General features: G+C 67.5%; 186 protein-coding genes, 3 tRNA genes, 2 rRNA genes, 48 pseudogenes and 1 riboswitch (2 of these 240 cut by a window edge). Of the genes and pseudogenes, 150 read left to right on the top strand and 89 right to left on the bottom strand.

Annotated features, from left to right (window positions below; genetic code table 11):
- The 5 genes and pseudogenes from dacB to H0I39_RS11995 all read right to left on the bottom strand — a co-directional run.
- A protein-coding gene (gene dacB, locus H0I39_RS11975) for a D-alanyl-D-alanine carboxypeptidase/D-alanyl-D-alanine endopeptidase (RefSeq protein ID WP_180551799.1) crosses the window boundary here: on the bottom strand, positions 1 to 743 show its 5' portion. Its footprint begins 25 nt before the window's first position; only the first 743 of its 768 coding nucleotides appear in the window; the start codon lies at positions 741 to 743; its stop codon lies off the left edge, out of view.
- Positions 744 to 765: 22 nt separating this feature from the next.
- Positions 766 to 1,635 (bottom strand): D-alanyl-D-alanine carboxypeptidase, encoded by an 870-nt coding sequence (locus H0I39_RS11980; RefSeq protein ID WP_180550636.1) that lies wholly within the window; start codon positions 1,633 to 1,635, stop codon positions 766 to 768.
- 292 nt (positions 1,636 to 1,927) lie between these two features.
- Positions 1,928 to 3,099, bottom strand: a pseudogene (tgt, locus tag H0I39_RS11985) (tRNA guanosine(34) transglycosylase Tgt).
- A 9-nt stretch (positions 3,100 to 3,108) separates the two neighbouring features.
- A complete protein-coding gene (locus H0I39_RS11990) occupies positions 3,109 to 4,284 on the bottom strand; it encodes a methyltransferase (RefSeq protein ID WP_257646127.1) in 1,176 nt (391 codons plus the stop codon).
- A gap of 234 nt (positions 4,285 to 4,518) precedes the next feature.
- The gene (locus H0I39_RS11995; protein ID WP_180550638.1) at positions 4,519 to 5,451 is read right to left on the bottom strand and encodes a LysR family transcriptional regulator; all 933 of its coding nucleotides are present in this window, start codon (positions 5,449 to 5,451) and stop codon (positions 4,519 to 4,521) included.
- Between the two features lie 111 nt (positions 5,452 to 5,562).
- Here H0I39_RS11995 and H0I39_RS12000 point away from each other — a divergent pair.
- From H0I39_RS12000 to H0I39_RS12010, 3 genes and pseudogenes are all read left to right on the top strand, one after another.
- Positions 5,563 to 6,833: pseudogene (locus H0I39_RS12000) on the top strand (aromatic ring-hydroxylating dioxygenase subunit alpha).
- Positions 6,830 to 7,306 carry an aromatic-ring-hydroxylating dioxygenase subunit beta gene (locus H0I39_RS12005; protein WP_180550639.1) on the top strand — a complete coding sequence of 159 codons (477 nt, stop codon included), beginning with the start codon at positions 6,830 to 6,832 and terminating at the stop codon, positions 7,304 to 7,306. Before H0I39_RS12000 ends, H0I39_RS12005 begins: the two are co-directional and overlap by 4 nt.
- Before the next feature lie 14 nt (positions 7,307 to 7,320).
- Entirely contained in the window at positions 7,321 to 7,635 is a 315-nt protein-coding gene (locus H0I39_RS12010; RefSeq protein ID WP_180550640.1) for a non-heme iron oxygenase ferredoxin subunit, read from the top strand.
- Positions 7,636 to 7,730: 95 nt separating this feature from the next.
- Here the strand turns inward: H0I39_RS12010 and queA are convergent, their stop codons facing one another.
- Complete coding sequence (queA, locus tag H0I39_RS12015; RefSeq protein WP_180550641.1) at positions 7,731 to 8,762, bottom strand: tRNA preQ1(34) S-adenosylmethionine ribosyltransferase-isomerase QueA; 1,032 nt, start codon at positions 8,760 to 8,762, stop codon at positions 7,731 to 7,733.
- 63 nt (positions 8,763 to 8,825) lie between these two features.
- Between queA and recG the strand changes: the two are divergent.
- The 5 genes and pseudogenes from recG to ubiA all read left to right on the top strand — a co-directional run bounded on the left by recG (position 8,826) and on the right by ubiA (position 14,319).
- Positions 8,826 to 11,021: pseudogene (gene recG, locus H0I39_RS12020) on the top strand (ATP-dependent DNA helicase RecG).
- 281 nt (positions 11,022 to 11,302) lie between these two features.
- A complete protein-coding gene (locus tag H0I39_RS12025) occupies positions 11,303 to 12,274 on the top strand; it encodes a hydrogen peroxide-inducible genes activator (protein WP_180550642.1) in 972 nt (323 codons plus the stop codon).
- Positions 12,275 to 12,315: 41 nt separating this feature from the next.
- Positions 12,316 to 12,717, top strand: coding sequence for a hypothetical protein (locus H0I39_RS12030; protein WP_180550643.1), 402 nt, complete (start codon positions 12,316 to 12,318; stop codon positions 12,715 to 12,717).
- Positions 12,678 to 13,175, top strand: coding sequence for a phosphatase PAP2 family protein (locus H0I39_RS12035; RefSeq protein WP_180550644.1), 498 nt, complete (start codon positions 12,678 to 12,680; stop codon positions 13,173 to 13,175). Before H0I39_RS12030 ends, H0I39_RS12035 begins: the two co-directional genes overlap by 40 nt.
- 268 nt (positions 13,176 to 13,443) lie before the next feature.
- Positions 13,444 to 14,319, top strand: a complete 876-nt coding sequence (gene ubiA, locus H0I39_RS12040) for a 4-hydroxybenzoate octaprenyltransferase (RefSeq protein WP_180550645.1) — start codon at positions 13,444 to 13,446, stop codon at positions 14,317 to 14,319.
- Between the two features lie 6 nt (positions 14,320 to 14,325).
- Here the strand turns inward: ubiA and proC are convergent, their stop codons facing one another.
- Together proC and H0I39_RS12050 are read right to left on the bottom strand one after the other, a co-directional pair.
- Complete coding sequence (gene proC / locus H0I39_RS12045; RefSeq protein WP_180550646.1) at positions 14,326 to 15,159, bottom strand: pyrroline-5-carboxylate reductase; 834 nt, start codon at positions 15,157 to 15,159, stop codon at positions 14,326 to 14,328.
- Positions 15,160 to 15,300: 141 nt separating this feature from the next.
- Entirely contained in the window at positions 15,301 to 16,731 is a 1,431-nt protein-coding gene (locus tag H0I39_RS12050) for an esterase-like activity of phytase family protein (RefSeq protein WP_180550647.1), read from the bottom strand.
- A 240-nt stretch (positions 16,732 to 16,971) separates the two neighbouring features.
- On the opposite strand from H0I39_RS12050, the gene glpK reads away from it, so the two are divergent.
- The 20 genes and pseudogenes from glpK (at position 16,972) to H0I39_RS12150 (ending at position 29,561) form a co-directional block, all read left to right on the top strand.
- On the top strand, positions 16,972 to 18,513 hold the full coding sequence (gene glpK / locus H0I39_RS12055; protein ID WP_180550648.1) for a glycerol kinase GlpK: 1,542 nt from the start codon (positions 16,972 to 16,974) through the stop codon (positions 18,511 to 18,513).
- A 321-nt stretch (positions 18,514 to 18,834) separates the two neighbouring features.
- Positions 18,835 to 20,414, top strand: a pseudogene (locus H0I39_RS12060) (glycerol-3-phosphate dehydrogenase/oxidase).
- Between the two features lie 165 nt (positions 20,415 to 20,579).
- Positions 20,580 to 20,947, top strand: a pseudogene (gene rplN, locus H0I39_RS12065) (50S ribosomal protein L14).
- Between the two features lie 11 nt (positions 20,948 to 20,958).
- Positions 20,959 to 21,276: a 50S ribosomal protein L24 gene (gene rplX / locus H0I39_RS12070; RefSeq protein WP_180550649.1), complete on the top strand. Its 318-nt coding sequence runs from the start codon at positions 20,959 to 20,961 to the stop codon at positions 21,274 to 21,276.
- Positions 21,277 to 21,284: 8 nt separating this feature from the next.
- Positions 21,285 to 21,824: a 50S ribosomal protein L5 gene (rplE, locus tag H0I39_RS12075; RefSeq protein WP_180550650.1), complete on the top strand. Its 540-nt coding sequence runs from the start codon at positions 21,285 to 21,287 to the stop codon at positions 21,822 to 21,824.
- A gap of 9 nt (positions 21,825 to 21,833) precedes the next feature.
- Positions 21,834 to 22,139 (top strand): 30S ribosomal protein S14, encoded by a 306-nt coding sequence (gene rpsN, locus H0I39_RS12080; RefSeq protein ID WP_180550651.1) that lies wholly within the window; start codon positions 21,834 to 21,836, stop codon positions 22,137 to 22,139.
- Positions 22,140 to 22,157: 18 nt separating this feature from the next.
- Entirely contained in the window at positions 22,158 to 22,553 is a 396-nt protein-coding gene (rpsH, locus tag H0I39_RS12085) for a 30S ribosomal protein S8 (RefSeq protein ID WP_180550652.1), read from the top strand.
- 12 nt (positions 22,554 to 22,565) lie between these two features.
- Positions 22,566 to 23,099: a 50S ribosomal protein L6 gene (gene rplF / locus H0I39_RS12090; protein ID WP_180550653.1), complete on the top strand. Its 534-nt coding sequence runs from the start codon at positions 22,566 to 22,568 to the stop codon at positions 23,097 to 23,099.
- Between the two features lie 11 nt (positions 23,100 to 23,110).
- Positions 23,111 to 23,475, top strand: a pseudogene (gene rplR / locus H0I39_RS12095) (50S ribosomal protein L18).
- Positions 23,476 to 23,492: 17 nt separating this feature from the next.
- Positions 23,493 to 24,014, top strand: a complete 522-nt coding sequence (gene rpsE, locus H0I39_RS12100) for a 30S ribosomal protein S5 (protein ID WP_180550654.1) — start codon at positions 23,493 to 23,495, stop codon at positions 24,012 to 24,014.
- Positions 24,015 to 24,028: 14 nt separating this feature from the next.
- The gene (gene rpmD, locus H0I39_RS12105) at positions 24,029 to 24,214 is read left to right on the top strand and encodes a 50S ribosomal protein L30 (protein WP_180550655.1); all 186 of its coding nucleotides are present in this window, start codon (positions 24,029 to 24,031) and stop codon (positions 24,212 to 24,214) included.
- Between the two features lie 11 nt (positions 24,215 to 24,225).
- Entirely contained in the window at positions 24,226 to 24,657 is a 432-nt protein-coding gene (gene rplO, locus H0I39_RS12110; RefSeq protein WP_180550656.1) for a 50S ribosomal protein L15, read from the top strand.
- A gap of 26 nt (positions 24,658 to 24,683) precedes the next feature.
- Positions 24,684 to 26,003 (top strand): preprotein translocase subunit SecY, encoded by a 1,320-nt coding sequence (gene secY / locus H0I39_RS12115; RefSeq protein ID WP_180550657.1) that lies wholly within the window; start codon positions 24,684 to 24,686, stop codon positions 26,001 to 26,003.
- A gap of 66 nt (positions 26,004 to 26,069) precedes the next feature.
- Positions 26,070 to 26,183, top strand: a complete 114-nt coding sequence (gene rpmJ, locus H0I39_RS12120) for a 50S ribosomal protein L36 (RefSeq protein WP_011481465.1) — start codon at positions 26,070 to 26,072, stop codon at positions 26,181 to 26,183.
- A gap of 36 nt (positions 26,184 to 26,219) precedes the next feature.
- A pseudogene (rpsM, locus tag H0I39_RS12125) lies at positions 26,220 to 26,583 on the top strand (30S ribosomal protein S13).
- Positions 26,584 to 26,600: 17 nt separating this feature from the next.
- The gene (rpsK, locus tag H0I39_RS12130; protein WP_180550658.1) at positions 26,601 to 27,005 is read left to right on the top strand and encodes a 30S ribosomal protein S11; all 405 of its coding nucleotides are present in this window, start codon (positions 26,601 to 26,603) and stop codon (positions 27,003 to 27,005) included.
- Between the two features lie 131 nt (positions 27,006 to 27,136).
- A complete protein-coding gene (gene rpsD, locus H0I39_RS12135) occupies positions 27,137 to 27,760 on the top strand; it encodes a 30S ribosomal protein S4 (protein WP_180550659.1) in 624 nt (207 codons plus the stop codon).
- 112 nt (positions 27,761 to 27,872) lie between these two features.
- A pseudogene (locus H0I39_RS12140) lies at positions 27,873 to 28,867 on the top strand (DNA-directed RNA polymerase subunit alpha).
- A gap of 208 nt (positions 28,868 to 29,075) precedes the next feature.
- Positions 29,076 to 29,462: a 50S ribosomal protein L17 gene (gene rplQ, locus H0I39_RS12145; RefSeq protein ID WP_180550660.1), complete on the top strand. Its 387-nt coding sequence runs from the start codon at positions 29,076 to 29,078 to the stop codon at positions 29,460 to 29,462.
- 22 nt (positions 29,463 to 29,484) lie between these two features.
- Positions 29,485 to 29,561: transfer RNA gene (locus tag H0I39_RS12150), tRNA-Met, on the top strand.
- Positions 29,562 to 29,748: 187 nt separating this feature from the next.
- On the opposite strand, the gene H0I39_RS12155 is transcribed toward H0I39_RS12150, so the two are convergent.
- Positions 29,749 to 30,117 (bottom strand): hypothetical protein, encoded by a 369-nt coding sequence (locus H0I39_RS12155; protein WP_180550661.1) that lies wholly within the window; start codon positions 30,115 to 30,117, stop codon positions 29,749 to 29,751.
- Between the two features lie 121 nt (positions 30,118 to 30,238).
- Positions 30,239 to 32,299: pseudogene (locus tag H0I39_RS12160) on the bottom strand (ATP-dependent helicase).
- Between the two features lie 252 nt (positions 32,300 to 32,551).
- Between H0I39_RS12160 and H0I39_RS12165 the strand changes: the two are divergent.
- The gene (locus H0I39_RS12165; RefSeq protein ID WP_180550662.1) at positions 32,552 to 33,160 is read left to right on the top strand and encodes a chalcone isomerase family protein; all 609 of its coding nucleotides are present in this window, start codon (positions 32,552 to 32,554) and stop codon (positions 33,158 to 33,160) included.
- A gap of 105 nt (positions 33,161 to 33,265) precedes the next feature.
- Positions 33,266 to 34,243, top strand: a complete 978-nt coding sequence (locus H0I39_RS12170) for an AEC family transporter (RefSeq protein ID WP_180550663.1) — start codon at positions 33,266 to 33,268, stop codon at positions 34,241 to 34,243.
- Between the two features lie 258 nt (positions 34,244 to 34,501).
- Here H0I39_RS12170 and H0I39_RS12175 read toward each other — a convergent pair whose 3' ends face one another.
- The 10 genes and pseudogenes from H0I39_RS12175 to H0I39_RS12220 form a co-directional block, all read right to left on the bottom strand.
- Complete coding sequence (locus H0I39_RS12175) at positions 34,502 to 34,864, bottom strand: hypothetical protein (protein WP_180550664.1); 363 nt, start codon at positions 34,862 to 34,864, stop codon at positions 34,502 to 34,504.
- A gap of 153 nt (positions 34,865 to 35,017) precedes the next feature.
- Positions 35,018 to 37,131 (bottom strand): annotated as a pseudogene (priA, locus tag H0I39_RS12180) (replication restart helicase PriA).
- A 391-nt stretch (positions 37,132 to 37,522) separates the two neighbouring features.
- On the bottom strand, positions 37,523 to 38,707 hold the full coding sequence (gene hemE / locus H0I39_RS12185; protein ID WP_180550665.1) for a uroporphyrinogen decarboxylase: 1,185 nt from the start codon (positions 38,705 to 38,707) through the stop codon (positions 37,523 to 37,525).
- A 131-nt stretch (positions 38,708 to 38,838) separates the two neighbouring features.
- Positions 38,839 to 39,291, bottom strand: a complete 453-nt coding sequence (locus tag H0I39_RS12190) for a DUF3592 domain-containing protein (RefSeq protein WP_180550666.1) — start codon at positions 39,289 to 39,291, stop codon at positions 38,839 to 38,841.
- A 22-nt stretch (positions 39,292 to 39,313) separates the two neighbouring features.
- A complete protein-coding gene (locus H0I39_RS12195; protein WP_180550667.1) occupies positions 39,314 to 39,685 on the bottom strand; it encodes a hypothetical protein in 372 nt (123 codons plus the stop codon).
- A gap of 77 nt (positions 39,686 to 39,762) precedes the next feature.
- Positions 39,763 to 40,341 carry an N-acetylmuramoyl-L-alanine amidase gene (locus H0I39_RS12200; RefSeq protein WP_180550668.1) on the bottom strand — a complete coding sequence of 193 codons (579 nt, stop codon included), beginning with the start codon at positions 40,339 to 40,341 and terminating at the stop codon, positions 39,763 to 39,765.
- Between the two features lie 5 nt (positions 40,342 to 40,346).
- Positions 40,347 to 40,784, bottom strand: a complete 438-nt coding sequence (locus H0I39_RS12205) for a hypothetical protein (RefSeq protein WP_180550669.1) — start codon at positions 40,782 to 40,784, stop codon at positions 40,347 to 40,349.
- A complete protein-coding gene (locus H0I39_RS12210) occupies positions 40,781 to 42,112 on the bottom strand; it encodes an O-acetylhomoserine aminocarboxypropyltransferase/cysteine synthase family protein (protein ID WP_180550670.1) in 1,332 nt (443 codons plus the stop codon). The genes H0I39_RS12205 and H0I39_RS12210 overlap by 4 nt, the downstream gene beginning before the upstream one ends.
- Before the next feature lie 183 nt (positions 42,113 to 42,295).
- Positions 42,296 to 42,916: a redoxin domain-containing protein gene (locus H0I39_RS12215; RefSeq protein ID WP_180550671.1), complete on the bottom strand. Its 621-nt coding sequence runs from the start codon at positions 42,914 to 42,916 to the stop codon at positions 42,296 to 42,298.
- A gap of 25 nt (positions 42,917 to 42,941) precedes the next feature.
- Positions 42,942 to 43,457 carry a CoA-binding protein gene (locus H0I39_RS12220; RefSeq protein WP_180550672.1) on the bottom strand — a complete coding sequence of 172 codons (516 nt, stop codon included), beginning with the start codon at positions 43,455 to 43,457 and terminating at the stop codon, positions 42,942 to 42,944.
- Positions 43,458 to 43,868: 411 nt separating this feature from the next.
- On the opposite strand from H0I39_RS12220, the pseudogene H0I39_RS12225 reads away from it, so the two are divergent.
- A pseudogene (locus tag H0I39_RS12225) lies at positions 43,869 to 46,566 on the top strand (bifunctional acetate--CoA ligase family protein/GNAT family N-acetyltransferase).
- A 358-nt stretch (positions 46,567 to 46,924) separates the two neighbouring features.
- On the opposite strand, the gene H0I39_RS12230 reads toward H0I39_RS12225, so the two are convergent.
- On the bottom strand, positions 46,925 to 47,110 hold the full coding sequence (locus H0I39_RS12230; RefSeq protein WP_180550673.1) for a hotdog family protein: 186 nt from the start codon (positions 47,108 to 47,110) through the stop codon (positions 46,925 to 46,927).
- A gap of 27 nt (positions 47,111 to 47,137) precedes the next feature.
- On the opposite strand from H0I39_RS12230, the gene H0I39_RS12235 reads away from it, so the two are divergent.
- Positions 47,138 to 47,347 (top strand): hypothetical protein, encoded by a 210-nt coding sequence (locus H0I39_RS12235; protein WP_180550674.1) that lies wholly within the window; start codon positions 47,138 to 47,140, stop codon positions 47,345 to 47,347.
- Positions 47,348 to 47,384: 37 nt separating this feature from the next.
- Here H0I39_RS12235 and H0I39_RS12240 read toward each other — a convergent pair whose 3' ends face one another.
- Entirely contained in the window at positions 47,385 to 48,545 is a 1,161-nt protein-coding gene (locus H0I39_RS12240; RefSeq protein ID WP_180550675.1) for an acyl-CoA dehydrogenase family protein, read from the bottom strand.
- A gap of 309 nt (positions 48,546 to 48,854) precedes the next feature.
- Positions 48,855 to 49,889, bottom strand: a complete 1,035-nt coding sequence (locus tag H0I39_RS12245) for an AraC family transcriptional regulator (protein ID WP_180550676.1) — start codon at positions 49,887 to 49,889, stop codon at positions 48,855 to 48,857.
- Positions 49,890 to 50,035: 146 nt separating this feature from the next.
- Here H0I39_RS12245 and H0I39_RS12250 point away from each other — a divergent pair, with 146 nt between their 5' ends.
- The 7 genes from H0I39_RS12250 to H0I39_RS12280 all read left to right on the top strand — a co-directional run bounded on the left by H0I39_RS12250 (position 50,036) and on the right by H0I39_RS12280 (position 59,222).
- The gene (locus tag H0I39_RS12250; RefSeq protein ID WP_180550677.1) at positions 50,036 to 51,748 is read left to right on the top strand and encodes an AMP-binding protein; all 1,713 of its coding nucleotides are present in this window, start codon (positions 50,036 to 50,038) and stop codon (positions 51,746 to 51,748) included.
- A 159-nt stretch (positions 51,749 to 51,907) separates the two neighbouring features.
- Positions 51,908 to 53,530, top strand: coding sequence for a carboxyl transferase domain-containing protein (locus H0I39_RS12255; protein WP_180550678.1), 1,623 nt, complete (start codon positions 51,908 to 51,910; stop codon positions 53,528 to 53,530).
- A 149-nt stretch (positions 53,531 to 53,679) separates the two neighbouring features.
- The gene (locus tag H0I39_RS12260) at positions 53,680 to 54,783 is read left to right on the top strand and encodes an ATP-binding protein (RefSeq protein ID WP_180550679.1); all 1,104 of its coding nucleotides are present in this window, start codon (positions 53,680 to 53,682) and stop codon (positions 54,781 to 54,783) included.
- A 49-nt stretch (positions 54,784 to 54,832) separates the two neighbouring features.
- The gene (locus H0I39_RS12265) at positions 54,833 to 55,345 is read left to right on the top strand and encodes a DinB family protein (RefSeq protein ID WP_180550680.1); all 513 of its coding nucleotides are present in this window, start codon (positions 54,833 to 54,835) and stop codon (positions 55,343 to 55,345) included.
- On the top strand, positions 55,342 to 56,130 hold the full coding sequence (locus tag H0I39_RS12270; protein WP_180550681.1) for an enoyl-CoA hydratase/isomerase family protein: 789 nt from the start codon (positions 55,342 to 55,344) through the stop codon (positions 56,128 to 56,130). The genes H0I39_RS12265 and H0I39_RS12270 overlap by 4 nt, the downstream gene beginning before the upstream one ends.
- Before the next feature lie 293 nt (positions 56,131 to 56,423).
- Positions 56,424 to 57,185: a DUF4126 domain-containing protein gene (locus H0I39_RS12275; protein ID WP_180550682.1), complete on the top strand. Its 762-nt coding sequence runs from the start codon at positions 56,424 to 56,426 to the stop codon at positions 57,183 to 57,185.
- A gap of 75 nt (positions 57,186 to 57,260) precedes the next feature.
- Positions 57,261 to 59,222 (top strand): acetyl/propionyl/methylcrotonyl-CoA carboxylase subunit alpha, encoded by a 1,962-nt coding sequence (locus tag H0I39_RS12280; RefSeq protein ID WP_308645841.1) that lies wholly within the window; start codon positions 57,261 to 57,263, stop codon positions 59,220 to 59,222.
- Positions 59,223 to 59,322: 100 nt separating this feature from the next.
- Here H0I39_RS12280 and H0I39_RS12285 read toward each other — a convergent pair whose 3' ends face one another.
- Positions 59,323 to 59,526 carry a hypothetical protein gene (locus H0I39_RS12285; RefSeq protein ID WP_180550683.1) on the bottom strand — a complete coding sequence of 68 codons (204 nt, stop codon included), beginning with the start codon at positions 59,524 to 59,526 and terminating at the stop codon, positions 59,323 to 59,325.
- Positions 59,508 to 59,702, bottom strand: a complete 195-nt coding sequence (locus H0I39_RS12290; RefSeq protein WP_180550684.1) for a hypothetical protein — start codon at positions 59,700 to 59,702, stop codon at positions 59,508 to 59,510. Before H0I39_RS12290 ends, H0I39_RS12285 begins: the two co-directional genes overlap by 19 nt.
- 413 nt (positions 59,703 to 60,115) lie before the next feature.
- Between H0I39_RS12290 and H0I39_RS12295 the strand changes: the two genes are divergently transcribed.
- The 8 genes and pseudogenes from H0I39_RS12295 (at position 60,116) to H0I39_RS12330 (ending at position 66,437) form a co-directional block, all read left to right on the top strand.
- Positions 60,116 to 61,024 carry a hydroxymethylglutaryl-CoA lyase gene (locus H0I39_RS12295; protein ID WP_180550685.1) on the top strand — a complete coding sequence of 303 codons (909 nt, stop codon included), beginning with the start codon at positions 60,116 to 60,118 and terminating at the stop codon, positions 61,022 to 61,024.
- Positions 61,025 to 61,031: 7 nt separating this feature from the next.
- Positions 61,032 to 61,673 carry a LysE family transporter gene (locus H0I39_RS12300; protein WP_180550686.1) on the top strand — a complete coding sequence of 214 codons (642 nt, stop codon included), beginning with the start codon at positions 61,032 to 61,034 and terminating at the stop codon, positions 61,671 to 61,673.
- 3 nt (positions 61,674 to 61,676) lie between these two features.
- On the top strand, positions 61,677 to 62,186 hold the full coding sequence (locus H0I39_RS12305; RefSeq protein ID WP_180550687.1) for a YbaK/EbsC family protein: 510 nt from the start codon (positions 61,677 to 61,679) through the stop codon (positions 62,184 to 62,186).
- Between the two features lie 97 nt (positions 62,187 to 62,283).
- Positions 62,284 to 63,027, top strand: a complete 744-nt coding sequence (locus tag H0I39_RS12310; RefSeq protein ID WP_180550688.1) for a DUF72 domain-containing protein — start codon at positions 62,284 to 62,286, stop codon at positions 63,025 to 63,027.
- Entirely contained in the window at positions 63,024 to 63,260 is a 237-nt protein-coding gene (locus tag H0I39_RS22240) for a DUF1289 domain-containing protein (RefSeq protein ID WP_308645842.1), read from the top strand. The genes H0I39_RS12310 and H0I39_RS22240 overlap by 4 nt, the downstream gene beginning before the upstream one ends.
- Positions 63,257 to 63,888, top strand: a pseudogene (locus H0I39_RS12320) (2-hydroxychromene-2-carboxylate isomerase). The gene H0I39_RS22240 and the pseudogene H0I39_RS12320 overlap by 4 nt, the downstream one beginning before the upstream one ends.
- Before the next feature lie 90 nt (positions 63,889 to 63,978).
- Positions 63,979 to 65,796, top strand: a complete 1,818-nt coding sequence (locus H0I39_RS12325) for a DUF294 nucleotidyltransferase-like domain-containing protein (protein ID WP_180550690.1) — start codon at positions 63,979 to 63,981, stop codon at positions 65,794 to 65,796.
- Positions 65,793 to 66,437 (top strand): 3'-5' exonuclease, encoded by a 645-nt coding sequence (locus tag H0I39_RS12330; protein WP_180550691.1) that lies wholly within the window; start codon positions 65,793 to 65,795, stop codon positions 66,435 to 66,437. The genes H0I39_RS12325 and H0I39_RS12330 overlap by 4 nt, the downstream gene beginning before the upstream one ends.
- Before the next feature lie 127 nt (positions 66,438 to 66,564).
- Here the strand turns inward: H0I39_RS12330 and H0I39_RS12335 are convergent, their stop codons facing one another.
- A complete protein-coding gene (locus tag H0I39_RS12335) occupies positions 66,565 to 68,295 on the bottom strand; it encodes a cation acetate symporter (RefSeq protein ID WP_180550692.1) in 1,731 nt (576 codons plus the stop codon).
- Entirely contained in the window at positions 68,292 to 68,600 is a 309-nt protein-coding gene (locus tag H0I39_RS12340; protein ID WP_180550693.1) for a DUF485 domain-containing protein, read from the bottom strand. The genes H0I39_RS12335 and H0I39_RS12340 overlap by 4 nt, the downstream gene beginning before the upstream one ends.
- Before the next feature lie 284 nt (positions 68,601 to 68,884).
- Between H0I39_RS12340 and H0I39_RS12345 the strand changes: the two genes are divergently transcribed.
- The 10 genes and pseudogenes from H0I39_RS12345 (at position 68,885) to H0I39_RS12380 (ending at position 77,536) form a co-directional block, all read left to right on the top strand.
- The gene (locus tag H0I39_RS12345; protein WP_180550694.1) at positions 68,885 to 69,151 is read left to right on the top strand and encodes a DUF4212 domain-containing protein; all 267 of its coding nucleotides are present in this window, start codon (positions 68,885 to 68,887) and stop codon (positions 69,149 to 69,151) included.
- A gap of 25 nt (positions 69,152 to 69,176) precedes the next feature.
- Positions 69,177 to 70,987: pseudogene (locus tag H0I39_RS12350) on the top strand (sodium:solute symporter family protein).
- 81 nt (positions 70,988 to 71,068) lie between these two features.
- A complete protein-coding gene (locus H0I39_RS12355) occupies positions 71,069 to 71,422 on the top strand; it encodes a hypothetical protein (protein ID WP_180550695.1) in 354 nt (117 codons plus the stop codon).
- Positions 71,423 to 71,544: 122 nt separating this feature from the next.
- Positions 71,545 to 71,781, top strand: a complete 237-nt coding sequence (locus H0I39_RS12360; RefSeq protein WP_180550696.1) for a hypothetical protein — start codon at positions 71,545 to 71,547, stop codon at positions 71,779 to 71,781.
- 27 nt (positions 71,782 to 71,808) lie between these two features.
- Complete coding sequence (locus H0I39_RS22250) at positions 71,809 to 72,735, top strand: SLC5/6 family protein (protein ID WP_257645776.1); 927 nt, start codon at positions 71,809 to 71,811, stop codon at positions 72,733 to 72,735.
- Positions 72,735 to 74,579, top strand: a complete 1,845-nt coding sequence (locus tag H0I39_RS12365; RefSeq protein ID WP_257645777.1) for an ATP-binding protein — start codon at positions 72,735 to 72,737, stop codon at positions 74,577 to 74,579. Before H0I39_RS22250 ends, H0I39_RS12365 begins: the two co-directional genes overlap by 1 nt.
- Positions 74,576 to 74,953, top strand: a complete 378-nt coding sequence (locus tag H0I39_RS12370) for a response regulator transcription factor (RefSeq protein WP_180550697.1) — start codon at positions 74,576 to 74,578, stop codon at positions 74,951 to 74,953. The genes H0I39_RS12365 and H0I39_RS12370 overlap by 4 nt, the downstream gene beginning before the upstream one ends.
- Complete coding sequence (locus H0I39_RS22255) at positions 74,950 to 76,071, top strand: sensor histidine kinase family protein (RefSeq protein ID WP_257645778.1); 1,122 nt, start codon at positions 74,950 to 74,952, stop codon at positions 76,069 to 76,071. The genes H0I39_RS12370 and H0I39_RS22255 overlap by 4 nt, the downstream gene beginning before the upstream one ends.
- A 550-nt stretch (positions 76,072 to 76,621) precedes the next feature.
- On the top strand, positions 76,622 to 77,119 hold the full coding sequence (locus tag H0I39_RS22260; RefSeq protein ID WP_308645844.1) for a 3'-5' exonuclease: 498 nt from the start codon (positions 76,622 to 76,624) through the stop codon (positions 77,117 to 77,119).
- Positions 77,120 to 77,203: 84 nt separating this feature from the next.
- Positions 77,204 to 77,536, top strand: coding sequence for a hypothetical protein (locus H0I39_RS12380; RefSeq protein ID WP_180550698.1), 333 nt, complete (start codon positions 77,204 to 77,206; stop codon positions 77,534 to 77,536).
- Between the two features lie 133 nt (positions 77,537 to 77,669).
- On the opposite strand, the gene H0I39_RS12385 is transcribed toward H0I39_RS12380, so the two are convergent.
- Complete coding sequence (locus H0I39_RS12385; RefSeq protein WP_257645779.1) at positions 77,670 to 79,082, bottom strand: putative nucleotidyltransferase substrate binding domain-containing protein; 1,413 nt, start codon at positions 79,080 to 79,082, stop codon at positions 77,670 to 77,672.
- Positions 79,082 to 79,234: a hypothetical protein gene (locus H0I39_RS22265; protein ID WP_257645780.1), complete on the bottom strand. Its 153-nt coding sequence runs from the start codon at positions 79,232 to 79,234 to the stop codon at positions 79,082 to 79,084. The genes H0I39_RS12385 and H0I39_RS22265 overlap by 1 nt, the downstream gene beginning before the upstream one ends.
- An 11-nt stretch (positions 79,235 to 79,245) precedes the next feature.
- On the opposite strand from H0I39_RS22265, the gene H0I39_RS12390 reads away from it, so the two are divergent.
- The 5 genes and pseudogenes from H0I39_RS12390 (at position 79,246) to H0I39_RS12410 (ending at position 87,011) form a co-directional block, all read left to right on the top strand.
- Positions 79,246 to 79,533, top strand: a complete 288-nt coding sequence (locus H0I39_RS12390) for a hypothetical protein (protein ID WP_180549135.1) — start codon at positions 79,246 to 79,248, stop codon at positions 79,531 to 79,533.
- A 69-nt stretch (positions 79,534 to 79,602) separates the two neighbouring features.
- Positions 79,603 to 80,311: pseudogene (locus tag H0I39_RS24635) on the top strand (excinuclease ABC subunit UvrA); the annotation flags it as partial.
- A 158-nt stretch (positions 80,312 to 80,469) separates the two neighbouring features.
- Positions 80,470 to 84,009: pseudogene (locus tag H0I39_RS23360) on the top strand (excinuclease ABC subunit UvrA); the annotation flags it as partial.
- Positions 84,010 to 84,238: 229 nt separating this feature from the next.
- A pseudogene (locus tag H0I39_RS22270) lies at positions 84,239 to 86,021 on the top strand (excinuclease ABC subunit UvrA); the annotation flags it as partial.
- Positions 86,022 to 86,102: 81 nt separating this feature from the next.
- A complete protein-coding gene (locus H0I39_RS12410; protein WP_257645781.1) occupies positions 86,103 to 87,011 on the top strand; it encodes a tripartite tricarboxylate transporter substrate binding protein in 909 nt (302 codons plus the stop codon).
- On the opposite strand, the pseudogene H0I39_RS12415 reads toward H0I39_RS12410, so the two are convergent.
- The 4 genes and pseudogenes from H0I39_RS12415 to H0I39_RS12430 form a co-directional block, all read right to left on the bottom strand.
- Positions 87,005 to 87,807, bottom strand: a pseudogene (locus H0I39_RS12415) (HAD family hydrolase). The gene H0I39_RS12410 and the pseudogene H0I39_RS12415 overlap by 7 nt on opposite strands.
- A 48-nt stretch (positions 87,808 to 87,855) precedes the next feature.
- The gene (locus H0I39_RS12420; protein WP_180550701.1) at positions 87,856 to 88,845 is read right to left on the bottom strand and encodes a glycosyltransferase family 2 protein; all 990 of its coding nucleotides are present in this window, start codon (positions 88,843 to 88,845) and stop codon (positions 87,856 to 87,858) included.
- 8 nt (positions 88,846 to 88,853) lie between these two features.
- Positions 88,854 to 89,201 (bottom strand): EamA family transporter, encoded by a 348-nt coding sequence (locus tag H0I39_RS12425; protein WP_180550702.1) that lies wholly within the window; start codon positions 89,199 to 89,201, stop codon positions 88,854 to 88,856.
- A gap of 117 nt (positions 89,202 to 89,318) precedes the next feature.
- Entirely contained in the window at positions 89,319 to 89,957 is a 639-nt protein-coding gene (locus H0I39_RS12430) for a class I SAM-dependent methyltransferase (RefSeq protein WP_180551801.1), read from the bottom strand.
- On the opposite strand from H0I39_RS12430, the gene H0I39_RS12435 reads away from it, so the two are divergent.
- A complete protein-coding gene (locus H0I39_RS12435) occupies positions 89,943 to 90,173 on the top strand; it encodes a hypothetical protein (RefSeq protein ID WP_180550703.1) in 231 nt (76 codons plus the stop codon). The two genes, H0I39_RS12430 and H0I39_RS12435, sit on opposite strands and share 15 nt — an antisense overlap.
- 15 nt (positions 90,174 to 90,188) lie before the next feature.
- Here H0I39_RS12435 and H0I39_RS12440 read toward each other — a convergent pair whose 3' ends face one another.
- The 4 genes and pseudogenes from H0I39_RS12440 to H0I39_RS12455 form a co-directional block, all read right to left on the bottom strand.
- Positions 90,189 to 91,001, bottom strand: coding sequence for a hypothetical protein (locus tag H0I39_RS12440; protein WP_180550704.1), 813 nt, complete (start codon positions 90,999 to 91,001; stop codon positions 90,189 to 90,191).
- Positions 90,914 to 91,897: a hypothetical protein gene (locus tag H0I39_RS12445; protein WP_180550705.1), complete on the bottom strand. Its 984-nt coding sequence runs from the start codon at positions 91,895 to 91,897 to the stop codon at positions 90,914 to 90,916. The genes H0I39_RS12440 and H0I39_RS12445 overlap by 88 nt, the downstream gene beginning before the upstream one ends.
- The gene (locus H0I39_RS12450; RefSeq protein WP_180550706.1) at positions 91,846 to 92,187 is read right to left on the bottom strand and encodes a hypothetical protein; all 342 of its coding nucleotides are present in this window, start codon (positions 92,185 to 92,187) and stop codon (positions 91,846 to 91,848) included. The genes H0I39_RS12445 and H0I39_RS12450 overlap by 52 nt, the downstream gene beginning before the upstream one ends.
- A gap of 2 nt (positions 92,188 to 92,189) precedes the next feature.
- Positions 92,190 to 93,813: pseudogene (locus H0I39_RS12455) on the bottom strand (peptide chain release factor 3).
- A 106-nt stretch (positions 93,814 to 93,919) separates the two neighbouring features.
- Positions 93,920 to 94,005, top strand: a riboswitch (S-adenosyl-L-homocysteine riboswitch).
- Positions 94,006 to 94,082: 77 nt separating this feature from the next.
- Between H0I39_RS12455 and ahcY the strand changes: the two are divergent.
- The 4 genes from ahcY (at position 94,083) to H0I39_RS12475 (ending at position 97,985) form a co-directional block, all read left to right on the top strand.
- A complete protein-coding gene (gene ahcY / locus H0I39_RS12460; RefSeq protein WP_180551802.1) occupies positions 94,083 to 95,507 on the top strand; it encodes an adenosylhomocysteinase in 1,425 nt (474 codons plus the stop codon).
- 58 nt (positions 95,508 to 95,565) lie between these two features.
- Positions 95,566 to 96,363, top strand: a complete 798-nt coding sequence (locus H0I39_RS12465; RefSeq protein ID WP_180550707.1) for a TlyA family RNA methyltransferase — start codon at positions 95,566 to 95,568, stop codon at positions 96,361 to 96,363.
- On the top strand, positions 96,360 to 97,193 hold the full coding sequence (gene metF / locus H0I39_RS12470; RefSeq protein WP_180550708.1) for a methylenetetrahydrofolate reductase [NAD(P)H]: 834 nt from the start codon (positions 96,360 to 96,362) through the stop codon (positions 97,191 to 97,193). Before H0I39_RS12465 ends, metF begins: the two co-directional genes overlap by 4 nt.
- Before the next feature lie 321 nt (positions 97,194 to 97,514).
- The gene (locus H0I39_RS12475) at positions 97,515 to 97,985 is read left to right on the top strand and encodes a septal ring lytic transglycosylase RlpA family protein (RefSeq protein ID WP_180550709.1); all 471 of its coding nucleotides are present in this window, start codon (positions 97,515 to 97,517) and stop codon (positions 97,983 to 97,985) included.
- Positions 97,986 to 98,211: 226 nt separating this feature from the next.
- Here the strand turns inward: H0I39_RS12475 and paaE are convergent.
- The 6 genes and pseudogenes from paaE to H0I39_RS12505 all read right to left on the bottom strand — a co-directional run bounded on the left by paaE (position 98,212) and on the right by H0I39_RS12505 (position 103,399).
- Positions 98,212 to 99,314, bottom strand: a pseudogene (gene paaE, locus H0I39_RS12480) (1,2-phenylacetyl-CoA epoxidase subunit PaaE).
- Positions 99,315 to 99,430: 116 nt separating this feature from the next.
- A pseudogene (gene paaD / locus H0I39_RS12485) lies at positions 99,431 to 99,987 on the bottom strand (1,2-phenylacetyl-CoA epoxidase subunit PaaD).
- A gap of 71 nt (positions 99,988 to 100,058) precedes the next feature.
- The gene (gene paaC / locus H0I39_RS12490; RefSeq protein WP_180551803.1) at positions 100,059 to 100,931 is read right to left on the bottom strand and encodes a 1,2-phenylacetyl-CoA epoxidase subunit PaaC; all 873 of its coding nucleotides are present in this window, start codon (positions 100,929 to 100,931) and stop codon (positions 100,059 to 100,061) included.
- A gap of 10 nt (positions 100,932 to 100,941) precedes the next feature.
- On the bottom strand, positions 100,942 to 101,244 hold the full coding sequence (gene paaB, locus H0I39_RS12495) for a 1,2-phenylacetyl-CoA epoxidase subunit PaaB (RefSeq protein WP_180550710.1): 303 nt from the start codon (positions 101,242 to 101,244) through the stop codon (positions 100,942 to 100,944).
- Positions 101,245 to 101,268: 24 nt separating this feature from the next.
- A pseudogene (paaA, locus tag H0I39_RS12500) lies at positions 101,269 to 102,136 on the bottom strand (1,2-phenylacetyl-CoA epoxidase subunit PaaA).
- Positions 102,137 to 102,427: 291 nt separating this feature from the next.
- Positions 102,428 to 103,399 carry a 23S rRNA (adenine(2030)-N(6))-methyltransferase RlmJ gene (locus H0I39_RS12505; protein WP_180550711.1) on the bottom strand — a complete coding sequence of 324 codons (972 nt, stop codon included), beginning with the start codon at positions 103,397 to 103,399 and terminating at the stop codon, positions 102,428 to 102,430.
- 116 nt (positions 103,400 to 103,515) lie between these two features.
- Between H0I39_RS12505 and H0I39_RS12510 the strand changes: the two genes are divergently transcribed.
- From H0I39_RS12510 to erpA, 5 genes and pseudogenes are all read left to right on the top strand, one after another.
- Complete coding sequence (locus tag H0I39_RS12510; RefSeq protein ID WP_180550712.1) at positions 103,516 to 103,704, top strand: hypothetical protein; 189 nt, start codon at positions 103,516 to 103,518, stop codon at positions 103,702 to 103,704.
- A 202-nt stretch (positions 103,705 to 103,906) separates the two neighbouring features.
- Positions 103,907 to 104,335, top strand: coding sequence for a 50S ribosomal protein L13 (rplM, locus tag H0I39_RS12515; RefSeq protein WP_180550713.1), 429 nt, complete (start codon positions 103,907 to 103,909; stop codon positions 104,333 to 104,335).
- A 12-nt stretch (positions 104,336 to 104,347) separates the two neighbouring features.
- Positions 104,348 to 104,739 (top strand): annotated as a pseudogene (gene rpsI / locus H0I39_RS12520) (30S ribosomal protein S9).
- Positions 104,740 to 104,914: 175 nt separating this feature from the next.
- Positions 104,915 to 105,309 (top strand): annotated as a pseudogene (locus H0I39_RS24735) (bactofilin family protein).
- Positions 105,310 to 105,371: 62 nt separating this feature from the next.
- On the top strand, positions 105,372 to 105,752 hold the full coding sequence (erpA, locus tag H0I39_RS12530; RefSeq protein ID WP_180550714.1) for an iron-sulfur cluster insertion protein ErpA: 381 nt from the start codon (positions 105,372 to 105,374) through the stop codon (positions 105,750 to 105,752).
- 201 nt (positions 105,753 to 105,953) lie between these two features.
- Here the strand turns inward: erpA and H0I39_RS12535 are convergent, their stop codons facing one another.
- Positions 105,954 to 107,303 (bottom strand): M23 family metallopeptidase, encoded by a 1,350-nt coding sequence (locus tag H0I39_RS12535; RefSeq protein ID WP_308645846.1) that lies wholly within the window; start codon positions 107,301 to 107,303, stop codon positions 105,954 to 105,956.
- Between the two features lie 152 nt (positions 107,304 to 107,455).
- Here H0I39_RS12535 and tyrS point away from each other — a divergent pair, with 152 nt between their 5' ends.
- Positions 107,456 to 108,700: a tyrosine--tRNA ligase gene (gene tyrS / locus H0I39_RS12540; protein ID WP_180550715.1), complete on the top strand. Its 1,245-nt coding sequence runs from the start codon at positions 107,456 to 107,458 to the stop codon at positions 108,698 to 108,700.
- Between the two features lie 18 nt (positions 108,701 to 108,718).
- On the opposite strand, the gene H0I39_RS12545 is transcribed toward tyrS, so the two are convergent.
- Positions 108,719 to 109,705: a TauD/TfdA family dioxygenase gene (locus tag H0I39_RS12545; protein WP_180550716.1), complete on the bottom strand. Its 987-nt coding sequence runs from the start codon at positions 109,703 to 109,705 to the stop codon at positions 108,719 to 108,721.
- A gap of 207 nt (positions 109,706 to 109,912) precedes the next feature.
- Between H0I39_RS12545 and H0I39_RS12550 the strand changes: the two genes are divergently transcribed.
- On the top strand, positions 109,913 to 110,878 hold the full coding sequence (locus tag H0I39_RS12550) for a cation diffusion facilitator family transporter (RefSeq protein ID WP_180550717.1): 966 nt from the start codon (positions 109,913 to 109,915) through the stop codon (positions 110,876 to 110,878).
- A 293-nt stretch (positions 110,879 to 111,171) separates the two neighbouring features.
- Entirely contained in the window at positions 111,172 to 111,621 is a 450-nt protein-coding gene (gene dtd / locus H0I39_RS12555) for a D-aminoacyl-tRNA deacylase (protein ID WP_180550718.1), read from the top strand.
- Positions 111,622 to 111,675: 54 nt separating this feature from the next.
- On the opposite strand, the gene ybeY is transcribed toward dtd, so the two are convergent.
- Entirely contained in the window at positions 111,676 to 112,140 is a 465-nt protein-coding gene (gene ybeY / locus H0I39_RS12560; RefSeq protein WP_180550719.1) for an rRNA maturation RNase YbeY, read from the bottom strand.
- 298 nt (positions 112,141 to 112,438) lie between these two features.
- A pseudogene (locus H0I39_RS12565) lies at positions 112,439 to 113,396 on the bottom strand (PhoH family protein).
- Positions 113,397 to 113,420: 24 nt separating this feature from the next.
- Between H0I39_RS12565 and H0I39_RS23740 the strand changes: the two are divergent.
- From H0I39_RS23740 to ruvB, 7 genes and pseudogenes are all read left to right on the top strand, one after another.
- Positions 113,421 to 115,736: a sensor histidine kinase gene (locus H0I39_RS23740; RefSeq protein WP_180550720.1), complete on the top strand. Its 2,316-nt coding sequence runs from the start codon at positions 113,421 to 113,423 to the stop codon at positions 115,734 to 115,736.
- A 256-nt stretch (positions 115,737 to 115,992) separates the two neighbouring features.
- Positions 115,993 to 116,652, top strand: a complete 660-nt coding sequence (locus H0I39_RS12575) for a response regulator (RefSeq protein ID WP_180550721.1) — start codon at positions 115,993 to 115,995, stop codon at positions 116,650 to 116,652.
- Between the two features lie 289 nt (positions 116,653 to 116,941).
- The gene (ruvA, locus tag H0I39_RS12580; RefSeq protein ID WP_180550722.1) at positions 116,942 to 117,514 is read left to right on the top strand and encodes a Holliday junction branch migration protein RuvA; all 573 of its coding nucleotides are present in this window, start codon (positions 116,942 to 116,944) and stop codon (positions 117,512 to 117,514) included.
- 118 nt (positions 117,515 to 117,632) lie between these two features.
- Positions 117,633 to 117,983: an I78 family peptidase inhibitor gene (locus tag H0I39_RS12585; RefSeq protein WP_180550723.1), complete on the top strand. Its 351-nt coding sequence runs from the start codon at positions 117,633 to 117,635 to the stop codon at positions 117,981 to 117,983.
- A 54-nt stretch (positions 117,984 to 118,037) separates the two neighbouring features.
- Positions 118,038 to 119,060, top strand: coding sequence for a hypothetical protein (locus tag H0I39_RS12590; RefSeq protein WP_180550724.1), 1,023 nt, complete (start codon positions 118,038 to 118,040; stop codon positions 119,058 to 119,060).
- Positions 119,057 to 119,526: pseudogene (locus tag H0I39_RS24740) on the top strand (trypsin-like serine peptidase). The gene H0I39_RS12590 and the pseudogene H0I39_RS24740 overlap by 4 nt, the downstream one beginning before the upstream one ends.
- A gap of 169 nt (positions 119,527 to 119,695) precedes the next feature.
- Positions 119,696 to 120,713 (top strand): annotated as a pseudogene (gene ruvB, locus H0I39_RS12605) (Holliday junction branch migration DNA helicase RuvB); the annotation flags it as partial.
- A 92-nt stretch (positions 120,714 to 120,805) separates the two neighbouring features.
- Here the strand turns inward: ruvB and H0I39_RS12610 are convergent.
- Positions 120,806 to 121,477: a toprim domain-containing protein gene (locus tag H0I39_RS12610; RefSeq protein WP_180550727.1), complete on the bottom strand. Its 672-nt coding sequence runs from the start codon at positions 121,475 to 121,477 to the stop codon at positions 120,806 to 120,808.
- A 210-nt stretch (positions 121,478 to 121,687) separates the two neighbouring features.
- On the opposite strand from H0I39_RS12610, the pseudogene H0I39_RS12615 reads away from it, so the two are divergent.
- Positions 121,688 to 122,283 (top strand): annotated as a pseudogene (locus tag H0I39_RS12615) (aquaporin).
- A 113-nt stretch (positions 122,284 to 122,396) separates the two neighbouring features.
- Here H0I39_RS12615 and H0I39_RS12620 read toward each other — a convergent pair.
- Entirely contained in the window at positions 122,397 to 122,954 is a 558-nt protein-coding gene (locus tag H0I39_RS12620) for a carboxymuconolactone decarboxylase family protein (protein ID WP_180550728.1), read from the bottom strand.
- Between the two features lie 217 nt (positions 122,955 to 123,171).
- Here H0I39_RS12620 and H0I39_RS12625 point away from each other — a divergent pair, with 217 nt between their 5' ends.
- The 6 genes and pseudogenes from H0I39_RS12625 (at position 123,172) to H0I39_RS12650 (ending at position 129,007) form a co-directional block, all read left to right on the top strand.
- Positions 123,172 to 124,365, top strand: coding sequence for an efflux RND transporter periplasmic adaptor subunit (locus H0I39_RS12625; RefSeq protein ID WP_308645847.1), 1,194 nt, complete (start codon positions 123,172 to 123,174; stop codon positions 124,363 to 124,365).
- Positions 124,366 to 124,371: 6 nt separating this feature from the next.
- Positions 124,372 to 125,598: an ABC transporter permease gene (locus H0I39_RS12630; RefSeq protein ID WP_180550729.1), complete on the top strand. Its 1,227-nt coding sequence runs from the start codon at positions 124,372 to 124,374 to the stop codon at positions 125,596 to 125,598.
- On the top strand, positions 125,595 to 126,338 hold the full coding sequence (locus H0I39_RS12635) for an ABC transporter ATP-binding protein (RefSeq protein ID WP_180550730.1): 744 nt from the start codon (positions 125,595 to 125,597) through the stop codon (positions 126,336 to 126,338). Before H0I39_RS12630 ends, H0I39_RS12635 begins: the two co-directional genes overlap by 4 nt.
- Positions 126,339 to 126,347: 9 nt before the next feature.
- Positions 126,348 to 127,277, top strand: a complete 930-nt coding sequence (gene dapF, locus H0I39_RS12640; RefSeq protein ID WP_180550731.1) for a diaminopimelate epimerase — start codon at positions 126,348 to 126,350, stop codon at positions 127,275 to 127,277.
- A gap of 17 nt (positions 127,278 to 127,294) precedes the next feature.
- The gene (locus H0I39_RS12645; protein ID WP_180550732.1) at positions 127,295 to 127,969 is read left to right on the top strand and encodes a DUF484 family protein; all 675 of its coding nucleotides are present in this window, start codon (positions 127,295 to 127,297) and stop codon (positions 127,967 to 127,969) included.
- A gap of 71 nt (positions 127,970 to 128,040) precedes the next feature.
- A pseudogene (locus H0I39_RS12650) lies at positions 128,041 to 129,007 on the top strand (tyrosine-type recombinase/integrase).
- A gap of 5 nt (positions 129,008 to 129,012) precedes the next feature.
- Here the strand turns inward: H0I39_RS12650 and H0I39_RS12655 are convergent.
- A complete protein-coding gene (locus tag H0I39_RS12655; protein WP_180550733.1) occupies positions 129,013 to 130,752 on the bottom strand; it encodes a sensor domain-containing diguanylate cyclase in 1,740 nt (579 codons plus the stop codon).
- Positions 130,753 to 130,970: 218 nt separating this feature from the next.
- Here H0I39_RS12655 and H0I39_RS12660 point away from each other — a divergent pair, with 218 nt between their 5' ends.
- The 21 genes and pseudogenes from H0I39_RS12660 (at position 130,971) to lpxC (ending at position 156,383) form a co-directional block, all read left to right on the top strand.
- Positions 130,971 to 132,041 carry a CobW family GTP-binding protein gene (locus H0I39_RS12660; RefSeq protein ID WP_180550734.1) on the top strand — a complete coding sequence of 357 codons (1,071 nt, stop codon included), beginning with the start codon at positions 130,971 to 130,973 and terminating at the stop codon, positions 132,039 to 132,041.
- A 482-nt stretch (positions 132,042 to 132,523) separates the two neighbouring features.
- Positions 132,524 to 133,050 (top strand): annotated as a pseudogene (dksA, locus tag H0I39_RS12665) (RNA polymerase-binding protein DksA).
- Positions 133,051 to 133,083: 33 nt separating this feature from the next.
- Entirely contained in the window at positions 133,084 to 134,853 is a 1,770-nt protein-coding gene (locus tag H0I39_RS12670) for a hypothetical protein (RefSeq protein WP_180550735.1), read from the top strand.
- Positions 134,854 to 135,028: 175 nt separating this feature from the next.
- On the top strand, positions 135,029 to 135,574 hold the full coding sequence (gene hslV, locus H0I39_RS12675) for an ATP-dependent protease subunit HslV (protein WP_180550736.1): 546 nt from the start codon (positions 135,029 to 135,031) through the stop codon (positions 135,572 to 135,574).
- 143 nt (positions 135,575 to 135,717) lie between these two features.
- Positions 135,718 to 137,055, top strand: coding sequence for an ATP-dependent protease ATPase subunit HslU (gene hslU / locus H0I39_RS12680; RefSeq protein WP_180550737.1), 1,338 nt, complete (start codon positions 135,718 to 135,720; stop codon positions 137,053 to 137,055).
- A gap of 434 nt (positions 137,056 to 137,489) precedes the next feature.
- A complete protein-coding gene (gene mraZ, locus H0I39_RS12685; protein ID WP_180550738.1) occupies positions 137,490 to 137,933 on the top strand; it encodes a division/cell wall cluster transcriptional repressor MraZ in 444 nt (147 codons plus the stop codon).
- The gene (gene rsmH / locus H0I39_RS12690; RefSeq protein ID WP_180550739.1) at positions 137,930 to 138,844 is read left to right on the top strand and encodes a 16S rRNA (cytosine(1402)-N(4))-methyltransferase RsmH; all 915 of its coding nucleotides are present in this window, start codon (positions 137,930 to 137,932) and stop codon (positions 138,842 to 138,844) included. Before mraZ ends, rsmH begins: the two co-directional genes overlap by 4 nt.
- The gene (gene ftsL, locus H0I39_RS12695) at positions 138,841 to 139,149 is read left to right on the top strand and encodes a cell division protein FtsL (RefSeq protein WP_180550740.1); all 309 of its coding nucleotides are present in this window, start codon (positions 138,841 to 138,843) and stop codon (positions 139,147 to 139,149) included. Before rsmH ends, ftsL begins: the two co-directional genes overlap by 4 nt.
- Positions 139,146 to 140,882, top strand: coding sequence for a peptidoglycan D,D-transpeptidase FtsI family protein (locus tag H0I39_RS12700; RefSeq protein WP_180550741.1), 1,737 nt, complete (start codon positions 139,146 to 139,148; stop codon positions 140,880 to 140,882). Before ftsL ends, H0I39_RS12700 begins: the two co-directional genes overlap by 4 nt.
- 166 nt (positions 140,883 to 141,048) lie before the next feature.
- Positions 141,049 to 142,539 carry a UDP-N-acetylmuramoyl-L-alanyl-D-glutamate--2,6-diaminopimelate ligase gene (locus H0I39_RS12705; protein ID WP_180550742.1) on the top strand — a complete coding sequence of 497 codons (1,491 nt, stop codon included), beginning with the start codon at positions 141,049 to 141,051 and terminating at the stop codon, positions 142,537 to 142,539.
- A complete protein-coding gene (locus H0I39_RS12710) occupies positions 142,536 to 143,954 on the top strand; it encodes a UDP-N-acetylmuramoyl-tripeptide--D-alanyl-D-alanine ligase (protein WP_180550743.1) in 1,419 nt (472 codons plus the stop codon). The genes H0I39_RS12705 and H0I39_RS12710 overlap by 4 nt, the downstream gene beginning before the upstream one ends.
- The gene (mraY, locus tag H0I39_RS12715; protein ID WP_180550744.1) at positions 143,944 to 145,122 is read left to right on the top strand and encodes a phospho-N-acetylmuramoyl-pentapeptide-transferase; all 1,179 of its coding nucleotides are present in this window, start codon (positions 143,944 to 143,946) and stop codon (positions 145,120 to 145,122) included. The genes H0I39_RS12710 and mraY overlap by 11 nt, the downstream gene beginning before the upstream one ends.
- Before the next feature lie 4 nt (positions 145,123 to 145,126).
- On the top strand, positions 145,127 to 146,653 hold the full coding sequence (gene murD / locus H0I39_RS12720) for a UDP-N-acetylmuramoyl-L-alanine--D-glutamate ligase (RefSeq protein WP_180550745.1): 1,527 nt from the start codon (positions 145,127 to 145,129) through the stop codon (positions 146,651 to 146,653).
- Positions 146,650 to 147,920 (top strand): annotated as a pseudogene (gene ftsW / locus H0I39_RS12725) (putative lipid II flippase FtsW). Before murD ends, ftsW begins: the two are co-directional and overlap by 4 nt.
- 249 nt (positions 147,921 to 148,169) lie before the next feature.
- A pseudogene (murG, locus tag H0I39_RS12730) lies at positions 148,170 to 149,242 on the top strand (undecaprenyldiphospho-muramoylpentapeptide beta-N-acetylglucosaminyltransferase).
- Positions 149,239 to 150,636: pseudogene (gene murC / locus H0I39_RS12735) on the top strand (UDP-N-acetylmuramate--L-alanine ligase); the annotation flags it as partial. The pseudogenes murG and murC, both read left to right, overlap by 4 nt.
- Complete coding sequence (locus H0I39_RS22280; RefSeq protein WP_257646142.1) at positions 150,625 to 151,644, top strand: D-alanine--D-alanine ligase; 1,020 nt, start codon at positions 150,625 to 150,627, stop codon at positions 151,642 to 151,644. The pseudogene murC and the gene H0I39_RS22280, both read left to right, overlap by 12 nt.
- Positions 151,641 to 152,447 carry a cell division protein FtsQ/DivIB gene (locus tag H0I39_RS12740; protein ID WP_180550746.1) on the top strand — a complete coding sequence of 269 codons (807 nt, stop codon included), beginning with the start codon at positions 151,641 to 151,643 and terminating at the stop codon, positions 152,445 to 152,447. Before H0I39_RS22280 ends, H0I39_RS12740 begins: the two co-directional genes overlap by 4 nt.
- A gap of 35 nt (positions 152,448 to 152,482) precedes the next feature.
- A pseudogene (ftsA, locus tag H0I39_RS12745) lies at positions 152,483 to 153,711 on the top strand (cell division protein FtsA).
- A 130-nt stretch (positions 153,712 to 153,841) separates the two neighbouring features.
- On the top strand, positions 153,842 to 155,068 hold the full coding sequence (ftsZ, locus tag H0I39_RS12750) for a cell division protein FtsZ (RefSeq protein WP_180550747.1): 1,227 nt from the start codon (positions 153,842 to 153,844) through the stop codon (positions 155,066 to 155,068).
- 391 nt (positions 155,069 to 155,459) lie between these two features.
- On the top strand, positions 155,460 to 156,383 hold the full coding sequence (gene lpxC / locus H0I39_RS12755; protein ID WP_180550748.1) for a UDP-3-O-acyl-N-acetylglucosamine deacetylase: 924 nt from the start codon (positions 155,460 to 155,462) through the stop codon (positions 156,381 to 156,383).
- Between the two features lie 296 nt (positions 156,384 to 156,679).
- On the opposite strand, the pseudogene ruvC reads toward lpxC, so the two are convergent.
- From ruvC to H0I39_RS12785, 7 genes and pseudogenes are all read right to left on the bottom strand, one after another.
- A pseudogene (gene ruvC / locus H0I39_RS12760) lies at positions 156,680 to 157,215 on the bottom strand (crossover junction endodeoxyribonuclease RuvC).
- 129 nt (positions 157,216 to 157,344) lie between these two features.
- Entirely contained in the window at positions 157,345 to 158,070 is a 726-nt protein-coding gene (gene mtgA / locus H0I39_RS12765) for a monofunctional biosynthetic peptidoglycan transglycosylase (protein ID WP_180550749.1), read from the bottom strand.
- A 239-nt stretch (positions 158,071 to 158,309) separates the two neighbouring features.
- A complete protein-coding gene (locus tag H0I39_RS12770) occupies positions 158,310 to 159,221 on the bottom strand; it encodes an energy transducer TonB (RefSeq protein ID WP_180551806.1) in 912 nt (303 codons plus the stop codon).
- Positions 159,221 to 159,919: an RNB domain-containing ribonuclease gene (locus tag H0I39_RS24160; protein WP_373368342.1), complete on the bottom strand. Its 699-nt coding sequence runs from the start codon at positions 159,917 to 159,919 to the stop codon at positions 159,221 to 159,223. Before H0I39_RS24160 ends, H0I39_RS12770 begins: the two co-directional genes overlap by 1 nt.
- Positions 159,908 to 161,313 (bottom strand): annotated as a pseudogene (locus H0I39_RS24165) (ribonuclease catalytic domain-containing protein); the annotation flags it as partial. The gene H0I39_RS24160 and the pseudogene H0I39_RS24165, both read right to left, overlap by 12 nt.
- Positions 161,314 to 161,332: 19 nt before the next feature.
- Positions 161,333 to 161,857, bottom strand: a complete 525-nt coding sequence (locus H0I39_RS12780) for a cytochrome b (RefSeq protein ID WP_180550750.1) — start codon at positions 161,855 to 161,857, stop codon at positions 161,333 to 161,335.
- A 167-nt stretch (positions 161,858 to 162,024) separates the two neighbouring features.
- Entirely contained in the window at positions 162,025 to 162,612 is a 588-nt protein-coding gene (locus H0I39_RS12785; RefSeq protein ID WP_180550751.1) for a YqiA/YcfP family alpha/beta fold hydrolase, read from the bottom strand.
- Positions 162,613 to 163,113: 501 nt separating this feature from the next.
- Here H0I39_RS12785 and H0I39_RS12790 point away from each other — a divergent pair.
- Positions 163,114 to 163,269, top strand: coding sequence for a hypothetical protein (locus H0I39_RS12790; protein WP_180550752.1), 156 nt, complete (start codon positions 163,114 to 163,116; stop codon positions 163,267 to 163,269).
- 393 nt (positions 163,270 to 163,662) lie between these two features.
- Here the strand turns inward: H0I39_RS12790 and H0I39_RS12795 are convergent, their stop codons facing one another.
- The 9 genes from H0I39_RS12795 to H0I39_RS22300 form a co-directional block, all read right to left on the bottom strand.
- Positions 163,663 to 165,396 (bottom strand): LeoA/HP0731 family dynamin-like GTPase, encoded by a 1,734-nt coding sequence (locus H0I39_RS12795; RefSeq protein WP_180550753.1) that lies wholly within the window; start codon positions 165,394 to 165,396, stop codon positions 163,663 to 163,665.
- Positions 165,374 to 165,565: a hypothetical protein gene (locus H0I39_RS22285; protein ID WP_257645783.1), complete on the bottom strand. Its 192-nt coding sequence runs from the start codon at positions 165,563 to 165,565 to the stop codon at positions 165,374 to 165,376. The genes H0I39_RS12795 and H0I39_RS22285 overlap by 23 nt, the downstream gene beginning before the upstream one ends.
- A gap of 25 nt (positions 165,566 to 165,590) precedes the next feature.
- The gene (locus tag H0I39_RS22290) at positions 165,591 to 166,562 is read right to left on the bottom strand and encodes a hypothetical protein (protein WP_257645784.1); all 972 of its coding nucleotides are present in this window, start codon (positions 166,560 to 166,562) and stop codon (positions 165,591 to 165,593) included.
- An 82-nt stretch (positions 166,563 to 166,644) separates the two neighbouring features.
- Positions 166,645 to 167,103, bottom strand: a complete 459-nt coding sequence (locus tag H0I39_RS22295; RefSeq protein ID WP_257645785.1) for a P-loop NTPase family protein — start codon at positions 167,101 to 167,103, stop codon at positions 166,645 to 166,647.
- Between the two features lies 1 nt (position 167,104).
- Positions 167,105 to 167,899 (bottom strand): hypothetical protein, encoded by a 795-nt coding sequence (locus H0I39_RS12805; RefSeq protein ID WP_180550754.1) that lies wholly within the window; start codon positions 167,897 to 167,899, stop codon positions 167,105 to 167,107.
- A gap of 53 nt (positions 167,900 to 167,952) precedes the next feature.
- A complete protein-coding gene (locus tag H0I39_RS24170) occupies positions 167,953 to 168,048 on the bottom strand; it encodes an SHOCT domain-containing protein (protein ID WP_180551807.1) in 96 nt (31 codons plus the stop codon).
- A complete protein-coding gene (locus H0I39_RS12815) occupies positions 168,027 to 168,290 on the bottom strand; it encodes a hypothetical protein (RefSeq protein WP_180550755.1) in 264 nt (87 codons plus the stop codon). The genes H0I39_RS24170 and H0I39_RS12815 overlap by 22 nt, the downstream gene beginning before the upstream one ends.
- Positions 168,291 to 168,362: 72 nt before the next feature.
- Positions 168,363 to 168,839 carry a WYL domain-containing protein gene (locus H0I39_RS12820; protein WP_308645926.1) on the bottom strand — a complete coding sequence of 159 codons (477 nt, stop codon included), beginning with the start codon at positions 168,837 to 168,839 and terminating at the stop codon, positions 168,363 to 168,365.
- A complete protein-coding gene (locus H0I39_RS22300; RefSeq protein WP_257645786.1) occupies positions 168,770 to 169,264 on the bottom strand; it encodes a hypothetical protein in 495 nt (164 codons plus the stop codon). Before H0I39_RS22300 ends, H0I39_RS12820 begins: the two co-directional genes overlap by 70 nt.
- Positions 169,265 to 169,727: 463 nt before the next feature.
- Between H0I39_RS22300 and H0I39_RS12825 the strand changes: the two genes are divergently transcribed.
- The 6 genes and pseudogenes from H0I39_RS12825 to H0I39_RS22310 all read left to right on the top strand — a co-directional run bounded on the left by H0I39_RS12825 (position 169,728) and on the right by H0I39_RS22310 (position 173,942).
- Positions 169,728 to 170,165, top strand: a complete 438-nt coding sequence (locus H0I39_RS12825) for an IPTL-CTERM sorting domain-containing protein (RefSeq protein WP_180550757.1) — start codon at positions 169,728 to 169,730, stop codon at positions 170,163 to 170,165.
- A 112-nt stretch (positions 170,166 to 170,277) separates the two neighbouring features.
- A pseudogene (rodA, locus tag H0I39_RS12830) lies at positions 170,278 to 171,431 on the top strand (rod shape-determining protein RodA).
- A gap of 145 nt (positions 171,432 to 171,576) precedes the next feature.
- Positions 171,577 to 171,915 carry a YegP family protein gene (locus H0I39_RS12835; RefSeq protein WP_180550758.1) on the top strand — a complete coding sequence of 113 codons (339 nt, stop codon included), beginning with the start codon at positions 171,577 to 171,579 and terminating at the stop codon, positions 171,913 to 171,915.
- Between the two features lie 152 nt (positions 171,916 to 172,067).
- Positions 172,068 to 173,633 (top strand): phospholipase D family protein, encoded by a 1,566-nt coding sequence (locus H0I39_RS12840; RefSeq protein WP_257645787.1) that lies wholly within the window; start codon positions 172,068 to 172,070, stop codon positions 173,631 to 173,633.
- Entirely contained in the window at positions 173,600 to 173,770 is a 171-nt protein-coding gene (locus tag H0I39_RS22305) for a phospholipase D-like domain-containing protein (protein ID WP_257645788.1), read from the top strand. Before H0I39_RS12840 ends, H0I39_RS22305 begins: the two co-directional genes overlap by 34 nt.
- 46 nt (positions 173,771 to 173,816) lie before the next feature.
- A complete protein-coding gene (locus H0I39_RS22310) occupies positions 173,817 to 173,942 on the top strand; it encodes a hypothetical protein (RefSeq protein WP_257645789.1) in 126 nt (41 codons plus the stop codon).
- An 83-nt stretch (positions 173,943 to 174,025) separates the two neighbouring features.
- On the opposite strand, the gene H0I39_RS12845 is transcribed toward H0I39_RS22310, so the two are convergent.
- On the bottom strand, positions 174,026 to 174,220 hold the full coding sequence (locus tag H0I39_RS12845) for a DUF2905 domain-containing protein (protein WP_180550759.1): 195 nt from the start codon (positions 174,218 to 174,220) through the stop codon (positions 174,026 to 174,028).
- A gap of 11 nt (positions 174,221 to 174,231) precedes the next feature.
- Positions 174,232 to 175,401, bottom strand: coding sequence for a class I SAM-dependent methyltransferase (locus H0I39_RS12850; protein WP_308645848.1), 1,170 nt, complete (start codon positions 175,399 to 175,401; stop codon positions 174,232 to 174,234).
- 39 nt (positions 175,402 to 175,440) lie between these two features.
- Here H0I39_RS12850 and H0I39_RS12855 point away from each other — a divergent pair, with 39 nt between their 5' ends.
- The 5 genes and pseudogenes from H0I39_RS12855 (at position 175,441) to H0I39_RS24175 (ending at position 178,005) form a co-directional block, all read left to right on the top strand.
- Positions 175,441 to 176,190 carry an SDR family oxidoreductase gene (locus H0I39_RS12855; protein ID WP_373368298.1) on the top strand — a complete coding sequence of 250 codons (750 nt, stop codon included), beginning with the start codon at positions 175,441 to 175,443 and terminating at the stop codon, positions 176,188 to 176,190.
- Positions 176,191 to 176,197: 7 nt separating this feature from the next.
- A pseudogene (locus H0I39_RS12860) lies at positions 176,198 to 176,574 on the top strand (dihydroneopterin aldolase).
- Positions 176,575 to 176,725: 151 nt separating this feature from the next.
- Positions 176,726 to 177,283, top strand: coding sequence for a hypothetical protein (locus tag H0I39_RS12865; protein ID WP_180550761.1), 558 nt, complete (start codon positions 176,726 to 176,728; stop codon positions 177,281 to 177,283).
- Between the two features lie 181 nt (positions 177,284 to 177,464).
- Positions 177,465 to 177,818: a hypothetical protein gene (locus H0I39_RS12870; protein ID WP_180550762.1), complete on the top strand. Its 354-nt coding sequence runs from the start codon at positions 177,465 to 177,467 to the stop codon at positions 177,816 to 177,818.
- A 94-nt stretch (positions 177,819 to 177,912) separates the two neighbouring features.
- Positions 177,913 to 178,005 carry an IPTL-CTERM sorting domain-containing protein gene (locus tag H0I39_RS24175; protein ID WP_180550763.1) on the top strand — a complete coding sequence of 31 codons (93 nt, stop codon included), beginning with the start codon at positions 177,913 to 177,915 and terminating at the stop codon, positions 178,003 to 178,005.
- A gap of 140 nt (positions 178,006 to 178,145) precedes the next feature.
- Here H0I39_RS24175 and H0I39_RS12880 read toward each other — a convergent pair whose 3' ends face one another.
- The gene (locus tag H0I39_RS12880; RefSeq protein ID WP_180550764.1) at positions 178,146 to 179,312 is read right to left on the bottom strand and encodes a response regulator transcription factor; all 1,167 of its coding nucleotides are present in this window, start codon (positions 179,310 to 179,312) and stop codon (positions 178,146 to 178,148) included.
- Positions 179,313 to 179,445: 133 nt separating this feature from the next.
- On the opposite strand from H0I39_RS12880, the gene H0I39_RS12885 reads away from it, so the two are divergent.
- The 8 genes from H0I39_RS12885 (at position 179,446) to H0I39_RS12920 (ending at position 185,121) form a co-directional block, all read left to right on the top strand.
- On the top strand, positions 179,446 to 179,913 hold the full coding sequence (locus H0I39_RS12885) for a hypothetical protein (RefSeq protein ID WP_180550765.1): 468 nt from the start codon (positions 179,446 to 179,448) through the stop codon (positions 179,911 to 179,913).
- Complete coding sequence (locus H0I39_RS12890; RefSeq protein WP_180550766.1) at positions 179,886 to 180,269, top strand: OmpA family protein; 384 nt, start codon at positions 179,886 to 179,888, stop codon at positions 180,267 to 180,269. Before H0I39_RS12885 ends, H0I39_RS12890 begins: the two co-directional genes overlap by 28 nt.
- 26 nt (positions 180,270 to 180,295) lie before the next feature.
- Positions 180,296 to 181,471, top strand: coding sequence for a choice-of-anchor Q domain-containing protein (locus tag H0I39_RS12895; RefSeq protein ID WP_180550767.1), 1,176 nt, complete (start codon positions 180,296 to 180,298; stop codon positions 181,469 to 181,471).
- A 2-nt stretch (positions 181,472 to 181,473) separates the two neighbouring features.
- The gene (locus H0I39_RS24180) at positions 181,474 to 181,530 is read left to right on the top strand and encodes a hypothetical protein (protein ID WP_373368343.1); all 57 of its coding nucleotides are present in this window, start codon (positions 181,474 to 181,476) and stop codon (positions 181,528 to 181,530) included.
- Positions 181,531 to 181,566: 36 nt separating this feature from the next.
- Positions 181,567 to 182,511 carry a tRNA 2-thiocytidine(32) synthetase TtcA gene (gene ttcA, locus H0I39_RS12905; RefSeq protein WP_180550769.1) on the top strand — a complete coding sequence of 315 codons (945 nt, stop codon included), beginning with the start codon at positions 181,567 to 181,569 and terminating at the stop codon, positions 182,509 to 182,511.
- Positions 182,512 to 182,541: 30 nt separating this feature from the next.
- Positions 182,542 to 183,258, top strand: coding sequence for a DUF4136 domain-containing protein (locus tag H0I39_RS12910; RefSeq protein ID WP_180550770.1), 717 nt, complete (start codon positions 182,542 to 182,544; stop codon positions 183,256 to 183,258).
- A 62-nt stretch (positions 183,259 to 183,320) separates the two neighbouring features.
- Entirely contained in the window at positions 183,321 to 183,968 is a 648-nt protein-coding gene (locus H0I39_RS12915; protein WP_180550771.1) for a histidine phosphatase family protein, read from the top strand.
- Entirely contained in the window at positions 183,952 to 185,121 is a 1,170-nt protein-coding gene (locus tag H0I39_RS12920) for a DSD1 family PLP-dependent enzyme (RefSeq protein WP_180550772.1), read from the top strand. Before H0I39_RS12915 ends, H0I39_RS12920 begins: the two co-directional genes overlap by 17 nt.
- Before the next feature lie 324 nt (positions 185,122 to 185,445).
- On the opposite strand, the pseudogene H0I39_RS12925 reads toward H0I39_RS12920, so the two are convergent.
- Positions 185,446 to 185,913, bottom strand: a pseudogene (locus H0I39_RS12925) (Lrp/AsnC family transcriptional regulator); the annotation flags it as partial.
- Positions 185,914 to 186,065: 152 nt separating this feature from the next.
- Here H0I39_RS12925 and glmS point away from each other — a divergent pair.
- A complete protein-coding gene (gene glmS, locus H0I39_RS12930; RefSeq protein WP_180550773.1) occupies positions 186,066 to 187,985 on the top strand; it encodes a glutamine--fructose-6-phosphate transaminase (isomerizing) in 1,920 nt (639 codons plus the stop codon).
- Between the two features lie 119 nt (positions 187,986 to 188,104).
- On the opposite strand, the gene H0I39_RS12935 is transcribed toward glmS, so the two are convergent.
- From H0I39_RS12935 to H0I39_RS12945, 3 genes are read right to left on the bottom strand one after another with little or no spacing between them, the layout of a single operon-like run.
- Positions 188,105 to 188,452 (bottom strand): response regulator, encoded by a 348-nt coding sequence (locus H0I39_RS12935; protein ID WP_180550774.1) that lies wholly within the window; start codon positions 188,450 to 188,452, stop codon positions 188,105 to 188,107.
- Between the two features lie 17 nt (positions 188,453 to 188,469).
- The gene (locus H0I39_RS12940) at positions 188,470 to 189,948 is read right to left on the bottom strand and encodes a sensor histidine kinase (RefSeq protein WP_180550775.1); all 1,479 of its coding nucleotides are present in this window, start codon (positions 189,946 to 189,948) and stop codon (positions 188,470 to 188,472) included.
- The gene (locus tag H0I39_RS12945) at positions 189,938 to 190,588 is read right to left on the bottom strand and encodes a response regulator transcription factor (RefSeq protein ID WP_180550776.1); all 651 of its coding nucleotides are present in this window, start codon (positions 190,586 to 190,588) and stop codon (positions 189,938 to 189,940) included. The genes H0I39_RS12940 and H0I39_RS12945 overlap by 11 nt, the downstream gene beginning before the upstream one ends.
- A 195-nt stretch (positions 190,589 to 190,783) precedes the next feature.
- On the opposite strand from H0I39_RS12945, the gene H0I39_RS12950 reads away from it, so the two are divergent.
- Genes H0I39_RS12950 through H0I39_RS12960 form a run of 3 tightly spaced genes read left to right on the top strand, consistent with a single transcriptional unit; the run spans position 190,784 to position 192,499 of the window.
- Positions 190,784 to 191,647, top strand: coding sequence for a hypothetical protein (locus tag H0I39_RS12950; RefSeq protein WP_180550777.1), 864 nt, complete (start codon positions 190,784 to 190,786; stop codon positions 191,645 to 191,647).
- Entirely contained in the window at positions 191,647 to 191,934 is a 288-nt protein-coding gene (locus H0I39_RS12955) for a hypothetical protein (RefSeq protein WP_180550778.1), read from the top strand. The genes H0I39_RS12950 and H0I39_RS12955 overlap by 1 nt, the downstream gene beginning before the upstream one ends.
- Positions 191,935 to 191,962: 28 nt before the next feature.
- On the top strand, positions 191,963 to 192,499 hold the full coding sequence (locus tag H0I39_RS12960) for a DUF3617 domain-containing protein (protein WP_180550779.1): 537 nt from the start codon (positions 191,963 to 191,965) through the stop codon (positions 192,497 to 192,499).
- 676 nt (positions 192,500 to 193,175) lie between these two features.
- Here the strand turns inward: H0I39_RS12960 and H0I39_RS12965 are convergent.
- The 8 genes and pseudogenes from H0I39_RS12965 to H0I39_RS23390 all read right to left on the bottom strand — a co-directional run.
- Positions 193,176 to 193,868: an Ig domain-containing protein gene (locus H0I39_RS12965; RefSeq protein WP_180550780.1), complete on the bottom strand. Its 693-nt coding sequence runs from the start codon at positions 193,866 to 193,868 to the stop codon at positions 193,176 to 193,178.
- A complete protein-coding gene (locus tag H0I39_RS12970) occupies positions 193,853 to 194,443 on the bottom strand; it encodes an Lcl C-terminal domain-containing protein (protein WP_180550781.1) in 591 nt (196 codons plus the stop codon). The genes H0I39_RS12965 and H0I39_RS12970 overlap by 16 nt, the downstream gene beginning before the upstream one ends.
- A gap of 181 nt (positions 194,444 to 194,624) precedes the next feature.
- Positions 194,625 to 195,377: an Lcl C-terminal domain-containing protein gene (locus tag H0I39_RS12975; RefSeq protein WP_180550782.1), complete on the bottom strand. Its 753-nt coding sequence runs from the start codon at positions 195,375 to 195,377 to the stop codon at positions 194,625 to 194,627.
- 454 nt (positions 195,378 to 195,831) lie between these two features.
- Positions 195,832 to 196,407, bottom strand: coding sequence for a COG4648 family protein (locus tag H0I39_RS12980; protein WP_180550783.1), 576 nt, complete (start codon positions 196,405 to 196,407; stop codon positions 195,832 to 195,834).
- 74 nt (positions 196,408 to 196,481) lie between these two features.
- Positions 196,482 to 197,740 (bottom strand): annotated as a pseudogene (locus H0I39_RS12985) (lytic murein transglycosylase).
- Between the two features lie 107 nt (positions 197,741 to 197,847).
- Entirely contained in the window at positions 197,848 to 198,516 is a 669-nt protein-coding gene (locus H0I39_RS23375; RefSeq protein WP_373368344.1) for a GNAT family N-acetyltransferase, read from the bottom strand.
- A pseudogene (locus tag H0I39_RS23380) lies at positions 198,493 to 200,049 on the bottom strand (acetate--CoA ligase family protein); the annotation flags it as partial. The pseudogene H0I39_RS23380 and the gene H0I39_RS23375, both read right to left, overlap by 24 nt.
- A 155-nt stretch (positions 200,050 to 200,204) precedes the next feature.
- Positions 200,205 to 200,540, bottom strand: a pseudogene (locus H0I39_RS23390) (CoA-binding protein); the annotation flags it as partial.
- Between the two features lie 248 nt (positions 200,541 to 200,788).
- Here H0I39_RS23390 and H0I39_RS12995 point away from each other — a divergent pair.
- Positions 200,789 to 201,369 (top strand): annotated as a pseudogene (locus H0I39_RS12995) (YceI family protein).
- A 559-nt stretch (positions 201,370 to 201,928) separates the two neighbouring features.
- On the opposite strand, the gene H0I39_RS13000 reads toward H0I39_RS12995, so the two are convergent.
- Together H0I39_RS13000 and H0I39_RS13005 are read right to left on the bottom strand one after the other, a co-directional pair.
- Positions 201,929 to 204,250: an NADP-dependent malic enzyme gene (locus H0I39_RS13000; protein WP_180550784.1), complete on the bottom strand. Its 2,322-nt coding sequence runs from the start codon at positions 204,248 to 204,250 to the stop codon at positions 201,929 to 201,931.
- 289 nt (positions 204,251 to 204,539) lie between these two features.
- Positions 204,540 to 204,929, bottom strand: a complete 390-nt coding sequence (locus H0I39_RS13005) for a DUF2917 domain-containing protein (protein WP_257646146.1) — start codon at positions 204,927 to 204,929, stop codon at positions 204,540 to 204,542.
- Positions 204,930 to 205,129: 200 nt separating this feature from the next.
- On the opposite strand from H0I39_RS13005, the pseudogene H0I39_RS13010 reads away from it, so the two are divergent.
- A pseudogene (locus H0I39_RS13010) lies at positions 205,130 to 206,112 on the top strand (LysR substrate-binding domain-containing protein).
- 204 nt (positions 206,113 to 206,316) lie between these two features.
- On the opposite strand, the gene H0I39_RS13015 reads toward H0I39_RS13010, so the two are convergent.
- The 4 genes and pseudogenes from H0I39_RS13015 to H0I39_RS13030 form a co-directional block, all read right to left on the bottom strand.
- Positions 206,317 to 206,949: a class I SAM-dependent methyltransferase gene (locus tag H0I39_RS13015; protein ID WP_180550786.1), complete on the bottom strand. Its 633-nt coding sequence runs from the start codon at positions 206,947 to 206,949 to the stop codon at positions 206,317 to 206,319.
- A 64-nt stretch (positions 206,950 to 207,013) separates the two neighbouring features.
- Positions 207,014 to 207,481 carry a RidA family protein gene (locus tag H0I39_RS13020; RefSeq protein WP_180550787.1) on the bottom strand — a complete coding sequence of 156 codons (468 nt, stop codon included), beginning with the start codon at positions 207,479 to 207,481 and terminating at the stop codon, positions 207,014 to 207,016.
- A 497-nt stretch (positions 207,482 to 207,978) separates the two neighbouring features.
- Positions 207,979 to 209,159, bottom strand: a pseudogene (ppk2, locus tag H0I39_RS13025) (polyphosphate kinase 2).
- 119 nt (positions 209,160 to 209,278) lie between these two features.
- Positions 209,279 to 209,843: pseudogene (locus tag H0I39_RS13030) on the bottom strand (5-formyltetrahydrofolate cyclo-ligase).
- Positions 209,844 to 210,073: 230 nt separating this feature from the next.
- Here H0I39_RS13030 and H0I39_RS13035 point away from each other — a divergent pair.
- The 10 genes and pseudogenes from H0I39_RS13035 (at position 210,074) to glmU (ending at position 220,050) form a co-directional block, all read left to right on the top strand.
- Complete coding sequence (locus H0I39_RS13035) at positions 210,074 to 212,008, top strand: lytic transglycosylase domain-containing protein (RefSeq protein WP_180551809.1); 1,935 nt, start codon at positions 210,074 to 210,076, stop codon at positions 212,006 to 212,008.
- 118 nt (positions 212,009 to 212,126) lie between these two features.
- Positions 212,127 to 212,708 (top strand): annotated as a pseudogene (locus H0I39_RS23395) (NAD-dependent epimerase/dehydratase family protein); the annotation flags it as partial.
- Positions 212,709 to 213,200: 492 nt separating this feature from the next.
- Positions 213,201 to 213,890, top strand: coding sequence for a glutathione S-transferase family protein (locus H0I39_RS13045; RefSeq protein ID WP_180550788.1), 690 nt, complete (start codon positions 213,201 to 213,203; stop codon positions 213,888 to 213,890).
- Between the two features lie 528 nt (positions 213,891 to 214,418).
- Entirely contained in the window at positions 214,419 to 214,601 is a 183-nt protein-coding gene (locus tag H0I39_RS13050) for a hypothetical protein (protein WP_180550789.1), read from the top strand.
- Between the two features lie 29 nt (positions 214,602 to 214,630).
- A complete protein-coding gene (gene infA, locus H0I39_RS13055) occupies positions 214,631 to 214,891 on the top strand; it encodes a translation initiation factor IF-1 (RefSeq protein WP_180550790.1) in 261 nt (86 codons plus the stop codon).
- Between the two features lie 202 nt (positions 214,892 to 215,093).
- Entirely contained in the window at positions 215,094 to 215,729 is a 636-nt protein-coding gene (locus H0I39_RS13060) for a LysE family translocator (protein ID WP_180550791.1), read from the top strand.
- Between the two features lie 3 nt (positions 215,730 to 215,732).
- Positions 215,733 to 217,000, top strand: a pseudogene (locus H0I39_RS13065) (multifunctional CCA addition/repair protein).
- Positions 217,001 to 217,104: 104 nt separating this feature from the next.
- Positions 217,105 to 217,710, top strand: a complete 606-nt coding sequence (locus tag H0I39_RS13070; protein WP_180550792.1) for a TetR/AcrR family transcriptional regulator — start codon at positions 217,105 to 217,107, stop codon at positions 217,708 to 217,710.
- Positions 217,711 to 217,780: 70 nt separating this feature from the next.
- Positions 217,781 to 218,536 carry a Crp/Fnr family transcriptional regulator gene (locus H0I39_RS13075; RefSeq protein ID WP_180550793.1) on the top strand — a complete coding sequence of 252 codons (756 nt, stop codon included), beginning with the start codon at positions 217,781 to 217,783 and terminating at the stop codon, positions 218,534 to 218,536.
- A gap of 83 nt (positions 218,537 to 218,619) precedes the next feature.
- The gene (glmU, locus tag H0I39_RS13080; protein ID WP_180550794.1) at positions 218,620 to 220,050 is read left to right on the top strand and encodes a bifunctional UDP-N-acetylglucosamine diphosphorylase/glucosamine-1-phosphate N-acetyltransferase GlmU; all 1,431 of its coding nucleotides are present in this window, start codon (positions 218,620 to 218,622) and stop codon (positions 220,048 to 220,050) included.
- 35 nt (positions 220,051 to 220,085) lie between these two features.
- Here glmU and H0I39_RS13085 read toward each other — a convergent pair whose 3' ends face one another.
- The gene (locus H0I39_RS13085; protein WP_307776819.1) at positions 220,086 to 220,817 is read right to left on the bottom strand and encodes a DUF2726 domain-containing protein; all 732 of its coding nucleotides are present in this window, start codon (positions 220,815 to 220,817) and stop codon (positions 220,086 to 220,088) included.
- A 29-nt stretch (positions 220,818 to 220,846) separates the two neighbouring features.
- Positions 220,847 to 222,740 (bottom strand): annotated as a pseudogene (locus H0I39_RS13090) (ATP-binding cassette domain-containing protein).
- 626 nt (positions 222,741 to 223,366) lie between these two features.
- Here H0I39_RS13090 and H0I39_RS13095 point away from each other — a divergent pair.
- The 4 genes from H0I39_RS13095 to H0I39_RS13110 all read left to right on the top strand — a co-directional run.
- Positions 223,367 to 224,891: ribosomal RNA gene (locus H0I39_RS13095) — 16S ribosomal RNA — on the top strand.
- Positions 224,892 to 224,988: 97 nt separating this feature from the next.
- Positions 224,989 to 225,065 (top strand) — tRNA-Ile (locus H0I39_RS13100).
- Between the two features lie 21 nt (positions 225,066 to 225,086).
- A tRNA-Ala gene (locus H0I39_RS13105) sits at positions 225,087 to 225,162 on the top strand.
- A gap of 299 nt (positions 225,163 to 225,461) precedes the next feature.
- Positions 225,462 to 228,237 (top strand): 23S ribosomal RNA (locus H0I39_RS13110) (it continues 85 nt past the right edge of the window).
- The 16S and 23S rRNA genes sit together here with 2 tRNA genes alongside, the layout of an rRNA operon.

A 228,237-nucleotide genomic window follows, 5' to 3' on the forward strand; every position in this document is an offset into this window, starting at 1 on the left:
GCCATGCGAGGGCACCCGTGGCCGGACCTGCGCCGGCCAGTGGGTGCGTCCCCTTTCAGGGGAAGCCGCGTCAGCGGCTCAGGGGTCATCCATTTTTGTACCCACTCGATGAAGCGGTCCATCGCCGGCACGGCGGCGGTGGCGCGTTCGCTGTTGACGACGATGGCCACGGCGATCATGCGGCCCGACTTGCCGCGCACATAGCCGGCCAGCGAACGCACGCCGGTCAGCGTGCCGGTCTTCAGGAAGGCGTTGCGCTGCGCGGGCGAGCCCTTGAAGCGGTGGCTGAGCGTGCCGTCGGCACCCGCCACGGGCAGCGAGGCCAGGAATACCTTCTGCACCTTCGCGTCGTTCCACGCCGCCTGCAGCAGCTGCACCATGGTCAGCACGTTGCCGCGCTCGGTGTGCGCCAGGCCCGAGCCGTTGTCGATGTGCGGCGCGTCCTGGGCCAGCCCGTGCTTCTTGAGCCACTGGCCCATGCGCTGCCGGGCCAGCTGCAGCGTGGAGGTGGTGGGCGAGAAGCCCGGCGCGATGGACAGCAGCAGGTTGCGCGCCATCAGGTTGTTGCTGTCCTTGTTGATGGCGCGCACCAGCTCGGGCAGCGGGGCCGATTCCAGCGTGGCCCAGGGCTTGCCGGGGTAGGGGCTGGCGGGGTGCGGGCGCGCCGCGCGCCGCGCACCGTGGGGGCGGCGCCGTCGCGGTGGATCACGCGGTCGGTGAGTTGCCCGCCCGAGGCGGCCCAGGCGCCTGCCACCAGCGCCGCCGTCAGCGCGCGGCCGGGGCGGCCTCCATGGTCAGCGCGCTGGCGCAGCGCGGCGACCACTGGCCGCTGATGACGACGCGGCCGACCGGGGCCACGGGGGTGGGTGGTGTGGCGGCCGGCTCGGGCATGCTGGCAGCGGCCTGCGGCACTGATGCGGCGCTGGCGCTGGCCTCGGCACTGGCCGGGCTGGAGGCCGCGACCGCGATGTAGGGCGATGGCGCGGGCGCTGGCGGCGGAGCGGGCTTGGCTGCCGGCTTCGAAAGATCAGGTGCCGGTGCCGGCTCGAACCGCGCCTGCGCCGTGCAGGCCCGCGCGCCGCCGAGCTGGTTGACGACCTCGATCTGCCCCAGCGGCGGATCGAACGTGGCCGCCAGCGCGCCGCCATCGCCCGCGCGCAGCGCCACGCGGAAGCGGTTCTCATCCATCACGAAGGCATCGGGCCAGGCGTGGTGCGGGTTGCCGGCCTCGGGCACGGGGGTGTTGGCATGGTCCTTGTCGGCCAGGCGGAACAGGCTCTGGTCGAGCACGATGTGGCCCTGCACCTGCGTCAGCCCCTGCCTGTGCAGGCGCTTGAACCAGTCGGTGAGGCGCTTGCTGTCCAGCGTGGCATCGCCGCCGCCCACCAGCACCAGGTCGCCCGCCAGCTTGCCATCGACCGGCGCGCCAGTGAGCCAGGCGCGCGTGCGCCAGCGGTAGTTGCGCGGCAGCGTCTGCAGGCTGGCCAGCGTGGTGATGACCTTGGTGGTGGAGGCCAGGGTGAAGGGCAGCTTCTCGTTGTGCGAGATCAGCAGCGGCGCGCCCGCGGCCAGCGGCTGGGCCAGCAGGGCGACTTCGGAATCCTTGATGCCGGCCTTCTGCAGCGCGGTCCACACCTCGGTGGCATCGGGGCGCGCACGGCCGGGGCGCTGGCCGGTGGCGTCGGCGCGATTGTGGCGGCACCGGCCGTCGACGGGGCGATGGAGCGTTCACCCGCGGCGGGTGTGGGAGCCTGCGCCAGCGCGGGCGCGGCGGCCAGCAGCCAAGCCAATGCGGCACTGGCCCCTGCGGGCCACGCTGAAAACGACAGGCGTTTGCTCATGAATCAATAGCTGCTCACGCTTGCTGGACGGGCGCTGGATGCCAATCTGGCTTGTCATCCATCAACGCGCCTGCGGCGCACCAGGATTACACGCCGCGTGCGCGGTCCGTGGCAAATTGCGCGGTGAAGGTGCTGAGCTGCCCCGCGTCCAGCGCGCCGCGCACCTCGGCCATGAGCTGCAGGTAGTAATGCAGGTTGTGCACCGTGCCCAGCATGGGGCCGAGCATTTCGCCGCAGCGGTCCAGGTGATGCAGGTAGGCGCGGCTGAAGCCGTCGCGCCCGCCTTGCGCATACGGCACGCCCGAACTGCCGGCACAGGCGTAGCAGGTGCAGGTCTCGTCGATCGGCCGCGCGTCGGTCTTGTGCCGCGCGTTGCGGATCTTCAAGTCGCCGAAGCGGGTGAAGTAGTGGCCGTTGCGCGCATTGCGCGTGGGCATCACGCAGTCGAACATGTCCACGCCCTGCTGCACGCCGTAGACCAGGTCTTCCGGCGTGCCCACGCCCATCAGGTAGCGCGGCTTGTGCGCGGGCAGGCGGTGCGGCGTGTGCGCGGTGATGCGCAGCATGTCTTCCTTCGGCTCGCCCACGCTGACGCCGCCGACGGCATAACCGGGGAAGTCCATTTCAACCAGCTGCTCCAGCGACTCCTGCCGCAGGTGCTCGAACATGCCTCCCTGCACGATGCCGAACAGGGCGTTGGGGTTCTGCAGCCGCGCGAATTCGGCCTGGCAGCGCCTGGCCCAGCGCAGCTCAGTTCCATGCTGGCACGCGCCTCGCGCTCGGTCGTGAGGTGGCCCTTGGTCTCGTAAGGCGTGCACTCGTCGAACTGCATCACGATGTCACTGTTCAGCACCGTCTGGATCTGCATCGACGTTTCGGGCGTAAGGAACAGCCGGTCGCCATTGACGGGCGAAGCGAACTTCACGCCCTCCTCGCTGATTTTCCGCATCTCGCCCAGCGACCAGACCTGGAAACCGCCCGAGTCGGTCAGGATCGGCTTGTGCCAGTTCTCGAAGGGGTGCAGCCCGCCGAACTGCTGCAGCACGTCGAGGCCGGGCCGCATCCACAGGTGGAAGGTGTTGCCCAGGATGATCTGCGCGCCCATCTCATGCAGGCTGCGCGGCATCACGCCCTTGACGGTGCCGTAGGTGCCCACGGGCATGAAGATCGGCGTCTCGACCACGCCGTGGTTCAGCGTCAGGCGGCCGCGGCGGGCGTGGCTGGCGGGGTCGGTGGCGAGCAGCTCGAAATGCAGCATGGGCCGCTTTCAAGCGGCGGGCTTGTGGGCGATGACCAGAAAGCCCGGCAGCGGCTCGTCGTTTTCCATGCGCAGGGCCGGCAGGTGCTCGATCTTCACGTCGTCGAAGCCAGCCTCACGACACAGGCGTTCGACGTGCGAGGCCTTGTGGGCGTAACGCTGGCTCTTGCGCAGCACCAGGTCCGGCTCGTCTTCTGCAGCCGCTTCGCAGGTGAAGATGAAGTGCCCACCGGCCTTGAGGATGCGATGGGCGTTGGGGATCACTGGCGTCAGGTCGCCGACGTAGACCAGGACGTCGAGGCAGGTGATGGCCTCGTAGTGGTCGGCAGGCGTGTCGCGCAAAGCATCCAGCACGTTGACGTTGTGAAAGCGTGCGTAGACGTTGTGCCGTGCCGCCTGTTCGATCATCTTTTCGGACAGGTCAACCCCGATGATGAAGCCGTTGATGGGGCCGAGATAAACGCCCAGCAGGCCCGTGCCGCAGCCCAGGTCCAGCAGGTTGAAACGGCGGTCGGGATGCAGTTCGTTCAGGATTTGCGCGGTTCGCTCGGGCACCTTGTACTTCAGGCCGCGTACCAAGTGCATGTCGAATCTGGATGCATAGTCATCGAACAGAGAGGACACTACATCCCGCGGTTGCGTGGAAGGGGTTTGCCCGTGTGCCACCGCGTGAAAATACTGCGCATTCGCATCGTCTGGTTGCAGCGCCAGCAACTGGTCTGCTATGGCCTCCGCCGCAGCGTTGTCCTTTACGCCCATTGCGCAGGTCAAAGTGCCCCGCAAGGCCAGTATGTTCTGAGGCTGCGCACGCGTCACTTCCTCGAAGTGAGGTCGTGCTGACTCGTATTCTTTCTTGCGCGCGAGGCAATCGCCCAAGATCAAGTGATACTGCAAATCTTCGGGTTGCAGTTCCAGCCCCGTGCGCGCCCATTGGATGGCTTCGTCGGTGGCAGCCGCAATGTTGGCGACTGCCGCTGCACGCTGAATCACCATGATGTCACGAGGTGCCTGGGCGACAGCCTTGCGCGCGTGCTGCATGGCTTCCTCATTCTTGCCTTGCCGGGTCAGTGAAAGCGCCAGCTCAATAAGGGCTACAGGCCAATCAGGCGCCAGTGCCAGTGCGCGACGGGCGGCCATGGTTGCAGCTTCGAAGTTGCGTGCGACGGTCGCCAGGCGCATGCCCATCAAGGGACGCGCGCGTCTCTTGGTGCCGCGCGTTGGGCCTGATTCAATGACAGTGCCGCATCCTGCAACTTGCCTTCGCCAATGAGGCCCGGATGCGGGCCAACTCCGTAGTGAACGCGTCGTTGGGAATCTTGTAATTGGACATAGAAGAGCGGAAGAACGTCTGGTCGGTGCCGACGATGAAGAAGCTGGCGCCACGGCAAGCAGGACTCGCAAGGTGCGCGGAACCCGGGATTATCTGGTATGGCTGTGCCCAGCGCACGGGTTGTCGGCAAAGGTGTGTTGCACCAGCTCCCGCAGCCAGCGGTGCGCCGGGTCCCGATGCGTTCGCGCGTGCCATACCTGATGGATCACGGATGGCGCCAGGCTTGCGGGCACCGGCCGGCGCGTCAAGGCCAGCGTGGCGCAGATGCGCTCGCCGAAGCGTTCCGGCACAGTAGCGACGAGATCGGTGTGCAGCAGCACGTGGCCCAGCGCAACGTAGTCGGGCACGGCCAGGCGTATGCGGCGCTGCATGCCCAGCCTCTGCAACTGGGGTTCGATGCGGCCGTGGCCGGAGCCGCCGGCCTCGACCCGGACGTGATCGCACCCCAGGAAGCTGGCCTTGCCCCATGGGCGCAGGGTGGCCGGATGCCCCGCCCGCATCAGGCAGGTATAGCCCTGCCGGAACAGCACCTGCTGAAAGAACCCGGTTTGCAGGTGGGGCAGCCAGCCCAGTGCCAGGTCGATTCGGCCGTCGGCCATGCCGTCAGCCAGCTCCGCATCGCTCAGGGCGACCGTGCGCAGGCTGACCTGGGGCGCCGTGTGGGCCAGCACTTCCATGAGCTGCGGCAGAAAGTAGATCTGGCCCACGTCCGACATGGCGATGGAGAAGTGGCGTGGGTCGCGGGCCGGGTCGAAATCCTGTGCCCTGGCCAGCGCGCCGTCGATGAGCTCCAGCGCCTGCGCCACGGCGGGTGCGATGTGCAGCGCGTACGCGGTGGGCTGCATGCCGGCAGCGGTGCGCAGAAACAGTTCGTCGCCGAGCTCGTTGCGCAGCCGGCGCAGCGCGTTGCTGACCGTCGGTTGCGATAACCCCAGCGCCAGCGCGGTGCGGGAAACCCGGCGCTCACGCATCAGTTGCGCGAACACTCGCAGCAAGTTCAGATCCAACTGGCGTACGTCCATGAGCGGATTATTCTCAAACAAAATAATTCAAATCAGCTAGGGGCCATTGATGAATGATTGAAAGCGGCTCAGCATCACTGGTTTCGCATTCCTGCACGGAGTTGGCTGCCGATGTCCTCACCATCCGTTTCATGGCCTGCCGGCGACACCAGCCGCATTCCCTTCGCCGTTTACACCGACGAGTCGCTGCACCGCAAGGAGCTGGAGCGCTTCTTCTACCAAGGCCACTGGTGCTACATCGGCCTGGAGGCCGAGGTGCCGAACCCGGGCGACTTCAAGCGCACGGTGGTGGGCGAGCGCTCGGTGATTCTGAGCCGCGCGGCCGATGGCACGCTGCACTGCTTCGAGAACGTGTGCGCGCACCGCGGCATGCAGTTCTGCCGCAAGCGCCACGGCAGTGGGGTGAAGGAGTTCGTCTGCCCGTATCACCAATGGAGCTACACGCTGAACGGCGACCTGCAGGGCGTGCCGCTGCGGCGCGGCGTGCGGCAGGACGGGCAGGTCAAGGGCGGCATGCCGGCGGACTTCAACCCGAAGGAGCACAACCTCACCAAGCTGAAGGTGGCCACGCGCGGCGGGGTGGTGTTCGCCTCGTTCGACCACGAGGTCGAATCGCTGGAGGACTACCTTGGCCCGACGATCCTCACGTACTTCGACCGCCTGTTCAACGGCCGGCAGCTCACCATCCTGGGCTACAACCGCCAGCGCATCCCGGGCAACTGGAAGCTCATGCAGGAGAACATCAAGGATCCGTACCACCCCGGCCTGCTGCACACCTGGTTCGTCACTTTCGGCCTCTGGCGCGCCGACAACAAGGCGGCGCTGAAGATGGATGCCCACCATCGGCACGCCGCCATGATCTCGACGCGCGGCAATGCGGGCAGGCAGTCCGATGTGTCGCAGGTGTCCAGCTTCAAGTCGAGCATGGAGCTGGAGGACAAGCGCTTCCTCGACATCGTGCACGAGGACTGGTGGGGCGAGCCGACGGCGGTGATGACGACGATCTTCCCCAGCGTGATCTTCCAGCAGCAGGTCAACAGCGTGTCCACGCGCCACATCCAGCCCGACGGGCACGGCAACTTCGACTTCGTGTGGACGCACTTCGGCTTTGCCGACGACACCCCGGAGATGACGGCGCGCCGCCTGCGCCAAGCCAACCTGTTCGGACCGGCCGGCTTCGTCAGCGCCGACGACGGCGAGGCGATTGAGCTGTCGCAGTGCGGTTTCACGCAAAGCCTCAGCACCGCGCGCTGGCCGAACTGGGCGGGCGCGGCGTGGAGGAAACCGACCACATGGTCACCGAAACGCTGATCCGCGGCATGTACGCCTACTGGCGCAAGGTCATGGAAGCCGAACCGCAGTCCGCGAAGGAGGGCGCATGAAACTCGACTTCGACACCTGGCAGGCGTTGGTGCAACTGCAGGCCGATTACGCCGCCGCCGTGGACTCGGGCGACTGGGAGCTGTGGCCGACCTTCTTTACCGCCGATTGCCTCTACAAGCTGCAGCCGCGCGAGAACCACGAGCGCGGTTTTCCGCTGGCCACGCTGTCGTTCGACAGCCAGGCCAGTCTGCGCGACCGCGTTTACGGCATCAAGGAAACGCTGTTCCACGACCCGTACTACCAGCGCCACGTGGTCGGCGCGCCGGTGATTCGCGGCGTGGGCGAGGACGGCATCCGCTGCGAGAGCAACTACGCGGTGTTCCGCACCAAGCTCAACGGCCTGTCGACGGTGTTCAACGTGGGCCGCTACATCGACCGCGTGGTGCCCACGCCCGCCGGCCTGAGGTTTGCCGAGCGGCTGGCGATCTACGACAGTGAGATGATTCCCAACTCGATCATCTACCCCATCTGAGGAAGGAGCGGGCCATGAGCCAGTGGGTCGACGTCGCCGCCGAGGGCGACATCTTTGAAGGCGCGGCCATCGGCGTGGCCGTCGGCGGCCACGATATCGCCGTCTACAAGACCGAGGCGGGCGAAGTATTCGCCACCCACAACATCTGCTCGCACGCCGATGCGCGGCTGTGCGATGGGTTTCTGGAAGGGCACGAGATCGAGTGCCCGTACCACCAGGGCCGCTTCGACATCCGCAACGGCGCGGCCACGCTGGAGCCCTGCGTGGACGCGATCCGCAGCTATCCCGTCAAGGTCGACGGCGGGCGGGTGTGGGTCGAGATCGACTGATTTTTGATAGCTGCTCGCGCTTGTTATATATTGATTTCAGGTCATTTTGTATCTGAAATCATTGCATGACAGGCGCAAGCAGCTATAAAAATAGATCATTCCCTGGCCAGCCACATCGCGTCGCCATAGCTGAAGAAGCGGTAGCGCTGCGCGATGGCGTGGCAGTACAGGGCCATGATGCGGTCGTAGCCCGCGAAGGCGCTCACCAGCATCATCAGCGTGCTGCGCGGCAGGTGGAAGTTGGTGATGAGGGCATGGACCACCTTGAACTCGAACCCCGGCGTGATGAAGATGCCGGTGTCGCCGCTGGCCTCGCCGCTGGCGGCCCACGATTCGAGCGTGCGCACGCTGGTCGTGCCCACGGCCACCACACGGCCGCTGCGCGCGCGACAGTCGGCAATGGCCTGCACGGTTTCGGGCGGCACGTGGTAGCGCTCGCGGTGCATCACGTGCTCGGCCAAGGTTTCGGTCTTCACGGGCTGGAAGGTGCCGGCGCCCACGTGCAGCGTCACGGCCGCGCGCTGCACGCCGCGTGTGTCGATTTCAGCCAGCAGGGCTTCGTCGAAGTGCAGCGCCGCCGTGGGCGCAGCCACGGCGCCCGGGTTCCGGGCAAACACGGTCTGGTAGCGCGCGGCATCTTCGGCGGTGTCACCGTGCGTGATGTACGGCGGCAGCGGCACGTGGCCGTGCGCGGCCATCAGCTCGTAGGCATCGCCCGACAGCCGCAGGTGGAACAGCGGCCCCTGCGCGTCGGGCCAGCGCCCCAGCAGCTCGGCCGTGAAGCCGCCCGCCATGCGCAGCACCGTGCCCGGCGGAGGCTTCTTGCTCACCTTCATGTGCGCGGCCACGCTGCCATCGGGCAGCACGCGTTCGATCAGCAGCTCCAGCTTGCCGCCACTGGGTTTTTCACCGAACAGGCGCGCTTTCACGACTTGTGTGTCATTGAAAACGAGCAGATCGCCGGCGCGCAGCAGCGTGGGCAGATTGCGAAACGCTCGGTCGACGAGCGCCTCGCCGCTGCCATCCAGCAGGCGCGAGCCGCTGCGCTCGGGCGCGGGGTGCTGGGCGATGAGTTCGGGCGGCAGAGCGAAGTCGAAATCGCTCGTGGTGAAAGTGCGTGCAGACATGCTTGAGGGCCGGACGGGCCCGTTCCAAGAAGGGGTGAGAAAGGAGAAGGGCAGAATTGTCCCATGCCATCCCCGGCCGCCACTGCCGACAAGCCGCTGTCCGCACCGCAAAAGGCGCTGCGCAAGCTGGGCCTGGTGCGCCCCATCGACCTGGCGTTGCACCTGCCGCTGCGCTACGAGGACGAGACGCGCATCGTCCGTTTAAGCGATGCGCGCGACGGCGACACGGTGCAGATCGAAGGCGAGGTGACGCATCAGGAGGTGACGTTTCGCCCGCGCCGCCAATTGCTGGTGAGCTCAACGACGGCACCGACACGGTGGTGCTGCGCTTCTTCAACTTCTACCCTTCGCAGCAAAAGCAGATGGCGGTGGGCACGCGCATTCGCGCGCGGGGCGAGCTGCGCGGCGGCTTTGCCGGGCTGACGATGATGCACCCACGGTGCGCGCGGCCGGCGGTGCGCTGCCGCAGGCGCTGACGCCCGTCTACCCCACGGTGGCGCAACTGCCGCAGCCGTACCTGCGCAAGGCCGTGCTGGCGGGCCTGGCGCAGGCGGATCTGTCGGAGACCGTGCCACCAGAGGTTTTGAGCGAAATCGGCCATTTGCGCTTGTGGGACCTGCGCAAGTCGCTCTCATTTTTGCACCAACCGACGCCCGATGTGTCGCTGGCCCAGCTGGAAGATCACAGCCACCCCATCTGGCAGCGCCTGAAGGCCGAGGAGCTGCTGGCGCAGCAGTTGTCGCAACTGGAAGCGCGCCGGGCGCGCGAGCATTTGCGCGCGCCCGTGCTGCGCGCCGAGCGCGGCGGCGTGCACGAGCAACTGCTGGCCGTGCTGCCGTTCCAGCTCACCGGCGCGCAGCGCCGCGTGGGCGAAGAGATTGCGCGCGACCTGGGCCGCGTGCAGCCCATGCACCGCCTGCTGCAGGGCGACGTGGGCAGCGGCAAGACGGTGGTGGCCGCGCTGGCGGCCTGCATCGCCATCGACGCCGGCTGGCAATGCGCACTGATGGCGCCCACCGAAATCCTGGCCGAGCAGCACTTCGCCAAGCTGGTCGACTGGCTCGCGCCGCTGCTGCAGGCGCGCGGCCAGCGCGTGGCCTGGCTCACCGGCAGCCAGAAGAAGAAGGCGCGCGGCGAGATGCTGGCCGCCATCGCAAGCGGCGAGGCGGCGCTGGTGGTGGGCACGCACGCCGTCATCCAGGAGCAGGTGAAGTTTCAGAAGCTGGGCCTGGCGATCATCGACGAGCAGCATCGTTTTGGGGTGGCGCAGCGGCTGGCGTTGCGGCAGAAGTTGACCGATGCGGGTGGCGCACTTCTTCTCCGCCGGCGGGAGAGGGCCGGGGTGAGGGGAAGGCCTCGCTCGCTTCAGGCCAGCCCCTCACCCCAGCCCTCTCCCCAGAGGGGCGAGGGCGCCAGATGGCCACCGAGCCCCACCTGCTCATGATGAGCGCCACCCCCATCCCGCGCACCCTGGCGATGAGCTACTACGCCGACTTGGACGTCTCCACGCTCGACGAGCTACCGCCCGGCCGCACGCCGGTGGTCACCAAGCTGTTGGCCGAGCACCGCCGCGGCGAGGTCATCGAACGCATCCGCGGGCAGATCGCCGAAGGGCGGCAGGTCTACTGGGTCTGCCCGCTGATCGAGGAGAGCGAGGCGCTGGATTTGCGCAACGCCACCGAGACCCACGCCGAACTGAGCGAAGCCCTGCCCGGCCAGATGATCGGCCTGCTGCACTCGCGCATGCCGGTGGCCGAGAAGAAGGCGGTGATGGCGCTGTTCACCAGCGGTGCCATGCCGGTGCTGGTCAGCACCACCGTGATCGAAGTCGGCGTCGACGTGCCCAACGCCAGCCTGATGGTGATCGAGCACGCCGAGCGCTTCGGTCTGAGCCAGCTGCACCAGTTGCGCGGCCGCGTGGGGCGCGGCGCCGCGGCTTCGGCCTGCGTGCTGCTGTATTCGGCGCCCGACGGCGGCCGCCTGGGCGAGACGGCCCGCGCGCGGTTGAAGGCCATGGCCGAAACCAGCGACGGCTTCGAGATCGCGCGGCGCGACCTGGAGATTCGCGGTCCGGGCGAATTCCTCGGTGCGCGCCAGTCGGGCGCGGCGCTGTTGCGCTTTGCCGACCTGGCCGAAGACAGCACCCTGCTGCAATGGGCGCGCGGTGCGGCGCCGCGCATGCTGGACCAGCACGCCGAGATGGCGCGCAGGCATGTCGACCGCTGGCTGGGTACCAAATCGGACTACCTCAAGGCATGATGGCGCCATGACGCTGACTGAACTCAAGTACATCGTGGCCGTGACCGTGCGGAGGGCAGGGCGAGGGGCCCCGCTTGCGGGGATCGACCCCGCAGCGCGATCGTTGCGACGGCGTTGTCGCGCATCGAAGCTGGGGGCAGCCGCATGACCCTGACCGAACTCAAGTACATCGTCGCCGTGATCGTGCGGAGGGCAGGGCGAGGGGCCCCGCTTGCGGGGATCGACCCCGCAGCGCGATCGTTGCGACGGCGTTGTCGCGCATCGAAGCTGGGGACAGCCGCATGACCCTGACTGAACTCAAATACATCGTCGCCGTCGCCCGCGAGAAGCACTTCGGCAAGGCCGCCGAGGCCTGCTTCGTCTCGCAGCCCACGCTATCGGTGGCGGTGAAGAAGCTCGAAGACGAACTGGAGCTGAAGCTGTTCGAGCGCAGCAGCGGCGAGGTGACGGTGACGCCGCTGGGCGAGGAGATCGTGCGCCAAGCGCAGAGCGTGCTGGAGCAGGCGGCCGAGATCAAGGAGATCGCCAAGCGCGGCAAGGACCCGCTGGGCGGGCCGCTGAAGCTGGGCGTGATCTACACCATCGGCCCCTACCTGCTGCCCGACCTGGTGCGCCAGAACATCGAGCGCACGCCGCAGATGCCGCTGATGCTGCAGGAGAACTTCACCGTGCGCCTGCTGGAGATGCTGCGCACCGGCGAGATCGAGGCCGCCATCCTGGCCGAGCCCTTCCCCGACACCGGCCTGGCCATCGCCCCGCTGTACGACGAGCCGTTCCTCGCCGCGCTGCCCAGCAGCCACCCGCTGGCGGCCGGCACTGAAGTGACCACCGAGCAGCTCAAGAACGAGCACATGCTGCTGCTGGGCAGCGGCCACTGCTTTCGCGACCACGTGCTGCAGGTGTGCCCCGAGTTCGCGCGCTTTTCCAGCAGCACCGACGGCATCCGCAAGAGCTTCGAGGGCTCGTCGCTGGAGACCATCAAACACATGGTGGCGGCCGGCATGGGCGTGACGCTGGTGCCGCGCCTGGCGGTGCCGGCGGCCGCGCTGGCCAACCCGCCCGCCAAGGCCGCCCGGCAGGCCGAGGGTGGCCTGATCCGCTACCTGCCGATCCGCGACGACGCCGGCGGCGAGCCGCCCACGCGCCGCGTTGTGCTGGCCTGGCGCCGCAGCTTCACGCGCTATGAGGCCATCGCGGCCCTGCGCAACGCCATCTATGCCTGCGAGCTGCCGGGCGTGGCGCGGCTTTCGTGAGGCTGCCTGAGGCCGCCACGCGGCTTCTTGCCGTTGTGCTGATGGCGCTTGCGCCACTGCCCGTGGCCGCGGCGCTGGTGTCCGATGCGCTGGCCGCGCGCGTGGCGGGCTGGCAGCGGATGATCGATCCGTTGATGCCGGCGTTGCTGCTGCTCGTGCTGATGGTGGTGGCGTGGGCGCTGGTGCAGGCCCGCCGTCGCGCACACCAGCTTGCGGCGGCGGGCGAGGCGCTGGCGGCGCCTTTCGGCTGGCGCCGTGGCCTGGGGCTGGGCGCGCTGGCGCTGGGCTTCGCGCTGCTGGCCGCGGCCATCGGCGGGCACGACACGCACCAGCGCCTGCTGCAGTGGGATGCCGCCGTCGTGGCGGCGGCGCAGCGCGGGTCTCACCGGCGACCCAGCAGGCGTTGCGCTGGGTCAGCGACCTGGGCGACGTGCTGGTGCTGACGCCACTGGTGCTGGCTGTCTTCGGCGGGCTGCTGCTGCGGCGCCAGCGGGTACTGGCGCTGGGCTGGCTGCTGGCGGTGCTGGTCAACAGCCTGGCGGTGCGGGTGCTCAAGGGGGCGATCGGGCGCGAGCGGCCGGCCGGCGCGGCGGAGCTGGTCACCTCGGGCGCCAGTTTCCCCAGCGGGCATGCGGCGGGCGCGTTGCTGGTCTACGGCCTGCTGCTGTGGATCGTGCTGCCGCTGGTGGCGCGGCGGCGCTGGCGCGCGGTGCTGGCGGTGGCGGGCGGCGTGCTGATCGGCGCCATCGTCGTCAGCCGCGTGCTGCTGCGCGTGCATTTCGTCAGCGACGTGGTGGGCGGGCTGCTGCTGGCGGGCTTCACGCTGCTGCTGGCCACGGGGCTGCTGCGCCCGTGGCGCCCGGGTGATGGGGTTGAGTGGGAGCGGCCTTGGCCGCGATAGAGCGTCGCCCGCGGTCTTTATTCCAATTCCCGATCAAGACAGCAAGAAATTCGTCATTCCGGCGAAAGCCGGAATCAAGCGGCGTGTGCAAGAACACATGGATCCCGGCTTTCGCTGGGATGATGGTTGTTCACGCTTTGAAGTAGAGGCGGAATTGCGCCGCATCGCGGGCAAACCCGCGCCCACGACGCGATCCATGGCGCGGCGTTGAGGAACGCCGCGCCGCTTGCTCGCGGCGGCGTCCAGCAGCGGGCTTATGCTCGGCGCCATGGCTGCTGTTTCGCTGCGCGAGCGCCTGGCGCTCTATCTGGACCTGATCCGCTGGGACCGGCCCGCCGGCTGGCTGGTGCTGTACTGGCCCACGATGGGCGCGCTGTGGCTGGCGGCCGGCGGCTGGCCGGGCTGGCATTTGTTCATCGTCTTCACGCTGGGCACGGTGCTGATGCGCTCGGCCGGCTGCTGCATCAACGACGTGGCCGACCGCAACTTCGACCGCCACGTCAAGCGCACGGCGCAACGGCCGATCACCAGCGGCAAGATCAGCGTGAAGGAGGCGCTGGCGGTGGGCGCGGTGCTGGCGCTGGTGGCCTTCGGCCTGGCGCTGACGACCAACGCCGCCGTCATCGCCTGGTCGGTGCCGGCGCTGCTGGTCACCATCCTCTACCCGTTCACCAAGCGCTGGTTTGCCATGCCGCAGGCGGTGCTGGGCATCGCGTTCGGCTTCGGCATCCCGATGGCCTATGCGGCGGTGCAGGGCCGCGTGCCGCTGGAGGCACTGTGGCTGTTTACGGCCAAGATTGCCCTGGTGCTGGCCTACGACACCGAATACGCCATGGTCGACCGCGACGACGACCTGAAGATCGGCATGAAGACCTCGGCCATCACGCTGGGCCGCTTCGATGTGGCGGCGATCATGGTGTTCTACGCCATCTACCTGTCGATCTGGCTGTGGATCGCCGCCCGGCATGCGCCATCAGCTATTCTTTATATAGCGTTCGCGCTGGCGGCGGCGCAGGCGCTGTGGCATTACACGCTGATCCGCGGGCGCACGCGCGAAGGCTGCTTCGTGGCCTTCAAGCAGAACCACTGGCTCAGTGCCACGGTGTTCGCAGGCATCGCACTGTCGTTCGCGCTGCGGGGCTGAAGGCGCTCAGCGCCCGAACTCGTCGCCCAGTTCCCTGGCCCGCGTGCAGGCCGCGTGCATGGCCTGCACGAAGGCGTCCTTGATCCCGGCCTGGTCCATGGCCGTCAGCGCGGCATAGGTGGTGCCGCCCTTGCTGGTCACGCGCTCGCGCAGCAGGGCAAGCGGCTCGGTCGAATCGGCGGCCAGTTGCGCGCCGCCGGCGAAGGTGCCCACGGCCAGGCGGCGCGCCTGTTCGGCGGAAAGGCCCAGTTCGGTGCCGGCCTGCTGCATCGCCTCCAGAAAGTAGAAGACGTAGGCCGGGCCGGAGCCCGACAGTGCGGTCACGGCGTCGAGCTGCGCCTCGCGCTCCACCCACAGCGCATCGCCGGTGGTGCGGATCACGGCTTCGGCCAGCTGCCGGTCGGCGGCGCTGACGGCGGCGCTGGCGAACAGGCCCGTCATGCCCCGGCCCACCAGCGCGGGCGTGTTGGGCATGCAGCGCACGATGCGCGCGCTGCCCGTGGCGGCGGCAATGTCGGCGGCGCGGATGCCGGCCATCACCGACAACTGCAGGGCATTGCCGACGTGCGGGGCGACAGGCGCGGAGGCTTCACGAAAGCTCTGCGGCTTGACGGCCCAGACGATCAGCCCGGCATCGGCCAGCGCGGGGGCGGCGGCGGGCGCGGCGTCGATGTCGTGCTGCGCCTTGAGCGCGGCGCGCGCGGCCTCGAAAGGCTCGACCACCTGGATGTTCGCCGCCGGCAAGCCCTGCCGGATCAGCCCGCCGATGATGGCGCTGGCCATGTTGCCGCCGCCGATGAAGGCGATGCGGGTGGAAGGGGGCAGGGCAGGTGGGGTCATGGCAGATCGGTGGTCGCGTGAACGCGCCAGTGTAGAGGGCGGTGGTGGGCGAGGCGGCGGGTGGTCAGCGGCGGAATGCACTGCGGGGCGACCGGCGCAGGTCTGCCTGTCTCAAGAAAATGGGAGTATGTGTTTTTACGCTTAATGGATAAGCGCTGTCGGCTTGTTTATTGGGGAGTATGCCGGCGCATGCGTCCGCGAAGTCGGCGGCGCTGCCATCGCGGGCAAGCCCGCTCCCACAACACCAGGCAGCGCACGGCCCCATCGGGCGGCCTCAACGTGCGCCGGCCTCTCATCGGATGGTCGCGAAGCGGGCCATGCCAGCGACAGCCGTGCGCGGACCTGTGCCGCGCACTGGCTGTGTCCCCTTCGCGCAGCAAGAAGGGGAAGCGGCGTCAGCCGCTCAGGGGTTGTCCCGAATCCTGGGGATGTGACCTCCATCACCACAAACTGCGTCACCTGCAGCGGGTTGAAGTTGTCGTCGGTACACAGCACCAGTGTGCGGTTCCCATTGGGCAAGGGCGGGCCCCAGGCCATGGCCTCGAAGTTGTCGACGTGCGGCAGGCCGCTGGCACGGAAGTCGAGCAGCAGGCGCTTGGGCGCCGGGCGGTAACGGCCGGGGCGCAGGGTGCCGACGCCCAGCGTGTCGCTGGCGCCGTCCAGATCGGCCTCGTACAGCCGCACCGACACGCCGGTGGCCAGCGACCAGGCGCGCTCCAGCACCCACACGTGGCGCTCGTCCCGCAGCAGGATTTCCGACACGCCGCTGTCGGCCACGCCGTGCGGCATGGCGGGGCCGAAGGGTTCCGGCTCGGGCAGGTAGGCCACCTGCCGGTCGGCGCGGCCGCTGGCCAGGTCGAACCGGGTGATGCGGCACGGCCCGGGCGGCGCGGCGGGCGAGGCGGTGCCGCGGTCCTGCGCCAGCGCGCCTTCCATGGCGGCCCAGGCGTGGCGGCCGTCGGGCGCCAGCGCCAGGCCTTCCAGGGTTTCGTTGTTGCGCGGGCCGCGGCGCAGGCGGCCGATTTCGCGCAGGTGGGCGGGCAGCGGCAGCTGGCGCAGCAGGCGGCCATCGAGCGCGGATTCGTACAGCGCCGGCGCGATGCGGGCGCGGATGTTGCCCTCGCTGGCCCACAGCAGGGTGGCGGGCTGGCCGCCGCTGCCGGGGCGCAGGGCCAGCGCCTCGGGGTCGACCTGCTGGCGCGCGAACGGGCGGCCGTCGGCACCGCGCAGGGTGATCACGTCCACCCACTCGGGCCGCAGCGGCTGGCCGGCGGCAAACGGCGGCAGGCGCAGCACGTAGCAGCGCGCGGGGGCGTGGCGGCTGCGGTCGTCCGACAGGGCGTACCACAGGTTGTTGGGCGCGTCGTAGGCCAGGCCGGAGAGGCCGCCGACCAGCGTGCCCTTGAACTCGGTGCCGCTGGGCAGGCTGCCGTGCGCCAGCCGCTTCAGCGGCGGGGGCGGGGCGGCGCCGCGCTCGCGCGCGCGCAGCACGGGCACGGCCAGCGCGGCCGCGGCGGCCGATGCGCCGATCAGCAGGCGGCGACGGGCAAGAGGTGTCGCAAGGCGGGGCATGGCGGCGCAGTGTAGTGCGCTGGACCGCGTTGGGCGACGATTGGCGCGCCTCAGAGGCTGTCCTCAAATTCATCGCGGTAAGCGATTGCCCCGGATCGGGTGTCCTGCAAGGCGCATCTCGCAGCCAATAGCTTGTGCTATTGGCAAGGGATGCAACGCCGCAGGGCGCCCGAGACCGGGACAAGCGCGGCGCGAGGAGTTTGAGGACAGCCTCTCAGGTCTTCGGCTACGCTTGCCGGCATGCGTTACCTCCTCGCGCTCGACCAGGGCACCACCAGCAGCCGCGCCATCGCCTTCGACGCCCAGGGCCGCGTGGCGGCGCTGGCGCAGCGCGAATTCGCGCAGCACTTTCCGCAACCCGGCTGGGTGGAACACGACGCCGCCGAGATCTGGGCCACGCAACGGGTGGTGGCGCGCGAATGCATGCAAAAACTGGCTGCAGTGCAGGCTGGGCGAGCGCAGTCAGCTATTGAAATTACAGCGATCGGCATCACCAACCAGCGCGAGACGACGGTGCTGTGGGACCGCGCCACGGGCCAGCCGGTGGCACCCGCCATCGTCTGGCAGGACCGGCGCACCACCGCGCGCTGCGAGCAGTTGCGCCGTGCCGGCAAGGCGGCGCTGATCCAGCGCAAGACCGGGCTGGTGCTGGACGCGTACTTCTCTGCCACCAAGCTCGAATGGCTGCTCGACCAGGTGCCCGGCGCCCGCGCGCGCGCCGAAGCGGGCGAGCTGGCCTTCGGCACCATCGACAGTTGGCTGATCTGGAACCTGACCGGCGGCGCCGAGGGCGGGGTTCACGCCACCGACGCCAGCAACGCCGCCCGCACGATGCTGATGGACATCCACCGGCTGGCGTGGGACGACGAACTGCTGCGCCTGTTCAACATCCCGCGCGCCGTGCTGCCGCGCATCGTGCCCTCCAGCGGCGTGCTGGGCGAGACGGCGCCGGATGTGCTTGGTGCGCCGATCCCGATCGCCGGCGTCGCGGGCGACCAGCAGGCCGCCACCTTCGGCCAGGCCTGCTTCGCGCCCGGCATGGCCAAGAACACCTACGGCACCGGCTGCTTCATGCTGATGAACACCGGCGACCGCGCCGTGCGCAGCCGCAACCAGTTGCTGGCCACCGTGGGCTGGCAGGGGCCGGACGCAGCGGGCGCGCGGCGCACGGCGTATTGCCTGGAGGGTTCCGTCTTCATGGCCGGCGCCACCGTGCAATGGCTGCGCGACGGCCTGCAGATGATCCAGAGTGCTTCAGAAATCGAAGCGCTGGCCGCCAGCGTGCCCGACACCGGCGACGTGTTCCTGGTGCCTGCCTTCGCCGGCCTGGGCGCGCCCGACTGGGACGGCCGCGCGCGCGGCACGCTGGTGGGGCTGACGCGTGGCACCACGCGCGCCCACATCGCCCGCGCGGCGCTGGAGGCGATTGCGCTGCAGTCGGCCGACATCTTCGGCGCCATGGTGCGCGACAGCGGCATCCAACTCACCGAGCTGCGCGTGGACGGTGGCGCCAGCCGCAACGACCTGCTGATGCAGCTGCAGGCCGACCTGGCTGGCGTGCCCGTGGTGCGCCCGCAAGTCACCGAAACCACGGCGCTGGGCGCCGCCTACCTGGCCGGGCTGGCCACGGGCGTGTGGCAAGGGGGCGACGAGATTGCCGCGCAATGGGCGGTGGACCGGCGCTTCGAGCCGAGCCTGCCCGAGCCCCAGCGCTTGGCGCGCATCGCCCGCTGGCGCGAGGCGGTCGAACGCTCGCGCGGCTGGGCGCGCGACGGGGCGTGATGGCGCTGGGTGCGGTGGCGCGCAAGGCTTGCAGGCGCCCATCAGGCGATAGCGATTTGGCGCCGCATTGCGGTCATTATTCAAGAGCTGCTTGCGCCCGATGATTGGGCGCTGAAGCCGTTTTTCATTACCAAAAAATTTCAGAAGTCCCCCCTCCATTCCCCTGCCGCAACAAGCGCTGCGCCAGCCCAGGCGCGCCCGCGCCGCAGGCCGCAGCCGCCGCGGGGCGACAAAAACCGCGCGCATTCCGTCATATGCTTGCCGTCTTTCCGCGCCGCCCCCGGCGCCTGATCTGCAAGCCGCTCCCGTCATGACCACCCCCTGCCCACCGACCGCGCCGCCCTGCTGGCGCGCCTGGCCGAGCCGCGCAAATACGACATCGCCATCGTCGGCGGCGGCGCCACCGGCCTGGGCGTGGCGCTGGACGCGGCCCAGCGCGGCCACAGCGTGGTGCTGATCGAGGCCCACGACTTCGCCAAGGGCACCAGCTCGCGCGCCACCAAACTGGTGCATGGCGGCGTGCGCTACCTGGCGCAGGGCAACATCCACCTGGTGCGCGAGGCGCTGCACGAGCGCGTGCACATCCTGGGCAGCGCGCCGCACCTGGCGCAGCCGCTGGCCTTCGTGATGCCCTCGTACAAGCTGTGGGAGACACCTTTCTACGGCACCGGCCTGAAGATGTACGACGCGCTGGCCGGCAAGGCCGGGCTGGGCCGCACCGAATGGCTGGGCGCGGCCGAGACGCTGCACCTGCTGCCCGGCGCCCGGCCGCAGGGGCTGAAAGGCGGCGTCAAATACTGGGACGGCCAGTTCGACGACGCCCGCTTGGCGCTGGCCATTGCCCGCACGGCGGCGGCGCACGGCGCGCTGCTGGTCAACTACTGCGAGGCGGTTGACGTGCTGCACGACGCCGGCCGCGCCGTGGGGCTGGTGGCGCGCGACGTGGAAACGGGGCGCGAATTCCGCATCCAGGCTGGCTGCATCGTCAACGCCACGGGCGTCTGGGTCGATGCGTTGCGCCAATACGACGCCCGCGCCGCCGGCAAGCCCGTCACCCCCATGGTGGCGCCCAGCCAGGGCGCCCACGTGGTGGTCGACCAGTCCTTCTCGCCCGGCGACCATGCCCTGCTGGTGCCCAGCACCGCCGACGGCCGCGTGCTGTTCGCCGTGCCCTGGCTGGGCAAGCTGATCCTGGGCACCACCGACGCGCCCCGGCCCGACCTGCCGCTGGAGCCGCAGGCCTCCGGCACCGAGGTCGATTTCATCCTGCGCGAAGCCGCCAAGTACCTCCGGCGAGCGCCTACGCACGCCGACATCCTCAGCACCTGGGCCGGTCTGCGCCCGCTGGTCAAGCCCGTGGGCGAGGCCGGCAGCACCCAGTCCATCAGCCGCGAGCACACCGTGCTGGCCGCGCCCTCGGGCCTGATCACCGTGACCGGCGGCAAATGGACCACCTACCGCGCCATGGCCGCCGACGTGCTGGCGCGCTGCACGCAGGCAGGCGTGCTGCTGCCGCGCGGCGCCTCGCACACGGCGGGGTTGCATCTGGTCGGCGCGCCGGCCCCGGGCAGCCAGCCGGTGGGCCTGAACCAGCCGCCGGGCCTGCACCTGTACGGCGGCGAGGCCGACGTCGTCAGCGCGCTGCCCGGCGCCGACCGCTGGCTGGCCCCGGGCCTGAGCGAAGCCATGGTGCGCTTTGCCGCTCGCCACGAATACGCCCGCAGCGTGGAAGACGCGCTGGCGCGGCGCGCGCGCCTGCTGTTCCTGGACGCACGCGAGGCCCTGCGCGCCGCCCCGCCGTGGCCAAGGTGCTGCAGGACGAGCGGACGGGCGACCCGGGCCTGGCCGCGTTTGAGGCGCTGGCGCGCAGCTACGCCGGGCCAGCGGCAAGCGCGGCTTGACACGTTTGGAAAAGCTCGGCTAAAATCAGCGGCTTCGCCCATTTTGGGTGTAAGACACTGCCCAATCGCAGGCGCCTTTCAGGCGCCAGGCGGCGGGCCCAAGACTGATCCGGCACAAGCGCTTTTTTGAAGTGCCCGCCGGGTACAAGTTGGGAAACATTTGAAATGATCCAATCTGAATCTCGACTCGAGGTGGCCGACAACACCGGCGCCAAGTCCGTCCTCTGCATCAAGGTGCTGGGCGGCTCGAAGCGCCGTTACGCAGGTGTCGGCGACATCATCAAGGTGAGCATCAAGGAAGCCGCTCCGCGTGGCCGCGTCAAGAAGGGCGAGGTCTACAGCGCCGTGGTGGTGCGCACCGCCAGGGCGTGCGCCGCGCCGACGGCTCGCTCATCAAGTTCGACGGCAACGCCGCCGTGCTGCTCAACAACAAGCTGGAGCCCATCGGCACCCGCATCTTCGGCCCGGTCACGCGCGAACTGCGCACCGAGCGCTTCATGAAGATCGTGTCGCTGGCCCCCGAAGTTCTGTAAGGACAAGCGCCATGAACAAGATTCGCAAGGGCGACGAAGTCATCGTGCTGGCCGGCCGTGACAAGGGCAAGCGCGGCACCGTGTCGCTGCGCGTGTGCCCCGAGCGCGTGGTGATCGACGGCATCAACATGGTCAAGAAGCACGCCAAGCCCAACCCCATGAAGGGTGTGGCCGGCGGCATCGTCGAGAAGGCCATGCCCATTCACCAGTCGAACGTGGCCATCTACAACAAGGCCACCGGCAAGGCCGACCGCGTCGGCATCAAGACCCTGCAGGACGGCACCCGCGTGCGCGTGTTCAAGTCCAGCGGCGAAGAGATCAAGGCCTGAGGACCATCATGGCACGACTGCAACAACACTACCGCGAAAACGTGGCGCCCGAGCTGATGAAGAAGTTCGGCTACAAGTCGCCGATGGAGGTGCCGCGCATCACCAAGATCACGCTCAATATGGGCGTGAGCGAGGCCGTGGCCGACAAGAAGGTGATGGACAACGCCGTCGCCGACCTGACCAAGATCGCCGGCCAGAAGCCCGTGGTCACCAAGGCCAAGAAGGCCATCGCCGGCTTCAAGATCCGCGAAGGCCAGGCCATTGGCACCATGGTCACGCTGCGCGGCACGCGCATGTACGAATTCCTGGACCGCTTCGTCACCGTCGCGCTGCCGCGCGTGCGTGACTTCCGCGGCATCTCGGGGCGCTCTTTCGACGGCCGCGGCAACTACAACGTCGGCGTGAAAGAGCAGATCATTTTCCCCGAGGTCGAATACGACAAGGTCGACGCCCTGCGCGGCCTGAACATCAGCATCACGACGACGGCCAAGAACGACGAGGAAGCCAAGGCGCTGCTCGCCGCCTTCCGTTTCCCGTTCAAGAACTGAGGTAGCGACGTGGCCAAGAAAGCACTGATCGAACGCGAACTCAAGCGCGAGCAACTCGTCGCCAAGTACGCCAAGAAGCACGCCGAGCTGAAAAGCATTGCCAACGATGCCAAGCGCAGCGACGAAGAGCGCGCGCAGGCCCGCCTGGCGCTGCAAAAGCTCCCGCGCAACGCCAACCCGACGCGCCAGCGCGCCCGCTGCGAGATGACCGGTCGTCCGCGCGGCACCTTCCGCCAGTTCGGCCTCGGCCGCGCCAAGATCCGCGAGCTGGCCTTCGAAGGCCAGATTCCCGGCGTCACCAAGGCCAGCTGGTAATCGGCAGGAGAGAACAACATGAGCATGAGTGATCCCATCGCCGATCTGTTGACCCGCATCCGCAACGCGCAGATGGTGGCCAAGCAGGTCGTGTCGGTGCCGTCGTCCAAGGTCAAGGTGGCCATTGCCCAGGTGCTGAAGGACGAGGGCTACATCGACGGCTTTGAAGTCAAGAGCGAAGGCGGCAAGTCCGAGCTGCAGATCGCCCTGAAGTACTACGCCGGTCGCCCGGTTATCGAGCGCATCGAGCGCGTCAGCCGTCCCGGCCTGCGCGTGTACAAGGGCCGCGACGCCATTCCCCAGGTCATGAACGGCCTCGGCGTGGCCATTGTCACCACCCCGAAGGGCGTGATGACCGACCGCAAGGCGCGCGCTACCGGTGTGGGCGGCGAAGTGCTGTGCTACGTGGCCTAAGGAGAAACGAGCATGTCACGTATTGCAAAAATGGGCGTCGCCGTTCCTCAGGGCGTCGACGTGCAGATCAAGGAAGATCAGATCACCGTCAAGGGCAGCGGTGGTGAGCTCAAGCTCGCCCCTAACGACCTGGTGAAAGTGACGGCCAAGGACGGCGCCCTGTCGTTCGAGCCCGCGAACGAGACCCGCGAGGCCAACGCCATGAGCGGCACCATGCGCCAACTGGTGAACAACATGGTGGTCGGTGTCAGCAAGGGCTTCGAGAAGAAGCTGAACCTGGTCGGCGTGGGTTTCCGCGCCCAGGCCAGCGGCAACAAGCTGAACCTGCAGATCGGCTATTCGCACCCCGTCAACTTCGAGATGCCCGAGGGCGTCACGGTGACGACCCCGACCCCGACCGAGATCATCGTCAAGGGCGCCAACCGCCAGGTGATCGGTCAGCTGGCTGCCGAGATTCGCGACGCGCGTCCGCCCGAGCCCTACAAGGGCAAGGGCATCCGCTATGCCGACGAGCGCGTCGTCATCAAGGAAACCAAGAAGAAATAAGGACCTGCATCATGATGACCAAGAAAGAGCAGCGTCTTCGTCGTGCACGTCAGACGCGCATCCGCATTGCCGACAAGGGCGTGGCACGCCTGTCCGTGAACCGCACCAACCTGCACATCTACGCCACCGTGGTGTCGGAAGACGGCAGCAGGGTGCTGGCCAGCGCTTCCACCGCCGAGGCCGACATGCGCAAGGCGCTGGGTGCCGCCGGCAAGGGTGGCAACGTCGCCGCCGCGCAGCAGATCGGCAAGCGCATCGCCGAGCGTGCTAAGGCCGCGGGCGTGGAAAGGTGGCTTTCGACCGTGCGGGCTTCGCCTATCACGGCCGCGTCAAGGCTCTGGCCGACGCAGCCCGTGAGGCCGGTCTGCAGTTCTAAGACGGCAGGACAGACAAATGGCAAAGTTTCAGGCAAGAACGCAAGGCGACGGTCCCGAGGACGGCCTGCGCGAGAAGATGATCGCGGTCAACCGCGTGACCAAGGTGGTCAAGGGTGGCCGTATCCTGGGTTTCGCCGCGCTGACCGTCGTGGGCGATGGTGATGGCCGCGTCGGCATGGGCAAGGGCAAGTCCAAGGAAGTGCCGGTGGCCGTGCAGAAGGCCATGGAGGAGGCACGTCGCAACATGCTGAAGGTGTCGCTTAAGGATGGCACCATCCACCACAACGTGACCGGCCACCACGGTGCCGCGGTCGTGATGATGGCCCCGGCCCCGCGCGGTACCGGCATCATCGCCGGCGGCCCGATGCGCGCCGTGTTCGAGGTGCTGGGCATCACCGACATCGTGGCCAAGAGCCACGGCACGTCGAACCCCTACAACATGGTGCGCGCCACGCTGGATGCGCTGCGCAACTGCACCACGCCCGCCGAAGTGGCGGCCAAGCGCGGCAAGTCGGTCGAAGACATCTTCGCCGCCTGAACTGGAGTAGAGATATGGCAACCGAGCAGAAAACCGTCAAGGTTCAGCTGGTTCGCAGCCCCATCGGCTGCAAGGAATCGCACCGTGCGACGGTGCGCGGCCTGGGCCTGCGCAAGCTGAACAGCGTGCGCGAACTGCAGGACACGCCTGCGGTGCGCGGCATGATCAACAAGATCGACTACCTGGTCAAGATCGTCTGAGGAATCGGATCATGGAACTCAACACCATCAAACCTGCCGACGGCGCCAAGCGCGTGCGCCGCCGCGTGGGGCGTGGCATCGGCTCCGGCCTGGGCAAGACCGCTGGTCGCGGCCACAAGGGCCAGAAGTCGCGTGCCGGCGGCTATCACAAGGTTGGCTTCGAAGGCGGCCAGATGCCGCTGCAGCGTCGCCTGCCCAAGCGCGGCTTCAAGTCGGCCTCGCTCAAGTACAACGCCGAAGTGACCCTGTCGGATCTCGAGCGCCTGGGTGCTGCGGAGGTTGACCTGCTGGTACTCAAGCAGGCTGGTCTCGTGCGCGCGATCGCCAAGGTCGTCAAGGTCATCAAGTCGGGCGAACTCACCAAGGCCGTCAAGCTGACGGGCGTGGGCGCGACTGCGGGTGCCAAGGCTGCCATCGAGGCGGCTGGCGGCTCGCTGGCCTGAGTGTTTCAAGTCAGAGGTATTGAGTAGTGGCCACCAGCGGACCGCAAATCGCGAAGACCGGCAAGTACGGCGACCTGCGTCGCCGCCTGGTCTTCCTGCTGCTCGCGCTGGTCGTGTACCGCATCGGCGCGCACATTCCCGTGCCCGGCATCAACCCGGACCAGCTGCGTCAGCTGTTCCAGGGCCAGCAGGGCGGCATCCTGAACCTGTTCAACATGTTCTCGGGTGGTGCACTGTCGCGCTTCACGGTGTTCGCCCTGGGCATCATGCCCTACATCTCCGCATCGATCATCATGCAGTTGATGACCTATGTGGTGCCGACCTTCGAGCAGATGAAGAAGGAAGGCGAGGCAGGGCGTCGCAAGATCACCCAGCTGACGCGCTACGGCACGCTGGCGCTGGCGCTGTTCCAGTCGTTCGGCATCGCCGTTGCGCTGGAAACGTCGCAGGGCCTGGTGGTCAGCCCGGGCTGGGGTTTCCGCATGACCGCGGTGGTCAGCCTGACGGCCGGCACCATGTTTCTGATGTGGCTGGGCGAGCAGATCACCGAGCGGGGCTTGGGCAACGGTATCTCGATCCTGATCTTCGCCGGCATCGCCGCAGGCCTGCCGAACGCGGTCGGTGGCTTGATGGAATTGGTGCGCACCGGTGCGATGAGCGTCATCATCGCGCTGTTCATCGTGGCCTTGGTGTGCCTGGTGACCTACTTCGTGGTGTTCATCGAGCGCGGCCAGCGCAAGATTCTGGTCAACTATGCGCGGCGCCAGGTGGGCAACAAGGTGTATGGTGGCCAGTCGTCGCACCTGCCGCTGAAGCTGAACATGGCCGGTGTGATCCCGCCGATCTTTGCGTCGTCGATCATCCTGCTCCCGGCCACCGTCGTGGGTTGGTTCAGCGCCGGTGATTCGATGCGCTGGTTGAAGGACCTTGCCGGTACCTTGACACCGGGCCAGCCGATCTATGTCATGCTGTACGCGGCGGCCATCATCTTCTTCTGCTTCTTCTACACGGGCCTGGTGTTCAACAGCCGTGAGACGGCAGACAACCTGAAGAAGAGCGGTGCGTTCATTCCCGGCATTCGTCCAGGTGATCAGACGGCGCGCTACATCGACAAGATCCTGATGCGCCTGACCTTGGCTGGTGCGATCTACATCACGGCGGTGTGCCTTCTGCCGGAGTTCCTGATCCTGCGCTACAACGTGCCGTTCTACTTCGGCGGCACCTCGTTGCTGATTCTGGTGGTGGTGACCATGGATTTCATGGCCCAGGTGCAGAACTACATGATGAGCCAGCAATACGAATCGTTGCTCAAGAAGGCCAACTTCAAGACAACGCTCAACGGCTGACGGAAATTGGTGTTCAGTGGTGCCTGCGTGGCGCCGGCTGAACAAAGAAAGTTTTAGGAGAGTGAAATGAGAGTTTCAGCTTCGGTCAAGAAGATTTGCCGCAACTGCAAGATCATCCGCCGCAAGGGCGTCGTGCGCGTGATCTGCACCGACCCGCGCCACAAGCAGCGCCAGGGTTGATGGGTTAGCGCCCGCTAGAGTTCAAGAGGATAGACCATGGCACGTATTGCTGGTATCAACATTCCGCCGCACAAGCACGCCGAGATCGGCCTGACCGCGATCTACGGCATCGGCCGTTCGCGCGCCCGCCAGATCTGCGAGGCCTGCGGCATTCCGTACGCCAAGAAGATCAAGGACCTGACGGACGCTGATCAGGAAAAATCCGTGACGCGATCGCCCAGTTCATCATCGAAGGCGACCTGCGCCGCGAAACCACGATGAACATCAAGCGCCTGATGGACATCGGCTGCTACCGCGGTTTCCGTCATCGCCGCGGCCTGCCCATGCGCGGCCAACGCACGCGCACCAACGCACGCACCCGCAAGGGCCGCGCAAGGCCGCGCAGGCGCTGAAGAAATAATCAAGGAACGCTAAGACATGGCCAGAGCACCCGCCAGCAACGCCGCGCAGCGCGTACGCAAGAAAGTCCGCAAGAACATTTCGGACGGCATTGCCCACGTGCACGCATCGTTCAACAACACCATCATCACCATCACCGACCGCCAGGGCAACGCCTTGTCGTGGGCATCGTCGGGCGGCCAGGGCTTCAAGGGTTCGCGCAAGTCGACGCCTTTCGCGGCCCAGGTGGCCTCCGAAGTGGCCGGCCGTGCGGCGATGGAACAAGGCATCAAGAACCTGGATGTCGAGATCAAGGGCCCCGGCCCCGGTCGCGAGTCTTCGGTGCGTGCACTGGCCGCACTGGGCATCCGCATCACGTCCATCTCCGACGTGACGCCGGTGCCGCACAACGGTTGCCGTCCGCAGAAGCGCCGCAGGATCTAAATAACGAAGGGTCAACACGGCATTGCTGCGCATGCCGTGTCCTTTGTTTTTCGTTAAGCCCACCGCCGTCCGCTTGCATGCAGACGGCTCCCCGGCAAGCGGCCGGGGCAGACAACTTCAAGGAAACCCACGTGGCACGTTACCTCGGCCCCAAAGCCAAACTTTCCCGCCGTGAAGGCACCGACCTGTTCCTGAAGAGCGCACGCCGCTCGATCAGCGACAAGGCCAAGTTCGACACCAAGCCCGGCCAGCACGGCCGCACTTCGGGCCAGCGCACGTCCGACTACGGCCTGCAGCTGCGCGAGAAGCAGAAGGTCAAGCGCATGTACGGCGTGCTGGAGAAGCAGTTCCGCCGCTACTTCGCGGAAGCCGAGCGCCGCCGTGGCAACACCGGTGCCAACCTGCTGTTCCTGCTCGAGTCGCGCCTGGACAACGTGGTGTACCGCATGGGCTTCGGCTCCACCCGCGCCGAAGCGCGCCAGCTGGTGTCGCACAAGGCCGTCACGGTGAATGGCCAGCCGGTGAACATCCCGTCGTATCTGGTCAAGACCGGCGACGTGATCGCCGTGCGCGAGAAGTCGAAGAAGCAGACCCGCGTGCTGGAGGCCATGCAACTGGCCGGCCAGGTGGGCTTTCCGTCCTGGGTCGAGGTCAGCACCGACAAGGTCGAGGGCACCTTCAAGAAGGTGCCGGATCGCGATGAATTCGGTGCCGACATCAACGAATCGCTGATCGTCGAACTCTATTCGCGCTGATCCTTGAGTTTCAGCGCGCCATCTCATCCGACCCGCCGCCCTGGCGGGTTTGGCGCTTCACCAGCCTTACCGGTGTAACGAGCCGGGGGTATTGAGAGGAAGTCTAGGAAAAATGCAAACCCAACTGCTGAAACCCAAAGCGATCAACGTCGAGCCCCTGGGCCACAACAAGGCGAAGGTCACGCTCGAGCCGTTCGAACGCGGCTACGGCCACACCCTGGGCAACGCGCTGCGCCGTGTGCTGCTGTCGTCGATGGTCGGCTACGCGCCCACCGAAGTGACGATCGCCGGCGTGCTGCACGAGTACTCGTCCATCGACGGCGTGCAGGAAGACGTGGTCAACATCCTGCTCAACCTGAAGGGCGTGGTGTTCAAGCTGCACAACCGCGACGAAGTCACGCTGAGCTGCGCAAGGATGGCGACGGCGTGGTCACGGCCGCCGACATCCAGACGCCGCACGACGTCGAGATCATCAACCCCGAGCACGTCATCGCCAACCTGTCGCAGGGCGGCAAGCTCGACATGCAGATCAAGGTCGAGAAGGGCCGTGGCTACGTGCCCGGCACGCTGCGCCGCTACGCCGACGAGCCGACCAAGTCGATCGGCCGCATCGTTCTGGATGCCTCGTTCTCGCCGGTCCGGCGCGTGAGCTACGCGGTCGAGAACGCCCGCGTGGAGCAGCGCACCGATCTCGACAAGCTGGTGATGGAGATCGAGACCAACGGTGCCATCAACGCCGAGGAAGCGGTGCGCGCATCCGCCAAGATTCTGGTCGAGCAGCTGGCGGTGTTCGCGCAGCTGGAAGGCAGCGCGATCGGTGAAATTTTCGAGACGACGCAGCAGCGCAGCGGCGCCGCCAGCTTCGACCCGATCCTGCTGCGTCCGGTGGACGAGTTGGAACTGACGGTGCGTTCGGCCAACTGCCTGAAGGCCGAGAACATCTACTACATCGGCGACCTGATCCAGCGTACCGAGAACGAGTTGCTCAAGACCCCGAACCTGGGTCGCAAGTCGCTCAACGAGATCAAGGAAGTGCTGGCTTCGCGTGGCCTCACCCTCGGCATGAAGCTGGAGAACTGGCCGCCGTCCGGTCTGGACAAGAGGTAAACAAGCTCCCCTGAGGCGCTGGCGCGCCTTCCCCTGAGGGGACGGCGCCAGTGGCCGGGCCAAGCCCGTTCCACGGCGCCCTCGCATGGCCTGCTCCGCGGCCATCTGTTTTTTTAAGTAGTCCGCCCTTTCAAAAGGGCACACCAGTGCAAGGGCCGTACCTGATCCGGCGGTCCTGTTAATAAAGAAACCTGAAAGGAAAAGCACCATGCGTCACGGCAACGGCCTTCGCAAACTCAACCGCACCAGCGCGCACCGCCAGGCGATGCTGCGCAACATGATGAACTCGCTGATCGAGCACGAGGCGATCAAGACCACCGTGCCCAAGGCCAAGGAACTGCGCCGCGTGGTCGAGCCCATGATCACGCTGGCCAAGAACGACAGCGTGGCCAACCGCCGCCTGGCCTTCGCCCGCCTGCGCGACGACGCCAGTGTGGCCAAGCTGTTCACCGAACTGGGCCCACGATACAACGCCCGCCCGGGCGGCTACACGCGCATCCTGAAGATGGGCTTCCGCGTCGGCGACAACGCCCCCATGGCTTTCGTCGAGCTGGTGGATCGCCCCGAAGCGGATGGCGAACAAGCGGCTGAATAATCTGTTATAATCTCAGGCTTACCGCGCGATGGAGCAGTCTGGTAGCTCGTTGGGCTCATAACCCAAAGGTCGGAGGTTCAAATCCTTCTCGCGCAACCAAATACCTGACAAGAAGCCCGCTGATCACAGCGGGCTTTTTGTGGCCGGTCGCAGCAGCTCAGGCTACTTCGCCGGCCGTCGATGCTTCTATATTGATAGTTGCTTGCGCACGTCGGGACTTGTTTTCAAGAAGAAATGGCCTGAAATCGCTGTGGAACGTGCGCGAGGCGCTATAGATGGAGAAGCGTTACCAGCCCGTGCCACCGCGTGCGCGGCGCAGGATGAAGTCGCTTTCAGCCAGCACAGGCTGCCCTTCGCGCGCCAGCGGTTGCCACTTGCCGCGGATCTCGGCGCCGCAGGCAGCGGGGACCAACTGGCCGCTCCAGAAGGCGAACAGCGTCTTGCCGTCGCGCGATTCGTCCAGGTTGAATTCGCCGCCTTCGACGTCGCCCGAGGCAATCGACCGCTGCCCGCCGTAACGGAACTCGCCGCGCAGGCTGGCGCTGAATTCGGGTGCTGGCGCAGCGTGAGCTGGCCGCGCTGGCCCGCCTGCACCAGCTCCACCTCCCAGCTGCCGTGCAACTGTGCGGCATGCAGGCGCGTGACGTCGGGGCAATCCGCCCCTGTGGTGGCGGTCGATGTTGCGGCAGGCGCACGGGTTTCAATGGCGTTTTGGCCTGCGGCACAGGCAGATAAAGCGCTGGCAGCTATCAATAATGAAGTCAATCGCGGCTTGATCATGGGGTGGTTCCCTGCGGGCTGCGCGCCGCCTGCTCCGACGCGCGCTGCGCGAACTCGGCGCGCAGCGCCTTGAGTTTCGCGCGGGTCTTCGCGCACGGTGGTCTTGTCGAGCGCCATTTCGGGGATGAAGCGGCTCGGCTGCGCGGCGACGATCTCGCGGCCCTTCTTGCGGCGCCGCGTCCAGCTCACGGCCAGGGTGCGCTGCGCGCGCGTGATGCCGACGTACATCAGCCGGCGCTCTTCCTCGATGCGCGCGGCCTGCGCGGCGGCGCCGGCGTCCTCGTCGGGGCGGAAGGGCAGCAGCCCCTCGATCACGCCCGCCAGCACCACGTGCGGCCATTCCAGGCCCTTGGCCGCGTGCAGGGTGGACAGCGTGACCACGTTCGGGTCCTGCTCGCGTTCGTTCAGCGTCGAGATGAGCGAGATAGTCTGCGCCACCTCCAGCAGCGTCTTGCGCTCGGCAGTCACGGTGACGCCGGCCGCGTCGTCGATCTGGCCGCCGCAGCGCCCGGCCATCCAGTCGCAGAACTCCAGCACGTTGGTCCAGCGCGCGGCGGCCTGGGGTTCGGTGTCGGAGGTGTCGTAGAGGTGCTGCTCGTAGCCGATGGCCTTGAGCCAGTCGGCCAGGAAGGCGCGCGCCGCCTCGTGGCCCACGGTGTGCTGGGCGCGGTGGCGCAGGTCGTTGATCTCGCGCCCGAACTCGTGCAGGCTGCCCACGGCGCGCGCCGGCAGCGCGGCACTTAAGGAGTGCGAGAACAGCGCGCCAAACAGCGACAGGCGCGACTTGGCGGCGAACTCGCCCAGCGCCGCCAGCGTCTGGTGGCCGATGCCGCGCTTGGGCGTGGTGACGGCGCGCAGGAAGGCCGGGTCGTCGTCCTCGTTGATCCACAGGCGCAGCCAGGCGCACAGGTCCTTGATCTCGGCGCGGTCGAAAAGCTCTGCCCGCCCGACACCTTGTACGGTATCTGCGCCCGCCGCAGCGCCTGCTCGAAGACGCGCGCCTGGTGGTTGGCGCGGTACAGGATGGCGAAGTCGCGCCATTCCTTGTGCGGCGAGGTCTGGCGCAGGCTCTGGATGCGCGCCACGGCGCGGTCGGCCTCGTGCGCCTCGTGGTCGCAGTCGACCACGCGCACCGGCTCGCCTTCGCCCAGTTCGGAATACAGCGTCTTCGGAAACAGCTTGGGGTTCGGCCCGATGACGTTGTTGGCCGCGCGCAGGATCGCGCCCGTGGAGCGGTAGTTCTGCTCCAGCTTGATGACCTTGAGCGCCGGGTAGTCGTGCGGCAGGCGCTTCAGGTTGTCGAGCGTGGCGCCGCGCCAGCCGTAGATGCTCTGGTCGTCGTCGCCCACGGCGGTGAAGCTGCCGCGCGCGCCCACCAGCAGCTTCATCAGCTCGTACTGCGTGGCGTTGGTGTCCTGGTATTCGTCCACCAGCACATGGGCCAGCCGCGCCTGCCACTTCTGCGCGATCTGCTCATGTTTTTGAAGCATGCGCAGCGGCAGGCCGATCAGGTCGTCGAAATCCACGCTCTGGTAGGCGGCCAGGCGTTCCTCGTAGCGCGCCATCAGCTGCGCGGTCTGGCGTTCGCCCTCGCTGGCGGCGCGGGCCAGCGCGGCGGCGGCGTCCAGGCCGGCGTTCTTCCAGCCGCTGATGGTCCACTGCCACTGGCGCGCGGTGGCGGCGTCGGTGGTGGCGCCGCAGTCCTTCAGCAGGCTCAGCACGTCGTCGCTGTCGAGGATGCTGAACTGCGGTTTCAGCCCCAGCGCCGCGCCGTCCTCGCGCAGCAGCCGCACGCCCAGCGCGTGGAAGGTGCAGATCAGCACCTCGCCCGCGGCCTTGCCCACCAGGCCGCGCGCGCGCTCGCGCATCTCGGCGGCGGCCTTGTTGGTGAAGGTGATGGCGGCGATGCGCTTGCCCTCCACGCCGGTCTGGATCAGGCGCGCGATCTTGTGCGTGATGACCCGCGTCTTGCCCGAGCCCGCGCCCGCCAGCACCAGGCAGGGGCCGCGCAGGTGGTTGACGGCGTCTTGCTGGGACAGGTTGAGGGAAGCGGTCATGCAAAGGCCGGCCAGTTGGCGGCGCAAAAGTCACTCATCGGGGGAGGGCGCATGATACCCGCCGGGCACGAATGTGGCGTGGGCACAGCGTTTGTGACACCGATGTGGCACAGGGCAGAACGCAGTGTGCAGTTGTTCACCAAGCGCGCCAGCAGGTGTGTTGCAAACCCTTCGGCGTGGCTTTTAATCATGAACTGCCGTTCATAGGCGACGGCGCTTCTTTCCTTACAAGTCACGCTCAGGGAACCAGACATGATCAGTCATTGGATGAAGTGCGCGGTGCTGGGCACCGCGCTGGCGCTCGGCACCCCGGTGGTGATGGCCCAGGGCTCCGCCGCCTTCGCGCCGACCACCCAGCTGGCCGGCCAGACCTTGCAGCTCAACGGCCAGGGCGTGCGCTACCGCACCGTGATCCCGGTGTACGAGATGGGCCTGTACACCGCGAAGAAGGTCATCACGCCCGAGCAACTGCTCAGCCTGCCCGGCCCCAAGCGCGCCAGCTTCGTGGCGCTGCGCGACTTCCCGGTCGAGCAGATAGGCCTGTCGCTCGTGCGCGGCATGCGCGAGAACGCCGATCCGGCGCACGCCATTGCCGTGGCCGGCTACATGGACAAGCTGGGCCGCATCTTCAGCACCGAGAAGAAAATTGCCGCCGGCCAGACCTTCACGCTGGAATACGTGCCGGGCAAGGGCACGGTGTTCCTGATCAACGGCGTGCAGAAGGGCGAAACCGTCACCGAACCCGGCTTCATGGAGGCCGTGCTGCGTATCTGGGTCGGCCCCAAGCCGCTCGACAGCCAGCTGAAGGAGCTGCTGCTGGGCGCGCCGCCGAAGAAGACGGAGCAACTGCACCAGGGCTGAGGCGCACGCGCCCGTCCCGGCCACCCCCAAAGCGCGGCTCGTCCGCGCTTTTTCTGTGCCGCTGCGCCGGATGGTGCCCCGGGTTTGCTACGCTCACCGCCTTTCATGCAAGCGCTCAGCGGCATCTTCGCCGTCACCTTCCCGTTCTTTGCCCTGGTGCTGTGCGGCTACCTGGCGGCGCGCTCGCGCCTGCTGCCGCTCGACGCGGTGCCGGGCCTGAACATGTTCGTGCTGTACTTCGCGCTGCCCTGCATGCTGTACCGCTTCGGCAGCACGACGCCGCTGATGCAGCTGTTCAACCCGGTGGTGGCGGTGCTGTGGCTGCTCAGCGGCGCGCTGATCGTGGGCGCCACCGCCTGGCGGGCGCGGCGGCTGGGCGCCGGCTGGCCCGACGCCGCCATGGGCGCGCTGGTGGCGGCCTTCCCCAATTCCGGCTTCATGGGCGTGCCGCTGATCCTGGCGCTGCTGGGCGAGGGCGGCGTGGGGCCGGTCATGGCCACGCTGCTGCTGGATCTGGTGGTCACCACATCGCTGTGCATCGGCCTGGCGCACCTGGGGCCCAGCGGCAGTGGCGACCATGGCGCCGCACAGGCCGTGGGCCGCGCGCTCAAGGGCATGTTGCGCAACCCCATGCCGTGGTCGATCCTGCTGGGCGCGGCGGCCGGTGCCGTGGGGCTGCAGTTGTGGGCGCCCGTGGGCAAGACGGTGCAACTGCTGGCCGATGCCGCTTCGCCGGTGGCGCTGTTCACCATCGGCGCGGTGCTGGCGCGCTCGCAATACCAGGTGGCGGCGCTGGGCGAGCGGCCGTCGCCGCTGCGCGACGTGGGCAGCATCGCCTTCACCAAGTTGCTGGTGCACCCGGCGCTGGTGTGGGGCCTGGGCATGCTGGCGGTGCGGGCGGGCTGGCTGGCGCCCGCCATGCTGGTGCCGCTGGTGCTGGCGGCGGCGCTGCCGGCGGCCAGCAACGTGTCGCTGCTGGCCGAGCGCTTCGGCGCCGACAACGGCCGCGTGGCGCGGGTGATCCTGTGGTCGACGGCGGTGGCCTTCTTCAGCTTCTCGGCCGTGGTAGCCTTGCTTGGCTGAGGGCGGCGCTGGTGCTGCGCTACGGAGGGGGTAAATCAGGCGATAGCCATTTGGTGTCGATTGAAGGTATCAAAAATAGCTGGCTGCGCCAGATGAATGGGCGCTGAAGCCTTGTTTGTTATCTAAAAAATTTGGAAAGTCCCCCCTCGCATGGCGCGTGCCGCGCGTCCCGCTCCACACGCGCGCCCAGCAAAACGGCGACCGGCCGCGAGTGCGGGTCGCCGTGGGGTGACGAGGGCGGCCCGAAGCCGCGCCCGGTCAGCGGGCCGGCAGCGTCATCGGCTGGTGGCTCTTCATCATGGCGTCCAGCTCGGACTGGGGCAGGGTGGTCACGGTTTCCTTCACCAGGCCGCCACCGATCACGCTGCCGGACACCTGGCCCTGGCCCTTCACGCGGGCTTCGCAATCGGTCTTGTACATGGCAGGCAGGTTGGCGCAGCGCTGCAGGGCGTTGGCCTGGGCCTGCTCGGCGCTGACGGCGGTCAGCTGGCCGCCGCGGGCATTGCGGCTTTCCATGCGCGCGGCGTTCTTGTCCAGGTTGGTTTCGGCGGGCGTCATCTGCGCCACGGCGGGCAGGGCCACGGCACCGGAGAGGGCGAGCAGGGCGAACAGCTTTTTCATTGTGAAATCCTTTCTGGGCTTGGGCCGGCCGGAATGGCCATGGCCCTCAGGGTGGGCCGGGCGCCTGTGCAGCGCCCGTGCCGGCACCCAAAGACTCTAGCCCTGCGCGTGGCCGGCCCCTGTCAGACAAGGCCGCATGCGTGTGACGCGCGGTCAAACCGCCAGCGGGTCGACGTCCACCGCCCAGCGCACGATGGCGCGGTGCTCGGACCGCAGGGCGTGCAGCAGCGGCTGGCAGGCCGCCAGCACGCGCTGCAGGGCGGCGCGCGAGGGGCTTTCCAGCAGCATCTGGGCGCGCTCGATGTTGGCCACGCGCTGCACCGCCAGGGGTACGGCGGGGTACCAGGTGACTTGGGCCAGCGCGGCGGCCAGCGCTGGGTCGGCGGCCAGCGCGTCCTGTGCCTGCCGGGCCAAGGCGGCCAGAAAGCCCTGCGCGGCCTCCTGGCCGCGCGCTTCGGCCCGCAGCAGGGCCAGGTGCGCGAAGGGCGGCAGCCCGGCCTGGGCACGCTCGGTCAGCTGCTGCGCGGCAAAGCCGGGGTAGTCGTGCGCCTTCAGGGCCACGAACAGCGGGTGCTGCGGGTGGTGGGTCTGCACCCACATCTCGCTGGCGGCGCCCTGGGCGGCGTCGCGCCCGGCGCGGCCGGCGGCCTGCATGAGCAGGGCGAACAGGCGCTCGGGCGCGCGGAAGTCGCTGGAGAACAGTGCCGCATCGGGGTTGACGGCCGCCACCAGCGTGACGCGGCGAAAGTCGTGCCCCTTGGCGATCATCTGCGTGCCCACCAGCACGTCCACGGCGCCGGCGTGCACGTCGGCCAGGCTGGCCTCCAGCCGGCCCTTGCCGCGCGTCGAATCGGCGTCGATGCGGGCGATGCGTGCCGGCTGGCCGTCGGGCCGCGCGACGCCGGCCAGCAGCTCGGCCAGGCGCTCCTCCAGCTGCTCGGTGCCGCGCCCCAGGGTGCCGATGTCGAGGTTGCCGCAATCCGGGCAGGCGCGTGGCACGCGCTGGGTGAAGCCGCAATGGTGGCAGCGCAGGGTGCGGTCGATCTTGTGGAACACGCGGTAGGCACTGCAGTGCGGGCACTCGCTCTTCCAGCCGCAGTCGGCGCAGTGCAGCACCGGCGCCCAGCCGCGGCGGTTGAGCAGCAGCAGCGCCTGCTCACCACGCGACACGCGCTCGCCGATGGCCGCCAGCAGCGGCGGCGCGATCAGCGTGCCCTTGGGCTGGCGCGACATGTCGACCCGCCGCACGCGCGGCAGGCCGGCCAGCGGGTCGGCATCGGCCGCCACGCCCACGCGGCGCGGCATGGCCAGGCGTAGGTAGCGGCCGGGGCCATCCGGTGCCGGCTCGCTGGCATGCCAGCTTTCCAGCGCCGGCGTGGCCGAGCCCAGGATGACCTTGGCCCCGCACAGCTTGCCGCGGTACAGGGCCAGGTCGCGCGCCGAATAGCGGGCGCCTTCCTGCTGCTTGTAGCTGGGGTCGTGCTCCTCGTCGACCACGATCAGTGCCAGCCCCGGCAGCGAGGCCAGCACCGCCACCCGCGTGCCCAGCACGATGCGCGCGCGCCCGCTGTGCGCCGCCAGCCAGGCGGCCAGGCGCTGCGCCGGCGTCAGCCCGCTGTGCAGGGCCACCACGGCGGCATCGCCAAAGCGCGCGGCAAAACGCGCCAGCAGCTGCGGCGTCAGGTTGATCTCGGGCACCAGCACCAGCACCTGCGCATCGGCGCGCGCGGCCAGGGCCCGGGCGGCGGCGCGCATGTAGACCTCGGTCTTGCCGCTGCCGGTGGTGCCGAACAGCAGGAAGGGGCCGGATTGTTGGTCAATTTGCGCCAGAGCGCCCGTCTGGTCTGCGGTAAGTGCTTCGTTATCGATAGCGATCTCGACGCCCGGCGCGGCCGCGGGCGGCGGGCGCTTCAGGCGCCGCGCCATCTGCACGCCGCTCAGGCCGCGCAGCTGCGGCGGCAGGGCGGCCAGTGCCACCTCGCCCAGCGCGCGCTGGTAGTAGCGTGCGGTGAAGGCCACCAGCTGCCGCCATTCGGCCGCCAGCGGCGCCAGGCCGTCGAACACGCCGGCCACGGGGCGCACCTGCGCGACCAGCTCGGGCGGCGGCGCGGGCGCCTCGCCCCACACCACGCCCAGCACCTCGCGCGCGCCCAGCGGCACGCGCACGATGCTGCCGGGGGCAGCGGTGCTGGGCTGGCGTACGTCAGCGGCTCGCCCAGCCCGCTGTGCGCCGGGGTGGGCACGGCGATGCTCAGCCAGTGGGTCATGCGCTCGGGCGGCCCTGGAGGGCTTGACCCAGATCACTTCCACTTTCGGCTTTAAGTCGTTGTTTTGCAAGTCGATCTTGAGTCATGCCCAGTTTCTGTGGATAACTTTGTTGAAAATTCACCGTGGGTGGTCGCGAGGCCTTGAAAATCAAGGGTTTCGTTGCGCTGCCCGCCAAAAGAGCAAAACTTGAAGTTCAATGAAATCAACAACTTGCGTGCGCTGCGCGTTTTGTAGCAAGGCGTTGATGACTTTCTCGTGACGCCCGGCCGCGCGCCCGTTTTTGTGCATAAGTCAAGCCCCGGCGGGCTTCGTCGGGACAAAAAACATGCCCGTGGGCCTTGACGCACGGGCATGGCGCGGGTAGGCGGCGTCCTACGGCGTGCCGGCGGCTCAGGCGGCCCGCAGCCGGCGCGAATGGGCATGCACCTCGTCCACCAGGTGCGACACGTGCTCGGGCGGCGTGAACTGGCTGATGCCGTGGCCCAGGTTGAAGATGTGCGTGCTGCCCGGCGCGGCGCGGTAGGTGTGCGGGCGGCCAAAGCTGTCGAGCACGCTGCGCACCTCGGTGCGGATGGCCTCGGGCGGGGCGAACAGCACGTTGGGGTCGATGTTGCCCTGCAGCGCCTTGGGGGCGGTGTATTTCAAGCCATTTTGGCCTTCAGCGCCCGCCGGTTGGGCGCGAGCAGCTATGAAATCAGGAGTTTTCTGCTGTGCGGCATCGACCACGATGCGGCGCGCGGCGCCCAGGTTCATGGTCCAGTCCAGGCCCAGCACGTCGCAGTCCAGCGCCGTCATCTCTGGCAGCCACAGGCCGCCGCCCTTGGTGAACACGATGCGCGGCACCACCGCGCCATCGGCGCCGGTGCGCTTGAGCTGCGCCAGCACGCGCCGGGTGTAGGCCAGGCTGAAGTCCTGGAAGGTGCCATCGGCCAGCACACCGCCCCAGCTGTCAAACACCATCACGGCCTGCGCACCGGCGTCGATCTGCAGGTTCAGGTACTGCGCCACGGCGTCGGCGTTGACGGCCAGCACGCGGTGCATCAGGTCGGGCCGCGCGTACATCAGCGTCTTCACGTGGCGGTAGTCGCTGCTGCCGCCGCCTTCCACCATGTAGCAGGCCAGCGTCCACGGGCTGCCGCTGAAGCCGATCAGCGGCACGCGGCCGTTCAGCGCCTTGCGGATGCTGGTGACGGCATCGAACACGTAGCGCAGCTTGTCCATATCGGGCACCGCCAACTCGGCCACGGCGGCCTCGTCGCGCACCACCTTCTCGAACTTCGGCCCCTCGCCCTGCGCGAACGACAGGCCCAGGCCCATGGCATCCGGCACGGTGAGGATGTCGGAAAACAGGATGGAGGCGTCGAGCGGGTAGCGCTCCAGCGGCTGCAGCGTCACTTCGGTCGCGTAATCGACGTTGGTGGCCAGCCCCATGAAGCTGCCGGCCTGGGCGCGCGTGGCGCAGTACTCGGGCAGGTAGCGGCCGGCCTGGCGCATCAGCCAGACGGGGGTGTGGTCGGTGGCCTGACCCAGGCAGGCGCGCAGAAAGGTGTCGTTTTGCAGAGGGGCGAAAGTCATGCCCCCATTGTCTCAGTCTTGTGCAAGGGAGCTTGCGCGAACTTGCCTTCCTTATCTGCTGGCCAGCGCCTAGCCGCTTCCAGCTGATCCATGCCGCGCTGTCAGGACGGTCAGGACATCGACGTTGGGCGTCAAGCAGCCATCACCAACACAAGCATGCCAACCCCAGCGACCAAAACACCGCTGGTCACCAAGGCCCACATCTGGCTTCGTGATCGGGCGGCATGGAGATGAAGCATCGATATGTTGGGTCTGTCAATACGGTGCCACACAATGATTTTTGTGCCGGGTGCATAGTACTGCGCCAACCTGCCACGCACGGCCACCTGACCATCCAAGCCCTCGGCCCGCGAATAGGCGTAGCGATCACCGAAAAAGTGCTGGCCTTGCACCTCATAGGTGTAGCGGACCACTGGCCGCCACAGCGGCGATCCTGTCGTGCCTGTCGACACGCTCACTGCATCGTGCGATACGACCTGCCCCTCGCACGCGCGCCAACGCGAATGGTGATGACGCCAAAGCGCCAGAAGGCCAGTACCCACTAAGATGAGTTCAACAACGAAGAGCAGCAGCGCGCCTGCCACAGAGAATCGCGTCTCGAGCAGCTCAGTAGCGGCCGGCGGTGGCCATCTCGCGCGCCAGTTCGGCGCGCATCTCACGCAGCACCGGGCCCAGCAGGCCGGCGGCATCGCGTGCCAGCGCCGGGGCGGTTTGCGCCATCTGCTGCTCGATCTGCTTGCGCGTGTTGTCCATCTGTGCCGCATCGGGCGCGCGGCCCTCGGCGGCGGCCTGGGCCGATTGCTCGAAGCCGCCGATCAGGGCGTCGAAGTCGACGCCCGACAGCGCGCGCAGCACCAGCGACTCCATCGCGCCGCCGTCCAGCAGGCGGTCCAGCGCCTCGCCCGGTTCGGCATGGGCGGGCAGGCTCAGGCCGGCGGTCAGGGCCAGGGCGGTGGCGAAGGCGGTGCAGCGGCGCATGGCAGGGGCTTTCAGGCGATGGGGATGTGTGACAGCACAGCCGCTTCAACGCACCAGCCGGCCGCCCGGCCGACACGTCACCGTGCTGGGGCGTGACCGAATGCGCGCTCGATCACTGCCTGGTGCGGATAGGCCGCCCCAGGGTCGACCTTGCGGCGCCGCTCGGGTGCGCACGGCATGCGGCCGCGGTCCAGGTCGGAATGGCGTTGGATGCTGCGACGCGTCACCTGCGGGTGGCGCTGCGCGATGCCCTGCAGCAGCGCCACCAGGGCGTCGATCTGTGCCGGCGGAAAGGGGTCGCGCCCGTCGCCGTCGTTGATCAGCTCGACGGCGATCGACCGGCGGCTGTGCGTGAGCACGTGGTGCGCCACCTGCGATTCAGGCACGCTGGCGCGCGTGCTGCCATCGCGGTCGATCATCCAGTGGATGCCCAGGCGCGGGTGGGCTCCGATCTGGCGCAGGTTCTCCGCCAGCTCGCCCGCCGGCACCCAGATCGGTTGGCCTTGCGCATTGCAGGTGGGGCCGCCGGTGGAGTGGATGACCACCATGTCGACCGGCTGCGTGCGCGGCGCGCCGCTGCGGCGCGCGTGGGCGGGCGAGGCCAGGCAGGCCAGCAGCACCAGTACGGCGACTGCGCACCGCCATCCCTGGGTCATCGTCATCATCCTGTGAAGTGCTGCAGGCGAGGCCGCAGCCACAGCCCGCACACGCCCAGCGCCGTGGCCATGCCCAGCAGGCTGACGCCGCCGATCACCCATTCGATGCCTTCGAGGTTCACGCCCTGCCCGCTGCCATCCGGCACCAGCCAGGTGAACGTGGCCAGCAGCAGCGCCCAGAAGCCCACCAGCAGGGCGGTGATGGGCGATGCCGCCAGCCGGGGCGGCGCCAGCAGCACCAGCAGCGCGTGCAGCACACCGCCCACCAGCCCCAGCATCAGGAACGGCTGGACGAAATACGGGCTCACGTTGCCGCGCCCCGACAGCACCAGCGCCGGCAGCAGCGTGCACGCCAGCAGCCAGGCGCCCAGCGCACCGGCCGCGGTGCGCAGGCGCAGGCGGCGCGGCAGCGCGGCCGGTGGCGCGGCGCCGGTGGGGTTCATGCGGTGGCGCGGCCCAGCGCCTGGTCGATGTCCCACAGGATGTCGTCGATGTCCTCGATGCCGACGGACAGGCGGATCATGTCGGCGCTGACACCCGCGCGCTGCAGTTCTTCGTCGTTCAACTGTCGATGCGTGGTGGAGGCGGGGTGGATCACCAGCGTCTTGGCATCGCCGATGTTGGCCAGGTGGCTGAGGAATTCGCAGGCGTCGATGAAGCGCTCGCCCGCCGCGGCGCCGCCCTGGATGCCGAAGGTGAGGATGCCCGAGGCGCCGGGTTGGCCATCGACCGGCCTGAATTGCTTGCTCGCCAATTCGTAGTAAGGCGAATCGGGCAGGCCGGGGTAGTTCACCCAGGCCACGCGCGGGTGCTTCTGCAGAAACTCCGCCACGCGGCGCGCGTTGCGGCAGTGCTCGCGCATGCGCAGGTGCAGGGTCTCGGCGCCCTGCAGCAGCAGCCAGGCCGACAGCGGCGAGAGCACGGCGCCAAACGTGCGGTTGACTTCCATGCGCGCCTTCATGGTGTAGCCGAAGTCGCCGAAGGTCTCGTAGAACTTCACGCCGTGGTAGGCGCGGCTGGGCTCGACCATCTCGGGGAAGTGGCCGTTGTCCCAGGCGAAGCGGCCGCTTTCGACGATGACGCCGCCCATGGTGGTGCCGTGGCCGCCGATGTACTTGGTGGCGCTGTGCACCACGATGTCGGCACCCAGGTCGCACGGGTTGCACAGGTAGGGACTGGCGACGGTGTTGTCGATGACCAGCGGCAGGCCGTGGGCGTGCGCCACGTCCGCAATGGCGGTGATGTCGAGCACGTTGACCAGCGGGTTGCCGATGGTCTCGCCATACAGCGCGCGGGTGTTGGGGCGGATGGCGGCGGCGAAGTGCTCGGGCTTCGATGGGTCGACGAAGGTGGTCTCGATGCCCAGCCGCGCAAAGCCCACGCCCAGTTGCCCCACCGTGCCGCCATACAGCGTGCTGGCGGCCACGATGTGGTCGCCGCTTTTCAGGATGGCCAGCAGCGCCGTCATCTGCGCTGCCATGCCGCTGGCGCAGGCCAGCGCCGCGCGGCCGTTTTCCAGCGCGGCCATGCGCTCCTCGAACACGGCCACGGTGGGGTTGCTGATGCGCGAATAGACGTTGCCGAAGGTCTGCAGGTTGAACAGGCTGGAGGCGTGCTCGGCGCTGTCGAACACGAAGCTGGTGCTCTGGTGGATGGGCGTGGCGCGCGCGCCCGTCACCGGATCGGGCACGGCGGCGGCGTGGATGGCGCGGGTGGCGAAGCCGAAGTCGCGGTCGGCGCCGCTGGGTGGGTGATGGGGTTTATCAGTCAAATCGGCCTCCAGCGCTTGTGTAGAAAGCGCGAGTAGCTATCAAAACAGGAATTTCAACAGTCTCCATCGAAGGGCCGTGGAGCAGGCCATATCAGCGACAGCCGTGGCCGGACCTGCGCCGACCACTGGCTGTGTCCCCCTCGCGCAGCAGAGGGGAAGGCGCCCCAGCGACTCAGGGGTGCCTCACGTTTTATATTTGATGACGCAGCCGTAAGGCTTGGTCACGGCCTGCGCAATCTGTCGCTTCGCCGCAATGTCGCCCAGCGCCGCCTTCACGTAGTTGGTGGCCTTTTCGATATCGGACACACGCGCTGAAGGAATGCTGTCGATGCCGCCCGCATACACCAGCGTGCCCTGCGGGTCGACGATGTACAGGTGCGGCGTGACCTTGGCGTCGTAGGCGCGGCCGGTGCTGCCCTCGGGGTCCATCAGCACGGCGGTGGGCGTGCCCTGGCGCTGCTTCACCCAGTCGGCCAGCTTGGGTGGCTCCAGGTAGTCACCGCTCATGGTCTCGGTGGAGTTGATGGCCAGCCACACCAGGCCCTGCTCGCGCGCCAGCTTTTGCGTGGCGCCCATGTTGCCGCTCTCGTAGTGCTTGCGCACGAAGGGGCAGCCGGGGTTGGTCCATTCCAGCACCACGAATTGGCCGCGGAAATCGGCCAGCCGCACCGTCTTGCCACTGGTATCGGGCAGGCTGAAGTCGGGCGCGGGCTGGCCCACGCGGGCGGCGCGGGCGGGCAGGTGCGCACCCAGCGCAAGCAGGGCGGCGGTGGAAAGCAGGGTGCGGCGGTGCAGGGCGGTCATGAGGGGCCTTGTCAATGCGGCGGGATCAGTACGGCAGAACTTGCGGGCGCTTGGCCGAAATCACGCGGGTGTTCACGCCCGCCCAGCCCAGCCCGCCGAACAGGCGCGCGTGCTCGATCTTCACGCAGCGGTTCTGGATGACGAGCAGGCCGGCGTCCTCGGCCACGCGTGCGGCGTCCTCGTTGACCACGCCAAGCTGCAGCCACAGGCATTTCGCGCCGATGGCGACGGCGTCCTCGGCCAGCGGCGGAATGTCCTCGGCCTTGCGGAAGCAGTCCACCATGTCGATGCGCCCACCTTCGGCGCGGATGGCGGCATCGGCCTCGCGCACGCTGGCCCAGGCGCGCTCGCCCAGGATGCTGCCGCCGTCCCGGGCGACCAGCGGGTTCACCGGCACGATGCGGTAGCCGTGTGCCTGCATGTACTTGGCGGCAAAGAAGCTGGGCCGGTGCCATTGCGGCGACAGGCCGACCACGGCCAGCGTGCGGCACTCGTTCAGCACGCGGCGCAGGGTGGAGATGGTGTCGGGGGTGCGGGCCATGGTCGCAGTGTACGCAGGCGGGGCTGGGGGCCTGGATCAGACAGATTCTGATGGGGGTATCTGTTTCTTGCGCCCTATTGACAAGCGATGGAGATAGTCATGGGTGGGAGTATGTGGTTGCGCTGCGCTGTCCCGCAACGCTTTCGCCCTCCCTGTCGGCGCAGACGCCAGCGTGGCTGGTTCGTTGCTGCGCGCCGGCCGGCGCCGCCCCGCATCCTGCACCGGTCGCGGCGAATTTGACGCATTCTGGCCGTGGCGACGCGGCATCTGCCGCTGCCGACACGCGCGTGGCGAAGAAAACCGTTAGGCTGGATCAAGACCCCGTTCAAAATAAGGGTTTACGCTTGCCGGGTCGCGCACGCCGCGCACCCCTTTCAGGCCCCACCGCCGCAACCGCCCGCTTTATTGCCCATGGACCAGCACTACCTCACCCCCTGTTCGAGCCCAAGTCCATCGTCCTGTTCACCGGCTCGCAAGATGCGCCCGAACAGCAGACGCCACAGGCGCGCGCGCTGCTGGCGCACATGGCGGCGCAGCCGTTCAAGGGGCAGGTCACGCCGCTCGACATCCACACCACCGGCACGCTGGCCGACCTGGCGCAGGCGCGAGCCGACCTGGCCATCATCGCCCTGCCCGAGGACGAGATCCTGCCCGCGCTGGAGCTGGCCGGGCGCATCAAGGTGAAGGCGGCGGTGGTGCTGTCGGCCGGCATTCCGCAGGCCAAGGCGCTGGAGATGCACCGCGTGGCCAAGCAGCACGGCATGTGGCTGCTGGGGCCCAACAGCCAGGGCTTTCAGCGGCCGATGCTGCAGCTCAACGCCAGCTCGGCCGGTGAGCTGGCCACGCAGGGGCAGCTGGCGCTGGTGTCGCAGTCGGGCGCGCTCACGGCGTCGATCCTGGATTGGGCGCGGCAGAACCGCGTCGGCTTCTCCAACGTCATCGCCCTGGGCGCGCACACGCAGGTGGGGCTGGCCGGCGTGCTGGACTACCTGGCCAACGACCGCCACACGCAGGGCATCGTGGTCTACATGGAAGGCATTGCCAACGCGCGCCGCTTTACCAGCGCACTGCGCGCGGCGGCCAACAGCAAGCCGGTGGTGGTGCTGAAGGCCGGCCGCAAGCAGGACGGCAACGTGGCGGCGCAGACGCACTCGGGCGCCATCGTCGGCAGCGACGAGGTGTTCGACGCCGTGCTGCGCCGCGCCGGCGCGGTGCGCGTGCGCTCCTTCGTCGAACTGTTCTCGGCCGCCAAGTGCCTGGCTTCGCGCTACCGCCCGGTGGGCAAGCGCCTGGGCATCATCACCAACGGCGGCGGCCCCGGCGTGCTGGCGGCCGACTACGTGAACGAGCTGGAGCTGCAGCTGGGCGCGCTGTCCGACGAGTCGCAGCGCACCTGGCCGCGCAGCTGCCCAAGGCGGCGTCGCTGGTCGATCTGATCGATCTGTCTGAAGACGCCACCGCCGAACACTACAAGGCCGCGCTGGAAGTGGCTGCCAAGGACCGCCAGCTCGACGGCGTGCTGGCCATCTATTCGCCCAAGTTCGGCGGCGACGCCGAGGCCGTGGCCAACGAGCTGGTGCAGATCCGCCCCAAGATGTCGAAACCGCTGGTGGCCTGCTGGATGGGCGACTCGTCGGCGGCCGTGCAGCCGGCGCGCCAGAAGCTGGCCGACGCGCAGATCCCCAGCTTCCGCACGCCCGAGGCGGCGGTGGGCGCCTTCGGCAACATCGCCAGCTTCTACCAGAACCAGCAGCTGCTGCAGCAGACGCCGCCGCCATTGAGCAACCTGGCCACGCCCGACGTGGAAGGCGCGCGCCTGCTGATCGAAAGCGTGCTGACCGAGCGCCGCAAGGTGCTGACCGAGATGGAATCGAAGGCGCTGCTGTCGGCCTTCCACATCCCCGTCACGCAGACGCTGCTGGCGCGCAATGCCAACGAGGCCATGATGATTGCCACGCAGATCGGCTTCCCGGTCGCGCTGAAGATCGACTCGCCCGACATCACCCACAAGAGCGACGTCGGCGGCGTGGCGCTGAACGTGATGAACGCCACCGCCGTGCGCGACATCTGGCAGGACATGATGGACGCCGTGCGCGCCAAGCAGCCCGAGGCGCGCATCAACGGCGTCACCGTGCAGGCCATGGCGCGCAAGAAGCGCGGGCGCGAGCTGTACATCGGCGTGGTGACGGACGACCCGTTCGGCCCTGTCATCGCCTTCGGTGCCGGCGGCACCATGATCGAGCTGATGAACGACCATGCCATGGAGCTGCCGCCGCTCAACCAGTTTCTGGCGCGGCGGCTCATCGAACGCTCGCGCGTGCACGACACGCTGAAGGCCTGGCGCGGCGCGCCGGCCGTGGACATGGCGGCGCTGGAGCAGGTGCTGCTGCGCGTGTCCGAGATGGTGTGCGAGTTGCCCCAGCTGCGCGAGATGGACATCAACCCCATCATCGTGGACGAGCAGGGCGCCATCGCCGTCGATGCGCGCATCGTCATCGGCCCGGCGGTGCAGACTTCGCCCGGCCGCGCCGGCAAGTACGGCCACCTGTCGATCCTGCCCTACCCGCAGCGCTACGAGCAGGTGTGGCCGCTGCGCGGCGGCGGCGAATACCGCGTGCGCCCCATCCACCCGGACGACGCGCAGATGCTGCAGGACATGATGAAGCGCCTGTCGCCCGAGTCGCGCTACTTCCGCTTCGTCTCCAACATGGCAGAGCTGCCGCCCAACATGCTGTCGCGCTTCACGCTGATCGACTACGACCGCGAGATGGCGCTGTGCGCGGTGGTCGAGGAGGAGGTGGAAGGCGCCAACGGCGGCGAGAAGACCACGCGCGAGCGCATCATCGCCGTGTCGCGCTACATCACCAACCCCGACCAGAACAGCTGCGAGTTCTCGCTGGTGGTGGACGACGCCTACGCCGGCCAGGGCCTGGGCACGCGCATGATGCTGAGCATTATGGACGTGGCGCGCGAAAAAGGCCTGCAGGAAATCATCGGCCTGGTGCTGACGCAGAACAACGGCATGCTGAAGCTGATGCGCAGCCTGGGCTTCGAGGTGAAGGCGTATCCGGAGGATCCGGATTTCAGGCTGGTGACGCACCCGTTGTGAAGCCCCGCCCGAGGTGCTGACGCGCCTTCCCCGGAGGGGACAGCGCTGGCGGCCGGGGAGACCCCGGCCACGGCGTTCGCGCATGGCCTGCGCCGAGGCCGTCTGTTCGTCTGGTGGGCCCGCTGCGCCGCCTGCGGGCTCCCTCCCCGCTGGGGAGGGCTGGGGTGGGGGCCACCCGCATCGCCGTGCCCTGCGGCCCAAAAACACGTGGATGGCCCCGAAATCAGGCGATAGCCATTTGGCGCGGATTGCTGATACAAAAAAGAAGCTGATTGCGCCCGATGGACGGGGGCTGGCGGCTATTTTTATAATCGAAAAATCTACAAGGCCCCCGCCTTTGTAGGGGCCGCCTGCCACCCTACGCCGGCAACACCAGCGCCAGCGTCGACGTGGCCGTCGCCACCACCGCCCGGTCCTCTTCACGCAACAGCCGCGCATGCGTGAAGGCCAGTTGCCTGCCACGCCGCTCCACCTCACCGACAGCGATGTAGCGCCCTGCGGCGCCGGTCGCAGGAAGGCGGTGTTGAGGTTGACCGTGGCGCACGAGCCACCCACCGGCAGGTGCGCCAGCGTGGCGAAGGCCATGGCGAAGTCCAGCATCGCCGTCACCGCGCCGCCCTGCAGCACACCGGTGCCCTGGATGAACAGCGGATCGGGCGCGAAGGCCAGCTCCACCGTGCCGGCGGGCAGGTCGGCCGCGCGCAGCTCGGCGCCCAAGGCGCGCGCCATCGGGTTGGCGTCGAACGGGATGGGCTTTGATCCGCCGTCAATGAAGCGGTGAATCAGCGCCTGGTCGGGGTTGGCAAAGCGCGGCGTGCTCATGATTTCGGAGCGTCGAGCAGGTCGCGGGCGACGATTTCCTTCATGATTTCGGACGTGCCGGCATAGATGCGCTCGATGCGCGCGTCGGCGTAGGCGCGGGCGATGGGGTATTCGGCCATGTAGCCGTAGCCGCCGAACAGCTGAAGGCATTCGTCGGTCACGCGGCCCAGCAGCTCGCTGTGCCACAGCTTGCCGGCGGCGGCGCCCACGGCATCCAGCTCGCCCGCCAGGTGCTGGGCGATGAGCTGGTCGCAATAGGCGCGGCCGGCCTGCAGGTCGGTGGCCAGCGCGGCCAGCTTGAAGCGCGTGTTCTGGAAGTCGGCCAGGCGCTGGCGGAAGGCCTTGCGCTCCTGCACGTAATCCACCGTCCACTGCAGCGCCGCCTCGGCGCGGGCCTGGCATTGCACGCTGACCAGCAGGCGCTCCTGGGCCAGCTTCTGCATCAAATATTTGAAACCCTGGCCCTCGTCGGCCAGCAGGTGGCTGGCGGGCACGCGCACGTTGTCGAAGAACAGCTCGGCCGTGTCCTGCGCGTGCTGGCCGATCTTGCGCAGGTTGCGCCCGCGGGTGAAGCCGGGCATGTCGCCCTCGACCACCAGCAGCGACACGCCGCGCGCGCCCTGCTCCGGGTCGGTCTTGCAGGCGACCACGATCACGTCGGCGTTGTGGCCGTTGGTGATGAAGGTCTTCTGGCCGTTCACCACGTAGTGGTCGCCGTCGCGCCGTGCCGTGGTGCGGATGGCGGCCACGTCGCTGCCGGTGCCGGGTTCGGTCATGGCGATGGCGGCGATGCGATCGCCGCTCACCATGCCGGGCAGGATGGCCTGCTGCAGTTCGGGCGTGCCGTGCGCGGCCAGGTAGGGCGCGACGATGACCGAGTGCAGCGGAAAGCCCGGCCCCGTGGCGCCGATGCGGCCCAGCTCTTCACTGACGATGAAGTCGAACAGCAGGTCGGCGCCGGGGCCGCCCAGGCTTTCGGGCAGCCAGCAGCACAGCAGGCCGTTGTCACCCGCCTGCTTCCACACGCTGCGCGGCACGCCGTGGGCCTCTTCCCAGGCGGCGTGGTGGGGTGCGATCTCGCGCTCGCAAAAGCGGCGCACCTGGTCGCGGAAGGCGTCGTGGTCGGGGGTGAAGAGGGGGCGTGGGGCGGGTTTCATGGCTGCCACTGTAGCAAGGTGCAGGCTGGAGGGCGCTTCAATAAAATGAGCTGCTTGCGCATGTCATCAAACGATTTGATGATTGTTTAGTATTGAAATCGCCGAATAACGGGCGCAAGCAGCTATCAATATTGCGTGATGCGTCACCAGTGTCAGACAGCGTTGTGGGAGCGGGCTTGCCCGCGATGAGGCGTCTCGTCGCAGCCCACGTTGGATCGCGGGCAAGCACGCTCCCACACTGCGGATGCGGTCTGCGCGTCATCTGAGTGATCAAGCAACATTGAATCAATGCCTGCACCGTTCGAAGGATCACGGGTGCTGGCCATCGCCCCGCGCCTGCCGGTACTGCTCCGGCGTCAGACCCGTCCACTGCCGGAAGGCGCGGATGAAGCTCTTGTCGTTCTGAAAGCCTGCCGCCCGCGCCACGCGCGCCACCGGCTGGCTGGTGCGCAGCAGCAGGTCGATGGCGCGGGCCTGGCGCACCTCGTCCTTCAGCGCCTGCAAGCTGCTGCCTTCGCTGCGCAGTTGGCGGTGCAGGGTGCGCGGCGACAGCGCCAGCTGCGCGGCCAGCGTCTCGGCGGTGTGGGCGGCCTGCGGCTGCTGCAGCAACTGGCGCACGCGCCGCGCCAGCCCCACGTCGCGCCGGTACGGCCACACCATGATGGGCAGGGCGCGGCGCAGCATCTGCTCCAGCGCGGCGGCGTCGCGGCGCAGGGGCAGGGCCAGATCGGCGGCGTCGAACTGCAGTGCCGCAGGCGCGGCGCCAAAGCGCACCGGGCCGGGGAACAGGCGCGGGTACACGTCGGCATGCGGCGGCGCGTCGAACGGGAACTGCGCAAGCTGCGGGCTGATGGGCGCATCCACCCACCAGCAGGCCAGCCCATGCAGGTTGCGCAGCAGCGAGAGCAGGGCGAACTCGCGCAGCGTGCCCAGGTCGCGTCGCTCGTCAATTTCCACCCGCGCATGGCCTTGGCTGGTCTTTACGGTGAGCGCCACGTCGTCCGTCAGCAGGCCGTGGTGGCGGCACCAGCGCCTGAGCGCCAGGCCCAGCGTGGGCGCCGTGATGCTGGCGCGCGCCAGCAGCCCGTAGCTGCCCCAGGGCAGGCGGCGGCTGAACCAGCCGGGCGCCTCGTCGTCCAGCTCGTGCATGGCGGCGGCGCACAGGCGCTCGAACTGCGCGGCGGTCACGCGGTGCAGCGGGTCATCCAGCGACGATGTCTCAATTTGTGCCTTGGCGAGCGCGCCGTCGGCGCTCCGCCCACGCAGTGTGTAGGCGTGCGTGATGGCCCGAACGAAGGCGATGGGTGTGTGGGCATGGGTGAGTGGTGCGCGGTGCGACCGCATAAGCGCCAGATTAGGCGGCTGTGGCGTGATTTGCAACCCCGCTGTCACCTCATGGGAACCCGGCTGACCTATGCTCAGCGCCCATGGGCGCGCTACGATGTGCCGGCAGCGCCCTGCGAAACACGCATTTCAAGGAGACAAGCGCGATGAGCACCGCACTCACCGAGAGCCATGTGCGCGGCCGCACCGACCAGCCGCTGATCGAGCAGACCCTGGGCGCCTTCTTCAACGACATGGTAGAGCGCTTTCCCGAGCGCGAAGCGCTGGTGGTGGTGCACCAGGGCCGGCGCTACACCTACCGCCAGCTGCAGACCGAATCGCGCCGCCTCGCCAGCGCGCTGCTGGGGCTGGGGCTGAAGCCCGGCGACCGCATCGGCATTTGGTCGCACAACAACGCCGAATGGGTGCTGATGCAGCTGGCCACGGCCATGGCCGGGCTGGTGCTGGTCAACATCAACCCCGCCTACCGCACGGCCGAGGTGGAGTACGCGCTGAACAAGGTGGACTGCAAGGCGCTGGTGGTGATGCCGCGCTTCAAGACCAGCGACTACCTTGGCATGCTGCGCGAGCTGGCGCCCGAGTGGGCGCACGCCAAGCCCGGCGAGCCGCTCGAATCGCAGACGCTGCCGCACCTCAAGCACGCGATCTGGATCGACGTGGAAGGAGAGGGCGCCGACGAGCCAGGCTTCAGGCGCTTTTCCGACCTGATGAAGACGGGCGACCCGCATGACCCGCGCCTGCCGCAGGTCGCGAAGCTGCTGCACAACACGGACGCCATCAACATCCAGTTCACCAGCGGCACCACGGGCTTTCCCAAGGGCGCCACGCTGACGCACCGCAACATCCTGAACAACGGCTTCTTCATCGGCGAGGCGATGCAGCTCACTGAAGCAGACCGCCTGTGCATCCCCGTGCCGCTGTACCACTGCTTCGGCATGGTGCTGGGCAATCTGGCGGTGCTGACTCACGGCGGCTGCATCGTCTACCCCAACGACGCGTTCGACCCGCTCACGGTGCTGCAGACGGTGCAGGCCGAGCAATGCACCGGCCTGCACGGCGTGCCCACCATGTTCATCGCCGAGCTGGATCACCCCGATTTCGCCAAGTACGACCTCAGCACGCTGCGCACCGGCATCATGGCCGGCAGCCCCTGCCCCATCGAAGTGATGAAGCGCGTGCAGCGCGACATGAACATGGCCGAGGTCACCATCGCCTACGGCATGACCGAGACCAGCCCCGTGAGCTGCCAGAGCCAGACCGACACGCCGCTGGACAAGCGCGTGTCCACCGTCGGCCTGGTGCAGCCGCACCTGGAGGTGAAGATCATCAACCCCGAAACCGGCGAAACCGTGCCGCGCGGAACCACCGGCGAGCTTTGCACCAAGGGCTATTCGGTGATGCAGGGCTACTGGGGCGACGACGCGCGCACGCGCGAGGCCATCGACGCCGAGGGCTTCATGCACACCGGCGACCTGGCGACCATGGACGAGGAGGGCTACGTCAACATCGTGGGCCGCAGCAAGGACATGGTGATCCGCGGCGGCGAGAACGTGTACCCGCGCGAGATCGAGGAATTCCTCTACCGCCATCCCAAGATCCAGGACGTGCAGGTGGTGGGCGTGCCCGACCAGCGCTTCGGCGAGGAGCTGTGCGCCTGGATCATCGCCAAGCCCGGCCAGACGCTCGACGAAGACGAGGTGCGCGCCTTCTGCAAGGGCAAGATCGCGCACTACAAGGTGCCGCGCTACATGAAGTTCGTCGACGCCTTCCCGATGACCATCACCGGCAAGATCCAGAAATTCAAGATCCGCGAGCTGATGCAGCAGGAACTGGGTTTGACGGAAGCCAAAACAGCCTGAATACCTGAACTTGACCGGACGCAGAGGACGCAAAGATTGCGCAGAGAACGCAGAAGGAAACAAGGAAAGAAGAAAACTTTGGCTGTTTTCTTTGCGTCCTCTGCGTAACTTCTGCGTCCTCTGCGTCCGGTATTCGAATTCATTAGAGAGCTCCCATCCATGCCCACCATCGAATCCAAACTCAATCCCCGTTCTGCTGACTTCCAGGCCAACGCCGACGCCATGCGCGCGCTGGTGGACGACCTGAAGGCGCAGGTGCAGAAGGTGGGCGCCGGCGGCGGCGAGGCCGCGCGCAAGAAGCACATGGACCGCGGCAAGCTGCTGCCCCGCGTGCGCGTGCAGATGCTGCTCGACCCCGGCACGCCCTTCCTCGAAGTGGCGCCGCTGGCCGCGCTGAACATGTACCCCGACCGCGACGGCAGCGACAGCGCACCGGGCGCCGGCATCGTGGCCGGCATCGGTCGCGTGGCCGGTGTCGACTGCATGATCGTCTGCAACGACGCCACCGTGAAGGGCGGCACCTACTACCCGATGACGGTGAAGAAGCACCTGCGCGCGCAGGAGATCGCCGAGCAGAACCGCCTGCCCTGCATCTACCTGGTCGACTCGGGCGGCGCCAACCTGCCGAACCAGGACGAGGTGTTCCCCGACCGCGACCACTTCGGCCGCATCTTCTACAACCAGGCGCAGATGAGTGCCCAGGGCATCGCGCAGATCGCCGTGGTGATGGGCAGCTGCACGGCCGGCGGCGCCTACGTGCCGGCCATGAGTGACGAGAGCATCATCGTCAAGAACCAGGGCACCATCTTCCTGGGCGGCCCGCCGTTGGTGAAGGCCGCCACCGGCGAGGTGGTGAGCGCCGAGGACCTGGGCGGCGGCGACGTGCACACGCGCCTGTCGGGCGTGGCCGACCACCTGGCCAACAACGACACCCACGCGCTGGCGCTGGCGCGCGAGGCGGTGTCGCGGCTCAATCACAAGAAGAGCTACAGCGGCGCGCTGCAGGCGCCGGCAGCTCCCAAATATGCAGCGGAAGAGCTGTACGGCGTGATCCCCACCGACACGCGCAAGCCCTTCGACGTGCGCGAAATCATCGCCCGCATCGTCGATGGCAGCGACTTCCACGAGTTCAAGCAGCGCTTCGGCACCACGCTGGTGTGCGGCTTCGCGCATATCGAGGGCATGCCGGTGGGCATCGTCGCCAACAACGGCATCCTGTTCAGCGAGAGCGCGCAGAAAGGCGCGCACTTCATCGAGCTGTGCGGCCAGCGCAAGATTCCGCTGGTCTTTCTGCAGAACATCACCGGCTTCATGGTCGGCCGCAAGTACGAGAACGAGGGCATCGCCCGCCACGGCGCCAAGATGGTGACGGCCGTGGCCACGGTCAACGTGCCCAAGTTCACCATCATCATCGGCGGCAGCTTCGGCGCCGGCAACTACGGCATGTGCGGCCGCGCGTACAGCCCGCGCTTCTTGTGGATGTGGCCCAACGCGCGCATCAGCGTGATGGGCGGCGAGCAGGCCGCCGGCGTGCTGGCCACCGTCAAGCGCGACGGCATTGAGGCCAAGGGCGGCCAATGGTCGGCTGAGGAAGAAGAAGCCTTCAAGGCCCCCATCCGCCAGCAGTACGAGGACCAGGGCCACCCCTACTACGCCACCGCCCGCCTGTGGGACGACGGCATCATCGACCCCGCCGACACGCGCCGCATGCTGGGGCTGGGCCTGTCGGCGGCGCAGAACGCGCCCGTGCCGGACGTGAAGTTCGGCGTGTTCCGCATGTGAGCACGGTCATTACCCAAAATTATTGAAAAAGGTAAATTACCTGAAATCAGTAATTCAAGGTAAACGATGTCTGTCCTGCTCTTTCCTCGCCCCGACTACGCCGACGCGCTGGCCGACCAGTTGCTGGCCCCTCGGGGCTGCACACCAGCGTGCGCTCGGGCGTCTTCCTGTCCAACATCCGGCGCGTGGGCAAAAGCACCTTCCTGCGCAACGAACTGGTGCCCGAACTGCGCCAGCGCGGCGCCATCGTCATCTACGTCGATCTGTGGGCCGACGTGAACCGCGCGCCGCTGGACCTGGTGCTGGAGGCGGTGCGCGCGCAATTGCGCACGCTGCAGGGGGCAGGGCACGGTTTGCTCAAGCGCGTCAAGGGCGCGTCGCTCGGCGCGGCGGGCCTGTCCTTCAGCTTTCAGCTCGACACCCTGGGCCTGCCCGGCGGCGTCACCCTGGCGCAGGCGATACACGAGCTGGTGCAGAAAGCCGAAACCGATGTGGTGCTGATCGTGGACGAAGTGCAGCAAGCCGCCGGCACGGCAGGCACTGCGCTGATGGCCGCCCTCAAGGCCGCGCGCGACGCGGTCAATGGCGACCCTGGGGCGCGCGGCCACTTCCTGTTCATCGGCACCGGCTCGCACCGCTCGCTGATGAACGACATGGCCACCAAGCCCTCGCACCCCTTCAAGGGCGCGGTGACGGCGCCCTTCGAGCCGCTGCAGCAAGACTATGTGGCGTGGAAGCTCGATCAACTGGCCGCCGATGGCGTGCGCCTGCCTTCGCCCGAAGCCGCATGGCGCGGCTTTCAAGCGCTGGGGCACCGGCCGGAAGAGCTGGAGCGGGCGCTGGGCCAGTTTCAGGCCGCCCCGCAGGGCAGCGATGCCGAGTTCGAGCTGATCTGCGCCACCCTGGCCTATGCCGCCGCCGACATCGAGTTTGCCCGCGCCGGCGAAATCGGCGGCGAGCTGGGCGAGCTGGTGTTCACCCGCATCGCCGACGGCCCGGAAGAAGGCACGCGCGAGCTCTACGGCCAGGCCGCGCTGGCCGACTACGGCGCGGCCCTGGGGCTGCCGGTGGAGGTCAAGCAGGTTCAAACCACGGTGGACGGGCTGGTGGCCGCCAACCTGATCGCCCGCATCGGCCACGGCCGCTTCATCATCTCCGACCCCTATGTGCGCAGTATCTGGCGGCAGCGCAAGGCGACCACGGCAGCGCTGCGCGCCGGCCGGCCGGTGCCCGCCCATGGGGACGGATTGTGAAGATGCAACGCCCGATGACCTGCCGGTCCGCCATTCAACGAGCCCTGCCATGAACCCCCGCACCCACTTCGCCACCCTGGCGCGCTACAACGCTTGGGCCACACGACGTCTGCTGGATGGCGTGGCGGCGCTCGGCGAGGACGACTATCGGCGCGACGTCGGTCTGTTCTTCAAGAGCGTTCACGGCACGTTGAATCATTTGCTGTTGGGCGAGCATGGGGTGTGGTTCGAGCGTTTCGCTGGACGGGCGTCGCCCCGGGTGGACCTGGGCGCTGAAGTCGAGCCCAATCGCACGCGCCTTGCCGAGCGGTTGCTGGAAGGCGCCGCGCGCTGGCAACCGCTGATCGAAAGCTGGCCGGCCGAGCGCTTCGGCGGCACGCTCGACTACGCCACCACCAAAGGCGTGCCGTTGTCACTGCCCTTCGCCGCCACGCTGGCACACGTCTTCAACCACGGCACGCACCACCGCGGCCAGGTGACGGCAGCGCTCACCCTGCTGGGCCAGGCGTGCCCCGTCATCGATCTGGTCTACATGCTCCAAGAGGAACAAGCCAAGCCATGACCCAAGCCATTCGCATCTCCGCCCAGGGCGGCATCGCCACCGTCGTGCTGTCGCGCCCCGACGTGCGCAACGCCTTCAACGACGAGGTGATCGCCGAACTGTCGCAGGCCTTCATTCAACTGGGCGACGACCCGCAGGTGCGCGCCATCGTGCTGATGGCCGAAGGCCCGGCCTTCTGCGCCGGGGCCGACCTGAACTGGATGCGCCGCATGGCCGACTACTCGCGCGAGGAGAACGAGCAGGACGCCGAGAAACTCGCCTTCATGCTGCGCACCATCTACGAATGCCCCAAGCCGACGATTGCCCGCGTGCAGGGCGACGTGTACGCCGGCGGCATGGGCCTGGTGGCGTGCTGCGACATGGCGGTGAGCGTCGATACGGCGAACTACTGCCTCAGCGAAGTCAAGCTGGGCCTGATCCCCGCCACCATCGGCCCCTACGTCATCCGCGCCATGGGGCCGCGCGCGTCGCACCGCTACTTCCTCACCGCCGAACGCTTCAGCGCGGCCGAGGCGCGGCGCATCGGCTTCGTGCACGAGGTGGTGCCGGCCGATCAGCTCGACGCCACCGTCAGCACCTGGGTGCAGGCGCTGCTGGCCGCCAGCCCCAACGCCATCAAGGAGTGCAAGAAGCTGGTGCAGTACGTGGCCGACCGCGACATCACGCGGCTCTTGATCGACCACACGGTGAAGGCCATTGCCGACATCCGCGCCAGCGACGAAGGCAAGGAAGGCGTGCAGAGCTTCCTGAACAAGCGCAAGCCGGCGTGGGTGGTGAACTCATGATTCCGGTTGATTCCATCGTCCGATCGGTCCCCGTAGGCTGGGTTGAGCGCAGCGAAACCCAGCAGTAACTGCTGGGTTTCCTGCGTCAACCCAGCCTACGGATGTTTTTCGCCTTTTGCGCAGATGGGGAAAGCGCAGGCAGCTATGAATAACGTAGCTATCGTCGTCCGTTTGCCGGTGCCGTCATGCGCCGTGGCGGCAGCGCCCACGTCAGCCTTCGCGCCGGCGCCCGCGTTGTGCGTGCGCGGGCAGGCGCGTGTGGCCTGCCGCTCACTCTGACAGGCGGTACGGCAATGGAAGACCTTATCCAGCAACTGGTGCAATGGCTGCACACCATGGGCATCCACCCCAGCCACGAGACGGCCGCGGCCGTTGGCGATGCGGTGGGTCAGGCCGGCGCGGCCGTGGGCGGCGCCGTGGCGCCGGTGGTGGCCAAGATGGACATGCCGGCACTCATCGCGCTGGCGGCGGCGCTGGGCTGGGCCAGCGGCTTCCGGCTGTATGCGGTGGTGTTCCTGACGGGCGCCATGGGCTACGCGGGCTGGATTCCGCTGCCCGAGGGGCTGAAGCTCTTGATGCATCCTGCGGTGCTGACGGCCAGCGGCTTCATGCTGCTGGTGGAGTTCTTCGCCGACAAGATTCCGTGGATCGACAGCCTGTGGGACACGGTGCACAGCGTCATCCGCATTCCGGCCGGCGCACTGCTGGCGGCGGGCGTGTTCGGCGCCGACTCGGCCACCACGGGCCTGGTGGCAGGCATCCTGGGCGGCTCGCTGGCGGCCACTGCGTTCGCCACCAAGGCCACCACGCGCGCGGCCATCAACACCAGCCCCGAGCCGGTCAGCAACTGGCTGGCCTCGTTTTTCGAGGACGGCCTGGCCGTGGTCGTGATGTGGCTGGCCACCCAATACCCGGTCACCTTCGGCATCGTGCTGGCGGTGATGCTGGTGCTGTCCGTGCTGCTGCTGATCGTGCTGTGGAAGTTTCTGAAGCTGGTGGTGCGCAAGCTGCGCGATTTCTTCGGCAGCGGCGCACCGGCGCCCAGCAGTGCCTAGATCGATTCGAGTTAACGAGGGGACGACGATGTTCAAAAAATCCTGATCGCCAATCGCGGCGAAATCGCCTGCCGCGTGGCAGCCACCGCGCGCCGCCTGGGCGTGAAGACCGTGGCCGTGTATTCCGACGCCGACGCGCACGCCAAGCACGTGATGGCCTGCGACGAGGCCGTGCATGTGGGCGGCAGCACCCCCAAGGAGAGCTACCTGCAGTGGCAACGCATCATCGATGCGGCCAAGGCGACGGGTGCCGAAGCCATTCACCCCGGCTATGGCTTCCTGAGCGAGAACGAGGACTTCGCCCAGGCCTGCGTCGATGCGGGCCTGGTCTTCATCGGCCCGCCCGCCAGCGCCATCAACGCCATGGGGCTGAAGGCCGAATCCAAGCGCCTGATGGAGGCCGCCGGCGTGCCGCTGGTGCCGGGCTACCACGGTGCCGACCAGGACCCGGCGCTGCTGCAAAGGGAAGCCGATCGGATCGGCTATCCGGTGCTCATCAAGGCCAGCGCGGGCGGCGGCGGCAAGGGCATGCGCGCAGTCGAGAAGGCCGAGGATTTCGCCGCCGCGCTGGAAAGCTGCAAGCGCGAAGCCATCAACAGCTTCGGCGACGACGCCGTGCTGGTCGAGAAATACGTGCAGCGCCCGCGCCACATCGAGATCCAGGTGTTCGGCGACGCGCAGGGCAACTATGTCTACCTGTTCGAGCGCGACTGCTCGGTGCAGCGTCGCCATCAGAAGGTGCTGGAAGAGGCGCCCGCGCCCGGCATGACGGAAGAGCTGCGCGAGCGCATGGGCCAGGCGGCGGTGGCGGCGGCGCGCGCGGTGAACTACGTGGGCGCCGGCACGGTGGAGTTCATCGTCGAGCAGCCGGGCGGCTATGACAAGCCCGAGGACATGAAGTTCTACTTCATGGAGATGAACACGCGCCTGCAGGTGGAGCACCCGGTCACCGAGGCCATCACCGGCCAGGATCTGGTGGAGTGGCAACTGCTGGTGGCCAGCGGCGAGCCGCTTCCGCTCGCGCAGGACGAGCTGCTGATCGACGGCCACGCCATCGAGGCCCGCATCTGCGCAGAGAACCCCGACAACAATTTCCTGCCGGCCACCGGCACCCTGCAGGTGTACCGCAAGCCAGCGGCAGCCAACTTCGAGTTCGACGCCGTGCGCATCGACGACGGCGTGCGCGAGGGCGATGCCATCAGCCCCTTCTACGACCCGATGATCGCCAAGCTCATCGTCTGGGGCGCCACGCGCGAGGAGGCGCTGGGCAAGCTCGACGCGGCGCTGGCCGAGGTGGCCATCGTCGGCGTGCACTCCAACGTGCAGTTCCTGCGCCGCGTGCTGGCCGCCGATTCGTTCGCCCAGGCCCGGCTGGACACGGCGCTGATCGATCGCGAGCGCGCGCACCTGTTCAATCAGGACCCGATCGGCGTCGAGCTGGCCGTGGCCGCCGCCGTGGCGCAGACGGTGCTGGCCGAGCGCGACGCCGAAAGCCACGACCCGTTCAGCCGCGTGGACGGCTTTCGCTCGCACGGCGTGGCCTCGCGCCGCATCGACCTGGAATACCGCGGCAAGCCGGTGGTGGCCAAGCTGCGCTACCTCGACGACGGCCTGCAGCTCAAGGTGGACGACGGCGAGCGCGCGCCGATCGACTTCACGCGCCAGAGCGACGGCCGCATCGACCTGCGCTACGGCCGCCGCCGCCAGGTGGTGCGCGTGTTCCGCCTCGGCGAGGTGAGCCACATTTTCGGCACCGACGGCGCCACCAGCATCACCGAGCTGGACGTGCTGGCCCACGCCATCGAAGGCAGCGAGGGCGGGCGCCTGACGGCGCCGATGCCGGGCAAGGTGGTGTCGATCGCCGTCAACGCCGGCGACAGGGTGGCCAAGGGCCAGCCGCTGGCGGTGATGGAGGCGATGAAGATGGAGCACACCATCGCGGCGCCTCAGGACGGCGTGGTCGAGGAGGTGCTGTACGCCCCAGGCGACCAGGTCGCCGAAGGCGCCGAGCTGCTGCGCCTGCAGGTGGCGAACTGAGCAGCCAGCCTGGAGGGCGTCGCGTGCGCCAGGGAAGGTGAGAGGATGTGTGTCCTCTCCTTGGCTTGCCCGCTGCCGCGCAGGCCGTGCCGGCGTGGCCCTACAGCACCGCGAAGAGCTTTTCCTTGAACTCGGGCAGGCGTTTCACGCCAGTGCGGTTGGTGGCCATGGTGTCTTCCCACCGCTGGAACACCTGCCGTAACTCGGCACTGGTTTTGCAATCCCGGATGGCTTCCATCAGCGTGAGCTGCGAATAGAGCGGGAAGATGGTGGTCAGAGTGTTGATCATGAAGTTGCGCGCCATCTCCAGCTCCTGGGGCTGCGCTCGCTGGCCGGCGGCAGGCCGAGGTCGCTCCGGGCCGGTCCGCTTGCCGGCGCCGTGGGGGCGTCGGCCGCGGCTGGCTGGGCGGGCTTGATCGCCGAGGCGACCGGTGCCCGGCACACCTCGATGAAACCCTCGTCGATCAGCGATTGCAGCATCGAGGTCACGTCCTTGCCCGTGCAGTAGTGTGAGAGATCTTCTCCGGTCCTCGATCCGTCGATGAGCAGCAGCAGCCGTCGTTCCAGCAGGGACAGTCGTGTGTTCGAGTCTCGATCACTGACTTGCCGGCGGGCGTTTTGGCAAAGGTGAGCGAAAGCAGCTGGGGGCGATACTGTTCATGGTAGTGAATAGGTAGGATTCACTGCGCGTCAACGTCGGAGAATAGGTAAACGCACATGCTGGCGCAAGACGGCTGCTTTTTCAACAGGGAAAGCGCGCATCCATGCAGGGTGGCTCCAGGCATCAGGCCGGGTGCCCGAAGCCGCCTCCTTAACACTCGGACATTCGCAGCCTGCCGGCTTGTGCCATGGGGCTAAACTGATTCCTCGGCTTTTCCTTGAAGGTTCATGTCATGGCTATTCCCGCCCGCGTTCGAATCATCGATGTCGGCCCCCGCGACGGTCTGCAGAACGAGAAGCAGCCCGTGCCCGCGGCCGTCAAGATCGAACTGGTGCACCGCCTGCAGGATGCGGGGCTGAAGGAGATCGAGGTCACCAGCTTCGTCAGCCCCAAGTGGGTGCCGCAGATGGCCGACGCGGCCGAGGTGCTGGCGGGCATCCAGCGCCGGCCGGACGTGCGCTACAGCGTGCTGACGCCGAACATGAAGGGCTTCGAGGGCGCGGTGGCTGCGGGCGTCGACGAGATCGTGGTCTTCGGCGCCGCCAGCGAAGCCTTCAGCCAGAAGAACATCAACTGCAGCATCGCCGAGAGCATCGAGCGCTTCGCGCCCGTCGTCGAAGCGGCGCTGGCCAAGGGCATTGCCGTGCGCGGCGCCATGAGTTGCACCGTCGGCTGCCCGTACGAAGGCGACATCGCGCCCGAGAAGGTGGCCTACCTGGCCGGCCTGATGAAGGGCATCGGCGTGCAGCGCGTGGACGTGGCCGACACCATCGGCGTCGGCACGCCGCGCCAGGTGCAGGCGGCCATCACGGCGACGCTGCAACACTTCGGCGTCGACGCCGTGTGCGGCCACTTCCACGACACCTACGGTCAGGCGCTGGCCAACACGCTGGCGGCGCTGGAGCTGGGCGTGTGGAACTTCCAGTCCTCCGTCGCCGGCCTGGGCGGCTGCCCTTACGCCAAGGGCGCCACCGGCAACGTGGCGACGGAAGACGTGGTCTACATGCTGCACGGCATGGGCATCGACATCGGCATCGACCTCGACAAGCTGATCGACGCCGGCCAGTACATCAGCGACTTCCTTGGCCGCAAGTCGGGCTCGCGCGTGGCCACGGCCATCGTGAACAAGCGCGCGGGCTGATCGCACCATGGACTGGCACGTCTGGCTGGCCTACTTCGTCGCCTCGTGGGTGATCGCGGTGTCGCCCGGCTCGGGCGCGGTGCTGGCCATGAGCCATGGCCTGGCCTACGGCGTGCGCGGCGCGTCGGCCACGGTGCTGGGCTTGCAGATCGGGCTGGCCTTCATCCTGCTGGTCGCGGGGGCGGGCGTGGGAGCGGTGCTGGTGGCCTCGGCCGGCGCGTTCATGGTGGTCAAGCTGCTGGGCGCGGCGTACCTGCTGTGGCTCGGCTTCAAGCAGTGGCGCGCGCCGGTCACGCTGGACGATGGCGGGGCGCAGGCCGGGCCGCCGGTGATGCGCCTGCGCCAGCGCGTCCTCACCGGGGCGCTGACCAATGCCACCAACCCCAAGGGCATCGTCTTCATGGTGGCGGTGCTGCCGCAGTTCATCGACCCGAAGCGGCCGCTGCTGCTGCAACTGCTGATCCTGCTGGTGACCACGCTGGCGGTGGACACGGTGGTGATGCACGGCTACGCGCTGCTGGCGTCGCGCCTGCGCGCGCTGCTGCGCTCGGCGCGGGCGCGGCGCACGCAGAACCGCGTGTTCGGCGGCGTGCTGATGGGCATGGGCGCCAGCCTGCTGATGGTGGATCGCGCAGTGAAGGCGGGATAGAACATGACGGATGAAGACTTGAAGCGCCAGCCCGAGGGCGTGCAGCGCGTGGCCGCAGCGCTGAAGGCAGCCGGCCACGCGCACATGCCCCGCATGCTGGACGACGCGGCGCGTACCGCGCAACAGGCCGCCGACGCGCTGGGCATCGACGTGGGGCAGATCGCCAAGAGCATCATCTTCCGCCGCAAGGCCGATGACGCGGCGGTGCTGGTCATCACCAGCGGCGACCGGCGCGTGGACGAGAAGAAGGTCGAGGCGCTGGTGTGCGCCGACTGCGGCGGCAAGCTGGGCCGCGCCGATGCCGAGTTCGTGAAGGCGAAGACCGGGTTCTCCATCGGCGGCGTGTCGCCGGTGGCGCATGCCGACTTGCCGGTGACGCTGATCGACCGCGAGCTGTTCCGCTTCAGCGAGATCTGGGCCGCCGCCGGGCACCCGCACGGTGTGTTCAAGCTGACGCCGGCCGATCTGGAGCACCTGACCGGCGCGCCGGTGGCGGATGTGGTGGCCTTGTGAGTGCTCATGATTTGATAGCTGGCAGCGCTCTCCCCTACAGCGCTGGAGCCCTTTTTGTTCATGATTCCGAAGCCATCGTGGCATCGGTTGGGCAGTCATGGAACTGCACATCGGCACCGCAGGCTGGCAGGTGACGGCGGCGCAGCGCGATGCCTTCCCCACCGAAGGCACGCACCTGCATCGCTACGCCGCGCGCCTGGGCGCGGCCGAGATCAACAGCTCGTTCTACCGGCCGCACGCCACCGCCACCTACGCCAGGTGGCGCGCGCAGACGCCGCCGGGCTTTCGCTTTGCCGTCAAGCTGCCCAGGGCCATCACGCACCAGGCACGGTTGCGCGAGGCAGGCGAGGCGCTGCACACCTTTCTGGACCAGGTCGCCGGCCTGTCCGACCGGCTCGGCTGCCTGCTGGTGCAGCTGCCGCCCAGCCTGCGGTTCGACGCGGTCGTCGCCGACGGCTTCCTGCGCGCCTTGCGCCGCCGCCATGCGGGCGACGTGGTGCTGGAGCCGCGCCACGCCAGCTGGTTCGATGAGCAAGCCGACGCCCTGCTGGTGCAGCACCACGTGGCGCGCGTGCTGGCCGATCCGCAGCTGCACCCGCGTGGCGCCGCGCCGGGTGGCTGGCCGGGGCTGGTGTACCTGCGGCTGCACGGCACGCCACGCGTGTACACCAGCGCCTACGAACCCGGCTGGCTGCACCGGCTGGCCGAACGCATCGTGCAGGCGCGGCGCGAGACGGCCGCGCTGTGGTGCATCTTCGACAACACCGCCGAAGGCCATGCGCTGCGCGACGCGATGGCCTTGCAGCAGGCCGTCGACGCACGGCAGGAGATGACTTCGTGAGCCGGCTCGACACCCTGGTGGCCGACGCGGCGCAGGCCCGCGCCGCGGGCGAGCCGCTGCCTTCGCCCTGCGTGCAGATTTGCCGCATCGACGCGCGCACCGGCTGGTGCGAAGGGTGCTGGCGCCGGCTGGAAGAAATCGGCGGCTGGATGACGATGGACGAGGATGCCCGCTGGGCCGTGTGGCAGCGCATTGCGCAGCGCCGCGCCACCGCCCCGCCAACGCGACCATGAAACACATCGACTGTTATCTCGACTTCATATCGCCCTACGCTTATCTGGCGTTCGAGCGGTTGCCGCGCGCGCTGGAAGGGCTGAGCTACCAGGTCAGCTACCGGCCGATCCTGTTCGCCGGGCTGCTGCAGCACCACGGCCAGCTCGGGCCGGCCGAGATTGCGCCCAAGCGCGACTGGACCTACCGCCAGGTGCTGTGGCTGGCGCGCGAGCACGGCATTGCGATGGATCTGCCGGCCGCACACCCTTCAACCCGCTGGCGCTGCTGCGCCTGGCCTGGGCCTGCGCGCGGCAGGGTGCGCCCAACCGCTACGTGTGCGAGACGATCTTCCGCCACGCGTGGCAGGGCGGCGCGGCGGCCGACGATGCGGCGCGCCTGCAGGCGCTGACCGCGCAGCTGGTTCCCACGCGCGACCCGGCCGGTGCCGAGGTGAAGCAGGCTCTGCGCGCCGCCACCGACGCGGCGCTGGCCGCGGGCGTGTTCGGCGTGCCCACCTTCGCGGTGGATGGCCGCCTGTTCTGGGGCCTGGACGCGCTGCCCATGCTGCGCGCGCAGATCGAGGGCGATGTGCGCGTCGATGCCGTGTGGGCCGCCGCTGCAAGCGTGGCGCAAGGCGTGCGGCGCTGAATGGAGGACTGTGGCCATCGCTGGTTTGCTTTTGTTTTGATAGCTGCTGGCGCTTGATGGACAAGCGCTGCAGGCCGATTTCATTCAAAAATGCCCAACGCCTTCAACTTCGCCGCATCGCCCTTCGACAGCCTGACGCAGCAGGAGCAGCGCCTGGTGCGCAACCACGTGGACGTGGTGTACTTCCGCGCCGGCGAGGTGATCCTCGACGTCGGCACCGCGCCCACGCACCTGTTCGTCGTCATCAAGGGCTACGTCGCCCAGTTCGATGGCGAGGAGCAGGCCGCCACCTACGGGCCCGACGACTGCTTTGACGGCCGCGGCCTGGTGGCCGGCAAGTCCAGCAGCCGCTTCGTCGCCGCCGAGGAGGTGGTGGCCTACGCGCTGGCGCACGCCACGGTGCAGGAGCTGATCGCCGCCAACGCCACGTTCGGGGCGCTGCTGTTCTCCGACATCGGCGCCAAGCTCAGCGCGGCCGGCCAGCGGCAGAGCGGCAACGAGCTGCAGGCGCTGAACATGGCGCGCGTCGACCAGGCCTTCGTGCGGCCGGCGCACATGGTGGATGCGGCCACCGACATCGTCTCGGTGGTCAAGGTGTTCCAGCACGAGCGCACCACCAACGTGCTGGTGCAGGACGCCGCCACGCAGCCGCCGCGCCTGGGCATCTTCACCACCAATGCGCTGCAGCGCGCCATCCTGTCGGGCCGGCCGCTGGAGCAGATTCCGGTGGGCGAACTCAGCAACTGGTCGCTCATCAGCGTGCGCCCGTCCGACCAGGTGGGTGATGCGCTGGCCATCATGCTGCGCCACCACATCCACCGCGTGGTGGTGGCCGAAGGCGAACAGGTGCATGGCGTGCTGGAGGCGCTGGACGTGTTCAGCTTCCTCTCCAACCATTCGATGTTGATCACGCTGCGCATCAACGACGCGGACAGCATCGACGAACTGGCCGAGGCGGCGGGGCAGGTCACCGGCATGATCGGCCGCCAGTTCCGCGGCGGCACGCGCGCGGGGCTGATCGCCAAGATGGTGCAGGACTTGAACGCACGCCTGTTCGACCGCGCCTGGCAGATCATCGCGCCGCCCGAGCTGGTGGCCAACGCGTGCCTGTTCGTCATGGGCAGCGAAGGGCGGGGCGAACAGCTGCTGAAGACCGACCAGGACAACGGCCTGATTCTGCGCGACGGCTACACGCCACCGGACGACCTGGCGGCCATCTGCCAGCGCTTTTCCGACACGCTGGCGCGCTTCGGCTACCCGCCGTGCCCGGGCGGCATCATGCTCAGCAACCCGGCCTGGCGCATGAGCGAGGCCGATTTCGCGCAGACCGCGCGCCGCTGGCTGGCCCTGCCCGAGCCCGACAGCCTGATGAACCTGGCCATCTTCATGGACGCGCACGCCGTCAGCGGCGACGCGCATCTGCTGGAAGGCGTGCGCGGCAGCCTGATGCAGATGGCCACCGACAACGACGCGCTGCTGGCGCGCTTTGCCAGCGCCATCGATCTGTTCAGCAGCAGCCAAGGCTGGTGGAACCGGCTGCTGGGCGACGCGGCGCAGCAGATGAACCTGAAGAAGGAAGGCATCTTCCCGCTGGTGCACGGCGTGCGCAGCCTGGCGCTGGCAGCGCGCGTCACCGCCACCAGCACGGCCGAACGCATCGAGGCGCTGGTGCAGCGCGGCGACCTGAGCGCCCAGATGGGCCGCGAGCTGACCGAGAGCCTGCACTTCTTCATGACGCTGCGGCTGCAGGCCGGCCTGGCCGAGCTCGACCGCCAGCAGCCGGTGAGCGGCGCGATGGACGTGAAGACGCTCAACACCTTCGAGCGCGACCTGCTGAAGGACACGCTGGACGTGGTGAAGCGCTTCAAGGTGCAGCTGCGGCACCGCTTCAAACTGGGTGCCTTGTGAGCGGGTTGATCGACAGGCTGCGCCGCGGTTGGCAGCAGCGGCAACTGCGCGATTCCGAGTGGCGCTTTCTGGTCGACGCGCCGCCGCCCGGCGAATGGGTGGCGCTGGACTGCGAGACCACCGGCCTGAACCCGCGCAGCGACGAGATCATCGCCATCGGCGCCGTGCGCATCGTGGGCAACCGCGTGCTGACCAGCGAGCGGCTGGAGCTGCTGGTGCGGCCCGAGCACGGCGTGTCGGCCGAGAGCATCCGCGTGCACCGCCTGCGCGAGCAGGACGTGCAGGACGGCGTGCCGGCCGAGGAGGCCATGCGCCGCCTGCTGCACTTCATCGGCGCGCGGCCGCTGGTGGGCTACTACCTCGAGTTCGACGTGGCGATGATCAACCGCACGCTCAAGCGCACGCTGGGGCTGACGCTGCCGCAGGAGAAGATCGAGGTGTCGCGCCTGTACTACGACCACGTGTTCCAGCAGCTGCCGCCGCACAAGCAGCAGGAGAACACCGAGATCGACCTGCGCTTTGCCACCATCATGGATGCCCTGGGCCTGCCCACGCGCGAGGCCCACGATGCGCTGAACGACGCGGTGATGGCGGCGCTGGCCTTCATCAAGCTGCGGGTGTTGCGGGGTGAGGCGGGTTGATTCGGTTGCTATGTTGTTAATAGCTGCTTGCGCTTGCTGGGCGGGCGCTAGAGCTTGAAATGACCATGAAAAAGCCGGACCCGAAGGTCCGGCTTTTGCTTGCAGCGGCGGCCGAAGCCGCACGGCATCAGTGGGCCGATGCCTTGGCGGCACCCAGGCCGGTTTCCGAGCGCACCTGCTGCGCCGGGAAGGCAGCGCGCTCCTGCTGCGCGTTCCTGCTCTTGTCGAGCACCGAGAACAGCCACACGCCGAAGAAGCCGATGGCCATGGAGAACAGCGCCGGCGAGGTGTAGGGGAACAGCGCCGAGCCCTTGGGGTTGCCCAGCGTGGCTTCCCACACCGAAGGCGACACGATGGTCAGCGCCACCGACGAAATCAGCCCCATGAAGCCGCCGATCACCGCGCCCTTGGTGGTGCAGTCCTTCCACAGCACCGACAGCAGCAGCACCGGGAAGTTGGCCGACGCCGCCACGGCGAACGCCAGCGACACCATGAAGGCGATGTTCTGGCGCTCGAACACGATGCCCAGCAGCACCGCGATGATGCCCAGCGCCAGCGTGGTGATGCGCGACACCTTCAGCTCGGCGGCCGAATCGGCCTTGCCCTTCTTGAACACCGTGGCGTACAGGTCGTGCGACACGGCCGAGGCGCCCGACAGCGTCAGCCCCGCCACCACCGCCAGGATGGTGGCGAAGGCCACGGCCGAGATGAAGCCGTAGAACACGTCGCCGCCCACGCTCTTGGCCACCAGCACCGCCGCCATGTTGGCCGTGCCGGCGCCGCCGTGGATGATGCCCTTGGAGGTGTCGGCGAATTCGGGGTTCGTCAGCACCAGGGTGATGGCGCCAAAGCCGATGATGAAGATCAGGATGTAGAAGTAGCCGATCCAGGTGGTGGCCCAGAACACCGACTTGCGCGCCTCCTTGGCGTTGGGCACGGTGAAGAAGCGCATCAGGATGTGCGGCAGGCCCAGCGTGCCGAACATCAGCGCCATGCCGAAGCTGATGGCCGAGATCGGGTCCTTGATGAAGCCGCCCGGGCCCATGATGGCCAGGCCCGCCCGGGCCGCCGCCGTGGGGTCGGCGCCGCCGTTGGCCGCGATCTCGGTGCGCACGCGCACGCCGTCGGCGAACAGTGCCTCGGGGCTGAAGCCGTACTTGGCCATTACCATGAAGCCCATGAAGGTCACGCCCGACAGCAGCAGCACCGCCTTGATGATCTGCACCCAGGTGGTGGCCGTCATGCCGCCGAACAGCACGTACACCATCATCAGCACGCCGACCAGCACCACGGCAATCCAGTAGTCCAGGCCGAACAGCAGCTTGATGAGCTGGCCCGCGCCGACCATCTGCGCAATCAGGTAGAACGCCACCACCACCAGCGTGCCGCTGGCCGCGAAGGCGCGCAGCGGCGCCTGCTGGAAGCGGTAGCCGGCCACGTCGGCAAAGGTGAACTTGCCCAGGTTGCGCAGGCGCTCGGCCAGCAGGAAGGTGAGGATGGGCCAGCCCACCAGGAAGCCGATGGAGTAGATCAGGCCGTCGTAGCCGTTGGCCATCACGGCCGCCGAGATGCCCAGGAACGACGCCGCCGACATGTAGTCGCCCGCGATCGCCAGGCCGTTCTGGAAGCCGGTGATGCCGCCGCCCGCGGTATAGAAGTCGGCCGCCGACTTGGTGCGGCCCGCGGCCCACTTGGTGATGCCCAGCGTGGCCACCACGAAGGCCGTGAACATGATGATGGCGATCCAGTTGGTCGCCTGTTTGGCCGTGCTGCCGACGTCGCCGCCGGCGGCCTGCGCGATGCCCGCGGTGGTCAGGCCCAGCAGTGCCGCGATGAGGGTGTTGCGGGCGCGGCTCATTTGGTGGCTTCCTCGATGATTTCGCGCGTGAGGCGGTCGAACTCGCCGTTGGCACGGCGCACGTACAGGCCGGTGATGACGATGGAGAACACGATCACCGCCATGCCGATGGGGATGCCGATGGTGGTCACGCCGGCGCCCATGGGCTTGGCGAGGAATTCCTTGTCGAAGGCAATCAGGCCGATGTAGCCGTAATAGACGACCAGCATCAGGATCGCCAGCGTCCAGCCGTAGCGGCTGCGCGTGCGCTTGAGTTGCTGGTACTTGGGGTTGCGCTGGATGCGCTCGACCATGGGGTCGCTCATATTTGTCTCCTCGTGTCACACCGGCTGGTGCCGATGCGGCCGCGATTCTGGGGAGAGGCTCTGACCAGCTCCTTACGTCAGGCGCGGTGCCTGCGGGCGTGTCGGCTATCGGGAACCTGTAAGTTCCATGTGCATGGAGCGTGCATTTCATGCAGCGGTCGAGGCACAGATTTCTAGGTGATTGCCCTTGGTTCCGATAGTCAGCGCCATCGCTGTAAGTTTTCAGAAAGTCAGTGAAAACTAGAGTTCACATCTGTTACCAAAATCTGAAGGAGACAACCCACATGGCAGAACGCAATGACAGTCAGGCCAGTGAGTACTGGAGTGCCACGCTCAGGTTGCTGATCGGCATCCTGGTGATCTGGTTCGTGGTGCCGTTTCTGGGCGGCATCGTGTTCGCGGACTTGCTCAACAACATCAAGCTGGGCGGCTACCCGCTCGGCTTCTGGATCGCTCACCAGGGCGCCATCTACCTGTTCATCGTGCTGATCTTCTTCTACATCTGGAAGATGGGCGAGATCGACCGTCGCTTCAACGTCGACGAGAAGTAAGAACCACCGAAGAGGACGGACGATCATGGATCTGACCACCACCACCTACATCGTTGTCGGCTTGAGCTTCGCGCTCTACATCGGCATCGCCATCTGGGCGCGCGCCGGCTCGACCAGCGAGTTCTACGTCGCCGGCGGCGGCGTGCACCCCGTCACCAACGGCATGGCCACGGCGGCCGACTGGATGTCGGCTGCTTCCTTCATCTCCATGGCCGGCCTGATCGCCGGCATGGGCTACGGCGGCGGCCTGTTCCTGATGGGCTGGACCGGTGGCTACGTGCTGCTGGCCATGCTGCTGGCCCCGTATCTGCGCAAGTTCGGCAAGTTCACGGTGCCGCAGTTCATCGGCGACCGCTTCTACAGCAAGACCGCCGCCACCATCGCCGTGGTCTGCCTGCTGACGGCCTCCATCACCTACATCATCGGCCAGATGACGGGCGTGGGCGTGGCCTTCTCGCGCTTCCTGGAGGTGTCCAACGCCACCGGCATCTACGTCGGCATGGCGCTGGTGTTCGTCTACGCCGTGTTCGGCGGCATGAAGGGCATCACCTACACGCAGGTGGCGCAGTACATCGTGCTGATCCTGGCCTACACGGTGCCGGCGGTGTTCATCTCGCTGCAACTCACCGGCAACCCGATTCCGCAGCTGGGCCTGGGCTCCAACCTGGTGGGAACCGACGTGTCGCTGCTGAGCAAGCTCGACCAGATCGTGTCCGACCTCGGCTTCGCCGAATACACCACATCCGTGCCGGGCAGCAAGCTCAACATGTTCGTCTACACGCTGTCGCTGATGATCGGCACCGCCGGCCTGCCGCACGTGATCATGCGCTTCTTCACCGTGCCGTCGGTCAAGGACGCGCGCGTGTCCGCCGGCTGGGCGCTGATCTTCATCGCCGCGCTGTACACCGTGGCCCCCGCCGTGGGCGCCATGGCGCAGACCAACCTGATGCGCACCATCACGCCGGGCGTGGTGATGCAGAACGCCGACCCCTACGCACCGGAGGCGTCCATCCGCTACGACGAGCGTCCCGACTGGATGAAGCGCTGGGAAACCACCGGCCTGCTGAAGTTCGAGGATAAGAACGGCGACGGCCGCATCCAGTACTACAACGACAAGACCACCAACCCCGAGATGAAGGCCAAGTTCGACGCTGCCGGCTGGAAAGGCAACGAGCTGAACGTCAACGCCGACATCATGGTGATGGCCAACCCCGAGATCGCGCTGCTGCCCAACTGGGTGATCGCGCTGGTGGCGGCGGGCGGCCTGGCGGCGGCGCTGTCGACCGCGGCGGGGCTGCTGATGGCGATTTCGGCGGCGGTGTCGCACGACCTGATCAAGGGGTGTTCGTGCCCGACATCAGCGAGAAGAACGAACTGCTGGCCGGCAAGATATCCATGGCCGTGGCCATCGTCATCGCGGGCTGGCTGGGCTTGAACCCGCCAGGCTTCGCGGCGGGAACGGTGGCACTGGCCTTCGGCATCGCAGCCAGCTCGCTGTTCCCGGCCATCATGATGGGCATCTTCAGCAAGGGCATGAACAAGGAAGGCGCCATCGCCGGCATGCTGGCGGGCCTGTTCGTGACGCTGGTGTACGTGTTCGCGCACAAGGGCCTGTTCTTTGTTCGCGGCACCGAGTTCACCGGCCTGATCGGTGGCCCCAACAGCTTCTTCGGCATCACGCCGGAGGCTTTCGGTGCCGTGGGCGCGGCGGTCAACTTCATCGTGGCGTTCATCGTCTCGAAGATGACCGCGCCGACGCCGCAGCACATCCGTGACCTGGTCGAGGCGGTGCGCGTGCCGCGCGGCTCCAAGGCCATCACCGGCGCCGCACACTGATGAGTCGCATGCCGCCGGCACGCGGGCCCGAATGGCCAGCGTGCCGGCGGCTGTTTTTCTGAGCGAAGGTATCGTGTCGTCATGGCTGTCAGTCTTGCGCTGAACTGGATTCTTTTTCTGGGGCTGTTCCCCATCGCCTTCTACTGGCTGCGGCGCGCGTGGCGCATCCTCATCAAGCGCGACTTCTCCGAGGTCGCCCTCAAGTACGGCGAGGCGCCGCCCAACGCGGCCCGCTTCGCACCCTACGACGGCGTGCTGCACCTGCTGGCGGGCGCCACCTGCGTGTACGTGATCCTGGCCGTGGTGCTGACGGCGATGCCCTACAGCACCTGGACGGCCATCGCCGGCTCGACGATCTGGATCAAGCTCATGCTCGGCTTCGCGTTGTCGCGCCATGCCCATGCCAAGGCCAAGGCAGTTTCCCAGGGGCGCTGACGGCGCCGTTGATCCTCACCGCGCTCGGCGCCGCGCGACCGGGTTAGCGCCCCTGATGCCCGCGGCCGCGCGCAGGCGGGCGGGAGCAGGGTGACATGCGCGAGTCCAGGCGCTCGGGACGCTTGCTGGGCCTGTTCGCCGCGGGCTGGCTGCTGCTGAACTTCCCGCTCTTCAGCATCTGGGACCGTGACGAACTGGTGCATGGCTGGCCGCTGCTGCCGACCGCCGCCTTCGTGATCTGGCTGCTGCTGATCGTGGCGCTGGCCGTGCTGATGGAAACCGGCGGCACGGCAGCCACCCCCGCCGGGCGACGACGCCGAGCAGCGCGGGCTGCCGCCGGACTGAGACACCCGGGCTGAGCCATGACCATGCCGCCGGTCCAAGCCATGAGCGCACCGCTGGTGCTGACGGTGTCGCTGGCCTACCTGGCGCTGCTGTTCGTGGTGGCCTACGTGGGCGACCGCTGGGCGGCCCGGGGCAGGTCGCTGGTCAGCAGCCCGTGGACCTACGCCTTGTCGCTGGGCGTGTATTGCACGGCCTGGACGTATTTCGGCAGCGTGGGCCGCGCCGCCAGCGGCGGGCTGTGGTTCCTGCCCATCTACCTGGGCCCGACCATGGCCATGGTGCTGGGCTGGGTGGTGCTGCGCAAGATCATCCGCATCGCCAAGGCGCAGCGCATCACCTCCATCGCCGACTTCATCGCCAGCCGCTACGGCAAGAGCCGCCTGCTGGCGGTGAGCGTGACGCTGATCGCCGTCGTGGGCGTGGTTCCCTACATCGCCCTGCAGCTCAAGGCGGTGTCGGCGGCGTACGGCCTGCTCATCTCGCCCGGCGTGGTCGAAAGCACCACCCAGGTGCCCTGGAGCCGCGACGGCACCTTCTACCTGGCGCTGGTGCTGGCCGGCTTCACCATGATCTTCGGCGCCCGGCACCTGGACACCACCGAACGCCACGAGGGCATGGTGGCGGCCATCGCCTTCGAGTCGCTGGTCAAGCTGGTGGCATTCCTGGCCGTGGGCGTGTTCGTCACCTACGGGCTGTACAACGGCTTCGCCGACATCTTCGCGCGGGCCCATGCGCAGCCCGATCTGCGTGACCTGATGCGGCTGGAGCAGGGCACGGCCTTCGCGTGGCCGCACTGGTTCACCATGACCGTGCTGGCCATGCTGGCGCTGCTGATGCTGCCGCGCCAGTTCCAGATCATGGTGGTCGAGAACGTGCACGAGGACCACCTGCGCCGCGCCAGCTGGGTGTTTCCGGCCTATCTGCTGGCCATCAACATCTTCGTGCTGCCCATCGCATTGGGGGGCTGATGTACTTCGCCGGGCACGAGACGAACCCCGACAACTTCGTGCTGTCCCTGCCGCTGGCGGCGGGGCACCAGTGGCTGGCCCTGTTCGTGTTCGTCGGCGGCCTGTCGGCCGCCACCGGCATGGTGATCGTCGAGAGCATCGCGGTGTCTATCATGGTCAGCAACGAGCTGGTGCTGCCGCTGCTGCTGCGCTGGCGCGCGCTGCTGGGCCAGGGCATGGCCGATTTGTCGCGCATCCTGCTCAACATCCGGCGCATCACCATCCTGCTGCTGCTGCTGCTGGGCTACGCCTATTTCCACATTGCCAGCGAGGCGTACGCGCTGGTCAGCATCGGGTTGATCAGCTTTGCGGCGGTGGCGCAGTTCGCGCCGGCGGCGCTGATCGGCATGTACTGGCGTGCCGGTACGCGTTTGGGCGCGCTGGGCGGGCTGCTGTCGGGCTTCGGCATCTGGGCCTACACGCTCATGCTGCCCTCGATCGCAAAGTCGGGCTGGATGGACGACACCTTTGTGCGCGAAGGCCCGGGTGGTCTGGCCTGGCTCAAGCCCGAGGCCCTGTTCGGGCTGCACGGGCTGGATGCGCTGACGCACTCGCTGTTCTGGAGCCTGTTGCTCAACGTGTCGATGTACGTGGCACTGTCGCTGGCGCGCGAGCCCTCGGCGCGCGAGACCAGCCAGGCGTTGATGTTCGTCGACGCGGGGCAGCGCACGGGCGGCGCCACGCCGGTGTTCTGGCGCGGCGAGGCGCGGGTGGAAGACCTGCGCCAGCTGTGTGTGCGCTTCTTCGGGGCCGAGCGCGCGCAGGCGATGTTCGACGAATACGCCATGCGCTGGGGCCAGGACGCCGCAGCCCGCGCCGATGCGCGCTTCGTGAGCTTCGTCGAGACCAAGCTGGCCGGCGCGGTGGGTGGCGCGTCGGCGCGGGTGCTGGTGTCGTCGGTGTCCAAGGAGGAGTCGCTCACCACCGACGATGTGCTGAGCATGCTGGAGGAGGCCTCTCAGCTGCGCGCCTACTCGCGCGCGCTGGAGGACAAGTCGCGCTCGCTGGAAGAGGCCACGGCACGCCTGCGCGAGGCCAACGAGCAGCTCAAGAGCCTGGACGTGCTGAAGGACGAGTTCATGTCGTCCGTCACGCACGAGCTGCGCACGCCGCTCACCTCGATTCGCGCCCTGGCCGAGTTGATGCTGGACGACCCGGCCATGCCCACCGAGCAGCGCCAGCAGTTCATCGGCATCGTGGTGGGCGAGACGGAGCGCCTGTCGCGCCTGGTCAACCAGGTGCTTGACCTGGCCAAGATCGAGGCCGGCCGGGCCGAGTGGCACGACACGGAAGTGGACATGCGCGCACTGGTGCTGCAGGCGGTGGACACCACGCGCGAGCTGTTCCGGGAGAACGGCTGCGCCGTGGGCGTGGCGCTGCCGCCCGACGACGCGCAGCCTGCGCCGCTGGTATGGGCCGACCCGGACAAGCTGAAGCAGGTCATGCTCAACCTGCTGTCCAACGCGGTCAAGGTGGTGCCCCAGGGAAGCGGGCAGGTGCGCATTGGCCTGACGGCCGACGCGCGCCAGCTTGCCGTGACCGTGGCCGACAACGGGCCAGGCATCTCGGCGCCCGAGCAGGAAGCGGCCTTCGACAAGTTCCGCCAGGTCGGCGATCCGCGCGGGCGGCGGCAGGGGACGGGGCTGGGCCTGCCCATCAGCCGGCAAATCGTGGAACACTATGGCGGCAGCATCGGCGTGCAGTCCCGCCCGGGGCAGGGCGCCACCTTTCATTTCACACTGCCGCTGCTGACACCGCGAAGCGGGCAGCGCGGGAAAGATGCGGAGGAAAGCGAGTCGAAATGACACCCAAGAAACTGCTGGTGGCCGATGACGAACCCAACATCGTCATCTCGCTGGAATACCTGATGAAGCGCGAGGGCTACGACGTGCTGGTGGCCACCGACGGCAACCAGGCGCTGGAGGCGATCCAGCGCGAGCAGCCCGCGCTGGTCCTGCTCGACGTGATGATGCCCGGCAAGACCGGCTTCGAGGTCTGCCAGGCGGTGCGTGCCGATCCGGCGCTGGACGGGGTGCGCATCCTCATGCTCACGGCCAAGGGGCGCGAAACCGATGTCAGCAAGGGCCTGGCGCTGGGCGCCAACGCCTACATGACCAAGCCCTTCTCCACCCGCGAGCTGGTGCAGAAGGTGGCCGAGCTGCTGGAGGCCGCGCCTTGAGAAACCAGCGCCTGCTGATTCGGCCGCTGGTGCTGGTGGCGCTGGCGCTGGCGGTGCTGCTGGCCGTGGCAGTTGGCCTGGTCTACTTCACGCTGGACGCGCCGGGCCGCGCGCAGTTCGCCCGGTTGCTGGCGCCGCGCGCCGCGCTGCTGGTACTGGCCTGGGCGCTGGGCGTGGTGGCGGCCATGGCGGCGCTGCAGCGCTGGTGGGTGCCGCGCGTCAGCGCGCTGCCCGAGCTGGCCGAGCAGACGCGCGCCCTCGTCAACGCCAGTGCGCCCCTGCAGCTGAAAGCGCGTGCGCAGGCCGACCAGCAGCCGCTGGCCGACGCGGTGAATGCACTGGCTGCGCAGCGCGATGCGTTGCGCGCCGACGTGGCGGCCGAGGTGGCGCGCGCCAGCGCCAGCGTGCGGCTGGAACGCAACCGCCTGGCGGCGCTGATGTCGGAGCTGACGCAGAGCGTGGTGGTGTGCAACCGCGATGGCCGCATCCTGCTCTACAACCAGCGTGCGCGCCGGCAGTTCCGCGTCCTGTCCGACGCGCCGCAGCTGGCCGACGGCGCCGAGCTGATCGGCATCGGCCGCTCGATCTACGCCGTGTTCGACAAGAAGCTGGTGGCGCACGCGCTCGACAGCATCGGCCAGCGGCTGGCGCGCGGCGCCGCGCAGCCCTCGGCGCAGTTCGTGACGGCGACGCGCGGCGGGCAATTGCTGCGCGTGCAGGTGGCGCCGGTGACCGACACCGACGGCGGCGACGGCGCGCCAGGCACGGCCGCCCTGGGCGGCTTCGTGCTGATGCTGGACAACATCACGCGCAGCTTCGAGGAAGAGACCGCGCGCGGCCAGCTGCTGCACGGCCTGACCGAGGGCAGCCGTGCCTCGCTCGCCAGCCTGCAGGCGGCGGTGGAGATGCTGGGTTACGACGACCTGGAGCCCGCCATGCGCGAGCGTTTCTTGGGCGTGCTGCGCGACGAGGTGCGCACCCTGGCGGGCCGGGTGGACGAGGTGGCGCGCCAGTCGGCCGACAGCCTGCGCACGCGCTGGCCGCTGGAGGAGATGCAGGGGCCGAATTTCTGGCGGTGGCGGCGCGCCAGGTGGGCGCGCAGTGCGGCGTGCCGGTGACGGCGGCGCCGGCCGATGCGCGGCTGTGGCTCAAGCTGGACAGCTTCTCGATGCTGCAGGCGCTGACCTACCTGGGCCAGCGCCTGGTGGACGAGTTCGCCGTGCGCGCGCTGACGCTGCGGCTGGCCGCGGCGGGCGCGCGGGCGCAGCTCGACCTGGTGTGGACCGGCCACGCCATGAGCACCGAGACCGTGATGAGCTGGGAGATGGACGCCATGCGCATCGGCGCCGAGACGCACCCGCTCTCGGTGCGGGACGTGGTGGAGCGGCACGACGCCGAGATGTGGTTCGAGCGCGACCGCGCGGCGCACCAGGCATTCTTCCGCTTCCTGCTGCCTCTGGCCAGCAGCGGCGACGAGGCCGCCGAGGGCCTGGCCGAGGTCGAAAGCCGGCCCGAGTTCTTCGACTTCGACCTGTTCGCGCAGGCCGACACCGACACGGCGCTGGATGAGCGCCCGCTGGGCGAGCTGGTCTACACCGTCTTCGACACCGAGACCACGGGCCTCAACCCTCGGGCGGCGACGAGATCATCCAGATCGGCGCGGCGCGCGTGGTCAATGGCCGGCTGCTGCGGCAGGAGTCGTTCGAGCAGCTGGTTGATCCGGGGCGCGACATCCCGGCCGCGGGCATTCCCATCCATGGCATCACGCCCGACATGGTGGTGGGCCAGCCGCGCATCGACGAGGTGCTGCCGGCCTTCCACCAGTTCGCGCAGGACACCGTGCTGGTGGCGCACAACGCGGCGTTCGACATGAAGTTCCTCCAGCTGCTGGAGCCGCGCACCGGCCTGCGCTTTCAACAGCCGGTGCTGGACACGCTGCTGCTGTCGGCCGTGGTGCACCCCAACCAGGAGTCGCACCGGCTGGAGGCCATCGCCGAGCGCTTCGGCATCACCGTGCTCGGCCGGCACACGGCGCTGGGCGACGCGGTGGTGACGGCCGAGGTGCTGCTCAAGCTGATTCCGCTGCTGAAAGACATGGGCATCGTCACCCTGGCGCAGGCGCGCGCGGCGGCGCAGCAGTCGTATTACGCGCGGTTGAAGTATTGATAACGTTTTGCGTTCAAGACGATGCCCAATGACCGATGACCGCGGCTGGCACCGCATGACCAAGGACGAACGACGTCTTGGTCATTGGAGCGCAGCGAAGTCATTTGTCATTCGCCATGGTTGCTTGATGAGCAACCGGTCTCATTCCGTTTCCACCTCAAGACGTTAGCCATCGTCATCCCGGCGAAAGCCGGGATCCATGCGCTCGGCGCGCGCGTCGTCTGGATTCCGGCTTTCGCCGGAATGACGAGCTTCATGTCGTTTCGATCGGGAAATGGAATCAGACAGCGTTGTGGGAGCGGGCTTGCCCGCGATGAGGCGTCTCGTCGCAATCAAGGCTTGATCGCGGGCAAGCCCGCTCCCACACAGCCGGTGCGATCCGCGCCTCGTCTGAGGCTTCTTGATGGTCAAGCATGATTGAAAGCAAATCCGCATGAGGCTGGGTGGGCGGATGTTTCCTGCTCTATGCTTGTAGGGAGTATGTGTGTGCAATGACCGTCAATAGGGCGCCGGCAGGTAGGTGCCTGGGGAGTATATGGGTGAAGCGGGCTCAGCCGCGTCCGCCGTAGTAGCGCTGCCCCAGCACCGCCTGCATCTGCTGCACCACGCCGAACGCGTCCTTCAGCGTGCCGCGCTCGAAGCTGGACAGCTCGTCCAGCCGCAGAAAGTTGTCGGGCGCCTGGCCGGCGGCGATCTGGCGCGTCTGGTGCGCGATGCGCAGCGCGCTGATGAACTCCAGCGCATCACCCAGGTCGCGCGCGGCCTGCGCGCTGACTTCGCCGCTCTGGGCCGAGGCGGCCAGCCGGTCCTGCGTGTTCACCGCATCCAGCCCGCCGGCCAGCGCGTAGTTGCGCGCCAGGTCGACGATGGGCACGATGCCGTTGTGCTTCAGGTCGATGGTGCCGCGGTGCTCGCCGCCGCGCGTGACGGCGATCTGCCCGAACAGGCCCAGCGGCGGCCGGTGCTTGAGCGCGTTAACCACCATGTGCGCCAGGAACAGGCTGTTGCCCTTGGTGCGCTGCAGCATGTCGCGCCGCAGGCCGTGCAGCAGCTCGGCGTGGCCGTGCACGGCGCGCAGGTCGAAGAACACGCAGGTCAGCATCAGCGCCATGGGCTCGGGCTGATCGGTCCATTCGGCGAAATAGGCGTTCCAGCGGCTGCGCGGCTGGCGCCACTGGTCGGTCATGGCCATCATCTCGCCCGGGCAGTGCACGTAGCCGCAGGCGTCCAGTCCGTCGCAGACGAACTTGGAGAAGGCGCGGAAATACTCGCCATGCTGCGCCGGCCGGTAGTCGTCGGACAGCACCAGGCAGTTGTCCTGGTCGGAGCGCGCCGTCTGCTCCATGCGCGCCTGCGAGCCGGCGGCCACCCAGCAGTAGTCCACCGGCGCCGGGCCCAGCTGTTGCTCGGCCAGCTGGATCAGGCGCACTGTGAAGGCGTCGGTGACCGAGGTCATGATGATGCCGGTGCTGTAGGCGCTGGTCTCGGCCTTGGCCAGGCTGCTCTGCAGGTCCTTCACGCGCAGGCTGCAGGCCACCAGGCCGGCCAGGTCGGGCTGGCGGTAGATGTCGCCGGTGAGGTACACCGCCGAGGTGCTTTGCTGCTGATTCAGGTCGGTGGCGGTCACCATGCCGGCCACGCGGGTGCCGTCGAGCACCGGCACGTGGTGGATGTTCTGCCGCGCCATCAGCACCATGGCCTCGAAGATGGACTGGTGCTTCTGCAGCGTCAGCGGCGCCAGCGTGGCGATGTCGGCCACCGGCCGCGCCGGGTCGACGCCGGCGGCCAGCACGCGCGTGCGCAGGTCGCGGTCGGTCACCAGGCCGAACAGCTGGTCGCCCTGCGTCAGCAGGATGGACGACACGCGCTCGTCGGCCATGCGGCGCGCGGCGTCGAGGATGCTGTCGGCACGGTCGATCTGCACCGGCGCGCGCCTGATCAGGCTGCTGATCGGCGCCGTCATCACGTTGCCCGACGGCGCGGGGCGTTGGGCGCCGCTGCATTGGCGCTGCGCGGCAGCGTCGGCAACAGCATCGCCAGTACTGGCTGCGCCTGCGCCGCCTGCACCAGCGCCGCACTGTCGATGAACAGCACCTGGCTGGGCGCGACGGCCACCGCGTGCAGGGGTGGCCGGCATCGGTGGGATGCGCGCCGGCGCCGAACAGCTCGCCCGGCTGCAGCGGCCAGCGCCAGCCGGCCTCAGGGTCGGTCAGCGCCACGCTGCCGGCCAGCAGCCAGCCCAGGCGCTCGGGCAGCTCGCTTTCGGCCAGCACGATGTCGTCGGCTTGAAAGGCCTGCACCTGCGCCTGGCTGGCCAGCGCCTGGCGCGTGCCGTCGGGCAGGGCGCCGAACACGCGGTGCGTCGTCATCAGGGCTTGTATTTCGGAAGCTTGCATCACAGATACTCTGGTTGAAGACCGAGCCGCACAGGGGCTGACAATGCCTGGCCCATTGTGGCAGAGCCCCCGCCATCCGAGCCCCGAATGAACCCCAAGCCCACCGACACCGGCCTGATCCGCATCCGCGGCGCGCGCCAGCACAACCTGAAGAACCTGGACCTCGACCTCCGCACCGGCGAGATGACGGTGGTCACAGGCGCCAGCGGCTCAGGCAAGTCCAGCCTGGTGTTCGACACGCTGTACGCCGAGGGGCAGCGCCGCTACGTCGAGACCTTCAGCGCCTACGCGCGCCAGTTCCTCGACCGCATGGACAAGCCGGCGGTGGACAAGGTGGAGGGCGTGCCGCCGGCGATTGCCATCGACCAGACCAACCCGGTGCGCTCGTCGCGCTCGACGGTCGGCACGATGACGGAGCTGAACGACCACCTGAAGCTGCTGTTTGCGCGTGCGGGCCAGTTGTTCGACCGCGAGACAGCGCTGCCGGTGCGGCACGACAACGCGGATTCGATCTATGCGGAGATGCTGGCGCGCGCCGCCGCGGCCGGCGATCCCCGGCTTGTCGTCACCTTCGCCGTCGAACTGCCGGCCGGCACCAGCGCCGACGAAGTGCAGCAATGGCTGTCCGCCAGCGGCTTCACGCGCGTGCAGGCGGAGCGCGAGCGCGAAGGAAAGAAAGTTCTGGACGTGGTGGCCGATCGCTTTCGCATCGCCGGCGCCGAGCGCGCGCGGGTAATCGAGGCGATCGAGGTCGCGCTCAAGCGTGGCGGCGGTCGCATGGGGGTATATTCGCTACCAAATCAGGAGCTATTGGCGCCCGATGGACGGGCGCCGGAGGCCGATTTGGCTCATAACCCGGCGTCGGTGCTGTGGAAGTTCTCCACCGGCCTGCACTGCCCCGAGAGCAATATCCGCTACGCCGACCCGATCCCGTCGATGTTCTCGTTCAACTCGGCCGTGGGCGCGTGCGACAGCTGCCGCGGGTTCGGGCGGGTGATCGGGGTTGACTGGGGCCTGGTGATTCCCGACGAGCGCCTGACGCTGCGCGCGGGCGCCGTCAAACCCATCCAGACACCGGCCTGGCGCGAGGCGCAGGACGACCTGATGCGCCACGCCGAGGCCGCCGGCATCCCGCGCGACACGCCGTGGAACAAGCTCACGCCCGAGCAGAAGCACTGGGTGATCGAAGGCACGCCCAACTTCAAGGAAGGCAACTGGAACAAGCAGTGGTACGGCATCCGCCGCTTCTTCCAGTACCTGGAGAGCAAGGCGTACAAGATGCACATCCGCGTGCTGCTGTCGAAGTACCGCAGCTACACCACCTGCCCGGCGTGCGGCGGTGCGCGGCTGGAGCTGGAAAGCCTGCTGTGGCGCGTGGGCAGCAAGGCGGATGCCGATGCGGTGCTGCCGCCTTCGCAACGCTTCATGCCGGTGGGCGTGGGCTGGTCGCGCGCGCAGCTGGAAAGCCTGCCGGGCCTGAGCCTGCACGACCTGATGCTGCTGCCGTTGGAGCGGCTTCGGCGTTTCTTCGACGCGCTGGACGCCTCAACGCCCTCCCCGCTGGGGGAGGGTTGGGGTGGGGGCAAACCTCGCTTACCGTGGACGCACGCAGCCCCTCACCCCAGCCCTCTCCCCAGAGGGGCGAGGGAGCCACAACCGAATCCGACGAGGCTGACGTCGCGTTCTTTCCCCCTCTCCCGCTGGCGGGAGAGGGCAGGGTGAGGGCGCGCGCAGCGCCGACGCCCAGGCCCTCAAGCTGATCCTCGACGAGATCGGCACGCGCCTGAAATACCTGTGCGAAGTCGGCATCGGCTACCTCACGCTCGACCGCCAGAGCCGCACCCTCAGCGGCGGCGAGGTGCAGCGCATCAACCTGACCACGGCACTCGGCACCTCGCTGGTCAACACGCTGTTCGTGCTGGACGAGCCCAGCATCGGCCTGCACCCGCGCGACATGGACCGCATCACCCAGGCCATGCAGCGGCTCAAGAATGCCGGCAACACGCTGGTGGTGGTGGAGCACGACCCCGCCGTGATGCTGGCTGCCGACCGCGTGCTCGACTTCGGCCCCGGTCCCGGCGCGCAGGGCGGGCGCATCGTGTTCGACGGCACGCCCGATGAACTGCGCAGTGCCGACACGCTGACCGGCGCCTACCTGGGCGGGCGCAAGTCCATCGGCCTCGGCTTCTCGCGGCTGGTGGCGGCCAACACGCCGCGCCTGATCCTCGAAGGCGCGACCGAGCACAACCTGAAGCACGTCAGCGTCGAATTTCCGCTGCAGCGTCTGGTCACCGTGACGGGCGTCAGCGGCTCGGGCAAGTCCACGCTGATCCAGGACGTGCTGGCGCCCGCGCTGCTGCGGCATTTCGGCAAGGCCACCGAATCACCCGGCGCGCACGACCGCCTGCTGGGCGCCGAACAACTGGCCGACGTGGTGTTCGTCGACCAGTCGCCCATCGGCAAGACGGCGCGCTCCAACCCTGTCAGCTACGTCGGTGCGTGGGATGCGATCCGCTCCTGTTCGCCGCCGCGCCGCTCGCCCGGCAGCGCAGCTACACGGCGGCCAAGTTCAGCTTCAACAGCGGTGACGGGCGCTGCCCGACGTGCGGCGGCTCGGGCTTCGAGCATGTCGAGATGCAGTTCCTGAGCGACGTGTACCTGCGCTGCCCCGACTGCGACGGCAAGCGCTACCGGCCCGAAATTCTGGAGGTCACCATCGAGCGCCCTTTAAGAAAACTGGGGTCGGATTCCGATTTTCAGGGCGCAGCGGATCGCTTGTCCGCCGCCGCTGATGGGAAATCGGAATCCGACCCCAATTTTCTGGCCCGCCGCACGCGGGCGCTCAACGTCGCCGACGTGCTCGACCTGACGGTCGCCGAGGCCGCGCAGTTGTTCGCGCAAGACCGCGACGTGATCCGCGCCTTGCAGCCCATCGTCGATGTCGGCCTCGACTACGTGAAGCTCGGCCAGCCCGTGCCCACGCTCAGCGGCGGCGAGGCGCAGCGCCTGAAGCTCGCCGGCTTCCTGGCCGAGGCGGCCAAGAGTACAACCGCCAGCCGCCAACCCACCGCGAAGAAGGGCACGCTGTTCCTGTTCGACGAGCCGACCACCGGCCTGCACTTCGACGACATCGCCAAGCTGATGCGCGCGCTGCGCAAGCTGCTCGACGCTGGGCACTCGCTGGTGGTGATCGAGCACAACCTGGACGTGATGCGCGCCAGCGACTGGCTGATCGACCTCGGCCCCGAAGGCGGCGACGCCGGTGGCCAGGTGGTGGCGCAGGGCACACCCGACGACCTCGCGCAGCACCCCACGTCGCACACCGGCGCGGCGCTGCGCGCCTATGCGCAGGCGCTGGGCGAGGGCGGGCACGCGGTGCAGGAAGCGAAGGCGCTCTATAAAGCGGAGCTGCCCGCGCCGACTGCACCAGCGCCCAAGGCCGAAAACATTGAAATCGTCCATGCCCGCGAACACAACCTGAAGAACCTCAGCGTCGACATCCCGCGCGGCAAGTTCAACGTCATCACCGGCGTCAGCGGCTCGGGCAAGAGCACGCTGGCCTTCGACATCCTGTTCAACGAAGGGCAGCGGCGCTATCTCGAATCGCTCAACGCCTACGCGCGCTCCATCGTGCAGCCGGCGGGCCGGCCGGAGGTGGACGCGGTCTACGGCATTCCGCCCACGGTGGCCATCGAGCAGCGCCTGTCGCGCGGCGGGCGCAAGTCCACGGTGGGCACGACGACGGAGGTGTGGCACTTCCTGCGCCTGCTCTACGTCAAGCTGGGCGTGCAGCACTGCGTGCACGACGGCGCTGCCGTGCAGCCGCAGACGCCCGAGCGCATTGCGGCGCAGATCCTCACGCGCTTCCGTGGCCAGACCATCGGCCTGCTGGCGCCTCTGGTGGTGGGCCGCAAGGGCGTCTACACCGAACTGGCCGACTGGGCGCGCCCGCGCGGCTTCACGCACCTGCGCGTCGATGGCGAATTCCTGCCGACGACGAACTTCCCGCGCATCGACCGCTTCAAGGAACACACCATCGAGTTGCCGGTGATGAGCCTGCAGGTGACACCCGGCAACGAGGTGCAGCTGCGCGAATCGCTGGCGCGTGCGCTGGAGCACGGCAAGGGCGTGGTGCACGTGCTGCACGACATCGCCGGGCTGCGCAACGCGATGGAGACTGGCCAGCCCACGGCACGCATCGGCCAGGTGGCAGTGTTCTCGACCAAGCGCGCCTGCCCGGTGTGCGCCACCAGCTATGCCGAGCTGGACCCGCGCCTGTTCTCGTACAACAGCAAGCACGGCTGGTGCCCCGACTGCGTGGGCACGGGCGTGAAGCTGACGCGCGAGCAGCGCAAGGCGCTGGACGACTCGGTGCTGGCCGACGATCAGAAGGGCCGTGAGCAGACTTTCGCCGAACCCGAGGTGGAGGACGTGGGCGATGCGGTATGCCCCACCTGCCAGGGCACGCGGCTGAATCCGGTGGCGCGCGCGGTGCTGCTCTTCGCTTCTCCCCGCTGGGGAGGCAGGGAGGGGGCCACCCGGTTTACAAGACGCGCCGCCGGCCCTCACACCCACCCTCTCCCCAGAGGGGCGAGGGAGCAAGACAGTGACGCACCTCACCGCAGTGGAGTGCTCACGAATTTGCCACCTCTCCCGCCTGCGGGAGAGAGCTGCCCGGACCCGATCCGGGGGCAGGGGTGAGGGTGGCGTTTCCATCACCCAACTCGCCCATCTGAGCGTGCGCGACCTGCGCGCCTGGTTCGACGGCTTGGCGCTGGAAGGCCGTGACGCCGACATCGCGCGCGACCTGATCCCCGAGATCAAGGGCCGCCTCGACTTCCTCGAACAGGTCGGCCTGGGCTACCTCACGCTGGATCGCGGCGCGCCCACGCTCAGCGGCGGCGAGGCGCAGCGCATCCGCCTGGCGGCGCAACTGGGCAGCAACCTGCAGGGCGTGTGCTACGTGCTCGACGAGCCGACCATCGGACTGCATGCACGCGACAACCGCATCCTGCTCGATGCGCTGCACACGCTGAGCGACAAGGGCAACACCTTGGTGGTGGTCGAGCACGACGAGGACACCATCCGCCGCGCCGAGCACCTGATCGACATCGGCCCCGGCGCCGGCGTGCGCGGCGGCCGGCTGGTGGCCGAGGGCACGGCGGCTGACCTGGAGGCCGCGGCGGATTCGGCCACCGGGCGCTATCTGCGCGACGCCATGCGGCATCCGATGCAACCTCGCCGCGTGGTCTTACCCCCTCTCCCGCAGGCGGGAGAGGGTGGGGGTGAGGGCCAGCGCGCCAAGTCAAGGAAGGCGGTCAGCCAAGCGGCCCAGCCCCTCACCCCAGCCCTCTCCCCAGAGGGGCGAGGGAGCCTCCGCCGATGCGCCGGCGAGCTGGCTGCACCTGTTGGGCGCCCACCTGCACAACCTGCGCGACGTCGACGTGGCGGTGCCGCTCAAGCGCCTGGTCGCGGTGACGGGCGTCAGCGGCTCGGGCAAGTCCACGCTGGCGCGCGACGTGCTGCTGACCAACGTGGCAGCCTGGGTGGGCCAGCGCGCCACCAAGGCGGGGCGCGAGGCCATGGACGCCGGCAAGGCGCCCGCATTGGTCGGCTGCACCGGCCTGCGCGGCTTCGAGAGTATCGACCGCGTGCTCGAAGTCGACCAGACGCCCATCGGCAAGACGCCGCGCAGCTGCCCCGCCACCTACATCGGCTTCTGGGACACGGTGCGCAAGCTGTTCGCCGACACGCTGGAGGCCAAGGCGCGCGGCTACGGCCCCGGGCGCTTCAGCTTCAACACCAGCGACGGCCGCTGCCCATCGTGCGAAGGGCAGGGCGTGCGCACCATTGCCATGAGCTTTCTGCCCGACGTGAAGGTGCCGTGCGAGGTCTGCCATGGCGCGCGCTTCAACCCGGAGACGCTGGCCGTCACCTGGCGCGGCAAGAACATCGGCGACGTGCTGCAGATGGAAGTCGATGAAGCAGTTGAATTCTTCGCCAGCATGCCCGCCATCGCGCACCCGCTGCAACTGCTCAAGGACGTGGGCCTGGGCTACCTCACGCTCGGCCAGCCGTCGCCCACGCTGAGCGGCGGCGAGGCGCAGCGCATCAAGCTCGTCACGGAGCTCAGCAAGGTGCGCGACGACGTCGGCCGCCGCGGCCAGAAGGCGCCGCACACCCTGTACGTGCTCGACGAACCTACGGTGGGCCTGCACATGCAGGACGTGGAAAAGCTCATCCGCGTGCTGCACCGCCTGCTCGATGGCGGCCAGAGCGTGGTCGTCATCGAGCACGACCTCGACCTGATCGCCGAGGCCGACTGGATCATCGACCTGGGCCCTGAAGGCGGCGATGGCGGCGGCCAGCTGGTGGCCGCCGGCACGCCCGAGGACGTGGTGCGCGCGGGTACGCACACCGGGCAGGCGCTGGCGCCGGTGCTGTCGAGGGTGACTTCTGCGCGACTGACGGTGTCTGGCGCATGGGGCGCCGATCGGGTTCAATAGTGGCCTCGACAGGAGACAAACACCATGCATCGTCGTCAACTCATTGCCCTCATGTCCGCCACGCTGTGCAGCGCGTGAGCCTTGCCCGCATCGGCGCAGGCCTTTCCCAACAAGCCGATCAAGCTGGTCATCGCCTTCCCGGCGGGCGGGCCCACCGACATCACCATGCGCGCGCTGGCCGAGGGCGCAAGCAAGGTGCTGGGCCAGCCGGTGATCGTCGACAACAAGCCGGGCGCCGGTGGCTCGCTGCCAGCGCAGGCCCTGCAGTCGGCCCCCGCCGATGGCTACACGCTGGCACAGATTCCACAGAGCATCTTCCGCCTGCCGTACACCACGAAGATGACCTGGGATCCGGTCAAGGACATCAGCTACGTCATCAACGTCACCGGCTACGCGTTTGGCGTGGTCGTGCCCACGGCTTCGCCACTCAAGAGCTGGGGTGACTTCGTTGCGTACGCCAAGGCCAACCCCGGCAAGCTGAGCTATGGCTCCGCCGGCAACCTGACCAGCCCGCATCTGACGATGGAGCACGTGGCGCAGAAGGCTGATATCAAGCTACTGCACGTGCCCTACAAGGGCAGCGCCGACCTGATGCAGGCCCTGCTGGGCGGGCACCTGATGGCCGCGAGCGACTCCACCGGCTTCGCGCCGCAAGTCGAGGCGGGCAAGTTGCGCGTGCTCAACACCTGGGGCGACAAACGCCTGGCCAAGTTCTCGGACGCACCGACCCTGAAGGAACTGGGCTACGACATCGTGCAGAACTCGCCGTTCGGCATTGGCGCGCCCAAGAACACGCCCGAAGCCGTGGTCAAGCGCCTTCACGACGCCTTCAAGACGGCGATGGAGCAACCCGCCTACGTCGATGCGCTGCACCGCTACGACATGGTGCCGATCTACATGTCGTCAGCGCAATACCGCCAGTTCGCGCAGGACACCTTCGCACGCGAGAAGACGCTGATCGAACAACTCGGTTTGGCCAAACCTCAGTGAGGGCTGTTGGCGGAGTGATCAGCCAGCAGGCGCTGCGCCACTTCGGCAAATCCGCGCCGCGCTCGCCTGCTGTCACGTAGCGCGGCTTGAAGCGCAACTGTTCCTCGAAGCGCCGGATGTTGGCCACGCCGACGCTGTGCGGGAAGTGCTCGAACATGCGCTGATCGTTGGTGGAGTCGCCCACGTACACCCAGCGGTCGATGTCGGCCGGCAGATCGATGCCCAGCAACTCGCGCGCGATCCAGCACGCGCCCTGCCACTTGTCGTGCTCACCGATCCAGCCGTTGATGTGGATGCTGCTGACGGTGGCGTTCAGCCCTTCGTCCTGCATCACCGCCACGACCTGCTCGATCTGCGCTTCGGACAGGTGGGTGAACTCGCTGTGGTCGATGGCGATGTCGGTTTCCCGTCCGGCAGAGTCTCGCGCCAGCATCGTGCCGGGCACCTCCTGCAGCACGCGAGCCGCCGCGCGCTGCAGGCGGGCAAAGTTGGTTGCCCGTCGATGTTCGTCCTGTTGATATATTTTCGATAGCTTGCCGCGCTGATTCAGCAAGGCTACAGCGCCGTTTTCAGCCACAATGGCCCGCAGCGGCCAGCTCAGCGCGAAGGGTTCGCTCCAGCCGACAGGTCGCCCCGTCACGGCGATTACCGTCAGTCCCGCCGCGCTCAGTCCATGCAGTGCGGCCAAGGCATCGGGCGTGATGGCGCCGTCGCTGGTGAGCGTGTCGTCGATGTCGGTGAACACGCCAAGGACCTGCGACCAGGCTCCCGGTGCGAGTTGATGGAGCGGGATCAACGAGTGCGTCCGTGGCAGGGCAGCATGGGCCGAAGGCTGAAGGCGCGCTCAGGCCTTGGGCGGCGAAAAGCGATCGTCGTCCAGCTCTGCAAGATCGTTGCTGAGCGGCTCGGTCGGCACATGCTCCACGTCGTGGTGCAGGAACGCGATGATGAACTGGATGCCGATGATCAGCGGCAGCGCGGCCAGCATCACCGTACCGCTGGTGGCCGGCGCGCCGGTCGACAGGCTGCGCAGCCAGTGCCAGCCGCCGAACAGCACGCCCAGCACGCACAGCGCCACGCCCAGCAGGCTGTACAGGCTGCCCAGGTTGAAGTCACGCAGCAGATAAAGGTAGACATAGCGCTTGAAGAAGCGGTTGATGTGCTTGAGCATGAACTCGGGCAACACCTTGGATACCTTCAGGCTCGACTCCTCGTCCGCATACACCGCGTCCATGGGCACGTCGTGCACCACGGCGCGAATGGTGTTGAGGTGGTAGAGCATGTCGGTCTCGAAGAAGTACCGTTGCTCGAGCTTGTGCAAGGGCAGTTCGCGCAACACGGCGGTGTGGATGGCCGTGTAGCCGTTGGTCGGGTCCATGATCGACCAGTAACCCGTGCTGAGCTTGTTGATGAACGACAGCGCCGCGTTGCCGAACAGCCGGATCGGCGGCATGCCCTTGAGCGATTCCGGTCGATAGAAGCGATTGCCCTTGGTGTAGTCCGCCTTGCCGCGCTCGATCGGTCGTGTGAAGTGTGGAATCAGCGCCGGGTCCATCTGCCCGTCGCCATCCACCTTGACGACGATGTCCATGCCCTCTTCCAGCGCCGCGCGGTAGCCCATGCGCACAGCACCGCCGACGCCCTGGTTTTCTTCGTGGAAGATCACGCGCACGCGCGGGTCAGTGCAGTGCTGCTGAACGAAGAGGCCGCTCTGCTGCGGGCACTTGTCGTCCACGACATAGATGCGCTGCACCTGCAGTGGTATACGCGCGATCACGTCGAGCACCTGGGCGCGGACCTTGTAGCTGGGGATGGTGACGGCGATGCGTGTCATTTTCAAGCCTAGCTGCCGAGAGAAGCCAGGACCACGCCGGCCATGATCAGGGCGCCTCCAGCTACGGTATGCCAGTGCAGGGGCTCACCCAGGAATAGCCAAGCCAGCAAGGGAACGATCAGGAAGGCCAGACTCATGAAAGGATAGGCAAGGGCCAGCGGCGCTTGACGCAGGATCCACACCCACCCCAGCGTTGTAATGCCATAAAGGCCGACAGCCAACAAAAACCAGCCATTCAACAGCAAACCTGCAGGCGAAAAGGAACTGATAGAGAGGGCTGCCTTTCTGAACAGAAGCTGACCAATCGACATTCCCGCCACACAGACGACCATGTAAAGGTAGAGGGCGTAATTCATGTGAACGCCAATGATTCTTTGCTCAGCGACCTGGTTCCTGCTTTCTCAGCAGCCAGACGCGGATATCTGGTCGTGACATCCTGATCAATGGGAGCAGCATTCTTATACAGAAGGCCATTATGATCGATTGGATCTTTGAGGTGCTTCCCGCGTAATGGATGCGTTCCGTGAGGCCCGTTTTTCTATGCTGGGTAGTGCAGTGAGCGCCTCGACTTCAAAGCCTGTGGAGGTCGCAAGCCTAGTTATGGATTGTGTATCGAAGTAATATAAGTGAGGTGACGGAAGACCCACTTGCCACATTCTCTCAAACGGTGCAGATTGACCCAGGCGCGCCATCAATTTGGAAAGCCGATAGATTATTCCTTGGCTGTCCGGGGCATTGACGACCACGTGCCCATGCTGAGATAGGTGGTCGTGGCAACTTCTCAACGTTGACTGAACGTCTGGAATATGCTCCAGAACATCATTGAAAATGATGATATCAAAAACATCCGCATCGTTGAGTACATCGGGGAAAAAACCTTGTCTCACGCGCAAGCCCTTGGCGCTGGTCGCGCTGGCAATCGCCTTGTCTGGCTCGATGCCTTCAACATCATATCTTTTCTGTGCTTGCTCCATGAACCAGCCATGAGCACATCCGACCTCCAGCAGTAAGGGGCGTGTCTGAAGCTCCGATGGATATTGATGGTCAAGCCAATTCAGCAGTGTCGCAAAATTGGCCTGACGAAGTTTTTGAGTGCCGTGAGCCGCGCCGATTCATCCATTGCATCGATTTCATTTATTTTCGGCGTCAGAGAGGATTTTTCGAATTTGCAATGGTTGCATACGAAATGCCATTCGAAAAGACCAGGTCTCATCGCTGCGCCACAAGCAGCGCATTGGGTTATGGTCGATGTTGTCATTTTGGGGCTTATTGAGCAGGAGTTGCTTTGTTGTCGCCGTGATGCGAAGGGCGCTATTGTTCGTGACTGATGGGGGTACGGCTGCTTATCTTGGGGAGGGTGAAGGTGTATATGAAGGCTGGCGGCCTGTGTCGGGGAGTACCAGTGCGCGCCAGCGATCAGTGACTTCCGGTTTCACCATTTCGCCGCCGCCCCATGTGACGACGGTCCCCACCGGACAGACGTACGCGATTCTGAGGTCTCCCGGCCCTGCGGGGCGGAGATCCTGTGTGGCGTGGATCACGTATTCATGCATCTTGCCATCTCCGACCACATTCAGTTGGGGCGATGCCAGCATCCGATTTTCCTGGGGTGCGGTAAAGCCGACCTCCGCGTAACGGCACTTCTTTCCATCCGGTGGCCGGACCGCGAAGCGCAAGCGCCACAGGGCGTTGTCGCTCACCGCACGCCGGGAGGTGACTTCAGCAGAAGGTGTCATGGGAAATACCAGCGCGCCCGGCCGCTCGAGCAGTCGCCATGAGGTTGCATCGACGCGGGAGATGTTCGTGGTGGCGATGCCGGCGGTGGCATCAACCCTGGCCAGGAGTGTGGTCGGCATGTCTTGCGGAAGCGGGTCCATCGACACGCGTTCGATACGGCGAGGGTGCGCCAGCAGAAGAGCGGCCGACAGGATCAGGACCAGGGCCAACACCTTGCTCGAAATGGCGGGGCCATGCATGCCGCGTGCGACCAGGCGCCACTGCACGCCAGCGTCATCGCGCACCTTTTCCGCCCCGAGAAAGCGGCTCATCAGCGCCCAGCTGACGCCGGTCAACACGCACAGCCAAGGCTCAAACAAGCCTGTGCTGTAACGACTGTTGTAAAGCACCGGCAGGAACTGTGCGAGCAGGCCCAGCATCCCCAGTAACAGCAGACCCGCTGCGATGGCGCGACGTCTTCCCATGGCGACCGGGTCTTCGCCGTTGGACATGGCTGCTGGCGCAAACTGCTGAAAAAACGCTTCCTGCCTTGACGTAACCACAGTCCTCCCGTGACCAGAATGGCGCTAGCGATGCTGAACAGCTCGAACACGCGTATGCCACGCAACTCATTGCCCGAGACCGCGAGTGCGACGGGATGATGGAACAGCCACCACCATGCTTTGCGCGCAAAAAACACCAGACGATCCGACCATGTGTAGCTGCTCAATGTTTCCATCGCAATATTGCGCAGGAAGCGGTCAGTTGCTAAGTGGAGGTGGTCGCCATGGGTGCCAGGGGCTAACCCGGCCAGCGCATTGACGTCGTAGTCAAGGCCGTAATAGGCGGGTTCGGTGCCCTGGCTGATGGGATTCAATCCCAGATACAGGCTAGTGCCAGACCCCGTCGCGATACCCCACAGTCCGAAGAGCACTCCGTTCTTCACAACCACGATGAGCGCCGGAACGAGGCCGAGCGCAATCATCAACGCCAGCTGCTGCGCTACGCCGTGCGCCGCGGTCGAACGCATTGAGGGCCACCAGGCGATGACCAGGCACATCACCAGCATCGCAGGTGCCATCAGCTGAAGCGCGGGTCGCCCGAGCAGCGTCATGGAAAGCCCGAAGGCACCCAGCGCGATCCAGCGGTGAGGCTGGGGCGTTCCCAGGATCAATCGGGCGCTGGCGAGAAACAGTGCGGACACGCCGGCGACATAGAACGGTTCCGTCCACTCGGCCACAAAGTATTCCCGCAACTCGGGATGGAGCGCGAACAAGGCTGCCGTCAGCAATGCCGCGCGCGTACCGCCCAGCAGATCGGCGGTGCGCCACAACATGGCTGCGGAAGCCAGAAACAGCGCCACGTTGGTAGCCGTATCGCATCCTGATCGAACTGCCACAAGGCCGGCCAGATGTAGGCCAGCGGCGCCATGCGGTAGCTTTCGGGGTCCAGAAAGAAGGCAAGCCCTTCGGTGGTGAGGCGCTGGGCTGCGGGCAAGTAGGTATATACCGCGTCATGGGGCGTCGGTCGGCCCCAGATTTCCGCCAAGCGAATGGCCGCCAGCACCAGCACCGGAACAAGCCATGCCATGTGCCAGCGGCGATCACGTGCATACGTCGTATTCATGGTCAGCCCGCCTGCAACGCCAACCCCGCATGCTCCCGCAGCGGATGAAAGTGGATCTTGGGAAAGCGTTCCTGCGCCAGCCGCACGTCGTAGGGGAGGTGCACAGGTAGGCCAGCGCATCCGCCGCATCGTGTGCCATGCGCAGGGGTAGGCGTTTTCGAACTCGCGCAGCTCGGCCGGGGTGTCGGCCGTGATCCAGCGGGCGCCGGTGTACTGGCTGCCTTCCAGGCGCACGTCGCAGTCATACTCGGTCTTCAGGCGGTGCTGCACCACCTCGAACTGCAGCTGTCCCACGGCGCCCAGCATCATGTTGCCGCCGGCATCGGGCTTGAAGACCTGGATCGCGCCTTCCTCGCCCAGCTGTGCCAGGCCCTGCTGCAGCTGCTTGGTGCGCAGCGGGTTCTTCAGCACCACGGTCATGAACATCTCGGGCGCGAAGAAGGGCAGGCCGGTGAATTGCAGGTTGGCGCCGTCGGTGATGGTGTCGCCCAATTGCACGCCGCCGTGCGTGGTGAAGCCGATGATGTCGCCCGCGTAGGCTTCATCCACGGCCTCGCGCCGCTGGCTCAGGAAGGTGACGACGCTGGTCGGTCGCAGTTCCTTGCCCGTGCGCTGCACCTTCAGCTTCATGCCCGGCGTGTATTTGCCGCTGGCCACGCGCACGAAGGCGATGCGGTCGCGGTGGTTGGCGTCCATGTTGGCCTGCACCTTGAAGACGACGCCGGCAAAGGTCTTGTCCTCGGGCTGGATCACCTGCTCCTGCACCTGGCGATTGACCAGCGCGTGGCTGGTGCGCGGACGCGGCGGCGGCGCCATGTCGACCAGTGCGTCCAGCACTTCCATCACGCCGAAGTTGTTGACGCCCGAGCCGAAGAACACCGGTGTCTGTTTGGCGGCCAGAAAGGCCTCATGGTCCCACGCGGGCGAGGCGCCCACGGCCAGTTCCATGCTTTCCTCGGCGGCGAGAAAGGCATCGCCGAAGCGGGCGACGAGCCGGTCGCGCTCGGCCAGCGGAATCACCTCGAAGTCCTCCGGGCGCTTCTCGCTGCCCGCCTGGAACACCGTCATGGCCTGCGTGCGCAGGTTGATGATGCCGCCGAAGCGCTTGCCCTGGCCCACCGGCCAGGTCATGGGCACGCAGGGCATGCCCAGTTCGCGCTCCACTTCATCCAGGATGTCGAGCGGGTCGCGCACCTCGCGGTCCATCTTGTTGACGAAGGTGATGATGGGCGTGTCGCGCTGGCGGCAGACCTCGATCAGGCGGCGCGTCTGCGTCTCCACGCCGTTGGCGGCGTCAATCACCATCAGCGCGCTGTCCACCGCCGTCAGCACGCGGTAGGTGTCCTCGCTGAAGTCCTTGTGGCCGGGCGTGTCCAGCAGGTTGATGACGTGGTCGCGGTACACCATCTGCATCACGCTCGACGCGACCGAGATGCCGCGCTGCTTCTCGATCTCCATCCAGTCGCTGGTGGCGTGGCGGCTGGCCTTGCGGCCCTTCACGGCGCCGGCGATCTGGATGGCGCCGGAGAACAGCAGCAGCTTTTCCGTCAGCGTCGTCTTGCCGGCGTCGGGGTGGGAAATGATGGCGAAGGTGCGGCGGCGGCGCGTTTCGGCGGCGTGGGTCAAGGCAGAAAACTCCGGGCGCGCAGTGCAGCCCGGGCGGGCGGCGCGCAAACGGTGAATTATCGCCCGCTCAACGCCCGAAAATGCACGCCGCCGCTATAATCGCGGCCTTTCCGAGGAGCGTTGCAGCGCCTGCACAGTGCAGCCAGGCGTGAGGCTCGGAAGCCGATTTCTTCGCAACGACGCTCACCCACTGATCGCGTGTGGTGAGTTTTTCATCCCGTCAGTGGTTTTTCAAATGCATCGCCTTTGGAGCAAACCATGAACGCCCCCTGAAAAACCCCGTGGCCGCCGATTCGGCCATTGCCGACATCAACCTGGCCGCCTGGGGCCGCAAGGAAATCGCCATCGCCGAGACCGAGATGCCCGGCCTGATGGCGATCCGCGAGGAATTCGCCAAGAAAAAGCCGCTGAAGGGCGCACGCATCACGGGCAGCCTGCACATGACGATCCAGACCGCCGTGCTGATCGAGACGCTGCAGGCGCTGGGCGCCGACGTGCGCTGGGCCTCGTGCAACATCTTCAGCACGCAAGACCACGCCGCCGCCGCCATTGCCGCCGCCGGCACGCCGGTGTTCGCCATCAAGGGCGAGTCGCTGAAGGACTACTGGGACTACACGCACCGCATCTTCGAATTCGGCAAGAAGGGCGCGAAGGGCGAAGGCCCCAACATGATTCTGGACGACGGCGGCGACGCCACGCTGCTGCTGCACCTGGGCCAGCAGGCCGAGACCAACCCCAAGGTGCTGGCCAACCCGAAGAGCGAAGAAGAAAAGGTGCTGTTCGCCGCCATCAAGGCCAAGCTGAAGGAAGACGCCACCTGGTACAGCCGCAAGAGCGCTGAAGTGCTCGGCGTGACCGAGGAGACCACCACCGGTGTTCACCGCCTGAAGGAGATGAGCGCTGCCGGCACGCTGCTGTTCCGCGCCATCAACGTCAACGACAGCGTCACCAAGTCGAAGTTCGACAACCTGTACGGCTGCCGTGAATCGCTGGTCGACGGCATCAAGCGCGCCACCGACGTGATGGTGGCCGGCAAGATCGCCGTGGTGTGCGGCTATGGCGACGTGGGCAAGGGCAGCGCGCAGGCGCTGCGCGCCTTGAGCGCCCAGGTGTGGGTGACCGAGATCGACCCCATCTGCGCGCTGCAGGCCGCCATGGAAGGCTACCGCGTGGTGACCATGGAAGAGGCCGCGCCGCTGGCCGACATCTTCGTCACCGCCACCGGCAACAAGGACGTCATCACCTACAAGCACATGAAGGCCATGAAGGACCAGGCCATCGTCTGCAACATCGGCCACTTCGACAACGAGATCGACGTGGCTGGCCTCGAAGAAAAGTGCAAGTGGGAAGAGATCAAGCCGCAGGTTGACCACGTGATCTTCAAGGACGGCAAGCGCATCATCCTGCTGGCCAAGGGCCGCCTGGTGAACCTGGGCTGCGCCACTGGACACCCGAGCTACGTGATGAGCAGCAGCTTCGCCAACCAGACCATCGCGCAGATCGAGCTGTTCACGCGGCCTGATTCGTACGCCGTGGGCCAGGTCTACGTTTTACCGAAGCACCTGGACGAGAAGGTGGCGCGCCTGCAGCTGGCCAAGCTGAACGCGAACCTCACCGAGCTGACGCCCGAGCAGGCACGCTACATCGGCGTGCCCAAGCAGGGGCCGTACAAGCCGGACACCTACCGCTATTGAGTTGATAGCTGCCTGCGCTTGGTGCGCGGGCGCTGGATGCCGATTTGCCTTGTAATCCGTGCGTGCCGACCAGTGGCTCGTCGAACGCGGCCTGGCCGCCAGCCGCAGCCAGGCGCAGCGCCTGATCGCGGCCGGTGCGCGCTGGCTGTCGCCCAGTGGCTGGAAGACGCTGGCCAAGAGCGACGAGCTGCCGCCGCACGCCGAGGTCGAGTTGCTCGACGCCGCCGAAGCGCGCTACGTCTCGCGCGGCGGGCTCAAACTGGAGGGCGCGCTGCGTGCCACCGGGCTTCAAGTCACCGGCTGGCATGGCCTTGACGTGGGCCAGTCCACCGGCGGCTTCACCGACTGCCTGCTGCAGCACGGCGCGGCCAGCGTGGTGGGCGTGGACGTGGGCCACGGCCAGCTGCACCCGCGCCTGCGTGGCGATGCGCGGGTGCGGGTGCTGGAAGGCGTCAACGCACGGCATCTGGTCGCTTCTCAATTGATAGCTGCTGGCGCAGGTGGGACGGGCGCTGAAGGCCGATTTGGCTCGGATTTCGACCTGATCGTCGGCGACCTGTCCTTCATCTCGCTCACGCTGGTGCTGCCGGCGCTGGCGCCCTTGCTCAAGCCCGGCGGGCATCTGCTGCTGCTGGTCAAGCCGCAGTTCGAGTTGCAGCCGGCCGACATCGGCAAGGGCGGCATCGTGCGCGATGCGGCGCGGTACGCCCAGGTCGAGCAACGCCTGCGCGCGGCGTGTGCCGAGGCGGGCCTCGCCGTGCGGCACTGGCTGCCCAGCCCCATTGCCGGTGGCGACGGCAACCGCGAGTTCTTCATTCATGCCGCTGCGGCGGCCATTTCAGTGACCCAGACATGAGTTTCCCGATCAGCCTTGAATTCTTTCCGCCCAAGACGCCCGAAGGCGCCGAAAAGCTGCGCGTGGTGCGCAGCAAGCTGTATGCGCTGGCGCCCGACTTCTGCTCCGTCACCTTCGGCGCCGGCGGCTCGACGCAGGAGGGCACGCTGGACACCGTGCGCGAGATCGTCGGCGAAGGCCAGCACGGCGTGCCGCACCTGTCGTGCATCGGCCAGACGCAGGCGTCGATCCGCCAGCGCCTGGCGACCTACCAGGCCGCGGGCGTCAAGCGCATCGTGGCGCTGCGCGGCGACCTGCCCAGCGGCTATGGCAGCGGCGGCGAGTTCCGCTACGCCAGCGACCTGGTGGCCTTCATCCGCGCCGAAACGGGCGAGCACTTCAAGCTGGCCGTCGCCGCCTACCCCGAGTACCACCCGCAGGCCCGCTCGCCCGAGGCCGACATCGACGCCTTCGCCGCCAAGGTGCGCGCCGGGGCCGATGTGGGCATCACGCAGTACTTCTTCAACGCCGACGCCTACTTCCGCTATGTGGACGAGCTGCGCCGCCGCGGCGTCGACACGCCCATCGTGCCGGGCATCATGCCCATCACCAATTCCACGCAGCTGCTGCGCTTTTCCGACGCCTGCGGCGCCGAGGTGCCGCGCTGGATTCGCCTGCGCCTGCAGGCCTTCGGCGACGACGCGGCGGCCATCAAGGATTTCGGCGCCGACGTGGTGGCCGCGCTGTGCGAGCGCCTGCGCGCCGGCGGCGCGCCCAGCCTGCACTTCTACACGCTGAACCAGTCGGTGGCCACGCTGGAGGTGTGCCGGCGGCTCGGGCGCTGCGATTGAGCTTTATACGAAGATGGTTTGAATAAAGCGGCGTTTTCTGGACTTTCGTGTCTAAAAGACGCCGCTGCGACAGCTTGAAACATGCGCTGGGCCGGCTGCGCCGGTAAAATCCGCCCCCATGTTACGGGACACCTCTCCCGGCGCCCGCTTGCGCGGCGTGCCGGTTTCGGGAAGTGCACACCGTCTGCCGGCAGCCCGCTTGTTGTGTGTGGGCATGCTGTGGCTGGCAGCAGGGCCCTGGCGGCCCAGACGGTGAGCCTGAACGCTTCCACATCATCCGCTCTCTCCGAGCCTTGCTCTTCGGCCAAGGCCGTGCACGACATGCGTTGCCCCAACTACACCGGCTTCAGGGCGCGGTTGGGCGGCGATGCGGGCGCGCGCGAAGCCGCGTCGGGCGATGGCGCGCAAGGCCTGGTCGAACCGCAGCGCCCGGCCCTGGGCCTGCGTGGCGGGCGCGACCTGGGGCGTGGCATGGCCTCGTGGTACGGGCCGGGCTTCCACGGCCGCCTGACGGCCAACGGCGAGAAGTTCGACATGCACGAGCTGACCGCCGCGCACAAGACCCTGCCCTTCGGCACCCGCGTGCTGGTGCACAACCCGCGCACCGGCAAGGAAGTGGTGGTGCGCATTAACGACCGCGGCCCGTTCATCAAGGGCCGCGTGATCGACCTGAGCAAGGCCGCCGCCAAGGCCCTGGGCATGAAGGGCCGCGGCCACGACGCCGTGGTGCTGCGCGAAGTGCGCCCGGCGCGCGCAGGCGGCGAGCTGGTGGCGGCAGGCGGCGATACCTGACGGCTCCGGTGCCCTGCCGCGCAGCCCTGGCACGCCGCACAGTGCCAGAACAAGCGATAGCCATTTGGCGCGGCTTCGCGGTATCAAAAAGAAGCTGCTGGCGCCCGTTGACAGGGCGCCAGCGCCTTTTTCAGCATCAGAAAAATTTGAGAGGTTCCCCCTCTTGCAGAAGGGGTGTGCTCCTCTTTTCGGCCGCCGCCGTGGGCTGCGCCGCGGCGCGATCAGATCAGCGCTCGTCGTAGCTCACCGTCAGCCTGTCGGTGGTCGGCCGCGCCTGGCAGCTCAGCACGAAGCCTTGCGCCATCTCGGCTTCTTCCAGCGTGAAGTTCTTGTCCATGCTCACGCTGCCATCCAGCACCTTGGCGCGGCAGGTGCAGCACACACCGGCCTTGCAGGAATAGGGCAGATCGAGCCCCGCCGACAGCGCCACGTCCAGCACGTGCTGGTCGCGCCGCATGCTCAGCTCGTGCTGCTTGCCGTCGATGACCACGGTCAGATCCACCTGGCCAGCCGGTGCTTCCGGGTCGGCCTGCTCGACGGCGGCGCGGCGCGCGGCGGTGCTCAGCGCCTCCAGCGTGGGTGAGGTGAAACGCTCGCTGTAGATGCGGTCTTCGGGCACGCCGGCAGCCTTCAGCGCCGTCTGAACCTGCTCGATCATGGCCTCGGGACCGCACACGAACACCTCGTCCATGCTCTGGCGGGCAGCAGCGTGTCGATCAGCTGCTGCACCTTGGCGGCGTCGATGCGGCCTTCCAGCATGGGCACTTCCTGCGCCTGGCGCGACAGGATGTGGATCAGCGTCAGGCGGTTCTTATACTTGTCCTTCAGGTCCTGCAGCGCCTCGTTGAACATCACGCTGCTCATGCGGCGGTTGCCGTACACCAGGGTGAACTTGGCGCTGTCCGACTCTTCCATGGTGCTGGCGATGATGCTCAGGATGGGCGTGATGCCCGAGCCGGCCGCAAAGCCCACGCGGTGCAGCGCGCGCGGCTTCTTGATGGTGAAGCGGCCATCGGGCGGCATCACGGCCAGCTTGTCGCCGGCTTTCAATTGCGTGGCGGCCCAGTTCGAGAACACGCCGCCTTCCATGGGGCGGATGCCCACTTCCAGCTCCTTCGCCTGGCTGTAGCGGCTGCGCGTGCTGCAGATCGAGTAGTTGCGCCGCACGTCCTGCCCGTCGATGGTGGTGCGCAGGGTGAGGAACTGGCCGGGCTGGAAACTGAACGACTCCTGCAAATCATCCGGCACCGCAAAGGTGATGGCGACCGAGCCGGCGGCCTCGGGGCTGACGCGGGCGACGGTGAGATCGTGGAAGCGAGGAACAGACATGGGGTGAGCGCTCCTGGGAATCTTCTGGGATGTGAACGAGGTGGATGCCAAGCGAGGTTCGCCCGGCCGCTGCGCGCGTCCCTTGGGGGAAGGCGCGCCGCGACTCAGGGTGGGCGTCAGAGCCTCTTGAAGTAATCGAACGGCTCCATGCAGTCGAGGCAGCGGTACAGCGCCTTGCAGGCGGTGGAGCCGAAATGCGAGGTTTCGGTGGTGTTGACCGAGCCGCACTGCGGGCAGGCCACTTCGACCTTGGCGGCGGCGTGCGGCGCGAACCGCAGCGCGGCCTCGCCCGGCGCCTGGGTGCCGCACTGGGGCGGCGCGATGCCGTAGGCGCGCAGCTTCTCGCGCGCCTCGGGCGTCATCCAGTCGGTGGTCAGGCGGGGGCGAGCTGGGTGACGACGCGGCCTTCGACGCCCGCGCCCTTCAGCACGGCGCCGATGTCGTCGGCGATCTGGTCCATGGCGGGGCAGCCGCTGTAGGTGGGAGTGATGACCACCTCGACGCGGCCGTCGGCGCCGCGGCGCAGGTCGCGCAGGATGCCCATCTCGCGCAGGGTGACGACGGGGATCTCGGGGTCGGTCAGCTGGTCGAGCGCGCGCCAGAGCGGCGCGAGCTCCGGCTCCCTCTCCCGCGGGGCGGGAGAGGGTTGGGGTGAGGGTGATGTGTCGCGCATGGCAGGCCGCCCCTCACCCCCACCCTCTCCCCAGAGGGGCGAGGAGTAACAGCCAAAATGCGACCGTACGATCACCACGTCGCTCCCGGATGCGCGCGTGCCAGGCTCTGCATCTCGCCCAGCAGGTAGCTCAGGTATTCCGAATGCACGCCGCGCTTGCCTTCGGGAACATAGCGCTTCACATCGGCCGGGCGCTTCAGCGTGGCTTCGGCGATGGCTTCGTCGACCATCTGGTGCCACGCGGCGCGCAGGCTGGGCACGTCAACGCCGGAGCCCGATGCATTCGCCTCGGACTCCAGCGCGCTGGCGGTCCAGAACTCTTCGGTGAAGGGCAGCAGGTAATCCAGCGCGGCCTGCGCGCGGCGCTGCGACTCCTCGGTGCCGTCGCCCAGGCGCAACAACCAGTCGCGCGAATGGCGCAGGTGGTAGCGCACTTCCTTCAGGCTCTTGGCGGCGATGGCGGCCAGATGCTCGTCGGTGGACTGCTGCAGCCGTTCCCACACCTGCACCATCAGCGCGCTGTAGAGGAAGTTGCGCACGATGCTCACCGACCAGTCGCGCGCGCCGCCGGCGGCGGGCACCAGGCCGGTGTGGTGCGGCAGCTCCAGCAGCACGTAGTTGCGGAAGTCGCTGTCGCCACGGAAGTAGGCCAGCGTGTCTTCGGTGATCGCGCCAGCGGGCCAGGTGGCGCCGCGCGGCGCGCGCACGTCGCCGTTCAGCCGCTCGGCGGCATATTGGTACAGCAGGCGCGCCTGGCCGATCAAATCGAGGCTGTTGTTGGCCATGGCCAGGTCTTCTTCCAGCACCGGCGCGTGGCCGCACCATTCGGCGTTGCGCTGGCCCAGCACCACGGCGTTGTCGGCCAGGTGCAACAGGTAGTCGATGGGCGCTTGCTTTTTGTAGCTGCTGGCGCTGTTCTGGCGGGCGCCAGGGCCGTATCCGATTCTGCGTGCATCACATGTGCCCCACTTCTTCAGGAATTTCGTAGAACGTGGGGTGGCGGTAGATCTTGTCGCTGGCCGGCTCGAACAGCTGGTCCTTCTCGCTCGGGTCGCTGGCGGCGATCAGGTGCGAGGGCACGACCCAGATCGACACGCCTTCCTGCCGGCGCGTGTAGACGTCGCGCGCCATCTGCAGCGCGTGCTGCGCATCGCTGGCGTGCAGGCTGCCGCAGTGCTTGTGCTCCAGGCCTTGCTTGGATCGAACAAAGACTTCCCAAAGCGGCCAGTCTTTCAGGGCGGGTTGTGCGGTGCTCATCGTGTGTTCTCCGGGGTGTTTGTCTTACGCGGCTTTCAGCGCGCGTTGTCTCTGCTTCTCGGCATGGGCCAGCGCCGCGTCGCGCACCCAGGCGCCGTCGTCGTGCGCCTTCACGCGCGTGGCCAGGCGCTCGCGGTTCATGGGGCCGTGGCCGTTCACGGTCTGCCAGAACTCGTCCCAGTCGATTTCGCCGTGGTCGTAGTGGCCGCGTTCTTCGTTCCACTTCAGCTCGGGGTCGGGCAGCGTCACGCCCAGCACGGCGGCCTGCGGCACGGTGGCGTCGATGAACTTCTGGCGCAAATCGTCGTTGCTGATGCGCTTGATGCCCCAGCGCATGCCGTCGCTGGAGTGCATGCTGTCCTTGTCGGACGGGCCGAACATCGCCAGGCACTTCCACCAGGTGCGGTTCACGGCGTCCTGCACCATGTCGCGCTGGGCCTGGCTGCCTTTCATCATCACCAGCAGGGCCTCGTAGCCCTGGCGCTGGTGGAAGGATTCTTCCTTGCACACGCGCACCATGGCGCGCGTAGGGGCCGTAGCTGCAGCGGCACAGCGGGATCTGGTTCATGATCGCCGCGCCGTCGACCAGCCAGCCGATCACGCCCACGTCGGCCCAGTTCAGCGTGGGGTAGTTGAAGATGGAGCTGTACTTGGCGCGGCCGGAGTGCAGGGCATTCAGCATGTCGTCGCGGCTGGTGCCCAGCGTTTCGGCGGCGCTGTACAGGTACAGGCCGTGGCCGCCCTCGTCCTGCACCTTGGCGATCAGGATGGCCTTGCGCTTCAGGCTGGGCGCGCGGCTGATCCAGTTGCCCTCGGGCAGCATGCCGACGATTTCGGAATGCGCGTGCTGGCTGATCTGGCGCACCAGGGTCTTGCGGTAGGCCTCGGGCATCCAGTCGCGCGGCTCGATGCGGCCATCGGCGGCGATGCGCGCCTCGAACTGCGCCATCAGCGCGGCGTCGTTCTCGGAAGCGGGCTTGGGCACGGCCTTGAGGCCGGCCTTGGCGTCGGCGTCGTCGGGCACGGAAAAGGATTGGGTGTACACGCGGATGTCTCCTGTCGTGGGTGGTTGGCGCGCGGCCAACACCGCACGCCATGAAATGCGCGAAACCGGAGTATAGAGAATTAGCCGACCGAGCGGTCGGTTAATTGGTCGGCCGGGGTTGAGGGTTTTCCCGCGCCGTCAACCAGCGTCGCCGGCTTCCACCGACCAGGCATGCCCGCGCCCACGGCCGTCGCCCAGGGCTTGCAGCACGAGAGGCAGCGCCGCGTCCAGCGTGCCCTTCAGGCTGTGCGGCGGGTTGATGACGAACATGCCGCTGGCCGACAGCCCGGCGCCGCCGGGTGCAGCGCCCACGTTGAGCGTGGCGTGCAGCCAGGTGCGCCCGGCCTGTTGTGCCAGCGTCTTGAGCCGGCGCGGCAGGCCATGCGCCTCGGGGCGCCCGATGATGGGGTACCAGACGAGGTACACGCCGGTGGCAAAGCGCTTCAGCGCATCCTGCACGGCCGCGGCCACCTTGGCGTAGTCGCTCTTGATTTCGTAGCTGGGGTCGATCAGCACCAGCGCCCGGCGCGAGCCGCCAGCGGCCGGTGGTGGTGGCAGCAGTGCCTTCAGGCCATCGAAGCCGTCCTGCCGCGCCATCGTCACCTGGCGGCCAGCCTCCAGTTGCTCGATGTGCGCCTGCAGTGCCTGGGCGTCGGTGGGGTGCATCTCGAACAGCTTCAGGCGGTCGTGCACCGGCGCGCGCGCGGGCTCGGTCATCAGGGCGTGCATCAGCAAGGGCGAGCCGGGGTAGACGCGCCAGTCGTCGTTGCCATCGCGGTTGAAGCCGGCGATCAGGGCCAGATAGTCGGCGAGTGCATCTGCTTCATTATTGATAGCTGCTTGCGCTTTATTGGCGGGCGCTGAAGCCGATTTTTCATCGAAATCAGGATGGGCCCACAGCGCCTGCATGCGCGCGATGCCGGCCGCCGCCTCGCCCGAGGTCTGCGCCGCGCCGCCGTCCAGCCGGTAGATGCCCGCGCCCGCGTGGGTGTCGACCAGCAACAGTGGCGAATCCTTGCGCATCAGGTGTCGCAGCGTCGCCAGCAGCGTGATGTGTTTCAGCACGTCGGCATGGTTGCCGGCGTGGAAGGCGTGGCGGTAGCTGAACATGCGGGCATGGTACCCGCGCCGCGGTGCTGCGCCGCCCGTCCCGCAAATCGGGGGTGTGAGCGCGCGCCTGAAAACGTAGAATTTCGTGCTAATAAAAGGATGCGAAGAGGTGAGGAATGGAACTGGAAGTGCCGCCGTGCTCCGACAGTGAACTGGCGTTGCTGCTGGCCAAGTGGAGCGAGCGCGCCGAGTCGCGCGAACCCCTGGCGCTGGCCATGGCGCGGGCCTTTGCGCGCGAATCGGCCCGGCGCATCGCCCTGCGGCGCAAGCCCGATGCGCGGCTGACGCCGCCGCCATGGCATTGAGCGCCCGGGTTCTTGCCTGACGGCGCCGCGCCGGGGTAGAATCAAAGGCTTTGCAGCGCTTTGCAAGACCCCGCGGCAAGCGGTGAATCGCCTTTCTTTACAGGGGCGGGGCGCCGAAACCCACCTAAGAGGCTCCCGTCACAAGAGGAGCACCGACCGTGGAAAAGGGTCTGACCAAACCATCCTTTGCACAGGAAAACTCATGAAAACGTTCAGCGCGAAACCCGCTGACGTGACGCACGAGTGGTTTGTGATTGACGCCACCGACAAGGTGCTCGGACGGGTAGCCAGCGAAGTTGCCCTCCGTCTGCGCGGCAAGCACAAGGCCATTTACACGCCTCACGTCGATACCGGCGACTACATCGTGGTCGTCAACGCCTCCAAGCTCCGCGTCACCGGCGCGAAAGAGCTCGACAAGAAGTACTACCGCCACACCGGCTATCCGGGTGGTCTGCGCGAGACCAACTTCCGCGACCTGCAGGCCAAGCACCCCGGCCGCGCGCTGGAGAAGGCCGTCAAGGGCATGCTGCCCAAGGGCCCGCTGGGCTACGCCATGATCAAGAAGCTGAAGGTGTACGGCGGCGCCGAGCACCCGCACAGCGCCCAGCAGCCCAAGGCGCTGGAAGTCTAAGGAGCCGATGCAATGATTGGTGATTGGAACAATGGCACCGGCCGTCGCAAGTCCAGCGTCGCCCGCGTGTTTCTGAAAAAGGCTCCGGCAAGATCACGGTGAACGGCAAGGACATTGCTGACTTCTTCGGCCGCCAGACCTCGATCATGATCTGCAAGCAGCCGCTGGTGCTGACCGACAACGTCGAGACCTTCGACGTGCAGGTCAACGTGCACGGCGGCGGCGAATCCGGCCAGGCCGGTGCGGTGCGCCACGGCATCACCCGCGCGCTGATCGACTACGACGCGAACCTGAAGCCGCAGCTGTCGGCCGCCGGTTTCGTCACGCGCGACGCGCGCGAGGTCGAGCGCAAGAAGGTCGGTCTGCACTCCGCCCGCCGTCGCAAGCAGTTCAGCAAGCGCTGATTCCGCTGCAGGCAACCGAAGGAACCGCGCGGCCGTCAGGCTGGCGCGGTTTTTCTTGGGCGTGCCGCCCCGCGCTGGCGGGCAGCGTGGTAAAAGCAGGGCAACCAATCAAGGAGTCCGTGAGATGCTGGGCATCAAGTCGAAGTTGTCGGTTCGCAGCACCATCGGCGCCGGCATGCGTGTGCAGGGGCCGTGCACATTCCAGGACGGCCTGCAGATTGACGGCACGGTGCTGGGTGATGTGATCGCCGAAGGCGGCCAGCCCAGCGTGCTGGTGATCGGCGAGGGCGGCAGCGTGGAAGGGCGATCAGCGCCGACCACGTGGTGATCGGCGGCACGGTGGTCGGCCCGGTGCTGGCGCGCGAGCTGCTGGAGCTGCAGTCGAAGGCGCGCGTGCAGGGCGATGTGCGCTACAAGTCGCTGGAAATGGCGCAGGGTGCGGTGATTGCCGGCCAGTTGCAGCCGCAGCTGACGCCGCCGCCCGTGGCGCACGAGCCGATGGCCTCCAATTCACCGGCCGAGGAGCCGCGCGAGCCCACCGAGCCGACGCTGGACCTGGACCGGCCGTGAAGCGAAAACCCGACTAATTCGATATACTATTGGTCAATTCGTTTTTGACCGCAGGAACCGCCATGAGCGCCGTAGCCCAAGACATTCAAACCCCCACCGCGATGCCTGACCCGATCCTCTTCAGCGACAGCGCGGCCGCCAAGGTGGCCGACCTGATCGCGGAAGAAGGCAACCCCGACCTGAAGCTGCGCGTGTTCGTGCAGGGCGGCGGCTGCTCGGGCTTCCAGTACGGCTTCACCTTCGACGAGATCGCCAACGAGGACGACACGACGATGACCAAGAACGGCGTCTCGCTGCTGATCGACGCCATGAGCTACCAGTACCTGGTCGGCGCCGAGATCGACTACAAGGAAGACCTGCAGGGCGCGCAGTTCGTCATCAAGAACCCCAACGCCCAGACCACCTGCGGCTGCGGCTCGTCGTTCTCGGTGGCGGACGAGTAAGCCCACTGCACTTTAATTTGTATAGTGGCATGCGCAGGTCTGGTAAGCATTTCAAGAGAAATCGATCTGAAATCCTTTGTGGATGAGCGCAAGCAGCTATTATTTTTGATGTTTCTGCCAAGACTCCCCGCATCACAAGCGGCCGGGTTGAGCCCAACGAAAAAGGGCGCCCTGGGCGCCCTTTTTGTGGTTGCGTGCGACCTACTCGAAGCTGCTGCGCGTGATCTCGCCGGCGGCGGTCAGCTGCATCTTCATGCCGGACGACCACTTGGCGAACGCCGCCTTGCCGCCGGGCGACACGGGCACGTACTCGCGCTGCTCGGCCAGCACTTCGGTCGGGTCCTGCGGCGTGTTGTCGATGCGGAACTCGAAATGCAGGTGCGGGCCGGTCGACACGCCGGTGGAGCCCACGGCACCGATCTTCTCGCCCTGCATCACGTTGTCGCCCACCTTCACGTCGATGCGCGACAGGTGCGCGTACAGCGTCGAATCCTTGGCGTTGCGGTGGCGAATCTGGATCACGTTGCCGTAGCCGTTCTGCACGCCGGCAAAGGTGACCACGCCGTCGCCGATGGTGCGCACCGGCGTGCCGGTGGGGGCGGCGTAGTCGACGCCGTTGTGCTCGCGGCTGTAGCCGTACACCGGGTGGTTGCGCATGCCGAAGCCGCTGGTGATGCGCGACACCTCCATCGGCGACAGCAGGTAGGCCTTGCGCAGGCTCTGGCCGTCGGGGGTGTAGTAGGCGCCCTTGGTCGCGCCCTGTTCCTTGAACCAGATGGCCTGGTGCGTCCGGCCGCGGTTGACCACCTCGGCGCTCAGGATCTTGCCGGCGCGCATGGTTTCGCCGTCGGCTTCCAGCGTTTCGTAGACCACCGAGAAGCGGTCGCCCCGGCGCAGGCCGCGGTGAAAGTCGACGTTGGACTCGAAGATCTCGGTCAGCTGCTTGGTCACGCTGTCGGGCAGGTTGGCCTCGTCGGTGGCGGCGAACAGCGTGCCGCGGATGGTGCCGCTGGCGATGCGCTGGTTGGCCACCAGGGGCGCGGTCTCGACGCGCACGCTGAAAGCGTCGCCCGCCTTCTCGACCACCAGGCGCTTGAAGTTCTCGTCGTCGTTCTTGTCGAGCCAGTGGGTCTGCAGCTTGAGCAGTTCCTGCCGGTCGCTGGCCTCGGCCGTCACCAGGCGGGTGAAGCGGCCGAACAGCGCCTGGCGCGTGGTCTCGTTCTTGCGCAGGAAGGCCGCGGCGGCCGGGTCGGCCAGGCCCAGCCGCTTGAGCAGCGCCTCGGGCGTGTCGTTGCTGCGGGTCGATTCGCTGCGGTAGAGGGTAAAGGAATGGGTGTCCAGGATGTCGGTCTGGGCGCCCAGTTGCGGCTCCACCGACTCGGCCACCAGGCGCAGCGGCGCGGTGGGGGCGGTGGGCGCCAGCGAGGCCACGGCAAACGCGCCGCCGCCGCCGCACAGCATGAAGCCGGCGATGACCGCGGTGATGCGTTTGGGGTGACGGTGGATGAAATCAGCGACGGCCAGGCCGGAGGAAATCAGTTGTTGCTTCACGCGACGTTGTTCCGGAATTCGTTGCAGTCAGGCGACAGACATGGGCAGCGGGTCACCTGTCGAAGCGCTCTGTCGAAGAGAGCCGGGCCTCTAGAATCGGGCCTTAACGCGCCAGTATAACGTCGTAGGCAAGCTCCTACAACCAAAAGCACATGAAAACTGACACCGATATTACGAACCCGCCGGTATCCGACCGCGTGCGCGAGGCCATGGCCATTTCGCTGCGCGGCTGCGAGGAGCTGCTGCCGCAGGAGGACTGGCTGAAGAAGCTGGCCCGGTCGGAGGCCAGCGGCCAGCCGCTGCGCATCAAGCTGGGGCTGGACCCGACGGCGCCCGACATCCACATCGGCCACACCGTGGTGCTGAACAAGATGCGCCAGCTGCAGGACCTGGGGCACCAGGTGATCTTCCTGATCGGCGACTTCACCACGCTGATCGGCGACCCCAGCGGCCGCAACACCACCCGCCCGCCGCTGACCGAGGAGCAGATTCGCGCCAACGCCGAGACCTACAAGACGCAGGCCTTCAAGGTGCTCGACCCCGCCCGCACCGAGCTGCGCTACAACAGCGAGTGGAGCGACGCGCTGGGCACGCGCGGGCTGATCAAGCTGGCGGCCAAATACACCGTGGCGCGCATGATGGAGCGCAACGACTTCCACGAGCGCTTCCACGCCGGCAACTCGATCAGCATCCACGAGTTCCTCTACCCGCTGATGCAGGGCTACGACTCGGTGGCGCTCAAGTCCGACATTGAACTCGGCGGCACCGACCAGAAGTTCAACCTGCTGATGGGCCGCCACCTGCAGCAGGAGTATGGCCAGGAGCCGCAGTGCATCCTGACCATGCCGCTGCTGGAAGGGCTGGACGGCGTCGAGAAGATGTCGAAGTCGAAGAACAACTACATCGGCATCACCGAAGACGCCAACACCATGTTCGCGAAGGTGCTGTCGATCAGCGACGAGCTGATGTGGCGCTGGTACACGCTGCTGTCGTTCAGGTCGATGGCCGACATCGAGGCACTGCAGGCCGAGGTGGGCGCCGGCCGCAACCCGAAGGACGCCAAGGTGATGCTGGCCAAGGAGATCACGGCGCGCTTCCATTCGGCCGCGGCGGCCGATGCCGCTGAAGCCGACTTCACCAACCGCAGCAAGGGCGGCGTGCCGGACGAGATTCCCGAAGTGTCGCTGGCCGCGGGCGAGGGCGGCGCGCTCGGCATCGGCCTGGTGCTCAAGCAGTCCGGGCTGGCGCCGTCGACCAGCGAGGCCAACCGCCTGATCGACGGCGGCGGCGTGCGCGTCGATTCCGGCGTGGTCAGCGACAAAGGGCTGAAGCTGAAAGCGGGCACTTACGTCGTGCAGGTGGGCAAGCGCAAGTTCGCCCGCGTGACGCTGGCCTGAAGCACACCTGCCGGCGGCTCAGGCCGCGGCCGTCTCGGGCGCCGGAAAGCCGTTGCGCCCCGGAAACTCCGGCGCCAGCGCGCGCGCGTTGGGCATCTTCAGCCACAGGCGCAGCATCTTGCGGCGCAGGGCCAGGTGTTCGTGGTCCTCGAACTCGGTGCGCGAGTGCAGCACGGCGTAGTTGTTGGCGAATTGCAGGTCGCCGGGCTCCAGCATCATGTCCAGGCGCAGCGCCGGGTCGGCCATCACGCGGTCGAACACGTCCAGCGCCTCGATTTCGACGCGCGACAGCGGCAGCTTGCAGATGTCGGCGCCCAGCTCGATGTACTGGCGCAGATAGCGGCAGCTCAGCTTGCCCTGGTGGTAGCTGAAGATGGGCGACAGGCTGGGCTGCGGCTCGCACAGGTGGGCGAAGTGGATGGGGCGGTAGTACAGGCCCAGCAGCTCGCGGTGCTTGTCCAGGATCTCGTTGTAGATCGCCGCCACGCTGACCAGGCTGGACAGGCCGCCCTGCCGCGCCTTGCGCACGCACATCAGGCCCACCACGTCGGACGGGTCGGAGTGGTAGGGCAGGTACAGGTTGGTTTCGTAGACGCGGGTGTTCTTGTCGTGGATGTCGCCCACGTTCATCACCTCGCCCAGCAGGTCGCCGCGCGGGTTCTGGCACACCGGCTGGCCCAGGTGCAGGCCGATGCCGTAGGTGATGGCGTTGATCTCGGCGTCGCTGTAGCGCTCGACGGGCAGGCCGCGCAGCAGCTTGAAGCCGCGGCCGTTTTCCAGCTCGTCGGCGAAGGCGGTCAGGCGCGGCACCAGCGGTGCGATCGGGAAGTCCTGCGCGCCGAAGTGCGGAAACGCGCGGCCGCGCGCCTTCAGCGTCGCCAGCGCGGCGTCCAGCACGGCGATGTCGTCGGGCGTGAAGTGGTACAGCCAGGCCGGGTCGGCCGCGATGTTGGGGCCTTTCCAGGCGGCGGGGCCGGTGATCTTTTCTTTCAGGATGACGCTCATGGCTGCTCCGGGGCGGCAGGTGGGTGGGGTTGAAACGGCAAGATTAACGTCAGCGCCGGCAAAGCGCCATGATCTGCCGCAATTGCTTCAATAACGATAGCTGCCGGCGCCCGGCACATGGGCGCAAAACCCCGTTTTGGCCATAAGCGCCGTGCCGGCTGCGCGCGGCCGCCGATGCTTGTCGCCGCGCTTGGCGACAATGCCGGCATGAACGCCCTTGCTTCCGTCCGCGCCTGGATGACGCCGCGCCGCCTGATGGCGGTGTCGGTGGTCGTGGCGCTGATGACGATCACCCTCAAGACAGCGGCGTGGTGGATCACCGGCTCGGTCGGCCTGCTGTCGGATGCCATGGAATCCTTCGTCAACCTGGCGGCCGCCATGTTCGGCCTGCTGATGGTGACGGTGGCCGCGCGCCCGGCCGACGACGACCACCCCTACGGCCACGACAAGGCCGAATACTTCTCGTCCGGCTTCGAGGGCATTCTGATCATCGGCGCCGCGGCGGCCATCATCTGGACGGCGTTGCCGCGCTTCTGGAACCCGCAGCCGCTGGAGCAGGTGGGCTGGGGCCTGGCGCTGTCGGTAGCCAGCTCGGTGCTCAACGGCGTGCTGGCCTGGGTGATGCTGCGCGCCTCGCGCATGCACCGCTCGATCGCGCTGGAGGCCGATGCCAAGCACCTGCTGACCGACGTCTGGACGTCGGCCGGCGTGGTCGCCGGCCTGTTGCTGGTGGGCGTGACCGGCTGGCGGTGGCTGGACCCGCTGGTGGCCATCGGCGTGGCGCTGAACATCGTGTGGGAGGGCGCGCGGTTGATCTGGCGCTCGTGGAGCGGGCTGATGGACAGCGCCGTCGAGCCCGAAGTGCACGGCGACATCGAAGCCGTGCTGGAGCGCTTCAGCCAGCGGCTGGGCGACCAGCACGTGGTGCTGTTCGACCACCTGATGACGCGCCGCGCCGGCCAGCGCCGCTTCATCAACGTGCACATGCACGTGCCGCCGACCTGGACGCTGGGCCGCGCCGACGACCTGCGCCACCAGGTCGAGCACGCGCTGGCCGAGGCGGTGCCGGGCCTGCACGCCAGCATCCAGATGCTGCCCGACGGCGTGGAGCCGATCACCGTCGACCTGAACGAGCCGCTGGAGGGCGCGCCCGAAAGCCTGCATGCGCATTGAGGGTGCATACAATTTCGATAGCGTCCAGCGCCTGTACAGCAATGTTTTCAAGGGAAAATGATCTGAAATCGAGCGTGGGTGGGCGCAAGCAGCTATTGTTTTTCATTGATCATGAAGAACTCTCAGATCACGCGCAAACCGCACCTGCGGTGTGGGAGCGGGCTTGCCCGCGATCAAGCCGTGGTGGCGACCAGACGCTTCATCGCGGGCCAGCCCGCTCCCACAACGCTGTCTGGTTGCGCATCCAGTGTTTTTGAATCCCGGCCGATGAGGCCATCACCGCGTTCCGCCCCATGCAAGCCCTGATCCAGCGCGTCTCCGAAGCCCGTGTCACCGTCGATGGCCGCGTCACCGGCGCCATCGGCCCCGGCCTGCTGGTGCTGCTGTGCGCCGAGCGCGGCGACGACGAGGCCGTGGCCGACCGGCTGCTGGCCAAGCTGCTCAAACTGCGCATCTTCAGCGACGCCGCCGGCAAGATGAACCTGAGCGTGCAGGACGTGGGCGGCGGGCTGCTCATCGTCAGCCAGTTCACGCTGGCGGCCGACACGGCGGGCGGCAACCGGCCGAGCTTCACCAATGCCGCGCCGCCCGAGCTGGGCCGCCACCTGTACGAGCATTTCGTCGCCCAGGCGCGCGCTGCCCACCCCGAGGTGGCCACCGGCGAATTCGCCGCCGACATGCAGGTGGCGCTGGTCAACGACGGGCCGGTGACGATTCCGCTGCGGATGAGTGCTGCGGCCTGATGCTTTGCTTTTGATAGCTTCCAGCGCTTGCTGTACAAGCGCTGCAGGCCAATTTCACTGATAGGGGTTGGGCTGCCCCAGCGCGGCCAGGATGGCGGCTTCCTGCGCCTCCATCGCCTCGGCGTCGGCCTCGCTGGTTTCGTGGTCCCAGCCCTGCGCGTGCAGCGTGCCGTGCACCAGCAGGTGGGCGTAGTGCTCGGCCAGGGGCTTGCCCAGCTCGGCCGCCTCGCGCGCCACCACCGGCGCGCACAGCACCAGATCGGCCGCCACCACCGGCGCGCCGCTGTAGTCGAAGGTCAGCACGTTGGTGGCGTAGTCCTTGCCGCGGAAATCGCGGTTGAGCTGCCGGCCCTCGTCGGCATCGACGATGCGCACCGTGATCTCGGCCGCCTGCACGTCGCCACCCAGCGCGGCGCGCACCCAGCGCAGCACCTTGTGGCGCGGCAGCGCGGCGCGGTGCGCGGCCACGCCGTCGAAACGGGCGAACTGCAGGCTGAGGCTCAGGGGCGGCTGGGGCATGGGCTGCTGGGAGGCGTTGGCTGGCGCGGCTGTGTGGTCTTGAATTGATAGCTGCCTGCGCCCATCATTGAACGATTTCAGATGGAAATATGCCTGAAATCCTTGTATATCAAGCGCAAGCAGCTATCGAAACAGCTTGATTGTCAACCAGTCTCAGACTGCTTTGTGGGAGCGGGCTGGCCCGCGATGAGGCGCCTCGTCGCAATGAACGCCGGATCGCGGGCCAGCCCGCTCCCACACAGCGGATGCGGTCCGCGTGTCATCCGGGTCTTCTCGATGATCAAGCCAATGAGGTTCATCACGCTGCCGACGCCTTGCCCGCATGGCGCGGCGCGGCGTCGTAGGCGTCCACGATGCGCGCCACCAGCGGGTGCCGCACCACGTCGGCGCTGGTGAAGCGGGTGAAGGCCAGGCCCTTGACGCGGCGCAGCACGCGCTCGGCGTCCACCAGGCCGCTGGTGGCGCCCTTGGGCAGGTCGACCTGGCTCACGTCGCCGGTCACCACGCAGCGGCTGCCGAAGCCGATGCGGGTGAGGAACATCTTCATCTGCTCGGGCGTGGTGTTCTGCGCCTCGTCGAGGATGACGAAGGCGTGGTTCAGCGTGCGCCCGCGCATGAAGGCCAGCGGCGCGATCTCGAGCTGGTTGCGCTCGAAGGCCTTTTGCACGCGATCGAAGCCCATCAGCTCGTACAGCGCGTCGTACAGCGGGCGCAGGTAGGGTCGACCTTCTGCGTCAGGTCGCCGGGCAGAAAGCCCAGGCGCTCGCCGGCCTCGACCGCCGGGCGCGTGAGCACGATGCGCTGCACGCTTTGCCGCTCCAGCGCGTCGACGGCGCAGGCCACGGCCAGGAAGGTCTTGCCGGTGCCGGCGGGGCCGATGCCGAAGGTGATGTCGTGGTGGGCGATGTTGTCGAGGTACACGCTCTGGTTGGGCGTGCGCGCCTGCAGGTCGGCACGGCGCGTGGCCAGCACCAGGCGGCCGTCGGCGCCTTCGGCCAGCGGCTCGCCGTCGCCGGCCAGCATCAGCTGCACGGTGTCGGGCTTGATGGGGCGGTCGGCCAGTTCGTACAGCGCCTGCAGCACGGTGAGCGCGCGCTCGGCCTGCTTCTTGGGGCCGTCGATCTTGAACTGCTCGTGCCGGTGCGCGATGGCCACCTGCAGCCCGGCCTCGATGGTGCGCAGGTGCTCGTCCATGGGGCCGCACAGGTGGGCCAGCCGGGTGTTGTTGAGGGGGTGAAGGTATGGCGCAGAATCACCGCCGCATTGTCACCCATCGTGCCGTGAGCTTCATCCACCCGCCGCCCGCGACCACGCCGGCCGCGCTCGACACCGAGCGCGGCCTGCTCGACAGCGCGCGCGCGCCGCTGGGCGGCGAGGCGGCAGGGCGGCCCGCGGCGTCGCGCACCGCCGGCTGGCTGCGGCGCCACGCGCTGCTGCTGGCGGTGCTGTGGATCACGCTGGCCGGCGTGGTGGCCACGGCGCTGTCGATGGCGCGGCCCTGGGTGGGCGTGCAGCTGGGGGTCGTCGGCGATCAGGTGGAGGTGCTGGCGGTGCATGACCGCAGCCCGGCGCAGGACGCCGGTCTGCGCCCCGGCATGCGCCTGCTGGCCGTCACCTCGCTGCTGGACGATGCCAGCATCACGCTGGAGCCCGCCGACCTGGTGGAGAACCCCGACCAGCTGCCGAGCTATGCCGCGTGGGCGCGCTTCTACGAGCGGCAGGACCTGCTGGCGCGCCTGTGGGGCGAGCCGCTGGTGGGGCTGCAGGTGCAGGCGCCCGAGGCGGCGCCGGTCGGCATCGAACTGGCGCCGGCCAAGGAGCGGCCGTTCCGCGCCCTGTCGAACGTATTCTGGTTCCTGTTTCTGGTGCAGGCCGTCAGCCTGCTGGCCGCGGCCTGGGTGCTGGTGGTGTACCCGACGCAGGCGGCCACGGTCTGCTCGTCGCTGGCGGCGCTGATGCTGAGCGTGCTGCTGAGCTGCGCCGCGGTGTTCAGCGGGCGCGAGCTGGCGCTGCCGGCCGGGCTGTTCCACACCCTGCTGTTCATCAACCACGCCGCCAGCATCGGTGCACTGCTGTTCCTGGCGGGCTTGCTGACGAATTTTCCGGTTCGCCTGCCGGGCGCGGGCTGGCACAAGGCCGCGGTGGCGGGCGTGTTCGGGCTGTGGGCGCTGGCCAATGCGCTGTGGTGGCTGCCGTCGCCCAACTGGGCCAGCCGCGGCATGCTGCTGGCGGGCGTGGGGCTGGCGTTTCTGCAGATGGCGCGGCAATGGCGCGCCAGCGCGGCGCACACGCCCGAGCGCACCCTCCTGCGCACGCTGGCGCTGCCTTGGGGGCTGGCGCTGGCGGCGCTGCTGGGCCTGCAGGAAGGCGTGCTGATGTTCGGCGGCACGCCGCCGGTGGCGCAGGCGTGGCTGTTCGGCCTGATCTTCGCGACCAGCGTGGGCACGGCGCTGGGCCTGCGCGGCTCGCGCGCGTTCGATCTGGACGACCGGGCCATGCAGGCGCTGCTCAGCCTGGGCGCGGGCATCGGCACCTTGGTGTGCTATCGGCTGATCCAGGCCACCGAATGGCTCAACGACGATCTGGCGATGCTGGTGGCGGTGCTCCTGTTCGGCCTGACCTATGTGCCGCTGTCCAGCGGCGTGTGGGGGCGCAGCATCCTGCGGCGCGGCCCGACGCCGCGCGAGCTGACCAGCGGCATTCTGGCGCTGGGCCTGGCGCCGCCGGGCGAGCGCCTGCAGCACTGGGCCAACCTGCTGACGCAGACGCTGCAGGTGCGCCAGCTGGGCCACGAGCCGCCGCCGGCCGAGCTGCGCAGCGCGCTGGAGCCGACGGTGAGCGCCAATGGCCAGGTGCTGTGGGTGCCGCCGGTGGCCGAGCTGCCCGGCTTCACGCTGTGGGCGCGCGACCGCGGCGGGCGCCTGTTCTCGCGCGGCGACCGGCGGCTGGCGCAGCGCCTGTCCGAGCTGGTGGTGCAGACCATCCAGGCGCACGATGCCTACGTGCGCGGCGCCAGCGACGAGCGCGAGCGCATCGCCGACGACCTGCACGACGACCTGGGCGCCAAGCTGCTGTCGCTGGTGCATGCCAGTGGGCAGACCGACCCGGCGGTGAGCAGCCAGGCGCGCCAGGCGCTGGAGGAGATGCGCCTGTCGGTGCGCAACCTGAAGGCGCAGCCGCTGCCGGTGGCCGACGTGCTGGCCGACTGGCGCGCCGAGACCGTGTCGCGCCTGACGGCGGCCGGCATCGAGGTGGACTGGGACGCCACCCTGCCCGACGGCATGGTGCTGATGCCGGTGCGCGCCGGCGCACAGCTGACGCGGGTGCTGCGCGAGGCGGTCTCCAACGTCATCCGCCACAGCGGCGCCGGGCATTGCCGCGTGCGGCTGCAGGTGACCGAGGGCGACCTGCAGCTGGAGGTGGAAGACAACGGCCGCGGGCTGGACACGGTGGCGCTGGCCCGCTCGGCCGGGCACGGCCTGCCCAACATCGAGCGGCGCGTGCGCCGGCTGGGCGGCACGCACCGCTTCACCACCGGCAGCCTGGGTGGCACGCTCCTGCTGGTGCGGGTGCCGCTGGAGCCGTTGCGGCCCTGATACCGTTTGGCGTTCAAAACGATGACAAGTGACCGCGGCTGGCGCCGCATGACAAATGACGAATGTCTTCTTTGTCATTGAAGCGCAGCGAAGTCATTTGTCATTCGTCATTTTTGAAAGCGCATTGGTATGAGCGTGCGCTGGCGCGCGGGCGGGCGGCCTGCGGCGGCGGATAGCGGACTTATTCCCGCATTCGGGGCGCGAAGGTGGCCCCTATCGGCGCGGCCGGCTCGCGGCTGCTTAACATGCCGCGGTCATGAAAGCCCTGCTTGTCGTCGAAGATCTGCCGGCCATCTGCGAATGGCTGGTCGAAACCGCGCGCCTGGCGTTTCCCGACACCGAGGTGGTGGCCGTGGCGCGCTGCAGCGAAGGCATCGAGCAGGCGGCGCTGCGGCCGTTCGACGTGGCGCTGGTCGACCTGGGCCTGCCCGACGGCAGCGGCGTGCAGGTCATCCAGGCGCTGCGCAACCACCAGCCCTCGGCCGTGCCGGTGGTGGTGACCATCCACGACGACGATGAACACCTGTTTCCGGCCCTGCAGGCGGGCGCCTTCGGCTATCTGCTGAAGGACGGCCCGCGCCACATCATCATTGCGCAGCTGCGCCGCATCGCCGAGGGCGAGCCGCCGCTGTCGCCGCCGATCGCGCGGCGCGTGCTCACCTACTTCAGCGCCGGCGGCCCGCGCGGCGTGGACGTGACGCGCTTCGACCCCAACGAGGTGGCGCTGAACGCGCGCGAGACCGAAATCCTGCAGCGCGTGGCCAAGGGCTACACCCTGCCCGAGATCGCCGGCCAGCTGGGTCTGTCGCGCCACACCGTGGCCGACTACGTCAAGCAGATCTACCGCAAGCTCAACGTCTCCTCGCGCGCCGAGGCGGCGCTGGAGGCAGCGCGGCGTGGGCTGGTGCGGCCCTGAGCGGCGGTCCACGAAGCCCTCGCGCCACGCTGGCCCCTGCGGTTGCCGTCAGCCGTTTGCCGCGCCTGAAACAGGCGATAGCCATTTGACAACATGTTGAAATATGAAAACAGGAGCTGCTGGCGCCTGATAGACGGGCGCCAGATCCTGATTCGATACCTGGAAAAATCTGGCAAGTCCCCCCTGCCACGCGCCGCCTTTTCGGCCGCGCAGTCCCCGGTTCGTATCATCGAGCCTCCCCGCGCGCCCGGCGCGGCCCAACCCGTGCCCCCTGACTGAAAGCCTGCCCGTGATCGGACGCCTCAGCGGCCTGCTGGCCGAAAAGAACCCGCCGCAAATCCTGATCGACTGTCAGGGCGTCGGCTACGAAGTGTGGGTGCCCATGAGCACCTTCTACAACCTGCCCGCGCTGGGCGAGCGCACCACGCTGCTGACGCACTTCGTGGTGCGCGAGGACGCGCAACTGCTGTACGGCTTCGGCAGCGACACCGAGCGCGCCGCCTTCCGCGAACTCATCAAGATCGGCGGCATCGGCCCGCGCATGGCGCTGGCTGTGCTGTCGGGCATGAGCGTGGCCGACCTGGCGCAGGCCGTCAGCACCCAGGACGGCGCACGCCTGACCAAGGTGCCCGGCATCGGCAAGAAGACCGCCGAGCGCCTGCTGCTGGAGCTGAAAGGCAAGCTCGGCGCCGACCTGGGCGCGCCGCAGGCACCCGCCAGCGATGCGCAAAGCGACATCCAGCAGGCCCTGCTGGCGCTGGGCTACAGCGACAAGGAAGCCGCCGCCGCACTCAAGACCCTGCCGCCGGACGTGGGCGTGAGCGAGGGCATCAAGCTCGCGCTGCGTGCGCTGGCCAAGTAAGCCCATACTTCTGTTTTGTTACGGCGGCGTCAACTTACTCCGTTAGCATGCGCGGCGCGGCATCGGCGGTTCGCCCGCGCAGCCCTTTCCTGAAGCCATCCTCCTGGAGCCCTTTCTCATGCGAGTCAACGCTTTCTCCGCGCTGCTGGCGCTTGGCACCCTGGTCACGCTGGCCGCCTGCAGCGGCGGGCCCGGCGCCAGCGCCGCCGACGCCCAGGCCAAGCCCGCCGCCGCCACGCGCGCGACCACCGGCCAGCCGCCGCGCAACCAGTGCAACGCCCAGGCCGTGCAGTCGCTGGTGGGCCAGCCCTTCACCGACGCCACCCTGGCCCAGGCCCTGGCCGCCGCCGGTGCCGACGAGGCCCGCATGCTGCGCCCCGACAGCATGATCACCAAGGAATACCAGGTCGGTCGCCTCAACGTGATCGTGGGCGCCGACAACCGCATCACCCGCGTGCACTGCGGCTGATCCGTTCCCCTTCAACCTGAACCGAACGCACACCATGCTGAAACGACACGTCTTGTGGACGGCCCTGGCCGCCTCCTGGCCCTGGCCGCCTGCGGCGGCTCCGACGATGAGCCCGCACCGGCACCGGCACCGGCACCGGCACCGGCACCGGCACCGGCACCGGCACCGGCGCCCGCGCCTGGTGGCGACCGCATCGAGCCGCTGGACACCGCCACCCTGCCGCGCAGCACGCCGGCCAAGACCGCCGCCGCCGTGGCCAGCCGCCTGCCGGCGGGCGCCGCCGTGGGTCAGGTGGCCCTGGGGCCGCTGGCCGCCGCCAAGTCCGCCGCGCCCGCCGCCAAGGGCACGGCGCTGCAGATCGGCGAAGGCCGCGATGTTCGCGCCACCGCCACCACCGCCGAACTGGCCCGCCACCTGCGCTGGGCCACCCTGACCGACGGCTCGCGCGTGGCGGCCGTGGCCTTCACGGCCGAGGGCGCCAAGGCGGTGCGCCTGGGCGTGCTGGCGCAGGCAGTGCCCGAGGGCGCGGTGCTGCGCTTCTACGGCGCCAGCGGCGAAGTGGTGGAGATGACCGCCGCCGAGCTGAGTGCCTTGCGCCAGGCCAACGAAAGCGCCGGCCTGAAGGCCGATGCCGCGCGCATGGTCTGGGGCCCCGACACGCCGGGCGCCGTCAGCACGCTGGAAGTGCAGCTGCCCGCCGGTGTGGCCACCGACCAGCTGCAGCTGGCCGTGCCGCAGCTGTCGCACCTGACGCAGACGGTGGCGCAGGCCATGGAGCAGCCGAAGGACGTCGACGAGATCGGCAACGCGGGCAGCTGCAACGTCGACGTCATGTGCGGCAGCTACCAGACCGAAGGCCGAGCGGTGGCCAAGATGGTGTTCACCGAAGGTGGCAGAACCTTGCTCTGCACCGGCACGCTGCTGAACGACACGCGCAACAGCCTCACCCCGTACTTCCTGACGGCCGCGCACTGCATCTCGAGCCAGGAAGCGGCCAGCAACCTGATCACCTACTGGTTCTTCCGCGCCGAATCGTGCGGCAGCGCCCCCGGTTCGACCCCAACGCCGTGCGCATGACCGGCGGCGCGCGCCTGCTCTATACGCGCGCCATTGTCGACACCACCCTGGTGCAGCTCAACAGCGCCCCACCGGCCAACGTGGTGTACGCCGGCTCGTACTTCGGCAGCGAAGCGGTGCCGGGCGTTGACGTGCTGGGTGTGCACCACCCGCGGGCGACCTGCAGAAGATGAGCATCGGCAGCATCCGCGGTTACACCAACTGCAGTTTCGGCAGTAATGGCAGCGCGCAGTGCCTGGAGGCCGGCGTGAGCGATGGCGCCATGTTCCGCGTTTCCTGGCGCCAAGGCACCACCGAAGGCGGCAGCAGCGGCTCGGCGATCTTCGTGCAGGCCAACGACGTTCGCTACGTCGTGGGCGCGCTTAGCTCGGGCAGCGCCAGCTGCCAGAACCCGAGCGGCACAGACGCCTACGGCCGCTTCGAGCTTTCGTTCGCGGACGGCATCCGCAACTGGCTGACGCGCTGACGCGCTGACGCCAGCGCGGCGGGTGCGGCGCTGCGTGCCCCGCCGCGAAGCACGGGCCTCCCCGGGGCCGTTCCTGGCCGCCTGCGCCACGCCTGCAGGCGGCAGAATGTCGGCCCATGAGCATCACCGTTGACGAGTTTGCCCTGCCGCCGGGCGGGCTGCGCCGCGCATGGTTTCCGCAGCCGTGGCCTCACCGCGCGAGGAGGCGCTGGAGCGTGCGCTGCGCCCCAAGCTGCTGGACGAGTACGTGGGCCAGCGCAAGGCGCGCGAGCAGCTGGAGATATTCATCGGCGCGGCGCGAAAGCGCGGCGAGGCGCTCGATCACGTGCTGCTGTTCGGCCCGCCGGGTCTGGGCAAGACCACGCTGTCGCACATCATTGCGCACGAACTCGGCGTTAGCCTGCGCCAGACCAGCGGGCCGGTGCTCGAAAAGCCGAAAGACCTGGCGGCGCTGCTGACCAACCTGGAAAAAACGACGTCCTGTTCATCGACGAGATCCACCGCCTCTCGCCGGTGGTGGAAGAAATCCTCTACCCCGCGCTGGAGGACTACCAGATCGACATCATGATTGGCGAAGGCCCGGCCGCGCGCTCGATCAAGCTCGATCTGCAGCCGTTCACCCTGGTGGGCGCCACCACGCGCGCCGGCATGCTGACCAACCCGCTGCGCGACCGCTTCGGCATCGTCGCGCGGCTGGACTTCTACACGCCGCAAGAGCTGGCGCGAATCGTCACCCGCTCGGCCGGTCTGTTGAACGTGCAAGCCGATGCCGAAGGCGCGCTCGAGATCGCGCGCCGCAGCCGCGGCACGCCGCGCATCGCCAACCGCCTGCTGCGCCGCGTGCGCGACTACGCCGATGTCAAGGGCGATGGCCACATCTCCAAAAAATAGCGCACGACGCGCTGGCCATGCTGGACGTCGACCCGGAAGGCTTTGACGTGATGGACCGCAAGCTGCTGGAAGCCGTGATCCACCGCTTTGACGGCGGCCCGGTGGGCCTGGACAACATCGCCGCCAGCATCGGCGAAGAGGCCGGCACCATCGAAGACGTGATCGAGCCCTACCTGATCCAGCAAGGCTTCTTGCAGCGCACGCCGCGCGGTCGCGTGGCCACGTTGGCGGCGTATCGGCACCTGGGCGTGGCCGCCCCGCAGGGTGCGGGGGCTTGTTCGGCGCGGCGTGATGGTGGCGGCGAGCAGACGCGCAGGCGCTTGAGAGTTTCAAGCCGAATGGGCCGCTGGCGCAATTGGGACGTGCGCCAACAGCTATAAAAATGTAGTCAACGTCCAGACGACGTTCTGCCCGCACCCCCAAACACATCAACCACCGCCTGTATCTGCGCCGCCGTCACCACATCGGCGCGCCGCGTGGCGGCATCGACGCAAGTAGCGCGCAGCACCTCGGGCGGCAGGCTGGCCAGGCCGCGAAAGCCCCATTCGCGCAGCACGGCCCAGCGCTCGGGCGCGGCGGCGGCGCGCTGGCGCAGGGCGCGCGCCTGTTCGGGCGAGTAGGCCCACACGTCTTCCACTTCGCCGGTATCGCGCGCGGCCACGCGCAGGCCGGCCAGTGGCGCCCTGACCATGAAAACATGGCCTTGCGCAAGCAGGGCGGGCGCAAAGCGCTGCAAATACAAGAGCAACAGCGCGCCAATGTGGATGCCGTCGGCATCGGGGTCAAACAGCAGCATCACGCGCTCGAAGCGCGGCGCCGCCGTGGCGCTGCTGTCCACGACCGATGACCAGCCCAGCGCGCTGGCCAGTTGCGGGTACAGCGGGTAGGCCGCCACGCGCGCCGGCGTGGCGCGCCAGGCGTTCAGCGGCTTGCCCTGGCACGCCAGCACGGCCTGCGTGCGGGCGTCGCGCACGGCCGCGACGGCGCCGGCGGCGGATTCGCCTTCTACCAGGAACAGCTCGCAACCCGCCCCGTGGCGCTGGCTTTCGATCAGCGTCATGCCCGCTTGCGAGCGGCGCGCCAGCTCATGACGGGCGCCTCGCGGCCTCGGAGGTAGCGTTTGGCAACATTTATACGTGTGCTCTCAAAATCCTTGTGCACGCCACCGCAGCCGCGCCGCAAATGGGGGTGAAGCGCGCGCCCGTGGCGAGTTGACATCAGTCATTAGTAGTCACTCCGTGTTCAACAGCGAGTGTGTGGAGGTTGCATCATGAACAAGTATCTGGCCGAACTGATCGGCACTTTCTGGCTGGTGCTGGGCGGCTGCGGCAGCGCGGTGCTGGCGGCGGCGTTTCCGCAGCTGGGCATCGGCTTTCACAGCGTGGCGCTGGCGTTTGGCCTGACGGTACTGACGATGGCCTACGCCATCGGCCACATCTCGGGCTGCCATTTGAACCCGGCGGTGAGCTTTGGCCTGAGGCCGGCGGCCGCTTCCGACCAAGGACCTGGTGCCTTACGTGGCGGCTCAGGTGATTGGATCTGTCGCCGGGCAAGTACTCGATGGTGTCGGTGCTGGTGTGCGAGGTGGTGATGACGGCGATGTTGCTGTTCGTCATCATGGGTTCGACACACGGCAAGGCGCCGGCCGGCTTTGCGCCGACCGCCATCGGCCTGTGCCTGACGCTGATTCACCTGGTCAGCATTCCGGTGTCGGACACTTCGGTGAACCCGGCGCGCTCGACCGGCGTGGCGCTGTTTGCGCAGACCGGCGCGCTAAGTTAGTTGTGGCTGTTCTGGGTGGCGCCGATTGTGGGCGGCATGACCGGCGCGGTGGTCTACAAGGCGGTGGTCGGCGATCGCGACTGAACACGCCGCATCGGCCCACTGCAAATCGCCATCACCGCCAGTCAGTGGCGGCGATTTGCTATTTTTAGCATAGCTTTTGCGCTTGTCCTGCAAGCGCCAAGGCCCGAAAAGACTTACAAACCCGGCTGCGCCTCGGGCCTGACGCCCAGCGCCACCAGAAAGCGCGCCACCATGTTGTAGGTGGCGATGGCGGCGGTGAGCTCGACCAGTTGCGTGGTGTCGAAGTGCGCCTTGAGCGCATCGAACAGCGCGTCTTCGACCTGCACGTCGCGCGTCATCTGCGCGGCGTAGCGAATCACCAGTTGCTCGATCTCGCCCAGCGCTGCATCGGCGGCGCTGCGCCGCGCATCGCCGGCGACGACGCGATCCAGCGCATCCAGCTCAGCCTGCGTGCCGCCGGCGGCCAGGAAGTCCGGCGCGTGGTGGTGGTATTCGTACAGCGCGCCGGTCAGCAGCGCCACGGTGCAGATCGCCAGCTCGCGCAGCCGCGGGCTGGTGGGCAGCTCGGTGCGCACGGCCTTCAGGTAGGTGTTCCAGCCGCGCGCCAGGGGCTCGCTCCACAGCAGCGCCTTGTCCAGGTTGATGAGCTGGCCGCCGCGGCGCGCCAGGATGGCGTCGACCAGTTCGGCGGGCTGGGGCTTGGCTTCGGGGGTCCAGTCGGGGATGCGCATGGTTGGGTCTCGGCGGCTGATGAAGGGTGCGGCAAGCATATGCGGATAATCCTTCGCATGTCCGGTTCGCGGGGTTTGTCCTGTTCCCATTGCATCCCGCGCGCGCCGAGGTGCGTGGCATGAAGCGCTGGCGGCCCGCCCTGTGGGCTTTGGTGGTGCTGCACATCGTGGGGCAGCGGCGGCCGCATGGCGGCTGCAGGCGCCACAGGTGGATGTGGTGACGCTCGGCACCGCCCCGCTGGTGCGCACCCTGCAGTTCTCGGCCCGCGTGGCCACCACCTCGCGCGTCAGCGTGGGTGCCACGCTCACCGGCCGCGTGGCCGACGTGGCCGTGCGCGAGGGCGATGCCGTGCGCCAGGGCGACGTGCTGCTGCGCCTGGAGACCGACGAAGCCCAGGCCGCGCTGGCCCAGGCCCAGGCCAACGCCCAGCAGGCGCAGGCACGCCTGGCGGGCCTGCGCGGCGCCGGGCGCACCCAGGCGCAGGCGCAGCTCGCCCAGGCCGACGCCACGCTGCGCGCCGCCGCGCGCGAGCTGGCGCGCACCCAGCAGCTGGTGGCCAGCGGCTTCATCAGCGAGGCGCGGCTGGACGACGCGCGCCGCGCCGTGGCGGTGGCGCGCGCCCAGCGCGACGGTGCCGGCGCCCAGGCGCAGGCCGTGGGCGAGCGCGGCGCCGAGCTGGCGCAGGCCGAGGCCCAGCTGCAGCAGGCCCGCGCCGCCGTGCAGGCCGCGCAGGCGCGCCTGGCGCAGACGGTGGTGCACGCGCCCACCGACGGCCGCGTGCTGCTGCGCAAGGTGGAGCCGGGGCAGATCGTGCAGCCCGGCAGCGCGCTGCTGAGCCTGGCGCTGGCCGGCCCGACCGAGCTGGTGGCCCAGGTGGACGAACGCTTTCTCGACCAGCTGCAGCCCGGCCAGGCCGCCAGCGTGGTGGCCGATGCCTTTCCGGCCCAGCCCTTTGCCGCGCAGCTGCGCAGCCTGGCGCCGGCGGTGGATGCGCAGCGCGGCTCGGTCGAGGTCAAGCTGGCGCCGCGGCAGGCGCCGCCGGATTTCCTGCGCGAGGACATGACGCTGTCGGTGGAGGTGCGCACCGGCGAGCGCCCTGCCGCGCTGGCGCTGCCGCTCACCGCGCTGCGCAGTCCCGCGCCGGGTGCGGCGCCGGGCGCGCCCGACAGCGTGTGGGTGCTGGGCGATGGCCGCGTGCAGGCGCGCCCGGTGCGCCTGGGCCTGCGCACGCTGGAGGCGGCCGAGGTGCTGGACGGCCTGGCCGAAGGCACTGCCGTGATCGTTGGCAGCGCGCCCGCGCCGGGGCAGCGTGCCCGGCCGCGCGCCATCGACTGGCACCCCGGCACGGCGCATGACTTCGGCACGCGCAGCGACGCCGGCGCCACCCTGACCAACGCCAAGGGGCGCTGACGGGCCATGGCGGGCTGGCTCGGCTTCGAATGGCGCGTGGCGCTGCGCTTTCTGCGCGAGGGGCGCATGCAGAGCGTGCTGATCATCGTCGGCGTGGCGGCGGGTGTGGCGGTGATCGCCTACGTCACTGCGCTCATCGACGGCCTGCAGGCCAACACCGTGGCCAAGACCCTGGGCACGCAGGCGCACGTGGCGCTGCGCGCGCCCGACGACGTGGTCACCCCCAGCTGGCCGCGCGACGCCGCCACCCACACGCTGAGCGAACGCCAGGCGCGCGCCCAGCGCCTGCGCCCGGTGGCCAACTGGCAGGCGCTGGTGCCGCTGCTGGAGCGGCGCGCCGAGGTGCGCACCGTCTCGCCCATGGTGTCGGGCAGCGGGCTGGCGCTGCGCGGCGAGGCCTCGCAGTCGATCGCGCTGATGGGCGTGGAACTGGCGCGCTACGACCGCATGGTCGATCTGCGCCGCAAGCTGGTGGATGGCGCGGCGCGGCTGGAGCCGGGCGACGCCATCGTCGGCACCGAGCTGGCGCGCGACCTGGGCCTGCGCGTGGGCGACCGCTTCAGCGTGAACACCGGGCGCGTCACCGACTCGATGCGCGTCACCGGGCTGATCGACCTGGGCATCAAGGACCTGAACCGCCGCACTGTCATCGTGCCGCTGCGCAGCGCGCAAAGCCTGCTGGAGCTGCCCGGTGGCGCCACCGTGCTGGAGCTGCAGGTGACCGACGTGTGGCAGGCCGAACGCCTGGCCGCCGAACTGCGCCAGGCGCTGCCCTACAAGGTCGAGAGCTGGCAGGAGACCAATGCTCAACTTGTGTCGGCCCTGCGCGCGCAAAGCATCAGCACGGCGGTGATCCGCGGCGTGGTGGCGGCCGTGGTGGTGCTGGGCATTGCCAGCGTGCTGGTGGTGTCGGTGGTGCAGAAGCAGCGCGAGATCGGCATCCTGCGCGCCATGGGCGCCACGCGCGGGCAGATTCTGCGCGTGTTCCTGCTGCAAGGGGCGGTGGTGGGCGCGCTGGGCTCGGTGCTGGGCGTGCTGCTGGCGATGCTGCTGGTGTGGCTGTTCACCACGCTGGCGGTGGGGCCCGACGGGCAGCCCATGTTCGTCATCCACCTGCCGCCCGGCACGGCGGCCTACACCGCGCTGCTGGCCACCGTGTGCGGCGTGCTGGCCGCGCTGGCGCCGGCGCGCCGCGCCGCGCGCATGGACCCGGCGCAGGCGATCCGGCTGTGAGCACGCCCGCGCCCGCCGACACCGCCGTGCCGCTGATCGCGCTGCGCCAGCTGGTCAAGCGCTACAACCTGGGCCAGCCGAACGAGGTGGAGGTGCTGCACGGGCTGGATCTGCGCGTGGCGCCGGGCGAATTCGTGGCGCTGATCGGCCCCTCGGGCTCGGGCAAGAGCACGTTGCTCAACATCCTGGGCCTGCTGGAACGCCTGACGGACGGCGACTACGCGCTGCAGGGCCAGTCGGTGCGCGATCTGCAGGATCAGGCCCTGACGCTGCTGCGCCGGCGCGCGCTGGGCTTCGTGTTCCAGTTCCACCACCTGCTGCCGGCCTTCAGCGCGCTGGAGAACGTGACGCTGCCGGCGCTGATGGCCGAGGGCCGCGTGAGCAGCGCGCAGCGCGAGCGGGCACGCGCGCTGCTGGGCGCCGTGGGCCTGGCGCAGGCCATGGACAAGCGCCCCGGCGAGCTCTCGGGCGGCATGCAGCAGCGCGTGGCCATTGCCCGCGCGCTGGTGAACAACCCGCCGCTGGTGCTGGCCGACGAGCCCACGGGCAACCTCGACACCGCCTCGACCGACGCCGTGTTCGGCCTGCTGCGCCAGATCCACGAGGAGCGCGGCACGGCCTTCATCGTCGTCACGCACGACCCGCGGCTGGCGCAGCGCTGCGACCGCATCGTCGAGCTGGTCGACGGCCGCATCGCCCGCGACGAACGGGTGCCGCCCGGCGCGGGCCAGCGGGGATAATCCGGCCCCATGCGCATTCGCTTTACCAAGATGCAGGGCGCGGGCAACGATTTCGTGGTGCTCGACGAGACGCAGGGCCGGCTGGGCCTGGGCGCGGCGCAGTACCGTTTTCTGGCCGACCGCCACTTCGGCGTCGGGGCCGACCAGATCCTCAGCGTGCGCCCGGCGCCGTCGCCCGAGGTGGACTTCGAGTACGTGATCCACAACGCCGACGGCGGCGAGGTGGAGCACTGCGGCAACGGCGCGCGCTGCTTCGTGCGCTACGTGCGCGAGCGTGGCCTGACCGAGAAGCGCACGGTGCGGGTGCAGGTGCAGCGCGGCGTGATCGAGCTGACCGAGGCCGACGACGGCCGTGTGCGCGTCGACATGGGCGCGCCGGTGTTCGCGCTGGACCAGGTGCCGTTCGACCCGACGGGCCTGACGCCGGTGCCGGCCGGTGCCACGCCCGATCACCGGTGGCAGCTGTGGTCGCTGGATTTGCAGCCAAATCAGGCTTCAGCGCCCGCCAGTCAAGCGCAGGAAGCTATGGTTAATGTAGCAATCCTGTCCATGGGCAACCCGCACGCGGTGCAGCTGGTGGGCGATGTGGACACGGCGCCGGTGCTCGACCACGGCCCGCTGATCGAGCGGCACCCCGCGTTCCCCAACCGCGTCAACGCGGGCTTCCTGCAGATCGTCGACCGCGGTCACGTGCGCCTGCGCGTGTACGAGCGCGGCGCTGGCGAGACGCTGGCCTGCGGTACCGGCGCCTGCGCGGCGGTGGTGGCGGGCATCCGGATCGGCCTGCTCGATCACCGCGTCGACGTGCAGGCGCGCGGCGGGCAGCTCACCATCGAATGGGCCGGCGGCATGCAGGATCATGTGTTCATGACCGGCCCCGCCACCACCGTGTTCGAGGGCAGCATCGAGCTGCCCGACTCTCTTTCCAACCCGGCCTGAACGCCGGCAGAACCACCATGCAGACCCACCCCATCACCGAAGAAGACATCGCCCAGTTCCTGATCCACACGCCGGATTTCTTCGAGCGCCATGCCGACCTGCTGGGCGCCGTGCAGCTCACCAGCCCGCACGGCGGCCGTGCCGTGAGCCTGCAGGAGCGCCAGGCCGAGATGCTGCGCGAGAAGATCAAGGTGCTGGAGCTGCGCCTGATGGAGATGATGCGCCACGGCAACGAGAACATGCTGATCGCCGACAAGCTGCTGCGCTGGTCGCGCCAGCTGTTCATGGTGGCGCGCCCGGTCGATTTGCCGGCCGTGCTGGTGAGCGAGATGAAGGCGCAGTTCAGCGTGCCGCAGGCGGCGCTGAAGCTGTGGGACGTGGCCGAGGTGTACGCCGGCGAGCCCTTTGCGCAGGGTGCCAGCGACGACGTGAAAAGCCTGGCCTCGTCGCTCACGGCGCCGTACTGCGGCGTCAACGCCGGCTTCGATTCGGTGCAGTGGCTGGACGACCCGGAGGCCGCCGCCTCGCTGGCGCTGATCCCGCTGCGTGCGGGCGCCACCCAGCCGGCCTTCGGCCTGCTGGTGCTGGCCTCGCCCGACAGCCAGCGCTACCAGGCCGGCATGGCCACCGACTTCCTCGAGCGCATCGCCGAACTGGCCAGCGCGGCGCTGTCGCGGGTGCGGGATACCTGACGGGTTTTCAAGCCAAATCGGCCTTTGGCGCCCATGCAGCAAGCGCAAGCAGCTATTGAATGCATAGCGACATGAGTGCCGATGCCGCCCCGATCTCCGCTGCCGATGCGGCGCTGGTCGAGCGCTACCTGGAGCACGTGCGCGTTGAAAAGCGCCTGGCCGAGCGCACGCTCGCGCTCTACAGCCTGGACCTCGAAAAACTCGCCCAGTTCGCCGCCCAGTCCGGTGTGGCGCTCACCACGGTCGGCAACCACCACGTGCGCCGCTGGGTGGCGCAGATGCACGCCGGCGGGCGCAGCGGGCGCGGCATCGCGCTCATCCTCTCGGGCTGGCGCGGCTTCTACGCCTGGCTGGGGCGCGAAGGCCTGATCAGCGCCAACCCGGTGCAGGACGTGCGCGCGCCCAAGCAGCCGCGCCCCTGCCCAAGGCGCTGGGCGTGGACGAGGCGGTGCAGCTGGCCGACCACGCCGACGAGGCCGACGACCCCTGGCTCGACGCGCGCGACGCCGCCATGGTGGAACTGCTGTACGGCGGTGGCCTGCGCGTGGGGAGTTGATCGGGCTGGACGTGGCGCCCAGCGACGCCGCCCTGCGCGCCGGCCGCGGCTGGCTCGACCTGCAGAGCGCCGAGGTGCAGGTCCATGGCAAGGGCGACAAGCGGCGCACGGTGCCGGTGGGGCGCGGCGCGCTGCAAGCCTTGCAGCAGTGGCTGGCGGTGCGCGATCAGGTGCCTGCGCAACCGCAGGCCGCGCAGGCGCTGTTCATCGGCCGCCGCGGCACGCGGCTGACGGCGCAGTCGGTATGGCAGCGCCTGAAGCGCCGCAGCCTGCGCGCCGGGCTGGCCACGCCGGTGCACCCGCACATGCTGCGCCACTCGTTCGCCAGCCACGTGCTGCAGTCCAGCGGCGACCTGCGCGCGGTGCAGGAGCTGCTGGGCCACGCCAACATCGGCACCACGCAGGTGTATACGCGGCTCGACTTCCAGCACCTGGCCAAGGCCTACGACGCGGCGCACCCGCGTGCGCGGCGCAAGGGCTGAGTCGCCTACTGGCAGCGGAACAGCAGCCGGTTGTCGCCGGGCGCCACGGTGTCCAGCATCAGGGCCAGCTTGTCGAGCATCAGGTCGGGCTGGCGGCCGTCGCGCGGCATCACGCCCAGGGCCATGCGCAGCCTGGGCCGCCAGCCCTCGGGGCGGCCGCTGATGGGCCGCAGGCAATGGGCCAGCACGCGCTGCGCCTGGTCCTCGATGGCTTCCTGCGTCACCGGCCCCTCGATCAGCATGATGAAGCGGCGGTTGCTCAGGCGCCCGACGGTGTCGATCTCGCGCATCACGTGCAGCAGCCGGTTGGCCAGCCGCAGCGGAATTTCCTGGTCGACCCGGCGGCCGTACAGCTGGCGCAGCTCGCCCAGGTTGACCAGGTCGATCAGCAGCACCGCGATCTGGTGCTCCTGCCGCTGCGCGCGCGCGGTCATGCGGCGCAGGCGCTCCATCACCACGGCCGGGGTCGACAGGCCGGTGGCGGGGTCGACCCGGTCGAGGCCGCGCAGGCGCTGCGCCGTCAGGCTGCGGTCACGCCCGCGCACCAGCAGCGTCGTCATCAGAATGCCCAGTTGCAGGGCCGCGCCGCCCAGCAGCACGAAGCGCATCAGCAGGCCCACCGGCGCCAGCTGGAACATGCGCAGGATGTAGGGCGAGGCGGGTGCCGCCAGGCACACCATGCCCGCCAGGACGGCTGGCGCGTAACGGTCGCCGTGCCCGATGGCCCAGGCGGGCACGCCGATACCGAGCAGCAGCGCGACGATGGCATACACGCCCACGGTTTCGTCGGTCCAGGTGGCTGGCAGCCACGGCATGGCCAGGGCCAGCAGCACGGCGGCGGCCACGGCGGCGGACGCCCACAGGAACAAGCGCCTGGAGCGCAGGTGCAGGTCGGTGGCTGCCACCACGAAAGCCAGCGCAGCCCCCAGCGTGAGCAGCGGCAGGACCGTGGCCGCGTGGTGGTTCCACGCGGCGTGCCTTGGCCACAGCACCAGGCCTGCAAAGCCGGAGAGCGATGCCGCCGACAGGGCTGTCAGCAGCGTGAACAGGGCGTAGAGGACGAAGGCCAGGTCGCGACCGCGCCAGGCGCTGCTCAGCGCCACCAGCACGGCCAGCGCGGCGATGCCGAAGTACACGCCCAGGCCGACCGACACGTTGCGCTCGCGGCGCAGCAGCTGACGCTCCTCGGTCACCAGCACCGGCACCGAGGTCGGGTTGGCGTGGCCGATCCGCAGCAGGTGGACGACCGGCGCATCGGCCTTGGGCCGCAGTTGCAGCAGCGGCTGGCGGTGTGGCAGCGGCCATTCGGCCACGGACAGGGCGTCGCCCGCATCCTGCTGCGTCCAGCGGCCGTCGTCGGCCTGGATGAACAGGGTGGCGCGGTCCAGGTTGGCGTAGGGGATTTCGAGGTACCAGTGCCAATGGGTCGACCCGATGGGCGCGGTGCGAAAGCGAATCCACACCATGTCGGCCAGGGTGTGCAGGGGAAAGATGTGGTCCGACCGCGTGGCTTGCCAGGCCGTGTCGGGCAAGCGCATTACCTCGTCGGGGGTGGCGCGTCCCGTGTGGTCGATCCAGTACTGTCCATCGGGGCCCAGGCGGCGCGCCTGCTCGGGGTGCGGGTCCAGCGTCAGCAGGGGCTGCGCCTGGGCCGCCGGCCAGCACAGCAGCAGCAGCAGCAGCGGGATGGCCCAGGCCAGCCCGGGCCAGGTTCGGAGGCTGTGGATGAGCGCGGGACGGGGCATTGGGCGGGACAGGCAGCGGGTTAACCCTCAAGTCAATCACAACTGCTTACGGTCGCGCGGCCATCGGGTGTGCACGATTTCACGGAAACCGGGCTGGTCTGCCGTGGCGGCGCGGTGCATGGGCCGGCGGGACAGGCGGCGGGCGCGGGACTACACTGCGCTGTTTCAGTCCTTTGTGCGCGTGCTGCCGGCTGGCGGCCGCGACGCCACGCTACGCCATGTCCCTGATTCCCGCCACCATCCTTACCGGCTTCCTCGGCTCGGGCAAGACCACGCTGCTCAAGCGCGTGCTGACCGAGGCGCACGGCCAGAAGATCGCCGTGATCGAGAACGAATTCGGCGAAGAAAACATCGACAACGAGATCCTGGTCGCCGACGAGCAGGAGCAGATCATCCAGATGAGCAACGGCTGCATCTGCTGCACCATCCGTGAAGACCTGCGCTCCACCCTGAGCGATCTGGCCGCGAGAAAGCGCAAGGGCGAGCTCGATTTCGAGCGGGTGGTGATCGAGACCACGGGCCTGGCCGACCCCGGCCCGGTGGCGCAGACCTTCTTCATGGACGACGAGATCGCCGAGGCCTATCTGCTGGACGCCATCGTCACGCTGGTGGATGCCAAGCATGCGGCGCAGCAGTTGAACGACCGGGTGGAAGCGCAGCGCCAGGTGGGTTTTGCCGACCAGATCTTCATCAGCAAGGCCGACCTGGTGGATGCCGGGGAACTGGATGCGCTGCAGCACCGCCTGAAGCACATGAACCCGCGCGCGCCGCAGAAGGTGGTGCATTTCGGCGAGGTGCCGCTCAAGGAGGTGTTCGACCTGCGCGGCTTCAACCTGAACGCCAAGCTCGACGTGGACCCGGAGTTCCTGGCGGCCGAGTCGCACGACCACCATCACCACGACCATCACCACGACCATGACCACGATGGCGAGCACTGCGACCATCCGTCGCACCAGCACGGTCATGGCCACGGCCACCATCACCACCATGACGACGACGTCAAGAGCTTCGTCTTCCGCAGCGACCGCGCCTTCGATCCGGCCAAGCTGGAGGACTTCCTCGGTGCCATCGTCAATATCTACGGCCCGCGCATGCTGCGCTACAAGGGCGTGCTGTGGATGAAGGGCACCGAGCGCAAGGTGGTGTTCCAGGGCGTGCACCAGCTGATGGGCAGCGATCTGGGGCCGGCGTGGAAAGAAGGCGAGCAGCGCACCAGCAAGATGGTGTTCATCGGCATCGACCTGCCTCGGGACATCCTGACGCAGGGGCTGGAGCAGTGCCTGGTCTGAAGCACGCCGGTGCGCCCAAATCTCCAGAACAGCCTGCAGATTAATCATTTTTCATGAAAACCGGCTGAACCAGTGCGTTTGTAAAGGCCAAATGGCCGCAGCCGCGTTCCGGTGGCTACAATCGCCGCCTTTGCACAGGCCGCACCCCATTCAGGAGCGGCCTGGTCCAGCCGCCCAAGAAGGTCCAACAATAAGGGCGCTCATCGGATGAAAAAGACCATGCTTCATCCGCTGGCCATGCGGTCGGCCCCGGGCCTTTGTGGCGCTGGGGTCTTCAGGAGACAGTAGAAGTGAAAACTGCGGCTGCCAAGAGCCCGGCCAAACCCAAGGCCACGCCCGCCAAGACGACGCCTGCCAAGCAGGCGGCCAAGGCGACGTCCGCTGCTGCCAAGACAGACAGCAAGCCCAAGGCGCCTGCCAAGACCAGCACCACGGCGACGCCGCGCACCGCTGCCAGGAAGTCCGCCACTGCACCCTCGGCATTGCCGCCGGTGCCGGCACCCAAGAATCTGCCCATGCCCACTGTTGCCGCTCCTCCCGTGCCGATTCCGGTCAAGAAAGACCCGAAGCTGGCCAACAACTGGAAATCCAAGAACGTTGCCGACCTGAGCGATGCCGAAGTCATCGCCATGCCCGACAGCGAATACATGAACGACAAGCAGCTGGCCTACTTCCGCCTGAAGCTGGTGGGCCTGAAAGAGGACATCCTGGCCAATGCCGGCCAGACCACCGAGAACCTGCGCGAGGACACGGTGGTGGTGCCCGACCCGGCCGACCGCGCCACCATCGAGGAAGAGCATGCGCTGGAGTTGCGCACGCGCGACCGCGAGCGCAAGCTGCTGAAGAAGATCGAGCAGTCGATTGCCCGCATCGACTCGGGCGACTACGGCTATTGCGACGAAACCGGCGAGCCCATCGGCGTGCCGCGCCTGCTGGCGCGCCCCACGGCCACGCTGTCGCTCGGGCGCAGCAGCGCCGCGAGCTGAAGCAGAAGATGTTCGGCGACTGAGCAGGCAGGCTTCCATCGCGGAGAACCCCAGCCATGAGCAAGGATTCCGGACAGGGCAGCGGCCTGCTGTCGAAGATGGTGAAGTTCGTCAAGAGCCCGACCACGCACTGGTCGGATCTTGACCGCCCCGAGGGCAATGGCGGGGACACCGAGTCGCGCCTGGCGCTCAAGGAGATGATCGAGCGCAAGCGCCGCAACGATTTCGTGCGCAACCGCGAATTCGACATGCTGCGCAAGGTGCGCCGGCGCGAAACCCTGAGGGACAGCGACCTGGCCGCGGGCCCGTCCTTCTACCCCAGCAGCCAGCCGGCCAACACCGGTGAGCGCGCCCGCACGCTGAAGAAGATCGACGAGATCGAGGCGCAGATGTCCACCGCCTGGTTCAATCGCAACGCGGCGGCCGGGCCACAGGCCGCGGGCGCCAGCCAGGAGGCGCCACAGCCGGCGGGCGATCCCTACGCGAAGACCGCACCCACGCCGATGTCCCTGCCCGCGGCCGAGCGCACCACGCTGCCCCCGGCAGCGGCCTTCGCCCCGACGCTGACCATGGATCAGACGGTAGGCCACGAACCCGTCGTCCCACCTCCCTTGCTGGCACCCGTGCCCGACATGGCGCCGGTGTCCGCCCCAGTCCCAGCACCAGCTTCATCCCCGGCCGGCCCGCGCCTGCTGGGCGACGTGCCGGAGTTCAACGTCGAGGTCGTGGCCGCCGCCAAGCAGGATCCGGAGATCGAGGAGGCCGCCATCCGCTTCGCCAACGGCGACGTGGCGGGCGCCGAGGCGGTGCTGCTGGACCTGGTGGGCATGGGCGGCTCGCGGCGCGATGACGTCGACACCTGGCTGACGCTGTTCGACCTGTACCGCTGCGCCAGCGAGCCGACCAAGTTCGACGACGCGGCGTTCGATTTCGCCGCCATCTTCGGCCGCTCGGCGCCGCAGTGGGCGCTGGTGACCGAGGCGGTGTCGTCGCCCGCACCCATGGCGGTGCAGCCGGCGGCGGTCAGCGCCGGGCTGTTCCACTGGACCTGCCCTTCCACCATGGGCACGCAGTCGGTGGCCGCGCTCAAGGCCACGCTGGATCGCCATGCGCCGCCCTGGCGCATCGACTGGCGGCATGTGAAGGCCATCGAGCCGGCGGCCGTGCCCGGCTTGATCGACGTGCTCAGCCGCTGGGCCGAAACGCCGGCGCGGCTGAAGTTCCACGGTGCCGAACGCCTCCTCGAAGTGCTGACCGGGCATTCGCCCACCGATGATCGCGAGGCCGATCCGCAGTGGTGGCTGGCGCGCCTGGCGCTGCTGCGGGTGATGGGCGAGATGGACGAGTTCGAACTGGTGGCGCTCAACTATTGCGTCACCTACGAGGTGTCGCCGCCCGCCTGGGAAGAACCCAGGAGCCGCTACAGCAACGCGACCGAGGAAGGGCAGACGCTGGTGCCCAGCGAACTGCCCGCTGAAGAAGGCCCGGCGCCCGCGCCGTCCTTCGCCGGCACCGAAACCCCGGCTGCCGGACCGGCCGTGGACAACGGCATCGTCAAGGCCACGTTCGAGGGCGAATACATCGGCACCGCCGGCGAGGCGCTGCAGCCGCTGAATGCGCAGACCACGGCCACGGCGTACGAGATCAACTGCCGCAAGCTGCTGCGGGTGGACTTCGGCGCCGCCGGCGATCTGCTGAACTGGTGCATGGAGCAGCAGGGCAAGGGCCGCAGCGTCACGCTCAAGCAGGTCAATCGCCTGGTGGCCGCGTTCTTCGGTGTCATCGGCATCACCGAGTCGGCGCGGGTGATGCTGCGCACGGACTGACATCCCCTGAGGCGCCTGCGGCGCCTTCCCCCAGGGGACAACGCTGGTGGCCGGGGGCCCCGGCCACGGCGTTCCGGGGCGGCCTGCTCCGCGGCCCTTTTGCGCTTGCTTCGCTGCGCATGCCGTTGGCGGTGGCGGTCTTGAAGAACGCGGGCGTCGTCCCCATCTCGGCGCGATGGAACCATTTCACGGCACCACCATCGTCAGCGTGCGGCGCCAGACGCCCGAAGGCTGGCAAGTCGCCATCGGGGGCGACGGGCAGGTCACGCTGGGCAACATCGTCGTCAAGGGCTCGGCGCGCAAGGTGCGCCGGCTGTACCACGGCAAGGTGCTGGCCGGCTTTGCCGGCGCCACGGCCGACGCCTTCACGCTGTTCGAGCGCTTCGAGGCCAAGCTGGAAAAGCACCAGGGCCACCTGACGCGCGCCGCCATCGAGCTGACCAAGGACTGGCGCACCGACCGCGTGCTGCGCCGGCTCGAGGCCATGCTGGCCGTGGCCGACAAGGAGGCCTCGCTCATCATCACCGGCAACGGCGACGTGCTGGAGCCCGAGCATGGCCTGGTGGCCATCGGCTCGGGCGGCGCCTATGCGCAGGCCGCCGCCCGCGCGCTGCTGGAGCACACCGAACTGCCCGCCGACCAGGTGGTGAAGAAGGCGCTGGAGATCGCCGGCGAGCTGTGCATCTACACCAACATGCACCACACCATCGAAACGCTCTGACGGGTGGCGCGCCCGGTGCGCACCCGTTCGCTCATGAATTGATAGTGGCCTGCGCTCGCCGTGCAATGATTTCAAGCCAAATGATTCTGAAATCGGCTATTGACCAGCGCAGGCAGCTATTGTTTTTGTAATAGATACCTTCCATGTCCAGCATGACCCCGCAGGAGATCGTCTCCGAACTCGACCGCCACATCATTGGCCAGAACGACGCCAAGCGCGCCGTCGCCATCGCGCTGCGCAACCGCTGGCGGCGCCAGCAGGTCGACGAGAAGCTGCGGCCCGAGATCACGCCCAAGAACATCCTGATGATCGGCCCCACCGGCGTCGGCAAGACCGAGATTGCGCGCCGGCTGGCGCGGCTGGCCAACGCGCCCTTCATCAAGGTCGAGGCGACCAAGTTCACCGAGGTGGGCTACGTCGGCAAGGATGTCGATTCGATCATCCGCGACCTGGCCGAAATGGCCGTCAAGCAGCAGCGCGAGCAGGCCATGAAGGCGCACCGCACGCGCGCCGAGGACCTGGCCGAGGACCGCATCCTCGACGTGCTGCTGCCGCCCGCGCGCAACGCCGACGGCAGCAACGCGCCCGCCACCGACGGCGCGGCGCGCCAGGGCTTTCGCAAGAAGCTGCGCGAGGGCCAGCTCGACGACAAGGAGATCGAACTCGAACTGGCCCAGCCAGCGCCCACCATGGAGATTATGGGCCCGCCTGGCATGGAAGACATGGCCGAGCAGCTCAAGGGCATGTTCGGGCAACTCGGGGCCGGCCGGCGCAAGCTGCGGCGCGTGAAGATCGGCGAGGCGATGAAGCTGCTGGTGGACGAGGAGGCCGGCAAGCTGGTGAACGAGGACGAACTGCGCAGCGAGGCGCTGCGCAACCTGGAGCAGAACGGCATCGTCTTCATCGACGAGATCGACAAGGTGGCCTCGCGCAGCATGGAAGGCGGCGGCAGCACAGCCGAGGTGTCGCGCCAGGGCGTGCAGCGCGACCTGCTGCCGCTGGTGGAAGGCACCACGGTGAGCACCAAGTACGGCATGGTGCGCACCGACCACATCCTGTTCATCGCCTCGGGCGCGTTCCACCTGTCCAAGCCGAGCGACCTGATTCCCGAACTGCAGGGGCGCTTGCCGATCCGCGTCGAGCTCGCGTCGCTGTCCGTGCAGGACTTCGAGGCCATCCTGACCCAGACCGACGCCAACCTGGTGCGCCAGTACCAGGCGCTGCTGGCCACCGAGGGCGTGACGCTGACGTTCACGCCCGAGGGCATCTCGCGCCTGGCCGAGATCGCCTGCGCCGTGAACGAGTCGACCGAGAACATCGGCGCGCGCCGGCTGTCGACCGTGATGGAGCGGCTGCTGGACGAGGTGAGCTTCGACGCCACCAAACTCGAGGGCCAGACGGTGACCATCGACGCCGCCTACGTCGACGCGCGCCTGGCGGCGCTGAGCCGCGACGAGGACCTGTCGCGCTACATCCTCTGAGCGGGGGCGGGCGAGCGCCCGCTTCTCTGGAAGCGTGGGCGCTTCAAAAATAGGAGCTTCTGGCGCCTGTCATATGGTCATTTCAGATAGTTTTCTATCTGAAAACATTGATTGATGTGCGCAAGCAGCTATTATTTTGATGGCGCCCGGCCGGGGTGCTGCCTGCCCGCTGCGTTGTCCACTGCGCGACCCGCCAGCCGGGTTATCCACAATGGCGTCGACCATCACTTTGACTATGCGCGCTAAGTTGCTCATTTCAAAGGGGTTTCGCTGTGGATATCTGAGGGAAAACCCAGCTAAGCTCTTGATTTCATTGAAATAATTTGTAGGTCGTCCTTGCCTGCCTGGCTTTTCCTGCTACAGTGCAAAAAGTGCAATTAAGTGGGGAAAGTGCCATTCCCCGGTGTTTGGGCACTCAAGGCAGGGAAATTCGCGTGTTTCAAGGGGCGTCGTCGCTGAGTCTGGATGCAAAGGGAAGGCTTTCCGTGCCTACCCGGCACCGTGACGTCCTGAGCGCCACCGCCGCCGGCCAGCTCACCATCACCAAGCACCCGCACGGCTGCCTGATGGTGTTTCCGCGCCCCGAGTGGGAGAAGTTCCGCGAGCGCATCGCCCGGCTGCCCATGTCCGCCCAGTGGTGGAAGCGCATCTTCCTGGGCAACGCCATGGACGTGGACATGGACGGCACCGGCCGCGTGCTGGTGTCGCCCGAGCTGCGCCAGGCCGCCGGCCTGACGCGCGACGTGATGCTGCTGGGCATGGGCCAGCACTTCGAGCTGTGGGACAAGACGACCTACGAAGCCAAGGAGGCCGAGGCCATGCAGGCCGGCATGCCCGAGGCCTTCGAGGACTTCGCTTTTGAGGCAGGAGGCGGGTGAGCACATGGTCACACACCACGGTCCTGCTGAACGAGGCGACAGACGCCCTCATCACGGACCCGCAAGGTCAGTACGTGGATGCCACGTTCGGCCGGGGCGGGCATGCGCGCCTGATCCTGCAGCGGCTGGCGCCGCAGGGCAGCCTGGTGGCCTTCGACAAGGACCCCGAGGCGCTGGCCGAGGCAGCGCGCATTCAGGATGCGCGCTTCTCGATCCGACACCAGGGCTTTGCCGCGCTGGGCGAGCTGCCGGCGGGCAGTGCGGCCGGGGTGCTGATGGACTTAGGGATCAGCTCGCCGCAGATCGACAACCCCGCGCGGGGTTTTTCTTTTCGTGCCGACGGCCCGCTGGACATGCGCATGGACCCTACGCGCGGCCAGAGCGCGGCCGAATGGCTGGCGGTGGCCGATCAACGGCAGATCGCGGAGGTGATTCGTGACTACGGCGAAGAACGGTTTGCTGGCCCCATTGCAAAGGCGATTGTGTCGCGCCGACAGGAACGGGGCCCTGTTGCAACCACCCTTGAACTGGCCGAACTCGTGGCTGGCGCGGTCAAAACCCGCGAGCCGGGCCAGAACCCTGCAACGCGCACATTTCAGGCTGTTCGGATTTTCGTCAACGCCGAGCTTGAAGAGCTCGAGCAGGCGCTGAAGGCCAGCCTGCATGTGCTGCAACCCGGAGGTCGGCTCGTGGTGATCAGCTTCCATTCACTGGAAGACCGCATCGTCAAGCAGTTCATCGCCCGCCATTCGAAGGCGGTGGTGGACCGCCGCGCGCCGTTCGCCGAGCCGGCGCCCACGCTGCTGCGCGCGCTGGGCCGCGTGAAACCGTCCGAGGCCGAAGTGGCCGCCAACCCGCGCGCGCGCAGCGCCGTGATGCGCGTGGCCGAGCGCACGGAGGCGCCGGCATGACCCGGCTTTCCATCGTGCTGCTGGCCGCCGTCATGGTGTCGGCGCTGTACCTGGTGCGGGTGCAGTACGACTCGCGCCGCCTGTTCACCGAGCTGGACCGCGCCACCGCCGAGGCGCGCCGGCTGGAGACCGAGCGCAGCCGCCTGGAGGTGGAAAAGCGCGCCGAGGCGACCTCGCTGCGCGTCGAGAAGCTGGCCAAGGACAAGCTGGCCATGCGCACGGTCACGCCCGCCATCACGGAGTACGTCACGTCGTCGGCAGCCGTGCCGGCGGCATCCGCTGCGGCGTCAGGGAGCCGGCCATGAGGGATATCCGCTACACCTCCAGCCCGCTGCTGGCCTCCAAGACGCCGGTCTGGCGCAGCAAGTTCATCGTCGCCATGCTGGCGCTGGCCTTCATCGGCCTGACCGCGCGCGCGGCCTACGTGCAGGTGTTCGGCAACGCCTTCTTCCAGCGCCAGGGTGAAGTGCGCTTCGCCCGCACGCTGGAGATGCCGGCCAGCCGCGGCCGCATCTTCGACCGCAACGGCCTGCTTCTGGCTTCCAGCGTGGTGGCGCCCAGCATCTGGGCCATCCCCGAGGACGTGGACCGCAACCCGGCCAAGCTGCAGCAGCTCGCCAAGCTGCTGGGCATGCCGCTGGCCGACCTGAACAAGCGCCTGTCCAACGAGGACAAGACTTTCGTCTGGCTCAAGCGCCAGGTCGACGAGCCGGTGGCCAAGCAGATCGCCGAGCTGAAGATCGCCGGCATCTACCAGCGCAAGGAATACAAGCGCAGATACCCCGAGGGCGAGGCGGCCACGCACGTGGTGGGCTTCGCCAACGTCGAGAACAAGGGCCTGGAAGGCGCCGAGCTGTCGTTCGAGAAGCAGCTGGCCGGCAAGCCCGGATCGCGCCGCGTCATCAAGGACCGCCTGGGCCGCGTGGTGGAGGCCGTGGGCGACGAGGTGCCGCCGGTGGACGGGCAGGACATCCAGCTGTCCATCGATTCCAAGGTGCAGTTCTTCGCCTACCAGAAGCTGCGCGATGCCGTGACGGCCAACAAGGCCAAGTCCGGCAGCGTGGTGGTGCTGGACGCCCAGACCGGCGAGGTGCTGGCGCTGGCCAACTACCCCAGCTATTCGCCCGACAACCGCCGCAACCTGAGCGGCGCACAGCTGCGCAACATCGCGGTCACCGACACCTTCGAGCCGGGCTCCATCATGAAGCCCATCACCGTGGCGATGGCGCTCGAGGCGGGCAAGGTCACGCCGCAGACCTCGATCCCCACGGCGCCCGGTTTCTACAAGCTCGACAAGTTCACCATCCGCGACACGCGCAACCACGGCACGCTCACCGTCGAGGGCGTGGTGCAGAAGTCCAGCAACGTCGGCTCGCTGAAGATCGCGCAGCGGCTGTCCGCACAGGACATGTGGGAGACCTATGCAGCGCTGGGCTACGGTCGCAAGCCGGATCTGGCCTTCCCCGGCGCCGCCACCGGCCGCGTGCGGCACTGGAAGAGCTGGAAGCCGGTGGAGCAGGCCACCATGTCGTACGGCTACGGCCTGTCGGCTTCGCTGTTCCAGATGGCGCACTCGTACACCGTGTTCTCGCACGACGGCGCCATCATTCCCGCCACGCTGCTGAAGGCGCCCGAAGGCGCCGAGGTGCAGGGCGTGCGCGTGTTTTCCGAGAAGAACGCGCGCGCCGTGCGCAAGATGCTCGAGATGGCCGCCGGCCCCGGCGGCACCGGTCAGCGCGCGCAGACCGTGGGCTATTCGGTGGGCGGCAAGTCGGGCACCGCGCGCAAGCAGCAGGGCAAGGGCTATGCCGCCAACAAGTACCGCGCCTGGTTCGCCGGCATGGCGCCCATCGACAAGCCGCGCGTCATCGTGGCGGTGATGGTGGACGAGCCCAGCAACGGCGTGTACTACGGCGGTGCCGTGGCGGCGCCGGTGTTCAGCGAAGTGGTGCAGCAGACGCTGCGCATCATGGGCGTGCAGCCCGACATGGCCGTGAAGCCCGCCATCGTGGCCGAGCAGGTGGAGGAGTCGTTCTGATGATGAGGCTCCCCTGAGTCGCTGACGCACCTTCCCCCTCTGCTGCGCGAGGGAGGACATCGCCAGCGGGCGGGCCAAGCCCTTCCGCGGCGATCGCTGGCATGGCCTGCTCCGCGGCCATCGGTTGGCTGCAGGCGCTCGCACCCCATGGGGAGACGCAAGCGTGATGACGTTGCTGGCTTCGCCCCAGGAGGCTGCACGCTGGTTGCGCGCGCGGGTGACCGGGCGCCTGCACACCGACAGCCGGCAGGTGCGCGAAGGCGATGGCTTCATCGCCTGGCCCGGCGCCGCCACCGACGGCCGGCGCTTCGTGGCGGGCGCGCTGGCGCAGGGTGCCAGCGCCTGCCTGGTCGAGCAGCAGGGTGTCGAGGCCTTCGGTTTCGATGCGCCATCGGTGGCGGTCTATCCGCAGTTGAAGGCCGCCACCGCGCCGATCGCGGCGGCGTACTACGAGGCGCCGTCACAGGCCCTGAACGTGATCGCGGTGACCGGCACCAACGGCAAGACGTCGACGGCGTTCTGGCTGTCCTGCTTGCTCTCGAAAGTGAAGCTGCCGGCGCTGTCTCCGTGCGGCCTGGTGGGTACTTTGGGTGTGGGTCTGCCGGGCCAAATGGTGCCGACGGGCATGACCACGCCCGATCCGGTGCTGCTGCAGCAGCGCTTTCGCGAATTCGTCGACGGCGGCGTGCGCTCCTGCGCCATCGAGGCGTCGTCCATCGGTATCGTCGAGCGCCGGCTGGATGCCACGGCCATCCGAGTGGCCGTGTTCACCAACTTCACGCAGGACCACCTCGACTACCACGGCAACATGGACGCCTACTGGCAGGCCAAGGCCGCGCTGTTCGACTGGCCGCAGCTGCAGTCGGCCGTGATCCAACTGGACGACCCGCGCGCGCACCTGCTGCTGGCGCAGGCCGAGGCGCGTGGGCTCGATGTGTGGACGGTGTCGCGCCAGCGGCCCGCCCGGCTGGCGGCGGTCGATGTCACCTATGGTGCGGCCGGCATGGCGTGGGTGGTGCGCGAGGGCGATGCCTCGGTGCCCATCCGCACCAATCTGGTAGGCGAATACAACATCGACAACCTGATGTGCGTGCTGGGCGCGCTGCGCGCCCTGGGCGTGCCGCTGAACGACGCCGTGGCGGCCTGCACCGACCTGCCGGCGGTGCCGGGCCGCATGCAACGCATCGACGTGCCGGGTGCGCCGCTGGCGGTGGTCGACTATGCACACACTTCCGATGCCCTCGAGAAGGCGCTGGGCGCCTTGCGGCCGCTGGTCAGCGAGCGCGGTGGCCGGCTGTGGTGCGTGTTCGGCTGTGGTGGCAACCGCGATGCGCGCAAGCGCCCGTTGATGGGCGCGGCCGCTGAAGGCGGTGCAGACCGCGTGGTGATCACCAGCGACAACCCGCGCGATGAAGCGCCGCAAGCCATCATCGACGCGGTGCTGGCGGGCCTTCGGCAACCCGCCCAGGCCCGCGTGGTGGTCGACCGCGCCGAAGCCATCGCGCGCGCGCTGCGCGACGCCGATCCGCGCGACGTGGTGCTGATCGCCGGCAAGGGGCACGAGGACTATCAGGAAGTGCGCGGCCAGCGCCTGCCGTTCTCCGACCAGACCCTGGCGCTGCAGGCGCTGCGCCAGCGCATGGAGGCCGCGGCATGACGGCCATGAACCTGAGCCTGCGCGAAGTGGCCGAATCGCTGACCGGCGCGCGCCTGGTGGGCGACGGCGCCACCCTGTGTGCGCGCGTGCATTCGGACACGCGCAGCCTGCAGCCGGGCGCCCTGTTCGTGGCCCTCAAGGGCGAGCGCTTCGATGCCGCCAGCTTTCTGCCCGACGCGGCGGCCAAGGGCGCGGTGGCGGCCCTGTGCGACGCGAGCGCGGCAGCGCAGCTGACGGCCTCCGGCCTGCCTGGCGTGCTGGTGCCGGACGCGAAGATCGGGCTGGGTGAGTTGGCGCGCCAGTGGCGCCGCCGCTTCGCCGGGCCGCTGATCGCCGTCACCGGCAGCAACGGCAAGACCACGGTGACGCAGATGATCGCCTCCATCCTGCGGGTCTGGCGGGGCGATGCGGCCCTGGCCACCGAGGGCAACTTCAACAACGACATCGGCCTGCCGCTGACGCTGCTGCGTCTGCGGCCCAGCACCCAGGCGGCGGTGGTGGAGCTGGGCATGAACCACCCCGGCGAGATCGCCTACCTGGCCGGTATCGCCGAGCCCACGGTGGCGCTGGTCAACAACGCGCAGCGCGAGCACCAGGAGTTCATGACCAGCGTGGAAGCCGTGGCGCGCGAGAACGGCTCGGTGCTGGCGGCCTTGCCCGAAGGCGGCGTGGCGGTGTTTCCGGCCGGCGACGACTACAGCGCGCTGTGGCGGCAACTGGCCGCGGGGCGGCGCGTGGTGCAGTTCGGCGACCCGGCAGCGGGCGCCGAGGTCGCGGACCGGCGCGCGGACTGGCGGCAGGACCATTGGTCCGTGGCGGCCGATACGGCGGCGGGCCCGCTCGAGTTCGAACTGCATGTGGCCGGCCGGCACAACGTGCGCAACGCGCTCGCGGCCACCGCGTGCGCGCTGGCCGCAGGCGCGCCGCTGGCGGCGGTGGCGCAGGGCCTGACGGCCTTCCGGCCGGTCAAGGGGCGCTCGCGCACCTTCATGCTGCGCCACCGTGGCCGCGCCATCACGCTGGTGGACGACACCTACAACGCCAACCCCGACTCGGTGCGCGCCATCATCGACGTGCTGGCCGAGCTTGCCGGCCCGCGCCTGCTGGTGCTGGGCGACATGGGCGAGGTGGGCGAGCGCGGCCCGGCCTTCCACGCCGAAGTGGGCAGCTACGCGCGTGAGCGTGGCATCGAGCGCGTGCTGGCCCACGGGCCGCTGGCCATCCACAGCGCCATGGCCTTTGGCGGCGGTCGGCATTTCGACGACATCCAGGCCTTGACGGACGCCGTGCGCGCGCACCTGCCGCAGTGCGCGTCGATTGCCGTGAAGGGTTCGCGCTTCATGCGCATGGAGCGCGTGGTGCAGGCGTTGACGGCGTCGCCCGCCAGCGACGGGGAGGGCGCCGATGCTGCTTAGTCTGGCCGCCTGGCTGCAGACGCTGTCGCCGGAGCTCGGCTTCTTCCGCGTCTTCCAATACCTCACGTTTCGCGCCGTGATGGCCGCCATGACCGCCCTGGTCATCGGCCTGTTTGCCGGGCCGTGGGTGATCCGCAAGCTGACCGAGCTGAAGATCGGCCAGCCGGTGCGCGGCTACGCCATGGAGACACATCTGTCCAAGAGCGGCACGCCGACCATGGGCGGCGTGCTGGTGCTGTTTGCCATTGCGCTGTCCACGCTGCTGTGGTTCGACTGGTCGAACCGCTTCGTCTGGATCGTGATGGTGGTCACCTTCGGCTTCGGCGCCATCGGCTGGGTCGACGACTGGCGCAAGGTGGTCAACAAGGACCCCGAGGGCATGCGCTCGCGCGAGAAGTATTTCTGGCAATCGGTGATCGGCCTGGTGGCCGCGCTGTACCTGGTGTTTGCCATCTCCGGCGCGTCCAATGCGCAGGTGTGGGCGCTGTTCGTCAACTGGGTGTCCTCGGGCTTCACCATCGACCTGCCCTCGGCCGCCGGCCTGCTGGTGCCCTTCTTCAAGGAGATCACCTACCCGCTGGGCGTGGTCGGGTTCGTGATCCTGAGCTACCTGGTCATCGTCGGCGCCAGCAACGCCGTGAACCTGACCGACGGGCTGGACGGCCTGGCCATCATGCCCGTCATCATGGTCGGTTCGGCGCTGGGTATCTTTGCCTACGTCACCGGCAGTTCGGTGTATTCGAAGTACCTGCTGTTCCCGCACATCCCGGGCACGGGCGAGCTGCTCATCTTCTGCGCCGCCATGGCCGGTGCCGGGCTGGCCTTCCTGTGGTTCAACGCGCACCCGGCGCAGGTGTTCATGGGCGACGTGGGCGCCCTGGCGCTGGGCGGCGCGCTGGGCACCATCGCGGTCATCGTGCGGCAGGAGATCGTGCTGGCCATCATGGGCGGCATCTTCGTCGTCGAGGCACTGTCGGTGATGCTGCAGGTCACCTGGTTCAAGTACACCAAGCGCCGCTACGGCGAAGGCCGGCGCCTGCTCAAGATGGCGCCGCTGCACCACCACTTCGAGCGCAGCGGTTGGGCCGAGACGCAGGTCGTTGTGCGCTTCTGGATCATCACCATGCTGCTGTGCCTGATCGGCCTGGCATCCTTGAAACTGAGGTGAGGCCATGACGATGCTGCAAGACCGTCATGTGCTGATCCTGGGGCTGGGCCTGTCGGGCCTGGCCATGGCCCGCTGGTGCGCCGCGCAAGGCGCCAGCGTGACCGTGGCCGACACGCGCGACGCGCCGCCGCAGCTGGAGGCGCTGCGTGCGCAGGTGCCCGCGGCCCGCTTCGTGGCCGGGCCGATGGACGCCGCGCTGGTCGACGATGCCAGCCTGCGCGCGGTGTACCGCAGCCCGGGCCTGGCGCCCGCCGCGATTTCCAGTGTCGTCAACGCCGCCCGCGAGCGCGGCCTGCCGGTCAGTGGTGAACTGGGCCTGTTCGCCCAGGCCCTGGCCGACCTGAAGGCGCAGCGCGGCTATGCACCCGCCGTGCTGGCCATCACCGGCACCAACGGCAAGACCACGGTGACGGCGCTGACCGGGCAACTGGTCGAGCGCGCCGGCCTGTCGGTGGTCGTGGCCGGCAACATCGGCCCGACGCTGCTGGAAACCCTGCAGGCCCACCTGGCGGACGACAGCCTGCCGCAGGCCTGGGTGCTGGAGCTGTCCAGCTTCCAGCTCGACGGCAGCGACGACTTCGAGCCCACGGCCGCCACCGTGCTCAACGTCACGCAGGACCATCTGGACTGGCATGGCGACATGGCGGCCTACGCGGCGGCCAAGGCGCGCATCTTTGGCGAGCGCGCGGTGATGGTGCTGAACCGCAACGACGACGCCGTGATGGCCATGCGCCCCGCCGCACCGGCCAAGCTGCCGAAGGGCGCGCCCAGGCCCGTGCCGCGCAGCGTGGTGAGCTTCGGCGCCGACATGCCCGCCGAGCCGGGCGACTTCGGCATCGAGGTGGTGGGCGGCATGGCCTGGCTGGTGCGTGCGCAGGAGGCCGACGAAACCCTGCGCCGCCGCAAGGATGTGGAGGTCGAACTGCACATCCAGCGCCTGATGCCCGCCGACGCGCTGCGCATCCGCGGTCGCCACAACGCCGTCAACGCGCTGGCCGCGCTGGCGCTGGCCACCAGCGCGGGCTGCCAGCTCGGCCCGATGCTGTACGGCCTGCGCGAATACCGCGGCGAGCCGCACCGCGTCGAATCCATCGGCCTGCTGGGCGGCATCGAGTACTTCGACGACAGCAAGGGCACCAACGTGGGCGCCACCGTGGCCGCGCTGGAGGGCCTGGGCGCCGAGCGCAAGCTGGTGGTGATCCTGGGCGGCGACGGCAAGGGGCAGGACTTCACGCCGCTGGCGGCGCCCGTGTCGCGCTTCGTGCGGGCGGTGGTGCTGATCGGCCGCGATGCGCCGCAGGTGCGCGCCGCGCTGGCCGATGCCGGCGTGCCGCTGCTGGACGCCACCGGCATGGCCGATGCGGTGGCCCAGGCGCGCGCGCGGGCACACCCCGGCGATGCCGTGCTGCTGTCGCCCGCCTGCGCCAGCCTGGACATGTTCAAGGACTACGCCGAGCGCGCGGAGGTGTTCCGCGCCGCCGTGCGCGACCTGGCGCTGGCCGAGGGAACCGAGATGGAGGTGCTGTCATGACAGCCGCCGCAGAAACACTGACGCCGCCCGCAGGCAAGAAGCCGCGCAAGCCGCGCAGCCGCCAGCGCGTGGACGACCTGCCGGTGCGCATCGGTGGCATGGAATACGCGCGCACGGCCAGCACGCCGTCGCGCCTGCTGGGGTTCGACCAGGCGCTGATCTGGGTCTGCGTAGCCCTGCTGGCCTGGGGCCTGGTGATGGTGTATTCGGCCAGCATCGCGCTGCCCGACAACCCGCGCTTCGAGCGCTATTCGCCCAACCACTTCGCCATGCGCCACGCGTTCTGGATCCTGCTGTCCTTCGTGGCGGCGCTGATCACCTTCCAGGTGCGCATGGACTGGTGGGAGAAGATGGCGCCGTGGCTGTTCGTGGTGTCGCTGGCTTTGCTGATCGCGGTGCTGATCCCGCACATCGGCAACATGGTCAACGGCGCGCGCCGCTGGATCTCGCTCGGTCCCATCAGCTTCCAGCCGTCCGAGCTGGCGAAGATCGCCGTGCTGCTGTACGCCGCCGACTACATGGTGCGCAAGATGGACGTGAAGGAGCGCTTCTTCCGCGCCGTTCTGCCCATGGGCGTGGCGGTGGGCGTGGTGGGCCTGCTGCTGCTGGCGCAGCCCGACATGGGCGCCTTCATGGTGATCGCGGTCATCGCCATGGGCATCCTGTTCCTGGGTGGCGTGAACGCGCGCATGTTCTTCCTCATCGCCTTCGTGCTGGTGGGCATCTTCGCCGCCATGATCTGGGCCTCGCCCTGGCGGCGCGAGCGCATCTTTGCCTACCTCGACCCGTGGAGCGAGGAGCACGCGCTGGGCAAGGGCTACCAGCTGTCGCACGCGCTGATCGCCATCGGCCGGGGCGAGGTGTTCGGCGTTGGCCTGGGCGGCAGCGTGGAGAAGCTGCACTGGCTGCCCGAGGCGCACACCGACTTTCTCACCGCCATCATCGGCGAGGAGTTCGGCCTGGTCGGGCTGGTGTGCGTGATCTTCCTGTTCATGTGGCTCACGCGCCGCATCATGGTCATCGGCCGCCAGGCCATCGCGCTGGACCGCGTGTTCAGCGGCCTGGTGGCGCAGGGCATCGGCCTGTGGCTGGGCTTCCAGGCCTTCATCAACATCGGCGTGAACCTGGGCGCGCTGCCCACCAAGGGCTGACGCTGCCCTTCATGAGCTACGGCGGCTCGGCCATTTTGGCCAACATGGTGGCCATTGCCATCGTGCTGCGGGTCGATGTTGAAAACCGTCGCCTCATGCACGGAGGCCGGGCATGAGGCGACGGTTTCGCCAAAACCGGCCGTGCGCGCAGCGCAGCATGCCGCCGTGCGGCATGGCTCATGCACGGAGGCCGGGCATGAGGCGCTTCAGTGCAGCAAATCAGGCGATAGCCATTTGGCGCCATTCTTCGATTCAAAAAGAAGCTGCTGGCGCCCGTAAATCGAGAGCTAGAGGCGTTTTTGTTGAATCAAAAATTCAGCAAGTCCCCCTGTTGAGGCGCTGCCCCTGACGACCGGAGGCCGCGCATGAGCGCCAAGTGCGCGCTCGTGATGGCCGGCGGCACCGGCGGCCACATCTTTCCGGGCCTGGCCGTGGCCGAGGCGCTGCGCGCGCGCGGCTGGCGCGTGCACTGGCTGGGCGCCCCCGCCAGCATGGAGGCACAACTGGTGCCGCCGCGCGGCTTCGACTTCGAGGCGGTGGAATTCGGCGGCGTGCGCGGCAAGGGCGTGTCGACCCTGGTGCTGCTGCCGCTGCGCCTGCTGAAAGCCTTCGGGCAAAGCATCGGCGTGATCCGCCGCGTGAAGCCCGACGTGCTGGTGGGCCTGGGCGGCTACATCACCTTTCCCGGTGGCCTGATGGGCGTGGCCCTGAACAAGCCGCTGGTGCTGCACGAGCAGAACTCGGTCGCCGGCATGGCCAACAAGGTGCTGGCCGGCGTGGCCGATCGCGTGTTCACCGCCTTCCCCGGCGTCTTACCGAAGGCGCGCAAGGTGCAGTGGGTGGGCAACCCGCTGCGCGCCGCGTTCAAGCAAGTCCCCGCGCCGGCCGAGCGTTTTGCCGGCCGCAGTGGCCCACTGAAGGTGCTGGTGGTGGGCGGCAGCCTGGGCGCGCAGGCGCTGAACGAGGTGGTGCCCAAGGCACTGGCGCTGATGCCGCCCGCGCAGCGCCCCATCGTGCTGCACCAGAGCGGCGCCAAGCAGATCGACGCGCTGCGCGCCAACTACCAGGCCGCCGGCGTGCAGGCCGAGTGCGTGCCCTTCATCGACGACATGGCGCGCGCCTATGCCGACGCCGATCTGGTGATCTGCCGCGCCGGCGCCACCACCGTGACCGAGATCGCCGCCATCGGCGCCGCCGCGCTGTTCGTGCCGTTTCCGCACGCGGTGGACGACCACCAGACCACCAACGCGAAGTTCCTGGTCGACCAGGGTGCGGGCTGGCTGATCCAGCAGCGCGATCTGACGCCGCAAGGCCTGGCTGATCTGCTTCAGAAAAAGAGCGTTCCGCGCTGGTGCAGGCGGCGCAGAAGGCCAAAACGATGCAGAAAACAAACGCCGTGGAGGACGTGGTCGCCGCCTGTGAGGAGCTAACGGCATGAAGCACGCCATCCGCCACATCCACTTCGTCGGCATCGGCGGCGCCGGCATGAGCGGCATCGCCGAGGTGCTGCACAACCTGGGCTACACGGTGTCCGGCTCCGACCTTGCTGATGGCGCCACGCTGCGGCGCCTGGCCGGCATGGGCATCCGCACCTTCATCGGCCACGCCGCCGCCAATGTGGAGGGCGCGGACGCGGTGGTCACCTCCACCGCCGTCAAGCCTGACAACCCCGAGGTGCTGATCGCGCGCGAGCGGCGCATTCCCGTGGTGCCGCGCGCCATGATGCTGGCCGAGCTGATGCGCCTGAAGCAGGGCATCGCCATTGCAGGCACGCACGGCAAGACGACGACCACCAGCCTGGTGGCCAGCGTGCTGGCCGAGGGCGGGCTGGACCCGACCTTCGTCATCGGCGGGCGCCTGAACAGTGCCGGCGCCAACGCGCGGCTGGGCTCGGGCGACTACATCGTGGTCGAGGCCGATGAATCCGACGCCTCCTTCCTCAACCTGCTGCCCGTGATGGCCGTCGTCACCAACATCGACGCCGACCACATGGAGACCTACGGCCACGACTTCGGCAAGCTGAAGCAGGCCTTCGTCGACTTCCTGCACAAGATGCCGTTCTACGGCACCGCCATCCTGTGCCTCGAAAGCCCGGCGGTGCGCGAGATCGCCGGCAACCTGGCCTGCCCGGTCATCACCTACGGCTTTGCCGAGGATGCGCAGGTGCGCGCCGTCGACGTGCGCGCGGCGCACGGCCAGATGCACTTCACCGTGCAGCGCCGCAATGGCGTGCAGCTGCCCGATCTGCCGGTGGTGCTGAACCTGGCGGGCGAGCACAACGTGCTGAACGCGCTGTCGGCCATCGCCGTGGCGACCGAGCTGAGCATCGACGACGCGGCGCTGCAGAAGGCGCTGGCCGAGTTCAAGGGCGTGGGCCGGCGCTTCCAGCGCTATGGCGATCTGCCGGCCAGGGGCGGCGGCAGCTTCACCGTGATCGACGACTACGGCCACCACCCGGTCGAGATGGCGGCCACGCTGGCGGCGGCGCGCGGCGCGTTTCCGGGGCGGCGGCTGGTGCTGGCCTTCCAGCCGCACCGCTACACCCGCACGCGCGACTGCTTCGAGGATTTCGTCAAGGTCATCGGCAGTGCCGACCACGTGGTGCTGACCGAGGTCTATGCCGCCGGCGAGGAGCCCATCGTCGCCGCCGACGGCCGTTCGCTGGCGCGCGCGCTGCGCGTGGCGGGCCGCGTGGAGCCGGTGTTCGTGGGCGACGTGGCCGATCTGCCGGCGCTGATCGCCGCACAGGCGCAGGCCGGCGACGTGGTGATGTGCATGGGTGCGGGCTCGATTGGTGGTATTCCCGCAAAAGTCGTTGAAATGCTACAAAAACTGAGCATAATCCGGGCTGAACAAGACGACCATGGTGCAACAAGACGTTCAATTCGGAAAAGTGGCGGTGCTGATGGGGGCCAGTCGGCCGAGCGCGAGGTGTCGCTGATGTCCGGCCAGGGTGTGCTGGCCGCACTGCGCGCCCGCGGCGTCGACGCGCATGCCTTCGACCCGGCCGCCCAGCCGATGGACGAATTGAAGAAGCAGGGCTTCACCCGCTGCTTCATCGCGCTGCACGGCCGCTACGGCGAAGACGGCACGGTGCAGGGCGCGCTGGAGCTGCTGGGCATTCCGTACACCGGCGCCGGCGTCATGGCCTCCAGCATGGCCATCGACAAGGTGATGACCAAGCGCGTGTGGCTGGCCGAAGGCCTGCCGACGCCGCGCTACGTGCTGCTGCACCGCAGCGAATACACACCCGAGCGCGTGCGCGCCATTCCCGCCGCGCTGGGCCTGCCGCTGATCGTCAAGCCGGTGCGCGAAGGCTCGTCGCTGGGCGTGACCAAGGTCACCAGCGCCGACCAGATGGAACAGGCCCTGGCCGACGCCGCGGCGCTGGACGCCGACATCCTGTGCGAGGAGTTCATCGCCGGCGACGAGGTGACCTGCCCGGTCCTGGGCACCGGCGGCGACGCCCGCGCGCTGCCGGTGATCCACATCGTCGCGCCCGAAGGCCAGTACGACTACCAGAACAAGTACTTCACCGACGTCACCGAATACCGCGTGCCGTGCGACCTGCCGGCCGGTGAGGAAGCGGCGATCCAGCAACTGGTGCTCAAGGCCTACCGCGTGCTCGGCTGCCGCGGCTGGGGCCGCATCGACGTCATGATCGACGCCGCCACGCGCCAGCCCTACCTGCTGGAGATCAACACCTCGCCCGGCATGACCAGCCACTCGCTGGTGCCCATGGCGGCCCAGGCGGCGGGCACCGATTACGAAACGCTGTGCCTGCAGCTGCTGGCCAGCGCCTCGCTGGATTACCCGCCCACCACGGAGGCGCGCGCATGACGAACAGCCTGCCGGTGCCGGTCGATGTGCGCCTGATGAACGTGACGACTTCGCTGCTCGTCACGGGCCTGGTGCTGGCCTGCCTGGCGGCCGGGCTGTGGTGGGCGCTGCGCAACCCGGCCTTCGCCATCCGCCAGATCGTGGTGGCGGGCGACACCACGCACAACAGCGCCACCAGCCTGCGCGCGGCCGTGGCGCCGCGCCTGTCGGGCAACTTCTTCACGCTGGATCTGGCCAGTGCGCAGGCCGCCTTCCAGGCCGCGCCCTGGGTGCGCAGGGCGGTGGTGCAGCGCGAGTTTCCGGGGCGGCTGAACGTGATCCTGCAGGAGCACCGGGCCGTGGCGCACTGGGGTGAGGGCGACGATACGCCGCTGGTCAACAGCTTCGGCGAGGTGTTCGAGGCCGCTGGCGGCAACGACCTGAGCGACGACGAACTGCCCGTGCTGGCCGGGCCCGAGGGGCAGGCCGCACAGGTGCTGGCCATGCACCGCCTGCTGAACCCGCTGGTGGCGCCGCTGGATGCCCAGATCGCGCAGTTGGCGCTGCAGTCGCGCGGCAACTGGCAGGCCGAACTGGACAACGGGGCCGTGATCGAGCTGGGCCATGGCGAGCCGCCCGCGCTGGCGGCGCGCCTGAAGCAGTTCGTGGGCACGGTCAAGGAAGTGGCGGCGCGCCATCAGCGCCCGGTGGAGGCCGTCGAGGCGGCGGATTTGCGGCATCCGGGCGGTTATGCGCTGCGGCTGCGCGGTGTCACCACCGTGCGCCCCGACACGCCGCCCGGCAAGCCCGCGGCCACGCGCTGAGACACAAGAAGAAAGCAAGAACGACTGGTAACTTCATGGCAAAAGAGTACAAGGATTTGATCGTCGGCCTCGACATCGGCACCGCCAAGATCATGGTGGTGGTGGGCGAGGTGCTGGCCGGCGGCGACCTCAAGCTCGCCGGCCTGGGGGTGGCCCCCAGCAACGGCCTGAAGCGCGGCGTGGTGGTCAACATCGACGCCACCGTTGCCAGCATCCAGCAGGCGCTGAAAGAGGCCGAGCTGATGGCCGACTGCAAGATCGGTCGCGTCTACACCGGCATCACCGGCAGCCACATCCGCGGCATCAACTCCACCGGCATGGTGGCGGTGAAGGACAAGGAAGTCACCCACGCCGACGTGCAGCGCGTGGTCGAGACCGCCAAGGCCATCAACATCTCCAGCGACCAGCGCCTGCTGCTGGTCGAGCCGCAGGAATTCGTCATCGACGGCCAGGACGTGCGTGAGCCCGTGGGCATGAGCGGCATGCGGCTGGAAGCCAAGGTGCACATCGTCACCGGCGCGCAGAGCGCGGCCGAGAACATCATCAAGTGCGTGCGCCGCTGCGGCCTCGACGTGGACCAGCTGATGCTGAACCCGCTGGCCTCGGCGCAGGCGGTGCTGACCGACGACGAGCGCGAACTGGGCGTGGCCTGCGTCGACGTCGGTGCCGGCACCACCGACGTGGCCATCTTCGCCGGCGGCTCCATCCGCCACACGGCGGTGATCCCGATCGCCGGCGACCTGATCACCAGCGACATCGCCATGGCCCTGCGCACGCCCACCATGGACGCCGAGGACATCAAGGTGGCCAGCGGCTGCGCCAAGCAACTGCTGGCCGACGCCGACACGCAGGTCGAGGTGCCGGGCCTGGGCGACCGCACGCCGCGCATGCTGAGCAAGCAGGCGCTGGCCGGCGTGATCGAGCCGCGCGTGGAGGAAATCTTCTCGCTGGTGCAGCAGGTGATTCGCGATTCCGGCTTCGAGGAGGTGCTGTCCTCCGGCGTGGTGCTGACGGGCGGCAGCGCCGTCATGCCGGGCATCGTCGAGCTGGGCGAGGACATCTTCCTCAAGCCCGTGCGGCGTGGCGTGCCCAAGTACTCACGCGCCCTGTCCGACATGGTGGCGCAGCGCGCGCGGCCACCGTGATGGGGCTGATGGAAGAGGCGCGCGCCGCACGGCTGCGCGGCTACAAGGTGGCGCAGAAGTCGAGCGGTGTGAAGACGGCGTTCGGCCGCTTCAAGGATTTCATCGTGGGGAACTTTTGATGACCCCTCATTGGCAGAGCACGGGGCCGCCGACCTGGGCCCTTCAGCAAGCGCATCAGGTCCATGACAACAACAGCTATTTCAATTTCTTTCCAACCACGGCAACTGCAGGCAGACAAGGAGTGACACCATGAGCATCGAGATGATTGAGACGGACGGATTTCACGCGGGCACCCAGATCAAGGTGATCGGCGTTGGCGGCGGCGGCAGCAATGCCGTCGACCACATGATTTCGCGCCAGGTCCAGGGTGTCGAGTTCGTGTGCGCCAACACCGATGCGCAGGCGCTCAGCCGCACGCTGGCGGGTGCGGCCATCCAGCTGGGCAACAGCGGCCTGGGCGCGGGCAGCAAGCCCGACAAGGGCCGCGAGGCCGCCGAGGCCGCGTCGGACGACATCCGCCAGGCCATCCGTGGTGCGCACATGCTGTTCATCACCGCCGGCATGGGCGGCGGCACCGGCACCGGCGCCGCACCGGTGATCGCCCGCATCGCCAAGGACATGGGCATCCTCACCGTGGCCGTGGTCACCAAGCCCTTCGACTGGGAAGGCGGCCGCCGCATGACCAACGCCGAAGCCGGCCTGGCCGAACTGGAAGCCAACGTCGACTCGCTGGTGGTGGTGCTGAACGAGAAGCTGCTCGAGGTGCTGGGTGACGACATCACCCAGGAAGAAGCCTTCGCCCAGGCCAACGACGTGCTGAAGAACGCCGTCGGCGGCATCGCCGAGATCATCAACAACTACGGCAACGTGAACGTCGACTTCGAGGACGTGCGCACCGTGATGGGCGAGCCCGGCAAGGCCATGATGGGCACGGCCACCGCCAGCGGCCCCGACCGCGCCCGCATCGCCGCCGAGCAGGCTGTGGCCTGCCCGCTGCTGGAGGGCATCGACCTGTCGGGCGCCAAGGGCGTGCTGGTGCTGGTCACCGCGTCCAAGGGTTCGCTCAAGCTGAACGAGTCGCGCGAGGCCATGAACACCATCCGCGCCTACGCCTCGCCGGAAGCGCACGTGATCTACGGCGCCGCCTACGACGATTCGCTGGGCGACGACATCCGCGTCACCGTGCTGGCCACCGGCCTGTCGCGCCAGGGCGTGCGCCGCCAGCCCATCACCGTGGTGCAGGGCGGCCTGCGCACCGGCACCGACAACGTGCCGTTCCACGTGCCGACGCTGAACCAGTCCGTGGGCGGTGCACCGGCCGGCCACGCCGCGCAGCAGCCCGACTACGGCAACATGGCCGTGCCCAGCGTGTGGCGCACCAACCGCACCCAGGCGGCGGCCAAGGTCGACGCGCTGTCCTCGGGCGGCATGGACGACTTCGAGATCCCGGCGTTCCTGCGCAAGCAGGCAGACTGAGCATCCCCTGAGGCGCTGACGCGCCTTCCCCGGAGGGGACAACGCTGGCGGCCGGCGCAGGTCCGGCCGCGGCGTTCGCGCATGGTCTGCTCCGCGGCCCTTTCCGGGCTTGCTGCGCAGCCCGGCATTCGCTCCCTCCCCGCTGGGGGAGGGTTGGGGTGGGGCCGGCGGCGCGGGAAACGTGACAGGTCTGCTTCCTCCTTCTTTCAGCATGGGCAACGCCCCAGGGCGGGCCAAGCTCTTCGGCGGCGTTCCTGGCATCGGCCCGGGCGGCGGATGAATCAAGCACTTGAAGGCTATTGTATTGATAGCTGTCTGCGCTTGTTGGACGGGCGCTGAAGCCTGATTTGGCTTGTAAGCGCCGTTGACGCGGAGCACTTAAAATATGCGGATGCTTGCGCAACGCACCCTCAAGTCCCTCACGCGCGCCGTGGGCGTCGGCCTGCACAGCGGCGAGCGGGTGGAGCTGACGCTGCGCCCGGCACCGCCCGACACCGGCATCGTGTTCCGCCGCATCGACCTGCCCGAGCCGGTGGACATTCCGGTGAACGCCCGGTCGGTGACCGACACGCGCCTGGCCTCCACGCTGTCGCACGGTGACGCGAAGGTGCGCACGGTGGAGCACCTGATGTCGGCGTGCGCCGGCCTGGGCCTGGACAACCTCTACATCGACATCACGGCCGAGGAAGTGCCCATCCTCGATGGCTCGGCCTCGTCCTTCGTCTACCTGCTGCAAAGCGCCGGCATCGAACTGCAGAACGCGCCCAAGCGGTTCCTGCGCGTGCTCAAGCCCGTGGAAGTGCGCGAAGGCGAGGGCGACCAGCTCAAGTGGGCGCGGCTGGAGCCGCACCACGGCTTCACGCTCAGCTTCGAGATCGACTTCCAGCACCCGGCGGTCGATTCCACCGGCCAGCAGGTCACGTTCGACATGGGCTCGGGCCGCTACAGCCGCGACATCGCCCGTGCCCGCACCTTCGCCTTCAGCAAGGACGTGGAGATGATGCGCGCCAACGGCCTGGCACTGGGCGGCGGGCTCGACAACGCCATCGTCATGGACGACACCAAGGTGCTGAACGTGGACGGCCTGCGCTACGCCGAGGAGTTCGCCAAGCACAAGATCCTCGACGCCATCGGCGACCTGTACTGCGTCGGCCAGCCCATGCTGGCGGCGTACAGCGCCTTCCGCTCGGGCCACGCGCTCAACAACCAGTTGCTGCGCGCACTGCTGGCGCGCGAAGACGCCTACGAGATCGTCAGCTTCGAGGACGAGAAGAAGGCGCCGGCTGGCTTCGCGCAGCTGGTGCGGGCCTGGTGAGCGGCGCCCTCGCGCCTGCGCCCGCTCCCAAGAAAACCAGTGTTGCCGGCGTCTGATACCGCTGCGCGTTCCAACTTTTGACTGCTGACGCCATGACTCCGCCGCTGCGCGGCGTGATGACGAAATGACGTCAGTGATGCGCGGAAGGCCTCGCCCTTGGCTGGCGTCATGGCGGCGCAGCTGCCGTCATCGAAGCGCAGCGAGGTCATTTCGTCATCGCATCGCGCACGCGCTAGCCGTCTTTGGGAACGCGAAACAGCCTGACGGGGCAGCACCGATCGCCCCAACCTAAAGAATCAGCGTCGCTTGTACATGCTGCTGGTGCTGCGCCCGGCGCCCGCCGCGTGCAGCAGCGCCACGGCGCGGCCGGCGTGGGCGTGCGTGATGGCCAGGCCCAGCGCGTCGGCGGCATCGGGGCGCGGGGCGGCGGGCAGTTGCAGCAGGCGCTGCACCATGGCCTGCACCTGCGCCTTGGCGGCCTTGCCGTGGCCGGCCACGGCCTGCTTCATCTGCAGCGCGGTGTATTCGGCCACCGGCAGCTCGCCGGCCACCAGCGCCGTCACGCAGGCGCCGCGCGCCTGGCCCAGCAGCAGCGTGGCCTGCGGGTTGACGTTGACGAACACGATCTCGACCGCCGCCACGTCGGGCTGGTAGCGCGCCTGCAGCTCGCGGATGCCGTCGAACAGCACCTTCAGCCGCGCCGGCAGGTTGCCCTGTTCGGCCTGCGCGGTCTGGATCACGCCGCTGGCCACGTAGCGCAGCGCGGGGCCCTCCACGTCGAGCACGCCAAAGCCCGTGGTGCGCAGGCCGGGTCGATGCCGAGGATTCTCATGACTATGCTAATGATAGCTGCTGGCGCATGCTGTGCAACGTTTTGAAATGGAAATTCATCTGAAATCGTTTTTGAACGGGCGCAAGCAGCTCTTGAAATTGAAGCGCGGTGTGGACGCCATGGCGGGCTTCATGGCAGCTCGGCGCTGCGCATGCGCGCCACGATGGTGTTGGTGCGGCTGGCCAGGTAGCGCGACTTCGGCTGCTTCTCGAAGTGGCGCGGGCGCGGCAGCATCACGGCCAGGCGGGCGGCCTCCCAGGCGCTGAGCTGTGCGGCGCTCTTCTTGAAATAGTGCTGCGCGGCCGCTTCGGCGCCGAACACGCCTTCGCCCCATTCCACGCTGTTCAGGTAGATCTCGAGAATGCGCCGTTTGGTCAGCATGTGCTCCAGCGCGTAGGTCAGCACCAGCTCCTGCCCCTTGCGCAGCAGCGTGCGCTCGCCCGACAGCAGCAGGTTCTTGGCCAGTTGCTGCGTGATGGTGGAGCCACCGCGGATGCGCAGCGGCCGCGCGGGCTTGTTCTGCGCGGCGCGCTGGGCGGCGGCCTCCTCGGCCTGGGCGTTGCGCTCCCAGGCCTTCTCGATGGCGTCCCAGTCCACGCCCTCGTGGCTGGCAAAGCTGTCGTCCTCGGCCGCGATGACGGCGCGCTTGAGGTGGTCGGAAATCTGGTCGTAGTCGCGCCAGTCCTGGCGCCAGCGCAGCGCGCCGGTGTTGGCGATGCGCCAGGCCTCGGAGCGCTGGAAGGCGGTGGACTGCGGATCGACCACGCTCATCAGCGCGATGCGGCCGATGAAGAACAGCTGCAGCGCCAGGCCGGCCACCAGCACCAGCAACAACCAGCGGCCCAGTCTTCGCATATCCGGGTTTATTGCCAGCCGGCGGGCATGGGCAACCACGCAGGGTTGCGCAGCAAGCTCGACGCAAGGCCGCGGAGCAGGCCGCCCCGGAACGCCGTGGCCAGCCCTGCGCCGGCCGCCAGCGTTGTCCCCTGGGGGCTGAGGCCCGCAGCTCCAGACCTGCCTGCGCAGGTCTGGACGGGCCGAAGAGCCGGCGCCTCTGGCGACGAGCACGTGGCGCTGCAGGCGACTCAGGCGGGTCATTTCAATTCCTGCACCGTCGTCGTCAACTGGTCGGACTGCAGCGTCGTCTCCAGCGTCTGCTCGTGCGTGAACCTGAAGCGCGCGGTGACGTCGAACTGGTCCGTGTCCTTGCGCATGGCGGCGGTGAAGTTGCCGAAGGGTGCGGCGCGCGAGGCGATGATCTCGGCCAGGCGGTCGAGGTTTCGATTGCCCGAACTGCGCGTGACGCGCGCATCCAGGATGCGGCCGTCGTGGTTGATCAGCAGCGACATCAGCAGCTCGCCATACAGCTTGCGCCCGGCCACCTGCGGAAAGTTGGCCGTGCCCTCGGCCTCGATCTTGCGGCGCATCTCATCGTAGTACACGGCGTAGGTGATGCCCAGCGTGGCCGGGCTCAGGTAGCGCTTGCGTGGGCGCGAGTTTTCTTCCTCCACCCGGCGTTCGATGGCGGCCAGCAGCTTCTGCAGCTGCTGGCGGCGTTCTTCCTGCGCTTGGGCCTCGGGGTCCTGGTTCAGCTTCTGCGGGTCCACCTTGGGCATGGTGGCCAGTTGCTGGCGCACCTGGGCCAGCAGCTGCTCCTGCTGCTCCAGCATGCTGTCGATGCGGCGCTGGTTCTCGTTGACGGCCGAATCGCCGGGCGACTCGACCGGCGCCGGCGGCAGTGGCGTGCTGACCATGCGCTTGTCGGCCGCCTCGCCGCCGCCGGCCAGCGTGGCCTGGGCCAGTGCCTGGGGCTTCTCGGGCTTTTCGTCGGACTCGGCGTTGACCAGCACCACGTCGAGCGTGGTGTCCTGGAACACGCGCTTGAAGCCTTCCGGATCGACGAAGCGGATGGTGAGCAGCGCCGCGTGCAGCAGCACCGACAGCCCCAGCGCCCATTGCAGCGTGGTCAGGGTCTTGAGCGAGGGAAGGCGTTGCGCGCGCAGCATCACGGGGCCGGATTATCGGCGCTGGCGCCCTCGGCTTCGCTCACGTCCACGGCGATGGCGATCGGCCCTGCGGCAGAAGTCTCATCTTCGTCCTCGACGCCGTTGTCGGTGGGCGGCGTGTCGGCGTCCAGCACCTCGATCACGGTGCCGCCCACGTCCAGCGCGATGTCGTCGATCTGCCCCAGCCGCACGCGCACCTGCGTGCCGCGCGGCAGGCCCTGCGCGCCCAGCACGGTGAACACCAGCGGCAGCGTGTCGGCGCGCGCCAGCCAGGCGCCGCCAGCCTGCTCCTTGATCAGGCTGGCCGTCAGCTCGGTGATGCCGTGCTGGCGCAGGTACTTCAGCGTCCAGAAGCGCTCCATGCTGGCCTGGTGCGCGTTGTAGGCGCTGTAGGCGGCGTCGAAGGCGCTGATGACGGCGAACAGCTGCGCGTCCTTGGGTTTGAAGGGCGCGGCCAGCGCGGCCGTCTGGCCGTGGCGCGCGGCGGCGATCAGCTGCCACTGGTTCACCAGGTCGACGTAGCGGCGCAGCGGCGAGGTGCTCCACGCATAGCTGGGCACGCCGATGCCGGCATGCGGCAGCGCCTTGGCGCCCATGCGCACCTTCACGCCCGGCAGCAGGCTGGCCTGGCTGCGGTAGATGGCGGGCACGCCCAGGTGCGCCAGCCACTGGCCCCAGGTGCTGTTGGCCAGGATCATCAGCTCGGAGACGATCACGTCCAGCGGCGCGCCGCGCTGGCGCGTGGTGATCAGCACCTGTTCGTCGCCCGTGGGCACGTCGCCGTCGTGCCCGGCCAGCTTGAAGCTGTAGTCGGGCCGGTTGAAGGTCTCGGGCTTGCCGCGCACCAGCTCGCGCTGGTGCTTCAGGTGCTGCGCCAGTTTATACAAAAATGATAGCTGCTCGCGCTTGATGGGCAAGGCCTCAGCCTCGATTTTGTTCGAAACATGGCCGCCGGCCAGCCAGTCGTCAGCGATCAGGTGGTCGATCTGGTCGTGCCGCAGGTTGGCCACGATGGGCACGCGCTCCAGCCTGGTCTCGGTGGCCTGCACCTCCAGCGTGGCCTCGTCGAGCGTGACGTACAGCGACACCGCCGGCACCGGGCGCCCTTCGCTCAGCGTGTAGGCTTCCACCACGTCGTCGGGCAGCATGGTGATCTTGTAGCCCGGCATGTACACGGTGGACGCGCGCGCGCCAGCGCGTCCAGCGCGTCGCCCGGCTGCACGGCCAGCCCCGGCGCGGCGATGTGGATGCCCAGCACCACCGTGCCCGTGCCCAGGCCCTGCAGCGACAGCGCATCGTCGATCTCGGTGGTCGACGAGTCGTCGATCGAATACGCCTGCACGTCGGCCAGCGGCAGCTCGTCGGTGATGGCCGGCGCCTGCAGCGCCGGAAAGCCCGTGCCCTTGGGAAAGTTCTCGAACAGAAAGCGCTGCCAGTGGAACTGGTAGGCCGATTCGATGGCGCCCGCCTTCTGCAGCAGCGCCAGCGGCGCCAGCTGCGTGGCGCGCGCGGCCTCCACCACGGCCTTGTATTCGGGCGCGTTCTTGTCGGGCCGGAACAGGATCTTGTACAGCTGCTCGCGGATCGGCCCCGGCGTGCTGCCCGCAGCCAGCTCGTCGGCCCAGGCGCTGATCTGCGCGGCGATCTGCTTCTTCTTCTCGATGGCGGCCAGCGCCTGCGCCACGATGTCGGCCGGCGCCTTCTTGAAGCGGCCCTTGCCGGCGCGGCGGAAGTAGTGCGGCGCCTCGTACAGCGCCAGCAGCATGGCGGCCTGCTGCGCCACGCCCGGCGTGCCGCCGAAGTAGTCGGCCGCCAGTTCGCCGAAGCCGAACTCGGCCTCGGGCGCGAACTCCCAGGCCAGCGGCAACTCGATCTCAGCCGCCAGGGGCGCGGCCTGGGCCATCAGCTCGGCCGGCGCGGGTTTGTCGAAGCGCAGCAGCTGGTTGGCCGACTTGACCTTGACGCGCTTGCCGGAGTCCAGCTCCACCTGCGCCGAGGCCTCGGCCTCGGAAAGAATGCGGCCCGCCAGGAATTTGCCGGCCTCGTCGAAAAGTACATGCATAGAGGGGGCGATTGTCCCATCCCCGGCCATGGCAGGCCGGCGCCGGCGGTCAGCCCAGCATGCGCGGCAGCACGTCCGGCCCGCGGCGGCGGTGCCAGAAGGCCATGAAGACGTGGCCCACCGTCAGCGCCAGCAGCGCCCAGCCCAGTTCGCCGTGCAGCGCGCCGCCCAGGTCGGTCATCCACTTCACCGCCGTGTCCGCATCGCGGCCCGGAAACACCGGCAGGCCCAGCGGCGAAAAGGCGCGGGCCGAGCCGTACTGGCGCAGCAGGCCGATGAAGGGGATCGCCACCATCAGCCCGTACAACCCCAGATGCCCCAGGTGCGCCAGCGTGCCGACCGAAGGCGGGCGCCGCCCCGCATTCATCAGCGCCCAGGCGCCGCGCAGCAGCACCAGCAGCATCAGCAGACTGCCCACATGCTTGTGCGTGGGCCACAGAAAGGCGTCGAGCGCCGACTTCTCGGCCAGGCTGTGCGTGATGGCCGAGGCAAACATCCACCCCAGGCCCAGGGCCATGCCCCAGTGCAGCGTGCGGCTGACGGTGCCGTAGCGGGTGGCGGAATCGGGGGTCATGGGCAGGCTCTAGAAGGCGGGGGCGCACACGCGAACGGTGGTGTGTGCTGCCGAAGGTTTAAGCAAGAAATCTGCCTTCAGCGCTTGCTGGACAAGCGCTGACAGCTATCAAAATAATACTTTTGAGTGGCGCCCGGCGCCGCCGGCACCGGGGTGAGAGCGGGGCCTCAGCCGGCAAGTTCCAGAAAATCCAGCACCGCGTCGATGTGCTGGTCGAAGTCCGACAGCGCGTGGTCGCTGCCTTCCAGCAGGCGGATCGTGGCGCCCGTGTAGCGGCCGCACATCTCGCGCCAGTCCAGCAGCTCGTCGCCCTTGGCGATGACGGCCAAGAAGCGCTCGGGGTGGTGCAGCGGGCCGGATTCGAGCGCGCGCAACTCGTCGATGTATTCAGGGCGGAAGAAAAAGCGCGCCTGCGGGTCGTGCCACGCGGTCTGCTCGCCGATGTGCGCCGTCAGATCGCGCGCCGGATCGACGGCCGGGTTCAGCACCACCGCCCGGCAACCGCGCCGCTGGGCCAGCCAGGTGGCATAAAAGCCGCCCAATGAGGAGCCGACCACGGCCATGCGATCCGCCGGCCAATCGGCCGTGCCACGTTCGATCAGCGCTGCTGCCGCGGCGGGCGAGGGCGGCAACTGCGGGCACCACCAGGTGACGGACGGATGCTCCGCCGCCACGCGCGCGGCCATCATCCGCGACTTGGCCGACTGCGGCGACGAGCGAAAGCCGTGCAGGTAGAGGAGGTGGGTGGTGGGCATCCGGGGATGGTAGCGGCGGGAAGTGCAGAGGCGCGGCTGGCTGGGATGACGGCGTTGCAGCGATTGCTGCCGTTCGTGGTTGCACCCCGTGTGTGAAGGCCGACTTCTAAGCGGCCGCTCAGCCTTCAACGGTTTGCCGAAATCAAAGACCGATTTGACGTGCTCATCGGACATCCGATGCGGTCACCGCCTGGCGGAGTCGCGAACGGCTGCTCTTCGGACCAGCGAACAGGCACTTTCGACCCGTTGCAGCCATTGCGCGACTCGGTAAGCCGTCTATTGTGACGTGGACGACCCGTGCATCCGCGCCGGTTTCAGGCGCCACATTAGCGGCTTCCTTCTGACAAAGGTCAAACCAAGGTCGTGCAGTGTCAGCAATGCACATTTAGTTCACGAATGAAAAGCCTGCGAAAAGACCAAGAACTCACATGGCTGAGTTATGGTCATAGGCTCGCATACTAGGTTGGCTAGGCGTAGTGATCGGTCTCTGGAGCGTTAATCATGAACAAACTCAAGCTGGTATTGACAACGCTGCTCGCTGCCATGGGTGTTGGGCTGAGTAGTCCCGTCTCGGCACAGGACGGCACCACAACGACCAGTACCATTGCCAACGCATTTATGTTCCTGGGGGCTAGGCACCTCATGCCAGTTGCTTAGCATCTTGCCGCACTCGGTCCGACAGGAGGCACTCGGTCCGGATGGGCCTGCGACTGGGTACGACCAGACGCCAGCACAAAGCTCGGGACGTTCCATCCGGGCGACAAACTGACGGTTACCTTGAGTGGAGAGCGCCTGCAAAGTTGGCGGGAAGGGGACCCAACTTGGGATCCAGCACTGAGCAAGGCTACCTGGTCGATCCTCGGCTCCAGCATTGATGCCGGTGAAACACCAGTCTGGCAACCGCTGGCATCAAGTGCAGAACAAGCGAATCTGCCGAGCACCCTGAGCCGAGGTAACGCATGGGAACTGGACGAATGGGCATATCGATCGCGTGGGGTGGTGGCAGAAGACCGGTGCTGAGCGTTGTTCTTGCGAAGGCCAGCTATCCGTTTAGGCCGTTGTCTCAAGCCGCGCAGCATCAAACTTAAGCGCATTCAGCTTTTCCTTCACCCCTTGGAGTTTCTCTTGGCTTGTGCTGATGAATTTCGATCGTTCCTCAACGGTTTTTACAATTTTCTCAAATTCTTTGAGTTGAGGAGCAAAGAAATCCATCAGCTTTTCGTCATCACCGATGATGTCATAAATATCCTTGAAGGAGCTTTTGATTATCTCTGCAATGGAATCTTTGGTGCTTTTTAGTTCCTGCTCCAATTCATGTGCCTTATATGCACTGAACAAGTCAGAAGCAAGGTTAAAAGCTGCTCCCGCAGGACCCGCCCATTTGGAAATAGAGGCGGCAAGTTTGGTCGCTTCCCAAGGCTTGAATTTTATTGCAATACCTGCCACAGATTTCAGTGTATCACGGGCAACGAATATTGCACCCTTGATGACATCTGGACTCAGGCTGGCAATCCCCTTCGCTGCGCCACCCATGGACTTCAACGCACTTTCACCCATGGCATTAAGAAAGCTTTCGCTAGAATTTAGCTGGCGACCGATATCTTGCGATATACGACTGGTAACTTTAGAAGACTGTTCGAAGGAACGGTCAATTGCACTCTTGATTTTCAAGTGCAACTTAAATCCAACGCCATCCACGGTATAACCGAGTTCATCCTCAAGGAAGTCACGGATGTTTTCTAGGGATAGAGGACGCAACTTGCCCAGCAGGCTATTTTCAATGTTTTGCAACTCCTCAAATAATTCACCAGCCAATTGTTTTACTTCCCGACGGCCTTTAGAAATATCTTGACGGATACGTGCCGCCTCTTCTGCATTTTGCTCGGCAAAAATATTGAGTTGCATCAATTGATTTTCAGCGCGAACCACATGCTGCCCAACAATATCGTGAACGACATCCAGGCCGGTCTTAGCCATCAATACGGCTGGGACGTTGCGGTGCAGCACCTGGGTTGTCATAGCTTTGAGGTCATTAATTCGCGATCGACTTTCATAATGCGCTGGCTTACTGAACCAAAATTCCAAGCCACGCCCATTAGGGTTAGATGCCAGACAAACAATTTTCAACTGGGCCACTTCGTCAGGGCTAAGATTTGCTGCACGCTGCAGCTTAGATTTAAGATTATCTTTCTTGATCGTGGCCTGTGCATCAAAAAGCACTTGTTCCGTCAGATCAGTAACCTCATCCATCTTGTTGATCACAAAAACGGTTGACGATAGCTTATTCAAATCTCGCAGCACCCACTTGACAATGTCGTTGTGGCTTTCCTTGAGTGGGTTGGTAGCATCCACCACATAGAGAATCAAGTGCGCTTCGGAGATATAGCGTTTTGTCAAATCTTCATACATCACCTGCTCGCCATCAACCAACTTTTCCTTGTCACCAAAAAGGCCAGGGGTGTCAACAATCTCACATTTTTCTGGCAATCCTTCGGGTGAATAAATGGCTAAACGGTCAGAGGATTCGTCCATATTGATTTTCATATCAGCCATTACCTTGCCCATCCAAGCGGCAATCACACTAGTCTTGCCGTCAGAAAAGGCACCGAGAAGTGCGATGCGAAGAACATCAGACTCAATAGTTCGTATTGCTGAATCAATTTTTTGCAATTCGTTGCTGACATCAGCACCCATATCACCTAGTTCGTTGAGTACTACACGCAATTGCTCCAGTTCCTTGAGTGCAGCTTGCTTCTCTACATTAAATTGCTTGAATTGTTCCATAAGGCATTTTCTCCAATTGGTCTTTAGTGTTTTTCATCAGCATCATCTGCTGCTCGATTATTTTTAGGGGTCGTTTGAGTGATTCATCAAGTTGTTGCACACGTGCCAAAACAACTTCCTGAACCTGCTTGCGCACAGGCGAGAAAAGTGTTTTGCTTTCTTCTTGCAAGGCTTTACGGGCCTCGGACCAGGCTTCATCTATTTTTCTTGCACTTGGCCTTGTGCCTTACGAATGCGTTCTCCTTGCTGGTGAAAATGTGCTTTATGAAGCTGACCAGCGCGCCCACTACAGCACCAGCAATAGCACCTATCAAGTTGCCAATCACTGGGAACGCGGAACCGATACCAAATCCAGCAACAGCATAAGAACCAATATTTAAAGCCATCCAGCCATAATCGCCAAATTCAAGACCGATGCCAAGCTCAGGAGTCTTATAGTTAATGTTCATATTTTCGGAGTCACTGAGTAACTTTTCAAACTCGACCCGCGAAACATCTTCCAGTAACCGTCGCATGGCCTGTTGTAGATCCTTCTGTAAATCAGCGAGGTACTTTTCATACTGTTCCTGTAATGCATTTTTGAGTGACTCTTGTCGATTCTTGAATGCACGTTCAATTTTATTGGAGATGATTTTATTTTCTCCAAAATTTTGCTCGACAATTTCGTCAGCATCCTCTTTGAGGCTGTTGAAAAGCTTCTCCCAAAGATTTTTTCGTCCGGTCACGACCAGTTGCTCAAATCTTTCTTGTGCTTGTTTTATTGCTTCGCGGCACTTATCGAACTCCGGCTTGGTTTTTGCAACAAATGCTTCGTGCGATATGTAAAGATTTTTCAATGTTTCTAAATTTTCAACAAGTAATTCATAAACTTTGGTCTTGTTGCTCTCTATCATGTCTTCCCGAAAGGTCGATAGCTTGTCGTGGAGCACTTTAGCAACGGACTGTATCTGGCTAAATTCATACATCGACTTGCGTGATGTGAAGTGCTTTTGATAATTACGTTGCTGGATGACTAAATCTCGGCTACGAGAAGAGTGAATAGTAGTTCGTCCGGTTTGCGCATCGATCGCCAATGCTGAGAACGCAAGCAGGCCCTGTACGCAATGGCCGGTTTGCATAACCTTGCTACCCAATACTGAGCGAAGTACTTCCTCGGTCTGCTGCAATGCAGTGGTGGAGTCACCATGATTTTTAGAGATTCACGATCTTCTTCAAACTCGTATGCATCTGCATTGCCACGAACATTTACTAGGGGACAGACTTGCGTACCCAGTCTGAGATAATTTCGTATTTTCTGTGCAGTGGCCTTCTCAGGTTTTTTGTTGGTGCCATTGACATAAAAACCAAATGAGCCTTGGCTATGGCTTCACGAACCATATGCGCATACTTGCTCTCATCACCTTCGATACCAGGCACATCTATTAATTGAAAGCGCTTGCCCTTGTAATTCAGGGGATACAGCGTATTACCCTTGGTAAAATCAGCCTCGCCAGTACCAATGATTAAGCCATCCACCCGATGGACTTGGGCCTTCTGACGCTCATAGACTACTAGCATGTCTAGGAGTGCGGTGAGTTGGCGATTGAGCAACGCATCAAGTGTTGGGGAGCTTACCTCGATGTGCTGGGAGACAGACGTCGTAGGCACAACTGATGAAGGCATTGATGTCGCCTCCTCGAATAGTTCATCGAGTTCATGAGCAGCCATCTCAGACTCCTGCCAGCTTCAACAATGCCACAGCAGCCATGGCACCGATCAAGATCCCACCACCACCGAAGAGGGCCAAACGCAGCTTGTGACGTGATACTGCGTAGGCCTGCTCGATTTGCAAGCGTTGTGATACCTCTTGCTGCTCCGCAGCCAGGCGAGCGCTGGATTCCTGTTCGGCGAGTTTCTGTCTAGCCTGGGCCTCAGTTTCAGCGAGTTGCTGACGATGCACCACTTCCTGGCGCTGTATTTCAAGACGTGCCTGGGTTTCTTGCTGGACTATCAGATTTCTTGCATCAGCCTCGGCTTTGGCAATTGCATTTCTTTCTTGGACTTCGCTCTGGGCGATTCGCACTAATCGATCGGTGCCTTGACAGATGGCCGTCAATTCATCCGTGTATTCACTGTACAAGGCGTGTAGACCTTCACGGACATGCTCAAGGTGAGCGGTAAGAGCCTGCGCGAACTGCTCCAAATCATTGGCATGCTGTTGTAGCAGTGCTTGACGGGTTTCTTCCTTGAACAAGATACGCAGTGATTCAATGATCGTACTTTTACCTGCGTTGGTTTCGCCAAAGAACGCCAAAGTGAATGTGTCCCACTCGGCATGGGTTTTTAGCTGCTGGAGTTCGCTGTCGAAACGATTTTGAATGTCGCGAAGCTTTTTCGTAATGTTTCCGATTTCACGCTTGCCATCCTTATGCTCAACATTGAGCGAGAGAATGTCTGCCATGGCTTTGCCGACGCTGTCCGATACATTGGCGTACAGACGATTGAGGTCTTGGGGTGCGTTCATTGTTTGTCTTTGTGATGAAAATTGGCTATTCCTTGACGCTGGGCGTACAGACTTCACTGGTCTTGCGGTGCAACGCTTTTAAAGGCCGCCAGCAAACTACGCTTCATCTCTTCAAATTCAGCCTGCGTCAGCGCGCCTTGCTGATACAGCGTAAAAGTGCGCGTAGTTCCTCAATGCCGTGTTGCATCGGCGAACCTGCGGGCGACGGTGTGCTGGCTGGCTCTGGCGACACAACAGCACTGTCAGAGCTTTTGTCCGTCTTTGGTGATAACGGCGTCTTTTCCAATACACCTTCGCTTGTACTTCTTGCCATATAGGCAAGCCCACGCTGAATCATCTGTACCCCCGCCGAAACGCCATACAGCACACAGCCAATGGCGAACAGCACCAATAAAAAAGAATGAATTGCAGCATAGAGGTACTTCTTTATCTAATTTTGTCTGTCGATTTCAGGGCTCCCACATCACCAACGCTTGCTCCAGCCCCTCACCAACTCCTCCTCCCAAGCCTTGGGCTGAACAATGCGCACATGCGGTAGCCAATACCGCACCACGGGCAGTAGCTGGTTAATGTGGTTGATCTGGGTGGTGACCAGCAGGGACCCGTCGCTGTCCTGGCGCTGCTGTTGTTGCGGCAGGAGCTGGCGGCGGGCGAAGTAGTGGGCAATCTCTGGGGCGACGCGCAGCAGCACTTCGGTGGTTTGTTCGGTAAACCACACGTCGTCCTTGTTGGCGATGTAGTCCAGGTGTGCGCGTTTGGGGGTGAAGTGCTGGGTGTGGTCTACCTGCAATGCTTCAATCAGCGCAACGCTGAAGTTTTTCAGGCGGCCTGCTTCTTCTGCGGCCAGGTACCAGACGCCGTTCTTGTGGATCAGGCGGTAGGGGTGGGCGATGCGTGGCTTGGCCTTGTAGGTGAAGTGACAGATGTGGTGCTGCCCAATGGCTTGCTGTAGTGCGGCAAAGGTGCGGGTGTTGCCACCAAGGTCTTCGTGCGGCACGGGCTGGACGTGGGTTGCGCGGCGTGGTTCGGGGTGGCAAGCTGGCCGAGCAGGTAGGACAGGCTGGTGTCGGGGAACAGGTGTTCGGTGCCAGCCATGCGGGCGTAGTCGTGCAGGTGCCTGGCCGGGATGGTGCTGCGGGCGGTGTGGGTGAGTTGCCACTGCCCTTGGTCATTGCGCTCGGCAATGCCGTGCAGGCGTTGGTGCAGGTCACGCTCGATGGTGCGCACGTCCACATCGAATTCGGCGGCCAGTTGGTGCTTGTCGATCAGCTCCCCTTGGTGCAAGCGGGCAATGATGCGTGACAGGCGCTGGGCCAGCTTTTCACCTTTGGATGTGGTGTTGGCTGCAGGAGTTTGGGCAGACATGGTTGTTCGAGAAAGTGGCTGCACGGACTGTAGAACTGGGGTGCGACAAGGTGTGTCGAACTGCAACAGAAAACATTATGTGAAGTTTGAAATGGTCGTTCTACCTACACCGTGCCAGAGGGCGAATCCCGTGTGTTGGGCTACGTTGTCACTCCAGACGACCCCGACGCTTTTTCGACCATGACGTTCAGTTGTGAACTGCTCAGGGTGACAAGATCACGTTCACGCTGGAGCCAGGAAATCCAGACCCTGCGACTACGGCGTCGTGGGCTCTGTATAACTTTGAATCGGCGTTTGCGACCGAATCGTCTGGCGGTGTACCCGCGCCTTTAGTGCCTGGAGGCCAGCTCGGCACGAGCCTCACATACACAGCACCGACGGCAGGCGTGTTGCCGATCGTCTATATTTTTGACAGCGCCAATGATGAGTTGCCACTCAATGGCAACGCCACCATGAAGATAACTTGCACGCCACCCCCACGGTGACGGTGACCAAGGTGCTGTCACCGGCGGAAGACCCGGGCAGGTGCACCCTTCAAGTCAATGGCGAAACCACAGAGCAATCGACGGATGTAGGCGACACCGGGACCACCGGACCCGTGCCTGTTGAGGCTGGCACCGAAGTGAAGGTGACCGAAATTGCCGCCAACCCGGACACCGATCTGGCCAACTACGATGCCGAACTGACCTGCAACGCCGCCGAAGGCGCCGTGACCATCACAGATGGCAGTTTCCAAATGCCGGAAACGGATGTCACCTGCACCTTGACCAACACCCGCAAGGTCGCGCCATCGCCACCGTCTGCGGTGACGCCGGTGCCCACGCTGTCGGAACTGGGCCTGATGCTTATGGCACTGGCTGCCGGAGGCTTGGGTGCGAGCAGGCTGCGGCGGCGAGGTTGATCAACTAGCCTTGCCGACCCGAAGCGGCCTGAAAGACCGCTTCGGGGGCGTTAGGCGAAGGGTCGGTTGTGGCCGGTGGCCACCCCGGCCAGCCCCAGAGGGATAATTCCCCATGGCCATCGTGTTCGAAAAACCCTCGCTCTGGCGCCGCCTGTGGCCGCTGCTGCGCGGCTTCGATCTGTGGCTGTTGCTGGCCGTGCTCATCCTGGCGGGCCTGGGGTTGACGGCGATGTATTCGTCCGGCTTCGACCACGGCACGCGCTTTGCCGACCATGGGCGCAACATGCTGATCGCGCTGGGCATTCTGTTTGTGGTGGCGCAGGTGCCGCCGCAGCGGCTGATGAGCTGGCGGTGCCGCTGTACGTGCTGGGCGTGGTGCTGTTGCTGGGGGTGGAGTTCTTCGGCATCACGCGCAAGGGGGCCACGCGCTGGCTCAACGTGGGCATCGTCATCCAGCCCAGCGAGTTGCTGAAGATCGCCACGCCGCTGATGCTGGCCTGGTGGTTCCACCGGCGCGAGGGGCAGACGCGGCCGATCGACTTCATCGGCGCCTTCGCGCTGCTGGCGGTGCCGGTGGCGCTGATCATGCGCCAGCCCGACCTGGGCACGGCCCTGCTGGTGATGGCCGCCGGGCTGGCGGTGATCTTCTTCGCCGGCCTGCCCTGGAAGCTGGTGCTGCCGCCGGTGGTGATCGCGGCCGTGGGCATCGTCAGCATCATCGCGTTCGAGCCGCAGTTGTGCGCCGACGGCGTGGACTGGCACGTGCTGCACGAGTACCAGCGCCAGCGCGTGTGCACGCTGCTCGATCCCACGCGCGATCCGCTGGGCAGGGGCTTCCACATCCTGCAGGGCATGATCGCCATCGGCTCGGGCGGCTGGTGGGGCAAGGGCTTCATGCAGGGCACGCAGACGCACCTGGAGTTCATCCCCGAGCGCACCACCGACTTCATCTTTGCCGCCTTCTCCGAGGAGTTCGGCCTGGCCGGCAACCTGGCGCTGATCGCCGGCTTCACGTTCCTCATCTTCCGCGGCCTGATGATCGCCGCCGAGGCGCCGACGCTGTTCGCGCGCCTGCTGGCGGCGGCGCTCACCACCATCTTCTTCACCTATGCCTTCGTCAACATGGGCATGGTCAGCGGCATTCTGCCGGTGGTGGGCGTGCCGCTGCCCTTCATCAGCTACGGCGGCACGGCCATGGTCACGCTGGGGCTGGCGCTGGGCATGCTGATGTCGGTGGCCAAGTCGCGCCGCATGATGCAGAGCTGAAGCCCGCCGGGCATGGCGGGGCGCCACAGGGGCGTGCGCAATTGCACATCCCCGGCCCGCGCGATTGAATCTGTCGGATTTGAGGGCCACAATGCGCGCCAGCCGGCACCCGCTTGGCGCTCACCCTCAGAAGGAGATAGTTTTCATGGCAGGCAAGTTCGAACTGAAGAAGTCCAAGAACGACAAGTTCTATTTCTCCCTGCTGGCCGGCAATGGCCAGACCATCCTGAGCAGCGAGATGTACGAGGCCAAGGCCAGCGCGGTCAACGGCATCGAGTCGGTGAAGAAGAACGCCGGCGACGCCGCGCGCTACGAAAAGGCCGTGGCCAAGAACGGCTCGCCCTACTTCAACCTGAAGGCGGCCAACGGCCAGGTCATCGGCAGCAGCGAGATGTACAGCAGCGAATCGGCCCGCGATGCCGGCATCGAGTCGGTGATGGCCAACGCCGCCGGCGCCAGCGTGGACGACCAGACGGCCGCCTGATCCGCCCATCGCCCCCAAAAGCCGCCGCAGGGCGGCTTTTTGTGCCCGCACACCACGCTGCCCTGCCGCCGGCCGGCGCGCAAACGCCCTTGTCCGACAGGCGGCGCCCGTTCTTTGGCTCTACGATGGGTGTCAATCACCCTGCCGCCGCCATGTTCCAGCCTGCCCCATTCGCGCGCCCACACACCACGCCCCGCTGGCTGGCGTGGCTGCCGTTGCTGCTGCTGGCGGTCGTGCTGGCGGGCTGCGGCAGCCTGCCCGAGAACGTCGAGCGCCCGGTGTCGCACGCGCTGGCCAGCCCCGCCGGCACGCCGCTGGGCCAGCTGGCGGCGGCGCGCCGGCCGGCCGACACGGCGCCCGACGTGTCCGGCTACGCGCTGATCGATTCCGCCAACCTCGCCTTCAGCAGCCGCCTGGCGCTGACGCAGCAGGCCCGCCGCACGCTGGACATCCAGTACTACGCCATCCACGGCGACGAGAGCACCGCGCGCCTGTTGCAGGAAGTGCGCCTGGCCGCCAAGCGCGGCGTGCGCGTGCGCATCCTGCTGGACGACTTCAACTCCACCGGCAAGAACGCGCTGGTGATGGGCATGGCTTTTCTGCCCGGCGTGGAGATGCGCATGTACAACCCGCTGCCGGGCGGGCGCGGCTCCACCGTGGTGCGCGCCATGCGCTCGCTGCACGACTTCCGGCGCATGCAGCACCGCATGCACAACAAGCTGTACATCGCCGACAACGCCTGGGGCATCACCGGCGGGCGCAACCTGGGCGACGCCTACTTCGGCACCGCCGACGGCAGCAACTTCGTCGACATGGACATCCTGGCCATTGGCCCGGTGGTGCCGCAGATGTCGGCCAGCTTCGACCAGTACTGGAACAACCCGCTGGCCTACCCGGTGCAGTCGCTCATCTCGGCCGAAGAGCTGCGCACGCTGCGCGAGCAGGTGGCCGCGTCGACCGACGCCGCCGACCACGCCGCGCCGGGCCCGGCCGCCGACCACGCCGCGCCGCCGCCCAGCAGCGCTGCCTCGGCCGCCGACGCCGCCGGCAGCGCCGTGCACGCCGCCGTCAACCTGCCCACCGACAAGGACCAGGACGCACCGCCCGCGCCGCTGCCCGACGCGCTCGACCTGCAGAAGCTGCCGCTAATCTGGGCGCCCGGCACGCTGATCGTCGACAAGCCCTTCAAGCTGGTGCCCGAGCTGAACGACACCTACACCGAAGACACCGTGGTCGACGGCATGCTGTCGCTGATGCAGGGCGCGCAGCGCGACGTGCTCATCGTCTCGCCCTACTTCGTGCCGGGCGAGGCGATGATGAAAGTGTTTGCCGACATGCGCCGCCGCGGCGTGCGCGTGCGCGTGCTCACCAACTCGCTGGCCAGCAACGACGCGCCGCTGGCGCACGTGGGCTACGCGCGCTACCGCAAGCAGCTGCTGCAGCTGGGCGTGGAGCTGTACGAGATGCGCGCGCTGAAAAGCCAGCACCTCGACCGCACCGTGTTCGGCTCCGGCGCGGGCGGCTCCAAGGCCAGCCTGCATTCCAAGATGTTCATCTTCGACGGCCGCGTGATCAGCATCGGCTCGATGAACCTGGACTTGCGCTCGCAGTTGCAGAACACCGAGGTGGCGCTGGTCATCCGCAGCGGCGCGCTGTCGAGGAGGCCGCGGCGCAGATCGAGGACGTGTTCGACGACAGCGCCTGGAAGCTGGAGCTGACGCCCGCCGGCGGCCTGCTGTGGCGCGCCCCGCCGCAGGCGAAGTTCGAGGACGCCCGCAGCGAGCCCGACGCCAGCTGGGGCCTGCAGTTCCTGCTGCAAATCCTGGGGCCATTCGCGCCGGATGAGATGCTCTGAAATTCAATAAAGATAGCTGTTAGCGCCCGTCAGAAGCTGATTTCAGATGAAAATCTATCTGAAAATGAATTCTGGCGAGCGCAAGCAGCTATTAAACTTGCTTGATTATCAAGAGTTCTCAGATACTGCGTGTGTGAGCGGCCTTGGCCGCGATGGCGGCGCTTCACCCTGAACCAAGGCTCATCGCGGGCAAGCCCGCTCCCGCAACACAGTCGGAGACTTGTTGCTGATCAAGCGAATTGGATGCGTGATGGCTCAGAGCAGCCTGGCGATCAGGCTCGCCACGCCGCTCAGGATCAGCGTGGTGGTGAGCGGGATGAACCACTCGCGCCCGAACAGCCTGAAGCGGAAGTCGCCTGGCAGCCGCCCGAAACCCAGCTTGCCCAGCAGCGGCGTGAACCAGCTGATCAGCACCAGCGCCAGGAAGATGACGATCATCCAGCGGATCATTCAGGCCTCCATCAAAGCCGGTGCAGCCGGTCGCCCGCCGCGAAGCCGCGCGCCGGCGGATGGCCCGGCGTGGCGAAGCCGATCACCTTGAACAGCTCGCCCATCTCGTGCTCGGCCACCAGCTTCATGGCCGTGGCGCGCGTGGGCAGGTCGCTGGCTTCCATCAGCGCGGCAATGCCGCAATTCAGCAGAAAGCGCCCCTGGCTGGTGTAGCCCAGCAGGTCGAGCCCGGCGTCCTGTCCCGCCAGCGCCACGCCGGTGAAGTTGACGTGCGCGGTGATGTCCTTGTCGCCCACATCGGCCAGCGGCGCGTCGTCCATGCGGTGCGCGCGGTGGCACACCAGGGTGCCGGTGGTGCGCTGCGGGTGGTAGTACTCGGCCTCGGGAAAACCGTAGTCGATGAAGTACGCCGCGCCCGCGCCGCCGCGCTGAAGTAGCGCGGCCACGGTGGCGACGAAGGCGTGCGCCTGCGGGTGCACTTCGGTCACGTAGTCGCCGTTGCCGTCGATCTCGACCGGCGGGCGCAGGGCGGTGGGGCGGTCTTGCCAAACGAATGCACGCGCTTCGCTTTCAATAGCTGCCGGCGCTTGTGGAGCGGGCGCTGCAGCCTGATTTGCCTCAAGAATCACGCCGCGCTCATGCCACTCACCACCCACGCGCGCTAGCAGCTTCACCGGCATCGCGTCCAGCACCTCGTTGCCCAGCACCACGCCGCGCAGCGTGGCGGGCAGCTCATCCGCCCAGGCCACGCGGTCGCCATGGGCTGCCAGCCGCGCCTGCTGGCGCGCCCGCAACGCACCCGACACGTCGACGATGGTGTAGCGCGTCAGCGGCTGGCCCAGCGCATCCAGTGCGGCGATCAATTCTGCCGCCAGCGCGCCCGAGCCGGCGCCGAACTCCCACACTTCCTGCGTGCCGGTCGCCGCCAGGCTCTCGGCCACCTGCGCCGCCAGCGCGCGGGCGAACAGCGGCGACAGCTCGGGCGCCGTCACGAAGTCGCTGCCCGACGACGGCAGCGCGCCGAACTTGCGCGAACCATGCGCGTAATAGCCCAACCCCGGTGCGTACAGCGCCAGGTGCATGAAGCGGTCGAACGGCAGCCAGCCGCCGGCCTGCGCGATCTCGCGGGCGATCAGCGCCGGCAGCGCGCTGGTTACACTGGTTTGGTCGTCATTCGTCACCGCGCCATTGTCCGTGAACGCCACCCCCGCCCCCGCACCGTGCTGGTCACCGGCGCCGGCCGCCGGCTGGGGCGCGCCATCGCCATCGACCTGGCGCGCGCGGGCTGGCGCGTGGCGGTGCATTACCACAGCTCGCAGCAGGATGCTCTTGAAACAGTAGCTGCTTGCGCAAGCAGTACGGGCGGCTCGGCCGCTTTTGATGCCGATCTTTCGGACGAGGCACCCACCCGCGCCCTGCTGCCGCGCGTGGTGGCCGCGCTGGGCGCGGTGGACGCCGTGGTCAACAGCGCCGCGCTGTTCGACTACGACGACGCAGCCAGCTTCGGCCACGCGCAGATGGAGCGCCACTGGCGCACCAACACCGCTGCGCCCGTGCTGCTGGCGCAGGCGCTGGCCGAGCACCTGGCCGCACGCGATGCACCGGCAGCCAGCGGCTGCGTGGTCAACCTGCTCGATCAGAAGCTGTTCAACCCCAACCCGGATTTCCTCAGCTACACCCTCAGCAAGGCCGCGCTGCACAGCGCCACCACGCTGCTGGCGCAGGCCCTGGCGCCGCGCGTGCGCGTCGTCGGCGTGGCGCCGGGCCTCACGCTGACCAGCCACCTGCTCGACGAACAGCGCTTTGCCGAACTGCACCGCCAGAGCCCGCTGGGCCGCTCGTCCACGCCCGAGGACGTGGCCGGCGCGGTGCGCTTCGCGCTGGACAACCGCTCGATCACCGGCACCACGCTGCTGGTCGACGGCGGCCAGCACCTGATGCGTTTCGACCGTGATTTTTCGATGATGTGAGCCCGCCATGAGCGATCTGCCAACCGAGGGCCTGCAAAGCCTCAGCTTCACCGGCCTGCGCTTCGACGCCGCCCTGGGCATCCTGGACCACGAAAGGGCGCGCCGCAGCCCATCCAGGTCGACGCCGAACTGAGCCTGGGCCCGCAGCCGCTGCACCCGCGCGACGACGACATCAGCCACGTGCTGGATTACCGCAAGGTGCGCCAGATCATCATCGACGAGTGCACGGCCGAGCACGTGAATCTGCTCGAAACCCTGATCGGCAAGCTGTGCGACCGCCTGATGCGCCTGCCCGGCGTGCAGGGCGTGCGGGTGAAGATCACCAAGCTGGAAATCTTCGACGACTGCGAAGTGGCGATCCGGATGGAGGCGGGGCGGTGGTGAATGTCTCCGATCCATGCATGGGGTGCCGCGAGCGCTTCGTTTGACCTGCGTCACCGCGCCATGCTTGCCATCCGGTCTTGAGTGGCGTGGGAATGAACTGTTGCACGGATTGCGTGCCACCGTTCATCAGAACCACGACAGGGAGAACAGCATGAAAGGCTTTGCACGGGTGACCTTGCTTGCACTCGCCATGGGGCTGACCGCCTGTGGCGGCAGCGATGATCCGCCAGCGCCAGCGGCCACCGACACACCAACCGTCCCGGCGGTGCCCGATGTGGCCACGCCAGCCACGCCTCAGGGACTGGATGTCTACGTCGGGACGTGGGTCGACCCCGTCGGATTGGTGTGCACCAAGGTGGCCGACGTGGGAAGCACGCGATACCCCACCGGCCGATCCACGGCGCAGGCCGCCTCGATCACGCGGGCCGACAACAGCCTGACCCTTTCTCGGGTGGCGCTGACCTTCGGCACGCCGGACTGCACGGGCTCGGCTGTGCAAAGTGCCGCGGCACCCGTCTGGACAGGGACCTACCAGGGTTCGGCCTCGGTCGACGGGCGAACCGTCGACCGTTTCATGTTGGCGCCGACGTCGCAGAAGGCCTTGCTGTGGCTGGAAGGCGCGAACTTGTACGTGCAGACACAGGCGCCGCTGGATGCACAAGGCTACCCGACCAGCGCTGCCATCGGACCGACATATCTGCGGCTGTGAAATGCCTGAGGCGCCTGTACGGGGAGTGCAGGGCGTGCTGGTAAAGATCGCCAAGCTGGATATGTTCGAAGACTGCGCCATGGCGATCAGGATGGAGGCGGGGCGGTGGTGAGTTGTGCGGTCTCGTGGATGCTGCTGTAATGAAGCGCTGGCCACGTTCGGCCGAGTGGGAGGGGCGTCGATGAAGTTCCGCGATATCAAGTGGCTGGCCGTGATCGGCGCCGTCGCTGCCGTGCTGGCATACCCGGCGCAGGCGATTACCGTGTCTGGCCCAGTGCCCACGCTGACCTTCTCGTGCACCGGGCTGACCTACAGCGCTGCGGGCTTCCTGTTCCAGTTGGACCGTGACAACACCGGTAACAACACGGAAAGCTACGTGTCCGAGATCGTGGATGGTGCAGGCAACGTGCTGTGGCAGTTCACCAACACCCAGTCGCTGGGTCCGCCGCCGTTTGGCGCAGAGGTATTCGGCAACGCTGGTACGCTGGCTTACACCGCTCCGCCCGCAGCGAACCCCATAACTTCCGGCTGGTGAGTCTGGCGGGCAACGGCTTGCCGCAGCAGACAGCCTTCACCGCCAGTGGCCACTGCGCCAGCCTGCCCTTGCCCCCGCTCCGACGGTTGCCGCCGTGCCCACGCTGGGCGAATGGGCGTTGATGGCGCTTTCGGCCGTCCTGATGCTGTGGGGTGCCGGGGCCGCGCAAAGACGCCGGCGCCCCTGATGCTGGGCCGCTGGCGCGGTCTTCGCCACGCCACACAGCCCGTCCAGCCGGGCGACGGGCCCGCCGGCAAAGGCATCGTCTGCTGGGTTCGTGCCCATTGATCCACTGATGGGATCGCAGGCGGGTGCCGCGTCAACGCGTCAACGCGAGGTAGGCGCGGCGCTTGCTGCGCCGGCCAGCAGCCGCTCGATCATCGCCTCCCGCGAGGCCACGCCCAGCTTGGCGTACAGGCTTCTCATGTAGCCCTTTAGGGTGCCCAGCGAACAGCCCAGCGCGCTGGCCATTTCGCGCTGGCTGTCGGTGCGTGCGCTGGCGACGGCCAGCTGCCGTTCGCGCGGCGTCAACGGCCAGCGCGTCAGCTGGAGTGCCACGGCCAGATCGATCGGCTCCAGATGGCAGAGCGTCAGCACCAGCTCGGCTGCATCGGCGCCGGCATCGATCAGCCGCTCCATGCGGTAGCGCATGCCGCCGCCGTCGTCACGCAGGGTGAGCTCGTCGCAGGCCGGCGCCGCGGGCTCGTCCAGCAACTGGCGCGCCCGCTCTGCAACGGGCGCCGGCAACGCTGTCAGGTCGGCTGCAGCCCAGGTCAGGGAGCCCAGTTGCTGGTGCTGGCCCAGGAACAGCAACTCGTAGGCGTCGGCACTGCGCGCACGGATGCGCCCTTGCGCGTCGATGCGCAGCAGCGCACTGCGCGTCGGCACCGTCGGGGTGTCCCGCGTGCCTGGCGCCGCGTGGGCCGATGCCAGGCCGCGCAGGCGATCGCGCGCGTCGCGCAGGCGCCGCTGCTCGGCGTCGCTGAAACGGCCCTCGGCTTCGGCACGGTACAGGTAGATGAAGCCCAGGCAGCGATCCTGCCGATCGAGCAGCGGAACGCCCGTGCCCCAGCGCGCCCCCAGCGGCCCGAAGGCGCCCTGGTAAACCGGGTGCGTGCTCCATCCGGGTGCGTCGAAGGTGTCGCGCACGGCCTGGCCGTCGCTGTCGCGCTGCAGCGTCAGCGGCGTGAGGGCCAGCAACTCGTCGGCATGCCGCCCCAGCCAGTACAGCAGCGCTTCGCTTACGCGCTCCGTCCAGAACCCCGTGGGCGTCAACGTCGCGCTGTCGCACAAGCCGATGCTGGCGAAATCGGCCCGCATGCCGGAGCGCACGGAAGCGGCGATGGCCGGCGCCAGGGTCAGCAGCGAGTGAGGCAGGCTGGCCAGCAATTGCAATTGGCCATGCCAGGCCGTATCGCGCAGCGGTGTGCTGGGCGCACTGGGCGCGGCCGGCAGGACGTTGGTGTCGCGCTCGTGCAAGGCGTCGGAGAGCATCAGATTCCTAACCGTGGTGGGGCTGTCGTTTAGGGGATCGCATGCCACGATCGTATTTTGATCCGGCGCGACGGCGGGGCACGGTGGCGAGGGGCACCGATGACCTGAATCAAACCGCCCTCCGAAATATTTCATGAGAACCAGAACCGTCACGGCTTTTCTGCTGCTGGGCCTGCTGTCAGTCACGGGGTGGGCCGCCGACGCCCGAGGCTGCAAGGACCACCCGCTGTTCACGCGCATGAGCGGCTACCAGCTCGCCGCCTGCGAGAAGAAGTTCGAGCAGCTCGTCATCAAGCTCGACGAGGACCCCGACGCTGCACGCAACCCTCATCCCGAAGGCGACCGCTCGAAGAGCCGGTATGAGTGGGATGACGCGGCCGGCACGCCGCCCGATTTTCTGCAGGTGCTGCGCAACTACCAGAACGCCGCCACCGCCAGGGGCGGCGCCGTGCTGGCCGAGCACCCGCGCTACACGGCCCTGAAGTTCACCCCGAGGGCCGCACCGTCTACGCCAGCGTGGAGGTGTTCAACGAAGGCCGAACGGTCGAATTGCAGGTGCTGGAGCAGCAGGCCATGGCGCAGGAAGTCAGCGCCAACCTGATGTGGGACGCCCTGCGGAAGGATGGTTTCGTCACGCTGCCGGTGCTGTTCGACACCGGCAAGGCCAGCATCCGGCCCGAATCCGCGGGCGTGGTGCGCCAGATCGCCGACCTGCTCAAGCAGCAGCCCGCGCTGAAGGTCTCCATCGAGGGACATACCGACAACCAGGGCAACGCCGCCGCCAACAAGGCCCTGTCGCAGCAACGCGCCAAGGCGGTGGTTGACGCCGTGACGGCCCAAGGCGTGGCGCCCGCCCGCATGAGCGCCGTCGGCTGGGGCCAGGACAAGCCGGTGGCGGACAACCGCAGCCACGCCGGTCGCGCCAGAAACCGCCGCGTCGAGATGCTCAAGCAATAACTCCTTCGTACTTCATGCTCATGTTCATGCCTATCGCCTTGTCATCGTCCGCCCGACGCCGCCTCCGTCGCGCCGCAACCCTCGCGCTGCTGACGGCCGGCGCCACCACGCAGGCCGCCACGCTGCACGTCACGAACCTGAACGACGCCGGCCCGGGCTCGCTGCGCGCCACGGTGCAGGCTGCGGTCAACGGCGACGTGGTGACGTTCGATGTGGGTGGCGCCATCACGCTGGCCAGCGTGATCCCCATTGACCGGAACCTCACCATCGAAGTCCCGCCCGGTGGGGCGGCCGTGCAGATCAGCGGCGGTGGCGCGGCGATCCCTTTGTTCCGCGTCGGCGTCGGGGCCGCGGCGGCGCTCACGCGCCTGTCGCTGCTCAACGCACAGAACGCGGTGCAGAACAACGGCAACCTCACGCTGACGCAAGTGCTGGTGCGCGGCAACACGGGCAGCGTTGGCGCGGGCGTGTCGGGGTGCGTCGATCCCGCCACGCAGACGCTCGGCGTGATCGACAGCGTGTTCATGGACAACCACGCCACCAACGGCGGCGGCGCCATCGGCGCCTGCGGCGCGATCACCATTTCCGGCAGCACGTTTTCCGGCAACACCGCTGGTCAGGGCGGTGGCGGGTATGGCGGCGCACTGGCGGTGACCAACACTGGCTCGGTCACCATCACCAACAGCACCTTCCAGGGCAACACGGCGGGCGGCTTCGGCGGCGCGATCGCCACCGATTACCCTGGCATGTCGCTCACCAACGTGACCTTCTCCGGCAACACCGCGACGACAGGCTCCGCGCTGTCCGTGGCTGGCGGGGTGGGGGTGACGGTGCGCAACACCGTGTTTGCCAGCGGCACTGGTGGTGGGCACTGCACCAACCCGATCTCGGCCGGCAGCAACAACCTGAATTTCGCCGACCCCGCAGGTGTCAATTCCTGCGGCCCGACGGTCACCGTCACCACAGACCCGCAACTGGGCGCGCTGGGCGACAACGGCGGCCCGACGCCGACCATGGCGCTTCCGGCCGGCAGCCCAGCCATCGACGCGGGTGTGCTTGCCGGTGCGCCAGCGTCCGATCAGCGGGGTATCTCGCGTCCGCAAGGAGCCGGCGTGGACATCGGCGCCTATGAGCGCCTGGCGGCCGCGCCGCCGCTGCCGGGGGCGTGGCGGCGGTGCCAACCCTTGGCGAGTGGGGCCTGATGATGCTGGGCCTGCTGGCCGCGGGCGTCGGCGCACGGAACCTCCGGCAGCGCCGATAGCAAGGTCGCGCAGCCCCGGCATAGGACAATGGCGGCATGACCGCCGCTTTCGCACCGCATTCCGAACAGGCCGCTGAACCGGCCACCGGACCCGCCGCCCGCACGCGCGCCGAGCGCGAGGCGCTCAAGCTCGAAAAGCGCCTGTGCCGCCAGGTCGGCCAGGCGATTGCCGACTTCAACATGATCGAGGAAGGCGACCGCGTGATGGTGTGCCTGTCGGGCGGCAAGGACAGCTACGGCCTGCTCGACGTGCTGATGAAGCTGCAGGCGCGCGCGCCGGTGCGCTTCGAGCTGGTGGCGGTGAACCTCGACCAGAAGCAGCCGGGCTTTCCGGCCGAGGTGCTGCCGAATTACCTGCGTGACCTGGGCATCGAGCACCACATCGAGACGCAGGACACCTACAGCATCGTCAAGGCCAAGATCCCCGAGGGCAAGACCACCTGCAGCCTGTGCTCGCGCCTGCGCCGCGGCATCCTGTACAGCGTGGCGCGGCGGCTGAAGTGCAACAAGATCGCGCTGGGCCACCACCGCGACGACATGCTGCAGACCTTCTTCCTCAACATGTTCTTCGGCGGCAAGCTGAAAGGCATGCCGCCCAAGCTGACCAGCGACAACGGCGAGTTCATCGTGATCCGCCCGCTGGCCTACGTGGATGAGCGCGACCTGGTGGCCTGGGCGGCGCACCGGCAGTTCCCAATCATTCCGTGCAACCTGTGCGGCAGCCAGGAGAACCTGCAGCGCCAGCAGATCGGCGACATGCTGCGCGAGTGGCAGAAGAAATACCCCGGCCGCATCGAGAACATGACCACCGCGCTGCAGAACGTGGTGCCCTCGCACCTGATGGATGGAACCTTGCACGATTTCCGAAACCTGAAGGCGACCGGCGTGCCGGACGAGCAGGGCGACAAGGCTTTCGACGAAGAGACTTTCCCCGCGCCCGTGGGCACGCCCTTCGGTGGCGTGGCGCTGGTCAGTGCCTGATCTTTTGCAATAAATCGCGGAGGTATCGTGATGTGGATTGCGCGAACAGCTCTTGTATTGATAGCGGCAACGCTGACGGCCTGTGCCACCGGCCCACGCACCGTGGGTGCCGACGTGCGCACCAGCGCGGCCCAGCCGCCGGGCAACGCGGTGCTGAACGGCGCGCGTTACCGCTTCGAGCGCGGCCCGCTGATCGCCGGCCAGCCTGACCCGGCCAGGCTGGAAGCCATGGCGCAGGCCGCGCTGGCCCGCGTGGGCGCCGTGCGTGACGATGCGCGGCCGCGCGTCAGCGTGCAGGTGGGCGGCTATGTGAACGCGTACTACCGCGATCTCTGGGGCGAGCCGAGCAATGCGCGCGTGGCGCTGGGCCTGGGCGTGGGGCGTGGCTGGCGGGGCGGCGGCATCGGGTTCGGGTTCGGCATGCCGATGTGGGACGACAGCACCCCGGCCTACGTGAGCGAAGTCAGCCTGCTGATGCGCGACCTGCAGACGGGCCAGATCGTTTACGACACCCGCGCCCGCCACGACGGCGGCTGGCACGACACCGACAACGTGCTGGCGGCGCTGTTCGTGGCGGCGCTGGAGGGCTATCCGCAGCCTGCCACTGCGGTGCGCCGCGTGGGCGTGCCCCTGCTGCCGCCGGCCAGCGCCAGCGGGGCGGCCGGCGCCACGCCGACGACCGGCGCCGCCGAACCGGCGCACCGCCCGGTGCGCGGCCCCGAGCCGGTGCAGGCGCCCGCGCGCTGACTGGGGTCCAGCGGGGCAAAGTGCCCCGCGGGCGGCCCAACCCTCATGGCATGATGCACGGCATGGAACCGACCCGCATCCTGGCCATCCGCCACGGCGAAACCGCCTGGAACGTGGACACGCGCATCCAGGGTCATCTCGACATTCCGCTCAACGCCACCGGCCGCGAACAGGCCAGCCGCCTGGCGCGCGCGCTGCTCGGCCACGCGCCGATCGACGCCATCTGCAGCAGCGACCTGTCGCGCGCGCTGCAGACGGCGCGCATCGTGGCCGACGCCACCGGCGCGCCGCTGAGCGTGAACGCCGGCCTGCGCGAGCGCTGCTTCGGCGATCTGCAGGGCCACACTTTCGCCGAGTTCAGCGCCGCCGCGCCGCAGCAAGCCGAGCGCTGGCGCCGGCGCGACCCCGACTGGGTGCCACCTGGCGGCGGCGAGTCGTTGCTCTCGTTTCGAGAGCGCGTGACGCAGACCGTGCAAGTGCTGGCAGCCCAGAATGCCGGCAAGACGCTGGCCCTGTTCACGCACGGCGGCGTGCTCGACGTGCTGTACCGTGCCGCCACCGGCCTGGGCCTGGAGGATGCGCGCACCTGGCAGATCGGCAACACGGCGGTCAACCGCCTGCTGTGGACGCCCGACAGTGGCCTGACCCTGGTGGGTTGGGCCGACACCACCCACCTGGAAGACGAGTGGCTGGATGAAAGCACCGCCTGAAATACCTGAACGCCTGCGCGCCCTGATCGGCCAGGGCACGGACGCCATCGAAACGCCCGTGCTGGTGGTCGACCTGGACGCCGCCAACCGCAACCAGCAGCGCATGACCGAGTTCGCCGCCAAGCACCGGTTGCGCCTGCGCCCGCACGCCAAGATGCACAAGAGTGCCGAATTCGGCCGCCTGCAACTGCAGGCCGGTGCCGCCGGCCTGTGCGTGCAGACCGTGGGCGAGGCCGAGGCGCTGGCCGCCGGCGGCATCAACGACCTGTTCATCACCAACCAGGTGGTGTCGGTGGCCAAGCTGCGGCGTGTGGCGGCGCTGGCGCACCAGCTCAAGGCCCGGGGCGGCCAGTTGGCCATCGCGGTCGACAGCTTCGAGGGCGTGGAGCGGCTGGCGCAGGCCATGCAGCTGACCAACGCGGTGATCGACGTGTTCGTCGAAGTCGACATCGGCCAGGGCCGCTGCGGCGTGGCGCCGGGCGAGGCAGCCTTGCAACTGGCGCGCCTGATCGCCCGCCGATCGGCCAGCCTGCGCTTTGCCGGCCTGCAGGCCTACCACGGCGGGGCGCAGCACCTGCGCAGCGTGGCCGAGCGCCGCGCCGCCATCACCGCCGCCGCCGAACGGCTGGACGACACGCGCCGCCTGCTGGTGGCGGGCGAGCTGCCGCCGGCGGTGATCACCGGCGCCGGCACCGGCACCTTCGCGCACGAGGCCGCCAGCGGGCTGTGGACGGAGATCCAGCCCGGCAGCTTTTTGTTCATGGACGCGGACTACCTGCGCAACGAGCGCGATGCGGCGCAGCCGCAGTTCGAGCCGGCGCTGTTCGTCAAGTCGCAGGTCATCAGCGTCGGCGAAGGCCGCGCGGTGTGCGATGCCGGCCACAAGAGCCATGCCATCGACAGCGGCCTGCCGCTGGTGCACGCGCTGCCCGGGCAGGCGCCGCTGGCGTTTGCCAACGGCGGCGACGAGCACGGTGTGCTCACGCTGGCCGATGGTGGCACGCTGCCGGCGCTGGGCGACACGGTGTGGCTGATCCCCGGCCACTGCGACCCCACCGTGAACCTGCACGACCACCTGGTGGTGGTGCGCGGCGGCGTGGCCGCCGGCCGCGTCGAGGCGGTGGTGGCGGTGGACGCACGCGGCGCCTGGTGAGTGGGTGCTATCAATTTGATGGCTTTCTGCGCTTGACTGGCAAGGGCAGAAGGCTGATTGGATGCTTGAATCTAAACAGCCGAACAGCCGAACAGCCGAACAGCCGAACAGCCGAACAGCCGAACAGCCGAACAGCCGAACAGCCGGACGCAGAGGACGCCAAGGTTTCGCAGAGGACGCAAAGAAATCCAAACACCTGCTCATCGGGGTGCTTGATTGACAGATGTGATCGGGAGTTTTTGCGTCCTCTGCGTGGTTTCTGCGTCCTCTGCGTCCGGCTGTCTTGGTTTTCCCCACGCACCGCAGCCGCAAATCACCCCGCACCAGCGGCACCTGCGTCTCGAACTTGGCCCGCTTGACCGAGAAGAAGGCGCGCACGGTGCGCACGTTGGCATCCTGCGTGAACAGGCGCTCGGCGAGCCGCTGGTAGGCCGGCATGTCGGGCACGCGCAGCAGCAGCACGAAGTCTGGCCCTGGCGCCACGCGATAGCACTGGCGCACGGCGTCGTCGGCCACGGCACGGCGCTCGAAGGCGTCCTGGTGCTCGGCGCCCTGGCGGTCCAGCGTCACCTCCACGATCGCCGTCAGGCCGTGGCCCTGCAACGCGGCCACGCGGTCTTCGTCCAGCAGCGCCACCTGCGCGCTGATCAGGCCCTCGTCGTGCAACCGCCGCACCCGCCGCAGCGCGGTGGGCGGCGAGATGCCGGCGCGCTCGGCCAGTGCCTGGTTGCTCTGGGCGGCATCGTGCTGCAGGGCGGCCAGCAGGGCCCAGTCGGTGTCGTTTGGTTTCATATGCAGCGGTATTTTGGCTGAAAAGTTCATCATTCAAGAAAAATGTAGATTTATTTCAATTTAGGTGATTGATGGCCGCTGAAATTTCATACAGACTTTCCTAAGATCGCGGGTCGGCCGCGCAGCATGCGGCGTTTCTGAAGGGCTTTCCCATGTGCGGCATCGTCGGCGCGGTCTCCACGCGCAACATCGTTCCCCTCCTCGTGCAGGGCCTGCAGCGGCTCGAATACCGCGGCTACGACTCGTGCGGCGTGGCCGTGCATGCGGCCGAGGCCGCGGGCGCCGTGCCGGGCACGCGCCTGAAGCGCCTGCGCGGCATCGCCCGCGTGGCCGACCTGGGCGCGCAGGCTGAATCGCAGGGCCTGGCCGGCAGCACCGGCATTGCCCACACCCGCTGGGCCACGCACGGCGCGCCGGCCATCGGCAACGCGCACCCGCATTTCAGCCGCGGCCCCGTGCCCGCCGGCATGGACGGCGAGCAGGCCGCCGCCCGCCCGGCGCGTGTCACGCTGGTGCACAACGGCATCATCGAAAACCACGAGGCCCTGCGCGCCGAACTGCTGGCGCGCGGCTACTTCTTCACCAGCCAGACCGACACCGAGGTCATCGTCCACCTCATCGACAGCCTGTACGACGGCGACCTGCTGGCGGCGGTGCAGGCGGCCGTCAAGCGCCTGCGCGGCAGCTATTCCATCGCCGTGCTGCACCGCGACGAGCCGCAGCGCCTGGTGGGCGCGCGCGAGGGCTCGCCGCTGGTGCTGGGCATCGGCGCCGACGGCAAGGAGAACTTTCTGGCCAGCGACGCCATGGCCCTGGCCGGCGTGACCGACCAGATCGTCTACCTGGAAGAAGGTGACACGGTGGACGTGCAGCTGGGCAAGCACTGGGTTGTGGCACGCGACGGCCAGGCCGTGCAGCGCCCGGTGCGCACCGTGCAGGCCATGAGCGGCGCGGCCGAGCTGGGGCCTTACCGCCACTACATGCAGAAGGAAATATTCGAGCAGCCGCGCGCCATTGCCGACACGCTGGAAGGCGTCGAGGCCGTGGTGCCCGAGCTGTTCGAGGCCGCCCGCAACCACGCGCCGGGCGAGGGCGCGCACGCCACCTTCCGCGCCACCGACCAGGTGCTGATCCTGGCCTGCGGCACCAGCTACTACGCCGGCTGCGTGGCCAAGTACTGGCTCGAGGCCATCGCCCAGCTGCCCTGCGCGGTCGAAATCGCCAGCGAATACCGCTACCGCGAATCGGTGCCCAACCCGCGCACGCTGGTGGTCACCATCACCCAGTCGGGCGAGACGGCCGACACCCTGGCCGCGCTGCGCCACGCGCAGTCACTGGGCATGCAGCACACGCTGACGGTGTGCAACGTGGCCACCAGCGCCATGGTGCGCGAATGCAAGCTGGCCTACGTCACCCGCGCCGGCATCGAGATCGGCGTGGCCAGCACCAAGGCCTTCACCACGCAGCTGGCCGGCCTGTTCCTGCTGACCCTGGCGCTGGCCCAGGCGCGCGGCCTGCTCACCGAGGCGCAGGAGGCCGAGCACCTGAAGGCGATGCGCCAGCTGCCCAACGCGCTGCAGGCCGTGCTGGCGCTGGAGCCGCAGGTCATCACCTGGGCCGAGCAGTTCGCCGCCAAGGAGAACGCGCTGTTCCTGGGCCGCGGCCTGCACTACCCGGTGGCGCAGGAGGGCGCACTCAAGCTCAAGGAGATCACCTACATCCACGCCGAGGCGTACGCGGCGGGCGAACTCAAGCACGGCCCGCTGGCGCTGGTCACCAGCGCCATGCCGGTGGTCACCGTGGCGCCCAACGACGCGCTGCTGGAAAAGCTCAAGAGCAACATGCAGGAAGTGCGCGCCCGCGGCGGCGTGCTCTATGTGCTGGCCGATGCCGACACCCACATCGACAGCGGCGACGGCCTGCACGTCATCCGCCTGCCGGGCCACTATGGCGCGCTGTCGGCCATCGTGCACGTGGTGCCGCTGCAACTGCTGGCCTACCACACGGCTGTTGCGCGCGGCACCGACGTGGACAAGCCACGCAACCTGGCCAAGAGCGTGACGGTGGAGTAAGCGGCTGCCAGTGCCTTCAATGCTGACCCCAACAAGTAAAGTCCGTCGGGAGCCAACATAGTCCGGCGAAGATCGCTATTGCTCCGAAAGCAAACTGGTTTGAGAATCTCCGTGCTGCCTTAGCGCGCGTGAACAACCTCTTGGGGAGCGACACCGAGGCGCGCCGCCAGCAGGGCGCGCAGGCGCAATGGCCGAACCGGCTTGCGCAGCACTTGAAACGCCGAGCCGGCCTGGTGCAGGTGCTGGATGTCCTCGCCGGTGACCAGCAGCGCCAGGCGCAGGTCGGGCAAGCGCTGGCGTGCCTCGCGCAATACCGCGAGGCCGTCACGCTCACCGGGCAGCCGCCAGTCGCTGATCACGGCGTCGTAAGCGTGCTGCGCCATCGAGCGACTGGCCTGTCCGGCATCGTGTGCGGCGTCGGCATGCAATCCCCACATCCGCATCAGCAGCACCAGCGCATCGCGCACGCTCGGGTTGTCTTCCACTACCAGCACCCGGCCGCAGAATGGTCGAGCGGATGGGGCGGCCTGTTGCGGGTAGGGCATGCCGTCGGGCGGCGGGTCGGCGCGCGGCAAGTCGAGTGCAAACACGCAGCCGCGCCCGACCCGGAGTTGAGCGTGATGCGGTGGCCCAGCAGGTCGGCGACACGCCGCACGGTGGCCAGGCCCAGTCCGGTGCCTTGCGTGGGGTCGCGGGCTGCGTTGTCGAGCTGCACGAACTCCTCGAACACCGCATCGTGCGCCTCGGGTGCGATGCCGATGCCGGTATCGACGATGCACAGGCGCCAGGCGTTGCCTCGGGGCCGCACGCCAAGCACCACACCGCCACGGGCGGTGTAGCGGATGGCGTTGGCCAGCAGGTTGGACAACGCGCGCTCCAGCAGCGCCACATCGCTGCGGGCCCAGGCGGTGGTGGGGTGAATGCGCAAGCGCAGCCCTTTCTGCCGGGCCATGCCTTCGTACATGCCGGCCAAGCGCTCCAGCAGTGGCTGCACGGCGAATGCGCTGGGTGCTGGCGTGATCTGGCCGGCGTCCAGGCGCGACAGGTCCATCACGACTTCCAGCAGGCGGTCGAGCGAGGCCATGCACTCGCCCATGCGGGCCAGCGTCGGCGCGTCGCGCGCACTGCCTTCAAGCACGCCGTGGTACAGGCTCATGGCTTGCAGAGGCTGGCGGAGATCGTGGCTGGCAGCGGCAAAGAAGCGCGATTTGGCGGCGTTGGCAGCTTCGGCCTGAGCGCGCCGTTCATCCAGCTCGCGCATCAGTTGTTCGTTGAGCAGGCGGGTGGACATGTCGTTGTGCAGTGTGCGCGCGAAGCGCAATCCGGCCATGCCGAGCGTGAACCAAAGCAACGCGGTGAAGAGTGCGGCGAACAGGCGTTCGTCGCCGCCGAGCAGCAGTACTTGAGCGCTCAGGCCCAGCAGCATTGGTGTGAACGAGGCCCACATGGCCGGTGGCCAGCAGCAGAACTGTGTCACCGAACTGGCGGCCACGATGGTGGCCAAGGCCAGGATCACGAACACCAGCGACGCGTTGCCCGAGATGACGACTGGATAGCCCCAGCCGGCGACGATGGCGGACGACAGTCCGGTGCGCCAGGTCACGGCGTGCAGCCAGGGGCGCGGCCGGCTGTCGCCGTCCGCCTGTGCCCGTGCGGCGCGGCGAATGAAGAACAGGCGCTCAACGGTCAGCGCATACAGCAGCAACGCGGGCACCATGGCAGCCATTGGCCCGACGCTCGGCATGATGAGCCACACGACCAGCGCCGGCCCGACGGCTGCGGTGATCAGCGTCGTGCGCAGCCCTGCCATGACGAGGTCGAGTACCCGTTGCTCAAACAGCAGGCGCTGGGCCGGATCATGGACCTTCGGGAACAGACGCTCGGCTTCGAGCATCATTGCACGCGCCAGTGACCAGCCTGCGGCGTTGGCGGTTGCGTCGGCGACCGATGTGTCAGGCGTCATGTTGCTCAAGTGTGTCGCGAGCCATCATCACCGCCTGCAAGCGGTTGGAGGCGCCCATCTTGTCGAAGATGTCTTCGATATGCTTCTTCACCGTGGCCGGCGAGATGCCAAGGGCCCGCGCGATCTTCTTGTTGCTGGCGCCGGTGGCCAGGTGACGCAGCACGTCCACCTGTCTGCCGGTCAGTCCGCGCGGTCCGGCCACGGCGGCTACGCTGATGGCTGGCGCCAGCAGCTCGTCATCGAACACGGTCTCGCCATTGGCCAGCCGGCGCAGACATGACAGCAAGGCCGGCAACTCCAACGCTTTCGGCAGATATGCCATCAAGCCGGCGTCGTACGCGCGCCGAGGCAGCGTGGGGTCGTCCACGCCCGACATCAGGCCGATGCCGACGGACGGGCACCGCGCCCGCAGGCGTTCGGCGCCGCGCAGGCCGTCCTCGCCGGGCAGACGGTAGTCGAGCAGCACCAGGTCGAACGCCTCGCCATCCGAGCACAGCACCTCGAGCGCCTGGTCCAGCGTGGCCACAGCATGCACTTGCAGCGTCGGCACCTGGTGGCGCAGCGCCGTGGCGAGGCCGTCGCGAAACAGCGGATGGTCATCCACTAGCAGCACGGCGAAGCCATCAAGCTCATCGTTCAACGGAGATCCTTTGAAGTGCGGCTGGGGCATGATTTTCAAGAATAGCGCAGGGTCCGCGTTTGCGCAGGGGGCCAAACGGCCGATGGTGGCGCGCGGTGCCCGCCGGCATGATGGGTTCAGCGGCCGTATGTGCGTGCGGCGATGACTGACAGACGCCTGCGGTGCCGCCCCCATCGCCTGAAAGGAGGCGCGATCATGCGCAGCACGGTTTCTACTTTCCACGTCGGCCATTGGCGGCTCGTCGCGGCTTGCGGCTTGGGGCTGGGGTTGCTGGCCTGCGGCGGCTCGGACGACGAGGCGACCCAGCGATTCACGGTTGGCGGCACGGTCAGCGGACTGACCGCCGCAGGGCTGGTGCTGCAGAACAATGGCGCCGATGACCTGGCGCTGCCGGCCGGCGCCCGTGATTTCGTGTTTGCGGCTGCGCTGGCGGCGGGCGAGCCTTACGACGTCAGCATCAGGGCGCAGCCGTCGGGCCAGAAATGCATGGTAGGTCGCGGGCAGGGAATGCTGGCGCGCGATGTGCGCGATGTCCAGGTGAACTGCGCACCCGCAGCGGGCGACGACGGGGCCATACCGGGCCCGGGTGACGGCACCGGCGACGGAGACGGTGGCGCCGATGTGGGCGCCGGCGCCGCGAGCGCCTGCTTCAACCCTGCCCTGATGACGCCTGGAACCCGCTACCGGTGGCACATGCAGACGCAGGTGGAAGGCCAGCTGGTATCCATGGTGCAGGAACGCCGGATCGAGGGCGGCGGCAGCTTTGCTGGTGCTTCCGGCTTGGTGGTGGATAGTGGTTCGATGTCCATGACCTTCGGCGCCAGCGGCTCGATGGATCAAAGAGGCGCCTGGTATTACAAGCGCCTGGACACGGCTGCCGGACCGGTGATCGTTGAATATGGCGGCAGCGCCGATGCGACGACCAGCGCGGGGGTATGCGTTTCGACTCGCGGCACGAGTGGGTCAACACGCCGCCAGCGGAAAAGCGAGAGCTTGCGCTGCAATCCGGGCAGAGCTATCCATACAGTGCCACCACGCGCACGACCACAAGAACGATGATGAGCGGGGTGGCGATCCATACCACCGTCGATACGAGCACCGATGCCTATCGAGTGACTTATCTGGGGCAGAAGGAAATCACCGTCGCGGCGGGCACCTACCCAGCCTGCCACTTCAGCAATGCGACGACCGAGGGCCAGGTGGATGTTTACTACTCGGTCGGCAGTGGCTTGCCGCTGGTGATCGCCAGCAGGATCGAGGACGGCGGGCTCGTGCGCATGGAAATGCAGCCTGACTCGCATGTCAACGGCGTACCGGTCAGCCAGTACCACGCTTCGCGCCAGTGAAGCCACCAACCCAAACGCGAGGCGACCCATGCTGACAAGCAACCGCACTGTATTCACCGCGCTGCTCCTGGCGTGCGCCGGGGCTGCGCATGCGCAGTCCATCGACCCCGGTCTGTGGGAATTCAAGCACGACGTTCGCGCGCCCGGCATGCCCGACCTGAACGCCCAGATGGCGCAGATGCGCGAGCGCATGAAGTCGCTGCCGCCACAGATGCGCCAGATGATGGAGCGGCAACTGGCGAACATGGGTGTCGGTCTCGGTGAGGGCGGAGCATTGCGCGTGTGCATGGGCCTGGACGACGCGCGGCGCGGGCCGGTGCGCGAGGGCCATCGCGACAACGATTGCACCTACACCCAGGTCAAGCGCAATGGCAACACCTGGAGCGGACGCGTGACATGCACCGAACCGGCGGGCCAGGGCAAATTCACGACCACGGTGCACAGTGCCTCGCATTTCAGCACCATCTCGGTGCTCAGTGGCGCGCAAGGGCGCACGGAGGTCAAGCTCGACGCGCGCCGCATCGGCACCGACTGCGGCGCGGTAGCGGCCGTGCCACGCCGCTGATGCCGGCAACAGGCAGGATCTGCCCGGACAGGAGATCGTGCCGCGGCGCTTGAACGGGCGCCCGCCCTGCGTGGTCGGTGGTTTGCTGATGGTCGGGGCGGTGCGCGGCAAAAGAGGACTGTGAGCGGGCAGGCAGCCCCTGCCCCATGCCGTGCCTGCAGGTCGCCTGGTCATTTGTTTGGGCCGGACGCGGTTGGGCGCCGCGACGCTGACCCTTTGCGCCATTGGTGCCGACCTTGCCGTGCGCCTCTGGTCGAGGTTCGGGCTTGCAATCCAGCGCCGCAATCCTTGCTGGGCGCACCCGCCTTCAAAGTGCCCCGGCAGGCCGAAGGCCATGTAGACGGTGTTGCTCTTGGGCGCCAAGACGCCCCGCGCGCCTTCACGGGGTCGGCCGCACCGCCTCGCTGCGTTCGTGACGCCGCCCGGCACGGTGGCGCAGAGGCGATGAACGGAACGTCGAATACGGTCGCCCCTCAGTTGCGCGATGGTGGTGTTGCCGCTGCCACGCGGAGCGCACGATTTCCGCCGAGGCGGGAGTTCAGAAGCGGGTTCCAAGCGCCGCAGAGGGTGGATGCATGGACTCCCCACCCTCGCGTGAGTGGCGGATGGTTTCAACTCGTTTGCTTGGGGCGCGACAGAAGGCCTGGCGGCCGCACTTTCAGCGCTGGCCCGGCCATCAGCCGCGTCGCAGTCGCCTGGCCCCCAGCAGCGCCGCTGCCAGCCCCAGCCACACCAGCGTCCACTGCCCGAGCGTCGGCACGGCCGTGACCTGCCCACCGCCGCCAGCGCCACCGCCGGTACCGTTGCCGTTGCCGTTGCCAGTCGCGGCCACCACAAGGCGCAGCGCCAGCGGCGCGCTGTCGCCGGCGGCGTTGCTGGCCACCAGGCTGAAGTCGTAGCTGCCGGCTGCCGTGGGCGTGCCGCTGATCTGGCCCGTCGCGGGGTTCAGGCTCAGCCCTGGCGGCAACGTGCCGCCGGCCAGCGCGTAGGTGACCGGTTGCGTCACCCCGGCCGGGCCCAGCGTGGGTGTGAAGCCCGCGTAGGGCTGCCCCACCGTGCCGCCGGGCGCGGTGCCGGTCAGCGTGGGCGCCACGGCCATAGCGGCAATCACCACCGTCTGCGCCAGCGGCGCGCTGTCGCCGGCGGCGTTGCTGGCCACCAGGCTGAAGTCGTAGCTGCCGGCTGCCGTGGGCGTGCCGCTGATGTGGCCCGTCGTGGGGTTCAGGCTCAGCCCCGGCGGCAACGTGCCGCCGGCCAGCGCGTAGGTGACCGGTTGCGTCACCCCGGCCGGGCCCAGCGTGGGTGTGAAGCCCGCGTAGGGCTGCCCCACCGTGCCGCCGGGCGCGGTGCCGGTCAGTGTGGGCGCCACGGTAGGTGCATCAACATAGTCCAGGAAGGACTGTCCCCGCGCACCAGGCGAACGTAGTTGGTGGCAGTGCGGCCGCTCAAAGTGTCATTGCCGTTGACGAGGAACACGGCCCATGCCAGATTGGGTCTGGTGACGATGGGCGAGGACGACCAGAAGGCCCAGTTTGCCCCGGTGCCAGGAAACTGCGCCAGGTTGATGGCGGGTTCGGCGCAGCCCAGTTCGGCAATCGATGTCAACTCATTGAGGTTGGGCAGGCGCCAGTCGGTGGCGCCCAGGTTTTGCGTGCCGGCGGCGGCCTGATTGACGGCATCCACACGCGCGAAGGCCTGTTGCCAGGCATAGCCGGCCGCCGTACCGGTGCAGGTGGCGCCGTCCCAGGCCTGCCCTTCGGCGCAGCGCTTCCACACCAGGCCCGTGGGCAGGTGACGGACCATGCCGCTGCCGCTGCCGGCGTCGGCAAATGCGCCGTCGGGGGTCGTCAGCGGCAGTGGGCAGCTTTGTTGTGCCTGGGCGGCGAGCGCGATCAACAGGGCCGGCAGGGCCGCCGCCCAGCGCACGAGGGCAGAAAGTCTCATGGCTTGTGGCCTCCAAAAGATGCGGGAATTGAGCGGCTGCTGGACAACGTCCGCCCGATGGTCGGTTGGCCGCGGGCCGCCGATGCCACGGGCGCGGCGCACGGCGCCTCGGCGGCCGGCCAGCGGGCCGGCTGGCGCAGGCGCATGGTTGCCGTCATTGTTCTGGCCCCTTGCAAGAACGTCACAGTCCCGTGCGGACGAGGCGAACCCGGAGGGCGCCGCCCCGGCTGGTCCAGCCATTGGCGCCATCCAGGAAGCGCACTGTCCACGCGTTGCCCGCGACCCTGGCCATGGGCGAAGCCGACCAGAACTGCATGGCTGGGGTGTAGGGAAAGTAGTCGAAATCGATGGCCCCAGTAGCACTGCCGCGGTCGGCCAGGTTGTACAGCTCTTGCATGGTGGGCAGTCGCCAGTCGTTGTGACCGCACAGGCCGACGGCATTGACGTCCTGGGCGAACTTTTCGGTGTCGCAGCGGCCCGCCGTCAGGCATGCTCCGCTGCTGGCAACGCCAGGGCCGCCATGGCTGTTGGCGCTGAAGTACCACGAGTAGGTGTGGTCCTTGTGACGCAGGTGACTGGCGTCATCGACCTTGACCTCCCACATCAGCCCGGTGTGGTTGTCGTAGGTGCAGGCCCAGTCGCCGGCACCCGTACCCAGCACGGCACTGGCGGGCAGGGTGGCGCCGCTGTGGCTGATCTTGGTGTAGTCGAAGCCCTTGGCGCCCGCGCCAACCTTGGGCAGCACGCCCTTGGCGGCAGCGGCATCGCGCCCGTAGCGCGCGTCTTGCCCGCCGTGGGTGGGCAGGGGCGTGCACGTGGTGCTGGCGCTGATGGCCGTGTCGGCGCCGCTGGCGTGCTCGCGACAGAAGTCAATGCCCGAGTCGTTGACCGGGTTGGTCTGTGCCCAGGCAGCGGGCAGTGTCAGCAGCGACAAGGTCGCGGCGCGAAGATGGGGCAATTTGGGGCTCATGCAGTCTGCCTCCCGAAGAAAAACGAAAGCGGCGAAGCAGGCGATGGATGTGCTCCGTGGCCTGCAGAGGAAGTGAATGTGGAGCGAACCGGGCAAAGCTCGGCCGCCCCTTGACGGGCGGCAAACGTGTGGTGACTCCAGGTGAACGCAGTGGGCATGGGGCGGGCTTCGGCAGGTCTGTAGTCCGTACGCTAAAGCCTCCCTGCGACATGCGCCATCGGCCAGCCGGCCTATGGCGAGCCCCGGTTCCATGTGCGGGCCAGCGCGCGCCGCTACCCCCGCGGCGGCATGGCCGACCGTGCGCCCCCGCCGATCTTTTGCATCTTTTTATGCAGTGCCCGCACACCAGCCCCAAGCGCTTTCATGGGGTTACGCACAGTGCTTGCAGGGGATTGCCGGTGTCAGTTCTTCTTTCAGGTCAAAGCCGCCCCTCGCGCCAGGTGCGGATGGTCTGGCGCAGCGAGGCGCGGTCGAACTCGGGGTGCCAGCGGTAGCGCAGAAAGTGTTCGCCGACGACGAACACGCCCAGCGAGATGGGCGACAGCACCAGGGTGAAGAAGGCCCAGGCGCGCAGGCCGAGCAGCGCGAAGGTCAGCAGCGACAGCGCCGCCATGGCGGCGAAGTAGAGCGCCCAGGCGCGGGTCAGGCGCACGGTGTAGGCCTGCATGTCGGGCGTGAGCGGATGCACACGCCGCGCCACCCGGGTGATGAGTGGCGTGCCGGCCAGCGAGCCAGCGAACCAGGCGCTGAGCGCACCGTACACCGCCACGTATTCGGCCACGTAGAGCAGGTGCGCCTGTGGCGCGCAGCGTTGCAGGCAGGCCAGCAGTGCCGCCGGCACGGCCACGGCCAGCAGCACCGACGCGGCGCGCCAGCCGTGCCGCCACAGCCAGCCGCAGGCAAAGACCAGGGCCGGCAGCAGGAAGGCGGCCACGGTCCATGGCGAGCGTGGCTGCAGCCACAGCAGCACCGCGCAGCCCAAGGCATAGGCCACGCTGAGCGTCGTTCCCGCCAAGGCGCGGCGCTGCGGCGCAGTGGCGGGTGGGGACGAAGTGGGCGCCGGCGGGTTCACCCAAAATCATACCGGCGCGGCGGCGTCTCAGCCCCGCGCAGCGCCGCCAGCAGCTTCTGCCCGGCGCGCCCGTCGGCCTCCATGCCCAGGCGCTGCTGTTCGGTCTTGATGGCCTCGCGCGTCCTGGCGCCGATCAGGCCGTCGGCGCTTCCGATGTCGTGGCCGCGGGTCAGCAGCAGGGCTTGCAGCTCGCGGTTCTGCGCGCGCGACAGGCCGGGATCGTCGGTGGGCCAGGGCTGCACAAAGCCGATCGGCGTGCCGGCCGGCGCAGCGACCAGGTTCGACAGTTGGGCGATGGCCAGCGCGTAGTTCTCGCTGGCGTTGTAGCTGAACAGCGCGTCGAAGTTGCGCCCGACCAGAAAGGCGGGGCCGCCGCCCTCGCGGCGGGCGGGCACCAGCAGGCCGGCGCGGGGCAGGCTGTCGGGCAGCGGCGCGCCGTCGGCCAAGGTCACACCGTCGGCGCGCCAGGCGGCGATGGGGCGCTTGGCCTTGCGGCTGGCACCCGAGGTGTCGTAGCCGGCGGGCAGCCGCACTTCGAAGCCCCAGGCTTCGCCGCGGCGCCAGCCGGCGTTTTGCAGAAACTTGGCGGTGGAGGCCAGGGCATCGGGCACGCTGTCCACGATGTCGCGGCGGCCGTCGCCGTCGAAATCGACCGCGCTGCGGAAAAAGGTGCTGGGCATGAACTGGGTCTGCCCGAAGGCGCCGGCCCACGAGCCCGACAGCTTGTCGGCCGCGATGTGGCCTTCCTGCAGGATGCGCAGCGCGGCGGCGAATTCGCCGCGGAAATAACTTTGCCGCCGGCCAAAGCAAGACAGCGTGGCCAGCGACTGCACCAGCGGCCGGCCGCCCAGGTTCTGGCCGAAGTTGCTCTCCACGCCCCACACGCCGACCACGATCTCGGGCGCCACGCCGCTTTGCTGCGCAATTTTTTGCAGCGTGTCGTGCCAACGGCCGTAGGCGGCGCGGCCATCGGCGACGCGCTCGTCATCGACCAGCATGGCCAGGTAGTCCCACACCGGCAGGGTGAATTCGGGCTGGCGGTTCAGCAGCACCAGCACCGAGGGTCGGCCGCCAGGCCGTCGGTGTGCCGAGCGTAGGTGGCGGCGGAGATGGGGCGAAACGCTGGCGTGCCTTTGAGCTGGCCCAGGCAGCGGCTGAAGTCGGCCGGGTCGATGGCCGGCGGCGTGTCCTGCGCGCGGGCGGCGCCGGCGCCCAGCAGGGCGGCGGCCACGAGCAGGCCGGACAAGCCGGAAATGCCGGAGGAGGGGATGGCGGTCAATCTGCGTCATTCAAAAATGATAGCTGATTGCGCTCATCCCTCGGGCGTTGGAAGCCGGTTTCTTTTGAAACCGGCTGTTGCCTTCAGGCCCTTTGCGCGCTCAACTGCAGGTTCAGCACCAGCTGGTGCGTGGTGGCATCGCCCGGCGTGGGCGTTTCGCTGAAGCCCAGCGCCTGGCCGAGCTGGCGCATGCGGTCGTTCTCCACCAGCACGGTGGCCACCAGCTGCTGCGTGCCGGCGGCGCGCTGGTAGCGGATCAGCTTGTCCATCAGGATGCGGCCCAGGCCCGTGCCCTTCATCCCGGGGCGCAGGATGATGCCGAACTCGGCGCCGATGTTGTCGGGGTCGGCGATGGCGCGGGCCACGCCCAGCGTCTTCTCGTTGCCGTTCTCGTCCGGCACGGTGGCGATGAAGGCCATTTCGCGCGTGTAGTCCACCTGCACCAGGCGCGCCAGTTCACTGCGCTCCATGATGCGACGGCTGTAGAAGAAGCGCATGCGCATGTCCTCGGCATCCAGGCTGTCGACGAAGGCGCGGTGGCGCGGCTCGTCCTCGGGGCGGATGGGGCGCAGCGTGAGCTTCTGGCCGTGCCAGTCGATGACCTCGGTCAGCTCGGCCGGGTAGGGCTGGATGGCGAAGTTGGCCGCGCCGGCCGGCAGCTTGGCGCTGACGCGCACGCGCGCATCCAGCGCGATGGCGCCTTCGTGGTTCACGATCAGCGGATTGATGTCCAGCTCGGCCACCTCGGGCACGTCGGCCAGCAGTTGCGACACGGCCATCAGCGTGGCCACCACGCTGTCCATGTCGGCCGGCGGCACGTCGCGGTAGCCCTTCAGCAGGCGCGCCACGCGGGTGCGCTCGATCAGCGTGTGCCAGCGGCGCATTCAGCGGCGGCAGCGCCATGGCGCTGTCCTTCATCACCTCCACCGCCGTGCCGCCCTGGCCGAACAGGATGACGGGGCCGAAGGTGGGGTCGATGCTGGCGCCGATGATCAGCTCCTGCGCCTGCGATTTCTTCACCATGCGCTGCACGGTGAAGCCCTCCAGCCGCGCCTTGGGAAACTTCTTGCGCACGCGCGCCAGCACCAGCTCGACGGCGGTGCGCACCTCGTCCTCGCTCTGCAGGTTCAGCACCACGCCGCCGACGTCGGACTTGTGCGAGATGTCCTCGGACAGGATCTTCAGCACCACCGGAAAGCCGATGCGCGCCGCCTCGGCCGCCGCGGCCTCGGCATCGGCCGGCACGGTGCTGGTGGCCACCACGGGGATGTGGTAGGCCTCGCACACGGCCTTGGCCTCGGGCTCGGTCAGCATGTCGCGGCCGGTGGCCAGCGCGCCCTGGATCAGCTGGCGCACGCGTGCCACGTCGGGCGTGCTGCCGTTGTGCAGCTGGGTGGCGGGCGGGGCCTCGGTCAGTTCGGCCTGGTTGCGGGCGTAGCGCTGCAGCGTGCCGATGGCGGCCACGGCCTGCTCGGGCAGGTCGTAGCAGGCGATGCCGGCGTCGATGAACAGCTGGCGCGCCTCGGCCACGGCCGGGCCGCCCACCCAGGCGCTGATCAGCGGCAGCGGGCGCTGGCCCGGCGGCTGGATGGCCGGCAGCATGGCGCGCGCGATGTCGGTGGAGGGCACGATGGCCGTCGGCGCGTGGATGAACAGCAGCGTGCCTGTGTCCTGCGGGTGCTTGGCCAGCGCGTTCAGCGCATCCACATAGCGCTGCGCTGGCGCGTCGCCGATGATGTCCACCGGGTTGCCGCGCGACCAGTTGGCGGGCAGCACCTTGTCGAGGTCGCGGATGAGGCCGTCGCCCAGCTCGGCCAGCGGCACGCTGTGCGCGGCGGCGGCATCGGCCGCCATCACGCCCACGCCGCCGCCGTTGGTCAGGATGGTCATCTTGTCGCCGATGGGCGACTTGAAGCGCGTCAGGATCTCGGCCGCCAGGAACAGCTCTTCCAGGCTGTCCACGCGCAGCATGCCGGCGCGGGCGATGGCGGCGTCGACCACGTTGTCGGCGCCGGCCAGCGCGCCGGTGTGCGAGGCGGCGGCCTTCTGGCCCTGCTCGCTGCGGCCGGCCTTGACCACGATCACCGGCTTGTTGCGCGCCGCCGAGCGTGCGGCCGACATGAACTTGCGCGCCTGGTCCACCGATTCGATGTACAGCAGGATGGCGCGCGTGTGGGGTCGTTGGCCAGGTAGTCGAGCATGTCGCCGAAGTCGACGTCGGCATGCTCGCCCAGCGACACGAAGTGCGAGAAGCCGATCTGCCGCGCCTCGGCCCAGTCGAGCATGGCGGTGACCAGCGCGCCCGACTGCGACACGAAGGCCAGTTCGCCCGGCCGCGCCGGAATGTGCGCGAAGCTGGCGTTGAGCTGGCGTGCGGCGCCAGCAGGCCCACGCAGTTGGGGCCCAGAATGCGCATCAGCGTGGGCCGGGCGGCGTCCAGCATGGCCTGCTTCTGCTGCGCCGTCAGGCCGGCGCTGATGACCACCACCGCCTTGGTGCCGCGCCGCGCCAGCTGCTTGACCAGGTCCACCACCGTGCCGGACGGCGTGCAGATCACGGCCAGCTCGGGCGCCTCGGGCAGGTCGGCCACGCGGGCGTAGCAGCGCTGGCCCGACAGCGTCTTGTACTTTGGGTTGACCGGGAACACGGGGCCGGCAAAGCCGCTGGTGCGCATGTTGTGCCACAGCGTGCCGCCGACGGAGAAGGGCCGCTCGGACGCGCCGATGACGGCCACGGATTGCGGGTCGAACAGGGAATCGAGATTGCGGATGCTCATGGGTTGCCTCAAAGGGGTGATGGCCCCGGTGCCGCCAGCCTAGCGCACCAGGATGATGGGGCGATGACAGGGCGTGGAATGCCCTGCATCATTCAAAATAATTGAACTTAAACGTCAAATCGAATGGAACCGATCGATGTTGGCCAGTTCTAACATGGGTCTGACTGGTTTCGGCCCGGCGCCTGCATGGCGCGGCCGGATCGCGTGACTTACTTGTGGACAGAACAGCCCAACAAAAGGAGTTTCCCATGCAATCGTTTTCCGTTGCCCTGATCGCCGCCGCCCTGGGCCTGGGTGCCGCTGGCGCGGCCCAGGCCGCCCCGCCACCTACAAGATCGACGACGACCACACCTACGCCACCTTCGCCATCGACCACTTCGGCGCCTCGGTGAACCGCGCGCGCTTCGACACGGTGACCGGCACGGTGCAGTTCGACAAGGCGGCCAAGGCGGGCAAGATCGACGTCACGGTGGACGTCAAGAGCGTCTACAGCGGCTCCAAGGGTTTCGACAAGCACCTGCAGGCGGCCGATTTGTTCGACGCGGCCAAGCACCCGACGATGCGTTTCGTGTCGGACAAGCTGGTGCTCCAGGGCGACAAGCTGGTCGAGGTGCCGGGCCAGCTGACGCTGCTGGGCCAGACCCATCCGGTGACGCTGAAGGCCAACCAGTTTGCCTGCTACTCCAACCCGCTGGCCAAGACCGAGGCCTGCGGCGGCGACTTCGAGGCGGTGATCGACCGCACGCAGTGGGGCATGAACGCCATGGTCGACATGGGCATGCCCAAGAACGTGAAGATCACGGCGACGATCGAGGCGTTCAAGCAGTGATCTTCGGTTTTTGAATCGAATCGGGCTCTGGCGCTTGCTTGGTGGGCGCTGGTAGCTATGAAAAAGAAGCGGGCCGGGGTCCGCTTTTTTGTGGCTGAAGGGGGTTGGGGCGCTGCTGGCCGGGAGTTCGCCCCGGCGGGCGACCTACTTTTCTTTGTCTCGCCAAAGAAAAGTAGGCAAAGAAAGCGACCCCACTGGCCATGTCCCCTGCGCTTCGCTCCGGGGCAACCTGCGATGCTCGGGCATGGGGCGGCGCTGCGGAACTCGCTTCGCGCTTACGCGCTCCGCTCAGACAACCGCAGCGAGTCAGAGCACGAAGCATGGGCTTGCTGCGCAGCCCATGCCCGCCCCACGCCCTGCGCTTCTCGGCACGGCCAGAGGGGAGGAAGTCCACACGGGCCATCGCTGCGCTCGGCCTTGGTTTCGTCAGGCCGCTGCTTTGCGCGGCGGCTTTTTGCCCCTCTCCCGCTGGCGGGAGAGGGTTGGGGTGAGGGCGAACCGCAGCGCGGGCTTGGGGCCGGCTGCGCGCCCCTTTGCTTCGCAAGAGAGGGAAGGCGCGTCAGCGCTTCAGGGGGTTACCTTTGCTCTCCGCCTCCGCCACCGCCAGCGCCGTCATGTTCACCACGCGCCGCACCGTGGCCGATGCCGTCAGCACGTGGGCCGGCGCGGCGGTGCCGAGCAGGATGGGGCCGATGGTGACGCCGTGGCCCACGGTGATCTTCAGCACGTTGAACAATATGTTGGCCGCGTCCAGGCTGGGGCAGACCAGCAGGTTGGCTTCGCCGTCGAGCGTGCTGTCGGCCACGGCGCGTTCGCGCAGGGTCGACGACAGGGCGCTGTCGCCGTGCATTTCGCCGTCGCACATGATGGACGGGTGCTGCGCGCGGAACAGGTCGCGCGCGCGCCGCATCTTCAGCGCCGAGGGGCGCTTGGACGAGCCGAAGTTGGAGTGCGATACGAAGGCCACCTTGGGCGGCAGGCCGAAGTTGTGCACCTCGTCGGCGGCCATCTTGGCGATGGCGGCCAGCAGCTCGGCGCTGGGGTCTTCGTTGACGTAGGTGTCGGCCACGAACAGCGTGCGGTCCTGCAGCAGCAGCGCGTTCACGGTGGCGTAGCCGGGCGCGCCGGGCTCCACGCCGATGATGTCGTGGATGTGCTCCAGGTGCTGGTCGAAGCGGCCGAGCGCGCCGCACAGCATGGCGTCGGCGTCGCCCAGGTGCACCATCAGCGCGGCGATGATGGTGGAGGAGCGCCGCACCGCGGCCTTGGCCGCCTCGACGGTGACGCCGTTGCGCGCCATCAGGCGGTGGTAGGCCTCCCAGTACTGGCGAAAGCGCGGGTCGTCCTCGGGGTTCACGCACTGCACGTCGGCGCCCAGGCGCATGCGCAGGCCGGCTTTCTGGATGCGCTGCTCGATCACCGCCGGGCGGCCGATCAGGATCGGCATGGCCAGCCGGTCGTCGATGGCGATCTGCGCCGCGCGCAGCACGCGCTCGTCCTCGCCCTCGGCATAGGCCACGCGCTTGCGGTCGTGCGGCACGGCCTTGGCGGCGTCGTACACGGGGCGCATCACCATGCCGGTCTGGTAGACGAAGCGCTCCAGGCTGGTGCGGTAGGCCTCCATGTCGGTGATGGGGCGTTCCGCCACGCCCGATTCGACCGCCGCCCGCGCCACGGCGGGGGCGATGCGGGTGATCAGGCGCGGGTCGAACGGCGTGGGGATGATGTAGTCGGGGCCGAACTGCAGGTCCTTGCCGGCGTAGGCGGCGGCCACCTCGGCGCTGGTCTCGGCCTTGGCCAGGTTGGCGATCTCGTGCACGCAGGCCAGCTTCATGGCCTCGGTGATCTTGGTGGCGCCGCAGTCCAGCGCGCCACGGAAGATGTACGGGAAGCACAGGACGTTGTTGACCTGGTTCGGGTAGTCCGAGCGGCCGGTGGCGATGATGCAGTCGGGCCGCGCGGCCTTGGCGTCCTCGGGGCGGATTTCGGGCTCGGGGTTGGCCAGCGCCAGGATCACCGGCTGGTCGGCCATGGTCTTGACCATCTCGCCCGTCAGCACGCCGGGCGCAGAGCAGCCGAGGAAGACGTCGGCGCCCTTCACCACGTCGGCCAGCGTGCGCAGGCCGGTGTCGGGCTGGGCGTAGCGCGCCTTCGATTCGTCGAAGCCGCCGGGGCGCCCTTCGTAGATCAGGCCCTTGGAGTCGCAGGCGTACACGTTGTCGGGCCGCACGCCCAGCGCCACCATCACGTCCAGGCAGGCGATGGCGGCCGCGCCGGCACCGCTGACGGCCACCTTGACCTTGTCGATGCGCTTGCCCACCAGCTCCAGCCCGTTCAGCAGCGCCGCCGACGAGATGATGGCCGTGCCGTGCTGGTCGTCGTGGAACACCGGGATGTTCATGCGCTCGCGCAGCCTGGTCTCGATGTAGAAGCACTCGGGCGCCTTGATGTCTTCCAGGTTGATGCCGCCCAGCGTGGGCTCGAGCGCGGCGATGATGTCGACCAGCTTGTCGGGGTCGCGCTCGTCCAGTTCGATGTCGAACACGTCGATGCCGGCAAACTTCTTGAACAGGCAGCCCTTGCCCTCCATCACCGGCTTGCCGGCCAGCGGGCCGATGTCGCCCAGGCCCAGCACGGCGGTGCCGTTGGTGATGACGCCCACCAGGTTGCCGCGCGCCGTGTATTCGGCCGCCTTGGCCGGGTCGGCCTGGATGTCGAGGCAGGGGTAGGCCACGCCGGGCGAATAGGCCAGCGACAGGTCGAGCTGGTTGACCAGCGGCTTGGTCGGGGTGACCGAGATCTTGCCGCGCGTGGGCGTGCGGTGGTACTCGCGCGCGGCGTCGCGCAGGGACGTCTCGGCGGGCGAGAGGGGCTTGGTCATGAGGGGTCTCCTGTCGGGTCCAAAGGTTCGGGCACGTCGAGCGCCGCGAGCCTTCGCTTTTTCTTCGAGGAGTTCAGGCGTGCCGCTGGCGGCGCTGTCGGATCGCTAGCCTAACCCAAGTCCTGGCGCCGGTGGCTGCGGGCGATGCGCGGTGGCCTGCCGTGGCGTGTCGGCTGAACCGGTGCGGCCCAGCGCGGGCCCGCCCGGTGTTGCCAGGGGTTATGAGCGAAATCGGGCTTCAGCGCCCGTCCAGCAAGCGCTGGAAGCTATCAATAAAGTAGCTTTCGTGTCAGGCATCGTGCAGGCAGCGCGCATCCCGGCACGGCCCCAGCCGGTGCCCGGCCCACGCCGCCGTGCCGCGCAGCAACTGGCCGCCGGCGCGCACGGCATCGCGCAGCGCGCGCTGCAGTTCGCTGGCCGGGCGGGCCACTTCGGTCGCCCAGCGCGTGTCGGCGGCGGGTTGCCAGTGCAGGGCCACGCGCTGCGCCGGGGTGCCGGGCACGGCGATGGGTTCCAGCACCAGCACATCGCCGGCGTGCAGCCGCAGGCGCTGGCCGGCGCGCAGCACGTCGTCGCCGCCCGCGGCGCCGGCATTGGCCGCGTGCGGGCCGCGGCGGGTGGCCCACACCGCGCCGCGCTGCACGTGCAGCACGCCGGCGCGCGCCGGGCGCAATGTCAGCGCCTGGCCGGGGCCAGGGTCTGCACGGCGTGGGCAGCGGCCCGGGCAGCGAGGGGCGACAGGGCGTGATCAGCGGCGGACATGGAAACCTCCTGCACTGTTGTTTCAGCATCAATCGATGCCGCCATGGTGCGCCTGGCCGCATTGACAGTCCAATGAAATCCGGCGAGCCTATTCATGCCGTTCACGCATCAATTGCCATGCTGCACTCACAAACCCACCTGCGCACCCGCCCGATCCAGGCCGGCCACCTGCGCGCCTTCGAGGCGGTGGCGCGCCACCTCAACTTTCGCCTGGCGGCGGAGGAGATGGCGCTCACCCAGTCGGCCGTCAGCCGCCAGATCCAGGCGCTGGAGGACGAGGTGGGCGCGCCGCTGTTTCTGCGCCACACCCGCGCGGTGGAGCTGACGGCCGCCGGCGCGCTGCTGCTGCAGGCGGTGGCGCAGGCGCTGCCGCGCATCGACACCGCGGTGCGCCAGATCCGCCAGAGCGCCGGGCGGCGGCACGTGACGGTGACCACCTTCGCCTCGTTCGCGTCGATGTGGCTGATTCCGCGGCTGGAGGCGTTCCAGCGCGAGTTTCCCGACATCGACATCCGCATCGAGGCCTCCGACACCATGCTGGACCTGGAGGTGGCCGACGTGGACCTGGCCGTGCGCTACGCCCCCGTGGCGCGCGTGCCCACGGGGGCGCGGCGGCTGTTCGGCGAATCGGTCACCGTCATGGCCAGCCCGTGGCTGCTGAAAGCCGGCCCGGCGCTGCGGCGCCCGGCGGATGTGCTGCAGTACACGCTGATCGAATCGGGCGACGCCTACGCGCCGCACCTGGCGTGGTTGTCGTGGCACCGTTGGCTGGAGGCCAACGACCTGGCCAAGCAGCAGCCCAAGCGCTGGCTGACGCTGAACTACGCCTACCAGATGGTGCAGGCCGCGCTGACCGGCCAGGGCCTGGTGCTGGCGCGCCCGCCGCTGGTGGCCGATGCACTGGCGCGCGGCGAACTGGTGGAGCTGCTGCCGCAGACGCGCCTGCATTCGCCCCTGGCCTACTGGTTGATGCTGGCCCCGCGCAGCGCGCGCGGCCCGAGGTGAAGGCCTTTGCCGACTGGGTGCTGGCGCAGGCGGTGGCCACGCGCCAGGTGATCGGCGAGGGCGACGACCCCGATCTGGTGAACGACCTGGATTGAGGTTTGCTATTGAATCGGGAGCTGCTGGCGCTCGTTAAGCAAGGTTTTCAGGTTGATTTGGCTTGAAACCATTGATTGACCTGCGCTGACCACTATCAATATTGAATTTCAGCCCGGTGAAAGCGGCCTTGGCCGCGATAGGGCGGTTGGAGGAGCGAAGCGCCGTCATCGCGGGCGAGCCCGCTCCCACAGCCCCGGGTGGGGTCAGCCCGCCGGCTGGTTCTTCAGGTGCACCAGCGTGGTCAGCCCCAGCAGGTTGACCTTGCGCACCGACAGCACCGTCCAGTCCGGGTGCTGCATGTGCGGCGCGAACGGAAACTCCGAACGGAAGCCGATGCGCGCCGCCAGCCCGCTGACCAGCCGCTCCAGCGGCGCCCACACGGCGTTGCCGCCGCTGAAGTGGTTGAGCACGAAGATGTCGCCGCCCGGCTTGCACACGCGGCGCAGCTCGGCCGTCAGCCGCGCCGGCTCGGGCGTGACGGAGAGCACGTAGGGCAGGGTGACGCAGTCGAAGGTGCCGTCCTCGAAGGCGAGCTGCTCGGCGTCCATGCAGTGCAGCGCGATGCGGCGATCGGGCAGCGCGGCGGCGCGGCGCTGGGCGTGGCGCAGCATGTCGCGCGACAGGTCGATGCCGGTCACCGCGGTGGCCGCCGGGTACTGCGCCAGCGTCAGGCCGGTGCCGATGCCCACCTCCAGCAGCGCCGCCGGCGCCAGCCCGCGCACCGCATCGCACATGCGCCGCCGCCCGCCCTGCAGCACGGCGCCGAACAGCAGGTCGTAAAACCCGGCGTAATGGTTGTAGGTGCTCTCGACGTTCTGGCGCGTGATGGGGCTCATGACCGCGCGGATTCTAGCCAGCGCAGGCGGAGGGCGCGACACGCCCACCGGCGCGCCCGGCAGCTTACCGGCGGGCCACCGCCAGGCACTCCACCTCGACGCGGGCATTGAAGGCCAGCCCGTTGCTGCCGAAGGCGCTGCGTGCCGGGTAGTTGCCGGAGAAATAGGTCTTGTAGACGTCGTTGAAGGCGCCCCATTCCTTCATGTCGGCCAGCATCACGGTGCACTTGACCACGTCGGCCATCGACAGGCCGTGCGCTTCCAGCGAGGTCTTGATGTTGTCCATGGTCTGCCGGGCTTCGGCCACCATGCCGCCGGGAGCCAGCTTGATCGGACCGGGGCCGGGCACGTTGCCGATCTGGCCCGACAGGTACACGGTATCGCCTACGCGCACGGCTTCGGAGAACGGCAGGCCGGTGGGCAGCACCTTGCCGGAGTTCAGGTGGGTGACGGCTGGCGCCTGCGTGGCGCAACCTGCCTGCAGGCCGGCGATGGCGAAGGCAGCCAACAGGGCCAGGGTTCTGATCGACATGGGGGTCTCCTTGTTGTGATGGTTCGACAGGCCTTCGGCCGAAGGCCCGGCGGCGGACCGCACGGCAGTCTAGGCCATGCCACGGCCGCAAGGGAGGTCAGCCGGGCCTGCGGGATTGCCAGGAAGACTCAGCTGCTGCTTTTGGGAGCTGCCCTGGCCGCGATGGACGTCAGGCCAGGCGCTGCCGCTGCCATCGCGGGCAAGCCCGTTCCCACAGAGCGGGGGCCCGACCGCAGGTGTGCATGGTTGCGGATCAAGAAAAAGATAGCTGGCCGCGCAAGTCGTTTAATGATTTCAGGGCATTTGCGTCTGGAATACCCGTCCGCCGTGCGCGAGCAGCTATCAAATCAATATCGTCTCAACCCATTGGGCTGCGCAGCAAGCCCGTTCAGGTGGCCGCGGAGCAGGCCATCCGGGAACGCCGTGGAGCGGGCTTGGCCCGGCCACTGGCGTTGTCCCCCAGTGGGGGATGGCGGCCGCAGGCCGACTCAGGGGCGTCACATCAGCGCCTGCGGCTTCTCGCCGCGCTCGTACACCACGTGCGCGCGGCCGACGATCAGCGGGTCGAGCTTGCCGACCTGCTGCAGGTCCTGCCGGTGTAGGGCAGCTTGTGCAGCACGTAGCGCATGGCGTTCAGGCGCGCGCGCTTCTTGCAGTCGCTCTTGACCACCGTCCACGGGCTGTCGGCGGTGTCGGTCTCGAAGAACATCTGCTCCTTGGCGCGGGTGTAGTCGTCCCACTTGTCCAGGCTGGCCTTGTCGATGGGCGACAGCTTCCACTGCTTCAGCGGGTGGCCTTCGCGCTCCTTGAAGCGGCGGCGCTGCTCGGCCTGGCTGACGCTGAACCAGAACTTGATGACGTGCACGCCGCTGCTGACCAGGTGGCGCTCGAACTCGGGCGCCTGGCGCATGAAGTCGGCGTATTCCTTGTCGCTGCAGAAGCCCATCACGCGCTCGACGCCGGCGCGGTTGTACCAGCTGCGGTCGAACAGCACGATCTCGCCGAAGCTGGGCAGGTGCTGCACGTAGCGCTGGAAGTACCACTGGCCGCGCTCGACTTCGCTGGGCTTTTCCAGTGCCACGGTGCGCGCGCCGCGCGGGTTCAGGTGCTCCATGAAGCGCTTGATGGTGCCGCCCTTGCCGGCCGCGTCGCGCCCTTCGAAGATGATGACCACGCGCGCGCCGGTTTCCTTGACCCAGCTCTGCAGCTTCAGCAGCTCGACCTGCAGCTTGAACTTCTGCTTTTCGTAGGTGGCGCGGCGCAGCAGGTTCTTGTAGGGGTAGCCGCCGTCGCGCCAGTCGTCGGCCAGCACCTCGTCGGGGTTGATCTTCTCGATCTCGGGCGCGTCGAGCGCGTTCAGCGCCTTGCGCAGCGCCTTGCGGTCGTCGGGCGAGGCGCCTTCGAGGATGGCGCGCAGGCCGTGCGCACGCTCGGCCACAGTGCCGGCCTTCTCGTCCTGCACCAGGCGGCGCGCGGCGGCCAGTTGCTTGTCGCGCGCCGACACGGTGGCGCGTTCGACCACGTAGCTCTCGATCGCCTTGGGCGCCAGTGAGGGCGGCGTGTCGCCTTTCTTCACCGGGCGCACATCGGTGTTGATGTCCATCCTGGGGCGTGCGGCGGTCTTGGTGGCCGTGGCTTTCTTGGCAGGGGTCATCTTGCGGGGCGTGGTGGTGCTCATGCTTTTTCTCCTGTCATCCGGGGGCTGCCTGCAGGGCAGCCGAACCCTTGATTATCCGTGCTCGGGGTAGGGAGATGGCCGCAGCGTGGCCGACAACGGCCGCCCGAGCGTGCGCTGCGTCACGGCATCGGCAGCGGCCACACCACACCGTTGTCGTTGAGGATGGCGTCCAGCGGCTGGTCGTGCGGTTCGGGCTCGAAGTCGAAGATGAAACCATTGGTAAAACCCACGCCCACGGTGAAGGGGCGCGGCTCCAGCGCGGCCAGCGTGCGGTCGTAAAGCCGCCGCCATAGCCCAGCCTGTAGCCGCCCGGGCCGTAGCCCACGCAGGGCACGAACAGCAGGGTGGGCACGATGAGTTCGGTGTCCTTCGGCTTGGGGATGCCGTAGGCGTCTTCCTCCATCGGGCAGCCGGGGTGCCAGGCGTGGAAGGTGAGCGTCTTGTGCACCTTGTCGATCACCGGCAGGCCGATGCGGCGGCGCTGCGGCTCGTCCATCAGTTCGCCGTCCTCCTTCCAGCGGTGCAGGGCGGGCAGGGGTCGAACTCGCCCTTGATCGGCCAGTAGGCGCCGATCACGGTGTCGGGCCGCTCCAGCAGCCACACGCGGATGATGCCCTGCAGCGCATCGGCCCGCGCCAGCCGGTCTTCAAGGTGCAGGCGCTCTTGCACCAGGCGTTCGCGCAGGGCTTTTTGTCGAACTTGCTCATAATGGGTCGATGCGTTTTTCAAAGATTCTGACACCGTTGCGCGCCGTGGGCGCAGCGGTTTTCTGGGCGGCGCTGCCGCCATCCGCTGGCGTGGCGCAGCCCGCACAACCCGCCTTCGCACCGCCCGCCGCCCTGCCGGGGCAGCCGGTGGCGCCACAGCCGGCCCAGCCTGTCCAATCCGTCCAGCCCGTGGCACCGCCCGCGCCGATGGCGCCGCCGCCCATTGCCAGCGCCCCGCCCAGCGACAGCGTGATCCTGGACATGCGCGAGGCCTTCCGCCGCAACGACCGCCCGCGCCTGGCGGCGCTGCTGCCGCAGGCGCGCGGCCACGCGCTGGAGCCCTGGGCCGCCTACTGGGAACTGAAGGCGCGGCTGGAAGAAGCCAGCCCGCTGGAGGTGCAGGACTTCGTGGCGCGCTACCCCAACACCTACCAGGAAGACCGCCTGCGCAACGACTGGCTGCTGGTGTCGGGCAAGCGGCGCGACTGGGCAGCGTTCGACGCGCACTACCCGCAGTTCCGCATGCGCGACGACCGCGAGGTGCGCTGCTTTGCCGTGGCCTCCGCCATCTACCAGGGCCGCGCCGTGGCGCCCGAAGCGGCCGAGCAGGTGCGCACCGACTGGTTCGCCCAGCGCGACCTGGACGACGGCTGCCTGCTGGCCGCCGGCGCGCTGCACCAGGCGGGCCAGCTGCCCTACCAGGATCTGTGGAAGAAGGCGCGCCTGGCCATCGAGGCCAACCGCCCCACGCTGGCACGCGCCGCCGTCGAGCTGGACGCGCCCGACGTGGGCGCCGAGGTGGCGCAGATCCAGAGCAGCCCGATCCGCTACCTGACGGCGCGCCTGCCCGTGGTCACGCGCAAGCGGCAGGAGCTGGTGACGCTGGCGCTCATCAAGCTGGCCACGGCCGACCCCGACCAGGCCGCCGCGCAGATGGAAGGCCGCTGGGCCAGCCAGCTGTCGCCCGAAGAGCGCAACTGGGTCTGGGGCGTCATCGGCAAATCCGCCGCGCTGAAGCTGCACGAGGGCGCGGCCGGCCACTTCGCCAAGATCACGCGCCACCACGACCTGAGCGACGACCTGCTGGCCTGGAAGGTGCGCGCCGCGCTGCGCCAGGGCCAGTGGCGCGCCGTGCAGGACGCCGTGCAGGCCATGAGCGACGAGGCCCGCCGCGACCCGGCCTGGACCTACTGGCTGGCCCGCGCCCAACTGGCGCAGGCGCGCAGCGACCTCGACCGCACCCAGGCGCGCCAGCTGCTGGAAGGCATCGCCGGCTACGGCGGCTTCTATGAAAAGCTGGCGCAGGAAGAGCTGGGCCGTCCCATCACCGCGCCGCCCGCGCCGCCGCCGCTGACACAAGCCGAGCGCGACTGGGCGCGCCGCCACATTGGCCTGAACCGCGGCCTGCTGGCGATTGCCCTGGGCCTGCGCAGCGAAGGCGTGCGCGAATGGAACTACTGGACCAACCTGCACAGCCCCGGCGGCAAGCCCGACCGCGAGCTGTACGCCGCCGCCGACCTGGCCTGCCAGCACCAGGTGTGGGACCGCTGCATCAACACCAGCGAGCGCACCAAGGGCTTCATCGACTTCGCGCAGCGCTTTCCCATGCCGCACCGCGACGCCGTGGTGCGCCAGTCGCAGGCCATCGGGCTGGACCCGGCCTATGTCTACGGCCTGATCCGGCAGGAGAGCCGCTTCATCATGGACGCGCGCTCGCACGTCGGCGCCTCGGGGCTGATGCAGATCATGCCCGCCACCGCGCGCTGGACGGCGCGCAAGATCGGGCTGGAGGGCTTCACGCCCGGCCAGATCAACGACCGCGATACCAACATCCTGATCGGCACCAGCTACCTCAAGCTGGCGCTGGACGAGTTCCGCGGCTCCATGCCGCTGGCCGCCGCCGCCTACAACGCCGGCCCGGGCCGGCCGCGCAACTGGCGCAACGGCCCGGTGCTGGAAGGCGCCATCTGGGCCGAGAACATCCCCTTCGGCGAAACGCGCGACTACGTGAAGAAGGTGCTCTCCAACACCACCGACTACGCCGCGTACCTGACGGGCCAGCCGCAGTCGCTGAAAAACCGCCTGGGCACCGTGGGCCCGGCGCCGGTCGATGAGCCGGTGCTGACGAAGGACTTGCCTTGACAGACGCGCACGCTCGGGCACGATAGCGGCAGACGGTTTGCTTTTGTTTTTATAGCTTCTTGCGCAGTATTGGCGGGCGCTGCAGGCCAATTTCATTGATATTCTGGAGGGTTCATCCATGTCTTCACGCGTGCTGGTGCTGGGCGGTTCGGGCTTTGTCGGTCGCCACGTGGTCGAGCGCCTGCAGCGCGCCGGCGCCCTCATCACGGTGCCCACGCGCCGGCTGGCCGCCGCGCGCTCGATGTGGAGCCAGCCGCGCGTGCACGTCACCGTGGCCGACGTGATGGACCCGCCCACGCTGGCGCGCCTGGTGGCCGAGCACGACGCCGTGGTCAACCTGGTCGGCATCCTGCACGGCAGCGAGCAGCAGTTCGAGCGCGCCCACGTGGAGCTGCCCCGGCGCATCGCCGAGGCCTGCGCGCAGGCCGGCGGGCGGCGCGTGGTGCACATCAGCGCGCTGGGTGCCGCGGCCGACGGGCCGTCGAAATACCAGCGCAGCAAGGCGCGCGGCGAGGCCGTTCTGGGCCAGGCGGCGCAGGTCGGCTCGCTGCAGCTGACGGTGCTGCGGCCCAGCGTCATGTTCGGCGCGCAGGACAGCTTTCTGAACCTGTTCGCCCGTTTGCAGAAGGTGTTTCCGGTCATGCCACTGGCCCGTGCCGACGCGCGCTTTCAGCCCGTGTGGGTGCGCGACGTGGCCCATGCCATCGTCACCTGCCTGCAGCGCGACGACACCATCGGCCAGATCTATGAATGCTGCGGCCCCGAGGTGTGGACGCTGCGCGACATCGTCAAGGCCGCGGGCCAGTGGGCCGGCGTGGGCGGCGGCGATGGCCGGCCCGTGATCGGCCTGCCGGGCGCGCTGGGCCGCCTGCAGGCGCTGGCGCTGGAGCTGCTGCCCGGCCAGCCGCTGATGAGCCGCGACAACCTCGACTCGATGGCCGTCGACAACGTGGCCAGCGGCCAGGTGCCGGGGCTGGAGGCGCTGGGCATCACCCCGCGCCGCTGTCGGGCGTGGGGCCGCTGCTGCTGGGCAGCGCTGGCCCGCAGGCGCAACTCGACCGCTACCGGCGCTCGGCCGGGCGTTGACAGGCCCTGGGCCGGGGTGCGCCGGCGCATCAATGGCCCCGCGCGAATGCATCAATCGGCGCGTGTGGCCACGCTAGCATGGCCGCTCGCAAGACAGGAGAAACCCATGCTCAAGCTCTACATCGGCAACAAGAACTACTCGTCCTGGTCCATGCGCCCCTGGGTGCTGATGACGCAGGCCGGCATCCCGTTCGAGGAAGTGATGGTGCGCTTCGACGGGTTCGACGCCGGCTCGCGGTTCAAGGCCGCGCTGGCCGGCGTCAGCCCCACCGGCAAGGTGCCGGTGCTGGTGGATGGCGATCTGGTGGTGTGGGACACGCTGGCCATCGCCGAGTACCTGGCCGAGCAGTTTCCCGAGCTGCACCTGTGGCCGCGCGAGGCCGACAAGCGCGCCCGCGCCCGCAGCGTGTGCGCCGAGATGCACAGCGGCTTTGCCGCGCTGCGCGGCGCCTGCCCCATGAACATCGAGGCGCACCTGCCCGACGTGGGCGCACTGGCGCTGCGCGACAAGCCCGGCGTGCGCGCCGACCTCGACCGGCTCATCGCCATGTGGCAGCAACTGCTGGCCGAGCACGGCGGGCCGCTGCTGTTCGGCCGCTTCTCGGTGGCCGATGCGTTCTATGCCCCGGTGGTGATGCGCCTGAAAACCTACGCGCTGCCCGTGCCGCCCGACGTGGCCGCCTACATGGAGCACCTGTGCGCGCTGCCGGGCGTGAAGGCCTGGGTCGACGCCGCGCTGGCCGAACAGGACTTTCGCGACTTCGAAGAGCCGTATCGGCTGTCCGCCGCACGGTGATCGCGCGCAGCGTTGCGGGCGCGGCGTCGGTATGGTTTTGATAGTGGCTTGCGCTTGTTTGGCGTGGGTTTCAATAGAAATAGCTCTAAAACCACCGATTGGCGGGCGCAGGCAGCTATCAATTTGATGAACATCCTCTGATCAGGGCGCGCGGGCTTCAGCCTTGGCAAGAGGCCTTTGGTGTGACCGCGCTGCAAGGCGGAGCGATACCGAGTAGACTGTGTGGGCTTGTAGACGTTCGCTGTGCTGCGCTACAACGAAGTTTGACGAAGGTCTGCGGTGGCCCCAAGACACCGCGCACCCGCACCACCCCTCGCTGACCGAGGCATTTTGGTGGTCACGCTTTTTCAATTGGCGCACTTATTCCCGTCGGGCCTGGTGCCCCGGCGGCGGCTTTCATGCGTGTCCGGCCTGCAAGGGCTGACCTGGGCGCGCGCTTTGGGCCTTACCCGCCCGTTTCCGGTTGTTTTTATCCATGTCCATTTCAGTGGCCGCTGCGTTTGCCAGCGGCAAGTTTCGTTTCACCCCGTGGAGCCGCGTGGCGGCCGACGGGGCTTCACTGCCTGCCTGTCCATCCGCCGGGGCAGCGGCATGCAGACGCACGACCGCGTCTACACCTTCGCGCGCCAGTTCGCCAGCCGCGACAGCGCCCTGCGCTACGCGGTTGCGCAGGCGCGTGCGTGGCTCGCCAACCCGCGGGCGTTCGGCTGAACCCATTCACTTTTTGACAAAGGAGATCCATGGCCAAGGAAGATTTGATCGAGATGCGTGGCACCGTCGACGAGATGCTGCCCGATTCGCGCTACCGCATCACCCTGGACAACGGCCACCAGCTGGTGGCCTACACCGGCGGCAAGATGCGCAAGCACCGCATCCGCATCCTGGCGGGCGACAAGGTCACGCTGGAGATGTCGCCCTACGACCTGAACAAGGGCCGCATCACCTTCCGCCATCTTGAGCGCAGCGCCCCGCGCGGCCCGGCACGGCCACGCCGCCACTGAGCGCGGCCGCGGCGCCGGGTGAGCCAAGGCCCCCGAGCCGCTGCGCAGCCGCTGAAGCGGCTTTTGAAGCAAGGGGCGTGGCCCCTTTTTCATGTCAGGGCGTTTGGCGCACGGGCCGCGCCTGCACTGGCGCTCCGGCGGCCGCCTGCCGGCGACAATGGCGTGCTGAAAATTTTGGCCTTCGCTGCCTTCCGCCTTCGCCATGCCCACTCTGCAAGCCTCGCTCGCCTTCTTCACCGTTGCCCTGCTGCTGGCGCTGTCGCCGGGGCCGGACAACCTGTTCGTGCTGGTGCAGTCCGCCACCGGCGGGCGGCGTGCCGGCTTTGCGGTGGTGGCGGGGCTGATGCTGGGCGTGATGGTGCACACGCTGGCCGTGGCGCTGGGCCTGGCGGCGGTGTTCGCCACCTCTGCCACGGCGTTCACCGTGCTCAAGCTGCTGGGCGCCGCGTACCTGCTGTACCTGGCCTGGGGTGCCTGGCGCGCGCCGCCTATGCTGGTGGCCAGCGACGCCGGCGCGCCCACCCACCCGCCGCCCTGGCCGCGCCTGATGGCGCGCGGCGTGGTGATGAACCTGACCAATCCCAAGGTGGTGCTGTTCTTCCTGGCGCTGCTGCCGCAGTTCGTGCAGCCGGGGCAGGGGCCGGTGGCGGGGCAGATCGTGTGGTTCGGCGCGTTGTTCATCCTGGCGGCCACGCTGGTGTTCGGCGCCGTGGTGCTGGCCGCCGATGCGCTGCGCGCGCGGCTGGCGCGTTCGGCGCGGGCGCAGCGCGGGCTCAACCGCGCGGCGGCGCTGGTGTTCGTGGGGCTGGCCGCCAGGCTGGCGCTGGCGGAGCGCTGAGCGATGCAGATCTACATGGTCGGCGGCGCGGTGCGCGACCGCTTGCTGGGCCTGCCGGTGCAGGACCACGACTGGGTGGTGGTGGGCGCCACGCCGGAGCAGATGGTGGCGCAGGGCTATCTGCCGGTGGGCAAGGACTTTCCGGTGTTCCTGCACCCCGACACGCGCGAGGAATACGCGCTGGCGCGCACCGAGCGCAAGAGCGGGCGCGGCTACAAGGGCTTCACCGTGTTCACCAGCCCCGACGTGACCATCGAGGACGACCTGGCACGGCGCGACTTGACTATCAATGCCATAGCTGCCCGCGCAGACTGGACGGGCGCTGAAGGCAAAAAGACCCTGAATTCATCGACCCCTTCAACGGCCGGCGCGACCTGCGGGCCAAGGTGCTGCGCCATGTGACGGCGGCCTTCCGCGAAGACCCGGTGCGCATTCTGCGGCTGGCGCGCTTTGCGGCGCGCTTTCACGACTTCGCCATCGCACCCGAAACCATGGCGCTGCTGCGCGAGATGGTGCAAGAAGGCGAAGCCGACCACCTGGTGCCCGAGCGCGTGTGGCAGGAGTTGGCGCGCGGCCTGATGGAAGACCACCCCGCGCGCCTGTTCGACGTGTTGCGCGATTGCGGCGCGCTGCGCGTGGTGCTGCCCGAGCTGGACCGCCTGTGGGGCGTGCCGCAGCGCCCCGAATACCACCCCGAGGTCGACACCGGCGTGCACGTGATGATGGTGCTGCAGCAGGCCGCGCGCCTGCGGGCGCCGCTGCCCGTGCGCTGGGCCTGCCTGATGCACGACCTGGGCAAGGGCACCACGCCCGCCGACGTGCTGCCGCGCCACATCGGTCACGAGGCGCGCAGCGCCAGGCTGCTGCGTGCCGTGGCCGAGCGCCTGCGCGTGCCCACCGAGTGCACCGAACTGGCCGAGGTGGTGGCGCGCGAGCACGGCAACATCCACCGCAGCGCCGATCTGAACGCCGCCGCCCTGGTGCGCCTGCTGGAGCGCTGCGACGCCTTCCGCAAGCCGGCGCGCTTTGCCGACGTGCTGCTGGCCTGCGAATGCGACGCGCGCGGCCGCTTGGGCATGGAGGACGACGCCTACCCGCAGCGCCCGCGCCTGCTGGCGGCGCTGGCCGCGGCGCAGGGCGTGCAGACCGCCAGCGTGGCGCAGGCGGCCATGGCGCACGGCGCGCAGGGCGCGGCCATCGGCCAGGCCGTGGCCAAGGCGCGTGCGCAGGCGGTGCAAGGCTGGATGGATGAAGCCGCGGCCGCCCGTTGAGCCTGGCTTTGGGTAGGTATGAAAATCATAGCTGGCAGCGCTTGCTGCATAAGCGCTGGAGGCCAATTTGATTCATAAACCAGGCCGCCACCCATAATCCCGCCATGGCCCGTCCCATCTCCGCCTCGCACGACTTGCGGCGCGACGAAATCCTGAACGTCGCGGCGGCGTGCTTCGCGCAGCGCAGCTACCCCGCCACCAGCATGAACGACATCGCCGCCGCCTGCGGCACGTCGAAGGCGCGGCTCTACCACTATTACGAGAGCAAGGAAGCGATCCTGTTCGACCTGCTCGACCGCTACACGCAGAAGCTGCTGCTCATCGTCGCCCAGGTCGAGGCCAAGGCGCAGCGCCAGTCGCTGGACGAGCGCGCCGCGCTGCACGAGCTGATCCGCGCCTTTCTGCGCGAGTACGAAACCTCGGCCACGCGCCATGCCGCGCTGCTGGGCGCCACGCAGTTCCTGGGCGAGGAGCCGCGCGAGCTGATCCTGGACCGCCAGCGCGACGTGGTCTCGGCCGTTACGCGCTTTCTGCGCCGCGCCTACCCCGAGCGGCTGGATGCGCGCAACCAGACGGCCATCACCATGACGCTGTTCGGCATGATCAACTGGACCTTCACCTGGCTGCGCCCCGGCGGCGCGATGAGCTACGCGGCCTTTGCCGAAGAGGTGATCCGCCTGCTCGACCAGGGCCTGGCAAGCAGCACCTGACCGCGGCGCGCGCGTGGCTATGCCGCGCGGCATGGTGGCCTGCAAGCCGTGTGATAGAAGCGCGAAGGCCATGAACACCACCCCTTCGCCCGTCCCGCCGAAGCACTGTGCCGACTGCGTGCTGCGCCGCCAGCCGGGCTTCACGTCCGTCACGCCCGAGCAGCTGGCCTGCATCGAATCCTTCCGCGCCGACATCACGCGGGTGCGCGCCGGCCAGGCGGTGGTGCCCGAGCATCGGGCGTCGGCCAGGCTGTTCACGCTGTATTCGGGCTGGGCCTTTCGCCACAAGAGCCTGGCCGACGGGCGGCGGCAGATCCTCAACTTTCTGCTGCCGGGCGACCTGATCGGGCTGCAGGCCGAGTTCATCGACGAGGCCACGCACGGCGTCGAGGCGCTGACCGATGTGCAGCTGTGCGTGTTTCCGCAGGACCGGCTGTGGGCGCTGTTCCAGCAGCAGCCGCAGCTGGGCTACGACCTGACCTGGCTGTGCGCCAGCGAGGAGCAGCTGGTGGACGAGAACCTCGTCACCGTGGGCCGCCGCAGCGCCGCCGAGCGCATCGCCATGCTGCTGATCCACCTGTGGCGCCGCGCCGAGCGCGTGGGCCTGACCGGCGACGACGGCGGCATCGACTTTCCGCTGACGCAGCAGCACATCGCCGACGCGCTGGGCCTGTCGCTGGTACACACCAACAAGACGCTGCGCAAGCTGGAGCGCCTGGCCCTGCACGAAATCCGCGCCGGCCGCCTGCGCCTGATCGAGCCGCAGGCGCTGGAGCGACTGGCCGACTACTACACGCGGCCACTGCGGCGTGTGCCCCTGCTCTGACGGGCCGCTCTGCTGGTTGGGCGACGGGGTGCAGCGGGCTCCGATAATTGGCGCCCATATCCACCACGCAACGGAACCCACCGATGAGCGCAATCGACGTCGTCATCATGGCCGCGGGCAAGGGCACGCGCATGAAAAGCCAGCGGCCCAAGGTGCTGCACCGTCTGGCCGGCCGGCCACTGCTGGGGCATGTGCTGGACAGCGCCGCGGCGCTGCGGGCGCGCTCGGCGGTGGTGATCACCGGTCATGGTGCTGCGGAAGTTGAAGCGTTCTGCGCAGACTGGACGGGCGCTGCAGGCCGAAAAAGCACTGAACTCCAGCTGCGCCCGGTGCGCCAGGAGCCGCAGCTGGGCACCGGCCACGCGGTGCAGCAGGCGGTGCCCATGCTGCCCGACGACGGCCTGACACTGATCCTGAACGGCGACGTGCCGCTGGTGCGCACCGAGACCATGCAGCGCCTGATCGCGCTGTGCGGCGACGACCAGATTGCGCTGCTGACGGTGGACACGGGCCGCGACGCCGGCGCCTACGGTCGCATCGTGCGCGGCGCGGCCGAGCCCGATGGCGACGTGCCGGTGCGCGCCATCGTCGAGGCCAAGGACGCCACGCCCGACCAGCGCGCCATCACCGAGTGGTACAGCGGGGTGATGGCCGCGCCCACGCGCCTGCTGAAGCGCTATCTGGCGCTGCTGACCGACGACAACGCGCAGCAGGAGTTCTACCTGACCGACGTCGTGAAGCACGCCGTGGCGGGCGGCACGCCTGTGCTGGCGCTGAAGATCGACGACGAGGCGGAGGTGGCCGGTGTGAACAGCCCGGTGCAGCTGGCCGAGCTGGAACGCGAGGTGCAGCGCCGCACGGCACAGCGCCTGATGGAGGCCGGCGTGCGCCTGCTGGACCCGGCGCGCTTCGACGTGCGCGGCGATCTGCAATGCGGGCAGGACGTGGAGATCGACGTCGGCTGCATCTTCGAAGGCACGGTGACGCTGGCCGACAACGTGCGCATCGGCGCGCATTGCGTGATCGCCAATGCGCGCGTCGAGGCCGGCGCGGTGATTCACCCCTTCACCCACATCGACGGCGGCAAGGATGGCGCGGTCGTCGGCCCCGGAGCGCTGGTCGGCCCCTTCGCGCGTCTGCGCCCCGGCGCGCAGCTGGGCGCCGAGGTGCACATCGGCAACTTCGTCGAGGTGAAGAACAGCACGCTGGCCGCCGGCGCCAAGGCCAACCACCTGGCCTACCTGGGCGACGCCACCGTGGGCGAGCGCGTGAACTACGGCGCCGGCAGCATCACCGCCAATTACGACGGCGCCAACAAGCACCGCACCGTGCTGGAGGCCGACGTGCACGTGGGCAGCAACTGCGTGCTGGTGGCGCCCGTGACCATTGGCGCCGGCGGCACGGTGGGCGGCGGCAGCACCATCACCAAGAGCACGCCGCCGGGCGCGCTGAGCGTGGCGCGCGGCAAGCAGGTGAGCATCGCCAACTGGGCGCGGCCGCAGAAGAAGCGCTGAGCCTCATGTTCACGGCGCTTGCGTGTTGACAGCCGTCAGCGCCGCCGCGGCGAGCCCCACGGATCTTCCTCGTCGGGGGCTGGCGGCAGATCCATCAGGCCGGTCAGGCTCATGGGCTCGGTGTCCGGCGGCACGGCGCGCTGGTCGCGCCTGATCGAAGGCACCGGCATCGTGTCGGGTGCGTCTGCCGGCGGCGTCGGCGGCGCCTCGGTGGCGGTGGGGTCGATCTCGGCCGAGCGCAGGCGCCGGCGGAACTCATCGGGCGGCGGCATGTGCCGGCGCGAGCGCTTGAGCCGGATCAGGCGAATGCCGGCGGTCTTGAGCACGCGGTGCTTCTCGGTGGCGTCGAGCGCCGCCTCGTCCTCGTCTTCGTGCGCGGCGTCCAGCTCGAAGGCGTAGACTGCCTTGCCGTCGCGGTTGCACACCACGTAGTCGACGATGTGCTGCGCCAGCCGCTGCTGCGCCGCCGCGCGGTTCTGCGCCTGGCGCACGGCCACCAGCTGGGACAGGCCGGCACGAAACAGCACCGGGCGGCCGGGAAAGGCCTGGTTCAGGTAGCTCAGCATGTCCCACTGCACCGGCGAAATGGCGGCCACGGCGCCGAAGCGGTCGTTCGCGCCCAGCGCCGGCGAGGCGGCCGAGCGGGCCTGGCGGCTCCACCACCAGGCCGCCAATCCCGCCAGCGCGACGGCCAGAACGAGCCACGGAGCAAGGGTTTGAATCATGGGTCTTCCTCTGGTTTGCCGGCGCGCCGGCGCAGGCCGCATGATGGCACGCCGCCCGGGCGGCGGTGCGATCAGACGGCGCCGAGCGTTTCCCAGCGCTCCAGCGCCGCGGTGAGTTCGTCGTCGATGGCCGCATCGCGCGCCTGCAAGGCGATGGCTTCTTGCAGGTTGCTCTGATAGAGCGTGCCATCGGCCAGGGCGGCGCGAATGCCGGCTTGCTCGGCTTCCAGCGCCTCGATGTGGCCGGGCAAGGCCTCCAGTTCGCGCTGCTCCTTGTACGAAAGCTTCTTTTTGTAGCTGCTCGCGCCCGTCGGACGAGCGATTCGGCTCGTTTTTATCCAAATTCTTGTCAGTGGCCGGCACTTGTGCGCCGGCTTCCGGCGCCTGCTGTGCCTGCCAGCGGGCACTTTGCGCCAGCCAGTCCTGCACGCCGCCCTCGTATTCGCGCCACTGGCCGGGGCCTTCCCACACCAGCGTGCTGGTCACCACGTTGTCCAGAAAGGCGCGGTCGTGACTGACCAGGAACACCGTGCCCTCGTAGCCTTGCAGCAGCTCTTCCAGCAGCTCCAGCGTGTCGATGTCGAGGTCGTTGGTCGGCTCGTCGAGCACCAGCACGTTGGCAGGCCGGGCGAACAGCCGGGCCAGCAGCAGGCGGTTGCGCTCGCCGCCTGACAGGCTGCGCACTGGCGATGCGGCGCGCGCCGGGCTGAACAGGAAGTCGCCGAGATAGCTCTTGACGTGCTGGCGCCGGCTGCCGATCTCGATCCATTCGCTGCCGGGGCTGATGAAGTCTTCCAGCGTGGCGTCCAGATCCAGTGCCGCGCGCATCTGGTCGAAATAGGCCACCTGCAGGTTGGCGCCGCGCTGGATGTGGCCGCTGTCCGGCTCCAGCGCGCCCAGGATCAGCTTCAGCAGCGTGGTTTTGCCGGCGCCATTGGGCCCGATCAGGCCGATCTTGTCGCCGCGCAGGATGGTGGTGTTCAGCTTGTCGACGATGCACTTGTCGCCAAACGACAGGCTCACGTCCTGCAACTCGGCCACCAGCTTGCCCTGGTAGCCGCCCGTGCGCGCGTCCACGTCGAGGCGCACGCGGCCCACGGCCTCGCGCCGCACCGCACGCGCGGCCCGCAAGGCTTCGAGCCGGTTGACGCGGCCTTGCGCTCGGGTGCGGCGCGCTTCCACCCCTTTGCGGATCCAGACCTCCTCCTGAGCCAGCAGCTTGTCGGCGCGGGCGTTGATGGCGGCCTCCTGGGCCATCTGTTCTTCCTTCTGCACCTGATAGGCGGCGAAGTTGCCCGGATACGAGAGCAGCTTGCCCCGGTCCAGCTCGACGATGCGCATCGCCACCGCATCGAGGAAGGCGCGATCGTGCGTGATCACCACCACGCTGCCCTTGAACGCCAGCAGCAACTCCTCAAGCCAGCGGATCGCATCCAGGTCCAGGTGGTTGGTCGGTTCGTCCAGCAGCAGCACATCCGGCTTGGCCACCAGCGCCTGGGCCAGCGCAACCCGCTTGCGCGTGCCACCGGACAGCGCACCGATCCGATCCGCGGGAGACAGCCGCAGGCGCTGCAGCGTCTCTTCCACGCGCTGTTGCCAGGTCCAGCCCTCCTGCGCTTCGATCTGCGCCTGCAACCCATCCAGATCGTCACCGCCAGCTGAATAGGCGTCGATCAGCGCTCGCAGCGGTGCCAGCGCTTCGGCAACGGCATCGAACACGGTGGCGTCCTCGGCCAGTACGGGTTCCTGTGCCACATAGGCCACGCGCAAGCCCTGCTGGAATTGAAGCTCGCCGTCGTCGGCGCGCTCCAGCGCGCCCAGGATGCGCAGCAGCGACGACTTGCCGGCGCCATTCCGACCTATGAGGCCAACACGCTCGCTGCCCTCGAGCGCGAAATCGGCATGGTCAAGCAAGGGCACATGACCGAAGGCCAGTTGCGCGTTGAGCAGAGAGATAAGAGCCATGGTCAATTGAGGGAAGAACTCCGCGAGGGCACAGGCCGCGGATGCTGTCAGTCACTGCGCGCCATCAGAAGACGACACCACAGCAAAATTTTTGCGGCACTTGCGGAGCCGGTGAAAAGGATGCTATAGTCTAGGGCTTCGCTGATCACTGCCTTGTGCAGCAATCAGCGGAGCGGCAGAGAGCTGAAGGCAAGCCAGAAGCTCGATGTCGCAGGGTGCCGAAGGGTGCTGCATTCTCCCGCTGGAGGATGTGCGCAAAAAGGCAAAGACCTAAGCGTTGACAGGTCAATCAGAAATGTGCGATACTGCAAGGCTTTCCAGCAAACAGCTGGGCGGGTCGAAAAGATAACGCAAGGCGACGCCAAGCGAAATCGGTAAAAACCCTAAAGTTTGACAGGTCTTTAAAAACCATGTCATAATTCAAGGCTCAGTTGATCGCAACTGATTCGACGCAAGAGCAACAAGCTTTGCGGCGGTTCTTTAAAAACATACAGCCGATAAGCGTGGGCGTTTGATGGCGAATTGCCAAAGTCTTTCAGACTATCAAACGCTCATGAGAACAGAAGTGAAGTTCACTTCAATTCCGTTTAAATGAGTTAACTCGGAAGAGTATAAATTTCAAGATCGAACTGTAGAGTTTGATCCTGGCTCAGATTGAACGCTGGCGGAATGCTTTACACATGCAAGTCGAGCGGCAGCGCGGGGCAACCTGGCGGCGAGCGGCGAACGGGTGAGTAATACATCGGAACGTGCCCAGACGTGGGGGATAACTACTCGAAAGAGTGGCTAATACCGCATACGATCTGAGGATGAAAGCGGGGATCGCAAGACCTCGCGCGTCTGGAGCGGCCGATGGCAGATTAGGTAGTTGGTGAGGTAAAGGCTTACCAAGCCTGCGATCTGTAGCTGGTCTGAGAGGATGATCAGCCACACTGGGACTGAGACACGGCCCAGACTCCTACGGGAGGCAGCAGTGGGGAATTTTGGACAATGGGCGAAAGCCTGATCCAGCCATTCCGCGTGCAGGATGAAGGCCCTCGGGTTGTAAACTGCTTTTGTACGGAACGAAAAAGCTCCGGCTAATACCTGGAGTCCATGACGGTACCGTAAGAATAAGCACCGGCTAACTACGTGCCAGCAGCCGCGGTAATACGTAGGGTGCAAGCGTTAATCGGAATTACTGGGCGTAAAGCGTGCGCAGGCGGTTTTGTAAGACAGAGGTGAAATCCCCGGGCTCAACCTGGGAACTGCCTTTGTGACTGCAAGGCTGGAGTGCGGCAGAGGGGATGGAATTCCGCGTGTAGCAGTGAAATGCGTAGATATGCGGAGGAACACCGATGGCGAAGGCAATCCCCTGGGCCTGCACTGACGCTCATGCACGAAAGCGTGGGGAGCAAACAGGATTAGATACCCTGGTAGTCCACGCCCTAAACGATGTCAACTGGTTGTTGGGAATTCATTTTCTCAGTAACGAAGCTAACGCGTGAAGTTGACCGCCTGGGGAGTACGGCCGCAAGGCTAAACTCAAAGGAATTGACGGGGACCCGCACAAGCGGTGGATGATGTGGTTTAATTCGATGCAACGCGAAAAACCTTACCCACCTTTGACATGTACGGAACTTGCCAGAGATGGCTTGGTGCCCGAAAGGGAGCCGTAACACAGGTGCTGCATGGCTGTCGTCAGCTCGTGTCGTGAGATGTTGGGTTAAGTCCCGCAACGAGCGCAACCCTTGCCATTAGTTGCTACGAAAGGGCACTCTAATGGGACTGCCGGTGACAAACCGGAGGAAGGTGGGGATGACGTCAAGTCCTCATGGCCCTTATAGGTGGGGCTACACACGTCATACAATGGCTGGTACAGAGGGTTGCCAACCCGCGAGGGGAGCTAATCCCACAAAGCCAGTCGTAGTCCGGATCGCAGTCTGCAACTCGACTGCGTGAAGTCGGAATCGCTAGTAATCGCGGATCAGAATGTCGCGGTGAATACGTTCCCGGGTCTTGTACACACCGCCCGTCACACCATGGGAGCGGGTTCTGCCAGAAGTGGTTAGCCTAACCGTAAGGAGGGCGATCACCACGGCAGGGTTCGTGACTGGGGTGAAGTCGTAACAAGGTAGCCGTATCGGAAGGTGCGGCTGGATCACCTCCTTTCTGGAAAACAGCAATTCAATTCAAACGTCCACACTTATCGGTTGTTGGAAGGTGTCGCCAGCGGTCTGGGCTAGCACGGCTCGCAAGCGACCGACTTGGGTCTGTAGCTCAGTTGGTTAGAGCACCGTCTTGATAAGGCGGGGGTCGTTGGTTCGAGACCAACCAGACCCACCATCCCCACCGCAACATTCATCTGGGGGATTAGCTCAGCTGGGAGAGCACCTGCTTTGCAAGCAGGGGGTCGTCGGTTCGATCCCGTCATCCTCCACCATTTGTCCATATCAAAGCATCAGTTTGGTGTTTTGATATTGGCATTGCCAATAACGAGTCGAAAGACTCACGGCTGTTCTTTAACAATTCATAGAGTCGAATCAGCGTTGTCGACGGAAAGAGCGTCATGGCTCACCGTGCCGTCGGCAACAATTTTTGATTGCGTCACCATGAATTCAACGTAAGTTGATATTCATAGTAATTGGAGCTTTCGAGCTCAATTACGGCATAACGCGCCAGGTGAAAGACCTGGCAAGTCCTTGATTGCTTTTGCCCTCGTGAGAGGCGTCAAAGTTATAGGGTCAAGTGACTAAGAGCATGTGGTGGATGCCTTGGCGATGATAGGCGATGAAGGACGTGATAGCCTGCGATAAGCTTCGGGGAGCTGGCAAATAAGCTTTGATCCGGAGATTTCCGAATGGGGAAACCCACCGTAAGGTATCCTGCAGTGAATACATAGCTGCAGGAGGCGAACCGGGTGAACTGAAACATCTCAGTAGCTCGAGGAAAAGACATCAACCGAGATTCCGAAAGTAGTGGCGAGCGAAATCGGAGCAGCCTTCTAGTGATAGCACGACTGTTAGCAAAACGACTTGGAAAAGTAGGCCATAGCAGGTGATAGCCCTGTATGCGAAAACAGACGTGTGGTACTAGGCTAGAGAAAAGTAGGGCGGGACACGTGTAATCCTGTCTGAACATGGGGGACCATCCTCCAAGGCTAAATACTCATCATCGACCGATAGTGAACTAGTACCGTGAGGGAAAGGCGAAAAGAACCCCGGGAGGGAGTGAAATAGATCCTGAAACCGCATGCTTACAAAAGTCGGAGCCCTTCGGGGTGACGGCGTACCTTTGTATAATGGGTCAGCGACTTACATTCAGTGGCAAGGTTAACCGAATAGGGAAGCCGAAGAGAAATCGAGTCCGAATAGGGCGCTCAGTCGCTGGGTGTAGACCCGAAACCAGGTGATCTATCCATGGCCAGGATGAAGGTGCCGTAACAGGTACTGGAGGTCCGAACCGACTAATGTTGCAAAATTAGCGGATGAGCTGTGGATAGGGGTGAAAGGCTAAACAAACCTGGAAATAGCTGGTTCTCTCCGAAAACTATTTAGGTAGTGCCTCAAGTATTGCCTTCGGGGTAGAGCACTGTTTTGGCTAGGGGTCATGGCGACTTACCAAACCAAGGCAAACTCCGAATACCGAAGAGTACAGCTTGGGAGACAGTGCACCGGGTGCTAACGTCCGGACACAAGAGGAAACAACCCAGACCGCCAGCTAAGGTCCCTAAAATTGGCTAAGTGGGAAACGAAGTGGGAAGGCTAAAACAGTCAGGATGTTGGCTTAGAAGCAGCCATCATTTAAAGAAAGCGTAATAGCTCACTGATCGAGTCGTCCTGCGCGGAAGATGTAACGGGGCTAAGCCAGTTACCGAAGCTGCGGATTCACAGTTTACTGTGAGTGGTAGGAGAGCGTTCTGTAAGCCTGTGAAGGTGTCTCGAGAGGGATGCTGGAGGTATCAGAAGTGCGAATGCTGACATGAGTAGCGTTAAAGCGGGTGAAAAGCCCGCTCGCCGTAAGCGCAAGGTTTTCTACGCAACGTTCATCGGCGTAGAGTGAGTCGGCCCCTAAGGCGAGGCAGAGATGCGTAGCTGATGGGAAACAGGTCAATATTCCTGTACCGATGTGTAGTGCGATGTGGGGACGGATCCTAATAGGTCATCCAGTTATTGGATTCTGGTTTAGGCAGATGTAGGCGACAGGTAGGAAAATCCGCCTGTCATATACCGAGGCTGTCGATCGAGCGAGCTTGCTCGCGAAGTGACTGAACGGGGTCCCAGGAAAAGCCACTAAGCTTCAGCTGCACACGACCGTACCGCAAACCGACACTGGTGCGCGAGATGAGTATTCTAAGGCGCTTGAGAGAACTCTGGAGAAGGAACTCGGCAAATTGACACCGTAACTTCGGGAGAAGGTGTGCCCCGGTAATGTGATGAGAACATCTGAGCATGAAAGGGTTGCAACAAATAGGTGGCTGCGACTGTTTATCAAAAACACAGCACTCTGCAAACACGAAAGTGGACGTATAGGGTGTGACGCCTGCCCGGTGCTGGAAGATTAATTGATGGGGTGCAAGCTCTTGATCGAAGTCCCAGTAAACGGCGGCCGTAACTATAACGGTCCTAAGGTAGCGAAATTCCTTGTCGGGTAAGTTCCGACCTGCACGAATGGCGTAACGATGGCCACACTGTCTCCTCCAGAGACTCAGCGAAGTTGAAATGTTTGTGATGATGCAATCTCCCCGCGGAAAGACGGAAAGACCCCATGAACCTTTACTGTAGCTTTGTATTGGACTTTGAACAGATCTGTGTAGGATAGGTGGGAGGCTTTGAAGTGCGGTCGCTAGATCGCATGGAGCCAACGTTGAAATACCACCCTGGTGTGTTTGAGGTTCTAACCTAGGCCCATTATCTGGGTCGGGGACAGTGCATGGTAGGCAGTTTGACTGGGGCGGTCTCCTCCCAAAGTGTAACGGAGGAGTTCGAAGGTACGCTAGTTACGGTCGGACATCGTGACGATAGTGCAATGGCATAAGCGTGCTTAACTGCGAGACTGACAAGTCGAGCAGATGCGAAAGCAGGACATAGTGATCCGGTGGTTCTGTATGGAAGGGCCATCGCTCAACGGATAAAAGGTACTCTGGGGATAACAGGCTGATACCGCCCAAGAGTTCATATCGACGGCGGTGTTTGGCACCTCGATGTCGGCTCATCTCATCCTGGGGCTGTAGCCGGTCCCAAGGGTATGGCTGTTCGCCATTTAAAGAGGTACGTGAGCTGGGTTCAAAACGTCGTGAGACAGTTTGGTCCCTATCTTCCGTGGGCGCTGCAGATTTGAGAAAGCCTGCTCCTAGTACGAGAGGACCGGAGTGGACGCACCTCTGGTGTACCTGTTGTCACGCCCGTGGCATCGCAGGGTAGCTAAGTGCGGAAGAGATAACCGCTGAAAGCATCTAAGCGGGAAACTCGTTTCAAGATGAGATCTGCCGGGGCCTTGAGCCCCTAAAGAGTCGTTC

This window comes from Ottowia beijingensis, from assembly GCF_013423955.1.
Taxonomy (GTDB): Bacteria; Pseudomonadota; Gammaproteobacteria; order Burkholderiales; family Burkholderiaceae_C; genus Ottowia; species Ottowia beijingensis.

Coding starts and splice junctions, on each gene's coding strand:
- H0I39_RS11990 (WP_257646127.1), bottom strand. CDS start 4,284: ATGGGCATGCGCCTGGCGACCGTCGCACGCAACTTCGAAGCTGCAACC.
- H0I39_RS11995 (WP_180550638.1), bottom strand. CDS start 5,451: ATGGACGTACGCCAGTTGGATCTGAACTTGCTGCGAGTGTTCGCGCAA.
- H0I39_RS12005 (WP_180550639.1), top strand. CDS start 6,830: ATGAAACTCGACTTCGACACCTGGCAGGCGTTGGTGCAACTGCAGGCC.
- H0I39_RS12010 (WP_180550640.1), top strand. CDS start 7,321: ATGAGCCAGTGGGTCGACGTCGCCGCCGAGGGCGACATCTTTGAAGGC.
- queA (WP_180550641.1), bottom strand. CDS start 8,762: ATGTCTGCACGCACTTTCACCACGAGCGATTTCGACTTCGCTCTGCCG.
- H0I39_RS12025 (WP_180550642.1), top strand. CDS start 11,303: ATGACCCTGACTGAACTCAAATACATCGTCGCCGTCGCCCGCGAGAAG.
- H0I39_RS12030 (WP_180550643.1), top strand. CDS start 12,316: ATGGCGCTTGCGCCACTGCCCGTGGCCGCGGCGCTGGTGTCCGATGCG.
- ubiA (WP_180550645.1), top strand. CDS start 13,444: ATGGCTGCTGTTTCGCTGCGCGAGCGCCTGGCGCTCTATCTGGACCTG.
- proC (WP_180550646.1), bottom strand. CDS start 15,159: ATGACCCCACCTGCCCTGCCCCCTTCCACCCGCATCGCCTTCATCGGC.
- H0I39_RS12050 (WP_180550647.1), bottom strand. CDS start 16,731: ATGCCCCGCCTTGCGACACCTCTTGCCCGTCGCCGCCTGCTGATCGGC.
- glpK (WP_180550648.1), top strand. CDS start 16,972: ATGCGTTACCTCCTCGCGCTCGACCAGGGCACCACCAGCAGCCGCGCC.
- rplX (WP_180550649.1), top strand. CDS start 20,959: ATGAACAAGATTCGCAAGGGCGACGAAGTCATCGTGCTGGCCGGCCGT.
- rplE (WP_180550650.1), top strand. CDS start 21,285: ATGGCACGACTGCAACAACACTACCGCGAAAACGTGGCGCCCGAGCTG.
- rpsH (WP_180550652.1), top strand. CDS start 22,158: ATGAGCATGAGTGATCCCATCGCCGATCTGTTGACCCGCATCCGCAAC.
- rplF (WP_180550653.1), top strand. CDS start 22,566: ATGTCACGTATTGCAAAAATGGGCGTCGCCGTTCCTCAGGGCGTCGAC.
- rpsE (WP_180550654.1), top strand. CDS start 23,493: ATGGCAAAGTTTCAGGCAAGAACGCAAGGCGACGGTCCCGAGGACGGC.
- rpmD (WP_180550655.1), top strand. CDS start 24,029: ATGGCAACCGAGCAGAAAACCGTCAAGGTTCAGCTGGTTCGCAGCCCC.
- rplO (WP_180550656.1), top strand. CDS start 24,226: ATGGAACTCAACACCATCAAACCTGCCGACGGCGCCAAGCGCGTGCGC.
- rpmJ (WP_011481465.1), top strand. CDS start 26,070: ATGAGAGTTTCAGCTTCGGTCAAGAAGATTTGCCGCAACTGCAAGATC.
- rpsK (WP_180550658.1), top strand. CDS start 26,601: ATGGCCAGAGCACCCGCCAGCAACGCCGCGCAGCGCGTACGCAAGAAA.
- rplQ (WP_180550660.1), top strand. CDS start 29,076: ATGCGTCACGGCAACGGCCTTCGCAAACTCAACCGCACCAGCGCGCAC.
- H0I39_RS12165 (WP_180550662.1), top strand. CDS start 32,552: ATGATCAGTCATTGGATGAAGTGCGCGGTGCTGGGCACCGCGCTGGCG.
- H0I39_RS12170 (WP_180550663.1), top strand. CDS start 33,266: ATGCAAGCGCTCAGCGGCATCTTCGCCGTCACCTTCCCGTTCTTTGCC.
- H0I39_RS12175 (WP_180550664.1), bottom strand. CDS start 34,864: ATGAAAAAGCTGTTCGCCCTGCTCGCCCTCTCCGGTGCCGTGGCCCTG.
- hemE (WP_180550665.1), bottom strand. CDS start 38,707: ATGACTTTCGCCCCTCTGCAAAACGACACCTTTCTGCGCGCCTGCCTG.
- H0I39_RS12195 (WP_180550667.1), bottom strand. CDS start 39,685: ATGCGCCGCTGCACCGCCTTCGCCACCGCCCTGGCCCTGACCGCCGGC.
- H0I39_RS12200 (WP_180550668.1), bottom strand. CDS start 40,341: ATGACCCAGGGATGGCGGTGCGCAGTCGCCGTACTGGTGCTGCTGGCC.
- H0I39_RS12205 (WP_180550669.1), bottom strand. CDS start 40,784: ATGAACCCCACCGGCGCCGCGCCACCGGCCGCGCTGCCGCGCCGCCTG.
- H0I39_RS12215 (WP_180550671.1), bottom strand. CDS start 42,916: ATGACCGCCCTGCACCGCCGCACCCTGCTTTCCACCGCCGCCCTGCTT.
- H0I39_RS12220 (WP_180550672.1), bottom strand. CDS start 43,457: ATGGCCCGCACCCCCGACACCATCTCCACCCTGCGCCGCGTGCTGAAC.
- H0I39_RS12240 (WP_180550675.1), bottom strand. CDS start 48,545: ATGAAACCCGCCCCACGCCCCCTCTTCACCCCCGACCACGACGCCTTC.
- H0I39_RS12245 (WP_180550676.1), bottom strand. CDS start 49,889: ATGCGGTCGCACCGCGCACCACTCACCCATGCCCACACACCCATCGCC.
- H0I39_RS12250 (WP_180550677.1), top strand. CDS start 50,036: ATGAGCACCGCACTCACCGAGAGCCATGTGCGCGGCCGCACCGACCAG.
- H0I39_RS12255 (WP_180550678.1), top strand. CDS start 51,908: ATGCCCACCATCGAATCCAAACTCAATCCCCGTTCTGCTGACTTCCAG.
- H0I39_RS12265 (WP_180550680.1), top strand. CDS start 54,833: ATGAACCCCCGCACCCACTTCGCCACCCTGGCGCGCTACAACGCTTGG.
- H0I39_RS12270 (WP_180550681.1), top strand. CDS start 55,342: ATGACCCAAGCCATTCGCATCTCCGCCCAGGGCGGCATCGCCACCGTC.
- H0I39_RS12275 (WP_180550682.1), top strand. CDS start 56,424: ATGGAAGACCTTATCCAGCAACTGGTGCAATGGCTGCACACCATGGGC.
- H0I39_RS12285 (WP_180550683.1), bottom strand. CDS start 59,526: ATGGCGCGCAACTTCATGATCAACACTCTGACCACCATCTTCCCGCTC.
- H0I39_RS12290 (WP_180550684.1), bottom strand. CDS start 59,702: ATGCTGCAATCGCTGATCGACGAGGGTTTCATCGAGGTGTGCCGGGCA.
- H0I39_RS12295 (WP_180550685.1), top strand. CDS start 60,116: ATGGCTATTCCCGCCCGCGTTCGAATCATCGATGTCGGCCCCCGCGAC.
- H0I39_RS12300 (WP_180550686.1), top strand. CDS start 61,032: ATGGACTGGCACGTCTGGCTGGCCTACTTCGTCGCCTCGTGGGTGATC.
- H0I39_RS12305 (WP_180550687.1), top strand. CDS start 61,677: ATGACGGATGAAGACTTGAAGCGCCAGCCCGAGGGCGTGCAGCGCGTG.
- H0I39_RS12310 (WP_180550688.1), top strand. CDS start 62,284: ATGGAACTGCACATCGGCACCGCAGGCTGGCAGGTGACGGCGGCGCAG.
- H0I39_RS12325 (WP_180550690.1), top strand. CDS start 63,979: ATGCCCAACGCCTTCAACTTCGCCGCATCGCCCTTCGACAGCCTGACG.
- H0I39_RS12335 (WP_180550692.1), bottom strand. CDS start 68,295: ATGAGCCGCGCCCGCAACACCCTCATCGCGGCACTGCTGGGCCTGACC.
- H0I39_RS12340 (WP_180550693.1), bottom strand. CDS start 68,600: ATGAGCGACCCCATGGTCGAGCGCATCCAGCGCAACCCCAAGTACCAG.
- H0I39_RS12345 (WP_180550694.1), top strand. CDS start 68,885: ATGGCAGAACGCAATGACAGTCAGGCCAGTGAGTACTGGAGTGCCACG.
- H0I39_RS12355 (WP_180550695.1), top strand. CDS start 71,069: ATGGCTGTCAGTCTTGCGCTGAACTGGATTCTTTTTCTGGGGCTGTTC.
- H0I39_RS22250 (WP_257645776.1), top strand. CDS start 71,809: ATGAGCGCACCGCTGGTGCTGACGGTGTCGCTGGCCTACCTGGCGCTG.
- H0I39_RS12365 (WP_257645777.1), top strand. CDS start 72,735: ATGTACTTCGCCGGGCACGAGACGAACCCCGACAACTTCGTGCTGTCC.
- H0I39_RS12370 (WP_180550697.1), top strand. CDS start 74,576: ATGACACCCAAGAAACTGCTGGTGGCCGATGACGAACCCAACATCGTC.
- H0I39_RS12385 (WP_257645779.1), bottom strand. CDS start 79,082: ATGACGGCGCCGATCAGCAGCCTGATCAGGCGCGCGCCGGTGCAGATC.
- H0I39_RS12420 (WP_180550701.1), bottom strand. CDS start 88,845: ATGACACGCATCGCCGTCACCATCCCCAGCTACAAGGTCCGCGCCCAG.
- H0I39_RS12425 (WP_180550702.1), bottom strand. CDS start 89,201: ATGAATTACGCCCTCTACCTTTACATGGTCGTCTGTGTGGCGGGAATG.
- H0I39_RS12440 (WP_180550704.1), bottom strand. CDS start 91,001: ATGCTGGGCCTGCTCGCACAGTTCCTGCCGGTGCTTTACAACAGTCGT.
- H0I39_RS12445 (WP_180550705.1), bottom strand. CDS start 91,897: ATGTTGTGGCGCACCGCCGATCTGCTGGGCGGTACGCGCGCGGCATTG.
- H0I39_RS12450 (WP_180550706.1), bottom strand. CDS start 92,187: ATGAATACGACGTATGCACGTGATCGCCGCTGGCACATGGCATGGCTT.
- metF (WP_180550708.1), top strand. CDS start 96,360: ATGAGTTTCCCGATCAGCCTTGAATTCTTTCCGCCCAAGACGCCCGAA.
- H0I39_RS12475 (WP_180550709.1), top strand. CDS start 97,515: ATGCGTTGCCCCAACTACACCGGCTTCAGGGCGCGGTTGGGCGGCGAT.
- paaB (WP_180550710.1), bottom strand. CDS start 101,244: ATGAGCACCGCACAACCCGCCCTGAAAGACTGGCCGCTTTGGGAAGTC.
- H0I39_RS12505 (WP_180550711.1), bottom strand. CDS start 103,399: ATGTTCAGCTACCGCCACGCCTTCCACGCCGGCAACCATGCCGACGTG.
- H0I39_RS12510 (WP_180550712.1), top strand. CDS start 103,516: ATGGAACTGGAAGTGCCGCCGTGCTCCGACAGTGAACTGGCGTTGCTG.
- rplM (WP_180550713.1), top strand. CDS start 103,907: ATGAAAACGTTCAGCGCGAAACCCGCTGACGTGACGCACGAGTGGTTT.
- erpA (WP_180550714.1), top strand. CDS start 105,372: ATGAGCGCCGTAGCCCAAGACATTCAAACCCCCACCGCGATGCCTGAC.
- tyrS (WP_180550715.1), top strand. CDS start 107,456: ATGAAAACTGACACCGATATTACGAACCCGCCGGTATCCGACCGCGTG.
- H0I39_RS12545 (WP_180550716.1), bottom strand. CDS start 109,705: ATGAGCGTCATCCTGAAAGAAAAGATCACCGGCCCCGCCGCCTGGAAA.
- H0I39_RS12550 (WP_180550717.1), top strand. CDS start 109,913: ATGAACGCCCTTGCTTCCGTCCGCGCCTGGATGACGCCGCGCCGCCTG.
- dtd (WP_180550718.1), top strand. CDS start 111,172: ATGCAAGCCCTGATCCAGCGCGTCTCCGAAGCCCGTGTCACCGTCGAT.
- ybeY (WP_180550719.1), bottom strand. CDS start 112,140: ATGCCCCAGCCGCCCCTGAGCCTCAGCCTGCAGTTCGCCCGTTTCGAC.
- H0I39_RS12575 (WP_180550721.1), top strand. CDS start 115,993: ATGAAAGCCCTGCTTGTCGTCGAAGATCTGCCGGCCATCTGCGAATGG.
- H0I39_RS12585 (WP_180550723.1), top strand. CDS start 117,633: ATGCGAGTCAACGCTTTCTCCGCGCTGCTGGCGCTTGGCACCCTGGTC.
- H0I39_RS12610 (WP_180550727.1), bottom strand. CDS start 121,477: ATGACGCTGATCGAAAGCCAGCGCCACGGGGCGGGTTGCGAGCTGTTC.
- H0I39_RS12620 (WP_180550728.1), bottom strand. CDS start 122,954: ATGCGCATCCCCGACTGGACCCCCGAAGCCAAGCCCCAGCCCGCCGAA.
- H0I39_RS12630 (WP_180550729.1), top strand. CDS start 124,372: ATGGCGGGCTGGCTCGGCTTCGAATGGCGCGTGGCGCTGCGCTTTCTG.
- dapF (WP_180550731.1), top strand. CDS start 126,348: ATGCGCATTCGCTTTACCAAGATGCAGGGCGCGGGCAACGATTTCGTG.
- H0I39_RS12645 (WP_180550732.1), top strand. CDS start 127,295: ATGCAGACCCACCCCATCACCGAAGAAGACATCGCCCAGTTCCTGATC.
- H0I39_RS12655 (WP_180550733.1), bottom strand. CDS start 130,752: ATGCCCCGTCCCGCGCTCATCCACAGCCTCCGAACCTGGCCCGGGCTG.
- H0I39_RS12660 (WP_180550734.1), top strand. CDS start 130,971: ATGTCCCTGATTCCCGCCACCATCCTTACCGGCTTCCTCGGCTCGGGC.
- H0I39_RS12670 (WP_180550735.1), top strand. CDS start 133,084: ATGAGCAAGGATTCCGGACAGGGCAGCGGCCTGCTGTCGAAGATGGTG.
- hslV (WP_180550736.1), top strand. CDS start 135,029: ATGGAACCATTTCACGGCACCACCATCGTCAGCGTGCGGCGCCAGACG.
- hslU (WP_180550737.1), top strand. CDS start 135,718: ATGTCCAGCATGACCCCGCAGGAGATCGTCTCCGAACTCGACCGCCAC.
- ftsL (WP_180550740.1), top strand. CDS start 138,841: ATGACCCGGCTTTCCATCGTGCTGCTGGCCGCCGTCATGGTGTCGGCG.
- H0I39_RS12700 (WP_180550741.1), top strand. CDS start 139,146: ATGAGGGATATCCGCTACACCTCCAGCCCGCTGCTGGCCTCCAAGACG.
- H0I39_RS12705 (WP_180550742.1), top strand. CDS start 141,049: ATGACGTTGCTGGCTTCGCCCCAGGAGGCTGCACGCTGGTTGCGCGCG.
- H0I39_RS12710 (WP_180550743.1), top strand. CDS start 142,536: ATGACGGCCATGAACCTGAGCCTGCGCGAAGTGGCCGAATCGCTGACC.
- mraY (WP_180550744.1), top strand. CDS start 143,944: ATGCTGCTTAGTCTGGCCGCCTGGCTGCAGACGCTGTCGCCGGAGCTC.
- murD (WP_180550745.1), top strand. CDS start 145,127: ATGACGATGCTGCAAGACCGTCATGTGCTGATCCTGGGGCTGGGCCTG.
- H0I39_RS22280 (WP_257646142.1), top strand. CDS start 150,625: ATGCTACAAAAACTGAGCATAATCCGGGCTGAACAAGACGACCATGGT.
- H0I39_RS12740 (WP_180550746.1), top strand. CDS start 151,641: ATGACGAACAGCCTGCCGGTGCCGGTCGATGTGCGCCTGATGAACGTG.
- ftsZ (WP_180550747.1), top strand. CDS start 153,842: ATGAGCATCGAGATGATTGAGACGGACGGATTTCACGCGGGCACCCAG.
- lpxC (WP_180550748.1), top strand. CDS start 155,460: ATGCTTGCGCAACGCACCCTCAAGTCCCTCACGCGCGCCGTGGGCGTC.
- mtgA (WP_180550749.1), bottom strand. CDS start 158,070: ATGCGAAGACTGGGCCGCTGGTTGTTGCTGGTGCTGGTGGCCGGCCTG.
- H0I39_RS12770 (WP_180551806.1), bottom strand. CDS start 159,221: ATGCTGCGCGCGCAACGCCTTCCCTCGCTCAAGACCCTGACCACGCTG.
- H0I39_RS24160 (WP_373368342.1), bottom strand. CDS start 159,919: ATGATCCTGGCCAACAGCACCTGGGGCCAGTGGCTGGCGCACCTGGGC.
- H0I39_RS12780 (WP_180550750.1), bottom strand. CDS start 161,857: ATGACCCCCGATTCCGCCACCCGCTACGGCACCGTCAGCCGCACGCTG.
- H0I39_RS12785 (WP_180550751.1), bottom strand. CDS start 162,612: ATGCCCACCACCCACCTCCTCTACCTGCACGGCTTTCGCTCGTCGCCG.
- H0I39_RS12790 (WP_180550752.1), top strand. CDS start 163,114: ATGAACAAACTCAAGCTGGTATTGACAACGCTGCTCGCTGCCATGGGT.
- H0I39_RS12795 (WP_180550753.1), bottom strand. CDS start 165,396: ATGGAACAATTCAAGCAATTTAATGTAGAGAAGCAAGCTGCACTCAAG.
- H0I39_RS22295 (WP_257645785.1), bottom strand. CDS start 167,103: ATGGCTGCTCATGAACTCGATGAACTATTCGAGGAGGCGACATCAATG.
- H0I39_RS12805 (WP_180550754.1), bottom strand. CDS start 167,899: ATGAACGCACCCCAAGACCTCAATCGTCTGTACGCCAATGTATCGGAC.
- H0I39_RS22300 (WP_257645786.1), bottom strand. CDS start 169,264: ATGTCTGCCCAAACTCCTGCAGCCAACACCACATCCAAAGGTGAAAAG.
- H0I39_RS12835 (WP_180550758.1), top strand. CDS start 171,577: ATGGCAGGCAAGTTCGAACTGAAGAAGTCCAAGAACGACAAGTTCTAT.
- H0I39_RS12840 (WP_257645787.1), top strand. CDS start 172,068: ATGTTCCAGCCTGCCCCATTCGCGCGCCCACACACCACGCCCCGCTGG.
- H0I39_RS22310 (WP_257645789.1), top strand. CDS start 173,817: ATGAAAATCTATCTGAAAATGAATTCTGGCGAGCGCAAGCAGCTATTA.
- H0I39_RS12845 (WP_180550759.1), bottom strand. CDS start 174,220: ATGATCCGCTGGATGATCGTCATCTTCCTGGCGCTGGTGCTGATCAGC.
- H0I39_RS12865 (WP_180550761.1), top strand. CDS start 176,726: ATGAAAGGCTTTGCACGGGTGACCTTGCTTGCACTCGCCATGGGGCTG.
- H0I39_RS12870 (WP_180550762.1), top strand. CDS start 177,465: ATGAAGTTCCGCGATATCAAGTGGCTGGCCGTGATCGGCGCCGTCGCT.
- H0I39_RS12880 (WP_180550764.1), bottom strand. CDS start 179,312: ATGCTCTCCGACGCCTTGCACGAGCGCGACACCAACGTCCTGCCGGCC.
- H0I39_RS12885 (WP_180550765.1), top strand. CDS start 179,446: ATGAGAACCAGAACCGTCACGGCTTTTCTGCTGCTGGGCCTGCTGTCA.
- H0I39_RS12890 (WP_180550766.1), top strand. CDS start 179,886: ATGGCGCAGGAAGTCAGCGCCAACCTGATGTGGGACGCCCTGCGGAAG.
- H0I39_RS12895 (WP_180550767.1), top strand. CDS start 180,296: ATGCCTATCGCCTTGTCATCGTCCGCCCGACGCCGCCTCCGTCGCGCC.
- ttcA (WP_180550769.1), top strand. CDS start 181,567: ATGACCGCCGCTTTCGCACCGCATTCCGAACAGGCCGCTGAACCGGCC.
- H0I39_RS12910 (WP_180550770.1), top strand. CDS start 182,542: ATGTGGATTGCGCGAACAGCTCTTGTATTGATAGCGGCAACGCTGACG.
- H0I39_RS12915 (WP_180550771.1), top strand. CDS start 183,321: ATGGAACCGACCCGCATCCTGGCCATCCGCCACGGCGAAACCGCCTGG.
- H0I39_RS12920 (WP_180550772.1), top strand. CDS start 183,952: ATGAAAGCACCGCCTGAAATACCTGAACGCCTGCGCGCCCTGATCGGC.
- glmS (WP_180550773.1), top strand. CDS start 186,066: ATGTGCGGCATCGTCGGCGCGGTCTCCACGCGCAACATCGTTCCCCTC.
- H0I39_RS12940 (WP_180550775.1), bottom strand. CDS start 189,948: ATGACGCCTGACACATCGGTCGCCGACGCAACCGCCAACGCCGCAGGC.
- H0I39_RS12950 (WP_180550777.1), top strand. CDS start 190,784: ATGCGCAGCACGGTTTCTACTTTCCACGTCGGCCATTGGCGGCTCGTC.
- H0I39_RS12955 (WP_180550778.1), top strand. CDS start 191,647: ATGAGCGGGGTGGCGATCCATACCACCGTCGATACGAGCACCGATGCC.
- H0I39_RS12960 (WP_180550779.1), top strand. CDS start 191,963: ATGCTGACAAGCAACCGCACTGTATTCACCGCGCTGCTCCTGGCGTGC.
- H0I39_RS12970 (WP_180550781.1), bottom strand. CDS start 194,443: ATGAGACTTTCTGCCCTCGTGCGCTGGGCGGCGGCCCTGCCGGCCCTG.
- H0I39_RS13000 (WP_180550784.1), bottom strand. CDS start 204,250: ATGACCAAGCCCCTCTCGCCCGCCGAGACGTCCCTGCGCGACGCCGCG.
- H0I39_RS13015 (WP_180550786.1), bottom strand. CDS start 206,949: ATGAGCCCCATCACGCGCCAGAACGTCGAGAGCACCTACAACCATTAC.
- H0I39_RS13020 (WP_180550787.1), bottom strand. CDS start 207,481: ATGTCGATCAGAACCCTGGCCCTGTTGGCTGCCTTCGCCATCGCCGGC.
- H0I39_RS13035 (WP_180551809.1), top strand. CDS start 210,074: ATGGCGCCGCCGCCCATTGCCAGCGCCCCGCCCAGCGACAGCGTGATC.
- H0I39_RS13045 (WP_180550788.1), top strand. CDS start 213,201: ATGCTCAAGCTCTACATCGGCAACAAGAACTACTCGTCCTGGTCCATG.
- infA (WP_180550790.1), top strand. CDS start 214,631: ATGGCCAAGGAAGATTTGATCGAGATGCGTGGCACCGTCGACGAGATG.
- H0I39_RS13060 (WP_180550791.1), top strand. CDS start 215,094: ATGCCCACTCTGCAAGCCTCGCTCGCCTTCTTCACCGTTGCCCTGCTG.
- H0I39_RS13070 (WP_180550792.1), top strand. CDS start 217,105: ATGGCCCGTCCCATCTCCGCCTCGCACGACTTGCGGCGCGACGAAATC.
- H0I39_RS13075 (WP_180550793.1), top strand. CDS start 217,781: ATGAACACCACCCCTTCGCCCGTCCCGCCGAAGCACTGTGCCGACTGC.
- glmU (WP_180550794.1), top strand. CDS start 218,620: ATGAGCGCAATCGACGTCGTCATCATGGCCGCGGGCAAGGGCACGCGC.
- H0I39_RS13085 (WP_307776819.1), bottom strand. CDS start 220,817: ATGCGGCCTGCGCCGGCGCGCCGGCAAACCAGAGGAAGACCCATGATT.